At 59.6% G+C, this 189,083-nt stretch carries 144 protein-coding genes, 2 tRNA genes and 1 pseudogene (1 of these 147 only partly in view); 86 read left to right on the top strand and 61 right to left on the bottom strand.

What is annotated here, in order from left to right:
* The 10 genes and pseudogenes from VJ464_15810 to VJ464_15765 form a co-directional block, all read right to left on the bottom strand.
* On the bottom strand, window positions 1-372 hold a 372-nt coding region (locus VJ464_15810; protein HKQ06599.1), incomplete at its 3' end, for a methyltransferase domain-containing protein.
* 104 nt (window positions 373-476) lie between these two features.
* On the bottom strand, window positions 477-2,987 hold the full coding sequence (locus VJ464_15805) for a hypothetical protein (GenBank protein ID HKQ06598.1): 2,511 nt from the start codon (window positions 2,985-2,987) through the stop codon (window positions 477-479).
* Window positions 2,936-3,703 carry a glycosyltransferase family 2 protein gene (locus VJ464_15800; GenBank protein HKQ06597.1) on the bottom strand — a complete coding sequence of 256 codons (768 nt, stop codon included), beginning with the start codon at window positions 3,701-3,703 and terminating at the stop codon, window positions 2,936-2,938. The genes VJ464_15805 and VJ464_15800 overlap by 52 nt, the downstream gene beginning before the upstream one ends.
* A complete protein-coding gene (locus VJ464_15795; GenBank protein HKQ06596.1) occupies window positions 3,693-4,355 on the bottom strand; it encodes a class I SAM-dependent methyltransferase in 663 nt (220 codons plus the stop codon). The genes VJ464_15800 and VJ464_15795 overlap by 11 nt, the downstream gene beginning before the upstream one ends.
* A gap of 19 nt (window positions 4,356-4,374) precedes the next feature.
* Complete coding sequence (locus VJ464_15790; GenBank protein HKQ06595.1) at window positions 4,375-5,301, bottom strand: NAD-dependent epimerase/dehydratase family protein; 927 nt, start codon at window positions 5,299-5,301, stop codon at window positions 4,375-4,377.
* A 56-nt stretch (window positions 5,302-5,357) separates the two neighbouring features.
* On the bottom strand, window positions 5,358-5,933 hold the full coding sequence (locus VJ464_15785; GenBank protein ID HKQ06594.1) for a hypothetical protein: 576 nt from the start codon (window positions 5,931-5,933) through the stop codon (window positions 5,358-5,360).
* 535 nt (window positions 5,934-6,468) lie between these two features.
* A complete protein-coding gene (locus VJ464_15780) occupies window positions 6,469-7,434 on the bottom strand; it encodes a glycosyltransferase family 2 protein (protein HKQ06593.1) in 966 nt (321 codons plus the stop codon).
* Between the two features lie 89 nt (window positions 7,435-7,523).
* Window positions 7,524-8,288, bottom strand: a pseudogene (locus tag VJ464_15775) (ABC transporter ATP-binding protein).
* A 7-nt stretch (window positions 8,289-8,295) separates the two neighbouring features.
* Window positions 8,296-9,189 carry an ABC transporter permease gene (locus tag VJ464_15770; protein ID HKQ06592.1) on the bottom strand — a complete coding sequence of 298 codons (894 nt, stop codon included), beginning with the start codon at window positions 9,187-9,189 and terminating at the stop codon, window positions 8,296-8,298.
* 303 nt (window positions 9,190-9,492) lie between these two features.
* Complete coding sequence (locus VJ464_15765; protein HKQ06591.1) at window positions 9,493-11,985, bottom strand: glycosyltransferase family 2 protein; 2,493 nt, start codon at window positions 11,983-11,985, stop codon at window positions 9,493-9,495.
* Window positions 11,986-12,397: 412 nt separating this feature from the next.
* On the opposite strand from VJ464_15765, the gene VJ464_15760 reads away from it, so the two are divergent.
* On the top strand, window positions 12,398-14,392 hold the full coding sequence (locus tag VJ464_15760) for a tetratricopeptide repeat protein (protein HKQ06590.1): 1,995 nt from the start codon (window positions 12,398-12,400) through the stop codon (window positions 14,390-14,392).
* A 244-nt stretch (window positions 14,393-14,636) separates the two neighbouring features.
* Here VJ464_15760 and VJ464_15755 read toward each other — a convergent pair whose 3' ends face one another.
* The 31 genes from VJ464_15755 to VJ464_15605 all read right to left on the bottom strand — a co-directional run bounded on the left by VJ464_15755 (window position 14,637) and on the right by VJ464_15605 (window position 53,188).
* A complete protein-coding gene (locus tag VJ464_15755; protein HKQ06589.1) occupies window positions 14,637-16,631 on the bottom strand; it encodes an HYR domain-containing protein in 1,995 nt (664 codons plus the stop codon).
* A 334-nt stretch (window positions 16,632-16,965) separates the two neighbouring features.
* Window positions 16,966-17,535, bottom strand: coding sequence for a hypothetical protein (locus VJ464_15750; protein HKQ06588.1), 570 nt, complete (start codon window positions 17,533-17,535; stop codon window positions 16,966-16,968).
* Between the two features lie 103 nt (window positions 17,536-17,638).
* A complete protein-coding gene (locus VJ464_15745; GenBank protein HKQ06587.1) occupies window positions 17,639-19,393 on the bottom strand; it encodes a hypothetical protein in 1,755 nt (584 codons plus the stop codon).
* Between the two features lie 180 nt (window positions 19,394-19,573).
* Window positions 19,574-20,593 (bottom strand): GDP-mannose 4,6-dehydratase, encoded by a 1,020-nt coding sequence (locus VJ464_15740; protein ID HKQ06586.1) that lies wholly within the window; start codon window positions 20,591-20,593, stop codon window positions 19,574-19,576.
* Window positions 20,594-20,646: 53 nt separating this feature from the next.
* Complete coding sequence (locus VJ464_15735; GenBank protein ID HKQ06585.1) at window positions 20,647-21,972, bottom strand: glycosyltransferase; 1,326 nt, start codon at window positions 21,970-21,972, stop codon at window positions 20,647-20,649.
* Window positions 21,973-22,019: 47 nt separating this feature from the next.
* A complete protein-coding gene (gene asnB, locus VJ464_15730; protein HKQ06584.1) occupies window positions 22,020-23,906 on the bottom strand; it encodes an asparagine synthase (glutamine-hydrolyzing) in 1,887 nt (628 codons plus the stop codon).
* 48 nt (window positions 23,907-23,954) lie between these two features.
* Window positions 23,955-24,716, bottom strand: coding sequence for a hypothetical protein (locus tag VJ464_15725; protein ID HKQ06583.1), 762 nt, complete (start codon window positions 24,714-24,716; stop codon window positions 23,955-23,957).
* 44 nt (window positions 24,717-24,760) lie between these two features.
* Window positions 24,761-25,882 carry an NAD-dependent epimerase/dehydratase family protein gene (locus tag VJ464_15720; GenBank protein ID HKQ06582.1) on the bottom strand — a complete coding sequence of 374 codons (1,122 nt, stop codon included), beginning with the start codon at window positions 25,880-25,882 and terminating at the stop codon, window positions 24,761-24,763.
* Window positions 25,883-25,909: 27 nt separating this feature from the next.
* Complete coding sequence (locus tag VJ464_15715; GenBank protein ID HKQ06581.1) at window positions 25,910-27,016, bottom strand: glycosyltransferase family 4 protein; 1,107 nt, start codon at window positions 27,014-27,016, stop codon at window positions 25,910-25,912.
* Window positions 27,017-27,037: 21 nt separating this feature from the next.
* A complete protein-coding gene (locus VJ464_15710; protein HKQ06580.1) occupies window positions 27,038-28,417 on the bottom strand; it encodes a glycosyltransferase family 39 protein in 1,380 nt (459 codons plus the stop codon).
* Between the two features lie 71 nt (window positions 28,418-28,488).
* Complete coding sequence (locus tag VJ464_15705; GenBank protein ID HKQ06579.1) at window positions 28,489-29,463, bottom strand: glycosyltransferase; 975 nt, start codon at window positions 29,461-29,463, stop codon at window positions 28,489-28,491.
* A 95-nt stretch (window positions 29,464-29,558) separates the two neighbouring features.
* Window positions 29,559-30,845: a glycosyltransferase family 4 protein gene (locus tag VJ464_15700; GenBank protein HKQ06578.1), complete on the bottom strand. Its 1,287-nt coding sequence runs from the start codon at window positions 30,843-30,845 to the stop codon at window positions 29,559-29,561.
* Between the two features lie 63 nt (window positions 30,846-30,908).
* Window positions 30,909-32,102 (bottom strand): glycosyltransferase, encoded by a 1,194-nt coding sequence (locus tag VJ464_15695; GenBank protein HKQ06577.1) that lies wholly within the window; start codon window positions 32,100-32,102, stop codon window positions 30,909-30,911.
* Window positions 32,103-32,158: 56 nt separating this feature from the next.
* Window positions 32,159-32,818 (bottom strand): class I SAM-dependent methyltransferase, encoded by a 660-nt coding sequence (locus VJ464_15690; GenBank protein ID HKQ06576.1) that lies wholly within the window; start codon window positions 32,816-32,818, stop codon window positions 32,159-32,161.
* A 4-nt stretch (window positions 32,819-32,822) separates the two neighbouring features.
* Window positions 32,823-34,352, bottom strand: a complete 1,530-nt coding sequence (locus tag VJ464_15685; protein ID HKQ06575.1) for a hypothetical protein — start codon at window positions 34,350-34,352, stop codon at window positions 32,823-32,825.
* Window positions 34,349-35,506 (bottom strand): glycosyltransferase, encoded by a 1,158-nt coding sequence (locus tag VJ464_15680; GenBank protein HKQ06574.1) that lies wholly within the window; start codon window positions 35,504-35,506, stop codon window positions 34,349-34,351. The genes VJ464_15685 and VJ464_15680 overlap by 4 nt, the downstream gene beginning before the upstream one ends.
* 5 nt (window positions 35,507-35,511) lie before the next feature.
* Window positions 35,512-36,315, bottom strand: a complete 804-nt coding sequence (locus VJ464_15675; GenBank protein ID HKQ06573.1) for an FkbM family methyltransferase — start codon at window positions 36,313-36,315, stop codon at window positions 35,512-35,514.
* Between the two features lie 41 nt (window positions 36,316-36,356).
* On the bottom strand, window positions 36,357-36,875 hold the full coding sequence (locus tag VJ464_15670; GenBank protein HKQ06572.1) for an acyltransferase: 519 nt from the start codon (window positions 36,873-36,875) through the stop codon (window positions 36,357-36,359).
* Between the two features lie 56 nt (window positions 36,876-36,931).
* On the bottom strand, window positions 36,932-38,113 hold the full coding sequence (locus tag VJ464_15665) for a glycosyltransferase (GenBank protein ID HKQ06571.1): 1,182 nt from the start codon (window positions 38,111-38,113) through the stop codon (window positions 36,932-36,934).
* 23 nt (window positions 38,114-38,136) lie between these two features.
* Window positions 38,137-38,910, bottom strand: coding sequence for a class I SAM-dependent methyltransferase (locus tag VJ464_15660; protein ID HKQ06570.1), 774 nt, complete (start codon window positions 38,908-38,910; stop codon window positions 38,137-38,139).
* A 171-nt stretch (window positions 38,911-39,081) separates the two neighbouring features.
* The gene (locus VJ464_15655) at window positions 39,082-40,074 is read right to left on the bottom strand and encodes an NAD-dependent epimerase/dehydratase family protein (GenBank protein ID HKQ06569.1); all 993 of its coding nucleotides are present in this window, start codon (window positions 40,072-40,074) and stop codon (window positions 39,082-39,084) included.
* A 4-nt stretch (window positions 40,075-40,078) separates the two neighbouring features.
* Complete coding sequence (locus VJ464_15650) at window positions 40,079-41,047, bottom strand: glycosyltransferase family A protein (GenBank protein HKQ06568.1); 969 nt, start codon at window positions 41,045-41,047, stop codon at window positions 40,079-40,081.
* Window positions 41,048-41,085: 38 nt separating this feature from the next.
* Window positions 41,086-42,267 (bottom strand): glycosyltransferase, encoded by a 1,182-nt coding sequence (locus VJ464_15645; GenBank protein ID HKQ06567.1) that lies wholly within the window; start codon window positions 42,265-42,267, stop codon window positions 41,086-41,088.
* Window positions 42,268-42,322: 55 nt separating this feature from the next.
* The gene (locus VJ464_15640) at window positions 42,323-43,042 is read right to left on the bottom strand and encodes a class I SAM-dependent methyltransferase (GenBank protein HKQ06566.1); all 720 of its coding nucleotides are present in this window, start codon (window positions 43,040-43,042) and stop codon (window positions 42,323-42,325) included.
* A 306-nt stretch (window positions 43,043-43,348) separates the two neighbouring features.
* Window positions 43,349-44,281 (bottom strand): methyltransferase domain-containing protein, encoded by a 933-nt coding sequence (locus VJ464_15635; GenBank protein HKQ06565.1) that lies wholly within the window; start codon window positions 44,279-44,281, stop codon window positions 43,349-43,351.
* A 70-nt stretch (window positions 44,282-44,351) separates the two neighbouring features.
* Entirely contained in the window at window positions 44,352-45,626 is a 1,275-nt protein-coding gene (locus VJ464_15630; protein HKQ06564.1) for an ABC transporter ATP-binding protein, read from the bottom strand.
* A gap of 174 nt (window positions 45,627-45,800) precedes the next feature.
* Window positions 45,801-46,649, bottom strand: a complete 849-nt coding sequence (locus VJ464_15625; GenBank protein HKQ06563.1) for an ABC transporter permease — start codon at window positions 46,647-46,649, stop codon at window positions 45,801-45,803.
* A gap of 149 nt (window positions 46,650-46,798) precedes the next feature.
* Window positions 46,799-49,210 (bottom strand): polysaccharide biosynthesis tyrosine autokinase, encoded by a 2,412-nt coding sequence (locus VJ464_15620; protein ID HKQ06562.1) that lies wholly within the window; start codon window positions 49,208-49,210, stop codon window positions 46,799-46,801.
* 56 nt (window positions 49,211-49,266) lie between these two features.
* Window positions 49,267-50,229, bottom strand: a complete 963-nt coding sequence (locus VJ464_15615; protein HKQ06561.1) for a polysaccharide biosynthesis/export family protein — start codon at window positions 50,227-50,229, stop codon at window positions 49,267-49,269.
* A gap of 217 nt (window positions 50,230-50,446) precedes the next feature.
* Window positions 50,447-51,796: an O-antigen ligase family protein gene (locus VJ464_15610; protein ID HKQ06560.1), complete on the bottom strand. Its 1,350-nt coding sequence runs from the start codon at window positions 51,794-51,796 to the stop codon at window positions 50,447-50,449.
* 96 nt (window positions 51,797-51,892) lie between these two features.
* Window positions 51,893-53,188: a tetratricopeptide repeat protein gene (locus VJ464_15605; protein HKQ06559.1), complete on the bottom strand. Its 1,296-nt coding sequence runs from the start codon at window positions 53,186-53,188 to the stop codon at window positions 51,893-51,895.
* A gap of 419 nt (window positions 53,189-53,607) precedes the next feature.
* On the opposite strand from VJ464_15605, the gene VJ464_15600 reads away from it, so the two are divergent.
* The 21 genes from VJ464_15600 (at window position 53,608) to VJ464_15500 (ending at window position 77,341) form a co-directional block, all read left to right on the top strand.
* Window positions 53,608-54,093, top strand: coding sequence for a hypothetical protein (locus tag VJ464_15600; GenBank protein ID HKQ06558.1), 486 nt, complete (start codon window positions 53,608-53,610; stop codon window positions 54,091-54,093).
* Window positions 54,094-54,632: 539 nt separating this feature from the next.
* The gene (locus tag VJ464_15595; GenBank protein HKQ06557.1) at window positions 54,633-56,861 is read left to right on the top strand and encodes an AAA family ATPase; all 2,229 of its coding nucleotides are present in this window, start codon (window positions 54,633-54,635) and stop codon (window positions 56,859-56,861) included.
* 42 nt (window positions 56,862-56,903) lie between these two features.
* Window positions 56,904-57,920, top strand: a complete 1,017-nt coding sequence (locus VJ464_15590) for a Pvc16 family protein (protein HKQ06556.1) — start codon at window positions 56,904-56,906, stop codon at window positions 57,918-57,920.
* A gap of 240 nt (window positions 57,921-58,160) precedes the next feature.
* Window positions 58,161-60,023: a phage tail sheath subtilisin-like domain-containing protein gene (locus tag VJ464_15585; GenBank protein HKQ06555.1), complete on the top strand. Its 1,863-nt coding sequence runs from the start codon at window positions 58,161-58,163 to the stop codon at window positions 60,021-60,023.
* A gap of 14 nt (window positions 60,024-60,037) precedes the next feature.
* Window positions 60,038-61,219 carry a phage tail sheath subtilisin-like domain-containing protein gene (locus tag VJ464_15580; GenBank protein ID HKQ06554.1) on the top strand — a complete coding sequence of 394 codons (1,182 nt, stop codon included), beginning with the start codon at window positions 60,038-60,040 and terminating at the stop codon, window positions 61,217-61,219.
* A 77-nt stretch (window positions 61,220-61,296) separates the two neighbouring features.
* Window positions 61,297-61,731 (top strand): phage tail protein, encoded by a 435-nt coding sequence (locus VJ464_15575; protein HKQ06553.1) that lies wholly within the window; start codon window positions 61,297-61,299, stop codon window positions 61,729-61,731.
* A gap of 184 nt (window positions 61,732-61,915) precedes the next feature.
* On the top strand, window positions 61,916-62,293 hold the full coding sequence (locus VJ464_15570; protein ID HKQ06552.1) for a phage tail assembly protein: 378 nt from the start codon (window positions 61,916-61,918) through the stop codon (window positions 62,291-62,293).
* Window positions 62,290-62,445, top strand: coding sequence for a DUF6760 family protein (locus VJ464_15565; GenBank protein HKQ06551.1), 156 nt, complete (start codon window positions 62,290-62,292; stop codon window positions 62,443-62,445). The genes VJ464_15570 and VJ464_15565 overlap by 4 nt, the downstream gene beginning before the upstream one ends.
* A gap of 80 nt (window positions 62,446-62,525) precedes the next feature.
* Window positions 62,526-63,125: a phage tail protein gene (locus VJ464_15560; protein HKQ06550.1), complete on the top strand. Its 600-nt coding sequence runs from the start codon at window positions 62,526-62,528 to the stop codon at window positions 63,123-63,125.
* Between the two features lie 10 nt (window positions 63,126-63,135).
* The gene (locus tag VJ464_15555) at window positions 63,136-64,608 is read left to right on the top strand and encodes a hypothetical protein (protein HKQ06549.1); all 1,473 of its coding nucleotides are present in this window, start codon (window positions 63,136-63,138) and stop codon (window positions 64,606-64,608) included.
* Complete coding sequence (locus tag VJ464_15550) at window positions 64,599-65,264, top strand: LysM peptidoglycan-binding domain-containing protein (GenBank protein ID HKQ06548.1); 666 nt, start codon at window positions 64,599-64,601, stop codon at window positions 65,262-65,264. Before VJ464_15555 ends, VJ464_15550 begins: the two co-directional genes overlap by 10 nt.
* 12 nt (window positions 65,265-65,276) lie before the next feature.
* Complete coding sequence (locus VJ464_15545; GenBank protein ID HKQ06547.1) at window positions 65,277-66,335, top strand: contractile injection system protein, VgrG/Pvc8 family; 1,059 nt, start codon at window positions 65,277-65,279, stop codon at window positions 66,333-66,335.
* Window positions 66,332-66,979 (top strand): phage baseplate assembly protein V, encoded by a 648-nt coding sequence (locus tag VJ464_15540; GenBank protein HKQ06546.1) that lies wholly within the window; start codon window positions 66,332-66,334, stop codon window positions 66,977-66,979. Before VJ464_15545 ends, VJ464_15540 begins: the two co-directional genes overlap by 4 nt.
* 3 nt (window positions 66,980-66,982) lie before the next feature.
* Window positions 66,983-67,381 (top strand): PAAR domain-containing protein, encoded by a 399-nt coding sequence (locus VJ464_15535; protein ID HKQ06545.1) that lies wholly within the window; start codon window positions 66,983-66,985, stop codon window positions 67,379-67,381.
* Window positions 67,382-67,391: 10 nt separating this feature from the next.
* The gene (locus tag VJ464_15530) at window positions 67,392-67,796 is read left to right on the top strand and encodes a GPW/gp25 family protein (protein ID HKQ06544.1); all 405 of its coding nucleotides are present in this window, start codon (window positions 67,392-67,394) and stop codon (window positions 67,794-67,796) included.
* Window positions 67,796-70,747, top strand: coding sequence for a putative baseplate assembly protein (locus VJ464_15525; GenBank protein ID HKQ06543.1), 2,952 nt, complete (start codon window positions 67,796-67,798; stop codon window positions 70,745-70,747). Before VJ464_15530 ends, VJ464_15525 begins: the two co-directional genes overlap by 1 nt.
* A 60-nt stretch (window positions 70,748-70,807) precedes the next feature.
* Entirely contained in the window at window positions 70,808-72,175 is a 1,368-nt protein-coding gene (locus tag VJ464_15520) for a hypothetical protein (protein HKQ06542.1), read from the top strand.
* 14 nt (window positions 72,176-72,189) lie between these two features.
* Window positions 72,190-72,945, top strand: coding sequence for a phage tail protein (locus VJ464_15515; protein ID HKQ06541.1), 756 nt, complete (start codon window positions 72,190-72,192; stop codon window positions 72,943-72,945).
* A gap of 28 nt (window positions 72,946-72,973) precedes the next feature.
* Window positions 72,974-75,232: a hypothetical protein gene (locus tag VJ464_15510; protein HKQ06540.1), complete on the top strand. Its 2,259-nt coding sequence runs from the start codon at window positions 72,974-72,976 to the stop codon at window positions 75,230-75,232.
* Window positions 75,233-75,286: 54 nt separating this feature from the next.
* The gene (locus tag VJ464_15505; GenBank protein HKQ06539.1) at window positions 75,287-75,502 is read left to right on the top strand and encodes a hypothetical protein; all 216 of its coding nucleotides are present in this window, start codon (window positions 75,287-75,289) and stop codon (window positions 75,500-75,502) included.
* Between the two features lie 66 nt (window positions 75,503-75,568).
* Window positions 75,569-77,341 (top strand): DUF4157 domain-containing protein, encoded by a 1,773-nt coding sequence (locus VJ464_15500; protein HKQ06538.1) that lies wholly within the window; start codon window positions 75,569-75,571, stop codon window positions 77,339-77,341.
* Window positions 77,342-77,675: 334 nt separating this feature from the next.
* Here VJ464_15500 and VJ464_15495 read toward each other — a convergent pair whose 3' ends face one another.
* Entirely contained in the window at window positions 77,676-77,885 is a 210-nt protein-coding gene (locus VJ464_15495; GenBank protein HKQ06537.1) for a hypothetical protein, read from the bottom strand.
* A gap of 99 nt (window positions 77,886-77,984) precedes the next feature.
* On the opposite strand from VJ464_15495, the gene VJ464_15490 reads away from it, so the two are divergent.
* The 17 genes from VJ464_15490 (at window position 77,985) to VJ464_15410 (ending at window position 95,565) form a co-directional block, all read left to right on the top strand.
* Window positions 77,985-80,111 (top strand): DUF4157 domain-containing protein, encoded by a 2,127-nt coding sequence (locus VJ464_15490; protein HKQ06536.1) that lies wholly within the window; start codon window positions 77,985-77,987, stop codon window positions 80,109-80,111.
* A 31-nt stretch (window positions 80,112-80,142) separates the two neighbouring features.
* Window positions 80,143-80,682 carry a hypothetical protein gene (locus VJ464_15485; GenBank protein ID HKQ06535.1) on the top strand — a complete coding sequence of 180 codons (540 nt, stop codon included), beginning with the start codon at window positions 80,143-80,145 and terminating at the stop codon, window positions 80,680-80,682.
* Window positions 80,683-80,826: 144 nt separating this feature from the next.
* Window positions 80,827-81,210, top strand: a complete 384-nt coding sequence (gene crcB, locus VJ464_15480) for a fluoride efflux transporter CrcB (protein ID HKQ06534.1) — start codon at window positions 80,827-80,829, stop codon at window positions 81,208-81,210.
* 522 nt (window positions 81,211-81,732) lie between these two features.
* Window positions 81,733-82,293 carry a translation initiation factor IF-3 gene (infC, locus tag VJ464_15475; GenBank protein HKQ06533.1) on the top strand — a complete coding sequence of 187 codons (561 nt, stop codon included), beginning with the start codon at window positions 81,733-81,735 and terminating at the stop codon, window positions 82,291-82,293.
* A gap of 23 nt (window positions 82,294-82,316) precedes the next feature.
* Complete coding sequence (gene rpmI, locus VJ464_15470; protein ID HKQ06532.1) at window positions 82,317-82,520, top strand: 50S ribosomal protein L35; 204 nt, start codon at window positions 82,317-82,319, stop codon at window positions 82,518-82,520.
* A 112-nt stretch (window positions 82,521-82,632) separates the two neighbouring features.
* Window positions 82,633-83,010 (top strand): 50S ribosomal protein L20, encoded by a 378-nt coding sequence (rplT, locus tag VJ464_15465; protein HKQ06531.1) that lies wholly within the window; start codon window positions 82,633-82,635, stop codon window positions 83,008-83,010.
* Window positions 83,011-83,108: 98 nt separating this feature from the next.
* Window positions 83,109-84,134 carry a phenylalanine--tRNA ligase subunit alpha gene (gene pheS, locus VJ464_15460; protein HKQ06530.1) on the top strand — a complete coding sequence of 342 codons (1,026 nt, stop codon included), beginning with the start codon at window positions 83,109-83,111 and terminating at the stop codon, window positions 84,132-84,134.
* Between the two features lie 143 nt (window positions 84,135-84,277).
* On the top strand, window positions 84,278-86,005 hold the full coding sequence (locus VJ464_15455; protein ID HKQ06529.1) for a hypothetical protein: 1,728 nt from the start codon (window positions 84,278-84,280) through the stop codon (window positions 86,003-86,005).
* Window positions 86,002-88,050 (top strand): phenylalanine--tRNA ligase subunit beta, encoded by a 2,049-nt coding sequence (gene pheT, locus VJ464_15450; protein ID HKQ06528.1) that lies wholly within the window; start codon window positions 86,002-86,004, stop codon window positions 88,048-88,050. The genes VJ464_15455 and pheT overlap by 4 nt, the downstream gene beginning before the upstream one ends.
* Window positions 88,051-88,189: 139 nt before the next feature.
* A complete protein-coding gene (locus tag VJ464_15445; protein ID HKQ06527.1) occupies window positions 88,190-88,471 on the top strand; it encodes a hypothetical protein in 282 nt (93 codons plus the stop codon).
* A 95-nt stretch (window positions 88,472-88,566) separates the two neighbouring features.
* Window positions 88,567-88,884, top strand: coding sequence for a cell division protein ZapA (locus VJ464_15440; protein ID HKQ06526.1), 318 nt, complete (start codon window positions 88,567-88,569; stop codon window positions 88,882-88,884).
* A 156-nt stretch (window positions 88,885-89,040) separates the two neighbouring features.
* Entirely contained in the window at window positions 89,041-91,164 is a 2,124-nt protein-coding gene (locus tag VJ464_15435; GenBank protein ID HKQ06525.1) for a serine hydrolase, read from the top strand.
* A gap of 113 nt (window positions 91,165-91,277) precedes the next feature.
* A tRNA-Val gene (locus VJ464_15430) sits at window positions 91,278-91,352 on the top strand.
* Window positions 91,353-91,387: 35 nt separating this feature from the next.
* A tRNA-Asp gene (locus VJ464_15425) sits at window positions 91,388-91,464 on the top strand.
* Between the two features lie 1,361 nt (window positions 91,465-92,825).
* Window positions 92,826-93,509 (top strand): glycoside hydrolase domain-containing protein, encoded by a 684-nt coding sequence (locus VJ464_15420; GenBank protein ID HKQ06524.1) that lies wholly within the window; start codon window positions 92,826-92,828, stop codon window positions 93,507-93,509.
* Between the two features lie 2 nt (window positions 93,510-93,511).
* On the top strand, window positions 93,512-93,862 hold the full coding sequence (locus VJ464_15415) for a hypothetical protein (protein ID HKQ06523.1): 351 nt from the start codon (window positions 93,512-93,514) through the stop codon (window positions 93,860-93,862).
* A 215-nt stretch (window positions 93,863-94,077) separates the two neighbouring features.
* Window positions 94,078-95,565 (top strand): protein kinase, encoded by a 1,488-nt coding sequence (locus VJ464_15410; protein HKQ06522.1) that lies wholly within the window; start codon window positions 94,078-94,080, stop codon window positions 95,563-95,565.
* A 33-nt stretch (window positions 95,566-95,598) separates the two neighbouring features.
* Here VJ464_15410 and VJ464_15405 read toward each other — a convergent pair whose 3' ends face one another.
* Window positions 95,599-98,169, bottom strand: a complete 2,571-nt coding sequence (locus VJ464_15405; GenBank protein HKQ06521.1) for a protein kinase — start codon at window positions 98,167-98,169, stop codon at window positions 95,599-95,601.
* Window positions 98,159-98,734 (bottom strand): sigma-70 family RNA polymerase sigma factor, encoded by a 576-nt coding sequence (locus tag VJ464_15400; GenBank protein ID HKQ06520.1) that lies wholly within the window; start codon window positions 98,732-98,734, stop codon window positions 98,159-98,161. The genes VJ464_15405 and VJ464_15400 overlap by 11 nt, the downstream gene beginning before the upstream one ends.
* Window positions 98,735-99,121: 387 nt before the next feature.
* On the opposite strand from VJ464_15400, the gene VJ464_15395 reads away from it, so the two are divergent.
* From VJ464_15395 to VJ464_15375, 5 genes are all read left to right on the top strand, one after another.
* Window positions 99,122-99,598, top strand: a complete 477-nt coding sequence (locus tag VJ464_15395) for a hypothetical protein (protein ID HKQ06519.1) — start codon at window positions 99,122-99,124, stop codon at window positions 99,596-99,598.
* A 114-nt stretch (window positions 99,599-99,712) separates the two neighbouring features.
* Window positions 99,713-100,105, top strand: a complete 393-nt coding sequence (locus VJ464_15390) for a hypothetical protein (GenBank protein ID HKQ06518.1) — start codon at window positions 99,713-99,715, stop codon at window positions 100,103-100,105.
* Between the two features lie 89 nt (window positions 100,106-100,194).
* Window positions 100,195-101,682, top strand: a complete 1,488-nt coding sequence (locus VJ464_15385; GenBank protein ID HKQ06517.1) for a hypothetical protein — start codon at window positions 100,195-100,197, stop codon at window positions 101,680-101,682.
* A gap of 35 nt (window positions 101,683-101,717) precedes the next feature.
* Window positions 101,718-102,074, top strand: coding sequence for a hypothetical protein (locus tag VJ464_15380; protein HKQ06516.1), 357 nt, complete (start codon window positions 101,718-101,720; stop codon window positions 102,072-102,074).
* Window positions 102,075-102,360: 286 nt separating this feature from the next.
* Complete coding sequence (locus VJ464_15375) at window positions 102,361-103,551, top strand: hypothetical protein (GenBank protein ID HKQ06515.1); 1,191 nt, start codon at window positions 102,361-102,363, stop codon at window positions 103,549-103,551.
* A gap of 828 nt (window positions 103,552-104,379) precedes the next feature.
* Here VJ464_15375 and VJ464_15370 read toward each other — a convergent pair.
* Window positions 104,380-105,390 (bottom strand): hypothetical protein, encoded by a 1,011-nt coding sequence (locus VJ464_15370; GenBank protein ID HKQ06514.1) that lies wholly within the window; start codon window positions 105,388-105,390, stop codon window positions 104,380-104,382.
* A gap of 57 nt (window positions 105,391-105,447) precedes the next feature.
* Window positions 105,448-105,816: a carboxypeptidase-like regulatory domain-containing protein gene (locus VJ464_15365; GenBank protein HKQ06513.1), complete on the bottom strand. Its 369-nt coding sequence runs from the start codon at window positions 105,814-105,816 to the stop codon at window positions 105,448-105,450.
* Between the two features lie 435 nt (window positions 105,817-106,251).
* Here VJ464_15365 and VJ464_15360 point away from each other — a divergent pair, with 435 nt between their 5' ends.
* Both VJ464_15360 and VJ464_15355 read left to right on the top strand, forming a co-directional pair.
* On the top strand, window positions 106,252-106,587 hold the full coding sequence (locus VJ464_15360) for a PadR family transcriptional regulator (protein HKQ06512.1): 336 nt from the start codon (window positions 106,252-106,254) through the stop codon (window positions 106,585-106,587).
* A gap of 15 nt (window positions 106,588-106,602) precedes the next feature.
* Window positions 106,603-109,230, top strand: a complete 2,628-nt coding sequence (locus VJ464_15355; GenBank protein ID HKQ06511.1) for an ABC transporter permease — start codon at window positions 106,603-106,605, stop codon at window positions 109,228-109,230.
* Between the two features lie 96 nt (window positions 109,231-109,326).
* Here VJ464_15355 and VJ464_15350 read toward each other — a convergent pair whose 3' ends face one another.
* From VJ464_15350 to VJ464_15340, 3 genes are read right to left on the bottom strand one after another with little or no spacing between them, the layout of a single operon-like run.
* Window positions 109,327-109,458, bottom strand: a complete 132-nt coding sequence (locus VJ464_15350) for a hypothetical protein (protein ID HKQ06510.1) — start codon at window positions 109,456-109,458, stop codon at window positions 109,327-109,329.
* A gap of 52 nt (window positions 109,459-109,510) precedes the next feature.
* Complete coding sequence (locus tag VJ464_15345) at window positions 109,511-110,107, bottom strand: DUF6624 domain-containing protein (protein HKQ06509.1); 597 nt, start codon at window positions 110,105-110,107, stop codon at window positions 109,511-109,513.
* Window positions 110,104-110,637: a nucleotidyltransferase family protein gene (locus VJ464_15340; GenBank protein HKQ06508.1), complete on the bottom strand. Its 534-nt coding sequence runs from the start codon at window positions 110,635-110,637 to the stop codon at window positions 110,104-110,106. Before VJ464_15340 ends, VJ464_15345 begins: the two co-directional genes overlap by 4 nt.
* A 247-nt stretch (window positions 110,638-110,884) precedes the next feature.
* Here VJ464_15340 and VJ464_15335 point away from each other — a divergent pair, with 247 nt between their 5' ends.
* The 5 genes from VJ464_15335 to VJ464_15315 all read left to right on the top strand — a co-directional run bounded on the left by VJ464_15335 (window position 110,885) and on the right by VJ464_15315 (window position 117,128).
* Window positions 110,885-113,365: a prolyl oligopeptidase family serine peptidase gene (locus VJ464_15335; protein HKQ06507.1), complete on the top strand. Its 2,481-nt coding sequence runs from the start codon at window positions 110,885-110,887 to the stop codon at window positions 113,363-113,365.
* 291 nt (window positions 113,366-113,656) lie between these two features.
* Complete coding sequence (gene glp, locus VJ464_15330) at window positions 113,657-114,865, top strand: gephyrin-like molybdotransferase Glp (protein HKQ06506.1); 1,209 nt, start codon at window positions 113,657-113,659, stop codon at window positions 114,863-114,865.
* Window positions 114,866-114,901: 36 nt separating this feature from the next.
* Window positions 114,902-115,384: a cyclic pyranopterin monophosphate synthase MoaC gene (moaC, locus tag VJ464_15325; GenBank protein HKQ06505.1), complete on the top strand. Its 483-nt coding sequence runs from the start codon at window positions 114,902-114,904 to the stop codon at window positions 115,382-115,384.
* 86 nt (window positions 115,385-115,470) lie between these two features.
* Window positions 115,471-116,298: a CheR family methyltransferase gene (locus VJ464_15320; protein ID HKQ06504.1), complete on the top strand. Its 828-nt coding sequence runs from the start codon at window positions 115,471-115,473 to the stop codon at window positions 116,296-116,298.
* Window positions 116,299-116,354: 56 nt separating this feature from the next.
* On the top strand, window positions 116,355-117,128 hold the full coding sequence (locus VJ464_15315) for a M50 family metallopeptidase (GenBank protein HKQ06503.1): 774 nt from the start codon (window positions 116,355-116,357) through the stop codon (window positions 117,126-117,128).
* 26 nt (window positions 117,129-117,154) lie between these two features.
* Here the strand turns inward: VJ464_15315 and VJ464_15310 are convergent, their stop codons facing one another.
* Window positions 117,155-117,328, bottom strand: a complete 174-nt coding sequence (locus VJ464_15310; GenBank protein HKQ06502.1) for a hypothetical protein — start codon at window positions 117,326-117,328, stop codon at window positions 117,155-117,157.
* A gap of 195 nt (window positions 117,329-117,523) precedes the next feature.
* Between VJ464_15310 and VJ464_15305 the strand changes: the two genes are divergently transcribed.
* Window positions 117,524-118,672: a VCBS repeat-containing protein gene (locus VJ464_15305; GenBank protein HKQ06501.1), complete on the top strand. Its 1,149-nt coding sequence runs from the start codon at window positions 117,524-117,526 to the stop codon at window positions 118,670-118,672.
* A gap of 70 nt (window positions 118,673-118,742) precedes the next feature.
* Window positions 118,743-121,223, top strand: coding sequence for an ABC transporter permease (locus VJ464_15300; GenBank protein ID HKQ06500.1), 2,481 nt, complete (start codon window positions 118,743-118,745; stop codon window positions 121,221-121,223).
* Between the two features lie 67 nt (window positions 121,224-121,290).
* Here VJ464_15300 and VJ464_15295 read toward each other — a convergent pair whose 3' ends face one another.
* Complete coding sequence (locus VJ464_15295) at window positions 121,291-121,620, bottom strand: YbjQ family protein (protein HKQ06499.1); 330 nt, start codon at window positions 121,618-121,620, stop codon at window positions 121,291-121,293.
* A gap of 308 nt (window positions 121,621-121,928) precedes the next feature.
* Here VJ464_15295 and ispG point away from each other — a divergent pair, with 308 nt between their 5' ends.
* Window positions 121,929-123,182, top strand: a complete 1,254-nt coding sequence (gene ispG, locus VJ464_15290; GenBank protein ID HKQ06498.1) for a flavodoxin-dependent (E)-4-hydroxy-3-methylbut-2-enyl-diphosphate synthase — start codon at window positions 121,929-121,931, stop codon at window positions 123,180-123,182.
* A 90-nt stretch (window positions 123,183-123,272) separates the two neighbouring features.
* On the opposite strand, the gene VJ464_15285 is transcribed toward ispG, so the two are convergent.
* The 3 genes from VJ464_15285 to VJ464_15275 form a co-directional block, all read right to left on the bottom strand.
* Window positions 123,273-125,807, bottom strand: coding sequence for a M1 family aminopeptidase (locus tag VJ464_15285; GenBank protein HKQ06497.1), 2,535 nt, complete (start codon window positions 125,805-125,807; stop codon window positions 123,273-123,275).
* A 186-nt stretch (window positions 125,808-125,993) separates the two neighbouring features.
* Window positions 125,994-126,539, bottom strand: a complete 546-nt coding sequence (locus tag VJ464_15280; GenBank protein HKQ06496.1) for a hypothetical protein — start codon at window positions 126,537-126,539, stop codon at window positions 125,994-125,996.
* Between the two features lie 141 nt (window positions 126,540-126,680).
* Window positions 126,681-129,539: an HYR domain-containing protein gene (locus VJ464_15275; protein HKQ06495.1), complete on the bottom strand. Its 2,859-nt coding sequence runs from the start codon at window positions 129,537-129,539 to the stop codon at window positions 126,681-126,683.
* Between the two features lie 325 nt (window positions 129,540-129,864).
* On the opposite strand from VJ464_15275, the gene VJ464_15270 reads away from it, so the two are divergent.
* The 4 genes from VJ464_15270 (at window position 129,865) to VJ464_15255 (ending at window position 134,540) form a co-directional block, all read left to right on the top strand.
* Window positions 129,865-130,260 (top strand): twin-arginine translocase TatA/TatE family subunit, encoded by a 396-nt coding sequence (locus tag VJ464_15270; protein ID HKQ06494.1) that lies wholly within the window; start codon window positions 129,865-129,867, stop codon window positions 130,258-130,260.
* Window positions 130,261-130,356: 96 nt separating this feature from the next.
* Window positions 130,357-131,442, top strand: coding sequence for a twin-arginine translocase subunit TatC (gene tatC / locus VJ464_15265; protein HKQ06493.1), 1,086 nt, complete (start codon window positions 130,357-130,359; stop codon window positions 131,440-131,442).
* Between the two features lie 168 nt (window positions 131,443-131,610).
* Window positions 131,611-133,284: a GWxTD domain-containing protein gene (locus VJ464_15260; protein ID HKQ06492.1), complete on the top strand. Its 1,674-nt coding sequence runs from the start codon at window positions 131,611-131,613 to the stop codon at window positions 133,282-133,284.
* A 221-nt stretch (window positions 133,285-133,505) separates the two neighbouring features.
* Complete coding sequence (locus VJ464_15255; GenBank protein HKQ06491.1) at window positions 133,506-134,540, top strand: rod shape-determining protein; 1,035 nt, start codon at window positions 133,506-133,508, stop codon at window positions 134,538-134,540.
* Window positions 134,541-134,674: 134 nt separating this feature from the next.
* Here the strand turns inward: VJ464_15255 and VJ464_15250 are convergent, their stop codons facing one another.
* Window positions 134,675-137,224, bottom strand: a complete 2,550-nt coding sequence (locus VJ464_15250) for a PIG-L family deacetylase (GenBank protein ID HKQ06490.1) — start codon at window positions 137,222-137,224, stop codon at window positions 134,675-134,677.
* A 170-nt stretch (window positions 137,225-137,394) separates the two neighbouring features.
* On the opposite strand from VJ464_15250, the gene VJ464_15245 reads away from it, so the two are divergent.
* From VJ464_15245 to VJ464_15225, 5 genes are all read left to right on the top strand, one after another.
* Complete coding sequence (locus VJ464_15245) at window positions 137,395-138,732, top strand: adenylate/guanylate cyclase domain-containing protein (GenBank protein HKQ06489.1); 1,338 nt, start codon at window positions 137,395-137,397, stop codon at window positions 138,730-138,732.
* 161 nt (window positions 138,733-138,893) lie between these two features.
* The gene (locus tag VJ464_15240; protein ID HKQ06488.1) at window positions 138,894-139,739 is read left to right on the top strand and encodes a GNAT family N-acyltransferase; all 846 of its coding nucleotides are present in this window, start codon (window positions 138,894-138,896) and stop codon (window positions 139,737-139,739) included.
* A gap of 12 nt (window positions 139,740-139,751) precedes the next feature.
* On the top strand, window positions 139,752-140,543 hold the full coding sequence (locus VJ464_15235; GenBank protein HKQ06487.1) for a lysophospholipid acyltransferase family protein: 792 nt from the start codon (window positions 139,752-139,754) through the stop codon (window positions 140,541-140,543).
* Window positions 140,522-142,330, top strand: a complete 1,809-nt coding sequence (locus VJ464_15230; protein ID HKQ06486.1) for a VTT domain-containing protein — start codon at window positions 140,522-140,524, stop codon at window positions 142,328-142,330. Before VJ464_15235 ends, VJ464_15230 begins: the two co-directional genes overlap by 22 nt.
* A 91-nt stretch (window positions 142,331-142,421) precedes the next feature.
* Window positions 142,422-143,105: a hypothetical protein gene (locus VJ464_15225; GenBank protein HKQ06485.1), complete on the top strand. Its 684-nt coding sequence runs from the start codon at window positions 142,422-142,424 to the stop codon at window positions 143,103-143,105.
* Between the two features lie 70 nt (window positions 143,106-143,175).
* Here the strand turns inward: VJ464_15225 and VJ464_15220 are convergent, their stop codons facing one another.
* The 3 genes from VJ464_15220 to VJ464_15210 all read right to left on the bottom strand — a co-directional run bounded on the left by VJ464_15220 (window position 143,176) and on the right by VJ464_15210 (window position 146,357).
* Complete coding sequence (locus tag VJ464_15220) at window positions 143,176-143,589, bottom strand: DoxX family protein (GenBank protein ID HKQ06484.1); 414 nt, start codon at window positions 143,587-143,589, stop codon at window positions 143,176-143,178.
* Between the two features lie 102 nt (window positions 143,590-143,691).
* Complete coding sequence (locus VJ464_15215; GenBank protein HKQ06483.1) at window positions 143,692-145,881, bottom strand: molybdopterin cofactor-binding domain-containing protein; 2,190 nt, start codon at window positions 145,879-145,881, stop codon at window positions 143,692-143,694.
* Window positions 145,878-146,357, bottom strand: a complete 480-nt coding sequence (locus tag VJ464_15210; GenBank protein ID HKQ06482.1) for a (2Fe-2S)-binding protein — start codon at window positions 146,355-146,357, stop codon at window positions 145,878-145,880. Before VJ464_15210 ends, VJ464_15215 begins: the two co-directional genes overlap by 4 nt.
* A 156-nt stretch (window positions 146,358-146,513) precedes the next feature.
* Between VJ464_15210 and VJ464_15205 the strand changes: the two genes are divergently transcribed.
* From VJ464_15205 to VJ464_15175, 7 genes are all read left to right on the top strand, one after another.
* On the top strand, window positions 146,514-147,308 hold the full coding sequence (locus VJ464_15205; GenBank protein ID HKQ06481.1) for an SDR family oxidoreductase: 795 nt from the start codon (window positions 146,514-146,516) through the stop codon (window positions 147,306-147,308).
* Window positions 147,309-147,384: 76 nt separating this feature from the next.
* Window positions 147,385-148,386 (top strand): substrate-binding domain-containing protein, encoded by a 1,002-nt coding sequence (locus tag VJ464_15200; protein HKQ06480.1) that lies wholly within the window; start codon window positions 147,385-147,387, stop codon window positions 148,384-148,386.
* Window positions 148,387-148,394: 8 nt separating this feature from the next.
* The gene (locus VJ464_15195) at window positions 148,395-149,897 is read left to right on the top strand and encodes a sugar ABC transporter ATP-binding protein (GenBank protein HKQ06479.1); all 1,503 of its coding nucleotides are present in this window, start codon (window positions 148,395-148,397) and stop codon (window positions 149,895-149,897) included.
* A 72-nt stretch (window positions 149,898-149,969) separates the two neighbouring features.
* Window positions 149,970-150,971: an ABC transporter permease gene (locus VJ464_15190; GenBank protein ID HKQ06478.1), complete on the top strand. Its 1,002-nt coding sequence runs from the start codon at window positions 149,970-149,972 to the stop codon at window positions 150,969-150,971.
* A 10-nt stretch (window positions 150,972-150,981) separates the two neighbouring features.
* Window positions 150,982-153,849, top strand: a complete 2,868-nt coding sequence (locus VJ464_15185; GenBank protein HKQ06477.1) for a DUF1549 and DUF1553 domain-containing protein — start codon at window positions 150,982-150,984, stop codon at window positions 153,847-153,849.
* A 5-nt stretch (window positions 153,850-153,854) separates the two neighbouring features.
* Complete coding sequence (locus VJ464_15180; GenBank protein ID HKQ06476.1) at window positions 153,855-155,303, top strand: DUF1501 domain-containing protein; 1,449 nt, start codon at window positions 153,855-153,857, stop codon at window positions 155,301-155,303.
* Window positions 155,304-155,504: 201 nt separating this feature from the next.
* Window positions 155,505-156,491, top strand: a complete 987-nt coding sequence (locus tag VJ464_15175) for a hypothetical protein (GenBank protein HKQ06475.1) — start codon at window positions 155,505-155,507, stop codon at window positions 156,489-156,491.
* A 25-nt stretch (window positions 156,492-156,516) separates the two neighbouring features.
* Here VJ464_15175 and VJ464_15170 read toward each other — a convergent pair whose 3' ends face one another.
* Window positions 156,517-159,042, bottom strand: a complete 2,526-nt coding sequence (locus VJ464_15170) for a DUF3656 domain-containing protein (GenBank protein HKQ06474.1) — start codon at window positions 159,040-159,042, stop codon at window positions 156,517-156,519.
* A 120-nt stretch (window positions 159,043-159,162) separates the two neighbouring features.
* A complete protein-coding gene (locus VJ464_15165) occupies window positions 159,163-162,303 on the bottom strand; it encodes a glycoside hydrolase family 2 TIM barrel-domain containing protein (protein HKQ06473.1) in 3,141 nt (1,046 codons plus the stop codon).
* 278 nt (window positions 162,304-162,581) lie between these two features.
* Between VJ464_15165 and VJ464_15160 the strand changes: the two genes are divergently transcribed.
* The 15 genes from VJ464_15160 (at window position 162,582) to VJ464_15090 (ending at window position 188,201) form a co-directional block, all read left to right on the top strand.
* Entirely contained in the window at window positions 162,582-164,786 is a 2,205-nt protein-coding gene (locus VJ464_15160; protein HKQ06472.1) for a serine hydrolase, read from the top strand.
* A gap of 231 nt (window positions 164,787-165,017) precedes the next feature.
* Entirely contained in the window at window positions 165,018-166,235 is a 1,218-nt protein-coding gene (locus VJ464_15155) for an ROK family transcriptional regulator (protein HKQ06471.1), read from the top strand.
* A gap of 203 nt (window positions 166,236-166,438) precedes the next feature.
* Entirely contained in the window at window positions 166,439-170,071 is a 3,633-nt protein-coding gene (locus VJ464_15150; protein ID HKQ06470.1) for a carboxypeptidase regulatory-like domain-containing protein, read from the top strand.
* Between the two features lie 98 nt (window positions 170,072-170,169).
* Window positions 170,170-171,828 carry a tetratricopeptide repeat protein gene (locus VJ464_15145; GenBank protein HKQ06469.1) on the top strand — a complete coding sequence of 553 codons (1,659 nt, stop codon included), beginning with the start codon at window positions 170,170-170,172 and terminating at the stop codon, window positions 171,826-171,828.
* Between the two features lie 83 nt (window positions 171,829-171,911).
* Entirely contained in the window at window positions 171,912-172,583 is a 672-nt protein-coding gene (locus VJ464_15140) for a hypothetical protein (protein ID HKQ06468.1), read from the top strand.
* A gap of 185 nt (window positions 172,584-172,768) precedes the next feature.
* Window positions 172,769-175,567 carry a glycoside hydrolase family 2 TIM barrel-domain containing protein gene (locus VJ464_15135; protein HKQ06467.1) on the top strand — a complete coding sequence of 933 codons (2,799 nt, stop codon included), beginning with the start codon at window positions 172,769-172,771 and terminating at the stop codon, window positions 175,565-175,567.
* Window positions 175,568-175,597: 30 nt separating this feature from the next.
* Window positions 175,598-177,655 (top strand): alpha-L-arabinofuranosidase C-terminal domain-containing protein, encoded by a 2,058-nt coding sequence (locus VJ464_15130; GenBank protein ID HKQ06466.1) that lies wholly within the window; start codon window positions 175,598-175,600, stop codon window positions 177,653-177,655.
* 77 nt (window positions 177,656-177,732) lie between these two features.
* Window positions 177,733-179,346: a family 43 glycosylhydrolase gene (locus tag VJ464_15125; protein HKQ06465.1), complete on the top strand. Its 1,614-nt coding sequence runs from the start codon at window positions 177,733-177,735 to the stop codon at window positions 179,344-179,346.
* Between the two features lie 53 nt (window positions 179,347-179,399).
* A complete protein-coding gene (locus VJ464_15120) occupies window positions 179,400-180,548 on the top strand; it encodes an aldose epimerase family protein (GenBank protein ID HKQ06464.1) in 1,149 nt (382 codons plus the stop codon).
* 89 nt (window positions 180,549-180,637) lie between these two features.
* Window positions 180,638-182,431, top strand: a complete 1,794-nt coding sequence (locus tag VJ464_15115; GenBank protein HKQ06463.1) for a glycoside hydrolase family 9 protein — start codon at window positions 180,638-180,640, stop codon at window positions 182,429-182,431.
* 42 nt (window positions 182,432-182,473) lie between these two features.
* Window positions 182,474-183,436: a nucleoside hydrolase gene (locus VJ464_15110; GenBank protein ID HKQ06462.1), complete on the top strand. Its 963-nt coding sequence runs from the start codon at window positions 182,474-182,476 to the stop codon at window positions 183,434-183,436.
* A gap of 130 nt (window positions 183,437-183,566) precedes the next feature.
* The gene (locus tag VJ464_15105) at window positions 183,567-185,369 is read left to right on the top strand and encodes a protein kinase (GenBank protein HKQ06461.1); all 1,803 of its coding nucleotides are present in this window, start codon (window positions 183,567-183,569) and stop codon (window positions 185,367-185,369) included.
* A gap of 10 nt (window positions 185,370-185,379) precedes the next feature.
* Window positions 185,380-186,321, top strand: a complete 942-nt coding sequence (locus VJ464_15100) for a diacylglycerol kinase family protein (GenBank protein ID HKQ06460.1) — start codon at window positions 185,380-185,382, stop codon at window positions 186,319-186,321.
* Between the two features lie 15 nt (window positions 186,322-186,336).
* On the top strand, window positions 186,337-187,158 hold the full coding sequence (locus VJ464_15095; GenBank protein ID HKQ06459.1) for a metallophosphoesterase: 822 nt from the start codon (window positions 186,337-186,339) through the stop codon (window positions 187,156-187,158).
* A 635-nt stretch (window positions 187,159-187,793) separates the two neighbouring features.
* Window positions 187,794-188,201, top strand: coding sequence for a helix-turn-helix transcriptional regulator (locus tag VJ464_15090; protein HKQ06458.1), 408 nt, complete (start codon window positions 187,794-187,796; stop codon window positions 188,199-188,201).
* On the opposite strand, the gene VJ464_15085 is transcribed toward VJ464_15090, so the two are convergent.
* The gene (locus tag VJ464_15085; protein ID HKQ06457.1) at window positions 188,202-188,378 is read right to left on the bottom strand and encodes a hypothetical protein; all 177 of its coding nucleotides are present in this window, start codon (window positions 188,376-188,378) and stop codon (window positions 188,202-188,204) included.
* A gap of 366 nt (window positions 188,379-188,744) precedes the next feature.
* On the opposite strand from VJ464_15085, the gene VJ464_15080 reads away from it, so the two are divergent.
* On the top strand, window positions 188,745-189,083 hold the 5' end (the start) of the coding sequence (locus VJ464_15080; GenBank protein ID HKQ06456.1) for a hypothetical protein. 2,826 nt of this gene lie beyond the right edge of the window; only the first 339 of its 3,165 coding nucleotides appear in the window; it begins with the start codon at window positions 188,745-188,747; the stop codon falls past the right edge of the window.

Here is a 189,083-nt window from a genome sequence, read left to right as displayed (position 1 = left end):
CTGCTGGCCTTCGTCGGCCGAGAGGTGTTCGAGGACTTCGATGCAGACGATCAGATCATAGGACTGCGGCAGCGGCTCGGTCAGCGAGCCGGTGCGGCAGAAGGGGCGGATGTCTTCGCGCACTTGCGAGATGGCGTACTCCGAAATGTCTATCCCGTAGGCGGCGACTCCGCGATCACGGAGCGATTCAACTAAAAGGCCGATGGCACACCCCGCGTCGAGCAAGGTTGTTGGGCGGAAGGCGTTGACTATGCGGTTAGCGACAGAGCCAAAGAAGCCGAGCCAGACTTCGTCGCGGTCATAAGGCCGATCACCGCAGCCGTGCGCGTAATAGTATGCGTCATAGGATTTCGATATACTTCGTGAGTCCATAATCAAGTTCTCTCGCCCATACCCGCCGAGAAAGCGCCTCACAGGCGCTACGCATTCTTGCAGGAAAGCGGCCCTGCATTCAAGCTCGATCCTTTTCAGAAAAACTAATCGGAGCCAGGAGATTTGATCAATCGAAAATCGGTAATCTGGATCCGGTTCTGTCCCGTCGCGGCAGGCCCATAAGCCGGTCTGATCATGATGCCTGTCAGACGCGTGTCATAGCTCGTCTCCAAAAGCTTCAAGTCATAACTGTACGCGTGCAGCCCGGCGTCGCCCAGCAGCGGGATCGTCACCGCGATGTCCTCGTGGAATCCGACCTGCTCGTTGATCTTATAGTAGATCTTAACCGCCCGCCTTTCGATCTCAGGGGGGACAGAGAGGCGAATGTAGAAATGGGAGTAATCGCCGATCCGTACGTTTAAAGGCGCAATGTATTCAATCGTTGGATTTTGGTCTGAAATGAACCAGGTGGCCGGCGCGCCGCTCTCCTTGCCCGTAGCCACCATGTTGGCTGCCCGCCACAATTGACGGTCCGACACGTCAAGCCGCAAGTCATCGGGGGTCGTCGGAATGAACATCGGAGAAAGGTCAGTGTTTGACGGCCTCCTCTGTCCATCGGCATTCACAGGCGGCGCAGAGCCATCTAGATAGAGATCAATATAAGGATAGCGATACATCGCCCAATCGTCAGCCAGATTTCCGCCGCCGCTCGAAGACAGCCGCATCGTCAGGGTCTGCCCCGCATAATCTGAGAGCGGTATGGTAAACGGATGCCACTCGCGTTGATCTGCTCTCAAGTATTGGCTGAAGGCCAGCGCCGCAGACTTACCTCCCGCCTGGATATAAACTTCAAAGATTATACCGTCGGCAATCAGCTCTCTCGGTGCGCCTTCGCTTACAGCAATCGCGGAATGAAAATCGGCTTGCTTGAGATTGGCTGGCAAAGCGACTGTCCAGGAGACTGAGTTCGGCGTGTGCAAAAAGAGATTCAGATGTCTGTAGTCGGAAAACGGCACAGGAGTGGCTGAAAGGTCCGCCGACCACCAGACGTCAGGCAAGCCAGGCGTCTCCTTTAGACGAACGGTGTCGAGCAGGAAGTCGCCTTGCAGCGTCCACTGCTGGTGATCCGAGAAGGCTGACAACCGATGCTTTTCAAGCAGCCCGCCCATTACATCCATGTAGTAAGGGATTCCTACTGGCCATATTACCAGCGTGTTCTCGCCATAGGTCGGGGCGGTCTTGTAGTTGCGCACGGAGGCAGCCGAGGCTGGAGCGCGCGTCTTCAAAAATATCGTCTTGTCTGCGAAGGTGAGATTGGAAGTGATAAACAATATTGCGATGAGCAGCAGCGTTGCCGCGCCCCAAACCAGAGGGGTCCAGGAAATGATCCTGCTGCGAGGCGACGCTCCCGCAGGCGCCGCCGCCCGATTCGTCCACAACACGTAGGCGAGTCCGATGAGGCCCAACCAGAAAGGCATTGAAATGGTCGTATACCATGGAGCGATTGAGTCACGAAATATGCTGATCTGCCATGCGCTGAGCAAGCTCGATGCGATGAACGAAAGCGCCGGCACGGACTGCCTGAGCGCCGGCAGCGAACGCCTGCTTGCCAGCAACACAAGCCCTATTGTCAACAAGACCAGGCCCAGAATCCCATTCTGCGTCGCCATCGTGAGCGGCAGGTGATTGATGCCGATGTTGTTTGAGAACGGCCTGCCGATGGTATCTATCACAAAGACGTAATTGAATAGAGATTTGATCGTCGAGCGGGTTCCTTGAGGCTGGTTGAGGATGAGAAAATAGATGTAAGGCATCGTGGAGAGCGCCGCCGCCGCCAGCCAGATCGCGTAATGAAGGATTTTACGGCAGCCGAGCAGCACGAGCCCGATCAGAAACAAAGGCCAGGCAATAGGCCCGCTGCCGAATGACAGCGTTGCGATGACGCCTCCGGCTGCCATCACCAGTGTGCCTTTAAGGGTATTCGGATAGCGGGCCAGCCCCCATACGCCTAACGCGAGCCCCAACTGGTTGAAGCCCATACACATCGTCTGAAAGTCGTGCTCGAACACGCTGATTTGCGACACGGAAAAAACCAGCGTGGAAAGCACAGGCCATAATGCCAAGGATACGAAACCGCGCCTGGCGCCAGTTAAGTGTGTGAACGAGTTATGAATCAGTGCCAGCTTAATGGCGGCCAGTAAGATTCCAAAATATAAGACCGAGTAGACATTGAAATGAGTCAAACGAGCCATCGCGATGTAGGCGAGCGCCGGGAACAGATTCGAATGAGTAAAAAAGAAGGTGTCGCGTATGAAGAACCGCCAGTCGTAAGTCCCATCAAGCACGCGACCGAGAAACCTGTCCATGAAGAAAGCGTCGTCGCTGGAAGGGGTGTTCGCGCCGGTCGTGGCAATAATGTGGATGATATTGAGCAGCGGCAGTAGAGTTAAGAAGGCGGCGCCGGCGATTGCGATGTAGCGTGCAGCGTTGCGCCGACGCATAGGAAACGTTCTTTTGACCATGGGTTCTATGCCGGATTTGGTATCGACGTCGTCGCGCGAAATCAAACCGCCGCGCGGCTCCGGGACTTTGCCGAGTGCGCCCGCTGCGGCCATCTGCCCAACATTCTGGCGAGACAGCCTTGCGCCAGCACCCTCGCATATCCCAAGCCGACGCGCGAGAAGACGAATTTGGATTCGCCGGCCATGCGCCGTCCCTGTCGCCCTTTCAGTTCGCGAATCTTTCCGCCGGCGAGCCAGGTCTTCAGCGTGATTTCAGGCGAGATTTCAAAGCCGCCTGATTCGAGGCTCAACCCGCGTATGTAATCTATATCGAACCCGCGAAATGCGTAGGTAATGTCGCTCAGGTGCACCCCCACAAGCACGCGACAAAGTAGGCGATACCAGAAATGGTAGAAGCGATACAAGAAGCCTATGTTCGCGTGATCTTCAGCGCCCATATACCTGGACAGTAAAACGAGGTGACAGCCCTCTCGCTTAATGCTCTCATGAAAATCCGGGATGGCCGCCAGCGGGTCTACCAGGTCGCCCATCACGACGATGCCGACTTTCCCCGAAGCGTGCTTGATGCCAAACCGTATGGCGTTTCCGATGCCGCGCGGCAGCCCCTTGTGCAGCGCTTTGACCCGGCTGTCGGCGTTAGAGAGGATGAACGCCTCGCGGAATGTATAATCGTCGCTGCAATCGTCAATGATGAGTACCTCAGCCGACAGGTCGCTCTGTTCGATCAGCGCCGTCAGTTTCTGCACCAGCGTCGGGATGTTCTGCTCTTCATTCAAGCAGGGGACGATTATGGAGATTTCAGGATTCAACGCCGGCCTCCTTTATTGCGACGATTAGAAACTGCTGCCCGAACACGCGCCACGCGATGGGCAGGCGTAAGTACAGGCGCACAAGCCAGGCCCACTGCGGCAATCGTGACTTGGTCGAGAAAGGCAAGAACCTGGCGATGACCCGCTCAAAGCTTGAAAACTTCGCCAGCCGCAGCCCCTCGACCATCGAGGCTTCGGTGTAGGCGCAGTAGTGGTCAAAAAAATCGAAGTAGTTGCGGAAACAATACTTGAAATTCGGCTGCAATATGATGAGCCAGCCGCCCGGCTTCAGCACCCTGTGAAAATCTACGAGCGCCCGCAACACGTCGTCGCGCGCCGGCAGGTGCTCTAAGACGTTACTGACGAAGACAACGTCGAAGAATCTATCAGGGAACGCGAGCGAGCGCACATCCTGCACCGAAAAAGCGACCTCGGGGCTGACGAAGCGGGCGAACGCCAGGTCATGGTCTATGGCGAATTTCTGCGGACTCTTAACACAGTTGATGAACTCGCCCCAACCGCTGCCGACATCGAGCAGCCGACCCCGCGGTCCCGACGAGATCAATGGCTGTAGATAGCCTTCGATGATGGCCTGCCAAAGCTCACGCCGTTTTTCTATTTCTCTCTTCTCATCAAACTGAATGTGCGTCATCCGGCGACTCCGGGCTTCATCAGTGGCGCACCGTACCGGCGTAAACCTTGCGCATCCACTCGAGGGTCTGAGGCACCCCCTCTTCCAGAGTAACCTTCGGGTTGTGACCGAATGCCTCTGCCGCCTTCGTGATATCCGGTCGCTTGTTTTGCACGTTATGCTTGTCCTGCGGCAAGTAAGTGACCTTTGAATCGTCAAGACCGAGGGTATTCAGTATGAGGTTGCTCAACTCTTCGACGCTGCGATATTCGTTGCCGCCGATATTGTAGACCTGGCCGGGTATAAAGTGATCTACGACGCTCGCCAGTGTCGGGATGAAATCATCAATGTACATGAAGACGCGGTGATAATCCTTGTAAATGGTATAAGGGAGGTCGTGCAGGGCGCGGTAACAAAACAAACAGACGACGCTGCGGTAGTGGTGATAGTACTCGCCCGGGCCATAGGCGTTGAAGAAACGGAGCCGGACGATCTCTGTCCCGAACCGTTTCTCGAAATTCATGCACTGAATCTCGTTCACCCACTTGGTGACGGCGTAGTCGTTCTGCTGAATGATAGAAGAGTTGAGCGGCATCTCTTCAGAGAGAATGTCTGCGTGCTTGTCCCCGTAGATCTCAGAAGAGGATGCGAAGATAAGGCGAAATCCTTTCTTCTTCTGCCACTCCAGAATGTTGCGTGTGCCGATGACGTTCGTCTGCCAGAGGGTGTCGTAATATTCTTCGCCGTTTATCCGGCCGAACTCGGCGGCCAGATGGTAAACGTAATCGTAATCCTGCTCGAACACGCGCTCAAGCTGACGGTAAGAACCGACGTCGGCGCGTACGTAGTTTTCGTCTGCTTGATGTTGCAGGTCGGCCTGCCAGACTTCATGGCCGCGAGCCTTCAGCTCGCGCACTAACGGTGTTCCGAGCGTACCCTTGGCTCCTGTAACAAGTATCCTGGCCATTATTACCTCTTATAAAACATTCAGTTTGAATCTGTGCCGGCACGGACTGTAGCAAGTCAGCGCTTCTGCCAGTGCCCGGCGACCGGCCTCGCGTCATTGAAGCCGAAACCGAAATTCAATTCGGCGTTCCCATCCGAGAGCGTGTTTCTCAAAAGCCAGTTGTTGTTGGCTGTATTATAAAGGCCGACGCCATCTTGGCCGTCGCCATCCCAATCGCCTGCGACCGGCAAGAAGCCGCTCGCGCCAGGTATGCCGAAGGCAAAAGAGACACCCTTATCATCGCCGGGCGTATTCGTGGCTCTTAAAAACCATAGTGCGCGGCTTGGATCATACAACCCGACCGTGGCTTTGCCGTCGCCGTCCCAATCGCCGGCGATAGGCACCCAGTTTACGCCGGGCGGGCCGAACGTAAAAGAGATGCCGCTGTCATCGCCGGGCGTGTTTGTCGCCCGCAAGAACCATAACCCGCGCGACGGGTCATACAAGCCCGGCGTGCTTCTACCGTCGCCGTCCCAATCACCTGCTACGGGCAGCCATCCGGCTTTGGCGACGCCGTACGTGAATACATATTCTGCGTCGCCGGGCGTGCCACTGTTACGAAGATAAAACTTCCCTTCCGATGCCCTGTACACTCCTATACCCTCACCAGCGCCCCCGACGGATTTAGCCTGCTGAGACTCGTTTGTGCCCGGCTTCGTTTTGGCGCAGGCGGCAAACAGGCTGATGATGGCGAGTATAGATAAAACTCTGGCAAGCCCTGGCTTCATTTAGCGTGACCCTTTCACTGTAATGTAAGAAGGCCAAAAATCTGCGGCCTGATTTTGAGCCGCTGGCCGAAGAACAAAGAGGATAATTATCTTGTAGAGTGAGCCAAACCGCAAGCGGAATGGCTCAATTATCGAAGGAGGGAAGAGCCATTCCGCTGCGGGGTCTCGTGGCGGGTACCTTCTAGCATGGGCAAGTCAATAGTCATTAGTAGCGGTTTTTTGTAATTAACTACACTTCAAAAGACAGGGTAAGAAGGCCGCGGCCTCGGCTTTTTACGGCCATCTTCTGGGGTGCTAATGATGTAACCCTGGTTGTAAAAGGATGCACAATACTCCCATGCGGGCCGATGATCGACAGGCTCGAAGGACGGGGAAGCCTGATAAGCGCCAAACGAGGGCATCAGCCCAGCGAGGCGCCGGCGTGCCTGAGAGCCGAGAGCCGTTGGGCCATTTCATGGCGACGAAGGCTTTGCGAAGGCAATCGAGCGAGAATCAGCTTGATGATGAAAACCGCCTGCATCGCGATTCGATAGGCAAGCACCGAGCCGCGACCGCGATGCTTGCGAAGAAAGAGCATCTGGCTCAGGTAAAATTGTCGAAGCATCTCGTAATGGCATTTCTCCGTGGACGCTCCGCCGAGATGGATGACCGTGCCCGCCGCCGAAAAGCAAATCGCCCAGCCTCGTTGCTTAAGCCTGAGGCAGAGGTCCTCGTCTTCCGAGTACATGAAAAACTGCTCATCGAACAAACCGACTTCATCAAGCGCCGCCCGGCGCAGCATCAGGCAGGCTCCCTCGATCCAGTCCACCGAACAATCGATCAGTTTGTCGTCGAGGGCCGGACGGTAAACCCTCCGCAGTTGCCGGGTGCGTAGCCAATTGAAGATGCCCGCCTGCTCAATCGCCTGATTCAGCAGGGTGAGAAAATTTCTGGTGTTGACAAACGGCACGCCGGTGGGATGAATCATCCTGCACCCGGCGGCCCCGCAACGGTCATTCGTGCACAGGCAATCACACAGCACCCGGAAAGCTTCCGGCGTCAGCCGGGCATCGCTGTTGACGAGCAGGACAAACGGCGCGCGGGTCGCCTTGATGCCCTGGTTGCAAGCCACGCCGAAGCCAAGGTTTGTCGGATTGTCAATGACCATCGCTTGCGGATAAGTGTCGCGCACTGCCGCACTGCTTCCGTCGCTCGAAGCATTGTCAACCACGACCAGTTCGATGTCCTGACCTGACGTGCTGTCGATCACCGAAGCCAGACATTCCAGCAGCAAAGCTCTGGTGTTATAGCTGACGATGATGATGGCGACCTGAAAACCTGCATTCATGATTGGCGAGACCATAGTGCGCAAGTTGACGAGTGTCAAACTTGCCCTTAAGGCATGGGCGGGCAAAACGAGGCGAAGTGTTCGCCGGCACCCAGGACCTACACGATGACCGGCTCTGAGTCGCAGGTCGCACTATAGTAATCAACCACCTCGATGGCCGATCCCTGCTTCTCAATCCGTCCATTTCTTAAAAGGATCGCATGGCGACAAAGCTGACTGACGAGGCTGAGCCCGTGGCTGACGAACAGCACCGTCCTACCGTGCCGGGTGACGTCATCCATTTTGCCCAGACATTTCTTTTGAAAACTGGCGTCGCCGACCGCCAGCACTTCGTCGACGATGAGGATGTCCGGATCAAGATGCGCCGCCACCGCAAACGCCAGGCGCACGTACATCCCGCTTGAGTAGCGCTTGACCGCCGTGTCGATGAAGCGTTGGAGTTCTGCGAACGCGACGATCTCGTCAAACCGTGCGTCGATTTCGCGTCGCCGCAGGCCAAGCACCGCGCCATTCAGATAGATGTTCTCCCTGCCGCTCAGGTCGGGATGAAAGCCGGTGCCGACTTCCAGAAGGCTGGCGACGCGGCCATACAGTTCGACGCGCCCGCTGGTCGGCTCAATGATGCGCGAGAGCACTTTGAGCAGCGTCGATTTGCCCGCGCCGTTCGGCCCGATGATGCCCAGCACCTCACCGGGCATCACGTCGAAGCTCACATCCTTCAACGCCCAGAGGGGGACGCTGTCCGGCCGGCCATTGCGACGCAGTCGCCGGAACGGCGCTTGCACCGCCTTGACCAGTGATTCGCGCAGCGTGTCGTAATGCACCGAAGGCCGGTCGCCGGGCGTGATGTGGAATTGCTTGCTCAGATTTTGTACTCGTATGATCGGTCTCATCAGTGCATCAAAGGAATTCTGCGAAGTGACGCTCCATGCGCTTAAACGAGTAAGTCGCATATACTAGCAGCACCAACGTCGCAAGGCTGGCATAGCCGAGCGCCGGCCAGTCAAAGGCTTTGCCAAACAACGCCGCGCGAAAGCCCTCAGTAATGCCGGTAATCGGGTTGAGCCGCATCATCCATCGCCACTCATCCGGCACAAGGCTCGATGGGTAGATGATCGGCGAGACGAACATCCACACCTGCATTAAGAATGGCAGCGCATAGCGCACGTCCCGGTATTTCACATTCAATGCCGCAAGCCAGATCGACATGGCCAAAGCAAACAACGTCGTCAGCACGATCAGCGGCACGAGCATCAAAAGACCCCAGGTCATCGCAAATCGATAATAGATCAACAGCCCGACGAGCAGCACCGAAGCAATGGCAAAGTCAAACAACCCTGCGCCGACCGCCGCCGACGGAATGATTAACCGGGGGAAGTAGACTTTGGTAATTAAATTGGTGTTGCCAATCAGACTGCTGGCTCCGCTGATCACCGCATTTGAAAAATACGACCACAGCGTCAATCCTGTGTAAAAAAAGATCGCATGCGGAATGCCCTCAGTCTCGACGTGCACCAGCCGGCCGAAGAAATAGGTGAAGATAATCATCAGCACAAGCGGCTGGATGATTGCCCAGGCCGCGCCGAGCAGCGTCTGTTTGTAGCGCACCTTGACATCGCGCCAGATCAAGAAATAAAGCAGCTCGCGGTACGCCCATAGCCCGCGAAGATCAAGCGCCGCCCAGCGCGGCCGCGCCTCAATCAATACCACCGGCTGACGGGGCAGGTCGTAGACCGGCCCTTCGCTTGGCGCACCTGGAGTTTCATCGGATAGCGTTTGCAATGCGGTCTCCATTTCGTGTTTCATCCCCAGTTTGCGCCATGCTATTCGGGACTAATGACAGGCAATCACAACCTTGAGTCTAAAGGCGAGGGGTCTGGCTGTCAATCGAGCCGCCTCCGGAGTCATGCCCAGTGAAAAAGAGTGCCTCATAACAATCGTTGGGATAAAGACGCGTTACTCGCTCTCCGCCATCGCCAACCTCTTTTATAGTCCATTCATTGGTATCTTTAGTTTCTATTAATCCAGCCTTAAGGACTTTCTCACGTGGCGGGAAGTCTAACCGCCGGCTGGCTATTCGTCAATCGGTTATCAAATTCACGCAGTTTGCCTTGCGGGCAAAGAGTTGGCGCAGCGGTATTGGCGGTGGCAGTAAACCCTGAATGAAAGTGTACCCTGAGCAGGGTCGTGGTTTTCAAGATGCGGGCCTATCGCGTCGCTCGTGGTTGAGCTTCCCAGCATCTCCAAGGCGCCGCCGGGTGAGTGAGCGCTGAACTCCACGCAAAAATAGAAAGTCCTGTTGTTAGCGCCGCGAACCGGGTCGAACGCAAACAGGTTATACTGCCCCTCCCGAATGTCAGACGCCTTGCCTTCTACAACGGCGATGTCGCTCTCGCTGGTTCGAGACTCGCGCAGGCGCAGCTTTACCTTGCCTTTCTTGCTGCCGCCGCTCACCGAACATCTGATGGCAATCGCGCACAGGTCACCTTCGGCGACGAAGAACTCCTGGCCCACCGCGACGCCTTCGCGCGCCCTGGCGACGACTGCGTCAGCCATTTCTTGTGTGTAGACCAGAGACATCGCCTCTGGCTTCGAGTAATCGGTTTCGAAGTCAGCCTTAGCCATATTCAAATTCGGATTGTAGTAAGGATCGTCCAACAATTCATGATGCCAGTGTGCCCTCATGTAAGAAGACTCGGCAGAATTCACGTCGTTGCCGCGCGACGCCGATTCGTGGTGATAAAGTAGCGCATAAGGAGTGTAGACAATCAAGTAGCCCAATTGCCGTAGCCGCAGGCACAGATCAACGTCGTTGAAGGCAACGGGCAGTTCTTCATTCAATCCCTCGATCTCGTCAAACAACTCTCGCCTGATCATCAAGCATGCGGCGGTCACCGCGCTGTAGTTTCTTATGATGTTCGGGAAGTTGTAATAGCCGTGCCCTGTAAACCCCTCGACGAACTGTTGAGCGTGACCCGCGAGACCGCCGATCCCGAGGATGTCCCCCGCATGCTGAATCCGGCCCTTCGGGTAGAGCAGCTTTGCCCCAACGGCCCCGACTTCGGGGCGCTCAATATGCTCGACCATCGCGGAAAGCCACTCACTGCTGATCACCTCGGTGTCATTGTTTAAAAGTAGCAAATAGTCGCCGCTGGCGTCGCGCGCAGCCCGATTGTTCAGCCGCGAGAAGTTGAAAGGCCCAGGGTCTGTAATAACGCGATATGGTGACTGGCTGAGGTATTTCATGGTCGCGGGCTGGCGGCTGTCGTTGTCAATGATGATAATTTCATAATTCCGGTAAGCGGTATTCGACTCAATGCTGTGAATGCACCGGCGCAGCAGATTCAACCGGTCGCGCGTCGGAATGATGATCGAGACTTTTCGCTCGTCGTTTATTCGCCGCCTTACTCTGTAATAACCGCGCGAGGGGCCGCCTTCGACTTCGCCCTCGATGTTGCGCCGGTCGAGCGCGTTGGCGAGCGCCATCTTCGCAGCTTCGTAAGCGTACGGCTTTGCCTCCGCGCTCTCGGCTGCCGAGGTCGGAATCTTCCTCCAATGGTAAAGGATCTTGGGGATGTGCGCGATGCGCTTGGTCGCTTCCGTGAATCGCAGCGCCAGATCATAATCCTGACTGCCGTCAAGCCCGGCACGAAAGTCACCGATTCGCTCGACTATTTCTCTGCGATAAACTCCGAAGTGGCTGATGTAGTTGCAAGACAAAAGAAGGTCTGGCGACCACGCGGGCTTGAAAAACGGCTCCGAGCGGTGGCCTGCCGTGTCGATCTTGTCTTCGTCCGAATAAATTAAATCCGCGTCTACCTCCTGGAGCGTGGCGACAATTTCAAACAACGCGTCGGGCGTCAACTCGTCGTCGTGATCAAGCAATCCAATGAATTCGCCTGTGGCGAGCCCGAGCGCGCGATTCGACGCCGCGGCTATCCCCTGGTTGGTCTCGGCAAAGGCGACCTTGATGCGATTGTCGCTGGCCGAATACGCTTCGAGCACTTCACTGACCTGCCTTGCCGTCGAGCCGTCGTCGCAGAGGCAAAGCTCCCAGTGCGGATAATACTGGCCGACAACCGAATCAATGGCCTTAGTCAGGTATTCGCGGGGTGTGTTATAGACCGGCATGACTATGCTGACGGTAGGTTTATAGTGGAATCGGCTTATTCTCTGCCGCGCCTTTTCACGGTTGTACCTGAACTGCTCGCATCGTTTTGCCCACATCTCGTAGGATTCGCTCTCGTCCCTCTGACGAGTAAAAATACTCTTGAGATGCTTTAGCGCGGGGAGCAGGACGTGGTATTTGAACCGCCCGTAGCGCTTGAGTAGCCTCCAGCCGAGCGAGGCGGTTATTTTATTCAACTCCGCCTCTTTTTGTATCAACAACAACTGGCTTTTTGACAGGAGCGACTGCGTCAATGCAAGCTGTTGGCGCAGGGCGTCAATTTCGGCCTGTTTGCGCGTCAGTTCGGTGCGCAGCGCGCCCGTCTGCCCGCCGCCATGCCGGGCGTCGGGTTTGGCTGCTGCTTTTTCAGACGGAGGTTCCGACTGGCGCACATCAGACGTTTTAGGGTCCAGTCTCATCATCTTGCCCGAGGCGAAGAATCCGGCAGGCGTTTAATGGAACTAAGAGAACAGCGGCAGAACTATAAGGTCAGGGCTCGCTCGCCTGGCACCGACGATCAATCTATCATAACGAAGCGCTTCTACAAAAGCAGAGTTAGAGCGGCCCTGTCCTGATGTTCAAGGATTACCTCCGGCGGCCGGGGGCGACTTCTCGCTGGTTTTCTGCTTTCACCAATCTCAGATCATCAAAAACACCATGCCAGCTTCGGCAGTTATGATACACAATTTGAGTCTCAGAAGTTTTCTTTGGTCAGGTTCTTTTTGGGGCACTCTTTCAAACAGGGACGGTGAGAATGGGCGCCATATTGTTTGGCGTTTACTATTACGGTATAGTTGCTTACCCCAAGCAAGCGCGATTGATAGAGCGAAGGCAATGAAAACTGCCACTACTCCTACACGCCAATTGAAGAAAAAGACCCCTGCGAGACCGCCGACGCATGCCGGCCGGCCCTTTGGGCTGACCCGCAAGCGAGGCCTCTACGTGGCTATTGCGTTACTCATAGTGATTACGTTTGCTTGCTACGCAAACAGCCTTTGGAATGGCTTCGTGTTTGATGACCACCAACTGCTGACCAACGCCCGGCCAAAGAATTTCGCCAACCTGTTGACGATAGTTTTCAGCTCGTACAGGCCGGTGAGAAATATATCCTACGCGGTGGATTTCGGCTTATGGGGAGCGCGGCCGTTCGGGTTTCATCTCACCAACGTTCTTATCCACGCCGCGAATACCATAATGATTCTTTTCCTCGTTCGTCTGTTAACGAATCGTCTGGTCATCGCCTTCCTGGCAGCACTGATATTTTGCGTGCACCCGATACAGACGGACGCGGTGGCCTACATCTCAGGGAGGCGCGATGTGCTGTTCAGCTTCTTCTACATCGCAGCATTCTACAGCTACGTCAAGTACCGCCAGAGCCGCTCGGCAAAGCACTTCGCCGCATTTCTCGCATTATGGGCGATAAGCCTGATGTCGAAAGAAATGGCTGTGAGTTTGCCGTTAGTCGTTTTCATATGGAACCTCGGCGACGTGTGGGGGGAAGGCAGCGGGAGCTGGGCGAAGCGGAGCGTCGAAGCAGTGCGAAAAGTTCTGGTCAGAGACAAATGGCTTTACGCCGCGTTGCTGCTGGCCGTCATCGGCTTCGCTTGGTTTACAGTCTTTTACCAGAAAGCCAGCAGCCGGGCCGGGGGGCAAGATTGGTCTTACTGGGGCGGGAATTTCTATACCACGATACTTACAGTGATACGGGTGCACGCCTGGTACCTGAAGCAACTCGTCTATCCCACCCCCATCGCCCAGTATTATGGCGCCTTCGATCCGTCCACATCGCTTCTGGATTGGCGGGTCCTCGTCTCGCTGATTGTCATATTGCCGACGCTAATCGGCGGGTTTCTGCTGCTAAATAGGCATAAGCTGATGGCGTTCGCCATCTTATCTTACTTTGCCATGCTACTGCCGGTTAGCCAGATCATTCCACACCATGAGCTAGTGGCAGATCATTACCTATATCTTCCTATGGCAAGCTTTGGATTGCTGGTAGCAATAGCTATAACAAAGATCACGGGCGAGCGGACGAGGCGCGTTGCCTATGCCGCCGTCGGAGTTGCCGTAGTCGCGCTGGCGATAATGACCGTGATACGCAATACGACTTGGGAGAGTGACTTTACGGTGTGGAAAGCGAATTATGAGGCGGCGCCAAACTCACCGCGGGCGACCTACAACCTCGCGGTCATGTTTGAGGGCAGGGACCCGGAGAAGGCCGAAGTCCTCTTTAGGCGCACGCTTGAGCTTGATCCAACCTTCGACTATGCCTACGTGGCGCTTGCGCGGTTCTACGTCGGGCGGAACAGGCCCACGGAGGCCGAGGATTTGATACAGAAGGGGCTTGCTCTGACTAACGCCAGTACGGATGCTTCCGCGTCCCGGAATCCGCCTCTGCTGCGATCACAGTTGCTGACGATGCGCGCCTGGGCTAGTTGGAAGGCAGGGCAATTGCCAAAGGCGGAAAAAGCCTTGCGCCTGGCCATCGCTACCTACCCCCCGAACCCGGAGCCCTATATGGTTATGGCTAATTTTTATCATAATGATAATCGCGCAAAGGAGGAGGAGACACTCAAGCAGGCAGTCGATGCCAGCCCTTTTACCTATGAGGCGAACGCCCGTCTGGTGATGCTCTTAGTGCAGGATAAGAAGGATGACGAAGCCTCGGTTTATTTGGAGCATATGCTTGATACGATACCCGACGAGGGTGATTGTGAGAAAGCCAATATCTATATTACTTCCGCGAAAGCGGCGGTCTCCAGGAATACCAGTCTCTCAAATTTCTCTGAAAAGTTGAGCGAAATCGAGCGGCGTTGCCTGAGGCCATGATTTTAGGCGCCGCTATTGGAATTGATCCGCGAGTTGCGTGAACCCTCATTCAAGGTGCGCAGAACAGTTCAGCCGTAACCGGCAAATCCCACAGGCCGCCGGGCAAAAAAACACAGGAACTGGAGGAGGACATATGCCCTCCTCCAGTTCCTGTGTTGATCGTTCCGCGCTGATTTCAAGCAGCGCCAGCCGGCGCGCACTCATATTCAAGAAGCGGCGGCTGGCGCGGTCTGACTCATTTCATTCAGGTGCCGCAAAGGCAGGAGTTATCGGTCATTTTCCTGTCGGTGATCGTGCACTTCGTAGTGCCCGGCGGGAACTGTAACGAGGCGGTGCCTTTCAGTTGCGAAAAGTCCGCTTTAATCAGCACGCGCCGGTCTGACGGGTTGTGCTGAATCTCGACGATGCAGCCGCGCACCGTCGCCGTCCCTTTGCCAGTGAAGATCATGCCGTTGCAGCAGAAACGATACTCGCCCGTCAGGGTGTTGAACAACACGACATTGCCCGGATTGGAATCATCCTGCAAGCAGCCGTTGAAGACTGTCACGGTAAACGAGCAGCTTGCCGTATTGCCCGCCGTGTCGGTCGCCGTGCAGGTGACTGTGGTCGTGCCGACCGGGAAAGCGGACCCTGACGATGGGCTACAACTGACCGTGGGCGTGCCGCAGTTGTCTGTCGCCATGGGGGGCGGGAATGTGACAACGCCGCTTAAGGCGGGCGGACAACTAGCGGCAAGTGTAGTAGTGAAGTTGGCCGGACAGGTAATCACCGGCGGCGTCGTGTCTGTGCTACAGATTGACACATCATCTACGTGCCAGCCTGTAAAGGTATTCAGAAGCTGGTCAACCGTGTCGAAGCGGAAGCGCACCCGCACATTAGCGCATGTAGCGCCGGCCGAGAAGGATGTAGTCGCACTGTGCCAGTTGTTGTCGTTAATCAGGTTGGCTTTACTCAGGAGCGGCGTCCAGGTTGTTCCTCCGTCGGTTGAGAAATCCACGTTGGCCAGATCCTTGCTAGGATCTGTCTCAACAAAGAGCAGGTAGTTGAAGCTGAGCGTCACCGTTCCGACGGCAGATATGGTCGGCGATACCAGATTCGACGCGTTTCTCGAACAGGTATTATAGTTGCAGGTAGCCGAGCAGGTTGCAGCTATCGTATTAACCGATGACGGAGCGAATGACCCAACAGAGATTTCCCTGGAGGCAATCTGTGTGGCGCAGGTGCCGACAACACACTCCTGGCCATAATAGAAAGTGGTCGGGGTGCTGTGGCCCGGAAGCTGTGCGCGGCAAGTCGTCGCCAGGTGCCACAAAGCAGGACCAGAGACAGGCACGACGCTCCACCCCTGCGCGCCTGTTTCGAAATTGAAGGTCGTGCAGCCTGATACGGCTTCGGCAGAATACTGACCCTCTAGCTGCTTTACAGACAATTGATAGCTGGCCCTTCTCCTTGAAGGTGAAGTCGTGACCCTCAAGAAGTATTTCCCTGTCTCCGGCACCGAATAGCGCAGCGGCTTGGTCGGGTTCGGGCTGTCGCTGTCGAAGGAATAGAGCGAGGTCAGCCCATCAGCCGAAAGTAATTCTACATTGACGTTGACCCGCCTGCCCTGGTTGTTGGAATTGTTCGTCAGGCTAAAATAGAGGGCCTTTCCCCCCTGCGCTTCTATCGAGTAATAGTCCCCATCGCCACGACCGGCGACGCCTGTCCGCGTCCCGCTCTGCGATTCAGTCGTCACAATCCTGTCCGCTGTGGTCAGCGCATCATTCGGCTCAAGCTCTGAGGCGGGAGCGTCTGGCGAGAGCTCCTGCATTTCTGCCATAAGCGCGTCGTACTCCCCCATCATGTCGGCAGTCGCAGGGTCCTGCTTGAGACGACTGGGATCAATATTTAATGCTGTGATCAGCGACCTGATTGAAGCCTCAAACTCCATCCGACGCTGATTGATCGTTTCTAACCGGGCTGCCCGCTGCGCATGATACCGGTTCACGATGGCGTCTACGATGCGGTTCATCTCCGCCGAAGGGATGGCCTTTTCTTGCAAGATGGCCTGTTGCATCTCAGCTTGCGTGACGGCAAGCTCTTCACGCGAGATGGATTGCAATGGTGTAGATGTTTTTGCTTGCACCTCGCTCTTAAGCTCAGGCGCAAGAGTTGGCAGCCAGCATTTCAAAGCAGCCAGAGCCAATACCAGCCCTATCAACTGCCATTTGCCTTTGCTGAACCCGCTTGAGTGTTTCATTTTGCGGCTCTCCGTCGCTCCTGGCGAATGCAGGATTTGTTTTCAGGTCAAAGCGCGCCGGGACTATCGCGATTTTGTCCACAGAAGGCGCAGAAGCAGTCCTCTGGAGGTCTGTTGTCCGAAGCGTCCACACCGGAAAGGCTATCGTAATAGCCCAAGGAACTCGATTCAAAACAAGCCCAATACCTGATTGATTAAGATCACCGTGATTCCTTGAACAGGAACTCAGTCTGGGCCGCATACTACGACTATTTAAGGACGTAGTCAAGGGCCGTGTGAAACTTTTCGCGGATCGCCCGCTGTGATCAGTCGGATGAGCGTGACGCGGGAAGGGCTAAGGCGTGACCGGATCTGCCGCGGGCGGTGGCATCTGAAGGAATCGCTGATCGCCGACCGCCATATGTTCGGCGATCACCAGGGCCGCGCGAACCAGCCCGACGAGTCCGATCTGCCCGGCACCGCCGCGGCTACCGGCCAGCAAGCTTTGACCGCTCACAGGCGCGCTCGCGTCGCAGTCAATCATCAAGCTTACCCCAGGACTCATAGCGATTTCGACTGGTCGATCAAAGACGCCGTCTTCGCCGGCTTTGAGTGCCTTGAGGTCGGAAGATTTCACTATCACTTCGCCACGCGTTATCGTAATGCGCGAGCGGTTACAAGGGACTTTCGCCCGCAAGCCATCCGGCGCCATCATCACAGCCGTTTCCGAGCCGGAGCGAAGCTCGACGCGCCCGCGCGGCCCAAAGAAAATTACCGCATGCCCGCGCGGCCCTGTGTTGATGGCGCTCCCGCTCAACACGGTCATGCCCGATTGGGCGGCGATCCCATTTATGAAAACGTCGTTCGCCTCGACCAGGGTGCCCGCCGTCTCAGGCCCTGGCTCAGAGGCGATGTCGACAAACATTGTCTTGCCGCGACCTTCAGAAGGAGCGGAAGCGAGCGGCACGAAAGCCCCAATCGCCGCTAGACCCGCAACCGTTAGAATCGTGGCCAGGCTTCTCATGAGATTATTCGAGGCGTATATTCATCGTCCGGAGGCTCATCCCCAAGCTACGCAAGTGGTCGAGCCTAGTTTGCGAAACTTTCGTGCTCGATACTAAAACTTCGTTGACGCCGTGCCTGCGGATCAGGTCAGGCAGATGATTGCTGCTGAAAATCTTGTAGCCGTGAATGAGCTTGCCCGCCTTGCGCGCGTCGTCATCAATAAATCCGATTGGTGTACAGCGGTGGCCGGGATTGTTGAGTATCTCGCGGATCAGAATCTCGCCGCCATCCCCTGCGCCATAAATCAACACGGGCTTCGCGCCCGGGTGTGCTTTCCCCTTCTTCGCTATCAAGACGCTCAGCAACCGGAACGATAGTCGGCTCGCCCCGACGAAGATGAAGAGGAGCAGCGCATCAAGCACGAAAACGGCGCGCGACGCAGTCCTGAACCTGCCCATCGCAAATGTGATTGCCGCGCTCGTGATGGTTCCCATCGCGACAGATTTCGCGACCGTTATCAAGTCGTCAATGCCCGTATAGCGCCACAGCCCGCGATAAACCCCGCCCAGCAAAAAGCAAAGCATGTGCGCCACGACGATGAGCGACAGGGTGCCGAAGAAAATACTCTTCTGCTCTTCGGGCATGTTCCCGTCGAAGCGCAGCAGGTACGCCCCATAATAAGCCAGCACGACGAGAAGCATGTCTAGGATCACCTCGAACACGCGCCGCTTGTAGGAGAAATCCGCCAGCACGCGGATGATGGTTTTGTCCGGCGGCTGCTCGTCCTCCTCGTACACGTGCACCTTGCCGAGGTAAAGCCCGACGAGAAGTATCGAGATCGCGAAGCTCGGGATGAGCAGCAGGGCAACTTCCACCTGGATGAGCCTCACGAGCAGCGCCAGCGTCCCTGATACCAACGCCAGCAGGTAAAGGATCATCACGGCGCGGCGCTCGGATACCCCTAGGGCGACGAGCCTGTGCGATGAATGGTCGCGCCCGCCCCGCGAAATCGGGCGGCCCGAAAGCTTACGGCTCACGGTAACCAGCGACGTGTCGAATATCGGGATCAGCAGGATCAGCACCGGCGTGAGCAGCACTGCCGTCAGGTTGCGCGTGCGGCCATAATCGCTCAACAATGCCATGCCGCTCAACATGAAACCAAGAAACATCGAGCCGCAGTCGCCCATAAATATTGAGGCCGGGTTGAAATTGAAGAACAAAAAACCTATCACCGCGCCGCCCAACAGGGCCGGCAACATCGCCTCGCTGGTCTGGCCGCTCAACATGAAGGTGATGGCCAGGTACACGCACGAGATCAGCGAGATGCCACCCGCCAGCCCATCCATGTTATCGAGCAGGTTTATCGCGTTGGTTATGCCGACTATCCAGAATATCGTGATGACATCGTTGACGGGCTGGGAACTAGTCCAAGGCAGTTGCACCCCCAGGTAGACTATCGTGGCAGCCGCCGCAAGCTGCACCACCAGCTTGGTGTATGGCTTGATGTTTTTGAGATCATCAATCAGGCCGGTCACAAACATCAGTGACCCGGCGGCCAGGATCGCGTAAACTCTCTCGTTTTTGACCCCGAACAAAAGGTAGCCCATCAGGAAGGCCAGATAAATGGCCACTCCACCGAGCAGCGCCGTCGCGCGGTTATGCCATCGGTCTTGTCTGGGCGCGGCGACGATTCCCTTTGCGCTCGCAAATTTTCGAACGAGCAGAGTGAAAATGGTCCCGAGCAGTAAAGTGGTGAGGCTTCCTGCGATTATCTTCATGTCCGTTCCTGCGAAAGTTTTACACGAAGCGTCGCACCGACCAGTGAAGCGACGCGCCGCGCGCGCCGCCTTTCATCTCAAACCCCGAGCGGTGACCGTCGAGCCGCAATCCAAATTAGTGCCGGACTGGTGCGGCTGTGACGATGGCAGGCGGGAAGCGGCGTCCCGCGATTTCAAGCCTCAATGATTCGTGTCTGCCTCAAACGCGAGTGGCGCCAGGATGTCCAAACCGCCGCCCATCTTCTGCCGCTGATATTCTATGACGTTCGCCAGCATCTCATCGAGCGAAGTCTTCGGCGCGTAGCCAATGAGCCGATGTATCTTACGGAGGTCGGGCACGCGGCGTATCATGTCTTCAAACCCTTCCTCGTAAGCCTCGTCATAAGGGACGAATATGATGCGCGAGTCTGATCCGGTCAGGTACTTGATTCTCTTGGCAAGCTCGAGAATCGTCACCTCCTCGTGGCTGCCGATGTTATAGACCTCGCCCACTGCGCGTGCGTCTTCGGCAAGCCCGATGAGCGCACCCACCGCGTCGGCAACATACGTAAAGCAACGGCTCTGCAACCCATCGCCGAATATGGTTATATCCTGGCCGGTAAGCGCCTGCGTGACGAAGGTCGGGATCACCATCCCGTAGCGGCCCGTCTGACGCGGGCCGACCGTGTTGAACAGCCGCGCGATCACCGTCGGCACGCCCTTCTCTTTCCAGTAAGCAATCGCGAGGAATTCATCAATTGCCTTCGAGCAGGCATAGCTCCAACGCCCTTTGCTCGTCGGCCCCATGACGAGATCATCGTCTTCGCTAAACGGCACGTTGTTGCGTTTGCCATAGACTTCCGACGTCGAGGTTATCAAAACGCGCTTGCGTTTTTTCGCCGCCATCGCCAGCACCACCTCCGTGCTGCGAATGTTGGTTTCGATTGTTCTGACGGGACTTTCAACGATGAGCCGCACGCCGACGGCGGCGGCCAGGTGGTAGATGATGTCCGACAAATCCACAAACTCGGCGGTGTTCTGCGATTCCGTGACCGAACCGATGTGGTAGGTCAGCTTGGGATGCTTCTTTATGTGCTGGATATTTTCCATCGCGCCCGTGGAAAGATCATCAATGATGTAAACCTCGTCGCCGCGCTCAAGATGCCGCTCGGCCAGGTGAGAGCCAATGAACCCTGCACCTCCTGTGATAAGAACCCTCATCAGCCTTGCCTCCTCTGGTCATCGACTCGGATTAAGATTTTAAACTGTCGCAGCTAGCCGTTGATCAACGCCAGGTATAGACCTTCAATGTCGCTCAAGAGCCGCTCTCGCGAAAATCGAACTCGCACAAAGGCGCGCCCGCGCGCGCCTGCCTCGCGGCGCAGCTCAGGCCATTCGATCAAGAACCGCAAAGCCTGAGCGAAGCCTTCCGCGTCCCGGCTAGCCGCGGTGACGCCATGATCCCAGATTGAAAAGCCCGCCCGCGTCTCGCGCCGCTCGCCCATCAAGTCCACAACGCCGCCGACTTCCGTAGCCGCAACCGCACGACCGCAGGCCATTGCTTCTATCAGCGTGAGCGGGGTGCCCTCGTTCAAAGAAGTCAACGCAACCACGTCCATGTCGCCATAAAGCGACGCCGCATCGTCGCGGAAACCGATGAAGGAAACTTTATCAGCGATGCTCAGTTTGCGCGAGAGGTTTTCCAACTTTCGGCGCAGGTGACCATCGCCAACCACAACGAAACGCACTTTGTGCGCCTGCCCCTCACTCAACCGCCGCGCGGCTTCAAGCAACAGTGCATGGTTTTTTACTTCCGAGAGTCTGCCGACTATGCCGACCAGGGCTTCGTCGTCGGCGACGCCAAGCTCCGCGCGCAATTGGCCGCGCCGCTCACCCACCTCGCCGAAGTCTATACCGAGAGGCACGACGCGGAATTGTTGGGCGCGGCCTATGCGAAACCGCTCAAGGATTTCACGGCGCTGCTGCTCGCTGATGGTGATGATGCAGTCTGTGCAGAGGCGCGCAAGCAGCCGCTCGATGGCGATGAAAAGCCGCGTCTTCATGGGGCCGTAATAGCTGTGAAAAATATGGCCATGAAAGGTGTGCACGACGCGACAAGGACGCGGGCGCAGCCACAGCGCCGAAGGCGTCATCCACTTGTAGATGAGCGCGGCGATACGACCGGCCGCGCCAGCCTTCGATTTGTGAGTGTGAATGACGCGCGGCTTTAGCCTCAGCAACTGGCCGACGAGCTTCACGACGACGATTAAATCATGCCAGCTCAATTCGCGGCTCATTTCCTCGATGATCAGCGGCTCGACGCCCGCCGCCTGCGCGAAGTATCCCATGTCATCTTCGCCAGCCGGCACCGTGCCCGATATTAGAGTGGTCTCGAACTGTTCGGCGTTGAGCCCGGCAGTCAGCCAAACGACGTGTTTAGAAGGCCCCCCGACGTTGAGCCGGTCAATGATGCGAACCACGCGAGCCGGCGCCGCAATTGAGCCGACCTTGAGCGCAGGCTCTTGAGCTTCCCGTCCCTGATAATGAGTAATCAGTAACGCGCGAGCTTCGGATTCGGCGTGTTCCGCAGGCTTCATCATTTCGCTTTTAATCCCGGTTAGCCGAATAATCATGCGAACCGGCTAACTCAGTCAATAAATTCGCGATGCCACAGTTCGAGCATGAGCAAATTCCATAGCGCGAAGCTGTGATCCGCGCGCTGCTGGACATGATCTGCCACCAGCGAGCGAATCACTCCCTCGTCAAAATACTTCCTTCGCGCGAGCTGTTCGGATAGCAGGCCGTCTTCAAGCAATGGGCGCAATGGGCCGCGAAACCACTGACCGAGCGGCACGCCGAATCCCATCTTCCGGCGGTTGACATTCGCCGGCGGCAGCAAGTCGGCGAATGTGCGCTTGAGCAGGTACTTCGATTGTTTGCCCCGCAGCTTGAGATGGACAGGCAATCGCGCGGCCAACTCCATGACTTCGTGATCTAAAAACGGCGAGCGGGCTTCAAGGCTGTTGGCCATTGTCGTGATGTCCACTTTGACCAGCAGATCGTACGGCAGATAAGACCGTGTATCAACAGCCATCGCGCTGTCTACCGGGTCGAGACCCTGCGCCTCCGCAAACAGCGATTGAAGCCAATCTTGCGGGCAATGCCCATTGAGTGATGACCGCAGCTCGCGGCTGTAAAGTCGCCGCTTCGCTTCTTCCGTGAAGTATCCGACCCAGCGACCGTAACGAATGGCCATCGGCCGGGTCGTCGCCGAAAAAAATCTCTTCGCCTGCCGCAGGCGGCTCTTCTGGTCGAGCGAGTCGGGCAGGATGCGGCTCAAGGCAAGGGCGGGCCAGTGGCCTCCGGGCACGCGCCGGACCCACTCGGCCACACGGTTTCCGAAGTAGCGCTCGTAGCCCGCAAAGCTCTCGTCGCCGCCATCGCCGTTCAGCGCGACCTTGACGCGCGGGCGAGTCATTTCGGACACGTAATAAGTCGGGATCGCCGAAGAGTCCGCGTAAGGCTCGCCATAGTGGCGAACGAGCTTGGGCAGTATGGCAAGCGCGTCAGGCTTGACGATGAATTCGCTATGGTCCGTGCCGCACCGCTCGGCCACACGGCGCGCGTGGCCGAGTTCGTTATAAGCGGTTTCTTCAAATCCGATTGAGAAGGTCTTAACGGGCTGATCGGAAAGCCGCGCCATCAGCCCGACGACGATGCTCGAATCAATGCCGCCGGAAAGGAACGCGCCGAGCGGAACGTCCGCAATCATCCGCAGCCGCACCGCTTCCGTTAATTTCTCGCGCAACGCTTCGGCGGCTTCGCGCTCGTCGAGCGCGAGCTTTGGGCCATACTCCAGGTTCCAGTAAGGCTCGATGTTGAGCGCCGCGCCGCCCTGTTTAAGCTCAAGCGTGAGCCAGTGCGCGGGCAGCAATTTAGATATGCCTTTAAAGGCTGTGCGAGGCGCAGGCACATAGCCCCAGGAGAGATACTCGTCAATTGCGGCCTGGTCTACGACGCGCGAGACGCTCGCGTCGGCGACCAGCGCCTGTAACTCCGATGCGAAGAGAAAACGGTCACCGGCTTGTGTGTAAAAGAGCGGCTTTTTGCCAACCCGATCACGGGCCATGAATAAGCGGCGGCGGCGCTGGTCCCAGATTGCGAAGGCGAACATTCCGCGCAAACGCTTGGCGCAGTCTACGCCCCATTGCTCATAAGCGTAAACGATCACCTCGGTGTCGGTGCGCGTGCGAAAGCGGTGGCCGAGGCTCTCCAACTCTTTGCGCAGCGCCTGAAAGTTGTAGATTTCACCGTTGTAGGTTATCCAGATTGAGCCGTTCGCGTTCGAGAGCGGCTGCCGGCCTGCTTCAGAAAGGTCAATGATCGAAAGCCGGCGATGGCCGAGCGCGCAATGCTCATCCGACCACACGCCCCAATCGTCAGGCCCGCGATGCGTGAGCGCGTCGGCCATGACCGTAACGATAGGTCGCTGGTCTTCGGCTTTTGTCGAAATCGCCCCGGCTATTCCGCACATAAAATCACGCCGCTTATCCAGGCTGCCTCTCCAAGGCGCATCAAGAAATCAGCTATGCGAAGTCGCAGCCGATTCTGTCGGAGGAATCGGATAAATCTCATCTGGCAAGTCGGGGCGCGTTTTGCCGAAGATTAATTCATAGTCTTCCCGGCTGAGCGCCCGCCGCCTTTTGGCCGGGACTCCGGCAATCATCGAATAGCTTTCAGTGATTGGCCGGGTCACGACCGCCCCCATCCCGACTATCGAGCAGTCAGGAATCTTCGCGCCCGGAGCCATTCGTATCTCCGACCCGACGTAACAATAATTGCCGATCTCGACCGCCAAGCCGGCGCGGCGGTTGTGCGTCCATATCGAAGAGTTGCGCCCGCCGAAAATAGAGTGGCGACCTATGGTCACACGGTCTGTGAAATCAATCCGGTGCTCGGCTGTAACCACGGACCCGTAACCGAGATAAAACGATGAGTCGGGCTGATTCGTGCAGTCGTTTTCGGGTATCGAGTTGATGACGTTGAAGCGGATGACCTGAGCGTAATCCGCAAGCTCTATGCGGTCGCCGCCGCGAAATAGGTTCAGCGGGCCGACGCTCACATGCTTGCCGATTCGCACGTCGCCGCAGCGCACGAAGGCTGTGCCATGACCGATAGTCGTGCCGTCGTCTATCGTGAGCCGCGCGCAGTCAAGCAGCGCGATCCCTATGCGCACTTCGCGGCCGATGCGGTAGCCGAAAAACCAGCGATACGCGTATCGCTTCATCGCCTTTGGAAGCAGCGCGACAAAGACTAATCCCGCGAATCGCAGCTTTCGTCTCATGGGCTCACTCGCAAAAAAACTATCGCTACAACGCGCCGGCTATTTTATCTAACGAGGCGGCGCTGCTCTAGCTCGGCGGTGGCGCGTTCGACTTTGTCGGTTGCGTCTTGACGACTGACCCACCCGAGCAACTCAGGGATGCCTTCGTCGAGTGCGACCTTCGGCTCATAACCGAGCAGTGCCCGCGCGCGCGAAATGTCGGCCACGCAATGGCGAATATCTCCTTCGCGATACCTGCTCACGATTTCAGGCTCGATATCTTTGCCCAAACCATGACTCAGCAATTCCGCGACGCGGCGCACGGAGGTCGCGGTTCCGGTGCCGATGTTGATCGCTTGATAATCGGCGCGGTCGGTTTCAAGCGCCAGGAGATTTGCCTGCACGATGTCGCTGACGTGAATGAAGTCTCTCGTCTGCTCGCCGTCCTCGAAGATCATCGGCCTCTGATTGTTCAACAGCCTCGAAGAGAAGATGGCGCAAGCGCCCGTGTAAGGGTTCGACAGCGCCTGGCGCGGGCCATAGACGTTGAAATAGCGCAGCGCGACCGTCGGAATCCCATAAGCGCGACCGGCGACAATGCAGAGCTGCTCCTGGTCTTGCTTGGTAATTGCATAAACGGAGCTTGGAAACAAAGGCTTGTCTTCAGTCGTAGGGACGGGCGAAACCGTAGCGCCACATCCAGGGCAGTTGATTTCCCATCGGCGCTCAAGGAGTTGCGCCGTCGGTCTGAGGTTCGGCGCAACCCTGCCGCATTCTTTGCAGAGATATTCACCCTCGCCGTAAATAGACATTGACGACGCGACCACGAGCTTGCGAATCCGATCTCGCCGCGATGCCAGGGCGTCAAGCAGAACGGCAGTGCCCAATGTGTTGGCCCGTACGTAGCGCTCGATCTCGTACATTGATTGCCCGACGCCGACCTCCGCCGCATAATGAAAAATCACCTCTACACCGTCGAGTGCGCGGCTCAAGACTTCGGCGTCGCACACATCGCCGTAAATAAATTCCGCTTTCGGGTTCAGGTACTTCGGTTCGCCATCGCCATGAACCTGCGAGACTAGCAGGTCGAGAACCCGAACGGAGTGACCGCGCGCGATGAGCGCGTCGACAAGGTGCGAGCCGATGAAGCCCGCACCCCCGGTCACGAGAATCTTATATTCAGCCATCTAAATCTCCGCCAGTAGAATTGCGAATCAGGTCTCGGCATAAGCCCGTTTGAAATGACCCCGACGAACTACGGATTCGAAAATGTCGCGCACATAGGGTGCTTGTGTGGCAGCGGCATACCTGCTCTCGACCGTGGCGCGGCCCGCGAGTCCCAGCCTCCGTCTCACCTCCGCCGAGCGTAGCAACTGCCTGAGCTTTGCAACCCACTCGTCTTCGGTCGCCGCAATAAGGCCATTCTCGTTATCTGTGATGATCTCCGTGTTGACTCCCACGGGCGAGCAGACGGCCGGGATGCCGAGCGCCATATATTGTAGCACTTTCAGCCCGCACTTGCCGCGACTCCACGGGTCGTCCGGGAGCGGCATAATGCCTATGTCAATTGCTCGCAGGTCTTCGACTTCCGTATGCGACTGCCAGGCCAGCGAATCCACCTCCACTCCCTCGATCTCATAATGCGGAGTGCCGATGACCCGCAGGCGGAACTTCTCTTCTTTCGCGAGCCGGGTGAGCGCGCCGCGCAAGGTATCGAGGTGCTGTACGGTGCTGTAGCTCCCGCTCCAGCCGATGACTGGAAAGTCGCTTGATTCATCCCTGCGCTCGACCGTGTATTTGTCCGTGTCAATCGTGGTCGGAACGACCGTCACGCGGTCGTTTACTTGGCGGGCGTAGTCGGCCAGGTACGAGTTGCCGGCCATGACATGCGAGGCAATCTTACAAATCGTTCGAGTCTTTGTGGGGAATTTGAGATAACTCAAATAACCATTCGACGGGCTCCTGTAAGGCACGAACACCGCATCGTCGAAATCGAATACGAGCGGCACGCCGCGGCGATGAATCTGCCGCTCGAAGACGGGCGGCCCCAAAAGCGCCGCCTCGCGAAAGACGTAGACGGCATCATAGTCGCAGGCCGAGCGCAGCAACTCCCTGCGGCGCGCGAAGGCGCGAGCGACGAGTCGTATCTTTTGCCGGAGGTTTCCCGGCTTATAAAGCACCGCGTTCAGCTCCGCGCATTCGAACGAGTGGAAATCAACCTCTATCCCCCACCCGGCGAGCAGCGGCGACCACTGCTCCATGCGAAAGCGCTGGCCGGGCGACGTATCGTAAAGACTAGGCGAGAGTGCAAGTATATGCATGGCGCGACCCAGACTGCTCGATCAGCTTTCAGTGGTTGACGAGAGGTTGCCAGGGCCGACCGGGCGGCTCAGGTTTTCTCTCGTCACGACGACAGGCGCGCGCCCGTGCAGCAGCGAAGCCGTCAGCGTCTTGCGCGCCGCCTTTCGCCTAAGCATTCTTTGCTCCAACCCGACCGCCGCGAAAATAAAAAGCCAGGGGAGCAACTGCGCCCGTTGCCTGAACACCAGTCCTATGTTGCCGAACATCATGCTGTAGAGAAGTCCCAACCCGAGCAAGAAAAACAAGAGCGGCAAAACATCGCCGAACCGTTTCTTCACAGCGTAGCGGATGCCTGGCACAACCCCTACGAAGAAAAGCCACCACCAGATGAGAAGCTCCGGTGCCGTCAGCGCCATCCTGAGGCTCGCTCCGCCCATCTCCCAAGGGAACGGCGCGAGCAGCAAATGAGCCGCCCCCACCGCCGTTGCAACGCCAAATCCCCCGGGCGTACGCATATCGTAACTCGACACATAACCTGATCCCGCGCTTGCCGCCACGTCGCGGCGGAAGCTCTGTATGCGCTGGATGTCGAACCGCTCGAATTCCGTCTCGCTCTGCGCGAGTACGCCTGTCAATATCACAATCGGAATGGCGAGCGCGGCAATGCCAACGGCCGACGCCGCCCTGGACCTCCCGCGCTTGAATTGAGGCAAAATGAGCGTGAGGGCGATGGCTGCTCCAGCGATATAAGCCGCGTAAAACCTGAAAGGTATCGCAAGCACAATCGCCAACGCGCACAGCGCAATGTGGCGCGGCGAAAATCCTTTCTGTTTCAACTGCACACAGCCATAGAGGGCTGCCGTCTCCAGAAAAATAATCACCGGCTCTTTGGTCGTCTGTGCCGACCATATAATCATCGAAGGAAACAGGCACGTAAGCCAGCCCACCCGCACCGCAACCCAGGGAGAAAACAGCGTGCGCGCGACGCGATAGGCTAATACCACGGTGAAAGCGCCGAATAAGCCATTGAATGCGGCGGCGGGCAATCGCGCCGGCGTGTCCGTTAAATAAAACAGCGACCCTAGCAGATAACCGTAGCCTTGATGATTCCCCTTGAAAGCTCCCATGAGAAGGGTCGGCAAATCGACTAGCCCTACGCCTTGTCGAGTCCAGTCCCGATAATGAAAAACACCGGCCCACCAGCCAATCGCATCCTCGTCACCAAGCACTCTGACAAGACCGAACTGATAAATCAGCACCGACAGACTGAAGCGCAGCGCAAACGCGCACAAAAAGATTTTCAATTGAAAACGCAACGTCTGCTTGTGTTGGCGCGTCGCGAAGAGGGCAAGGCTCCCGAGCACGGCGAGCAGCGCGAAAACTAGAAGTCCGGATGGGAAGTCGGGATTGAGATCAGCCACGATGCCCTAATTCCTATTAACGTTTCGCGCCGGTGATGCGCGCATCTCAGTTCGGCTTGAAGTATTCATGTTCACTGGCGGCGCGTCGAGCCTGTGGCGGCCCATGTCGAAAGCCGGCGCGCGCGTCGGCCCACTCCGCTCAGCCCTATCTTCGTTATATTCACGAGCCGCGACGGGTCGAGCCTTGCCGCGCGCACGAGCGCCGAGATGGCCTGCCCCCAACGCCGCTCATAGAGGTAGCTTATGGCCATCTCTCCATAGACTTCCGCGAACCGGCGCGGGATCACGCGGCCCAGGCCGCGCAACTCAGGATTGGCTCTGAGAGCCTGCTCCAGGCTTCTTAGCTTCATCTGCCCGACCTTGACCGAGTGGCTGAGGCCCGACCAGTTCGCGTCGTGGTCGCGCCGCAGGGCCAGCACCTCGTCAACGTAAAAGACGCCGTATCCCCGGCCGGCCACGCGCAACATGAAATCGTAGTCGTCGAGCGGAAAGATGGTTTGATCCAGGCCGCCGACCGCTTCATACACGCTTCGGCGAATCGCAAATCCTGTGAAGCAATGCGAGAATTGAAAAACATCGGCGAGCGCCCTGCGGCCCGTTTGCAGCGTGTAGCCTTTAATCAAACACTGTATCTCGTGCCAGGTCTTGCCGGCGTGCAAGGTCTCGCCCGCCGGCCCGATCAGCTTTGAATCGCAACAGACGAGCCCCACATCGGGCATTTTCTTGAACTTCTCGACCACCGTGGCAAGGTGACCGGGCAGCAGAAGGTCGTCCGCGTCAACGAGCGCGATCAAATCGCCCGACGCCATCCGCACGCCCGTGTTCCGCGCCACCGAAGCCCCCTGGTTATGCTCCTGTTTGTGAAGGCGGAAGCGGGAGTCCGGCAATTTGCCTGATAGCCAATCGAAAGTGGCATCGGTTGACGCGTCGTCAACGATTATCGCTTCAAAGTTTTCGTAGCTCTGCGCGACTATCGAGTCGAGGCACTCGCGGATGAAGCGCCTGCAATTGTATGTCGGCACGATGACGCTGACGAGCGGCTTCATAATAAAGAACTCCCATCGCCCGGCTCGGTTTGTCGCTTTGCGAAAACAGCTTTGCTTATCGTCTGACGCGGAGACAATAGATTATTCTGCCACGCTCACTCTTGGCCAACTCGCGCGGCATCGCCCGAGTCTGCTGCGGCGTGTTGATTTCGAGCCATTTCGTGAGGTGTGATTTTGCCGCGTGCTTGCCGCGTTTTCCGCCTCGCCATAGATTCATAAATGGCAGCAAGCTCTGAAGCCGCCGCCAGCGGTTGAAATCTTGCGACGGCATTTCTTTGCGCGGCGGCGGCGAGCGCCGCCCTGCCGCCTTCATCCGACAACAGCGCGCAAATGGCTTCGGCCAATCGCTGGTGGTCGCGCGGCGGGACGAGCCATCCGTCAACGCCGTGTGAAATGACCTCAGGCAGCGGGCCCGTGTCGGTGGCGACGCAGGCGCATCGCGCCGCCATCGCTTCGATGAGCGCTATGCCCAATCCTTCATGCAGCGATGGGAAAACAAACAGGTCGCAGGCCCGAAGGAAATCCTTCACGTCGCGGCGCGGGCCGAGTAGGTGAACGCGGTCTGCTACGCCAAGCGCCTCGGCTTCGGCTCGCAAACGCTTTGCCCAGTCCCCGTCATCTATCCCGCCCGTAGAAATCAACCGCACTCTCGGCTGCCGCCGCTTCACCGCAGGCAGCGCGCGAATGGCATAAAGCAACCCCTTCTGCGGCTTGACCCGCCCGACGTTCAACAGAATGACGCTGTCTAATGGCAGACCCAGCTCGCCCAACAGCGCTTCGCGAGGTTTTGCGGACCGCAGCTCATTGACATCCACAGGATTATAGAGGCGATCAATCCTTTGCAAAGGGAACTTCAAATGCCTGCGCGCGCTCTGGCGAACGTAGTCGCTTACCGCAAGCATACGCGCGCAGCCGAGCCGCGCGCTCTGGCGATCAATCGCGCGAATCAGGTAGCGCTTCCACGCACTCACCTCAGAACCGTCGCTCCAGGTTTCAGGCTCGTAGTCCGAGTCATGTATCGAGCTGATGACCGGCACGCCAGAAAGCCTTCCGGCCATCCGGCCAATGACGTTCGCCGCCCACAGATGGGTGTGCAAAACGTCAGGGCGCGCGTCACTGAGCCATCGCCGCAAGCGCCATATGCCTTTGATGAGGTCGCGGTATCCGCCACAGTTCAGGCTGATGACCTGAACGCCGAGTTGTTTGATTGCCTCAGCCCAATAATCATCACGGGAGAAAACGGTGATCACCGTGCTGCGGACGCGCTTGGCGTCGAGATGCTTCAAGTTTGTATGCAGCAGACGCTCGGCCCCTCCCGGCCCCAGCGTCTCGATCACGTGGGCGGCGTGAAGCGCACTAGAGGAATCTTCTCGCTCGACCATTTTTTGTAAGCTGATTTGCAAGCCTGGTTTGAACCCGTCGGCGTACGCAACCAGGTTGATGCGTTAGACTGTTGGCGTGACGCTGCGCGCGGCGGCCGCGTCCTGTGAAAGCTTGAGACCCAGCGCGCGGTACACCTCTCGGTAGCGGTGGCCGCCCACTTCTTCAAGAGAGAAATGCTGCCGCGCCGCTGCTCGGCATCGCTCCTGAAGATCGTTCCCCTCTTCGAGCAATTTCAATAATTCATCTGCTGCTTTGCGCATCGAAGCCGCGCTCAGGTCTTCGATAACCACCCCGACGCGGCCTGACCGGAGGATCTCATCTGTGTCGCCGATGCCCGCGTTCACTACCGCGGGAACGCCCGCGGCCAAATATTCAGGCACTTTTGTAGGCGAAGCGGCGATTTGAGAAAAGGTCGGCTTTCGCAGCGACACCCCTGCGCGGGCGAGCGCAACGTATGGCGCTACATGCTCTGGCGGGACGCGCAACACGGTGAGCGCGTCTTCGGGCAAACCTTCTTCCAGCGCCGCCGAACGCACCAGATCATGATTGCCCGCAGTCAGCACAAGGAAGTGGGCGTCCGCCCGCCACTCACGCAAAGCGCACACGAACCTGATCATCTCGCGCAGCAGGTAAAGCCCGATGACAGAACCTGCGTAGACGACCGTGAAACGATCTCGAAGTTTTAAGTATGCAGACTCGATGAGGCCGGCATCGCTGAAGCGCAGCATATCAACGCAGCACGGTATCACGTGGATACGGTCGCGCGCGACACCCTGATTAACGAGCCATTCGGCGGCGCGGCTTGTGAGCGTGATCAACTGATCGGCGCGGTTCAAGATTGCCCGCTCGGTTCGTTTGGTCAGGCGAAAGGCAAGGGAGTCTGCCTGCCACACACCGGCGTCTTGATACTCTTCGGCCATCAGCCCTCGCAAATCGAATATCACTCGCCGTCGCGTGAGCCGGCGAAGCAACACGGCCATCAATCCCGGCACGTGCGAGCGCGCGTGAATAATCTCTATGTTTTGGCGTTCGATTAATCTTCTTGCGTGAACCGTTCCGGCAATCACGTCGAAGAGAGTCGCGGGTATTGTCGGACGCTTGTGATAGGCGAGCGCCGTCCAGTGTATTCCTTCAGCTGCTCGTCGCTCGCGCTCTGCGCGCAAGCGGGCTTCAGGCCAGCGGTTCTTAAGGTCGGGCTCGAATGTCAGCAGGTAAACTTCCAGCCCGCCGCGCACGAGCTCACGCAGGTAAGGCAAGACCTGCGTCTGGACGAGCGGCTCGTCGAGGCCGAAGTAACAAATATAAAGCGTCTTCAATGCTTCCGACCTATGTAATAACAGGAACTGGCGACGGTGTGCAGCGCCGGGAATCTTTCCAAAAAATAATCCGCATACTTAATCGGAAACACCAGCCAGCCGGCTATCGTGAAGCTGCGGCGATAGAGTGGCTGTCGGCCTCTTGAAATCAAAGCGGCCAGAAATTCGCGCAGCATCCACGTCAAAGTCGAAGCCGGACCAATGTGAATGCCCGAATCGATCTCTTGCATCGGCAAACAGAGCCGCGCCAGTCCGGGCCGGGTGCTGCGGGCCACGTCAATCGGACACTCGTGATAAGGCTGGAGGAACGGCATCTCCGTATAAAAGATGCCGCCCGGCTTTAAGACTCTGTAGCACTCCTCGATTGTGCCGCGCGCGTTTTCGACGTGTTCAAGCACGCCCTGCAAGATGATCAAATCGGCAATCGAACTCTCGAACGGCAACTCTAGCGCCGACGCCATCACGTCGGTTTCGCCCGAATCGAATATCTCTACGTTCAAAACGTGCGGCGCGAGGCGCGTATAGCCGGCGCCAACGTTCAAGATGATTGCCCGCGCGCCAGCCGCGCCGATCAGCGATTCGACGCGGCGACGCGTGCGTTCCGTGACGAGAAACGACTCCGGGGCAACTGCTAAAAGCGCGCGCAGTTTTTTCATGAACTCAGGCATACTCTGATCGGGCGCGCAGCTCCGGCGGAGGCGCTTCGACGAGACGATAGCCTGCGCCGACGGCGTAGATTTCATACGCGCCATTGTCAGCAACCTTGCGCGCCAGCGATATTTTAAGCTCGTCGAAAACGACGTAGTCCTTTTTGATGACCACGGCTTCGAGCCCGAATTGAAGGATCACGTCGTCGAGTGCCCGCTCCATCACCGGATAGATTCCATGGCGGGGGCCGACTCCCCAGGCGCGCGAGGCCCAGCCATGAAGAAACTGTTTGTCGCTGAAGTAGCCGAGCGTATCGCTGAGCGGCATCGGCAAAACCAATATGCGGTCGAGCGGCAAACGTTTCAGGCGCTCGCCGATATCCTTCAACGCTGAGAGCTCCAGGTCATACGTGCCTTCGAGTCGCGACAGCCGCCGCGCCGCAACCGCCAGTCCGCATGCGAATGTCGAGAATAAAACCGCGCTCGCCATCGCCCGATGTGGCGAATCGAAGACCGCCCGCGCAATGAAAACCGCCGCCGGCAGAAAGCCATAAGTTAGATAACGATGCGCCGGGCCGATGAAGCGCAGCGCCGGCACGGAATCAATCAAGAGGTGACAGGCGATCAGCACCGCGAGCCACACCGTTAAATCAACCGAGCCGAGCCACAACTGGCCGAACCAGACGGGAACCGCAAGCGTCCAGATGAACGGGTAATCAACAAACAACGCCGATCTGACGACGATTCGCAAATCGCGCCTGAAGGTCGAAGCGGTCTCGCGCGCCAGGCCGCGAATCTTTTCGAGCAGATGGAACTGGCCTATGCGAATGTCGTCCATTCTGTACTTCTTAAGCACCCAAAGCTTCGTCACCATCCCGCGATGCACGCGCCAGGCGATGCGACGAGCGATTAAATAACAAAGCGCCATGCTCGCCGCCGCATAAGCCATCCATGTCAAGCGCGCCGGGCCGAACGCGACCAGCGATAAGACGATGAGGACCCAGGCTTGCGTCGCGAGCGCGTTGGATAGCAACAGCAACGCGGCAAAAATGGCTGCCGATGCCATTGCCCAGATCGCGCCGCTTTCGAGGTAATAAGCGACAAACCCTACAGAAACCGTCAGCAGCGCGATGGATAAGAAGCGCGCCGTCAGCATCATTCTTTGCACGATCACATTTGGCGTGAACGAATAGAGCGCCATCGCGACAAGCGCCGTTTCCGGCCTGCGGTCAACGGCCCACGCCGTAAGCCCTATCGTCAGCATGCAGATTAAATCATTCGCCACCGAAAAAACGCGCAGGCGTCGCTCGACCAGCGTCGGAGGGAAGAGCGCCAGCACGAGAATCAGCAGCGGCGGATAATCCCACTCGACCCCTTCGTGTGCGTCCATCAAGTTGTATTCGAGGACGCCGGGGAAGCGTCGCTCGCGGCGAATCTTCCTCGCCGCGCGCAAAAACTGGCAGGTGTCGTTGAGGAAGGTGATGCGACGCGTATGACGGTACAAAAAGGAGACGAGAATGGCCGCTGACAAAGCCGCCATCATCGCCTTCCTCCCAATATCTCCCGCGCGACTTCAGTGAAGCGGCGGCAGACGCCTTCATAACTGAAGTGTTCACGCGCCCGCGCCGCCAGTTCATCAGGCGACAAGAAATGGCTCCGCTCAAGCCCGATCAATATCGCATCGGCAAGCGCCTCCGCATCTCCCGTAGGAACCAGCACCCCGGTCCCTTCTTCAACATATTCTTCCGGGCCGCCGCACTTCGTCGCAACAACGGGCACGCCACAGCAGAGCGCCTCAGCGCCGCTCCGCGCAAATGTTTCGTAAGCGCTAGGGATCACGACGAGCGCTGCTTGTTGCATCAAGCGGGCCAATCTGTCGGGGGGCAGCCATCCGTGAATCCGGCACAGGGCGGTGAGCCCCATCGCCTCAACCGCCGGTGCGATCTGTTCCACAAGCTCGCCCACGATCTCTAAAACAACCGGCTTCGCACTGCGCCGCGCGACGATCTCCCAGGCCGAAAGCAGGTTTGAAACGCCCTTTCGCAAATCTTTGATGTGACCGCGCGTGACGCACACCACGCGCAGCGGGCCGCCGTTCGGCTTAAGGCTGCCGGGTCGAAACATCTCGCAATCAACAGGGTTGTATAACTGACCGTGAACCGTCGCGCCGAAAAATGCGTTGATGTCGAGGGCGAGGCTGCGGCTCACCGTCCCCAGATAATTCACCTGACGGTAGGTATAGCCCAAAGTCTTGCGCTGAAGCCATCGCGGATAGGGCGACCATTCTATCCAGTCGCGCGGCGGGCCAAAGTGCTCGACCAGCACGACCGGCAGATCAAAGAGCTTGCCGAGAAAGAGGGCCGCCTGTCCCGCCGGCTGCGCGATGTGCGCGAAGATGATGTCAATCTTCCACTCCCCGCGGATGCGGCGGAAGATGCGGCGGTAGGAATTCAGATAACTCAGCAGCCAACTTTTCGGGAAGTGGCGGTACGTATAATTCACGAGCCTGACGCGCGGCTCGATCAACTGCTCCGAGAAGAATCGCTCGTCGCCCGCGCCTTGAGCCCCAAGCTGCTGCGGGTAGATGACCGTCACTTCATGTTGGAGCGCGAGGCTGCGCGCATAATCGCGAATGTAGGTGGCGCGCTGCGGCTCGCGGCGTGTCGGAAAATGAGAAGGGATCAGCAGGACGTTCACGGCGTTTAATTGTTTCGCTTAACCCGCTTGAATACGACGTGGCCGCCCCGATCCAAAGAATCGAGAGGCTGCCCGGCGAGATCAAACGCGGCGTAGCCCGCCCGCTTTATCGTTTGCAGCAGCAAGCCAGGCGTCTCGCCGATCATTCGCATGTTGTCCACGTGTACTTCACAAAGTATGTAAACGTCGCCTTGGGCAAGCGTGGCGGTCGCGCCCTCAATAACGAATCTCTCATAGCCTTCGACATCGATCTTGATGACCCTTGGGATTATCTTATTTCGAGAGCAGTAATCATCAACGGTAGAGACTGGCACGGCGATGGGCGTGGTCAAGTGATTCTGCGCGTAGAGCGAGCTACCCGGATCGGCAGGGCTGCCCGAATCAGCGGTCACCGGCCCCGCATACAATGTGGCTTCGCCCGCTTTATCGCTGAGGGCAATCGGCTCGGCCATGATTTGCTCGCTGAGACGATTCAGCCGCACGTGACGATTTAGAAATCGCCGCGCCGTAGGGTTAGGCTCAAATGCGACGACTCTGCCGTCGGGCCCAACGAGCTGCGCCATAACGAGCGCGAATAATCCGACGTGTGACCCGACATCGAAAGCCACATCGCCGGGCCGCAAACTCTTTTCGAGAAACGCGAAGCATTCTTTCTCATAATCCGGAGGGAAAGCCCGCCACCAGCGCGGAGACAATCTGAGCCGATGATGATTAATTTCTACGCGAAGGCCGCGCCCTATGGTCGCCGCTTCGAGCAGGTTGTTTTCAATCGCACGAATGTATGGATTTTTTATCGGCACGGTTTTCATCAAGCCTGTGAGGGACTTCGTCTGCCGTTAGCGATCAGGAATCAGCGGTCGAACACCGCCAGTTCCTCGGGGGCTACGCGCGCTTCGCCAAGTTTTCTTATGAAGCGCGCCGGCACGCCTCCCCACACTTCGTGCGGCGGGACGCGGCCGCGCACGACTGATCCGGCTGCCACGACAGCCCCTTCGCCAACCCACGCGCCCGGCAGAATAATGCTTCCCGCGCCTATCCACGCGCCCTTGCCGACCGCGACCGGCAGCGCTTCGGGACCGTCCGCGCGGTGGTTGACGTTTTCGAAACAGCAGAACGGCCCGACCAGGACGCTCTCGCCGATGCTCACCTCTGCAAGCCCTTCGACGCGAAATCCCTGGTTGATAAATGCGTAGCGGCCGACGCTCAGATTACCCGCGTAATGGATGAACAGCGGGCGGCGGATGCGCGATGGAAGGCCGATACGCGCTCCTGCCATCCGCAGCAACAATGGCCGGATGAACGTGCTGATTAGATCGAAGTCCGGCAGCAGGTTGGCGATGCCGACAAATAGGCGCGTGCGCAGCACCATCGCGTCGTTCTTTGCGCACTGTCGGAACAGCTTGAATAAAGACCTGGCCTTACTCATCAGCCCGCGGTTAACTCCCGCCCTAGAGGTGCCCGCAATTGCGGCGCGGGCAGCCCTAGCTTTTCAAGCACGGTGGCCGCCCGGTGCGCGTAAGTGTGACGGGCGCGCACCGCATGGTATCCGGCTTCGCGATAATCGCTGAACGCCTCGGGGTCTTTAAGCACGGCCCACACCATTTCGTTGTACTCGTCCAGGCTTTCGGGCACGAGCAATTCATTCGTCTGAAACAAGTCGTGATGGGCGGCGGTGGCATCCGTGATGCAGAGGCCGCCGCTGCCTAGCACTTTGAAAACGCGCTCGCAAATGTCGCCGCCGATGACCGGCGCATGCGGCTCGTTGATTGCGGGCGACAGGGCTGCGTCACGATAAAGTAGCGGCTCATCTTTGGCTGACAGCTTTCCGCCATATCCGGCGTAGGGCCAGCAGGCATAACCAAAAACCGTCAACTCCCGTTCAAACGGTTTCAGATAAATGTCAAAGCTGCGAGCTTTGTACGGCCAGTAACCGCCCACGAACGCCATGCGCACGCTTGCGAATTTAGCGGGCGAATCATAATTGTCGTAAAGTGCCGTGTCGCACGCGAGCGGCAGAGAAATGAGCTGGTGCCCGCTGCGGACCCAGCCGCTATAATGTTCCAGTCCCGACTGGCTTACCGGCGTGAATACAAACGCAGGCTCTGACCTGTGCACACGCTTGCGAACCTTCGCGGGTACGGACAATCCCTGAAATCCATGATCTGCATAAAACTTCTCGGCCCCATCAAACCACGGGTTTACCCAGACGAAGTGGCGATACTTGCGAAGCTGGCGGGCCTGCCTGATGCTCAAGAATTCATAGTCGCTCTCGCTGATGAATACGACAGGATCGTCCAGGCGCTCAAGTCTCTCAAGGTTGAAAAGGCTGACCAGCTCATAGGGGACGCCGATCTGCTCGAAGCCGCGCGCCAGCCCCACTCGATAAGTAACTCCGGCATTCGGCACGCGCTGATCAAAGTATGGCCCGCACAAGATCACCGCCGTGCGGTCCGCGTCCGGGATCGGTTTCCCTCGTCTCTCGGTGATTACCGGCCCACGTCTGCGAATCAGCCGGCGCGCGAGCCGCTCTTGTAAATATCGCCTGACCGTTAAAATGGATGAAGGGGTGCGGCGGCGCATCCGCTCGCGAGTGGGTAGGGAATTCATAGGTGCGATCAAGCGAGCAGAGGCTACTTGTAGGCCCGTGCGTAAAGGTGATGCGCGAGCAGGGGAGTCGCCCCGATTTTATTGAGAGCGGATTTGATGCGACCTCGGTTCAGGCTGAATTCTGCCCAGGCTTCGGTGCGAGAGAATCCTTCGAGAAGCCTGCGCAGACTGCGAACCGATTGGATGTTGCAATGCCCGCCGATCTCCAACTCGCTTTTGAAAGTCAGCAGCGGCTGCCTTGGCCGTCCGCGCAGCATCTCGCTCAGGCGGGCGACGTACTGCCCGAATAAGAGGTAGCCTACGGAGGGCGAGGTGTGAACAATGAAGCGCCCGCCCGGCTTCAAACTACGATGAACTTTCTTGATGATCCGGTCGAGCCGTTCCGGGAGGAGATGCTCTACGAAATCCGACGTGAGGACGCAATCGAAAAGCTCGGAATCATATTCCATATCCGCCGCGTCGCACGAGCGGAGGTCGAGGCGGGCCTCGGCAGACGGGTCGTTGGCGCGGACAGTCTCTAAAGTCAGAGCCACCGCATCGGGACTGAAGTCAAGCCCCCATACCTTACAGCCACGGCGCAGGCAAGCCAGGACGACTTCCCCCCTGCCGCAACCGAGGTCGAGTATGCGTTCGCCGGGTTGCGGATCGGCGAGCTGAAACACGCGCGCGCGGTAGGCGCCGAGCGCAGATCCGTGTGTCTGTAGATAAAGCTCTGCGCCTTCTGCCCCGAAAAAATACTCTTTAGAGTAAAAATCAGGACTCGCCTCTTTCAACTCCATCATCGCTTTCCGTTCCACAAGATTACCCCTATGCCGGAGCCGCACAGCGGCGCGCGGTTTCTAAAATAATAATCCCTTTTGCCGGGTTGCTGTCTCGGAGCCGGTTCCAGAGTTCCGGCACTACGAACTGCTTAACCTCGTGTGAGGTGAACGGGCGCAGCCGATCACGACTGTTCATCGCCGGCAACCTCACCTCCCGGCTTTGGATGATTCTTGTTCATAATACGCGATGGTGGCCGGCAGCCCGTCACCCAGCATGATTGTGGGAACGAAGCCCGTGACCTGCCTCAGCTTCGTGGGGTCGCAACTCTTTCGAATCGCGCCCTCGGGCTTCGTGCGGTCAAAGACCACCTCACGCTTCTCGCCGGTGATCTCCAGTATGAGGGCGATCAAATCTCTGATCGTTATCTCCCTGTCATGCCCGATGTTGACGGGGTCGGCGCACGGGTATTTCTCCGCGAGAAGCATCAAAGCTATCGCCACATCTTCGGCATGGACGAAGGAGCGCGTCTGATTCCCGCTGCCCCACACGATGATCGGGTTTTCGCCGCGCAGCACTCGCATGACCAGAGCCGGCAGGACGTGCGCCCGCGCCGGGTCATACCTGTGTCGCGGGCCGTACGTGTTGAATGGCCGCGCGATGGCTATCTCCATATCGTGCTCGCGGTGATAGTAAACGGCCTGCCGTTCGAGCATTCGCTTGGCCCAGCCATAGCCCTCGTTGGCTTGCTCCGGCCCGCTGCCGCTTATATCTTGAGTTTCAGGCGTCGGCACTGCCGCGTCATCCGGGTAGACGCAGGATGAGCTGGCGATCATTACACGCGGCACCTGCGCTTTGCGACATGCTTCCAGGATGTTCGTGTTGATGAGGAGGTTGTCAGCCAGCATCTCGCCGTGGTGCATGTAGCTATACGAAAGGCCATAAGCCTTCGATGCCAGGTGCAGCGTCACCTCCTTGCGGTCGCAAGCGCGAAGGCAAAATTGCGGATCGCGAAGATCGCCTTCCATAACTTCGACGTCTTTGCAGACCTCTTCAATGTTGCCCAGCCGGCCATTTTCAAAGTTATCGGCTATGGCCACTTTGGCCCTTTGCTTTAACAGTCGCCGCACCACGTAGGAGCCAATGAAACCGGCCCCGCCGGTGACCAGGACTCGCTTTCCTTTCCAAAACCCCTCTGCCACTATATCACCCCTTTAAATTAAGAAGCTGGCGCGCATGGAGGCGATTGCGCCGCCACTCGAAAGGCGCGCGAACGAGATGTGCTTTTTCAGGCAAACGCCGCAATACGGCCAGCTCGCGCCTGGCCTGCGAAAAGTTGCGGCTGCGCAAGGCTCGATAGAACCTGTATAAAATCCGTTTCCCGAGTGATTGCCACGCCTCACGGACCCTGTGCCAGCCCTGCGCATCCGTTCGGGGAATCGACCTTGAAATGCAGTGCAGGTATTCAAACTGCTTCGCGCTTGCCACTTTCTCCCACTCTAGGTTGGCGGAATAACTTGCCGGATGGATGCGGTACTCCGCGCCTACTTCATCCAGGTAGAAAATCGGATAGCGGTAGGCCAGCTTCGTCCAGAGAAGGTAATCCTGTTGCATGAACTTGATATTCGCATCGAAGCCGCCGATGGCGAAGAACGGCTCTCGCCTGCAAACCACCGTAGACATCTGTACGAAGTTGCCTGATAACAATCGCTCGAAAGCCTCTGACACAACGCCGCGCGCAGGCCCCCACCCGCCTTCCTCGCCGCTGACCCAGAGACCTTCTCGCTCGACTTCGAACAAATATCTGGCGCGACCGTAAACCAGCGCCACTTCCCGATGGCGAGCAAGGACATCCGCGGCGTGCGACAGGTGGTCGGGCAGCAGTCTGTCGTCCGCGTCTAAAATAGCGAGCGCCTGTCCGGTCGAATGTTGAGCCGCGCAGTTGCGAGCCGCGGCGACCCCGTGATTGCGGCCATCCGGGTGCGCGAGGGCGCGAACGATTCCGGGATGTTTATTCTCCAGGCGCGCGGCGATTTCGCGCGTTCGATCCGTCGAGCCGTCATCGAGAATGATGACTTCCTTCTCCGGCCAGGTGCTCGCCACGGCGCTTTCGACCGCTTCTTCCAGGTAACGCTCGCTGTTGTATGCGGGAATGATTACGCTAACTTTAAGCATCAACCACGCTCACCCGATCAATGAGCCGACCGCCCATCTCAGCCGATCCCGGAATGCCGGAAGAAATCCTCGAAGCGCCGCCGCCAGGTATGGTCGTTGAGCGCACGGCGGCGACCCGCTGCTTTAATTTGCTCGCGCTCCCGGTCGCGCTTGAGGTAATAGCGAGCCTTGTCGACGAGGCTTTCGCCGCCCTCAAAGCAAACCACTTCCTTGCCGACCTCGAAGAACGCTTCGATCTCCTCGACGTACTCCATCAAGTAAAACGCGCCGCTCATCGTCGCCTCGAAGTCGCGCAGTCGCACCTGTCGGATAGGCGCTTCATCTTGATAAGTGAGTCCGCATTTTGCGAAGCCCAGACTGATTTTGCTCTCGCTGTATCGGCGCACCATCTCCTGGTCGGAAAGCGGCGGGCCGAGAATCCTACGAGGCAGTCGCGGGCGGGCGGTCGCGCCATCGCGTTGCGCAGGGCTTGAGGTTGAATGGCCGTTGGTGTTTTTACGCTTGCACCTTCCGAGCCGGTGCGGCAGTTGTCCCTTCAGCAATCGCTTGAGCCGGGCGCGCCACAACTCAAAGCTAGAGGGGTAAGATTCGCGCCAGTTCGGGCCCCACACCCGCACCTGCACATCGTTGTTGTGCAGGTAATGAATAAACTGCGGGCGGTCGCCGTACATCTGGCCGACGAAAGCAACGTCGTAGCGGTAAGGCTCTGAGAAAGGACGATAAAAACCAGGATTCGCCGCCTCTTGAAAGTAATAAGGATTCGCGCCGACGGCGTGGTAATCGTCGAGCCGAAATTTTTCAGCCACCAGACACCAATCATAAGCGGGCGCAAGGTCGCGGACAAGATGAAATTGATAAGAGGCGTTGCAATAAAAATTCACGGTCGGAATGCCGAGCGCTTTAATCTCGTCGATAACAGGCGAGCTACAGTGCGCGCTGTAGAAGTATGAAAAGAATAAGTCTATGGGGCGGTGCGCGTGCGCCGCTCTCACCTGTTGTATCAATTTCTGCTCAAGCTCGGGCCGGTGCTCCTCGATATACGCTTTTTGATTGGGGTCTTCGAGGTCGAGGTTCCGGTTATACTCTGAGAAGTCGAAGACGAAGCCGATGATTGTATGGCCCATCTCACGAAACGTGTCGTAGAAGTTGCGGTGCCACACTTGAGAATCGCGCAGCCCCCAGTGATTCGGGGACGGGTCTACGGCGTAAAAAATGTTCATCTCGAATGACGCTGACGATAATACTTCCGGAACGGCAACGTTTCTCTAGCGCCGGTCATGGCTGGGCGGGCCGCCGCGCGAATGCAATCAACTCTTCGCCGCTTGCCAACCGTGATAAGAAACGAAACGGCATGGCGGCAACCCGCAGGTGAATTGACTCAATTGCCGCGCGGCCATAGCTTGCCAGGTTGCGACCCGGGTGTAATGTTTGACTCATCGTGAGCGGCCACCATGTTGGAGGATCAATCAAATGCATTTCCGTGATCTTGAACCCGACCGACTCTAACGCCCTTCCGAGTGACTGCCTTGTGAAAAGGTGCAGGTGGTACGGGACCCAGTGGCTCACGCTTCGGCTGCGAAACAGGCGCAGCGAAAGGCTCTCGCCATGCGGAACGTAGATGGCGATGAAGCCGCCGGGATGCAAGTGCTCGAAGGCTGCGCCCAGGACGGACGAAGGATTAATGACATGCTCTAAGACGTTATCGAGCCGCACGAGGTCGAATGGGCCGAGCCGCCGCGCCGCTTCGGTAAGCTCGCCCGACACAAACTCGCCCGACGGGATCCTACGCCGGGCAGTCGCTACCGCCGTCGGGCTGATGTCAACGCCAGAGATGCTCCAGCCGCTATTCACAAATCCGGTTAGCCCTGTCCCTTCGCCGCAACCCATGTCGAGTAATCGCGGAGAGTCTTTGCGAATCGTTGGCAAGAATTGGTGCAGCGCCGCGTATCGCTCAAAGCTCTGCTTGAAAAGCTTATACTCGGCTCTCGTGAACAACGCGCGCATCCCATTTGCAGTTCTTGATTTGACATTGGCTTGGATTACCGATTCGTCTTGCCAAAGTTGCTCGTATAAACCGGCGAGCTCCTCTGCGTCTCGTATCGGGCAAAGGAAAAGATGCGAGCACCCATCGCACCTAACGTACTCGCCCGAAAGCGAATGCCCATCGCGACTATTTGAACCGCGTGAGACAACCCGTCCGCCGGTCGTGCCACAAATAGGACATGAGCGCGAGCGACCTTGTTCATTTGCTATGGCCGCGCGGGCGCTGGGGGAGGGATTCTTGACGGCATCGAGCATTTTTCAGCGTTCCTTATCCGCGACGACAAGCGGTTGGTAATAATTCTCGTCCGTCATGGGGGGATATAAGAAATACTCTCCCGCCCTTGTGTCGTAGCGCGCCCCGCAGCTTTCGCAGCGTGTTTCTTCAGGGCCGAAGCGAAGCGTCGTCAGATGACAGGACGGGCAAGCGACGACGCTTGAAATCCAGGCGGGCAACTCGGCTTTTTTTTCTCCTTGATTGCCCGGTCGTTTCCACCTGATTATTCGCCCGACTCTATTCTTTACCGCGCGCAGCATTCGCCTTTTCCGGCTTTTCTCGCGGTGCTCGATTGCCGAGAGGTTTGCTATTAACTTGGCGCGCTCGACCGCATCAATCAGATTGTCGAGCGAATCAACGATTCTGAAGTTGATCGTCTCGTCCCATTCTAAGCCGATGATCCAGATGGGCAGGTAGCTTTGATACAAGGCTTGATAACCGGACGACTCAGTCATGAGTTGCTCGAAGATGGGGCCGATTGCCTCGGCGATCTGCCGAACAGAATCCTGGACGCGTGCTTTCTCGAGCAGGCGAATCTCACCGCCAACGACGTTAATCAGCCATTGATGAACACCGACGTTGTTTATCAATTCAAAGACATAAGATGGGAATTCAATATATCCGCTCTTGCCGATGCGAGTCATCTCCGCCAGGAACCTTTCGATATCGTCTGCCGGTACGTGTTCGAGGACGTGCGAGCAGATGACGTAATCGAACGCGCAGTCAGTGAATGGCGTCCGCACGCCCGAATAGAGTATCAAAGGTTGTGTGTAAATGGGGCGGTCGAGATTGCCGTCCTGGCTGAAGGCTTCTGCGTCGCCCCGCGAGTAGCGGTCGCATAGCACGTCTGCGCGCGGATGCGGAAAAGCGCCGGGACCAATCTCAAGCACGCGCTGATCAGGGCCTAGTTGCCGCATCAATTTTTGGTGGTGTATCGGCATCGCTCCCCAGGAAGTGACGCCCCTCGCGGGCGGCTGCGAATAACGGTTAAGAGCTGACCTCTGTTTGGTTAATTGCGTCTTGCGTAGCGGCGCGGGCCTCGTTTTGCGCGCCGGCTTTTTCCGGCGGCATGCTCATCCACGATGATGACAGGCACTCGCCCCACCGGATGTCGGGGCGAACCAGTCCGGGCCAGGGTCGAAGCCAGCGGCTACGGCTCTTATCAATCCATGCCGACGTGTCGACGTCGAAGCTGACGGTGTGGCTTATCCAGTCAACCGGCACCTCGGTTGCCGCCGGGCGCGCAGAATTGTAGAGATAAACCGACACAGTAATTCGGCCTTCGTTCAGTAAAAACGGCGGCACTTCGCAGTGGGTCGTATAGCGACCAGGCGACAGACGGCCCGCACCCCAGTTTGCCGAAGAGAACAGAATCAGGCCCTCACTGCTCAAGAAATGAATGCCGGGAATGACGTACGATGGGTTCGCTTCGACAATGAACTCGATTGCGATGCGCAGCGGCTGATCGACCTGTGCGACCGCGCAATTATCGCCAAGCAATTGAACTTTCGTGACTCTTAACGAAGGCTGTTTTTCACCCTCGGCAGGCGCGGGTCTGACCCAAGCGCTGGAAGTGGATTCGATGCCCAGGCGGCTATAAAGCTCCAGGACGCGGTCGGTGTCAGCGGCGGCTTTAATGCGACCGCGGTCCAGCAAAATGGTGTGCGGGCAGAGCGCGCGCACCGCCGAAAGATTGTGGCTGATGAAAAGCACGGTGCGCCCTTCGCGGGCGACATCGCCCATCTTGCCGAGACATTTCTTTTGAAAGGCGGCATCGCCTACGGCCAACACTTCGTCAACCAGAAGGATTTCGGGCTGCAAGTGCGCGGCGACAGCGAACGCGAGCCTGAGATACATGCCACTCGAATAGCGCTTCACAGGCGTGTCAATAAATCGCTCGACTTCAGCGAACGCCACGATAGCATCAAAGTTCTGTTGAATCTCGCGGCGGGCCATGCCGAGTATCGCCCCATTCAAATAGATGTTCTCGCGCCCCGTCAGTTCCGCGTGAAAGCCCGTGCCGACTTCGAGCAGGCTGGCGACGCGGCCCCGAATCTGCGCCGTGCCGGAAGTCGGCTGGGTGATACGCGACAGTATTTTCAACAGCGTGCTTTTGCCTGCGCCGTTGTGACCAATAATGCCGACGACTTCACCCGGCTCGACGACGAAGGAGACGTCCTTCAGCGCCCAGATGGTGTCGGCTTCCGACGACCGACTGGCCAACTGCCGCAAGCGGCGAAAGGGCGTCGCAGCCGCTTCCATGAGGGCCTCACGAAAAGTGCGGTAGCTTTGCTCTGCCGCGCCTAATCTGTACTGCTTAGAAATGCTCTCGACTTGAATAGCGGGTTGGCTCATAAAGAACAGTCAGACATAATGGGCGGCTTCAACGTCGACCTCTGTTGGCGCGGTCTTACTCGACGGCTTGGCTAAGATTTTTCAGATTATATCAGCGAACTTATTTTCCATTCGCCTGAACGAGTATGCCGAATACAGCAGGAAGGCGAGCGTCGCCACAGACGCGACCGCAAGCGCAGACCAGTCAAATTGCTGGCCGAACAGCGAGGCGCGGTAGCCCGTGATTATGCCGCTCAATGGATTGAGTGCCAGCGCCCAGCGATACTTCTCAGGAATTATGCTTGTCGGATAAATAATGGGCGAGACGAACATCCATATTTGCATCATGAAGGGCAGGGCATAGCGAATGTCCCTGTATTGAACATTCAACGCCGAAGTCCACATCCCGACGCCGAGCGCGAGCAGCGTGGTGAGCAAAACCAGCGCGGGCAGCAGAGCGAGGTTCCAACTGATGGCAATGCCATAATAAATCATCAACACGATTAAAATGACGAAAGCGACTGCGAAATCAACGAGCGCCGCCGCCGTCGCGGCCCCCGGAATAATGATGCGTGGGAAATAGACTTTCGTGATCAGATTCGCATTCCCGACCAGGCTGTTGCTGCTTGCGGAAACGGCGTTCGAGAAAAAAGTCCAGGGCAACAGCCCCGCCAACGCAAAGAGCGGATACGGGATGCCGTCCGACGGGATTCCTGCGAATCTGCCGAAAAAGAGCGTGAAGACGATCATTGTAAAGACGGGTTGCAGGACGGCCCACGCCACTCCGAGCAGCGTCTGTTTGTAGCGCACCTTCACGTCGCGCCACGTGAGAAAGAAAAACAACTCGCGGTAAGCCCACATATCTTTCAGGCCAAATTGGCTCCACCGCGAAGCGCCTATGGTCACCACCTGAAGTTCAGGCGGCGCAGTTGTCTGATGAGTTGCGTCCACCGAGTCTTTCGCCTCTGAGCGCGCCTTGTCGTTCGGGCCGGCGATTGATTCCAGAGCGCCGTCTCCTTCGCCTGATCGCGATTCCTGTGGAGATTGTTCAGGCAGGCGCTTGGCAAGTTGGCCTGTCTGGGGTTCGACTGTAAGCCGCCTCAGCTTGCCTTGCCGTTGTCGCTTACGTCCGGCTTATGGTTGTCTTCGGGGTAGCTTGAGTAATAGCGCTGATAATAATAGCCGTCATAGCCTTCGCGCCGCATGTCGACGTTGTTCAAGACGACGCCGAAGATTTTTGCCCCGACGCTTTCAAGGTCTTGCCTTGCTCGGCGCGCCATCTCACGCGTGCTCTTGCCGCCGTGCACGACGAGGATGACGCCGTCGACTATGGTCGAAAGGATCACAGGGTCTGTGACGCTGATGAGCGGTGGCGAATCGAGCAGGATGTGATCGTAGCGCGCCGCCATCGCTTGCAGCAATGCCTTCATCTTGTCGGAGCTGAGCAATTCAGCCGGGTTCGGGGGAACCGGCCCGCACGGCAGCAAGGACAGATTCGGTATTTGAAGAGGGTGAATCAAACCGTCAAGCTCGACATCCTGCGACAGATAAGTAGACAGCCCCGTAACATGATCCAGACCGAATATCGTGTGGGCGGACGGTTTGCGCAGGTCGCAATCTATAATCAGCACCGAGGCGCCGAGCTGCGACAACGAGACGGCGGTGTTGATCACCGTGGTGGTTTTGCCCTCGCTTGGCCCGCCGCTGGTTACGAGGATCGTGCGAGGCGGATGGCCCGCAGCCGACAGCAGCATAGACGTGCGGAGCATACGATACGCCTCAGCCGCCGCCGAGCGGCTTTCGAGAGCCACCAGTTGAATGGCTCTCATTTTGTCTTCGCCATCCGTGGCGGCAGAGATGCTTGCGGCGGCAATCGCCCCCCTTTTTCTGCCTTTCGGCAGTAGGCGGCGCGGCCCGTTAACCGATATCGCGGGGATGACGCTGAGTGCGGGCAAGCGCATATACCAGCTCACGTCCTCGACCGTCTTGATGGTGTTATCGAGCCGCTCAAGCAGGAAGGCCAGGCCGATGCCTGCCAGCAGGCTGAAGAATAATCCGATCATTATCGTCCGCAAGCGGTTCGGCCCCACCGGCGACATGGGCATTTCCGCGGGCTCGACCACGCGCATGTTGTTGTGCTGCTCGGCGAGTTGAATGTCGGTCTGGTTGGTCTTCTGCAGAAACTCCGTGTATAAGGTTTTGGCCGTCTCGACATTCGATTTCAGGATATTGTACTGGATCGTATCCTGATTGAGCTGGATGGCTTCCTCCTTCGCCTGATTGAGCGCCGAGCTCAGCGCCTTCTCATCACGGACGGCGCGTTCGTAATCAGCCTTCAATTTCTCCTCAAGCGTTTTCCGACCGGCGTTAATCTGGTCCTGAATGACTGCCATCTGTTGTTTGACCTGAACCACTTCCGGGTGCTTAGGCCCGAAGTCAACATCGAGCTGCGCGACACGGACCGCAAGCTCGGAGAGCTTTGCTTGAAGCGCGGCGATCCTCGGGTCCGAAAACGCCTCGGGCAACTGGGTCACGCGCCCTTGCCTGACTTCTTCATAAAGCGATTGCTTTAGCAGCCGATCAGTCTCGGCGCGCATGACTTGAGTGTGCAGCTCCGCGAGCCGGTTCGTCGTCAGCGTCTCCTTGCCTTCGGTTGAAAAAATCCCGTGCTCGCGTGTGTAATCCGCGAGTTTCTGCTCGGCCTCCCTTACTTTCGTAAGCAGGTCGCGCGTCGTATTTTTCAACCAGTCGGAAGTTTTCGTGAACCTGTCGGTCTGATTCAGGAAATCGCGCTCAACGAACTCACGTGCGACACCATTGGCGACACTGGCGGCTATCGCAGGCTCCGTGTGAATGAAGGAGACGGCGATCAGCCGGGTGTTCGGGACCTCTTCGACATTCAGGTGCTCGGCCAGCACGTCAATGTAAGGCTTCAACCGGCCGCTGTCATCGACGGAGTCGCTGAAGTCGTTGGTCGAGCGCACGGGCAAGGCTTCTTTCTGCGAAGCCGATTGTTGCGCAGCGGGTTGTGATGCTTGATCCGCCTGGAATTTGCCCCAGATCGTTTGCACGGCTTCCAGCAGCGACTTGCGACTGTTCGCGTCGAGAAACTTGGGGTTCTTGTCCAGACCCAACCGCAAGACCACATCCTTGAGCAGAGGGCGGCTTTTGAGCAAATACATCTTCGTGCGCAGGCTATCCGTGTCGTCCGTCTGTACAATGACGTCAGCCGTCTTGACGACGGTGGTGTTGTTCTTGCCGATCTCGATGATCGCCGCCGCCTGGTAGGTGGACTTCGTCCTGTACACCTCGACGCTGACGATTGTCGTAATAATGACGGCCGCGGCGATGATCAGCCATAGGCGCTTGCGTATTGTCCGCCAGATTTCGCGCAGATTGATTCCGCCCGCGTCTGGCTCCTGGCCGTACCCGTAACTCACTGGTCTCGGATAAACCGGCTGCAGGACTTCGCCCGAGGGAATTTTTTCAATCTCGGATCTTTCATCTGCCATTTGCTAATCTCCAACCTTGCTGGGACTGGGCGACTCGCTCGTGCTCCAGAAGTGGCTTAATACGGCAGTCCACGAATAACCGCCTGCACGCCGAATGCGGATAACATCATGTGGGTGACCGATTTCATGCGGCTGTTTGGCACGATGACGACGTCGTTGGCCATGATTGGCACGTCAGGCTTCTTGCCGCTCATCACGCCGCCTATGTCCACTTTCATGTCGAGACGCTTGCCCGTGCCCGGCTCCTCGCGGAAGATGATGCCATGGCTCGCGGCGGCATTGAAAGTCGTGCCCTGCGCAAGCGAGATGGCCTGTCTGAGGGTTGTCCCTTCTTTCAGCGTGTAAGAGCCGGGCGCGCGCACCTCGCCCGCCACGAAAAAAAGGTCTGACGGCGGCACGTTGATGATGTCGCCCGGCTCAACGATCATGTTCTGGTCGAAGTGCCCCTTCAATAGCCCGTTGATGTTCACCATTATCAGCTCGTACTTCTCTGCGCTCGCATCGCTTGCGTCCGCGCCCGAAACCTTCGGCTCGCCGTCGGAGACGGTTTTTACAGCGCCGCCAGCGCGCCGGGCATGGGCCGCATCCGCATCATTGTTTTCAGCAGTCTCGCCGCCCCCGCCCGCTTTGATTTCCCGAATGATGAAAGCGGATGAGCCGTGATTGTCGCTCAGCCCCCCGGCGAGGATGATGAGCTTGAGCAGCGACGCCCGGCCTTCAATCTGGTAGACGCCGGGGCTCCGCACAGCGCCCTGTATAAAGAAAGAGCGGCTGTTATACTGCTTGACCGAGACTTTGACGCGCGGGCTCTTAAGGTAGTCGCCGCGCAAGCGGTCGGCAATCAAAGCCGCCAGTTCTTCCGTCGTTTTGTTTACGGCGACGACCCGGCCAACATAAGGCATAAGAAATGTGCCGCTCGCGCTGACATTCCATGTGCCTGAAAGTTCGGGAGCTTTCTCGACCTGCACGTCGATGACATCGCGAGGCCCAATTTTGTAATCTTCGTCCGGCGAAACCAATACCTCAGTCGCTCTAGGCTTTGGCGAAGCGTCCGCCGGCTGTTGCGGTTTCCCAGTCCGGTTTGGCGCTTCTTGCGCGACGCCGAGTGCGGGACCTGCCGCGAGGGCCGCTGCCGCAAGGAAGAGAGTAGAGAGCCTCAAAAAATAGGGTTGCGCCTTTGCCGTTTCGCTTCTCATGGTGAATACTCCTGCCGCCGATAATCGAAACAGATTCCCCTCAGTCGCTGGCCGCGCGAGTTGTGGCTGCTTGATCGTGTTGAGCCATCGCGCCCACACGCGAGACGACCGCTGTCAGCAGCAAGAACAACAAAGCGTTCGAGGGGATTTGAAGGTTGAAATCAAGTATGCTGTGGACGAGCAGCGCGAGCAAGCCCGCGCCGCCCCCGAGTGCGAAGCCTCGCAACCCCGGCTCGCTCGACCGTAGGCCGCGCGCGACTGCGCGAAAGATTGCGACGATGAACCACGCGGCGATCAGCCCGCCCGGCACGCCGCAGTCAGAAAGCGCCTGAAGGTAATCGTTGTGCGCGTGGCTGACCGTTAAAGCTCCGTCCGACCGGCTATAAATTGGATAGGCCGTCTGATACGCGCCAATCCCGACACCCGTCACCGGGTTGGCGCCGATCATCAATAAAGTATCCTGCCAAATCCAGCCGCGGCTGCTGAAGAAAGTTTCAGCAGTTGCTTGTGAACCGCTCATCGCTCTACCGGTCACTCGATTCATGATCGCTTGCGGGCCGATAAAAAAAATGCCTGCCGCGATTGTCACAATAAGAATAATGACCACCAGCGACGGATGGAAAGCCGCCCGCGAAATCGTCCGCCTTGCGCGCGCGTCTTTCTTCGTTCCGGCTTCGCCTTTCTTACGATAGCACAGACCGCCAAGGGCGAGAAAAACCAACGAGGCGAAGAAACCTATCATGCCTCCGCGTGAGAGCGAGGCCATAATCGCAATCCCCATCACCACGCTCGCAAGCACGCAAAACACTAACTGGCCGCCCCGCACTGCGCGCGCGACGACAAACGCGACAGGGATAGGCGTCAACATTTCCATGTACCCCGCGAAGTGATTATGGCTGGCGAACGGGCCGAAGGGCGACGCGGTCTGCGTGTTGGGCCGAAGCCAGTAGAAGCGCCCGTTCCAACTGAAGTGCTGGGCGAAGGCGAAAATCGCCATCGCCAGACCGTAAATGATGAGGAACCTCGTCAGGGCCAACAATCTTCGCCGGGTTGTGAAAAAGTTTGCCGCGATGATGTGGGACGCGAGCAGGTAAAATATAACGGTGACGGCGCTGCGCGTCGCCTCGACATCTTTAGATAGGCTTAACCTCCTGCCCTCGCCGCTGGTGAAGGCGACGCTTTGAATGAGGCCAACGACGACGAGCGCCGCTAGCGGCAGTGCCGCTGCCGGTATGCTCAACGTGACGCGCTTTTCGACCAGAACCTGAATCGTCCATAACGCCAGGAGCGCGACTACGATCAATTCAAAGATGGCAACTGACCATGCCTCGACCGCGCCGTACGCGAGCGCCGTGAAGACAACCGCGACGAGCAACCCGGTTGCAATCATCGTGTCTATTCGAGCTGTCATAAACCCAGGAGGGAAAGAGCAGTGATGAGTGATGAGTGGTAGGTTGTAATTACCGATTCGTCTCGACTCTACTCATTACTTATCACTTAGCTGTTGACTCATCGCAAAATCATCGAACCAGACGATCCCTTCGGAGGGCACTTCCTGGCCGGTTTGCGGCTTCAGCTTGATCGAAATGTAGACGGCTGATTCCCCGTTTGAAGCCTGCCGAGGCGCGACGAAATCAACAATGATCAACTGCCAGCCGTCCGCTGCCTGGCCGACAGGCTTGGAGACAGCGAGCCGGGAAGATGAATCAACCGCGGTCACCACAACTTGCGGCCCTTCTGTAGAGTTGAGCTGCTCGGACTTCGCGTAACACGCGAGCCGGTAATGAACGCCTGCGCGCACTGCGACCAATTGGCTGACTTCACCTTCGGGGTCGGCCTGGCCGCGTCGCGTGAAATCTATTCTCAGCGATCTCGCGCCGCCATGCGCCATGCCTGTATCGAGAGAAAACCGCTCGCCCGTGTCGCGCTTTACGACCCAGTCAAACTGGGCAAGCTCTTTCGCTACGACCGCTTCAAAGCCGCCGTTCCAGATGAGCGAGCGGTCCGAGTCGCCAGCGCCTCTTAAATCGAGCCACAACTCGCGCGCGAGCTGGAACTGAGCCGCCGCGATCAGCTCGTCAATTAACGGCGGAGTTTCAGGAGACGCGAGCAATTCGTTGCGATCAAGACGGCCAAGGAGGGCAGCCGCTTCCGCCGCGCGCGATCTTTTCATGAGGAACCGCGCCAGCGCAATTTGGCCTTTTGTGGAATTGCTTGCGACTGCTTCCATCGCCTTGATATCGCCGTGCGCCGCCGTCCATATCAGGTCGAGCGTCATCGGCAAAAGCGAGTTCCTTGAAGCGATAGTTGTGCGAAACTCATTGAGCGATTCATCGAGCTTGCCCTGCCTTAACAGCAAGTTCGCCAGATGCCAGCGCACGTCCGTATAATTCGGGGCGAGCGCGAGCGCGCGCCGCAGGTATTGCTCGGCAATGGTTTGATCGCCGGTTGCTTCTTTGATTAAAGATAGGAATAACGGAAAGCGATAATCATAAGGCGAAAGCTCGATGGCGCGGAGCGTGTGCGATTCGGCATCTGCCAGGCTGCATTCCGGCGCGAGCCAGCAAGCCTCTGCGAGTTTCACATGCAAGCGCGGCGAGCTTGAGAAGCGAGTTGAGGAAGCGGCAAGAACCTCGCGCGAGACCATCACTCGCTCATCCGACAGCGTCCCGCGCGCAAAATCAGAAAGGAGATTGAACGCCAGCAGCACTAACAATGCGAAAGCCCCGAGCGCAAGCGCCACTCGCTCCGCAAGTCTGTTCAAGTATAGGTCGAGTCGCATGTAGTTGGTCACTTCACGTGTCGGTTTGCTCGGAAACAGACGTCTGGCGGCGGCCATGATTTTCCCAACAGTTTCTTTAGCTGCCGAAATCTGCGCAGGCTCCGCCCTCGACACGTTAAGCCCGTTAGGGAAGCCGCAATAGCGACAGTTAATAATTTGGTCGGCGGCGGCTCACGCGCAGGTTTAGTGAGAACGCTGCCCGGTAACTTAAGGCGGAATCTTAGCCACCTCTAATGTTCGAATAGACACTGGGATGAATAAGTCTGACAAAAGCGCAATAAATGATAGCGTTGCCCGGATAACCTGGGAATGATGTCACAACATTCTCAGTGATTAATAACTAATGCGCCAGTTGACAGATCGTCAAGGGGAGCCTCAAGTTGAGGCCGAACAGACGGCAACATCAAGGAACAACCACCGTGACTACTCAAGAGTTTATCATCAGCTTGTTTTGCCGAGTCGATGATCGGATGCGCGAGGTCGAAAAATATCCGCAAGCCAGGCTCTTCCCCGGCGCACTGGTGACGATTGCCTTGCTGTTTGCCATCAAGGGCGGCGGCAAGCTGGGCTTGCTGTTGAATCAGTGGGGCCCGGTCGTCAAGTGGGACTGTGCGACCGGGAACATTTATGACGTGTATTTTCACCCGCTGATCGAGGCCGTCAAAGAACATCTGATCATGCTGACCGGCGGCGGCTTTCAAGCGGCGAGCCGCGACCCGGAGAATATGAAAGTATGCGCACGCGGCACGTGGAACGTGCGTCTGGCGGAGACGGTGCGGTTGATGTTGACGAGGGTATATCATTTCAATAGATTAGCCATCGGTGTGGACCTATTTCCTAGCGCGATTGGTCTACACGATGGCGGGTTTCAATCTGCTGGGAACCTGGAACGGGTTGGAATTTGATGAAGAAGGAATTCTGCATCTCTCCATCGCCGAATTCGGTCTGCGGGCGCTAGTACGATTGGTTAATAAGCTCTAGCCTTGTCCCTGTGTTCAGCTCTTCGTCCTCAATCCCCAGCCTAAGAGCAATAACCAGCGCCCACGCAACGATACGGGACGTATCATCTGTTTGTCAATCATAGCCTCGCAGAGGCCACGAGGTCATGGTCGTTAGAGGATGACGGCCGCGTCCTTTTTGATCAGATCGCGTCAACGGTTTGCTGGCCTCCCCGAGAGGGAAGAGACCGGCTCGCCGAAAAACCAAACGGTTAAAATGGGCCCCCAAACGGGAGCCCTATTTTCTTGTCCTTCTTAAAAAGTTGGTATATACTCCGCTAGCCTTTACAGTAGCGGATATAGCAATCCAAGGACCGGTCGTACCAAAAAATCTGTGTAGTTAATAAATAACCTCCTGCCCAGAGGCACCATCTTCTGGCGATCACCTCTCGCTGTTTGGTATTACTAAGCGGCTCTTGCTCAGTTCTAGCCTCACGAGGCCGTATATGCACTTAACTGCCGCCGAACCGGCAATTGACCAGCCAGGGGATATCAGATACGCCTCCAATTTAGAGCATCTCCGCGACGAGATGAAATGGCTGGATAGTCTCATCCGCCTGAAGCTGCTTGAGCAGGAAGCGCCGTCGGCGCCCGCGGACAGATTCCGCGGCCTGGTGATGTCGAAAGCAGAAGTTGACGCGCTGGTTGCCGAGGAGCCCGCCGGCGCAGATGAAGAGGATGGCAGCCCTCAAGGCGCAAGGCGGCAAGCGGCAATCCATTTTTTAAGCTCTCTCGAATCCCTGATTGAGCGTAAGAAGGCGTCGAGTCTTGCGGCTGGGATTGATCTTGCCCTGCCGCGCCTCTGCGAAGTCCTCAGGCTGACGCGATTTGAAGGCCGCTGCCTGCTGATCTGTCTCGCGCCCGAAATCGACCGCAAATACGATAGCCTCTTCGCGTATCTGCAAGATGACATCACCGCTAAGATGCCTTCCATAGACCTGCTGCTGAATCTACTGTGCGACACGCTCGACGAGCGCCTGGCGGCGCGGCAGGGATTTGATCCGCGAGCGCCGCTCGTCAAGTATCGCCTCTTGCGGGTCGCCGACGGCGCCTTCGACGGCCCCGCGACTTTGCTTTCGCGCTCGGCAAAGCTTGAGGACGGCGTCGTCAACTTCCTGCTCGGCTTCCCGGAGATTGATGCGCAACTGGATGGCATGGCCCGACTGGTCGGTCCTGAAGCCGGCGCGCCGTCGCTGCCCGTGGACGAGGCGGCCAGGAGACAGATCAACGATTTCATCGGAGCGCCGCGCAATCGCCGCGAAGAGCAGCGCAATCGCCCCGAAGCATCGTCCGGCTGCCCGGTCTTCTTCTTCTCAGGGCCTGACGGGTCGGGCAAGCGCGCGCTCGCCGAAACGGTCTGCCGCGACCTAGGGCTCCGGCTGCTGGTCGCCGATGTGAGCCGAATGCCGGACGCCCAGCCGGCTTTTGACGAGGCGGTTTGGCGGCTGGGCAGAGAAGCCACTTTGCGGGACGCCGCGTTGTGCCTTGAAGCGTTTGACGCCTTACTCGCCGACGACGCACGCCGCGCCTGTTTGAACTCGCTGCTTGAGATGATGGGCACGTTCTCGCCGCCGGTTTTTCTGCTCGGCAATCAAAACCGGGACCTGCCCGCGCCGTTCAGCCGCGCCCCATTCGTTCACCTGAATTTTCCTGTGCCCGATGACCGGCAGCGCAAGCAGCTCTGGGAAGGCCACCTGCGCCGGCACGGCCTGCCGACGGATGAGGCGGAGGCGCGGGCGCTGGCTTCGAGCTTTAAGCTGACGGCGGGCCAGATTCAGGCGGCAGTGAGCTTTGCCGAGAACCTCGCCCAATGGCGCGCCCCCGATGGTGCGCGAGTGACGTTGAAAGACCTCTACGCCGGCTGCTCGGCTCAGGCAGGGCTGCGGCTGGGCGCGCTGGCGCGGAAGATCGAGCCGGTCTTTGAGTGGGACGACATTGTGCTGCCGCCCGATCAACTGGCGCAGCTCGGCGAGCTTTGCGAGCAAGCCGGCAGTCGCCACACGGTTTATGGCGACTGGGGCTTCGGCAACAAGCTGGCGCTCGGCAGGGGCGTGACCGCGTTGTTTTCGGGCCCGCCCGGCACCGGCAAGACGATGGCTGCCGAGGTGATCGCCAACGCGTTGCGCTTGAATCTCTACAAAATCGATCTCTCACAGGTCGTCAGCAAGTACATCGGCGAGACCGAGAAGAATCTCCATCAGGTCTTCAACGGCGCGCAATCGAGCGGCGCCATCCTGTTTTTTGACGAGGCCGACGCGCTCTTCGGTAAGCGCAGCGAAGTCAAAGACGCGCACGACCGCTATGCCAATATCGAAGTCGCTTACCTGCTGCAAAAGATGGAAGAGTACGACGGCATCGCCATACTGGCGACGAACCTGCGGCAGAATCTCGACGCGGCATTCGCGCGGCGGATGCGGTTCATCATCGAGTTCCCCTTTCCCGATGAAGCCTACCGTCGGCGCATCTGGAAAGGGCTCTTTCCGCCCCAGGCTCCGCTGTCAATTGACGGCGGCGACCTTGATCGCCTGGCGAGCGAGATCGGGCTGGCTGGCGGCAACCTCAGAAACATCGCGCTGGCGGCGGCGTCGTTTGCCGCGGGCGAAAACGCGGCGATTCAAATGTCGCACATCCTGCGGGCGGCGCGGCGCGAATATCAAAAACTCGGACGGGCTTAGCGCCGCCGCGCCTCGGCCCGGCGCTTTGACAGTGCGCCAGAGATGATCGAGCACCTGAGCAAAACTTTGCAGGCGCTGCTGACCTTGAATCAGGCCCCGCCTGACCAGGGCCTCAAAGAGTTTTTTGCTGGCCTCAAGAAGCAGTTCCCCTTATTGGCCGATTCGATCCAGGCTTTGGCAAAGGATTTTCCCGCTCTGGCCACGGCGGTGATCAAATTTGACCGCCCCATAGACAATTACCAGGGCGAAGATACCGGCACCGTCAACCTGTTCCTCTATGACATCCGCGAAAACATGGAGCTGCGGAGCAACGAGCCGATCATCCAGCGCAACAACGGCGAGGCGATCTTGCGCCGCGCGCCGCGCCGCGTCGCCTGCTCGTACTTGGTCACGGCGTGGTACGGCAGCGCCGAAAAAGATAAGGAATTGAAGGAGCAGGCGCTGCTCAGCCAGGCTTTGCAAGTGCTGTCGTCTTTCCCCACCATCCCCGGCGAGATGCTCTGGGAGAGCCTCAAAGAGCAGCAGCCGCCGCTGCCGATGGTGACGCTGGCCGCCGATGGGGTGAAGAATCCCGCGGAGTTTTGGACGGCGCTGGGCGGCAAGCTGCGGCCCGCTTTCACCGTCACCGTCACCGTTTCGCTGCCGGCCTTGACGCCGGAGAAACCGGTGGCGCTGGTGAAGAAAAGAGAGCTGCGCGTCGGCGAAAAAGCGCCCGGCGGGCAGGACCTCGTCCGCCGCGGCCAAGAGAAAGATGCGGATGTTGTGGAAAGCCCGTTCAGAATCTTCGGGAGAATTACCGACCCGGAGGGCGCGCCGGTCAGGGGCGCAATCGTCACCGCCACAGACGACGAGACCGAGATCAGCGCGACCGCAGACGATGCGGGTCGCTATAGCCTTGAGGGACTTTCGACCGGGACCTACACCTTGCGCGCGGCGTCCGCGTGGAAGCAGTCCGACCTGAACCCTGAAGGCACGTCCATCACCATCCCGGGCGCGGCGGAACGTAGCTGCGACCTCAAGCTAACGCGTGGGAGCGCGACCCAGAAGAAAGGAGACTAAGCTATGCCGCAGTATCTATCGCCAGGGGTCTATGTCGAAGAGGTGCCTTCGGCCATCAAGCCGATTGCCGGCGTCAGCACCAGCACGGCGGCTTTCATTGGGATCATCCCGGATTCCTTCGCCGTCCCGCCGAGCATTCAGGTCAGCGGCGAGAAGATCATCGCCGATGGGAGCGAGCGGGCGCGGCTGGAGAACTACCCGGTCTCGGATGATCCGGGAACCTTTCAAATCCAAATTCCCATGCCCGCCGTCGTCAAGACGATTGAAAATGATCACGTCAATCGAGCGTCCTACGTCACGGTGAAGCTGGCTCCGGCAAAGACAGATGACATAAAAGCAACCTACAATTACCTGGTCACGAAAACGATTGCCGATGCCAGCACCAAGCTCGGCACCGGCACGGGCTTCGAGCTTGAATTCCAGACCGCCGAGGCGAAGCCAGCAGCCGTCGATACCGGAACCTACAGCGTCAGGAAGCGGGATCAGCAGGGGCAAGAATCACCAATCGGCGCAACCCTCAGCAAAGGCGCGAACAATAGATACTCTCTGGCGTTCCCCGCCGGAACGACCTTCGCCGCAGGTGATTCCGTCATCCTCGACTACCGGGCACAGGCCAAGGATGAGCCCGTCGGCGCGGAACTGAAGGATGGCAGTACAACCACTTTTGATCTGAAGAATCCGCGGGCGATACAGGCCGGGGCCACGGTCACGCTCGGGGGGGCGCCTCACACGCCATTCACCATTTCGAGTGACACGACCAAGTCACAGATCACCATCACCAAAAGCCTGCCGGAGAAAACCGAGATCACGGTGGATTACCTGGTCGGCGGCTTAATGAAAGGACAGCCGGTTCCCAGAGGCGGCACAGATCCAACCCTCTTCAAACTGAGCGACAATCCTGTCCTGCCTGACCCGAAGTCCTTTCAGGTTTGGGTAAACGGCAGGCCCGAATCGAATGTGCAGGTCATACGTAAGAGTGACGGTTTCTATTTGCAGTTTAGCACCGCGCCGACCGGCCCGGTGACGGCGGATTACACGATGTTTGCTTTCTTCAAGCCCGTGCCGACCGGCACGGCGGTGCTATGCACCAGCTTCAGCGACTATAAGCGGAGTTTCGGAGATTTCTCGTCCGACCGCATGCAGAACTACCTGACGCACGCCGTCTACGGTTACTTCAATAACGGCGGCACCCGTTGCTACGTGATTCGCGCCCAGGACAAGACGCCGCCCAGCACCGACGCCTTCGACGCCGCCTTCAACGCGCTCGACCGCATCGAGGACATCTCGATTGTCGTCGCGCCGGGCATCACGGATGACACGGCGCGCGGGGTGATTGTCGCGCGCTGCTCCAGGAAGGGCGACCGCTTCGCGATCTTCGACAGCCCCGAGACCGTGGATAAACTCGATAAGCTGACCAGGCTCGCGGCCGCCGATGGCGTGATGCCGCAGCGAACCGATGTCGCGGCATGGTATTTCCCCTGGATCAAGACCTTCGATCCCGTGACCAAGACGCTCAACCCCGATGGCGACGGCACGATCAACGTCCCGCCGAGCGGCCACATCGCCGGCGTCTATGCGCGCGTAGACACGCAGCGCGGCGTCCACAAGGCCCCGGCCAACGAAGCCGTGCTGGGCGCGCTCGGCGTCGCGCGGCCCTTGAGCAAGGCCGAGCAGGATGGCCTCAATCCCAAAGGCGTCAATTGCATCCGTGTGATCAACGACAGTGTCCTGCTGTGGGGGGCGCGCACCGTCGGCGGAGACATGAATACAGACCTCAAGTACATCAACGTCAAGCGCACGCTGCTGTTCTTGAAGAAGTCGATCAACGAAGGCACTCAGTGGGTGGTTTTCGAGCCCAACTCGCCGGCCCTGTGGCAGACGATCACGCGCAACGTCACCGCCTTCTTGACCAGCGTCTGGCGGTCGGGGGCGCTGTTCGGCAACACGCCGCAGGAAGCCTTCTATGTGAAGTGCGACGCCGAGACCAACCCGAAAGATGCGCGCGAGACCGGGCAGATCATTACCGAGATCGGCGTCGCGATTGTTCGCCCCGCGGAGTTCGTCATCTTCCGCATCAGTCAGTGGGCTGGGCCGGGCCAATAGCTTGAGGTGTACGGATGAGCTCGACACGCAACATCCCCGGTGTTTATCGGCAGGAGGTCGTTCTCAGCCCCGGCCCGGAGTTGACGACCGGCACCGCCGGGTTCGTCGGCTTCGCTGATTCAGCCGACGAGGAAACGACCCGCCCGCGCATCATCGCGCTGCGCCGATGGGATGAGTTTGCCGCCAGGGTCAAGAGCGCGCCGGGCAGCTACCTGGCCGCCGCCGTCGCCGGTTATTTCCAGAATGGCGGGCGGCGTTGTTACGTCGCCTGCGCCGGGCTCAACCTGGATGACAGCGACGCGCTGCTCGAAGCGCTCAAATCCTTAGCGCCCGTGACGGACATCGACCTGGTCGCCATTCCCGACGCGCTGACGTTCTATAATCCGGGCGCGGCGAATCAAGGGGTCGCGCTCGACCAATTGCAATTCGCCCTGCTTCAGCATTGCGAGCGTAACCCGGGCCGCATGGCCATACTCGACGCGTGGCCAGCCGAGACCGAAGCCGTGACCGAACAGCGCCAAAGGATCACGGCGGGAATCAGCGAGCCGGTCAACGGGGCGCTTTATTACCCCTGGATCAAGACCGATGCCGGCCGCCTCGTGCCGCCCTGTGGGCACGTCGCCGGCATCTACGCGCGCAGTGACGGGCGCGCCGGCGTTTTCAAAGCGCCCGCGAACGAAGAGATACTCGGCGCGCTCGATCTGGGAATTCTGGCGAACAAGGCGGGGAGCGGGAAAGGCGCCCATGTGCCCGTCGTGCCGGATCAGGAGGCGCTCAATCCGCAGGGGGTCAACTGCCTCAGAGCTTTTCCGGGACGTGGCATTCGCGTCTGGGGGGCGCGCACGCTCAGCCGCGACCCGGATTGGCGCTACATCAACGTCCGCCGCTTGTTTCTGACCCTGCAACGCTGGGTTGACCTGAAAATGAGTTGGGTGAGCTTCGAGCCGAACACGCCGGTGCTGTGGATTCGCATCACGCGAGAGATCGACGCTTACCTGATGGAGCTATGGAAGGCAGGGGCGCTGGCCGGCGAGACGGTCGAGCAGGCGTTCTTTCTGAAGTGCGATGGCGAAACCAATCCGCCGGAGGCGCGCGAAGCCGGGCAAGTCATCACCGAGATCGGACTGGCCCCGGCCCGGCCAGCGGAATTCATTGTGGTTCGGATCATTCAGCACACAGGCGTAGCGCCTCAATGAAGCAGCGCCGTGGCGCTCGGATTGCCCGGCGCGGCGGCCCGACCAACGATTCTTAGAGCAGAGCGAAGGAGAGACTTATGGCGACAGGACAAAGAGTGGACCCGTATCTCGGATACAATTTTCTGGTTGAGATTGATGGGATCACCCAGGCCGGGTTCCAGGAAGTCAGCGGCCTCGATGTGAGCACAGACTCGGTCGATTATCGCGAAGGCTCGGACCCTGGCCATAGTAGGAAACTGCCGGGCATGACCAAGTTCGGGGCGATCACGCTGAAGCGCGGCATCACCGATTCCGACGAGCTATGGAAGTGGAGAATGACGGTCGTCTCAGGAAAACCCATCCGCAAGAATGGCTCGATCATCCTGCTTGACGCGAGCGGCAGTGAAAAGATTCGCTGGAATTTTTTCATGGCCTGGCCGTCAAAGTGGACCGGCCCATCGTTCAATGCCGGCAGCGCGGCGATAGCCATCGAAACGCTTGAGATCACGCCCGAAGAGATCGCCAAGGCTTAAAAGCGGCGCGGCGGTCAGCGCGGCTCTGCGGTGGCGCGTCGCCCTGTAGCGCGGCGCGGCGGTCGCCCCGGCCTCGCCGCTTCTCAGGGCTTGCTTCCCAATCATTGGCGGCGCGGTTAAACAGGCTTTGAGAAATCCCTCACGGCCTGACGGCGGCCTCGGCCATTACGACCGAAGGGGGACTATGTTAGAAACCGAGATCGATTTTACTTTGCCGATGGGCTACCGCGACGGCGAGGGCAACCTGCACCGCGACGGCAGGATGCGGCTGGCGACCGCCTTTGATGAGATCGCCCCGCTGAAAGACCCGCGGGTGCAGAGCAATCCGGCTTACCTGATTGTCATTCTGCTGGCGCGTGTGATTACCAGGCTCGGCGCTCTTGAATACATTAACCCGAAGATCATCGAAGGGTTATATGCCGCCGACCTGGCCTACTTGCAGGACCTCTACCGGCGCGTCAACGAGAATGGCCATGCGCGGGTGCGGGCGCAGTGCCCGCATTGCGAGCAGCAATTCGAACTGGAGATTGCCAGCCCGGGGGGGCCTGGCGCTACCCCATAGCGCGGCTCTATGAAGAGGTAGCCTACATCGCTTACCACTTCCACTGGCCGCACGACCAGATTCTCGCAATGGAGCACCTGGAGCGTCAAAAGTGGGTGGCAGAAATCGCCAGAATCAACGAGCGACTCAACGAGCAGGCAAGGCCGACCTAGCAGCCGTTCAGAGCGGCGCGTCGCCGGCTTGAAGAACCCGCAGTGAATCCGAGCCATCTGACCGAAAGGAGATCGCCATCATGCCCGCTGTCGGACTGAACGCCGCATTCACGCTGCTGAGCAATGCGACAGGCATTCGCATTGATCCCTACTTTACCTTCAATTTCTTTGTCGAGATTCAGGGCATTCTCTCCGGCGGCTTCTCGGAAGTGAGCGGCTTGCAGGCGGAGACCGAGACGCAGGAGTACGCCGAAGGCGGGTTGAACAATTATGTGCACCGCTTCGCCGGGCGCACGCGCTGGCCGGCGCTGACGCTCAAGCATGGGCTGACGCCAATTGACGGACTGTGGCTCTGGCACCAGCGCGTGGTTCAGGGCAACGTCATCCGGTTGAATGGGACGATTTACTTGCTCAACGAAATGCGCTTCCCGGTGCTCTGGTGGAATTTTAAGAACGCCTTTCCGAGCAAATGGACGGGGCCGGACTTGCGGGCCGGCTCAAGCGACATCGCCTTTGAAAGCATCGAGCTTGTCCACGAAGGGTTGAGCCGTCCCATGCTGGCAAGCATGGCGGCGGGTCTCGGTGCCGGGGCGGCGGGACTGACCTCCGTGGATTCGAAGGTGGCAAGCACCGTGGCCGGTAGCGGCGCGAAAGCCGCGGGCTTTCTCCGCTCGCGCTAAGGATTCTGGAATGAGCGACGCACATGAAGAATCGGAAGGCCGATTAGTTGACCTTTCGCAAAACGCTGTGAATGAGCGGCTCTGGCAGAGGGCGTCAGCGCCTCTGGGCGTGATCGATGTGCGCTACGCTCAGCAAAAATACTTTCGCTTCATGCAATGGCTCGGCCAGCGCACCGCGCTGCTCGATCACTTGCGGAGCCGTTACCGGGTCGAAGAGATGCAAGCCGGGGGTGAGCCGCTGTTTGCCGCACCCCATCCATCGAGCGAGCCGGCGAATATCTTCTCGACAACGATTCAATCTATTTCGCCTGACGCTCAAGCTGGAGCGACTCCAACTGAGGGGCCGCATGGCCAGAGCGGCTGGGGCAAGCGGCCTTCGGGGCTTGCGGAAGTTTTGGCGGCACACTCCGCAAAGCCGGGGGGCGAGCCGGAGGCTTCACCTGAAGGAACCTATCGCATCAGCCGCCGACCGCCGGCCAAGATGCCCGAAGCCGCCGCGTCATCACCCACGTCATCACCCGGCAGACGGTCGCAGGCGGCTTCGTCCAGCCCATCGCCGCCGGCTGAAACAACTTCGCCGCGACCGGCGCAGGGTGAAACGACCTCGCCCCGAACCCCGCCTATTTTGGCAACCGAGAAGACGCCGCCCGGTGGCCGTATGGCTGAGCGCCCGGCCACCGATCAGGCGGTGCAGGGATTCGTTTTCCAAAAGCGCATCACGGAAAGCCCGGAGGCCGAAGCCGCTGTTGAGAACAGACAGGCAAACGTGCAACTGAAACGCGCGGACGCGGCCTTGAGAAGTGAGCAAGGGCGTGCGGACTCACGCGACGCGCAACGCGCTGATCGCAAAGTCGTCAGTGATTCGTCGTCGAACGATGCCGCCGCGCCGGCGTTGCCTCTGGTAAAACCACTGGCGGGGCCTGCTGACCGTGAAGCCGCAATCGTTCAACCGCGAGGCGACGCCGCCGTGTCGCCGCCGATTGCCAATGCGCCGGCTGCCCCGCTCACGGTCAGGCCGCCGCTCTTATCGCGCCGCCGCGAAACGGCGCGCGAGTCGCAGCCGGCTGACGTGGCAGCGCAGAGCGCGCGCGCTGTCACAGCGCGCCGCAATCCGCTCACGCTGGTTGCCCCTGAGATTCAGAATGATTCGGCGAATCTGGAGAGGCCGGAAATCATCTGGCGCAAGCCGATGGATGCGCCGCCAATCGCTCAGTCGGATGCGCCGCGCGCCGCTCATCTCACGGCGCAAGGCGTTACGGTTGCGCCCGCCGCCCCGGCTCCATTCACTCCCGCCGCCGCGCCTTCGGGACAGGCAAGCGGACTGCCCGGCACGCCGGCGCGGGCTCAGACGCAGAGCGCGCCGGTGCAGGTCGAGCAGCTCAGCCCGCAGGTCATTCGCGTCATCTCCGAGCGTGTGATGCAAGCGATTATGCTCGACCTCAAGCTTGAACGCGAAAGGAAAGGGATCAACAAATGGCGCTAGAAAAACTGCGAATCATTCCCCAGGACAGCAATCTGAGCGAGGTCGTGGCGCTGTTCAACCCGAGCACCTATTCCATCAGCAAGAGTGTCGAGTACCAATCGCATCGCCGCAAATCATTGAACGCGCCGCTGCTCAGTTTCGTCGGCGGCGGCAGCCGCACGCTCAGCCTGCAACTCTTTTTCGACGTCACCGAATCGCCCCTCGTTGATGGGATGCCGACCAGGGATGTTCGCGCCCTGACCAATAAGCTCGTCGAGCTGACGCGAATCAACCGCAACACGATGCGCCCGCCGGTCTGTCGCATCTTTTGGGGCAGCAGCCGGTTTGCCAACTCCGATTTCCCTTTTACGGGCGTCGTCAATCAGTTGCAACAGGAATTCACTTTCTTCGACAGCAGTGGCACGCCGCTTAGAGCCAACGTCAACGTCTCGTTTACAGAGTTCCTTGGTTGGGGGAAAGAGGCGGAAAAAGACCGGCGCAAGACCGACCCCATCTTTACCACGCGGGTCGTCCGGCGCGGCGATACTCTGAATGGCATCGCCGCCGAAGTCTACGGCGACCCGGGCGCGTGGCGGGCTATCGCGGAGATCAACGGCATCGATGATCCGCGCCGCCTCGAAGTCGGCAGGTCGTTGCAAATTCCTGAGACGGAGTGAGGGGGCGGCTTTATGCCGGTCAGAGAGGATCAAATTGCCGCCTGTGAGATGGTCTTCGGCGGGCAGAGGCCGGACGAGTCACTGCTGTCGTTTGCCTTGTCGGCTTCGGTTGATCTCGCCATCGGCAAGCCGGGCATGTTCGCGCTGGAGATGGAAGGCTATGACGAGAATCAGGGCATGGGTTGGATGGAAGACGACAGGTTTGCGCTCGGGACGATTGTCGAAGTCAAGATGGGCTACCGGAACAGCCTGGAGTCGTTGTTTTACGGTACGGTCATGGGCATAGACCTTTCGCTGCCCGCTTCGCAGCCGCCGCGCATGACGGTGCGCGCTTTTGACCTGAGCCATCGCATGACCAGAGGCGAAAAACGCCGCGCCTTCGCCAATCTCAAATTGAGCGACATCGCGCGCAAGCTTGCCGGCGAAGCGGGGCTGACGCCGCGAGTGCACGATAGCAGCGACACCCGCGAATACGTCGAGCAAAAAGGGGAGACCGACATGGCCTTCCTGTTACGGCTGGCCGAAGAGATGAACTACCACCTCTTCGTGATTCATAAGGAGATGACCTTTAAGCCCGCCTTACGCAGCGCCAGCCCCAGGCTGAGACTGGCCGTGGACGATAACACGCTGATCGATTTTCAAGCTCACCTGTCGCTGGCGCGGCAGGTCAGCGAGGTGGTCGTCCAGGGCTGGGACGTGGCGAAGCAGGCCGCCATCACGGGCCGGGCCATGGCCGGCGATGAAACCTGGACGATGGGCGGCACAAAGAGCGCCTCGACGCTGCTCAAAGGTAACGATCAAGCCGTCCACCTGATCAGCGAACACCCGGTGATGACGCAGGAGGAAGCTAACCATTTTGCCCTCGCCCGCCTCAACAAAGTGTCGCTTGATCTGATCGAGGCCAGCGGCTCGGCGGTAGGCTCGGCGGCCATGCTACCCGGCGAGATCATCGAGATTGCCGGGGTGAGCGCGTCGTTCAAAGGGCTTTATTGCCTGACCGGGACGACGCACCGCTTCGATTTTGAGAGCGGCTATACGACCAACTTCAGCGCGCGGAGGAATTCCATATGAGCATGAGCGGCGCCTTGCTTGATAGCCTCGCTGAGCGAGAGCCGGCGCACAAATCCTATGGCGTGGTGGTCGCGATGGTGACGAGCGTCGAGGACCCGGAGAAGCTGGGCCGCGTCAAGGTCAACTACCCCTGGCTGGGCGAGAACGCGGAAGGCACCTGGGCGCGCGTCACCGCGCCGATGGCCGGCAATGGAATGGGAATCTACTTTATGCCGGAAATCGGCGACGAAGTGCTCGTCGCCTTCGAGCACGGCGACGGCAGATTCCCCTACGTCATCGGCTCGCTGTGGAGCGGCAAGACGAAGCCGCCTTTGAAACTCGGCGAGGGCAAGAATGATGTGCGCCTGATCAAATCGCGCAGCGGCCATGTCATCCGCCTGACCGACGAAGACGGCAAAGAAAAGATCGAGATCATCGACAAGAGCGGCAAGAATCGGGTCTCGATTGAGACGGCGACAAATACCATCACCATCGCTGCCGACAAGGATGTGACGATCTCGGCGCCGAAAGGCACGATCAAGCTCGACGCCCAGAAGATTGAAATCGTTTCCTCTGCCGACACCAAGATCGAAGCGGCAGCCGGGATCGATGTGAAGGCTTCAGGCACCCTCAATGTCAAAGGAGCGGCGGTCAACATCAATTGAGTTATGGGACAACCGGCAGCTAAACAGGGCGACCAGGTCGTCGCCGTTGATACGCACATCGTCATGGTTCAGGCAGGCCCGAGCCAGGTGCCGACGCCTTTGCCGCACCCGTTCGCCGGAATCCTCAACGACGGCCTGAGCCAGGATGTGAAGATCATGGGAAGGCCTGCGGCGACGGTCGGCAGCACGGCTGACAACCTGCCGCCGCACATTCCCATGCCGCCGGGCCTGGCCTTTCAAAAGAACCCGTCGAACAAGGCGACCATTCAGATCGGCAGCCCGACAGTGAAGATCAATGGCAAGGCGGCGGCGCGCAATGGCGACGCGGCGATGACCTGCAACGATCCCGCCGATAGTCCCGCGGGCACGGTCATCGCCGTGGGGACAGTCTTCATCGGATGAGGAGAGTAGGATGTCCAAACCGTTTCTCGGGGTCGGGTGGTCTTTTCCGCTCGATGCCGTAAAGCAAGGCGACAAGGCGGTGTTGCGCACCGCCGACTACGAAGAGAGCGTTCGCCAATCGATCTGGCTGATTTTGGGCACCGCGAAAGGCGAGCGCGTCATGCGCCCGGATTTCGGCTGCGGCATCTATGACCTCGTCTTTGAGACCAACTCCGCGTCGACGGCCGGGCGCATCGAGGAAGAAGTGCGAGACGCGCTGCTGTTTTTCGAGCCGCGCATTGATGTGCTCGCCGTCCATGTGACCTCCGAGGGGCAGGGCGAGCGCCTGTTGATCAGCATCGATTATCAAGTTCGCGCCACCGACAACCTGTTCAACCTGGTCTACCCATTCTATCTTGAAAGGACTTCGGCGTAGTGAGAGAGCCCGCGCCAAAGATCGATCCGCGGACCGCGCCTGACATCTTCGAGCAGGTCGCGGAGCTGATTAAACAACGGCTGGCGGCGGCGGCTCCCGGCCCGAACTGGGAGGGCTTTGATCCTACGCGGGGCACGAGTCGGGCGCTGCTCAAAGTCTTCGCGCGCTTCGGCGAATTAATCACCGACCGGCTGAATCGCGTCCCGGACAAAAACTTTCTCGCCTTCTTAGACTTGCTCGGGGCGGCGCTGTTGCCGCCGCGGTCGGCGCGCGTGCCGCTCACCTTCCGGCTTGCCGAAGGCGCTGGCGGCGCTGTCGTTCCCGCCCGGACCGAAGTGGCTGCCGTCGCCGCGGCGGGCGAAGAGGAGCCCGCCGTCTTTGCGACCGAAAGCGAGCTGATCGTCACCGCGGTAAGGCTGAAGGCCGCTTTCACCCGCGACCGGACGAGTGACGCTTACGCCGATCATTTCTTATTGCTCTCCGCGTCGGGCGTACGCGGCCAGGAGCCGGTGTTTCAGGCCGCCCCGCCAACCGCAAGGCCAATCGAACACGTTCTCTACATCGCGCACGATAAAATCTTCACCCACCCCGGCGAAAGAACGAGCATCACGATTAAGCCGACGCTGTCCGGGGAAGGCAGACCGAACGTCGCCGCGGAGGTCTGGGATGAAGCAAAGGGCGATTGGATAGAGAAGTGGCGCGGCGAGATAACCGGTATCGCAAATTTCGATCTGAAGGGCATCAAGCCATCGCCGACGGCCATCAATGAGATCGTTAAACGCTGGCTTCGCGTTCGGCTGATCGACAAAATCACCGCCGCCACGAAGCTGCCCGCCATGAGCGCGATAACCTTTAGCGCGACCTTCAAGCGGGAAAACCAGAGCATCGAGCGCGCCTTCACCAACAGCATCCCGGTTGATCTGAGCCGCGGCTTTTACCCTTTCGGCGAAAGCCCGCTGCCGGGCGACACCTTTTACCTGAAGCTCGATCCTGACTTCGCGGAAGCCGACGGCACAGTGACGCTCGATGTCGTGCTGAGCCTGGTCGGACAAACGCCGACGCCGGCCCAGCTAAACGCCGCCGTGGCATGGAGATTCTGGAACGGCACCGCCTGGACGCCATTCGAGCCGAACAAATTGACGGACAACACAGAGGGCTTCAAGAAGCCGACAGATACAGCCGGGGCTAAAATCAGCTTCACCTTGCAGGCAAGCCCGAAGCTCACTCAGGTCAACGGCGTCGAAGGCTACTGGGTGAGCGCGCGCCTGGAAACCGGCGGCTATGGGCCGAGGGCCGAACTCAAAGTCGTAAAGGACGGCGATAACTACACCTACACATCAATCGCCGCCGCCGCGCCGCGGATCAGCTCGATTCGTGTCAGCTACGAGACCAACCTGACGAACAAAGAGCCGGAGGCCGTTGTGGCCTACAACGACTTCACCTACGAGAATCGCGCCGCGCTGAGTGATACGGATAAGGCGAAATTCGTCCCCTTCCGTGCTTCCAATGATGCGCCGCCCGCCTTCTATCTCGGATTCGCGCCGCCCGCCAATCTGACCGGGATGCCAAACAGCAAGCTGAGTCTTTACGTCCATGCTTCCGGCGAGAGCGACGCCACGGAGCGCCCGGAGATCGAATGGCAATACGCGACCGGCGCGGGCAAGGGCGACTGGGCCAGCCTGACGGTCATTGACGCCACGGCGAACTTCACCGCGTCGGGTGTCATCGAGTTTCTTGCGCCGCCCGACTTTGCGCCGCGCGCTGAATTCGGCGAAACGCTTTACTGGCTGCGCGCTGTCCGTAAGAGCGGCAAGTACACCAGCGAGCCGCAGATTGCGGCCCTGCTGCTCAACACGGTGATGGCCAGTCACGCCACGCGGATCAAGGATGAAGTGATGGGATCGAGCGACGGCAGCAAGAATCAGACCTTCCGCACCACGCTTGCCCCTGTGCTTGAAGGGCAGTGGCTCGAAGTGCGCGAGCTTGAAATGCCTTCGCGCATGGAGCAAGACGAGATCAAGAAGCACGGAGGCGAAGATGCCATCTCGGTCGTCAGAGACGAAGCGGGCCGCCCGCTTGAGGTCTGGGTGCGATGGCAGCAGGTGGCCGATTTCTACGGCTCAGGGCCGCGCGACCGCCATTACGTGCTCGATCATCTGGCGGGCGAAGCGCGCTTCGGCGACGGCATCAGTGGAATGATCCCGCCCCTTGCCAGCGGCAACCTTCGCATGGCCAGCTACCGGACGGGCGGCGGCCAGAGCGGCAACAAGCCTGCGGGCACGATCACTCAGCTCAGAACCAGCCTGCCTTATGTCGAGGGCGTCAACAACTATGTCGCGGCGTCGGGCGGCGCAGAGGCCGAAGCTTACGAATCGCTCGTCGAGCGCATGCCGCGGATGATTCGCCACGGCGGTCGCGCCGTCACCTATGAAGATTACGAAGACCTGGCGATGCTGGCTTCGCCCGACGTGGCGCGCGCACGATGCGTCAGGGTCTATGAAGAAGAGGATGTCGGCAATGTCAGGCTGATCGTCGTGCCCCGCTTGACCGACTCCGAACCGCTGCCGACTCTGGAGATGAAACGACGCGTGCAGGAATTCATTGACGAGCGGAAATCGCCGCTCGTCGAGCTTACGGTCGTCGAGCCCAATTACGTCAAGGTTGGCGTCACGGTCGGGATTGCGCCAACTTCGCTTGAGATCGCCGGCGAGTTGAAGCTTGCGGTGCTGGAAAAGATCACCGGTTTCCTGCATCCGCTCACCGGTGGGTTTGCGGGCGAGGGCTGGGACTTTAGCCGCCAGCCGCACCATTCAGACCTCTATTACTTGATCGAACAGATTGCCGGAGTTGATCACGTCATCAGCCTGGATATGAAGCTGACGCCCGACCAGGACATGAGCGAATACCAGTTGGTTGCTTCCGGCAAGCATGAAGTGACCTGCCGGTTTTGATTCGCCAGCGGCGCGAGCCGGGCCTTACAACCGGGAATGATTTGCGGGACGCGGAGCGCGATGCCGATAAAATTACCGAATCTCGATGATCGAACCTACGCCAGCCTGGTCGAGGAAGCGCGGGCGATGATCCCCGTCTATGCGCCGGAATGGACGAACCATAACGAATCTGATCCGGGCATCACGCTCGTCGAGATGCTGGCCTTTGTGACCGAGATGCTGATCTACAGGCTGAACCGCGTGACGGTTGAAAATGTCATCGCCTTTTTGAACCTGATCGATTACAAGGGCGCGCGGAAAGCGGAGGATTACCCCGACCGCGCCCGGCTGACCGAAGAGGTGCGCCGGGTCGTGACCGAGCTGCGCACGCCCTATCGCGCCGTCACCTATGAGGACTTCAACCGGCTGGTCCTGGGGAATTTTCCTGAGCAAGTGGCGCGGGTCTTTACCACCACCTTGAAGGATAAGCGCAACGATAAGCCGGTCGATGTCATCAAGGTCTTTGTCGTTCCGGTCCTGCGCCCGACCGTGCTGGTGAACAAGGATAACGGGTACAGCGACCACTCAAGCGACATTCGCAAGCCCGGCCATATCCAGTTCCATCTCGTCTCGCAGGAAAGCGAATATCTCTACGTCGGGATGGAATCAAAATTCGATGCCATCCGGTTCAATCTTCATACACGCGTCGCGGGCCGGGCGCTGAAATTCACCTACTCGCAGGGCGGCGACGAAGACGGTGGCGAGGCGCGATGGGCGAATCTGCCGGTGGCGGATTTGACGGCGGGCTGGGCCGCGAGCGGCCTGGTTGCCTTTACGCCGCCAACCGATTGGCAACCGTCAACCGTCAACGGCAAAGAGATGTACTGGGTTCGCGTGGCGGCCACGAAGCCGCCGGAGCGGGCTGAGGCCAGCGCCTATCAAGTTGCCGTGCAATCGGTTCCGCTATTGCCTGAGCAGGGGGGCGACGCCCTGCTGAACGCCATAAAAGCAGACCTGGCGACGCGCAAGCTGCTGACCACCCGGCTGAATGTGGCGGGACCGAGTTACAAGCGCATCGCCGTGAAAAATGTCACCCTCCATCTCAAGCCGGGCGCGGTCGAAGCCGACGCCGAAAAGGCCGCCCAGGAAGAGTTGAGCCGCTTCTTTCATCCGCTGATCGGCTGGCGCGACGGCAACGGCTGGCCCTTTGGCCGCGCCGTCTACCTTTCAGAAATCATCGAGCGGCTGGCGGGTTTGCCCGGCGTGAACTTCGTCGCAATCAAAAAGGACGCCACGCCGTTACAGCTTATTGATCCGGCGACCGGCAGGGTGACGCAGCAAGCGGCTGACTTTATCAAGCTTGAGCCTTTCGAGCTGGTCGATTTTCAAATCATCCAAAGCGAGTTTGCAACCGAGACTGCGCCCCAGCCGCGCGGCTTGAAGAAATAAAGCGGAGACGAATTATGTCGAGCGATCCACAGCCATCGGGCGAATTGCTGAAGTATCTGCCGGCGGTCTTTCACGCGGACGACTTGCTCGCCGATTACCTGTCAGCCTTCGAGCAGATACTGATTGGTGCTAGCGACCCGCCGCTGCGCAGCCTGGAGGCGACCATCGCCGGCATCAGCAACTACTTTAACCCGAAAGAAGCGCCCGAAGAGTTCTTGCCCTGGCTCGCCGGCTGGATGGCGTTCGGCATGCGGGCCGACCTGCCGGTCAACCTCCAGCGCGAGTTTCTGGCCCAGGTCATCAGCCTCTACAAGAAACGCGGAACGTCGGACAGCATGAAGCAACTTCTCAGGATTTTCACAGGGGCAGAGCCGACGATTCTGGAAGGCGACGACCTGGCCGACACCAAAGACCCTGCCTGGAACGTCGCCGATGGCTATCAGAAATGGGCTGGTGTCGACGCTGACGGCAAGCCTGATGGCAAGGGGGATGGCAAGCCGGAGCATGCCTTCGGCGTGCTGCTCTCTTTTATGGACAAACAGGGCGGACAGGACAGGACAGCTCCAGAGATACAGCGCAAGCTGATCATCGCTTATGCGCTGATCGAGCTGGAAAAGCCGGCGCACACGATCTTCTATCTGGTCCCGGTCTTTCCGAGCCTGAGGCTGCCCGACTTTTCGGCGGGCGAACGCGCCGCCGGTCAAACCGATCCCAAGGCACATAGCCGTATCGGCTTCAACACGCTGCTCGGCGTACGTTCGACGAAGTGATGAGACTCGCGCAAGAGAGGAGAATGTCATGGCGGACGAGAAGCAAGGTGACTTTGATAAGAAGCGGCCCAACTACTTCCAGGGCATGATGCTGGTCGACAAAGATTTTAGGGACGAGCAGACCTACCACCGGCAGATGCGACAGAATCACAACCTGGGATTGCACACCTGGGGCGTGGTGCGCGGGCTTGAGGTCAGCCTGGATGCAGGGGGCGCGGTCAAAGATGTCACCAAAGGCTTAGCCATAGACGCGAGCGGACAGGAGATATGGTGGGGGGGCGGCGCACCAACGGTCACAGGGGCCAGTACGGAAGGCAGCTACCTGGTCATTAAGTGGAAAGAAGAGGTGACCGAGCGGTATCCGCAGATGCCTGACAAGCCTCTTCGGTTCATAGACACGGCCTCATTTTCATGGGAGAGCAGCGCCACAGACAACGTCGTGCTGGCCCAGATCGTAGAAGGGAAGGCGGATAACGACGCGCGAAGGAATGCCGCCAGCGTGCGCGCCAATGGGAATGATGTGGAGCTACGTCCGGTGACCAGGGACGGCGCGTTACGCCTGAAGACCGGCGGCGACCATCAAGATTTTTGCGCAGGCGCTACGGACGTCGAATACGGAACCGCTTATGCCGGGTTTAATGTCGCGAGAATCCGAGTCGGCGGGGCTTCAAAATGGAGCTTTGGCGGCGATGGCAATAACAGCGGCGGCGCTTTAATCTTCGGCGACATCTTTGGAAAGCTCCGTTTCGTCACCGCCGGCTCACCGGGTAGCGCCCAGATTTTGGATAATCAGGGTATCCTCGACCGCACCCGAATGACGATCAATCAATATGGATCAGTCGGCATCGGGACGACGGACCCGAAGGTTCTGCTGCACCTGAAATTCCCTGGCGGGGCAAGAGGCAATGCCGCCGTCCTTAACCTTGAGGGAACCGACCACGTCTACATGCAATGGTATCCTGCCGGTTTTTCCGAAGGACGGAAGGGCTGGATCGGCTATGAGTCGGCCAATGAGAAAAGCCTGACGATTAAGAACGAGTACGCCGGCGGCCACCTGAATCTCTTTTCCGCGAGCGGCAAGGTCGGCATTGGCGTCCCCGACCCGCAGAGCGCGCTGGATGTGAAAGGTGATCCTTTTATCAGAGGCGGCTTGTGGTTTGCGAATGAGCAGGGCAGGGTGTATGCGGAGGGCTGGTTAGGAAGGTGGGAAGATAGGAAGGGCGGCCCCTCATGGATGCACCTTGGCGGCATTACCGAGGGCGGGACAAGACGATTAATGCTGGTCGCGGATATAACCACAATAGGCGGCAATGTCGGCATCGGGACGCCGGACCCGAAAGTTGCACTACACCTCAAATTCACAGGCGGAGCCGGAGGCAATGCCCCCGTGCTTAACCTTGAGGGAACCGATCACGTCTACATGCAATGGTATCCTGCCGGCTATTCCCAGACCGGGCGCAAGGGCTGGATCGGCTACAGGGCAGCCAATGAGAAAAACTTAACGATTCAGAATGAATACGCTGACGGCCATTTGAATCTCTTTTCCGCGAGTGGCAAGGTCGGCATCGGGACGGACTCGCCCGCCAGCACTCTGCATATTCGGCGTGATGTGAGTGGCAGTGTAGGCCCAACACTGCTGCTTCACAATGGCGGAGGCACGCAGAACGCCGAGGCGAGAATTGATGCCCAGACTTACACTCAGGATGTAGGGCCCAACTTCAGGTTGCGGGTTATCGATGATGGGAATTTTGGCGCCCATGTTGATTTCTCCACCAAGCCGACGGGGAACAATGGTGGAAATGCTCTGGCATCAAGACTCTACATCAAGGCAGACGGCAACGTCGGCATCGGGACAACTGATTCTCTTACCGATAAATTGACCGTGAATGGCAGTGTGAAGGTTACCGGCAACATATCCTCGCCGAAGTGGGGTGTCTTTCAGCCGATTAATGCAGTTGGGCCGCTGCCAAAAAGCGGCACGTTCAGGTCAGGTGGAGGAACCTTAATCATTTTCGCTTCAGGCTCAGCATGGAAAGACGACCCTGACCCTAATCATGGAACGATAGGGATGGATATCGATATTGATAATGTGAATGTATATCAGGTTCGGTTCTGGGCAAATGAAAATGGATCTCACAAATCATTTGTACCCATTGCTATAGTGAAACCTGGTCTTCCTGCTGGAGACCATACAATTACATTTAAAGCTCCTGTTTCTGGTGCTGCGCGTATGTTTACGGATTACAATGATCGTTTCCACGCAACGATATTGGAGCTGCCGTTTTGAAAAAGACCAATAGCGTCTTCGGTGCAAGCAAATGCGATTTGGGAAAGGAAAACTATGAAAGACCAACTGCAACGCCGGCTTGAAGAATTGAAGAAAGAATACGAGACCGGGCAGGCGCGCCTGCGCGAGCTTGAATCCGAAACCGCTTACGTGCGCGAGACCTTGCTGCGCATCAGCGGCGCGATTCAGGTCATACAGGAAATGCTCGAACAAGAAAAAACGCAAGGCGACGACGCGGGCCGCGCCCGTGAAGCCGAGCCGACCGTGTGACCAGCGCGCTGCGAACCGCATCGTCGCTAACCGCAGGTTGCTGCTTCATAAAAGAGGAGCAAGGCCATGGCAAACAAGATGACGACTCATGCCGCCGAAAAAGGCTCGGCAGCGGTCCGCAAGCCGGCGGTTGAAGCTCAAGCTTCGCGCCGGCAGCCGACACCTGTCCACCCGGCTGCCGCACTTTTGCGGGCGATGAGCGGCCCGGCGTCCGAGCTATCGGCTAGCGACATCCGCGCCCTCCAGCGCACCGCCGGCAATCGCGCCGTCCAGCGCATGCTCGGAGCACTGATGGGCCAAAATGACGAGCGGTCGTCGGCACAGGCCCTGCACCAGTTTAGCGAACCAAGCGACCATCACCAGCCAGTAGCCGATAGTGTGGTTTCGCAGATTGTCAATCCGTCTCACGCGCTGCCACCTCAGTCTTCAACCCCAACGAATGCCATTCAACGGCGGGTCGAAGAGGCAGCGGAACCTCTACAGGGGAAGTTTGAGAATGCCCGGAAAGAGGAAAACCGGACCGGCCTGCCCGATAGCCTCAAGACGGGAATCGAGAACCTGTCCGGCATTTCGCTGGACGATGTCAAGGTTCATCACAACTCCTCTGCACCGGCGCAAGTGCAGGCTCTGGCCTACACGCAGGGCACGGACATCCACCTGGGGCCGGGGCAGGAACGACATCTTCCTCACGAAGCATGGCATGTCGTCCAGCAGAAACAGGGAAGAGTGGGGCCGACGATTCAGGTAAAGGGGGTCTCGGCTAATGATGATCAGAAGTTGGAACAGGAAGCGGATGAACAGGGTAGGCGGGCTATCCAACAGGGGAATGAGAGGTCGCAAAGGAAAGCGATTCCGGGCGGCGAATCGCGAAACGCCGCGACTCCCTTGGTGCAACGGCAGGCGCTCAACCGGGCAAGCGTCGTGCAGTTTGTGGCCCCGACTCCCTTAAAGGAGATAAAAGAAAACTATGACCTTATTGATCCGCTTATTCAACCGAACATCATTGAAGGTTTGGAACCACGAATAGAAATAATGGAAGATGTGCCTGACCTTAAAAAGGGCTGGAAGACCAGTACGAAAGAGTACAAGAAGATCTGGAATCTCTGGAGCCCGATTTATACGGAAAATACGAAGCCCCAGCCGACCTATCCGGCATGGCCAAGCGGTCGCGGCCTTTATGCAGATCGAGACAATATGAAAGGGTATCTTGCGACGATCAAAAAGATATTAGGACTTCTTAGCGACAACGGACTGGCTGAGTTAAAAGAAAAACTCGCCTATCGCTGGTATCTTAAAGCGAAGGGGGTCCAAGGTACTGGCGGCCGATTCTTCAAGGCCCCGCTTAATGAAAGCCTATCTGATTTTAAGACGAGGGTGAAAGCGAAGATCAGTGATTGGATAAAACCGGGTAAGGACCTTTGGCTGAGTACGGCGGGCTATAAATTCGACACCAATCCTTACGTCAAGCAGCTTGCAAAGCTCAACGATATACCTCTCCACTGGACCCTATATAGACGGAACCTGGACATGGGAAAAATCGACGCTCTGAAAACCACTGACAGCGCAGACAAAGCCGTGGAGCTACTCATTCCAAACGGCGCGGGAACCTCCGCAGTGCATGTGACTTCGGAAAGATATGGAGCAGACAGCGTCAGTAACCCCCGTGTATTTGGACGGCCTGCCGATGTAGACCGCCATCTGGGCGGGGAGGGGGACGGGATCACTTTCCAGGACATGGCTGGACGGCTCGATGAAGAAAACAATCGCAGAAGCGGTTTGATCACCAGATTCCGTAATGACCGAAACGACAAAATCAGGGATAACTGGGATTCTCATTAAACCGCCCTTCCGGAATGTGCTCTCAACCTTTACTCGTGTTGGAGCAGGCAAAAGCGATGCGGATAAGATTCAACCATGTTAGATTCATCGCCGGCCGGGCCGATTCGTTTTCTAATGTGCTGACCCGACTGCCCGAATATAGCTGCCGCAAACTGCTCACCGCTTCACGCAAACAGGTAAGGCCATGCCGAACAAGCTCATGACTCGCGCAAGCGAGAAAGCTTCCGCGACCGCGCGCCAGCCGCCCGTTGCCGCTCGCGCTTCGCGTCGCCTGCCGGCGAAAGGCCACTCTCCTGCGGCGCTGGCGCGGGCGATCAATACTCCCGCGTCCGAGCTAACGGCCAGCGACATCCTGGCGCTTCAGCGCACCGCAGGCAATCGTGCTGTCGCCCGGATTCTTGCTCAAAGCTCGCCACCTCACCAGCCGAGCCGTTTGACCATACAAGCCAAGCTCGCGGTCGGCGCGGCAGACGACTCGTACGAGCGCGAAGCCGACCGCGTCGCCGCCCAGATCATGCAGACATCCGAGCCGCCCGCGGCTCACATCCAGCGCCAGCCATCGCCAAAGGAAGAAGACGAAGAAAAATTGATTCAGAGAAAGCCGCTCGCCGCTTCGATCACGCCGCTCGTCCAGCGGCAGGAGATGCCGGAGAAGGAGGACGAGGAAGAGAAGCCGGTGCAGCGCCGCGGCGTCGGCACGGTGACCAGCGCCGGGGCGAGCGTCGAGCGTGGCATCGAGAGCGCCCGCGGCGGCGGCCAGCCATTGCCTGAACAATTGCGCGCACGGATGGAGCAAGCCTTCGGCGCGGATTTCAGCCGTGTCAGAGTGCATGCGGATGGCGAGTCAGACCGTCTCAACCGCTCGCTGCAAGCAAAGGCGTTCACCACCGGGCAGGACCTGTTCTTCAGGCGCGGCGACTACCACCCAGACAGCCGCAAAGGTCAGGAACTGATCGCTCACGAATTGACTCACGTTGTGCAGCAGAGCGGCGGCGCGACCGGCAATCGTCGCTTGTCGGCGCAGCGGGCGCCGAGTCTTGTCATTCAGCGCAGTGTGGCCGACGCCATTGAAGAAGATCGAATGTCCTGGAAGATGATGTCCAAGCCATTAAAGGTCGCGATGGTGGGTCTCGCGCCTGTTCTTCAGCCATTCGTGCAATCCTGGGAGAGCGGTAAGAAAGCAACCAGCCAGGTTTATAACTCTCTGGCGGGAGATAACCCCGGCATCATCCGAGCCGTCTTGTCGGGGCTGGTGGCCGGCGGCAGCGGATTGCTCGGCAGCGTCTATGGGCTTGCGAAAGGCTTCTTGAGAGGGCTCGCCTTCGGCATCGGCAATCCGCTCTATTCGGTCGGGAAGCGGGTGGCGAATTTTTCCCTCGACGAAGCGCGGGGCATCTATCAAAGCGGCCCTGCCCCCGAACATGAAAAATATGGCGGGCAGCGGGAGAACTATAACTACGACACCAAGACAGACCTCCTCAACTATGGGCTGCTGACGTTAGGCACGGGCTCGGCTGTCGGAAAAACCATCGCCGACAAGGCGAGCGTCATCTCCGGAATGGGTAAACTGACGTTCAGTGGTAATGTCTGGGACCGGACGAAAACATTTTTCACTGGCTCCTGGGACCGGACGAAAGCCATTTTCAGCGACAGTACGCCGGTGGCGTCAGAAACCGGAAAAATACTGTCATCCATCGGCGCGGCAAGCAGTGGCCTGGGAGCCCTGTCTTCGCTCATGGATGCCAAAAAGGGCTTTAGCGAAGGGTTCGATTCGGCCAATACAAGAGCGCAGCGGGGGCTTGGTTTCAGTGCGGGCCTCAGCGGCACATTAGGCGCGGCGCAGCAATCGGCAACTTCTGCCTACCACATCGCAAACGCGACCGGCAATGATCTCCTTGCTCTCGGCGCGCAGTCGGCGACCGGAGGGCTGGCCGTCGCAACCGGCGCGGTGGACATTGTCAGAGGCACGCTCGGTTATTTTAAAGCGGCCAGTAACGTCGAACGGTTAAAGAAACTCGAAAAGGATAGAGCCCTTCAAGAGGATACCAAGAAAGCGGTTGCGCAAGCGGCCAGCACGCAGGCAAACCGGAAAACCAGTGCCATCGGGACAGGGCTTAAAGGCGCGCTGAGTGTTGCCGGCGGCGCTTTGCTGCTCGCTTCGACGGCGACGCCGATTGGCTGGCTCTTATTAACTGCCGGGGCGATAGTAGGCGGGATATTCGCTATCAATAGGTGGTTGGATAAGCGAAAGAGGAAAAAAGAGATCGCCATAAAAGTATTCGGAATTGAAGATGAAAGGAAGAAATGGGAAGCGGACGTCGCCAAGGTAAAGAAGGATCACTGGTTTTGGGAATCCGCCGGAAAGGTCGAGCGGGAGCGGCTGGGGCCTGATCCGCTAGAGCGGGAGCTGAAGGCGCACAAGTTCAAGGACGCTGGTCATTTCTATGCAAACTACATCAACGAAATGGCCCATGGCCTGTACGATACAGCACAAGCCGACCGAAATAGCCTGCTGCTGCAAGCCTCCAGTCAGCTCTCTGACGCCTATGGTTATCACAGGACGTTTGCTGTCTTGCCCAAAGAGTTGACCCAGGCGCGCCTCAAAGCCGATGTCCAGAAATTTATCAAGAAGGAAAAGATCATGATCCCTGAAAGGAATAATCTCCTGCAAATCATGGAATTGATTGAAAGCATGGGGCTCAAGTTCGATTGGTCATCGAAGCCGGTCCAGCCGACGCCTGATAAGATCGCCAAGGCATTAGATAACTAGACGCCTGAGCCGCTTATCAAAGGAGCGCGCGATGTCACTGACAAGCCAGGAGCATAGAGCCGCGCTTGAGCGTTTCGGCGAGCTGCTGTCGCAGCAAGCCTACCAGACCCGTTTGCGAGCGGCTGGCGACGGCGTGCCCTACGACACCTTGCTCGTCCGACTGGAGTCGTTTGAAGAAGCGAATCGCGTCTGGCTTCTAGAGCTGTCGTTCCTGCCGGGGCTTGAAAGTGACCTGGAGCGGGTGAGCATCCTTCAATCCTTTGTCTCGTTGGCTGACCAGATTGCCGAAGCGCATGGCATGGCATTAAACCGGCTCCTGGTGAGGCTGAACGCGAAGCTGCCCCTCGGCGGCTTCGGCCTGCTCGATAATCCCGGCCAGCTATTTTATAAACATAACGCCTTGCTGCCGGATGACTACCCTGACGCCGGCGATCAGATCGTGCGGGAGTTGGTTCCCATGACGGCCTATCTAATCACCTTGTTTTCTGAGCCGTTGATCCGGGTGGCAAGCGGCCAAAAGTCGGCTGAAGAAGCACTCTCAGACATGCCCTTCGCGGAGGTGATTCGTTAAGCGGCCCAGCCGCGCAAGTGCGATCTTTCACAGTAAAAGCAATCGCCGGCTCGGCAGCCGCAGAGTCACTACGGCCATTGACTTTGTGCTAGAGTCTGAAGCGGGTTTCATTCCGGTGTGCTGAAGCGATCAGAGGATAAGAGATTGGGCAAATATCTTGCGGTGGCTTTAGGCGGCGCGCTCGGGGCAATGGCGCGCTTCTGGCTCGGCGGCCTGGTGAGCGAGCGATTTCCGTCCCGCTTCCCTCTCGGTACGCTCATCATCAATGTGACGGGCTCGTTTATTGTCGGCTTCTTTCTGACGCTGGTGACTGAGCGCATCAACCTGCACCCGCACTGGCGGCTGGCCGTCGCCGTCGGCTTCGTCGGCGCTTACACGACCTTCTCGACTTTCGAGTACGAGACCTTCAAGCTGCTGGAAATCGGCAGCCGATTAAGCAGCCTGCTCTACGTCATCTTTAGCCTGGTGCTCGGTTTTGTCGCCGTCTGGGCGGGCATCGTGCTGGCCCGCGCCGGGGTCACCAATTGAAGCCGCCCGGCGGGCGCCGACTGCCGGCCCTTAGCCGATGCCAGGCCGGCAAACAGCGCGGCAAAGGCTTGCCAATACAGGTAAGCGCAGGCTATCATTCGTCTTCGGGTTTTGACACGGTAGGCGCTGCGGCGCATGTCCGCAATCGCTGATGATCGCTCGGCGGCTCACTGATAGAGAGAGCCTGAGCTTCATTATTTTGCGTCAGCTCCTGAAGTCCTCTGGCGATTCGCACGACCGCCGGCTCCTTGATAGCCGGCCTGATGCCAGGGGCGCTGACGTAAGATCTGACCAGCGTGGCCATTACGCCAGAACGTTGTTCGCACGGGACTGAATCAAATCGGCTTGCCGGGCGCTGTCACACAGACGCGCCGGCCAGCCCCGGCATGCGCATGGATTTCGAGAGCGGCGCGCCGGGCGATCTGATGCAGCCTTTCATGACGCAGGCGGCTGAGTGCGCTAACGCCATGCGTCTAGACGTTGTCGAAGGGAACCGCCATTCACGGTTCAGGAGGAGCGACTATTAGCAGCTTTCAAGGAAGAAGGAATTTTCGTGACCGGCGCGATCGCGGCCCCACGGTTCGCATCAACGAGAGAATTCGTGTGCCAGAGATTCGCGTGATTGACGAAGACGGTTCACAACTCGGCGTCATGGCGCCGCGGCAGGCGCTAGAGCTTGCTCGCGGCAAGGGGCTCGATCTCGTCGAGGTCGCGCCGCAGGCGCAGCCGCCGGTTTGCCGCATCATCAACTTCGGCAAGTGGCAGTACGAGCAAAAGAAGAAGCAGAAAGAGGCCAAGGCCAAGCAGACTTTTATCACCGTCAAGGAGATCAAGTTTCGCCCAGGCACAGACGAGCACGATTACGCCTTCAAGAAGAACAACGCGGCGCGCATGCTCAAAGACGGCGACAAGGTCAAAGCCACTGTGCATTTTCGCGGGCGCGAGATCACCCACAAAGAGCTCGGCGGCGAGCTGCTTCAGCGGCTCGAAAAAGACCTGTCGGAGTTCGGCACCGTCGAAGCGCGCCCGCGACTCGAAGGCATGAATATGTCTATCATCTTCCAGCCGAAGAAGGCTAAATGAGCTTTTAAGAATCAGGAGGAATAATGCCAAAACTAAAAACGCACAAGGGGGCGGCCAAACGCTTCCGCTTAACCGCGAAGGGCAAGGTCAAGCGTGGCCATTCGCACGCCCGCCACATCTTGACCAGCAAGACGGCCAAGCGCAAACGGCTGCTCGACATCGACGGCACGGTTGCCCCGGCTGACGCGCCGTTGGTCAAGCGCATGCTGCCTTATGGCCGCGGCTAGAAATTCAAATGGGTGCCCGGCGTCGGGTGCGGGGTGTCGGTGAGCCGAGCATGTTGCTGACCAAGACCTAACCCCCGACGCCGGGCGCCCGACACCCGATCAGGAGGGACTTATGCCACGCGCAAAACGCGGAAACAAGAGACTACAAAAACGTAAGGGTATTTTAAAATTGGCCCGCGGCTATCGCGGCACCAAGAGCAAGCTTTATCGCCACGCGAAAGAGCAGGTCGAGCGCTCGCTGAATTTTGCCTTCACGGGCCGCAAGCTCAAGAAGCGCGAATTCCGCTCGCTGTGGATCGTCCGCATCGGTGCGGCGGCGCGCGCCAACGGCTTGAGCTACAGCCAGTTTATGCACGGCCTGAAACTCGCCGACATCAACCTCGACCGCAAGGTGCTGGCCGACATCGCGGTCAACGAGCCGGCGTCGTTTACGGAAATCACCGGGCGCGTCAAGCAGGCCATCGAGTCAGCGGCAAAGACCGCGGCCTGATCGCTCAAGGTCGAATCGGGAACGATGAGTGACGCGAGGTGAATCGGGCACTCTGCTGATTCAGCCCGCGTCATTCATCGTTCGTCGTTTTTGGGGTTATGGACGAAAAACTCAGCCAGCTACGCGAGCAGTTCCTTGCCGACTTGAAAGCCGTCAGCGGCGCTGACCAGTTGAGCGCCCTGCGCGACAAGTACCTCGGGCGCAAGGCGGGGTTGATCGCCGCCGAGAAGAAGCGCGTCGGTGGGCTGGCGCCCGACGAGCGCGCCGCCTTCGGCCAGCAGGTCAATCTGCTCAACAACGAAGTCGAGGCCGAGATTACAAAGCTCAACGAGCGCTTCGCCGCGGCGGCCGAGGCCCGTGCCCTCGAACGCGAAAAGATCGATGTGACGCTACCGGGCACGCGCCCGCGCCGCGGCCACCTGCACCCGATCACCCTGGTGCGCCAGAAGATCGAAGATGTCTTTGTGGCGATGGGCTACGCCATCCAGGACGGGCCGGAGATCGAAACCAGCTTCTACAACTTCGACGCGCTGAACATCCCCGCGGGTCACCCGGCGCGCGATTCGGCCGACACGTTTTACATCACGCCGGAGCTGGCCTTGCGCTCGCAGACCTCGACGATTCAGATTCACGCCATGCAGAAACAGCGCCCGCCGCTGCGGGTGATTGCGCCGGGCCGCGTCTTTCGCCGCGACACCCCCGATGCGACGCACAACCCGATGTTCTTTCAGGTCGAGGGGCTGAACGTAGACCGCCGCATCACCCTGGCCGATCTGAAAGGCACGCTGCAAAAGTTCGTCGAGATGATGTTCGGGGCGAACCTGCGGACGCGCTTCCGCCCGTCATACTTTCCATTCACCGAACCGTCGGCGGAAGTGGACTTCAGTTGTTACGTCTGCGATGGCGCGGGCTGTCGCGTCTGCAAAGGCTCGGGCTGGATCGAGCTCGGCGGCTGCGGCATGGTGCATCCGAATGTGCTGGAAGCCGTTGGCATCGACACCGAAGAGTTCACCGGCTTCGCCTTCGGCCTGGGGATTGATCGCATGGCGGCGCTGATGTTCGGCATAGACGACATCCGTCTGCTGTTTGAGAACGACGTGCGCTTCCTCGAACAGTTCGCATAAGAAGATTGGTTTCTGGTTTCTGGTTCCCTTAGCTGGAGATGGGCTTCGCCCGCTGGCGGTTCCTGGTTCTTCGTGCTCCGCGATTGAAGATTCTACGCCAACCAGAAACCAGAAACCGGAAACAGGAACCGGGAACCCATCTTATGCCCAACACGCCAACTCAAGCTCTGGACAAAACCGTTCTCATCCTCGGCGGCGCCGGCCTCGTCGGCACGCAGGTCGCCCGTCAGGTGGCGCGCGACCTGCGCCCCGAAAAGATCGTCATCGCCTCGCTCTATCAGAAAGAGGTGCGCGACCTCATCCACGAATTACGCAAAGAATTTTCCGCCGTGCAGTTCGCCGAAGCCTGGGGCAATATGTTTGTGCGTGTCGAATTCGCCCGCGCCGACCGCAACGATTTGCTGAAGAGCGCGCGCCGCCGCCGTGCCCTGTATGACGACCTGTTCGGGCCGCTCGACGACGCCTACGAGCGCTCGATGCTGGTCCAGGTGATGCGCGAGCAGCGGCCCGATGTGTTGATCGATTGTGTCAACACCGCCTCAGGGATCAGCTATCAGGACGTTTATACGAACTCCATCGAAGTCCGCAAGACGCTCGACTTCATCGAAGCGCGCATCGAAGAGCGCGACCTCAAGCAGATATGGGAGAACCGCAAGCAGCTTGAGCATACCTTCGAATCGCTGCTCGTATCGCAATCGATCCCGCAGTTGATCCGCCACACGCAGTTGCTCTACCGCGCCATGGTCGAAGTCGCCACGCGGCTCTACGTTAAGATCGGCACGACCGGCACCGGCGGCATGGGCTTGAACATTCCGTATACGCACGGCGAAGACAAGCCCTCGGCCAAGCTGATGTCGAAGACCGCTGTGGGCTTTGCGCACACCGGGTTGATGTTCTTGATGGCGCGCACGCCGGGCGGCCCCATCGTCAAAGAGATCAAGCCGGCGGCGATGATCGGCTATAAGAAAGTCAGTTACCAATCGCTCAGAGACCGCCGCACGCATTCGCCTGTTGTCGCCTACGCGCCGCGCTCGCAAGCGCTCAATGGCGAGTTGCGGCTCGCCTTGCCGAAGGACAGTTTCAAGGCGCTCGGCGAGCTGGAGATGGTCGGCGTCGACACGGGCGAGAACGGCTTTTTCGCGCGCGGCGAGTTCGAGGCGGTCACGTCAATCAACCAGATGGAATTCGTCACCCCCGAAGAGATCGCCCACAACGTCGTGCTCGAAATCAAAGGCAGCAACACCGGCGTTGACGTGATCGCGGCCATTGATTCAGCCATCATGGTGCCGAGCTACCGCGCCGGCTACCTGCGCGGCTCGGCTATCGAAGCCTTGCGCCGGCTCGAACATGAGACGAACTCGAATTCGATAGCGACCGGCGACCTTGGGCCGCCGAAGCTGACCAAGCTGCTCTACGAGGCGCACTTGCTGAAAGTGAAGTACCACACTTTGCAGGCGGTCGTCGAAGCGCCGCCGGAGGATGTGTCAGAGACCTTGTGGCGTTACCTGCAACGCAATCACGATCTGCGCAACACGATCATCTCGATTGGCGTGCCGGTGCTGCCGCCCGAAGGCAACCGCCTGCTGCGCGGCCCGCGGGTCAACGTGCCGGAGTACGCCGGACAGCCGAGCTTGCCGGTAAGCGACGAGGCGATCAATGAGTGGGCGGTGCGCGGCTGGATCGATCTTCGCCCGCGAAATGTCGAGTGCTGGCAGGCGCGCTTCCGCAAGATGCTGCGCTCGGCGCAGAGCATCCACCGCCGCGGTTCTGCCGCCATCACGATGGAAGCCTACCGCAGCGAAGAGATTCGCATCGGCGAAGTCGTCGGCTGGATTTTCAATAACGAAGAAGAGGGTTATCGAATCAAATGAAGATCAGTTACACCTGGCTGAGCGAGCTGGCCGAGATCACCTTGAAGCCGCAAGAGCTGGCCGAGCGCCTGACGATGGTGGGGCTCGCCGTCGAATCGATTGAGCGTCATGGCGACGATCATTTGCTCGATGTCGATCTGACCTCGAACCGCCCGGACGCGCTATCACATCTGGGCGTGGCGCGCGAGGCGGCGATCATTTGCGGCACCAGTCTGAAGCCGCGAGTCGCACAGCTCACAGAAAGCGACGAGGCCGTTGACGCAGCCGCCGCAATCGAGATTCACGACCCGGAGCTGTGCCCGCGCTACGCGGCGCGCGTCGTTCGCGGCATCCAGGTCGGGCCGTCGCCGAAGTGGCTGGTTGATCGCCTGGAAGCCATCGGGCAGCGCACGGTCAACAACGTCGCAGACGTCAGCAACTACGTGATGTTCGAGATGGGCCAGCCGACGCATGCCTTTGACTTGAACCTCCTGCATGGCAAAAAGATTATCGTGCGCCGCCCGGCCAGCGGCGAGCAGATCACCACGCTCGACGGCTTCACGCGTGAGCTGGCCGCCGATCACCTGATTATCGCCGACGCCGACCATGCGGTCGCCATCGCCGGCGTGATGGGCGGCGAAGAGACCGAGATTACCGATAGCACGACCGACGTGTTGATCGAGAGCGCCTACTTCAACCCGGCTTCGATCCGTCACACCGCGAAGGCGCTCGGCATGGACACCGAAGCCAGTTACCGTTTCGCGCGCGGCACTGATTTCGGCGCGCAGGTGCGGGCCGCCGACCGCGTCGCCGAGCTGATTGTTGAGGTCGCCGGCGGGCGGATTCTCAAGGGCGTGATCGACGTTTATCCGGCGCCAGTGAGCCGCGATTCGGTGGCGCTGCGCGAGGCGCGCATCGAGCGGCTGACCGGCTTGAAGGTGCCGATTGCGCGGGCCGCTGAAATCCTGCGCGCCCTCGAATTTCAGGTTGAGGTGAACGACGAAACGCGGACGCTTACGGCCATCGCGCCGTCGTTCCGCGTTGACATTCATCGCGAAGAAGACCTGGTCGAAGAGGTGGCGCGCCACACCGGTTATGACCTGGTCGCCACGACGCTGCCGGCGTGGAGCGGCACGGGACAATTTCTGCCGGACGAAGATCGCCGCCGCGCGACACGCCGGGCCCTGACGACCATCGGCTTTGACGAAGCCTATACCTTCAGCTTCGTCAACAGCGAGCGCGATGCGCTGTTTCGGCGCGGCGCCGCAGCGCCCGCCGTGCTCGCCAACCCGATTGACGTCAATCAGAGCGAGATGCGCGCTGCGCTGGTCACAGGCTTGCTCGAATCCGCGCAGCACAACTTCAATCAAGGCCGCCGCGACGTCAAGCTCTTTGAATTAGGCCGTGTATTCGAGGCGACAAAGAATGACCCGCGGCCGCGGGAGCGCGAGCTTTTGGGCCTGATGATGAGCGGCGCGGCGCAGGCCGACGACTGGCGCGGCGCGCGGCAGATAGATTTTTATGACCTGGCGGGCGCGGTCGAAGCGGTCATGGGCAGCCTGAACGTCTCAGGCTTTACAATTGAGCGCGCCGGTGTAGAATACCTGCATCCCGGGCAGTCGGCGGTGTTGATACGCGATGGCGAAGAGGTAGCGCGTTACGGGCGACTGCATCCGCGCATCGCTCAGGTCTTCAAGTTCCGCCAGCCGGTTTATGTCGGCGAGATCGAGTTCGCCAGGCTGCTTGAATTGCCCGCCGCCGAGGTGCGTTATAGCGCCCTGCCGCGCCTGCCGGCAGCGGCGCGCGATGTGTCGCTGATGGTGGCCGACACGCTGATGTGGGCTGAGATCGAGCGAGCAATCAAAGAGCTGGGCATTCCTGAGATCGTCGAGCTGCGGGTCTTTGACGTCTACGCCGGGAAGGGAATGCCGGAAGGCATGCGGTCGCTGGCGTTTCGCGTCACCTATCGCAGCGCGGGCCGCACCTTGACCGACGAAGAGGTCGCCGCGATGCACGAGCGCGTCCGCGAGTTGATGGTCAGTCGCTTCGGCGCACAGTTGAGATGATTGCGGATTGCGGATTGCGGATTGCGGATTATTGAATAAGTGAATCAATGATTCGCGACCTGCGATTCGCAATCAAACACGAGATTATCGGAAGTGAATTCCGCAATCCGCAATCCGCAATCCGCAATCAGGAGGCTGAGTGAGCGGAATATACGGGCTGGAAAAGTTCTCACACCTTGAGGACAAGATCTATCGCACCATCGAGCAGTTCAAGCGCGAGCGCTCGGAGCGCGAGGCGCTCGAACGCGAAGTCTTAAGCTTGCGCCGCGAATTGAGCCAGATGGGCGACGAGAAAGAGCGGCTGTCATTGCAGGTCGAGCGCTTGCTGAACGAGCGCGACACGATCAAGCTCAAGGTCGAAGCGATGCTGGACGCCATCGCGGTGCTCGACCTCGAAGCGCTGGAGACCGCAAAGAAGTGAGGCGACGCTGGTCAGCGCTTGCGCGACTGGCGTTGCGCGTTGCCGTCGCACACGCGACAACGCCGAACTCGTAACTCGGAGCAGCGCCGAAAAGTATGGACAACAATCCGAGCCAACCCTACAAGGTCGTCATCTACAACCAGACCTACAATCTGCGCAGCGATCACGACCACGGTTATATTCAAGACCTCGCCGAATACGTTGACCGGCGCATGAACGAGATCGCTCGCGCGACGATGACCGTGGATTCGCTGCGCGTCGCGATCCTTGCCGCCTTGCAGATCGCCGACGACTTTTTCCAGGCCCGCAAAGAACTCTCCGCCACCGAAGAAGAGATCGCCGAGCGCAGCGCCAAGTACGCCGAGCTGCTCGACCAGTTCCTGCGCTCAGACATGGTCGAGCCGGGCAAATAAACCAGCAGAACTTAAACCGCCAAGACGCCAAGACCGCCAAGAGAGAATAGGAGTATTCGTCTCCTCTTTGCGTCCTTGGCGTCTTGGCGGTTTAAGTTTTTAGGTGGTAGGCTATCCAACGTCCTCAGGTTTCCGTATTCAAAAGGAGTAGCGAGAATGCATAGACGAACTCTTACACACAAGCTCTGCTTGCTGATGCTGGCGATTGGTGTCGCCGCCGCGCCGCTAAGGGCCGCCGGCGCGCAGGACGCAAAGTTTATCGGCCACTGGGAAGGCGCGATTCAAGTTCCGGGAACGCCGCTGGCCATGTCGGTTGATTTCGCGGCCAAAGCCGGCGGCGGTCTCAGCGCCACCATCTCGATCCCGGCGCAGAACGCGAAAGATATACCGCTTTCCGACGTTTCGCAAACCAACACGGACATCGCTTTCAAGATCAGCGGCGTGCCGGGTGACCCCAGCTTCAAAGGCACGCTCTCCGCCGATGGCGCGAAGATCAACGGCACCTTTACGCAAGGCGGCGCGAACATCCCCTTCGTCCTTGAGCGCAAGGCGAGCCCGACGGCGACCACGCAAGAAGCGCTCAAAGGTTTCGACGAAGTCGTTGCCGACGCGATGAAGAAGCTCGACGTGCCGGGCATGGCCATCGCCATCGTCAAATACAATGAGGTGGTCTATGCCAAAGGCTTCGGTTACCGCGATGTCGAAAAGCAACTGCCGGTAACCGCCGATACGCTGTTCGCCATCGGCTCGTCCACGAAAGCCTTCACGACGTTCGTGCTCGGCACGCTGGTTGACGAAGGCAAGCTCGAATGGGACAAGCCCGTGCGCAGCTACATCCCGTCGTTTAAGCTCTATGACCCGATTGCGACCGAGCGCCTATCGGTGCGCGACTTGGTGACGCACCGCTCGGGGCTGCCGCGACACGATCTGGTCTGGTACAACAACTACGATGCCAGCCGCAAATCGCTGGTCGAGCGCCTGCCTTACCTTGAGCCGAGCGCCGACCTGCGCGAGAAATTTCAGTACAACAACCTGATGTTTTTGACCGCCGGCTATCTCACCGAAGTCGTCACCGGCAAGACCTGGGAAGAGGCGGTGCGCGAGCGCATCCTTCTGCCGCTCGGCATGACGCGGACGAACTTTTCGGTGAATGATTCGCAGAAAGAAGCGGACGCGGCGCTGCCTTATCGCTTGAATGACAAGAAGGTCGAGCGCATGCCGTTTCGCCCGATCACCAACCTTGGGCCTGCCGGCTCGATCAACTCCAGCGTGAACGAGATGAGCCGCTGGGTGATTGCTCATCTCAATGGCGGCAAGTATGGCGACAAGCGGATTGCCAATGCCGCGACCGTCGAAGATATGCACCTGGCGCACATGACGACGGGCGCGACCATCGGGCGACCGGACGTTTCGCCGGCGGATTATGGCATGGGCTGGTTTGTGAACACCTATCGCGGCCACCGCCGCGTCGAGCATGGCGGCAACATCGATGGCTTTTCGGCGAACGTCACGCTTTTCCCGCAGGACGGCCTTGGCGTCGTGGTGCTGACGAATATGAACGGCACACCGTTGCGCGATCTGATCGTCAACGTCCTCGCCGACCGCTTGCTGAAGATCGAGCCGGTCGACTGGATTGCCCAGGCGGCGGCGGTGCGGGCGGCGTCAGACGCGTTGCAGAAAGAAGGCGAGAAGAAGAAGCAGGTGACGCGCGTGCAGGGGACGCAACCGGCGCATAAGCTTGATGCCTATGTCGGCGAGTACGAGCATCCCGGCTACGGCTCGCTCAAAGTGACCATGCAGGATGGCAAGTTGGAGGCGACTTTCAATGGCATCCGCACGCCGCTTGAGCATTGGCATTACGAAACCTTCAGCGGGTTGAAGGCGGCGGATCCGACGTTCGAAAACATGAAGTACACGTTTCAGACTGATGCCGACGGTTACGTGGCCAGGGTAGCGGTGCCGTTTGAGGCAGCGGTCAAAGAGATCGTCTTTACGAAACGGCCCGACGCGCGATTGTACGAAGCCGAATACCTCAAGCGCTTTTCCGGCACCTACAGGCTGCCGGGCGCGCCGGTGACGATCAGCCTGAAGGGCAACGCCCTGAGCATGATGATTCCCGGCCAGCCGGCTTATGATCTGGTGCCGTCGCTCAGCGGCGACTTCACGCTGAAACAGGCGCAGATCGTCAGCATGCATTTTGTCGCAGATGAAACCGGCAAGGTGACGGCGGCAGAGATTCGCCAGCCCGGCGCGGTGATCACGGCGAAGCGTCAGGATTGAGACGCGACGACTCGGAACTCTCGGTCGTGATGAGCCTGCAAAGCATACGGCGAAATTCACTGACAGCTTGACAGTGGCGTTGCCGGGCGGCTATAGTCAAGCTTCGCCTAAAGGGGCGGTTAGCTCAGCGGTAGAGCATCGGTCTTACAAACCGGGGGCCACTGGTTCGAACCCAGTACCGCCCACCAGGTTTACCTGAGTTGACATTGAAAGTTCGCAGCGCGGAGTCGTAGTTCAGTTGGTTAGAACGCCGGCCTGTCACGTCGGAGGTCGCGGGTTCGAGTCCCGTCGGCTCCGCCATTATTATCAGTAAGTTAAAGCCAGTGTATGCTGGCTTTTTCTTTTCTTGCAGGCCAATGTGATCTGATTAGTGATACTGACCGCTTGTAAGTTCTTGAAATAAAAGGTGTTTGTGGGTTTTCGCAAGTTAGACCTCCGACTTGCCAGCCGGAGTCCATTGCCACTTGGTGTCGCGTGGTGTCCGTTGATGGTGCTTTGATAGGGAAATAGCAGTTCATCAAATCCTCTATCGTCTTTTCAATGATCAATTATCCATATCTTTCGCATATACTCTAAGGACGATTTCTTTTTGACTGCTTTGCTCCTTTTTATGCGCCGATCTACCAAGGATTCAATTTGCACCATAAGATGGCAATCTCTGGGATAGAATACCTTTAAACCTCCGTATCGATTGGTGAGCTTTTCATTTAAGTTGCTGGAGTTGAAGAGTCGATTTGCTACACGGCTGTCCAGAAGGTGTAGGCGGAGAGGCCAAAGGCATAGCAATAGACGTGAATTGGTTCAGCAGAAGACATGAAGACCTATACTCTCCGGCAAGGAGGGTCGGAGCTGGATGGAGTAGCAGCACCACGTCAGCCTAGGGCTCCTGGCGCACGCCTTCTTGTGACTGGAATAGAATTGCGGAAGTCAGGAACTACAATGGACGCTCCCGCAGACGAGGCAGGAGATCCAGCGGTTGCTATGCACCTGGACAGGCGCTTGTTGCTTTTGTGGGGGAAAAGCGGAATGGACTTCTGCACGCAGTCCGTAGAACCTAATGAAGTAATACAAGTGCGGTTTTCAAATGGATTTGGCTTTGGAATGCTGCGACAAGTCGCAGCTTTTCATTACAGTACCAAAGCGGTGAGCGTGTCATTGATTGCAGTTTTGCCTGCCGCTCGGTCAAAATACAGGCGGGTTTGCTTACCGTCAGCTGAAGATTCATCAGCAAACTCAAACCTCTTCGAGTCCGTCTTGTCACCTTTATTGTGACCAGCGAGAAACCAATTTGTAACGAAGCGCAGACACAGCCTAATATACTTGTGATCAGGGTCTGGCGCTAAACCTTCCCTCCCGGTTGGTGATCTTCGACTCCTCTTTGGGTTTAGATAGCATTCTTAGTAGATGATACCTTGTAGACCGAATTGGTGCGTTATAAGCTGGGAGAATATAATAGCCTGATTTTGGCGACGGAGAGAGCTAACCATCGATTCTTGTAGATTGATCCAGGCGTGGCCGATCTATTGTTAGTCTAATCACCGTCTGGTGATATGGTTATCGAGGGGATGTTCCTGTGGGTCACAACCCGCCTCGCGGTGTAACAAGGTATACCTCGCTAATTGTCCGAAGCGTGCTGTCGCAATGTTGCAAAGGTAAAGCTTATGAGTTTCTTCTTAGGATTCGATAGATCAGAGTATCCAGGCGATGATTTCATGCGATCCTTGAAATCGCAGTCGCAAGTATCATGGACGGGCTTCTATCTTGCGCCAGCGCCATCGCATTCCGACACTAGCTGGATGCAAAACCGCGCCTTCTTGCAGGATCTCGGTTTTGGCTTCGCCCCAATCTATGTTGGTCAGCAGCAACTCCCAGGTCCGGGATCACATGTCCTCACGACTGTTCAGGGACAAAGCGATGCCGGAGAGGCGGTCGATTTGGCTCAGCAGGCTGGCTTCCCACGATCATCCGTATTGTATCTGGATATTGAGTGCGGCCCGCCAGCGACGGATAAGCTCTTTGACTACTACGTAGCGTGGGTGCAGGGCATAATCGACAACGGATATTCACCGGGAGTGTACTGCTCACATTTACTGGCGGCTGAATTTCTGGCAAGAGACGACCGGCCAGTCCCTTGGATATTTCATCTGAAATTTCCCAATGGGCATACCTTTGCACCACCGTTGCCCATGATCGATCCAGCACAATCAACCTTCAACGGGGCAAGCATGATGCAGTACGCCCAGAATGGAAAGCTGGTACTGGACAGTACAAGCATCAGGCCTGTTGATCTTAATAGTGGGCTTGTAGAAGACCCCTCTATAAAAAAATACGCAGGGAGGATATAGCTATGCCAAAGAGAGTCAAAGAAAAACTGAAGAACGCAGGAGAAAAAGCGCGGCGAGACCAGGCCTTTGCCGACGAGGTCCAGAAGAAATCAATCGCGGCTGTTCTGAAGGGCGCACATTCCAAAGCATGGCAAACTTACCTGGAGACCATTCTCGGAGCTGACAGCCCGAAGCAATTGGCGCGGTTAAAGCTCGAGGATGGCAAGAAAGGCGACCCTCTCATAATCCAAAGCGCCGTGTATGCAGTGGCTAATGCCGTCTGTACCGTTGCCACCACAACGAAGTTTGATGGAGAGGTAGACGATAAAATCGATGCGGACATTCCTCCAGAGGGGGAAGGCGTCGAACCGTAGAAATACAGGTCACAGAGTGGGACGCCCCTTAAACTGGAGGCATCCGTCAAACTTCCGAATGCAGCCCGTTTGAGGTACGCAAGGCCGTGATACGTCGGTATGCTTTCGGCTGACTGGGAATGCTTTGGCAGGCCTCCAGTCGGCCGTTGTGAACGCCGACTTCTCGGTCCAGCATTCTTCAAGGATTTCGTTCATCAACGGAGACCTGTCTTGCTATGGGCGAATGCGTTCGTGGCAGTGAAGATCACGGTGAGCCGGCGTACGGCGAGGCGATTCGCCTCGCTCAATCGCTCGGCAATTCCTGGAAGGAGCTTTGCGCGCGCTTCCTGCCCGTCGCATCGAAAGGGGCGTTGTGGAGGTATAGCCGCACGTCTATTTCTAGCGACCCTGAACAAGGTTGGAAGCTCCGCATCTCTGCAAATATTCTCACCGCTGTTGAAGTGCTGCAAACCGTCGCCCCTTTCCTGCAGGCTCACAAGGTTCTCTTTAAGGCGCCTTCTTCGCTTCAGGAGTTGAGCCGCATTAACGCGGGCTTGTATTACGGGTATAGTCAGGTCGGAAAATTTATCACGGTCTACCCGCATAATAGTGAACAGGCCGTGTTTCTCGCGCGGCGCTTGCATGAACTTACTCTGGGAATGTCAGCTCCTGTCGTGCCATTCGATCAGAGATTCCGAACGCAAAGTTGTGTCTATTATCGTTACGGGGCATTCGTCCCTCTGGAAATCGAAAAACCGGATGGCACGCGCACCCTTGCAATACGAGGCCCAGGCGGGGAATTAGTCTCAGACGACCGTGAGGCAAGCGCGGCAAAGCTGACGTGGGTTTCGGACCCCTTCGATACTAAACGGGCCCGGCAAAGGGCAAGGACCGCAGATAGTCCGCTCAACGGAGCTTTCCGGGCATTCCGCGCGCTGGCTCAAAGAGGTAAAGGGGGAGTTTACCAAGCTATAGACCTCACGATGAGTCCGCCGCGCCTTTGTATTTTGAAGGAGGGGCGCGCTGGCGGTGAGGTCAACTGGGACGGTCGGGATGGTCGCTGGAGAGCTGAGAACGAGGGACGAGTCCTTAACTGCTTACAAGCCGCCGGCGTCAATGTGCCTCGCCTCTATTCGTCTTTTGAAGTTGAGGGAAACTATTACTTGGCGATGGAGTTTGTGAACGGCGAAAATCTTCAGCAATGGCTTAATAAGAGGCGCCGGAGGCTGACCATTCCCCAGGTGCTTCAATATGGTATCCAGCTCTCGCGCATCGTATCGCAGATACATGCGGCTGGCTGGGTATGGCGTGATTGCAAGCCTGCCAATGTAGTTGTGGCGAAGGATGGGCAACTCAGGCCAGTAGATTTCGAAGGCGCTTGCCCGATTGACGAGCCTGACCCGTTGACTTGGAACACGCCAGGGTTTTCTGCGCCCGAATGCCATAATGTGCCCCGCGGGCAGTCGCGGGCGCCCGAAGATATTTACTCCCTCGGAGCAACCCTTTATTTTCTCTTAACCGCAACCCTCCTGGTATACTCTGGGCCGCCTCCGATACTAAAATTGAGGCGGAACGTGCCTTCAGCATTATCCAACATGATCTCGGATATGCTTGCCGCCGACCCGGCGCAGCGGCCCAGCGCGCAGACGGTGACGCGGCAATTTCGAATGGCTTTATCGTCACACAATCCTTGTCCACTTTACGGCTCGGCGTTGATAAGTTAGCCCATCAGAGGAATGCAGAATGATCAGCGTGGGCTATTGCTGCGTCATATTGGCGCAGCGGAGGAGATCGGCAAATCTCGGATCTGACCGAAGGCTAGCGAACACCGGATCAATTATTAGAAAAGGTAGTGATGTAAAACGCTCCCTACACGCTTCCTGCAACAACAAAGATGTTTCATCCTTATCGCCGAGCCCGATGTAGATGATCGCTTTTTCCTGGGGAGGAATAGTGGTTTGCTTAGATAGCTCGTCTAACTCGCTTAGAATTCTTAACGCGTCAGCCCTCCGGCCAGCCATAGCGTAGGCGTACCCAAGAGGGGCGGCACCATAGACCTTGCTGAGAGAATACAGCTTCTCAAACGATTCGATAGCTGATTTCGACATCCCTTTCTGCTGGTATATGAAGCCAATCACATTCAGGGCCTTCGCATCATCCGGATTTTCTTCAAGGTATTTGAGCAGGCTGCCAGCCGCCCTGTCATATTGTCGTGCGAAGTAAAGCGCGCGTGCGAGATTTATATTCGACATAGGAGAGAACGGCTCAAGCTCTTTGGCCGTTTCGCTCTCCACTATGGACTCGCTCCAGCGGCCCATTAAACTCAGGAGATATGAATAATAGAGGTGGGCGGGGGCATAGTTTGGCTTAATGCTGATCGCCTGCTTAAATTCTCTTTCGGCCTCTTGCCAGTTCCAATCATACTTCAATAAGACGGTTCCCAGTGATGTGTGCGCTTCGCATAGCGAATCATCTATCTCCAAGGCTGCCAGGGCAGCGGCCTTCGCTTTTGTCATTGCCTCTTTCGTTGTTAATGGCGGGCCGTAAGCAACGGTGCTCAGGAGTACGTAGCAATCCGCCAAACCGGCGTGGGCCTTCGCAAACGCCGGGGCTAACCTGATTGCTTGATTGAAGCAGTCTATCGCTATCCGAATGTTTTTCTCATCTCTCCATTTCCAGTAATATAGGCCGCGATAATACCATTTGCTCGCTTCCGGGTTTAACGTCTGTTGCGCGCGTAAGTGTCCCTTTTCATCCTCACTTAACGAGAGCTGTAGGCTTGAGACGATCTTGCCGGAAATCTCTTCCTGGAGCGTCTGCATTTCTGCCGGGCTTACATCATACTCCGCTCCCCATACTTGTGAGCCGTCAGCGCTATTTATAAGTGAGATGCGAAGGACCAGCGACTCCCCCCTGCGCATGATCGAGCCGTACAGCACCGCGTCAACATTGAGGTCGCGGCCGGCTTTCTGCGGATCAAGGCTCTCATCTTTATATGCGGAAACATAGGCCGGCGCTTTTACTTTAAGTTTAGATAGTTGTGATAGCCTGTTAATCAGGCCGTCCATGAGCCCCTCACTCAACTCCCCTCGGCTCACGTCGCCGCTGTCGTTGGACATCGGAAGCACCGCCAGGGTCCGAACCCCTGTCACGCGAGAATGTATAAGCGTAACGCCCATCAACAGCAAGAAAGTCAAAGCCAGCACCACAAGACTGCGTAGACGGAAGTACAGAGAAAGTTGTGGCTGGGCTGCTAACGCGGTTCGGCAATGGTCGAGGCTCAGAAGCAGCTCACTTGCCGATTGGTAGCGTTGCTCTCTGGATTTGTTCAGGCACCTCTGTGCGATGAGGGAAAGCTCCGCCGTGATATCGGAGGTTATACTCGTTAGCGGCGGCGGGTCCGCCGTTAGAATGGCTGATATGGTTTCAGCGTCACTCCTTCGTAAATAGGGATTGCTTCCACTTATCATCTCATAAAGGACGACGCCAAAACTGAAAATGTCACTGCGAAAATCGAGCCTCTCGGTCCGCAGTTGTTCTGGAGACATGTAGGTCAGTGTGCCGATTACCAGGCCCAACTGTGAGTTGTGGCTTTCGCTATGTGCTGCGCCACGTGCGGGATTTCTTTGTTGGATGACTTTGGCCAAGCCGAAATCGAGCACCTTCACCTGTCCGCTAGAGGTGACGATGATGTTTTGCGGCTTGATATCACGGTGAATGAGGCCATGCGAATGCGCCTCCGCCAGCGCCCTTACGGCCTGAATAGCGAGGTCGGGAATCTGCTTCAGGTCGAGAACCCCTTGCTGTATGAGGGAGGCGAGCGTTTCCCCTTCAATATATTCCATGACTATAAAACTATAGCCGTCAATTTCTTCTAAACCATGTATGGTGCAGATATTGGCGTGATTCAGGTTAGCTGCCGCCTGAGCTTCTTTCATCAACCGCCTCTTGGCCGAGGCATCATTAACCGATTTAGCGGAAAGGAATTTGAGAGCGACTTTGCGGCCCAGTCGCAGGTCGTCAGCAAGATAAACCTCTCCCATTCCGCCCTCGCCTAGCAGCATCAGGATCTTATATGGGCCGATCAGCTTCCCGAGAAACGATTCTCGGGCCGAAGCCCCTGACAGCACGCTCATGCCGAGGCCGAAGGCGGGCTGCTCTATAAACCCCCGTCGAGACTCGAATGCGGAGAGCAAAGACTCGACTTCTGCGCGCAACGCTGCGTCCTCCGGACAGGCATGATCGAAGTAGGCACACCGCTGTTCAGCGGGCAACTCCAATAACGCATGGAACAATTCTTCGGCGCGCTGCCAGTCTTTATGTTCCATTGGCCATTTCCCTTGCCAGCCAGGCCCTGGCCATATTCCAGTCGCGCATCACGGTGATCCGCGAAACTTTAAGCACCTCTGCGGTCTCTTCAACGCTCAGGCCGCCAAAATACCGCAATTCGACGACTCTGCTTTTCCGCTCGTCGATTAAGGCCAGCTTATTCAACGCATCATCCAATGCAATCAACTTATCTGATTTTTCTGGCGATATTAGATCGGTCTCTGAAAGTGATACCTGCATGACGTCTCCCCCTCTCTTGAGGCGGCTTCGGTCACGGGCATAATTAAGCAAAATGCGGCGCATGATCTGCGCTGCGATGCCGAAGAAGTGGGCACGATTTTGCCACTGTACTCTTTTCTGATCTATAAGCCGGAGGAATGCTTCGTTGACTAAAGCGGTCGTTTGCAGTGTATGGCCGGGATGCTCGCGACGCATATAGTAATGCGCGAGTCGGTGCAGCTCTTTTTCAACCAAGGGAATTAACTTCTCTAGCGCGGCCTGGTCGCCATTACACCAAGCGATAAGGAGCCTTGTGATTCCTGAAGAAGAGGACATATGGCTCATCTCTCTCGTGCGAAGTAGACGATCCGGTCCAGCCCCTCAATGGGGCGGAACATTTGCGTCTAGGGGCAAATGAAACGTGCTCCGCCTGGATGATACATCCCAGAGCGATTTGGTGCGTTACCTTATGAAGGCGACAAACGCTTTGGCCTTAATTCGCATTCACCCTTTCAGGGGAGACCCTGAAAAAGGAGATTATTTATGTGTATTGCGTACGTAACCCCAAGGGTTGTCTTCCAATGAATTAAGCGCTTTCAGCGGGTGCTTGCGCCGATCAGCTTCCGTGAATTCTGCTCGGGGAGCCAGGCACAGCCTGCATTTATATAGCGGTTCGAGCCAATTTTGCAATGTATTTGTTGCCACGGCTGGCCCCGGTAACAGGATGATAATATGACAGCCAAGCCAATACACGATATCACCCGAGGACAGGATATAACAAACGCCCTCAAAAGCTGGGTGATGGTAGCGCTGACATTCTTGTTCGTTTTTCTTTATGGCGCAGCGCTACTGGGATGGATCAGACCCCTAGCTGATGAAAGAGTGGTGAGCAGACTTGAGCCGATCATTTTTGTCATCATCGGGTACTACTTTGGCAGGTTGCCTTCCCAGCAGAATGAAAAAATGCTCAAAGACGAGATCAACCGACAGACGCAAAGGGCAGACGCGGCTCAGCATGCCAAAGAACAATCGCAGCAGGCTAGAGAGGCGCTTGATGAGAAGATAAAGAACGTCAGAGCTGCGCTGGCGTCCTCGGCACCCGGCCTGGCTCCGAAAGCCATGGCCGAAAGCCTCCAAAGGGGTGAGGCCGTCAAAGAGGAGGCCTTACGCCATTCAGTAACCGCCGCCATCAACATCTTGGATTCGTGATCACGTGGAGGTTTCACCTAGGGGCCACCCGCCGGCGCGAGTCGCTTTGAAGGCACATAACATGAGCGAGGCCATCAGGCCCATGTGAAATGCCACTGATAGAAAGGAGAAGATATGGCAAAGGCAAAAGAGACAGATAACGAGGGCAGAAAAGCTAACGCGGCGAGCAAGCGCGGGGGCCGGACAGGCGAAGGTCGGGCTCACAAGCAATTGCGCGCCTTAGAGGCAGCCGAAGATACATCTTCGCAGCCGTGCCTCACGCTTACGCAGTCTGCCTTCATCGTAGGCGGATGTTTGCCTTCAGGCTCGCATAATAGCGACCAGACTCTGGAAGAGGCCGGGCTCATCACCGACAATCTGCGCCTCATTTTTAGAGAATGCGTCTTCAACGGTGTGCGTCAGGCCGGGTGTGACATCCATAGGAGCGACATACCGAACGGCGCAGACACCAAGATTTTTGAAGTGGTCGTAGCGGTTCAGGAAAATTCAAGCCGGGCGTCAGCTTAAGCCCAGGTCGAAGCTAACAAGGATATCCACTCTGGGCAATCGTTGTTTAACTCAGAAACTTGGCAATCAAGTACCTCGGAGGCTAAACCATGCGTCGACTTTTTATTTTGTGCGCGATACTTTGTGTTTGGGGCGGGATATTATCTGTTTGGCTCATGACTTTTGCCACCTCTGCCAACCCCACAAGCCCGAGAATGGTCGCGGATAATCCCTGCTTAACGGCTCATCCTGAATGGCTCCCCACCACTCCCATTCCGACCTTCGATCAGCCGCCACCGCATCCCGAGCCGGACTGTCCGTTCTACCAGGCCGCATGGCAGACCTTCTTGTATGCGACACAACCGGATTCGAATGGCCGCCCGAGATTTCTCTCTTCATACTCAACAATCGAAGATCTTTTCGGTGCGCCTGCGGCTCCTGAATTTGCTAAAGAGCAATCAGGGATACTGAGCTTAGCGCCGCGGACGATCCAATCGCCGAATGAAAAGCCGTTTCCCACATCGAACCATTCCCCTGGAATTGGCGCTGGCATCAATCAAGCCGGGCTCAGGGGCATATTGATAGATCAAAATGGCAACCCCATCTACTACGCGATACACGTGAATGATGTGTTTGCAAATTTTATCAGGCAGAATGGCCTGACAACAAAGGACGCATTGATCAACGCCGACCCTGAAAAACTTGAGTTTGGTCAGGGCGCGATTGAGCTGAAGTCAGCATGGCAAATTGTCAATGACGACGCCCCCCCGTCTAACTATTTTACGACGAAGGCGTTGGTGCCCAGACTCAAAATACAAAATGGCAATTTGGTTGTTGATAACGCGAGCCGCAAGGTCACGGTGGCCCTTATCGCAATTCATGTTGTCTTTGTTTTGAAGAATCATCCTGAATTCATTTGGTCTACCTTTGAGCATATAGGCGCGGACGGTCATGGTATCCGCGACAATGCGCCAGCGGCGCCCGCCAATCCGGACTTGCCTGGGAGTACGGTTATATCAAATTCGAATTGGCCTCTGTTCAAGGCAGGCACAAGCGTGGCTGGCGCAAATTCCCCGAGTAGCCCGCAGGACCTTGTCAACAGTTTCGATGAAACGGCTCAGAAATTCAAAAAGGGTGTAGAAACCTCTGTCTATCGAATGTTTACCTTTTCGAAGTCTGATGATTCGTTAAAGGTGGAGGGGGTATTGAAGTTTCAAGAGGATGGTGACATAGCCGACCTAAACATGGTCATGCGCCAACTGTTTGATACCACCCCGTTAGATAAAAAAGATAAGCGTCGCCATTATCAGTTAGTTGGAGCCGTTTGGCTGGATAATCCGGGTCGGGATTTTAAGTCGAACATGTTATTTCAGAATCTGCCCGGACAAGGCACTGATGCCGATGGAGCGATGGTGGCTGGTGAAGATAGGTTATCGAGCACGGCCATGGAGTCATTTACGCAATTCGATAATCCAAACTGCTTCAGTTGCCATAACACAAAGCGAGTTACCGAAGACATAACCCACAAGCCTATTGTGGGGCCAAAGCGACTCAATGTCAGCCATGTCATGTCGAAGTTTTTGGCTGATCTGAAATGATGTCGTCGTTCCGTAGTCTGATTTCAGGAGGTACTATGAGCTACTCGAATCTCAACAATGCCCTCACCACAGTGGGCTTCGCTGACGTCAAAAAGATTCTCGAAGATGGGATGGCAGCTTGGGAAAAGGCAAATGGCCCTGCCAACCTATCAGGGCATGGTCCTACATTTTCCTGGAACACCAAGGCTGAACTTCTGGCTGCTGTCGGGCATGGCAAGCGTTTGATTCAGCCGGACGTAATCGGCAACGGCAGGGGAAACCAGGCGAATCTGATTATCGATTTGCGTATTGGCTTTCCCGCGTCAGGTCGAATGCCTCTAGGGGGGCCATTCATTCCCGACGCTAAAATTCAAGTGATCGAAGGTTGGATAAATGCAGGCTGTCCGGATTGAAGAGCGATCAAGCAAATTAGGCCGCATCCCTAACGAGCCTGGGCGTTGTGTCGGATGAGCTGCCTTACAGCGGCATTCACTAACCCATTCCAACGACTGTTAGCGCCGTCTCTGTGGCGGTACAAGCTACCTATTCCTGGATAACCGTTTGATTGGAACTGCAACTTGGCGCAAATTCTGGGCGGCTTTTCGTTGTCGAGACAGCCAATGGATTGGTCGTAATTTCGTTCAACTCATTAGACACAGTGGGACGTTCACTTATTAAGTGAAAGAAACGGGGGGTCGAATGTTCATGAAAATAATGTCTTCTGTTATTGTAGCCATCCTGTTCTCTCATCTGGCTATCTCTGCCTATGGCTTTGATGAAGGCAACTTGGTTTTTGTTATACGAGGTGCCGCGCTCACACCCGGCCCACGGTCCAGCACGATTGAGGTGATATTTGGAAAAGACGTTCCGAGCGAAGAGGCATTGAAGAAGAAGGAGAACTGGCTCATTAGGACAATCAATCTAGAAGACGGAGCCGAGGCCCGTTTCATTCCTGATGAGGTGACTGTGGCGCAGACTCCAAGCGTTGGCAGGCTGCCTTCTCTAATAATTAATAAAACCCTCGATCCAAAGAGGGAGCGAATAACCATCAGGCTTCAATTACCTAATTTCCCTGAATTCACTATAGGAGAACCGAAAAAGACCGGAGCCCGTGCCGCGTTCGCCGCGGCCAAAGGAAAATCCGACGCCGATATTTATTTCAGCGGTACGTCAGTGGGAGCGCGCGGGAGTAAGCCGCTCTATTCCTTTGAGTCAAAGCTGGGATACCTGTTTAGCCTCAATCGCTGGGGATCATTCGGGCCAAGGGCAGAAGTGGATGCCGCGTCAGAGAGCAATATTGACCCGGACAGCATTATGGCCTCCGCCACCTATGAAAAGATATTTGTATTAGGCCGGGCAGAGGGACTGATATTAAAATCCGATGTCGTCGGCCTTGAATTCGACAAGAGCAATCGAAACCGCAACGTCACGACCGAGTTGGATGGAACGCTTGTGCTGCCACCCAAGCGTTTTGGCGAAGGGACCTTTGCGGCATTTGATTTTATGGCGGGGTTTGAAGGCGGTCACAATTACAGGCATAAGCTAAATTCCGAAGGGCTTGGGAATTTTTGGAGGTGGAAGTTTGGAGCTAATGCCTATTTTGTAATGCTGCACCCGCCTAAGTTCAAGCGCATCAATTTCAGCACGGAATACAAAGTTAGGCTGCTGCGGTCGGCAGAGCCTTTTACTGAAACAATCGATGGCAAGGACATTACCACCCTGAGGAAGAAACCGCGACATTATGTTGGTTCAGACCTCGACCTCATGGTCTCTGACGCTATCGGCATCACTTTGAAGTACCGATATGGGTCGCTGCCACCAGCATTCAAATTCGTAAATCACACCCTCTCGGCGGGCATCACCTTCCAGTTAAAACAAGCGAACAAATGAGGAGAAAACCAATGACGGACGGAGAACGCCCTCACCCAAAGAGGGACCATAATCAATAATCTGCCCGCGCGGCGGCGTCAATCCTGGGTGGAAGCGGCAATTCTGATTCAGTGCCGACTGGCGCGACCATTGCGGATTTTGCCAAAGAATATCAGTTCTAATCCATATGATACGATTTATGATACTCCGAGGTGCTGATAAGGGACATCTCAAGTCATTTGGTGTCGCTTCGTGTCGCACTAAACTGTTGAAAGGAAACCTAAATACTGGCGGAGAAGATGAGGGATTTCAAACTGTCACGTCGGAGGTCGCGGGTTCGAGTCCCGTCGGCTCCGCCAACATTTACAGTAGGTTAGGGGTCTTTGCGGTCATTGGATTAGGTCTGAAACGGGCATTGTGCCAGTAGGTGTGCTACCTAGTTCTCCTGCAATCATCTCTACCGTCTGCTTCTTAAGCTCAGGGCTCAAGTGCTATCAGCACTTGAGCCCTCTGTTTTTGTGGCCTGTCATCTTCGAAATCATCAATCGGGGATTCCCTTCATAAACAGGACCGTGGTTGCAAAGTGCCGCAGGTCGTGAATGCGAAGGTTCTCGATCTTCGCGAGCTTGCAGACTCGTCCGACCCTCTTTCCCATATCCCAGGCATGTGGCTTCTTGAAGTCTGGCTGGAACCTGACGTTTGGTTTTGCCGGGAAAAGGTATTCGGACTCTCCGTAGCTCGGCAGGCTCCTACCAGGAAACAAAGGTTTATGTCCGCAGCATCACGGCCCGGGGTACACCGCCAGTGGCCTGCGCTGGTTGACATCGAAAGCCGCGCTCTACATCGCCTTTATTGAGGGGAATTGAAAACGGCCACCGCTTTCGGCCAATCAACCGTCACCTGTAGATAGTGCAGCGCCGACCCGCCGACCGCGCCTTCGGTCGGCTTATCCATAAATTGCGCCATGTAGGTGTGAAACGCGAAATCACTCTGCACAGTAAACCATACCGGCCCGACGGCGTAGCCCCCGATCTTGATCTTCGGCACTTCAATCATTGCGTTCCCGGTCAGCGTCTTAATGCCATCGAATGCGCGCCAGTCCGGATGACGCTTCTTCAACTTTTCAAAGACTGACCTGACCAGGAAACTCGTGGCCCGTTCCGCCGGCCCGCCGTCACCAAGCTTCTCAAGCACATCCTCAGGCAGTACATTCGTCGCGCCGGTATCAAATAGGAAATCCATCACCTCGCCATCAATTTCAACCGGGAGGCGCGCGAAATTCGCCACCCGCTTACCCGATTCGTCCGTCTTAAACCCCAAGCTCACCTCGTGAGCCTTATCGTGGGGTGGCAGGTCGTCCGCATGGAGCCAGAGCAGCCGCTTATTGGGATAATCGAACATCCACACGCGTCCGGCAAACCACTGCTGGCCAAGCATCCCGTCATGCTTCACCATAGCCTTTGATTTCTCGCCCTGCTGCCGGGGAAAGACGAACAGCCGGCCCCCTTCGCTCCCGAGCGGCGGGGGGATAGCCATTGCAGGTTTGAACTGCGGCAAAGCGACAGCGCGGAGCGGCTCGCTCTTACTTGTCGCGCCGGGAAGTCGAATGGGTGATAAGTGAAGTCGTTTGACTACGTCTTCGTATAAGAACAGACCTCCCGCTGAATCCGTAAAGAGCGAGAGGATGACGTTATCCCCCGTAGTCGGTATAGCAATAAAGCGGTGGTCTTCATAGCGGGTAGGTATCAGGACAGGCTTACCGACGCGCGGCCCGGCCTGAGGCATTTCCGGCATGGCGGTTCGCCCAGGTGCAACAGAAGCTGCGACAAAAAGTGTAAGGGCAATCAGAAGTCTCTTCATAACAGACGCCTGTGATCGGAGGCATCTAAACGCGATCTCCGCAAAGGAACGGTTTGCCTATTTCTTATCTTCGCTCTTCCCGACTTTGCCGGTTATCTCTCCGCTGCTCTTGTCGGTGATGGTGATCTGAAACTCTGCCAAACACTTCTCAGGCTGCGCCGACCCCGCATTGGAACTGCTACAGCCGATGAGTAATTTGTACTTGCCGGCTTCCACATCGCGGAAGCTGAATCTGCCGCTGGCGTCAGTTTGTGTCGCCAGCCGCTTCCCACTTGGGGGTTGCTCCAGAATCACTTGTATACCGGACAGCTTCTCGTCACTTGTTTGACTGGATCGCCCGCCCGACTGTTGTGCGGATGCCGAACAGACCAGTAGGATTAGCAAACTACTTAGTGAAAAGAGAAACGTCCGAAACGAGGTCATCATTGTTTAGTCCCTGTAATTAGACTCTTCAAGCTTCTCCACACCAAAGCCTTCAGTATCAATTATGCATGCCGCACATCGCTATTCAAACAATTAGTTGAGGATCGGCAAGGCAGCCGGGGCAACACGCCTAGGGTCTCCGAGTTATTGAATAAAATACAGATCCAAGTCTTGCTCGGTCGATCTTATTCCTGTTTGAAAGATGTCTGCGACACCCGCGCGTCGAGTAGGCTCGCAGCAAAGCCGCAGACATAGCCTTCGATTTGTTGGGGTTGTGCTTGCGGCAGGGTTCTTTGGAAGAGACTCAGGGACCCACCTCCTCTTGCGGTTATTCTATCCCCCATCGAACCTACACCTATAGCCTTTCCTATTGACCTGCGATAGGAAGGCGGGCTATACTCCTTCCTATCGTAGGACGATAGGAAGGCGGGAAGGCGGATGAAAAAGCCAAAGAAGATAGACCTACTACAGGGCACTCTGGAACTCCTCATCCTGCGGATGCTTCAGTCTGATCCTGCGCATGGTTGGGACCTGATGCAGCGAATGCAAATCGTTTCCAAGGAAGCCGTGAGGCTCACGCCGGGGTCGCTTTACCCGGCACTGCACAAGCTGGAAGCGCGCGGGCTGATAGCTTCCGAGTGGGGCGCGTCTGAGAAGAACCGCAAGGCCAAATTCTACAAGATCACAGCCGCGGGGCGGAGGCAACTCGATGCCGAGCGCAAGGCCTGGGAGCGGTTTTCAGGCGCAATTGACTTAATCTTACGTGACGCTTAATGCGAAGGTAACAGTATGCTCATACGACTGAAGGGGCGGCTTCGGGCGCTGCTGCGCAAGAATAAGATGGAGCGTGAACTCGATGAGGAGATGCGCTACCACTTGGAGCGAATGGTCGAGCAGAATCTCGCTCAAGGGATGACACCGAGCAGTGCCCGCCGTGCGGCACTTCGCGACTTCAGCGGCTTCGAGCAGGCGAAAGAGGAGTGCCGCGACGCGCGCGGCGTCCGGGCGGTCGAAGAGCTGTGGCAGGACCTGCGTTTCGGCACGAGAATGCTGCGCAAGCAGCCGGGCTTCACCTTGGTCGCTGTGCTCACGCTCGCCCTCGGCGTCGGTGCCAACACCGTCATCTTCAGCGTGGTCAACACGGTCCTGCTTCGGCCACTACCGTATGAAGCAGCAGACCGTCTCGTCTGGGTCTGGGATAGCAACCCGGCAATCGGCTTTCCTCGATTTCCTTCATCCGGCCCAAACTTCAAGGACTGGCAACAGCAATCCGCGTCGTTTGACTACATGGCAGCTTTCAGCGGCTGGAGCTTCAATCTCACAGGCCACGGTGAGCCGGAGCGACTACAGGGCGCAATGGCAAGCCCCGATTTCTTCCCCATGCTCGGCATCAAGCCTGTGGCGGGACGCACCTTCTTGCCGGAAGAAGAAAGGGCCGGCAGTCACCGCGTCGCGCTCATTAGTTACAGCTTATGGCAAAGGCGCTTCGGCACCGATCCCTCTATCATCAGCAACTCGATCACCCTCAATGGCGAAAGCTACACCGTTGTCGGAATATTACCTGATCGCTTGCGTCTTCCCTATGAAGCTGAAATATGGACGCCGCTCGCACTCGACGTGCTGCGGCCGGGGCGCGGCAGTCACTTTATCAATGTCATCGCTCGTCTTCAGTCTGGGGCGAACATCGAGCGAGCTCAAGTGGAGATGAACGCCATTGCGATCAGGCTGCAACAACAATACCCGGATTCAAACAGCGGCTGGGGCACAGAGCTAGAACCCCTGCAAGAGCGCATTGTTGGAAATGTTAAACCAGTGCTCTGGGTCTTATTTGGTGCGGTCGGATTCGTGCTCTTGATTGCTTGTGCCAACGTCGCCAACCTACAGCTGGCGCGGGCCGCGGCGCGGCAGAAGGAGGTGGCGATTCGCGCGGCGCTCGGCGCTGGCCGCCGCCGCTTACTCCGGCAGTTTCTCACCGAGAGCATCCTGCTCGCCGTGATTGGTGGCGGGCTGGGGTTATTGCTTGCATTTTGGGGCGTGCGCGGACTCGCCGCTTTGAACATTCGCGACCTGCCGCGCACAGAAGAGATTGCCATTGACGGTCGCGTTCTCATATTCACCCTGCTGGCTTCGCTGATGACGGGGATTGCCTTCGGCCTTGCGTCGGCGCTGCAAGGCTCGAAGGTCGATTTGAATGCATCACTCAAAGAAGGATCGCGCGCAGTAAGCTCGAGCCTTCACCATAAAGGCACTCTACGTCTGATGAGCGTTTCAGAAATCGCGCTCGCCATGGTGCTGCTCGTGGGCGCCGGGCTGATGATTAAAAGCCTCTTGCGTCTATCCGAAGTCAAACTGGGATTCGACCCCGAAAACGTGCTGACTATGCATGTTTCGCTTCCGCAATCCGGGTACCCCGAACGCAGCCAGCAAGTAACCTTTTGTCAGGAACTGCTTCAGCGCGTGGAGAGCCTGCCCGGAGTGCAAGCGGCGGGGACAGTCAGCCCCCTGCCTCTGACAGGTGGTGAGTCCGTAGATGAGTTCTTCATCGAAGGATGGCCAAGTCCTGCTCCTAATCAAGGGTTCCACACGAATCTCCACCTTTGTAGCCCTGACTACTTCCGCACGATGAGCATCCCTTTGTTGCGCGGCCGCTGCTTTGATGAGCGCGATACGGCGGGGTCTCAAGCTGTCGTGATCATTAATGAAAGCTTTGCAAGCCGCTTCTGGCCTGATGCAGATGCGCTGGGCAAGCGGATAAGCTCTTCAGGACCGCAAGGCCCCTGGAGCGTCATTGTAGGCGTAGTAGGAGACACAAGGCATCAGCGGCTGGACGCTGAAGCAGGGCTTGAGATGTACCGGCCCTACTCGCAATCGCCCATCCCGTACGTCGCTCTCGTGGTGCGGTCAGAGTCGGACCCGTCGACAATTGCCAGTTCGATAAAAAGCGCGTTATTAGGTCTCGATGGAAGTCTGCCGGTTTACGGCATCAGGCCAATGCCGCAGATCATCTCCCGCGAGCTTGCGCCCAAACGTTTCCAGATGATCTTACTGGGCAGCTTCGCGAGCCTTGCTCTGACCCTTGCGGCCGTCGGCATCTACGGGGTAGTGAGCTATTCGGTCAGCCAGCGCACGCACGAGATAGGAATTCGTATGGCGCTTGGCGCACAGAGGCGCGACGTGCTGAAGCTGGTCATCGGGCAAGGAATGAAACTGGCTTTTGTGGGGGTGACTGTTGGATTGATGGCCACATTCGCCCTGACCCGTTTGATGAAGAGTCTACTGTTCGGCGTCAGTGCGACGGACGCGGCGACGTTCACCGCTATCAGTTTTCTGTTGATGGCGGTGGCGTTGCTGGCCTGCTGCGTGCCCGCGCTACGAGCGACCAGAGTAGATCAAATGGTGGCGCTACGCTGCGAATGAAGACGATTCGTTCGCTTGAGACGAGAAGGGCAATCTTTCTCGCGCGGAGGTGTAGACCTCCCAACGCTGCAAATCTGGAGGAGCGCTGCAACCTGTTCACTCGTATCGCAGAGCGATCATCGGGGCGACCTTCGCTGCCCGCCACGCCGGGAGCGAACAGGCCAGCAGCGCGACCAGCAGCAACATTACCGCGATCACGCCATAGGTCAGCGGGTCTGAAAATCGCACGCCATAGAGCATTTTAAGAGGAAGGACAAAAGCGGATTAAGCTGTCACTTTCTTAGTCCCGCCAGCCCACCGAACATGCCCACTCTTCAATAGCCTTCTGCCTGGCATGCCAGTCTGCCGGCGGCTTTTCATTGGTTTGGGCAATGGCAATCCTGCGTTTTTGTATATCTTCCTCAAGGGGGCCCATGCCGACTGCGGCCCGCCGCTCATCCACGTGCTCAATATCTTCAACCGGCAAGGGGCTCATTTGCCCGTGCCTATCCCAGTCAAATTGGGTGCCGTAGACCTGTGATTTACCCTCGTTGCAGCGGATGCGATCTAACAAGTAGGCCGGCTGCCACAAGGGGACCTCTCCAGCTTTGGCCGCGGCTTCAAGCAGCGGAAGACATCGCCGCTGTAACGTCGGGTTACTGATGTCGTGTTGCAGGATGAGCCAGGCGGCTTCCGCACCATCTTCGCCCACCAAGCTTTTCCTCGGCCAGCCATACTGATCAATGACTTCTGCCAGCCGTTTGCCGTTGCGCTGATGGACTTCGAGCATCCGAGGGTGGTACCCCTCAAAGAGGCTGCCATCCGCTGCAAGCTCCTCACGGACGTGCTGGTCCTTAGAGGACATATTCATTAGTTCCATCCGAAGGTCTTCGTTCATGCTTGCGACCTTAAGGAGTCTGTATATTCTTGCGGAAGCTTAATACCAAATTGTTTGCACAGCCTCGATACGGCGTCTACATATTTCTCCGGCCATTTGTGTATCCAGGGAGTCAGAAATCTGACCATATATTCTGGCGAAATACACCTCACCGTTTGACCATCAATGGAGCCAGTTCCAGTGAGGGAGGCTGGAGGGTACATAATGCCCTCCACCACGTTTCCCCGTTCACCAAAGACGAAGGCGTGAACGTCAATTTCATGGCCTTGATCGTCACTGAGCACAAAATTCCACTTACTGTCTTCCTTAATCTGCCTGTACCCTCGCGCTGCCAATAGCTCGTAAAGCTTTGGCACATCCTTCCATTGGATGGCAATATCGAGATCCTTATGCGGCCTGGTCTGTTCGCCAAGTAAGGCATCGACAGCCCAGCCGCCATCTATCCAAATTATGATGCCTATTTTCTCTAGCCTTGAGCACAACTCAATAACATCAGGGGCAGCCATGATGGGTTCTGATATTTCTTCCATATGAGCTATTATGCTCCGGTAACGATGATTCCTAAAAACTCTCGTGGGGTGACAATCCGGTTGAGATGCGAAAGCCATCGCAGTTTGGGTGAGCGCCAGGTGCTGGCCTTCGGCTCAATCGAAGGATCGCCACATGTGAGCAACTCAACTGGAATACCGTCTTAATGCTTAATATTGGCCGTATTCGCTGATATAATGCGCACTCCTTAAACAACCTGAGTCCAGTGGAGAAACAGGAGGGTTTACCATGAGAGTAAGAATGCTTACCTTCGCCGCTGCGCTCGTCTTAGCGGTCGCCGCCGTACAGTTTGGGCAGACGCGCCAGCAAACGGCCACGCCGTCTGGCTACCTGATGCCGCCGAAAGTCATCGTCGATATTCTCGACGCGCCGCCGACCCCCGGCTTCGTCATCGCGCCGGACCGCCGCACGGTTGCGCTGCTCTACCGCCGCAGCATGCCGACTATCGCCGAACTGGCCCAGCCCATCCACCGCATCGCCGGCATGCGCATCAACCCGAAAACCAACGGTCGCCAGCAGCGCGGCGGCGGCGTCACCGGCATCACTTTGAAATCAGTCGCCGACGGGACCGAAATCAAAGTCACCGTGCCGCCCGACCCGAACATCAGCGGCGTCAGCTTTTCGCCCAATGGCCGGCGGCTCTCGTTCACGAACACAAAAGAGAACGGCATCGAGCTGTGGGTCGCTGACACGGCGACCGGGCGGGCGAAGCTGATCAGCGGGGCGGAGCGTTTGAACGCCACCACCGGCGACCCCTGCGACTGGCTGAAGGATGGCGTGACGCTGCTGTGCCAGTTGGTGCCTGCCGACCGCGGGCCGGCGCCTGTCGAGCCGACCGTGCCGTCCGGCCCTAACGTCCAGGAGACTCACGGCAAGGCCGCCCCCGCCGCGACCTACGAAGACCTGATCAAAACCAACCATGATGAAGAGCTGTTCGAATACTACTTCACCAGCCAGCTTGCGACGATTGACAGTAACACGGGACGCAAGACGCTGATCGGACGCCCGGCGATCTTGGACGACGTCTCGGCGTCACCCGACGGCGAGTACATTCTGGTATCGCGACTCAAACGGCCATTCTCCAGGCTGGTGCCGATGGACGGGTTCCCCAAAGAGGTCGAAATCTGGAGCCGCCGCGGCGAAATCGTCAAGAAGATTGCCGACGTGCCATCGAGCGAAGGCACGCCGGTCAACGGCGTACAGACAGGCCCGCGCGCTTACCGCTGGCGGCCCGACCAGCCCGCGACCCTCCTCTGGGCCGAGGCGCTCGACGAAGGCAACCCGAAGAATCAAGTGCCGTTCCGCGACCGCGTTGTCGCGCTGGCGGCGCCGTTTGCGGACGCGCCCGCTGAAGTCGCGAAGACCGAGTGGCGGTATGGCGGCCTCAGCTACACCGAGAAGGGCCTCGCCTTTCTGAGCGAGACGGACCGCGCGACGCGGCGCGTCCGCACCTGGATTCTCGAAGCCGGCACCCAGCCGCGCAAGCTCTGGGAGCGCCGTCAGCAGGACGCCTACAACAACCCCGGCTCGCCTGTGCGTCGCGACACGGGCGATGGCGGCAGCCGCGGCGGCTTTGGCTTCGCCACAAACACGGGCGCGATCTTGCAGCGCGGCGATTTCATCTACCTGATCGGCCAGGGCGCGTCGCCCGAGGGTGACCGGCCATTTCTCGACCGCCTCGACCTGAAGACGCTCAAGACTGAGCGGCTCTTCCGTGCGGCGGAGAAGACCTACGAGTCGGTGATCGCGCTGCTCGACGACGACGCGAAGACGGTGCTCACCGAGTACGAGACGCCGCGGAACCCGCCGAATTACTTCGTGCGCGATCTCGCGGCGGGGAGTCGGCGCGCCATCACAGACTTCAAAGACCCCGCGCCGCAGCTGGCGGGAGTCACGAAACAATTCGTCACCTACCAGCGCAAGGATGGCGTCAAGCTGTCGGGGACGCTCTACCTGCCGGCGGGCTATAAGCCGGGCGAGCGGCTGCCGATGCTGATGTGGGCCTACCCGCGCGAGTTCACCGATACGGACACCGCAAGCCAGGTCTCGGGCTCGCCCTATCGCTTCACCCGTGTGAGCGGGCCGTCACACTTGCTCTTGCTGACGCAAGGGTACGCGATCTTCGACAACCCGACGATGCCGATTGTCGGGCCGGGCGAAACGGCCAACGACACCTACGTCGAACAGTTGGTGGCGAGCGCCGAAGCCGCGGTCAACAAGGTCGTCGAAATGGGCGTGGCCGACCGCGACCGCATCGGCATTGGCGGCCACAGCTATGGCGCTTTCATGACGGCAAATCTCCTGGCGCGCTCGGACCTGTTCCGCGCCGGCATCGCGCGCAGCGGCGCTTACAACCGCACGCTGACGCCCTTCGGCTTCCAAAGCGAGCAGCGCACCTTTTGGGAAGTGCCGGAGATTTACGCCAAGATGTCGCCGTTCTGGTACGCCAACAAGATTAATGAGCCGATCCTGCTGATTCACGGCGAGGCGGACGATAACTCGGGCACCTTCCCCATCCAGTCCGAGCGGTTCTACATGGCGCTGAAAGGTCATGGAGCGACGGTGCGCTACGTGACCCTGCCTTACGAAGCGCACGGCTACGCGGCGCGCGAATCGGTCCTGCACACGCTGGCCGAGATGGTCAACTGGATGGACAAGTATGTGAAGAACGCCGGGCCAAGAGATCACGCGGCCGCCGCGTCAAAATGAGTGAGGGCTGCTCAGAGACAGGTGAGCAACCGCCAAGACGCCAAGAACACCAAGAGAAAGCCGCTCGGCATTGGCATGGGCTTGGCGCGCTTAGCGTCCTGGCGGTTGCTCCCCCAAGAATGAATAGACCCTGAGCCGATTCCTGCCGTGCTTGCCACGCGCTTCACTCCTGCATTAGTATTGCCATCCTGGCTGACTCCAGTGAGTTAGTCGCTGGGCGATTAAAGAGCGCGAACGACAGCCCTCGCAGCGCAATTTCATCCCTCAACTTTTCTGTATACCGCACGCTTTATGATCTCCGTTGATGAGGCGCTCAGCATCGTCCTCGATCACGTCGAACCGCTCGGCGCGGAATCGGTCGCGCTCGACCAGGCACACCGCCGCATTCTTGCTGAAGCCATCATCGCCGATCTCGACATGCCGCCATTTGACCGCGCCCGCATGGACGGTTACGCCTTGCGCGCAGCAGACGTCGCCCGCCCGCCGGCACGCTTGAAGGTCATCGGCGAAATTGCCGCAGGCGCAAGCTATGGCGGCGAGGTGCAGGCCGGCGAAGCGATTAAAATCTTTACCGGCGCACCGGTGCCCCGCGGCGCTGACGCCGTCCAGAAGGTTGAAGTCACAGAGGCGGCAGGCGGCCACGTCATCATCCACGAAGCGGTCAAAGAAGGGCAGTTCATTACCCGCCGCGCCAGCGAAGTCGCCGCCGGCGAACAGGTGATGGCGAGCGGGCACGCCATTGGCGCAGCCACGCTGGCGGCGCTTGCCAGCTTCGGCTATGCGCGGCTGCGTGTCGGGCGTCGCCCGCGCGTCGCGGTGCTTTCGACGGGCAGCGAATTGATTGACGTCACTCGCAAGCCTACGGGCGCGCAGATTCGCAACTCAAACGCTTATACCATCGCCGCCTATGCCGAGAGCGCCGGCGCGCTGGTCGAAAACCTCGGCACCGTCGAAGACTCGCTGCCGGCAACCTGCGCCGCCTTGTCGCGGGCCGCCGACTCAAGCCAGGTGGTGATTACTTCGGGCGGCGTTTCGATGGGCGATTACGATCTGGTCAAAGCGGCGCTCAAAGAGATGGGCGCAGAGGTCTACTTCGATCAAGTCAGCATTCGCCCCGGCAAGCCGACGGTCTTCGCCCGGCGCGGTGAAACTTACTTTTTCGGGCTGCCCGGCAACCCTGTCTCGACCTCTGTGACGTTTAATGTCTTTGCGCGCCCGGCCATTCGCCGCTTGCAGGGGGCAAGCGAGGCGCTGCTGCCGACCGTCACTGCTCGGCTTGTGCATGCGATCAAGGATGCCTCGAATCGCCGCAGCTATCTGCCGGCCCGCCTCTTCATTCGCGAAGGCGGCGCGCGGGTCGAGTCTTTGAAGTGGGGCGGCTCGTCCGATCTCGTCGCCTTCATGAAGGCTGATGCCCTGATCATCGTTCGCGAAGAGACCCACGCGATCAACGAAGGCGAAATGGTCGAAGCCCTCGCGCTCGGCCCGGACCTGACGTAGCGCAAGCGCGCGCGCTTGCATTACAGGGAACGCATTATGACGCTGACACACATGGACGACGAAGGCCGCGCCCGCATGGTGGACGTTGGCGATAAGCCAGTGACGGCACGCACCGCCACCGCCAGCGGCTTTGTCCGCATGGCCGCGGCCACCGTGCAGGCGATCCGCGACCATCGCACGCCGAAAGGCGATCCGTTAGAAGTCGCCCGGCTCGCAGGCATCATGGCGGCCAAGCGCACGGCTGAACTGATCCCGCTCTGCCATCCGCTGCCGCTCAGCCATGCAGACGTGCAACTTGACCTCAACGGCGACGGCGTCAAGATCACGGCGACGGCCCGCACAGACGGCAAGACCGGCGTCGAGATGGAAGCACTGACCGCCGCCGCCGTCGCCGCGCTGACGCTTTACGATATGTGCAAGGCGGTGGATAAAGCGATGGAAATTACAGACATCCGCCTGGAATCGAAAACCGGCGGGCGTTCGGGCAACTACCAGAGGATGGTGACAAGTGACGAGTGACGAGACGCTGTCACCCCGCTGCCTGGCAAGCCTCGGCACGCGCAGTTTTACTTATCCCTTGTCACCTGTCACCTGTCACTGTTTTTATGAATGGCAATCCGCACATCAAGCCGCTTGAGCAAGTCCTGGCGGCGCGTTATGGCTGGCAGGGCGGCGCGGCGGGGCGCGACTTTCTGCTCGCCGCCATTGAGCGCAAAGCGGCGCGGCTCGGGCTCGATCACCTGGTCTATAGCCGCATGGCGATCACCTCGGCGGGCGAGCAGCAGGCGCTTGCCGAAAGTCTCTGCAACAGTGAGACCCGCTTTTTCCGCGAGCCGCAACAGTTCGCGGCGATTAAACAGCGGATCATTCCTGAGTTGATGGCGGCGCGTCACAAAGAGCGGCGGCTCGATCTCTGGTGTGCTGCCTGCTCGACCGGCGAAGAGGCTTACTCGCTGGCCATCATTGTCAACGAAAGCCTGCCGGCGAGCGAGACCTGGAAGCCGCACTTGATGGCGACCGACCTGCGCGGCGCGGCGATCATCGCCGCCAGCCAGGGCTCTTATCCGCAATCGGCCATTCGCTTGATTGATGCAGACCTGCGCCATCGCTATTTCACGAAGGGCGAGTTGCAGGGGCGCGAGCGGCACTATCTGGTTGAGCCGAACCTGCGCCGGATGATTGCCTTTCGCCGCGCCAACGTCTATGACGCGAAGTTCTGGCAGCACCTTCATCAGCCATTCGACCTGATCATCTGCAATAACCTGTTGCTCTATTTTCACGCGCTGGCGATCCGCCAGACGGTCGAACGCTTCGCCGCGGCGCTCAGGCCCGGCGGCTGGCTGGTGGTGATGAAGAACGAAGCCGGCTACATTCGCCACTCGCGCCTGAAAGCCGTCCGCCAATTGCCGGATGGCTTTTTTATCAGAGCCTGACGCGGGCGGACGGCGGGCGAACCTTGCAGGCGACGGCAGCGTAAGACGAGGTAATCATGCAAAACAGACTTGAGGTCAAAGAGTCGTTCCGATTGCTGGTGTTCGCCTCGCTGCTGACGCTGGCGCTGTGGTTCATCCCGTTTGCCGGCGTGATCACCTGGCCAATCCGAATGTTTGTCACGATGGTGCACGAAGCCGGCCATGCGATTGCCGCGCTGATTACCTCCGGCAGCGTACGGCGGATTGGGCTTGATTGGAACGGCAATGGCGTCACGCAGGTCGCGGGCGGCTGGACGTTGATCGTTGCCAGCGCCGGCTATCTGGCGACGATGCTGTATGGCTCAGGGCTGTTGCTGACGCTCAGGCGTGCGCGCAATGCGCGCCCCGCGGCGATGGCCACGGGGGCGCTGCTTCTGCTGATCACGGTATTGTTCGGCGGCAATCTACTCGCGTGGCTGACGGGGCTGATTTTTGGCGCGGGCGGCTTGCTGATGGCGTGGAAGGCGAAGCCGAAGCTGACGCACTTCGTCATGAGCTTTTTCGCCGTGCAATGTGTGCTAAACGCGCTTTATGATCTGCGGGCGCTGCTGTTTCTTTCGGCTTATGATCCCGGCGTCCACACCGATGCGCGGCTGATGGCGGAAGCGACCAATGGCATCATCCCGGCCATCGCCTGGGCATTTGGCTGGTCGGCGCTTGCCGTCGTGATGCTCGGCGCGACGCTGTTGATCTATTACCGCAGCCTGCGCCAGCGCGCCGAGCTTGCCGCGCCGTTGATACCGAACCTGTTAACCGATCACACGGCTGACGTGGCGCAACCACGCTGGTGAGGCGTTCAGGCAAAAGAACGCGATCATCAGACCGCTTCGCCTTGCCGCATCTTTTCGTGGCGCTGCACCTGAACCATGTAGGCATGCGCTTCCTCGGATTGGAACAACTCGCGTGTTTCAATCTCGTCATCCGTCACCGGCTTTAACGCCAGGTCTATGTACTCGTAACGCCGCAACCGCTTGCGGATGGCTTCACTCATTCCTTGATCGTTCCTCCCCGTTGGATCGAAGGCGGATCATCGCAGATTCCGGCGCAATGATTAACCGCCGCGGGCGCAGGACAGTTTGGAAGGGCTGGGAAGAAAATCGTCAGCAGTCCCGTCTGATGGGTGAACGGACAAGCTGTTCAGGTCCACATCCTCTTCGACAGAGCAACAAGTAGGGAGAAGAAGTCGATGAAACGTTTTCCAATCCTGATCGCCTCTATCGCTATGGGCTGCGCCATGAACGTCTACGCACAAAGCCCGCTCTTTCGCCCGGCCCCTGGCTCGCCGGTGACCGTCGGCGAAGGCTCCGGGCGCGTCGTTCTCGCCGACATCAACCGCGATGGCCGGCTCGACCTGCTGACCCAGCATTTGCAACGTCGAGAAGTGCGGGTATATCTCGGCGACGGGACCGGGCGTTTTGCGGCGGCTGCCGGCAGCCCGATGACGCTCGCCTATTCCCCGGGAGACATCAAACTCGGAGATGTCAACGGCGATGGTCGGCTCGACCTCTGCGTCACGAACAGCGAAGGCGCTGCCGTAGACATCTTTCTCGGCGATGGCAGTGGCAGGTTCAGCCCGGCGCCGGGCTCGCCTTTCGTTGCCCGCGCATCCGCCGATTTCACCGGGCAGAGCTTGCAGCTCGCCGACATTAACGAAGATGGACAACTGGACATCATCACAACCAACAATCGCCAGAACGCCTTCGCGACTCTGATCGGCAACGGGCGTGGCGGTTTCTCGCAAGGGCCGACGGCAACCTTTCCGGCTGGCGAGGGACGCTATGCCTTCGCCTTTGGTGATCTGGATGGTGATGGGCATCTTGATGTTGTCGTCGTGAGCGGCGGGGCCGGCGAGCTTACGGGCCCTGGCCGCATGGTGGTGCTGCGCGGCGACGGCAAAGGCGCGTTCAAGAGCAGCGGAGAAACCGCCTTGCCGCAATCGCCGCGCTACGTGACGCTGGGGGATCTGGATGGTGACGGGCGCACAGACATCGTCATCACTCATGGCGAAAATCTTCTGAGCATCCTGCTGAATCGGAGCGGCGGCAAGTTTGCGCCCGCGCCCGCGTCGCCTTATGACCTGGGTGGTTTAGCGTGGGCCGTCGTGGTTGCCGATGTCAACCGGGATAAGCAGAATGATCTTGTCCTGGCGACCGAGAACAGTGTCACGGTGCTGCTCAACGGCAAAAGCGGACTGACGCCGGCGGCGGGCTCGCCGTTTGCCGCCGGCCCCGGCGCTTATTATCTGGCCGTCGGGGATATCAACCAGGACGGCGAGCCCGACGTGGTCGCTTCCAGCTTTGAAGGCAAAGCGGTCACCGTGCTGTTGCACAGATAAGGCCATCCATGTAGCGCAATCTAACAGATGGCGCTACACCCGATTGAATACCGCTCTAAGGAGGCGGCGTTTGGAAACCCTGTGGCGAGACCTGCGCTACGGCGCGCGAATGTTGCTGAAGAGTCCCGGCTTCACGGCTGTAGCCGTCATCACATTGGCGCTCGGCGTCGGCGCCAACACCATGATTTTCAGCATCATCAATGGCGTTTTGCTCAAGCCTTTGCCGTTTGCGGAACCAGGGCGGCTGGTGATGCTGTGGGAACGCAAGCTTCCCGATGCGACGAGCCGCGGCTTTGAGCAGGAGTTTGTCACGCCTCCGGATTTCGCCGATTGGCAGGCCGAGCAACATAGCTTTTCACACCTCGCGTCCTGGACGGGCGACAGCGAATTCAACCTTGTGACCGCTGAAGGCAGCGAAAAGGTCAGGTGCAGCTACGTCGCCTCGACGCTGTTTGCGACGCTCGGCGTGCAACCGCTCAAAGGCCGCGCCTTGTTGCAGGAAGAAGATCAGAAGCAAGGCAACCGCGTCGCGGTCATCGGCTACGAATTCTGGCGACAGCGTTTCGGCGGGGATGAAAGTGCGCTTGGGCAAACGGTGACGCTCGACACCTATGGGCGGCGCGATTACACGATTGTCGGCGTCATGCCGCCGGGCTTTCAATTTCCAGGCAAGACGGAAATCTGGCTGCCCGCGGGTTGGAACGGCCTGCCGCTGGATCGGCGCGCCGGCCATTGGTTGTCAGTGCTGGCGCGGCTCAAAGCGGGCGTGACGCTGGCGCAAGCGCAACAGGAAATGAACCTGATTCAGGCGCGCATCGAAGAAAAATTTCCGCAGCAGAACGTCGGCTCACAGGTCGTCGTCGTGCCGTTGCTCGAACAGACCGTGGGCCGCAATTTACAAACGGCGTTGTGGGTGTTGTGGGGCGTGATCGCAGCGGTCTTGTTGATTGCGTGCGCCAACGTCGCGAACCTGACGCTGGCGCGCGCCGCCGCGCGGCAAAAAGAGATCGTCATTCGCCTGGCCCTCGGCGCCAGCCGCTGGCGAGTCGTCGGGCAATTGCTCGCGGAGAATCTTCTGGTCGCGCTCGCCGGCGGCGTGCTTGGCTTGTTGCTGGCGTGGAGTGGACTTCGACTGCTGATCGCGACGAGCGCGGATCAAGTTCCGCGCTTGCAAACCGCGCGACTCGACGCCTGGGCGCTCGGCTTTACGTTGGCCGTGTCTTTGTTGACCAGTCTAATCTGCGGCCTTGCGCCGGCGCTCGAAGCGACCCGGCTCGACTTGAACACGGCGCTGAAAGAAGGCGGCAGGTCGGCTACGGCTGCTTCAACCCAGAACCGCCTGCGCCGCGCCTTGATTGTTGCCGAAGTCGCGCTGTCTTTGACGCTGCTGGTGGGCGCGGGGCTGATGATCGGAAGCTTCGTGCGGCTGGTGACGATCAATCGCGGCTTTCAACCCGATCACCTGCTGGTGGCAAGATTAGATTTTTCAATCTCCGGTTTCACCACCTGGATACGACCGACGACGACGCGCCCGCAAGTGACTTTGCGGGAATTGATCGGACGGCTGCGAGCGCGGCCCGGCGTGCAATCGGTCGCCGCCATCAACGCCTTGCCGCGCGACAACACCTCGCCGCGCCAACCCATTCTGTTTGAAAACCGCCAGATGGACGAGCCGGTGCTCACCTACTTCGCGGGCGTCACGCCGGACTACTTTCGCACGCTGGGAGTTCCTTTGCAGCAAGGCCGCGCCTTCACCGAGCGCGATACCTTTGAAGCGCCCGCCGTCGTGATCATCAATGAAAGCTTTGCGCGGCGCTACTACCCGGATGAAAACCCGATAGGCCAACGGCTGGCGATGCAGGGCCGCACGCAGGGGCAACCTGCCGGCCCGAATCCGCAGGCGGCATCGCCGTGGAGCGAGATCGTCGGCGTCGCCGCCGATACTCGACGGCTGAACCTGAACGCCGAAGCCGCGCCGGTCATCTATGTGCCGTACTGGCAATGGCCGATGCAAACGCCGGAGCTGCTGGTGCGGACGGACGACAACGCGTCGGGCATCGCCGATGCGGTACGCGATGAGATCAAGGCGCTGAATAGAAGTTTGCCGGCCCCTGGCATCCAGACGATGAATGAATTGTTATCTGATGTCGTCGCCGAGCCGCGTTTCCACACCATGTTGCTGGCGTCGTTCGGCGGGGTCGCATTATTGCTTTCGGCGGTTGGGATTTACAGCGTGGTTTCCTATGTCGTCACGCAACGCACGCATGAGTTTGGCATTCGCATGGCGCTGGGCGCGCAGCCGCGAGACCTGTTGAAGCTGGTCATCGGCCAGGGCTTGCGCCTGGTCTTGTTGGGCGTCGTGATTGGTTTAGCCGCGGCGCTCGTCCTGAGCCGCTGGCTGCGCAGCCTGTTGTATGGCGTGAGCGCAACCGATGCGCCGACATTTATAGCGATTACGTTATTGCTGATCGGCGTGGCGCTGGTGGCCTGCTACCTGCCGGCGCGGCGGGCCACCCGCGTTGATCCGATGATTGCTTTACGCCGTGAATAAAGCGCCGGCGGCGGGCAATCCGCTCTGGCGCACCGCCAAACGCTCAACCGCTTTCCGCGGTCCCGTTTCAGCCTTCGGGATCAAGCGGCGCGACGACGACCGCCGTGCCGTAGGCCAGGACTTCGGTGACGCCGTTCATAATCTCATTGGCGTCATAGCGCATGCCGATGATGGCGTTAGCGCCGATCTCGCTGGCGTGTTGGATCAGTATCTCGAAGGCTTCGGCGCGGGCAACTTCGCAGAGCTTGGTAAAGGCCGTGATGTTGCCGCCGACAATCGTTTGAAACGTGCCGCCGAGCGTGCCGAAGATTGACCGCGAGCGCACAGTGATGCCGCGTACGACGCCGAGGTTGCGGGCGATCTTGAAGCCGTCGAGCGTGAAGGCCGTCGTCACCATGTGCGGCGACAGCCGGTAGCCTTGCGACACCTGATAGGGGGCGTTGGCGTTGAGGCTCTGCTGAGCCTGTTCAAGATGTTCGAGTCTGTCTTTCATTGTTTCTTTCGCCTTTCATTTCGCCTAGAGATTCCAAGTGCCGCAAAGATAATTCCGGCTCGCGGCAAACGCAAGCGCGAATCACTCTGGGGCAATCGCGGCTGGTTGGACGAATCACCGAGGGGCGGTCTGACCGAGCTCCCTCTGGATTGCGGCGCGTGGGGCCAGCCGCTACAATCTTCATTCAACTTGACCCTTCGAGGAGCAATTGCGTGTCAGAGATTCAGCGCAGAAAATCGGTGGCGGTTAACGTCGGCGGCATTCATGTTGGCGGCCCGCACCCCATCGTCGTGCAGTCCATGACCAACACCGACACGGTGGATGTCGCGGGCACCACCGAGCAGTGTGAGCAGTTGGCGCGCGCCGGCTCGGAACTGGTGCGAGTGACGGTCAATACCAAGCAGGCCGCCGCCGCTGTGCCGCACATCGTCGAGCGCCTCGCCGAGCGCGGCGTTCCGGTGCCGATCATCGGCGACTTTCATTACAATGGCCACATCCTGCTGAAAGCCTACCCCGACTGCGCGCGCGCCCTGGCAAAGTATCGCATCAACCCCGGCAACGTCGGGCCGGGGCAGCACCACGACAAAAACTTTCAGGCGATGATCGAAGTCGCCATCGAAAACCGCAAGCCGGTGCGCATCGGCGTCAACTGGGGCTCGCTCGATCAATCGCTGCTGACCCGTTTGATGGACGAAAACGCCAAACGCGCCAACCCCAAAGACGCTCGCGACGTGATGCGCGAAGCGGTCGTCGTCAGCGCCCTGGAATCCGCCGAGCTGGCCGAGCGCTGCGGCCTGCCGCACGATGCCATCATCCTCAGCGCCAAGGTTTCTGAAGTTCAAGATTTGATCGCCATCTATCGCGACCTGGCAGCGCGTTGCGACTACCCGCTGCACCTGGGACTGACAGAAGCCGGCATGGGCAGCAAAGGGATCGTCGCTTCGACAGCGGCCATGAGCGTGCTGCTGCAACAAGGCATCGGCGACACGATTCGCGTATCGCTGACGCCGCGGCCCAATGGCGACCGGACGGAAGAGGTCATCGTCGCGCAGCAGATTTTGCAGACCATGGGGCTGCGCAGCTTCATGCCGCTGGTGACGGCTTGCCCCGGTTGCGGGCGCACGACCAGCACGTTGTTTCAAGAGATGGCCGAAGACATTCAGACTTACATCCGCGAGCAGATGCCTGTGTGGAAGCAGAACTACGTCGGCGTCGAAGAGATGAAGGTCGCGGTGATGGGCTGTGTGGTCAACGGGCCGGGCGAATCCAAGCACGCCAACATCGGCATCTCGCTGCCGGGCACAGGCGAAGACCCGCGCGCGCCTGTCTATGTGGACGGCGCGAAGTTCATCACGCTGCAAGGCGCCGCCATCGTGCCGGAGTTCATCAAGCTGTTGGATGAATATGTCGAGACGCGCTACCGCAGCCGCGAAGCCGAAGCGCCGCAGTTACAGTTCCAGGTTTGATTCGGCTCTTATCGCAAAGCCGAAGCGGCGACCGTTCGTTTGATTGAACGGTCGCCGCTTTTCTCTTTCCCGTGTCGTCGCGTCGCCGCGTCAGTTCTTCTTTTCCTCTTCAGGGCTCTTGCCGAGGTTCTTGATCCGCTTGATGGCGTCCTGGACGACCTCTTTGACCGCGCCGCTGGGCACGCCGGCGGGCGGGTGAGCCGATAAATCTTCAAGCAGCGGAATCGCGCGCGGGTCGCCGAGCGCCGCCAGCGCCTGCACGGCGTTGAAGGACACTTCGAGCGAGCGGTCTTTCAACGCCGCCGCGACCGCCTGAAAGGCGCGGTCGTTGCCTTTAGCCGAATGCGCCAGCGCTTGAATCGCGGCGACGCGCAGGCTGGTGCGGTTGCCGGGCGCGGCGTACTTCAAGGCAAGGTCAACCGCCCGTGGGTCATTCAGCGCCGCCAGTCCGCTGAGCGCGCCGCCGAGAATCGTGTCCTGCCACGATGGCGTGTTTAAGGCCGCGGACAACACGTCGAAGGCTTGCGGCGCGTGGCTTTCGCCGAGCGCCCGCGCCGCATCGGCAACGGCATAGTAGCTTGGATCACTCTTGATGATGCCGATGAATAGATCGGCCAGCTTCGCATCTTTGAACTGGCCGAGTCCGCGGATGGCTTCGCGGCGGATGCGCGAATCCTTGTCCTTCACCGCTTCGAGCAGCGCCGGTCGCGCCGCTTCATTTTTCAACTCGGCCAGCGCCCGCGTCGCTTCGACGCGCACCGCCCAGAACTGATCTGCCGTCGCCGCCTTGCCGAGCGCGGTGATGACTGCCGGCGTGTTGTGCGACTTCAGCTCGATGGCCGCGCCGACGCGCCCCATAACGTCCGCGTCGTGCAAGAGCTGATAGGCCAGCTCTTCATCCGTGCGGCTGAACTTCACCTGCTTGATTAAGATATTGCCGCGATCAAAATTGACGATCAGCGGCTTCGAATCGGCGCTAAAAGTGAACTCCTTCTCGCGCCCATCTATCCAGACGCGATGGACTTGCTCGCCGCTGGCGGTGGTGATGGCGACATCAACCGGCATGGTGAAGAATTCCGGCGAGTGAAACCACGGGCGCGACTCGTCAGCCTTCTGCGTCTGCTTGACGCTGAGCTTCACCATCTTTGCGGCTTCGTCATACGTTGAGGTGATCTCGAATTCCGGGTGGCCGATCTTGTAGAGCCACTCGTCGAAGAACCATTGCAGGTTCTGGCCGGTGGCTTCTTCGATGGCGACCAGCAGTTGCTGCGTCTCGACGTTCTGGAAAGCGTGCTTCTTGACGTAATGATTGAGCGCCCGCCAGAACAGCTCGTCGCCCAGCACGAAGCGCAGCATGTGAATGACCGCGCCGCCGCGCGGGTACGCATAAACGTCAAACACGGCGTCGGGGTTGGCGTAGCGGTGCGTGACGATGGGGCGGCGGTTGCCCTGCGCCCAGGCCTGAAGATACCCCTGCTGGTTGCCACGCATTTCGTATAGGTAATCCGCCGTTCCGAGATCATGCTCGGTCCAGGAGGCTTCCATAAAGGTCGCGAACGATTCATTGAGCCATATCTCGCCCCAGTCGCGGCAGGTCAGCAAATCGCCGAACCAGGAATGCGCCAGCTCGTGCGCGATCAAGCCATCGCTCGACACGTCAAGGTGGGCGCGCTTGTCATGCACAGAGTTGTCGGTGAGCGTCGTCGCCGTGATGTTCTCCATGCCGCCGCCGAAATCTCGCACCGTCGTCTGGGCATACTTCGGGTAAGGGAAATCAACCCCGAGGCGCCCGGAGAAAAACGACACCATCTGCGCCAGCTTGCCGAACGAGATGCGCGCGTTTTCGACCTGATCGGCGTAGACGTAGGATTCGACCGGAATGCCCTTGAAGGTGTCCTTCACTTCGGCGAACTTGCCGACGATGATCGACACCAGGTAGCTCGAATAGGGCTTGTCCATCTTCCAGTGCCAGGTCTTGGTATGCTCGGCCGGGCCGGCAGTGACGCCGACCAGCACGCCGTTTGAGATCACCTGGAAAGTGTCGTCCACCACGGCGATCAATTCGGTCGTCGCTTTATCGTTGGGATAGTCATAGCAAGGGAACCAGTAATGATTATCTTGCGATTCGCCCTGTGACCAGATTTGCAGAGGCCGCGAAGGGTCGTCCGCGTTCGGCCCGATGAAGTTAAGGCCGCGCTCCGGATTTGCCTTGTATTTGACGACAAGCCGTAGCTCGCTGCCCGCCGGGTAGCTTTTATCGAGCGCGATGTAGAGGTGCTCTTTGTCTTCGTAGCGGAACTTGAGCGCCGCGCCGCTTTCAAGCTTCACCGCATCAATCTGCATATTGCCCGCGTCCAGCTCAATCTCTTTCAGGTCGCTGCGGAATGGGCGCAGGCTGATCGTCGTCTGACCGGAGACCGACTTCGCCGCCCAGTCAAAGCTGACCTCGATGCGGTAATGCTGCACGTCATAGTCGTGGCTGCGCGGCCATTGCACAGGCGGCGCTACAGGCGGCGCACCCTGCGGCGACTGCTGCGCGGCGGTTTGCAGGGCCGGACAGATGAGGATTACCGCGAGCGCCGCGGCGCACAGGGATTGGCGAAGGCGAGAAGGCAGATGAATCATCGGGACTCCAGATCAGGTTAACGGACTCAGCAGCGTGACACAAAGGCGCGGCTCAGGTGTCTTTATTCACCGAGCCGCGCCCACTTGGACCTGGGAGCGCGGGCGTCTGGCCCGCAATCTTTCACATACGCAAGACGGGCGGGCAAGATGCCCGCGCTTCCAGGCTACACCCATCTGAAAACCGCTCTAGGGCTTCTTTTCCGCCGGCTTCTCATGCTCGTGCGGGGCCAGGTAAGGCACTTTCATTTCGGCGGCGGTGCGCAGCTTGCCATAGCGCACTTCGACGGCGAAGGTGTCGGTGTCGTTTTCAGGACGCACGTCAAAGCTCAGGTAGTTGACCGACGGGCCATCCATCGCCGCCGTCATCGGGATCATGATGTCTTTGCCGCCGCCCGACAGCACCAGCTTGTAGTTGTCGTCGGCATCATAGTTGAAGCCCAGTGTGTACGACCCTTTCGGCACCGTGACGCCACCAATGACAACATCGAAGTCGGCGTCGAGCTTGCCGATGCTCTTCCACAGGCGGTTGAAGGTGGTCATGGCGCGCTCGGTCTTGCGCTGGCTGAATCCCTGCTCGTTGTAGTGCAGCGATTTGTAGCTGAGCGTTAACTTGCCGGCGCCTTCGATGCTCAGGGTGTGCGAGAGATTTTTAGCGACCGTGCGCGGGTCGTGCGCCAGCGTCAACTGCGCGGCGAACAACGCGACAATCAGAGAGGCAAAAAGTCTTTTCATTAGCTGTCTCCTCAAAATGGGTTATGTGAGCTGCGGAGTTGCGATTATATCGCTTAGGCGGCCCGCGAATCCAGCCCGGCCAATTGTCTTCACTGCTGCTTGTAGGGGAGGCCGCGGCCTCCCCTACAAGATCGTTCTACTTCAATGACTAATCGCCGTCGGCGGCGAGACCGCTCCGCACAGGCACGTGTCGTTGCGAATGTCGCGGTCAGTGATCGTGCACTGCGTCTTGCCCGGCGGCACTTGCAGCGAGGCATTGCCGTTGGGCGGCGAACCGCCGGCGTTCAGCGTGATCTGCACGCGGCGGTCTGCTGCCGACTGCGTCAGCGTGTAGGTGTTGCCGCGCACGATGACCTGCGCCCGACCCGTGAAGATCGTGCCGTGGCAGCACCAGCGATAATCGCCCGTCGCCGTGTTGAACAACACCGTGTTGTTGCAGCCCTCCGAGTCGTCTTGCAGGCGACCGTCGAAGACGGCCACAGAGAAGCTACATGTCGCGGTGTTGCCCGAGGTGTCGGTCGCCGTGCAGGTAACGGTCGTGGCGCCACGGGCGAAGGTCGAGCCCGAAGGCGGCGTGCAAGCGGTCATCACGCCTGGGCAGTTGTCTGAAGCCGACGGCGGCGGGTAGGTGACTGTGACACTGCCGCCCGGTGTGGGCGAGACGCTAGTGACATTGGCCGGACAGGTGATGGTTGGCGGCTGGGTGTCGTTGACCGTGATGGTAAACGAGCAGCCGGCCATGTTGTTGCTGGCATCCTTGACTGAGCAATTCACCGTCGTCGTGCCCCTGGGGAAAAAGGAGCCCGAGGCCGGCGAGCAGGTCGGCGAGCCGACGCCGGGACAGTTGTCGCTGACGGTCGGCGCCGGGTAGTTGACGACCGCCCCGCACTGGTTCGGGTCGTTCGATTGCGTGATGTTCGCCGGGCAGGTGATCGAAGGCGGTTGCGCGTCGTTGACCGTAACCGTGAAGGAACAATTGGCGGCAGAGTTGCCGCTTGAGTCCGCGCCCATGCAGGTGACGGTCGTTGTGCCTTTGGCGAAAGCCGTGCCCGGCGGCGGCGTGCAACTGACCGTGCAGCCCGAGACACCTTCTGGCCCCCTGCCTTTAACCGGCGCTGCCCCGCCCGTCGAGCACGGGCAATTGTCAGAGATAGACGGCAGCGAGTAATTGACTACTGCCGTGCAGGCGTTCGCGTCGGTAGTCTTAGTCATGTTGCCCGGACAGGTGAGGGTCGGCGGCTGCATGTCGTTGACCGTAACGGTGAAGCTGCAACTGTTTGAGTTTTTCGAAGCGTCACTGACCGAGCAGGTGACGGTCGTCGTGCCTTTCTGGAAAGCTGTGCCCGATGGCGGCGAGCAAGAAGGCGTGCCGACGTTCGGGCAGTTGTCGCTTACGCCCGGCGGGTCATAAGTGGCGACCGCCGTGCAGGCATTCGCGTCGGTGTTCTTGGTGATGTTGCCCGGGCAGGTGATCGATGGTTTCTGCGTATCGTTGACGGTGACGGTGAACGAGCAAGTACTGGTGGTCATCTCGGCGTCGGTTACGGAGCAGTTGACGGTGGTAGTGCCTTTCGGGAAGAAGGAGCCCGAAGCCGGCAAGCAGGTCGGTGTGCCGCATGCGTTCGGCGAGGTCGCCGCAAAGGTCGCTATGGCGCCGCACTGGTTGGCGTCGTTCGATATCTCGATATCTGCCGGGCAGGAAATACAGCTATCGTCAAAGCTACAGATTGTTGAATTGCCCGCCCGGTCGGTGATTCTTATCATCACCCGCATCGGCTGCGACTGATTGATCTTCGTCGCGGTGACGGTGACCGGATCCGTTGTCCCTACGGTAAAAGACGGCCCAGGGGTGTCGGCGTTGTTCGATTGGGTCACGACGATCTCGGCCAGGCCGGAGTCCGTGTCCTGGATCGTGAATTCCACCATTTTTTGCATCCCATTGATCACCCTTTGGGAGCAACTCGGTGGCGTCGTATCCAGTTGCTGGACACGCAAAGCCGCCACCTGCCAGAGCAACGCATCAGGATTACTGCCGGCGGGCGCGGAATTGACCTGCACGGTGGTGGTGCCGACCCCGGACGGGATCGAAATGCTATAGAGGTCGCTGTCCCAGTAGTTCCCGGCAGAGCCATCAAGGGTGTTGAAGAGGGTCGGATTGTTGCTGATGGTGATATTGTCAGGACGGTTTGCGGTGCCGCCGCCCGTCACTATGAGCAACTGCGCGGTTCGGGTGCTGAAGTTAATCCCGTGGCTGAAGGTAACCGGATTCGTCGTTCTCTCATCGCCAGCTACCGGCGCATCTCCGAATGCGTAATCGAGGCCGTCCCAAATCAACACGCGATAAGTCGCGGGGTCGGCAGCGTCGTTATAAGCGACAAGCAGGCTCGCGCCATTAAGCGGCGAGAGGTTGCTGCTGGTGTCGCCGTCGGCAAAGGTGAACGAATGCATGCCGGTGCCGGCGGCGTTGACGATGATCGTGACATCGGCATAGTAGCCGATATTGTTGAACAGGACATTGCTGGCACCGGTTGCCGTCTCTGTACCGATGATCGTGCCGGTGATCGTATTGCCATTAAACTTGATGACTTGATCTTTATATGGCTGCGTCGGAACGGTGCAAGCCCCGCCGTCGTTCGGGCAGGCCGGGTCCTGGCCATTCCAGTAAAGCACCGCAAAGCGGACCGAGCCGCCGACGTTGACAGAGAGATTCGCCGTGCCCGAGCCGAGCGACGCCAGCCCGACACCGGCTTGCACGAGGGTCAACCCCTGCTCCTGAAGATCGATGAATGGAGAGAGGGCGGTCTCGATGCCATACCCCTTGCTGGGGGCGCTGCCGCCTCTTCGCTGAATGCTTCTTTGGGTTGATTCATGGGACCACTCGTTTTGCTGTGCTTTGGCGTGAAAGCGGCTGATCGAGAAGGCCGGCAGCAGCAGCGCGGCGACGGCAATAATCAACAAGAGGATCTTTCGGGTGTGGTTCAAGCTGGGGATTCTCATCATATCTCCTTGGCTCGTTGGTGGCGGATGACTGCTTGAAGGGCACAAGACATCGTACGCTTCAGAAAGGGACGAGCCAGCCTGGAAGTAGGGCCAGCCCTCTGACCGGCACGTTATAGCATGGGAAATCGAGCAAACGCAACGCACCCACAAATATAGCCAGCGGCGGACAATGCCAGGTCGGCAAACCCAGCCGCTCAATCTTCGCCGCCTCATTGACGGGCGCAAAGCGCGTCGCCTACACTTGGAAATGAACAAGCCGGAGCAACGTCAACGCGGGCGGTCGGCTCGCAAGTCTCCCTGACAGTTGGCCCGAAGTGAGGAAATTATGGGAAATCTGGGAATGCCGGAAATCTTGATGATTCTGGTGATCGCATTAATTATTTTCGGCCCGCGCAAGCTGCCTGAGCTGGGCAAGAGCCTCGGCCACGGCCTGGCGCAATTCCGCAAGGCGAGCGACGATTTCAAGCGCCAGTGGGAAGATGAAGTCGAGACCGAAAAGCGCCGCCTCGACGCTGCGCCGACAGTCGAAGCCGCGCGCCACAACGAAGCCGCCGCGGAGGCGAGCGCCGCCGCCGCCAGCTCTGAGCCTGTCACGAGCGCCGCCAGCGCCGAGGCTTACACGCCCGGCGAGACCATCCACGCGCCGGTGCCGACGGTCGAAGCCGCCAGCGTGCCGCGCTCGGAAGCCACTGTCAACGAGACCAAACGCGATTGGATGTAACCCTCAGGAGCCGGGTGACAGGGGCCAGGGGCCGGTGAGGAGGAATGCCCTCTCACTCTCTGCCTGACCCCCGACCCCCGACCCCCGACCCCCACCATGGCTACCACCACAGAGACTTATCAGGATAAGGATGTCGAGCTTGAAGAAGGCGCGATGTCGTTTCTCGAACACCTGGACGAGCTGCGCTCGCGGCTGGTCCGCATTGCGATTTTTGTGATGCTCGCCTTTGTCCTCTGCTGGGTCTTCTCGGACAAGATTTATAACTTCCTGCAAGTGCCTGTGCGCGCCGCGATGATCGAGGCGAACCGCGAACACGGCTTTAATGCGGAGGGCGCGACGGTCGGGCCGCTCGCCGATTACATCGGCAAAGAAGTTTCATTCGTCTTCATCGCCGAAACCCGCATCGGCCAGGTCTTGATCCCTACGGGTACGACCATCAAGGTGCGCGTTGAAGAGGGCGACGATGGCGTGCCGAATCTCGTGACCACTGCTCCCTGGGTCATCAACACAGCGACCGTGATCGGCGAAGGCTTCCGCATCCCGCGGCAGTTGTACCTGACCTCGAATATCTATCTCAGCCCGGATAACCGGCTGGTGGTGGCGACCGTGCAGGGCGCGTTTAACCTGTATATCAAAGTGGCTTTCTATGCGGCGATCTTTTTTGCGGTGCCATTCATTCTGATTCAAGTCTGGGGATTTGTCGCGCCGGGCCTCTACCCGCACGAAAAGAAGTACGCCGCGCCGGTCATCTTCATGGCCTCGGTCTTTTTCCTGACCGGCTGCGCCTTTGCCTATTACATCGCTTTCCCGCGCGCCGCCAATTTTCTATTAGGCGTGGCGGCAGGCGGCAACCTGCGCCCGCTGGTGACCGCCGACGATTATTTCGATCTCATCATTACGATCATGCTCGGATTGGGTGTCGTCTTCGAGATTCCGACGGTGACCTTCTTTGCGGCGCGGCTGGGGCTGGTGACGCCGGGCCTGTTGTTGAAAATCTGGCGCTATGCAGTGGTGGCGATCTTTATTCTCGCGGCGGTTTTGTCGCCGACGACCGACGTGCCGAACCTTCTGGTCTTTGCCGCACCGATGCTGCTGCTCTATTTTCTGAGCGTCGGCATCGCCTGGATTTTTCACCGCAAGCGGCGAACCGAAGAAGAATATCAGGCCCTGGAGCGCAAGTAGCGCGCTACGGCGCATTCTAACGAATGAAACGCCACCGAGCAGTGGTAACCGGCAAGACTTGACCGGCGCAACCGGTGGCCCATAAACTATTTAGTCAGGTTACAGGCATCCGCTTATCCGAACAGACTTCAGGAAAGCTTCAACCGTTTGCTGAAAGGAGTAGTGACTATGAAGCGTGAGGCGAACCTCTTCGACCGGATCGTCGGCACCGCATTGATGTTAATGCTGCTGGCGGGGACGATCCCCGCGGCGCTGACGCAGGACAAGGAAGAGAAGAGAAAGCAGAAAGAGCCGACCGCTAAACAGAAGGCCGAGCTCAAGAGCGTCTATAAGAAGTGGCTCGACGAAGACGTGCTCTACATCATCACCGATGACGAGCGCAAAGCCTTCAAGGCGCTCAAGACCGACGAGGAGCGCGACCAGTTCATCGAACAGTTCTGGCTGCGCCGCGACCCGGACCCGGACACGCCCGAAAACGAGTACAAAGATCAGTACTACGAGCGCATCCAGTACGCCAACGAGCACTACACTTCGGGCATCGCCGGCTGGCGCACAGACCGCGGGCGCATCTACGTCACCTTCGGCAAACCGGACGAGATTGAATCGCACCCGTCGGGCGGCACCTACGACCGCCCCTCGTATGAAGGCGGCGGCTCGACTTCGACCTACCCGTTTGAAACCTGGTGGTATCGCTACATCGAAGGCATCGGCTCGGACATCGAGATCGAGTTCGTTGACCCGACCGGATCGGGCGAATATCGCATCGCCCGCAGCCCCGACGAAAAAGACGCGTTGCTCTACGTTCCGGGCGCCGGGTTGACGCTTGCCGAACAACTCGGCATGTCGAATAAGAGCGACCGCATCGGCGGCTATGCCGGGATGGGCGGTCAGAACCGCCAGATCTTCGGCACCCGCGCCAAAGATCAACCCTTCGAGCGCCTGCAACTGCTCTCAGATTTGCAGCGCGCCCCGGCGACGCGCTTCCCCGACCTGCGCGTCAAGGCCGACCTGCCGGAGATCGCTTCCGACATTCTGCCGTTCAGCGTGCGCACGGACTTCTTCCGCCTCGGCAACGAGACGGTCGCCACCTCGTTCACCATTCAGTTCGACCACACCGACCTGGCGTTCAAGAACCAGGGCGGCATCTACTCGGGGCAGATCAACATCTACGCCAAGCTGACAGGGCTGTCGGGGCGCAGCGCCGGGTCGTTTGAAGACACGATCCAGACCGGGCGCTTTGCCGAGGATCAGTTGCCGGTGGCGCAGGCGCAGAAATCGATTTATCAAAAGAACGTCGCGCTGCCGCCGGGCCGTTACAAGATTGACGTCGTGGCGCGCGACATCACCAGCGGCAAGACAGGCATCCTGCACCACTCGTTCGAGGTGCCGCGCTATCAGGAGAAGCAGTTGGCAACCAGCAGCATCATCCTCGCCGCTTCGGTCGAATCGCTCGACAACCGCGCCATCCCTGTCGGCATGTTCATCATCGGGCGCTATAAGGTGAAGCCTTATGTCAGCTCGATCTACAAGCCCGGCATGAATCTGGCGATGTTCCTGCAAGTTTATGACGCCGAGATGGATCAGGCGACCTTGCAGCCGGCGCTCAAGGTCGAATACATCATCTCGAAGGGCGGCCAGGAGATCGTCCACTTCACCGAAGATGGCAAGAGTAAACAAAGCATCGTTGACCTCAAGGGCCAGCAGCTGGTGCTGGCGCGGTCAATCCCCATCGCCGATAAACTGGCCGAGCCCGGCACCTATACGGTGACCGTAAAAGTCACCGATCTGGTGACGAATCGCGTGGTCACGCCGACGGCGCAATTCACCGTCTCCGGCAAGTAATCGGATGAATGTGGCGCAAGCTGTCAGCTTGCGCACGGGCTCGCGCAAGCTGTCAGCTTGCGCCACATGGCCGGGCGGGCGCGCTGCTTGCCCGGCTTTTTTGTCGCCATTTTCTGCGCCCGGCCGTGACGCGGCAAAGGCCTTGAAGTTTGTCTTTGCGTTTATCACGCGCCTTGCTATTATCACACAGCAACTTCGACCGAATCGTTGGGTTAAGTGTAATGAATATCTCATTAGGTAATCTATTTACGGAAGATTTGGCGGTTGATCTGGGCACCGTCCACACGTTTATTTATGGGCGCGGGCGCGGCATGGTGGTTAACGAGCCGTCGCTGGTCGCCATTGATCGCGTCACCAATCAGGTGATCGCCGTCGGCACCGAGGCGCTGGAAATGCTGGGCCGCTCGCCGGAAGATGTCGAGATCGCTTACCCGATGCAGTCGGGCGTCGTCGCCGATTCCGACCTGGCGCAGGAGATGCTCAAGAAGTTCGTGCGCAAGGCGCGCGGCGGGCGGGCGCGTTTTTCGCGGCGCATCATCCAGAGCGTGCCTTCGGGCATCACCTCGGTCGAACGCTTCGCCATCCATCAGGTCGTCGAAGCGGTCGGCGCCAGCCGCGTTTACTTGGTCGAAAAGGGGCTGGCTGCCGCGCTCGGCGCCAAGTTGCCGGTCGCCGAGATGAACGCGTCGATGGTAGTTGACATCGGTGGCGCGACGACTTCGATTGCGGTGATCGCCAAGGCGGGCATCGTCGAATCCGAGACCCTGCGCATCGGCGGCCTCGACATGGATCGCGCCATCGCCAGCCACGTTCGCCAACACCACCACGTGCTGATCGGCGAGCGCACCGCCGAGCGCTTGAAGATGGTTCTGGGGTCGGCGACCGATCCCGTCGAAGACCACAAGAGCGTCGTCAAAGGCCAGAGCCTCAGCGAGGGCGGCCCCGAGGTCATCGAGGTTTCATCCGCCGAAGTCCATCAAGCCATCGAGCCGGTCATCAAGCAGATGGTCGAAGTCGTCCGCAACGTCCTCGAACGCATTCCGCCGGAGGTCGCCGGCGATGTCCACGACACAGGCATGGTGCTGACCGGCGGCCTTGCGTTGCTGGCCGGCCTGGACGAGCGCATCACCCGCGCCACCCGCCTGCACGTCGCCGTCGCCGAAAGCCCGCGCCAGTCGGTGGCGCGTGGCCTGATCGCGCTCTACGACCAGCCGCTGCTGCTGCGCCGCATCTCCCGCAACATCGAGCTGAGCTGACGCCGACCTGCGGTCAGGAAGGCAAAAGGCAAAAGGCAAAAGGTAAAAGGCAAAAGGTCGGCAGGGGATTAAATAGATAGCTTGAGGCTATTGATTATTCCGGCTCCTTCATTTTTGCCTTTTGCCTTTTGCCTTCACTGGGGCTTGCCGACCTTTGGCAGGCTGACGAGGTTTGCCAGCAGCCGATAGGCGCCAGGCACCCCGGCTCGCCACTGACGATTGAGGCTCAAGGTCGTAAAGACGAACCAGCCTTCGCCGGTTCGCGACACCAGCAACGTGCCGCGACTGGCCTCTCCGCCCGGATCAGCGGCCTCAAGCAGCGGCGCGTAATCGGTCGCCCAGGCGCGTGGCACAAAGGCCGCACGCTCCGTCACCCAGCCCTCGAAATCTCCCGCCGCAATCACGTTCGGTTTCGTAAGCAGCGGGTGCGCGCTGTCGAGCAGCTGTACCGGCGCGCGCTCTGCCGTCAGCCGATCTTCAGAGAGCGTCAGCGTGAACGGCGCAAACGGCGCGCGCAATAGATTGAAATCACCCGCCTGCTGTGCGAGGACGACGAGGTTGCCGCCCGCCCGCGCATAACGCAACAGACAATCATTCAGGCCGACCAGCTCGGGCCGCGCCGCGTAGGCGAAATGATCGACGATGATCGTGTCGAGCCGCTTAAGCTCGTCGCAGCCCGACGCCAGGTTTTTGTCAGACGGATTGCCGTGCGCCATGCGGCCCACGCGCTCTGCGGCGATTTCTTCGTACGCGACGCCGAGTTGATCGAGCGCCGATGCAAGCGAGCGGTCGGGGCCGCTCAGGATGCCGACGCGCAACGATTCGGCCACCGCAAAATTGATCGGCTTCACGGCAATCTTCGCCGCGCCGAGCGATTCGGGCGGTGCCGGTTTGTCGCGGCGGAATTCGAGCAGGAGGTCGGGCGCGAGCGGCGGCTTGAGCAGCGGCAGCCGCAGCCGCAGACGGACATTCACCTCTTCGTCTTCGCGGGCGAACGCCACGCGCAGCGGTTCGTAAGCTTCGTCACTCACGGCCAGCGGCACAATCCATAGCGCGCCTGCGAGCGCCCCCGGCGTGCGATTGCGCAAACGCACAGGCAACTCGACCTCGCGCGGCGTCTCCCAGTCCTTGATCAGCGCAAACGGCACGGTGGCAATCTCGACCAGCGGCGCGACATCGAAACGCGCCAGCGCCGCAATCGGGATCGTCACCTGAGCGACGGCGACTTCCGCCGTCACCAACAGGCGATGGCCGAACGGCTCGCCGGGCAGTGCGCCGGGCAGCGTCGTGCCCAGCGGGTAATACTCTTCGTCGAACAGGTGCGCCTCGCGCGGCAGGCTCAGGGGCGCGCCTTTGGTGTCGTAAGTGAACTCGTGTGTCAGCGCGCCGCCGGCCACAACCTGCGTCGGTTCGGTCGTCGCCAGCGTCACATTGGCGCCGGCAAAGCCCAACTGCTCCGGCGCATGAAAAGCGATGGCCAGTGGTTGGCTGCTGCCGTTGTTGAAGGTTGCATGAATCGTCAGCTTCTCTCCGGGAACGACGACCGCGTCGGTGGCGCTGACGTCGAGCGACACGCCGAGCGCCAGCGCCAGCGCGCGTTCCAGCGTCTGTGTGAAGCGGAGGACGCGGAAGAACTCTGCGCCATAACGCTCGCGCTGCGCCGCTTCGTCGCCTTCAACCCGTTTTTCTAACAGCCGCTCGCTCAAGGCGGCGACAAGGCGGTCGCGTTGGCCGATAGATTCGAGCAAAGGCAGATCGCCGACGCGCGGCGGTGCGACCCCTGTGCGCACTTTGTCGGGCAAGGGAAGACCGTTAAGCAGATCGCCCGGCGACGTTGGCGGGTCGTCAGTGGCGAGTGCCAGCTTGTAGGTGCTGGTTAAGCGGTCGGGCGTCAGCCGGTCTTGATGCCCGCCGTAAGAAACGAGCTGTTGATGCGCGATCAATCCAAGCGCGGCGTAAGAGCGCCCACGCGCCCCGTTCATTTCTGCCAGATTCAGGGTGACGCTGGCGTCGTCTTCGCTGCTTCGCCGGAAGAGCCGCCGCGCCTGCCAGACCTCAGAACCGGCTTCGGGAGCCATCTTCGCGTTCGCTGCGGCATCGAAGGCGTCCGTGGCAAGGCGCGCCACCGCCTGTTGCCGGCCATCGGCGGATTGCCCGCCGGCGTTCGTCAGCATTACGTCGGGCCGCGTCAAACGGATGGCGCGCACCAATCGGGCGAGCGCGTTGTCGCGGCCCCAGGCGCGCAGGGTTTCGCTGGCCGATGCGCTCGGCCCGAAATCGGCGAGGTTCAGAAAGAACGCGTCGGCGCCAACGGCGCGTGCCAATTGCAAGGCTTCGCGCGTGCGACGCATGCCGAGCGCGTTGCCGCGGTCAGCGACAAAAGGGCTATCGCCGCCTTCGCCACGCGTCGCGAAGACGATGACGACACGCGCGCCGCGTTGTCGCCGCAAAAAGGCGAGTGCGCCTTCGTCTACGTCGTCGGGGGCGGCGGCGACGAACATCGCCGAGAATGGATTCGCCAGCTCGCGCAATGTCTGGTCGAGCGCCACCAGGCCGCGCTCATCTTCGAGCATCACAACGGCGTCGGGTCGCCGTGAAGCAATGGGTGGAACGCCGGCGGTGAAGGCCGGCGCGTTCGCCCGCAAGAGCGCCGCCATCATCGCCATCAATAGGAGTCGTCGCATATAGGAAGAGTTTGCAGGCGGGCGCGACGAATCTGCAAGGCGGCGCGGCACCCGCCATTCGGGATGATCTGTACAGGCGTCCGAGATATGGGTAGAGTACAGCATCGCGCTCGCCTCTCAGGCGAGCCGGTTGAGCGGCAGTTGGCCACAAGCAGATGCAACGCGACAGCATGTTTCAACGCAGGCAGGGACCCCTCGACCGGCTCTTCTCGGCGGTCGCCGGCGACCCGCGCTTCTACTCACTGGAACACCGCCTGTTCAACACCATCAGCCTGCTCAATGGCATCACCAACATCGGCGGCGCGCTCTTTATCGTGGATCGTCGCAACTACACTTTCTTGTTGTTGCTGACGCTCGGAACCGGCCTGCTGTTCCTGGTCTTCTACTACGTCTCCAGATTTCGTCATCATTATCGCGCGCTCTACTGGCCCTTTGTGTTGTTGATCGCCGCCTTCTTATTTCTTAACGCGCTGCGCAACGCCGGCTCGATGGGCGGCGCCCATTACTATTTCATCCCGGCGCTGGTGATCGCCGTCGTGCTGTCGCGCCGCCGGCTGACGACCGGGCTCGCGATGCTGCTCTTCACGCTGGCCACCGCCGCCCTGCTGCTGATTGAGCGGCGCTATCCCGAATGGGTAGCCGCCCCTGCGAGCCCGAATGAACGGCTGGTTGATATCCTCGTCAGCCTGCTCTTCGTGCAGGTCTTTACAGGCGTGCTGGTCATGCTCCTCGCCAAAAATCTCAACCAGGAGCGCAAAAAGACCGACACTTTGTTGCTGAACATCCTTCCCGAAAGCGTCGCCAGAGAATTGCAGCAAAACGACCGCGTGCAGCCGCTCGATTATGATTGTGCCTCGGTCTTGTTCACAGACTTTGTCGGTTTCACGCAGATTGCCGAAAGCCTGACGCCGCACGAGCTGATCGAAGAACTGGACACCTGCTTTCGTCAATTTGATGAGATCGCCAGCCGTCACCGCCTCGAAAAAATCAAAACCATCGGCGACGCCTACATGGCAGTCGGCGGCATTCCGCAAGCGAACCACACGCACGCGGTTGATTGTGTGCTGGCGGCGCTCGAAATCACCCGCTTCATGGCGAAGCTGCGCGAAACGCGGATGGCGGCTGACGGCGATTACTGGCAACTGCGTCTCGGCATTCATTCGGGGCGGCTGGTGGCGGGCGTCATCGGGCAGCAGAAGTTTGCCTATGACGTCTGGGGCGACACCGTGAACACCGCCAGCCGGTTAGAGTCGTCGGGCGTCGCCGGGCGCGTCAATATTTCGAAAGCGACCTACGAACGGGTGAAAGAGTTCTTTGACTGCGAATACCGCGGCGCGGTTGCGGCAAAGCACAAGGGCGAGATCGAGATGTATTTCGTCAATCGCATCCGGCCTGAGTTATCGCGCGACGAGGCGGGCCAAACCCCTGGCGAAAAATTTTACGCGCTTTATGAACGGATGAAGTCGGGCGAAGCGCCGGCCAAGCGCGAGCCTTCGCGGGCAGAGTAGCGGCGCCCAATCAACCCGGCCTGTCCGCCGCCTGGAATAATCATCACCTGCCCGGCGATATAGATTGTGCAAGGCGCTTCTTCGTTGTAATCTGCTGAAGATTGATGGCAAGGCTGGGAAGCATTCCGAGCTGTCGGGTGATCACCTGCTCAGGAAACACAATGCGAACAGTGATCAACGGATCAGACGTGGTCGAGGTGTTGGCGGAAGGCCCTGCCGCCGTGAAGGCCGAGCGCCTCTCGGCCGAGCCCGCCAGCATCCCGGCTATTGAGATTGTCGAGGGCCGTTACGTCGTGCGCTTTGCGCGCACCCGCGAGGAGATTGACGCGGCGTTGCGGCTGCGGTTCGAGATCTTCAACCTTGAGATGGGCGAGGGGCTTGCCGCCTCGTTCGCGACGGGCCGCGACGTGGACGAGTTCGACGAGTCCTGTCATCACCTCATCGTCATCGATAATGAGAAGCGCCAGGTCGTCGGCACCTATCGTTGTCAGGCCGCCGAGATGGCCGCCGCCAGAGGGTTCTACTCGGCGGGCGAATTCGATCTATCGGGGCTGACGGCAGAGGTGCTGGCGGACGCCGTCGAGCTGGGCCGCGCCTGCGTCGCCCGCTCGCACCGCAACACGCAGGTGCTATTCCTGTTGTGGAGGGGGCTGGCCGCTTACGTCGCCGCCAGCCGCAAGCGTTACCTGTTCGGCTGTTGCTCGCTGACCAGCCAGGACGAGCGCGAGGGCCAGCGCGTTTTCAAAACCGTTCAAGCTGATGGCTGCCTGCATCCGCGGTTGCGCGTGCTGCCGCGCGCCGGGTTTGAGTGCGCGGCGAATGAGGCAGGCGGCGACCCGGCAGCCGAAGTTCATATTCCGAAGCTGTTCAGAATCTATCTCCGGTTTGGCGCGCGGGTCTGTGGCCCGCCGGCGATTGATCGCCTGTTTAAGACGATAGACTTCCTGGTGCTGTTCGACATGGAAGAGATGGGCGAGCCGTGGCGCCATCTCTTTTTCAGAGCATGAAGCGGGAGATTGATGAGTCGTCTGCGCGCGGCAATACGAGGCTTGAGCTTGGGCTTGGTGACCGGTGGGCTATTCGCTGCTCTGATGGTCGGCATGGCGCTATTGTTCGCCTTCCGCAGGTTGCGGCTCAGGTGGCGCGGCTTGATTTTTCGTCGGTGGTCGAAGGCCGCGGCATGGCTGCTCAACGTAAAGATTAAGACCGATGGCGTGCCGCCGCGCCCGCCATTCTTTCTGGTCGCCAATCACCTGAGCTACACAGACATCTTTGTCATCGCTTCGCAGGCGGATTGCCGCTTCGTCGCCCGCCATGACCTTGCCGCGGTGCCGATGGTCGGCTGGCTGTGTCGCGGCGTCGGGACGATCTTCATCGATAGAAGCAAGCGCCGCGACATTGTCCGCGTCGGCGGTCAGGTTGAGAGGGCGCTGGCCGAAGGCAGCGGCGTCGTGATCTTTCCCGAAGGCACCAGTACGGCAGGCGCGACCATCCTGCCTTTTAAGCCCGGCTTGCTGGAATTGGCTTCCAGGGCCAGTTTCGGGGTCTCTTATGCGGCGCTCAGTTACCGCGTGCCGGCGGGCGACGTGCCGGCGCACCTGTCGGTGTGCTGGTGGGGGAAGCGGACTTTTCCCGGCCACCTCTGGGGACTCTTGCAACTGCGCGAAGTCCACGCGACGCTCCGCTTTGGTCGAGAGCCGATCCGCGCCACCGACCGCAAGGCCCTGGCCCGCCAACTGCACGCCGCCGTCCAGCGGGAGTTCATTCCGGTCGTCAACGGAGAGCAAGAATGTACCGCCGCCATCCCATAATCAAAGGCCACATCAGCGCGCGAAGGCAGCGAATTAAGTTGCTGGCGCGGCTCGCGCTTCTGGCGTGCGCGTACGCTCTCTTCTTGCTGTACAGCACGGCTGCGATGGCTGCCGCTGATGTCGCGCGCGATGTGCAGGCGAGCTTGCCTTTTGGGCCGACGATCAATCAGCAGGGAATGTCGAGCGCGGTCTTAATCCTTCTACTGGCGGCTTCGACGCTGATCAGCGAAGACCTGACGTGCATCGGCGCGGGTCTTCTGGTGGCGCAGGGGCGGATCGATTTTCTGGCCGGCGCCTTTGCCTGCTTTTTCGGCATCTTCGTCGGCGACCTCCTGCTGTTTGTCGCTGGCCGCTGGCTGGGCCGGCCCGTGTTGCAGCGCGCGCCGCTGAAATGGTTCATTCGCGCCGAGGAGGTCGAGCGCAGCTCTGCCTGGTTTTCGAGTCGCGGGCTGATGGTGATCTTCGCCAGCCGCTTCGTGCCGGGCGCGCGGCTGCCGACTTATTTTGCCGCCGGCCTGCTCGACACCAGCTTCTGGTGGTTCGCCTTGTATTTTTCGCTCGCCGGCGTGGTCTGGGCACCGTTGCTGGTCGGCCTGTCAAAGGTGCTGGGCGGCGAAGTGATCCGGTCTGCGCTAGTGCAGGGGCAGGGGGCCTTTATTAGAGTGCTGGCAGCGGCGTTGATCGTTTTCATCGCCGCCAAGCTCGTCGTCAGTTTGTCGAGCTACAAGGGGCGGCGCTTGTTGCTTGGCCGGTGGCACCGCCTGCGGCGCTGGGAGTTCTGGCCCGCCTGGGTTTTCTATGTTCCGGTGATCGTCTACGTCGCCTTTCTGGCGTTGAAGCACCGCAGCCTGACGCTCTTTACCGCCGCCAATCCGGGGATCATTGCCGGCGGCTTCGTCGGCGAGTCGAAGATTGACATTCTCAGGCAGCTTTCCGCCTCGGCGGACTTTGTGGCTTGCGCCACATTGATCGAGGCGACGCTTGATGCCGAAGAGCGCATCGCGCGGGGCCGGTCTTTCATGGCCGGGCAAGGGTTGAGCTTTCCCGTCGTGCTGAAGCCCGACGCCGGCCAGCGCGGTTCAGGCGTGGCGGTGGTCAGGACAGAAGCGGAGCTTGCGGCCTATCTCAAGGGCTCAACGGTGGCGACGATCATTCAAGAGTACGTGCCGGGCGTGGAGTTCGGCGTTTTCTATTATCGCTACCCGAATGAAGCGAAAGGGCGCATCTTCTCGATCACTGAAAAACGCTTCCCGGTGGTCACCGGCGATGGCCTCTGCACGCTCGAACGCCTCATCCTGCAAGACCCGCGCGCCGTCTGCATGGCGCGATTCTATCTCGATAAACAGCGCGAGCGTCTGGCCGATAGGCCCGCTGCCGGCGAAGCTGTGCAACTGGTCGAGCTGGGGACGCACTGCCGGGGCGCGATTTTTCTGGACGGCGGCTGGGCGAAGACCGCCGAGCTAGAGCGCGCCGTGGACGAGATCAGTCGTGGCTTCGAGGGATTTTACTTTGGGCGCTTCGACGTGCGCGCGCCATCTGTGGAGCAGTTTATGCAGGGGCATGGCTTCAAAGTCATCGAGCTGAACGGCGTGACCTCGGAAGCGACTCACATCTACGACCCGCGCAACAGTCTCTTTGCCGCATACCGTGTGCTGTTCGAGCAGTGGCGGCTGGCGTTCGAGATCGGCGGCGAAAATCGCCGGCGCGGCGTTCAGCCGACTACGTTGCGCGCGCTGATCGGATTGCTCGCCGAATATAAAGAGAGCGCCCGGCACCATCTGACTTGAGCGAATGCCTGAACCGATGCAACCGCCTGTAGCCCTGTCTGCGAGGTGGCTCGGCCTTCTCGTCGTCGCCTCGTTATGCATACTAGCCTGTTTGACTGAAACATCTGCCGCTCACGGTCTTGCGGCCCATTCCCGCGCCGCCTCTAACGGGTCGCCTGCGGATTTAGCGGCTCAACAGGTTGATGCGCAAACGGCAAAACAGCGCACCGAGCGGCTGGTCAATGAAATTCGGGCCGCGGCTTACCCTGAGCTGCGCGGCACAGACGTTCAAGTGCGGCACTTCAAAAGCGAATCAGATTACTTTCGCGCCCGCTTCGCCTTGCCGCAGTTTTTGACCGGCAGAAAGATGCGCTACCTGATCTTCGCCAATCCCGACGTTTTCACTCGCGAAGCGCCCGATGCCGCGGTGCGCGCCATCATCGCGCACGAGCTGGCGCACGTCCTGTACTACAGTCGGCGAAATCGGCTTGAGCTGCTCGGGCTCGTGCGGCTCGCCGGCAAAGGCTTCACCGCGAGCTTTGAAAGGTGGGCGGATTTACAGGCCATCAAGCGCGGCTATGGCGCGGGCCTCAAAGCCTATCGCCAGTGGCTCTATCGCCACATCCCTGCCCGAAGCCTCGGCGAGAAACAGCGCGATTACTTCTCACCCGAAGAGATCGACGCGATCCTGTCGGCGACGCAAACGCGGCCCGAGCTGCTGGCTTACTGGCTCAAGCACGTCCCGCGCGATCTCAGGGAGATACTCGCGGCGCAAGGGGGAATCGAGAAGCGTTGAACGGCTTCGACAAGAGGATTGCCACAAAGACACAAAGCGGGCACAAAGTTTTTCGTCTTCCTTCGCGACCTTATGCCCGGCGGCTGAACCACATTTTGCCGACCACCGGAATCTCGGCGCGGCGCAGCAGCAGAATAATCACGCTGCTGATGAAGACCGTTACCGCCAGCGCGAACAACAATCCGCCGTCGCCGCGCACGACAATGCCGAGCTTGGTCAGGTGGCTCATGATCGCGCCGCTAGCGGCGGCCAGCGCCAGCAGCGCCCCGAGCGTGACCGTCGAAGGAATGAGCAGCAGAATGACGGCGATCAGCTCAAGGACGCCCGAAGCGATGCGGCCCCACGGCTCGGCGCCGACGGTCGTGAAGATGTATTTCGATTCTTCCGCGCCTGTGAATTTGAAGAACAGGGTTTGAAACAGAATGACCGCCACGGCGATCTGTAACACCCAGCTAATGATGCGTTGCGCTTTCGTCAGAGTCATTGACCGACCTCCTGATTAGAGTTGACGGTTGTATAATCCCCGACGCCGCGCCGGATATTCCCAGGCTCCCCGAAACGACGGAAGCGGCTCATCAACCCCGCGTCATCCTGATTGCCCGTTAAGCGCCAATGGCAGTGAGCGCAGGCGCTGGCCGGTGGCATCGAAGATCGCGTTGCCGACCGCCGGCGCCAGGCCGACAATCGGCGTCTCGCCCGCGCCCGCCGAGGGCAGGTCTTTGCGGTCAACCAGCACCACGTCAATCTTCGGCAGGTCGCTGAAGCGCGGCACGCGGTAACGCGAGAAGCGCGGATTGGTAATCTTACCCTGCTCGAATTCGATGGCCTCGAACAGCGCGCCGCCGATGGCCATCACAATCGCGCCTTCGATCTGGTTCTTCAGATGATCGGGGTTGACGATTGCGCCGCACTCAAAGGCTTCGACGACGCGCACCAGCTTCACCTTGTGTGTCTGCCGATCCACGGCGACTTCGGCGCAGGTGGCGACGTAGCCGCCTTTCTCGAACCCGCAACTGAGGCCGACGCCGTGATCGGGCGAGCCTTTTGCCTTGCCCCAGCCGAAGGCAGTGGCGGCGGCCTGCAAGACGGCGCGCTGGCGCTCGTCTTTGATGTTCTTCAGGCGGAATTCGAGCGGGTCGATCTTCAGGCTGCCGGCCATCTCATCCATGTGTGTCTCGCGGGCAAAGTGATTCGCCGTCGCCGCAAGCCCGCGATAAGACCCCTGGCGCAAGGGCGATTGCGCCGGGTGAAAGGCGATCTTCTGATTCGCAAAGTCGTACTTGTGCTGAATGCCCGACGGGCCGGAGTTGATGTTGTGATACTCCCAGGCGGTCACCGTCCCGTCATGGCGCACGCCGCTGCTGATGTCGATGACGCCCGCGGGGCGGAAGTAAGCCCAGGTGAACTCTTCTTCGCGCGACCATACCAGCTTCACAGGCTTGCCGGCGGCTTTGGCCAGCCGCGCCGCTTCAAGCGCCGCATCGCCCGTGTGCTTGCCGCCATAGCCTGATCCGGTGTCGGGGACGATGACGCGCACGCGCTCTTCGGGAATGCGGAAGGCTTCGGCCAGCTCCGTACGCACGCCGAAGGGCCGCTGCGTTCCTGTCCACACGGTGAGCTTGCCGTCCTGCCACTCAGCGACGGCGGCGCGCGGCTCTAGCGGCGCGTGCGCGATGTAGGCCACCGTGTACGTCTGTTGCAGCCGCTTATCTGCCGCTGCCAATCCGTCGGCTATCGAGCCGCGCACAGTGGCAGAGTTGCCTTCATTGCCTTGCGCCTCGGTCTTGTGAGCTTTCAGGTAATCGAACAACTCGCGGCTCGACGGTTGATCGGCAGATTTCCATTCGGCTTTGATTAGCTTAACCGCCTGCGCGGCCATCGCCGCATCCGTTGCGGCGACGCCGATGAAGTTGCCGTCCTTCACGACGGTAACGCCAGCCAGCGCCTCGGCGGCTTTGCTATCGGCAGAAACCAGCGTGGCATTGAAAGCCGAGGGGCGCACGATTTTGCCGTACAGCATGCCCGGTCGTTTCATGTCGGAAGTGTATTTGTGCTTGCCGGTCACGAAGTCGCGGCCATCAACTTTGTGCGCGGATTGGCCGGCGACCTTCCACTTGTCTGCGGGCGTCGTCGGCACGTCGTCCGAGATTTGCTTCATGAGCTTCTGACCGTGCGCCAACTGGCCATAGCTCAACGACTGTTTTGTTTTGAGGTTCGAGATGTTGCCACCGTCAGCGACGAGCGCGCTACGGTCGGCTTTCATCTGCTCGGCGGCGAGGTCAAGCAACAGCTCGCGTGCCGCCGCCGCCGCCGCGCGGAGCTGCGGGGCCATCGTCGGCGTCGTGCGGCTGCCGAACGTGCCCATGTCATAAGGCGTGAGGTCTGTATCGCCCATCACCAACTTAATCGAAGCCATCGGCACGCGCAGCTCTTCGGCGACCGCCTGCGCAAGCGACGTGCGGATGTCCTGGCCGACTTCGACCTTGCCGGTGAAGACCGTCACCGCGCCGTCTTCGCCGATGTGCAGCCAGCCGCCGATTGCTTTGGGCTGCGAGGCGTTGGGGCCGCGGCGGCCCGATTCGCCCGCCTGGCGCGCGCCGCCCTCTTGACCCAGAGCGCCTTTCAGCGTGAAGACGATGGCCACGCCGCCGCCGAACAGCTTGAAGAATTCGCGGCGGGCGACGTTGAAGCGGTAAGTCGGCGCGGCGAATAATTCGAAGCGTTCCGGCTCGATTGAGATTTCGATGACATCGGGTGATTTAAGCTCGTTGCTCATCTCGCGCCTCCCTTCATCTGCCGCGCGGCCCTGGTGATGGCGGCGACGATGCGCGGGTAGGTGCCGCACCGGCAGACGTTGCCTTCCATAAAGCGGGCAATCTCTTCTTCGCCCGGGCTCTGGTTCTTACCGAGCAAGGCGACGCCCGACATGATCATGCCCGACGTGCAATAGCCGCACTGCAAGGCGTCAAGGTCGAGAAACGCCTGTTGCAGCGGGTGCAGCCGCCCGTTGCTTTCCAGGCCCTCAATGGTGGTGATCGGCTTGCCCGCCGCCGCGCCCACCTGGGTGATACAAGAGCGCGTCGGCACGCCGCCGATCAGCACCGTGCAAGCGCCGCATTGTCCTTCGCCGCAGCCGTACTTGCTGCCGGTCAGGTCGAGGTCGTCACGCAGGACGCTCAACAGACTCCGGTCAGAATCCGCGTTGACCTTGAGCCTCGACCCATTGACGTTTAGCTCTGTGATTTTGGACATGGCTCATCCTTTACATGCTTTCGGGTTTGTTAAAGCATAAAGGATTTTGCCGGCGCAATCCATAGCGCATAAATTCTCGCGAGGGGCTTGCCTCCAAGTTGCGCTGTGCTACTCAATTCGAGTACCCTCATTGCACTTCGACCTGGGAGATAACCGATGAGTCAAGACACACAGGCATTCAGCGTTGGGGAGCTGTTTTCTATCAAAGGCAAAGTTGCGCTGGTCACCGGCGGCTCGCGCGGCATCGGCTTGATGATCGCCCGTGGCTACGTGGAAGCCGGCGCCAAAGTTTATATCTCGTCGCGCAAGAAAGAAGTGTGTGACGCGGTGGCGGCGCAGCTTTCCGAAATCGGCGAATGCAGTTCATTGCCCGCCGATCTTTCAACCACCGAAGGCTGCAAGCATCTGGCCGACGAGCTGGCGGCGCGCGAATCATCGCTGCACATTCTGGTTAACAACGCCGGCGCGGCATGGGGCGCGGCGCTTGACGAGTATCCCGAAGAGGGCTGGGACAAGGTGATGGACACCAACGTCAAAGGCGTCTTCTTTCTCACACAGCATCTGCTGCCGCTGCTCGAACGGGCGGCGCGGCCCGGCGACCCTGCGCGCGTCATCAACATCGGCTCGATTGACGGCATCAAAGTGCCGTTCGTCGAAAACTACGCCTATGGTCCGAGCAAGGCGGCGGTGCATCACCTGACGCGGGTGCTGGCGGTCAAGCTGGGCGAGCGCGGCATCAGCGTCAACGCCATCGCTCCCGGCCCATTCCCAAGCCAGATGACCAGGTGGCTGCTCGAACAGCATCGCAAGGAATTCGAGGCGGCCTGCCCGCTCGGTCGCATCGGCGAGCCGGCCGACATGGCCGGCGCGGCCATCTATCTGGCGTCGCGCGCCGGCGCTTACGTCAATGGCGTCGTCATTCCCGTGGACGGCGGCATCTGCCTGAAATGAGCTTCGGGATTTCCATGTAGCGCAATCTAACAGATTGCGCTACTCCCGATTGCAATCCGCTGTGGTAAGGAAAGCTATGCTGAAAAAGATCGCCGTGGTATGGATCGCCCTGTTGGTGCTGGCTGGCGCGGGCTGCGGCCATTTCAAGTCACACAGAGCCGGTAAGAAGCTGACCATCGCCGTCATCCCCAAAGGCACGACCCATGAGTTCTGGAAGAGCATTCACGCCGGCGCCATCAAAGCGGCGCGCGAGCTATCGGGGCAGGGCACCGAAGTCGAAGTGATCTGGAAGGGACCGCTGCGCGAGGACGACCGCGAGCAGCAGATTCAAGTGGTCGAAGGCTTCATCTCGCAGGGCGTCAACGGGCTGGTGCTGGCGCCGCTCGATAGCCGCGCCCTGGTGCGGCCTGTCGAAGAAGCGCAACGCGCCGGCTTGCCGACGGTGATCATCGATTCGGGGTTACAGTCGAACAACATCGTCAGCTTTGTCGCCACTGATAACCGCAAGGGCGGGCGGCTGGCGGCCGACCGGCTGGGCGAATTGATGGGCGGCCGTGGCAAGGCGCTGCTGCTGCGTTATCAAGAAGGCTCGGCTAGCACCGAAGAGCGCGAGGCCGGCTTTCTCGAAGAGATGAAGGCCAAGTATCCCGGCATCACGCTAATCTCGTCGGATCAATATGCCGGCGCGACGCGCGACACCGCCAAGCGCGCTTCCGAGAATCTGCTCAACCGATTTGGCGACGAGCTGCAAGGCATCTTCACGCCGAACGAGTCGTCAACCGCGGGGATGCTGCTGGCGCTTCAGGACATCAATAAGGCGGGCAAGGTCATGTTCGTCGGCTTCGATTCGAGCGACGCCTTCGTCAATGCCATGAATGCCAAGCAACTGCACGGCATCGTCGTGCAAAACCCGTTTCATATGGGCTATCTCGGCGTCCGCACGATGGTCGAGCAGTTGCAAGGCAAGCCGGTCGAGAAGGTCGTTGACACGGGCGTCGAGATGATCACGCCCGAAAACCTGAACACGGCGCAATCACAGGCTCTGCTCAAGCCGCCGATCAACGATTATCTGAACTGACAGCAGCTATGCCTCTACTTGAGCTGCGCGACATCGCCAAGCGATTCGGGCCGACGGTGGCGCTCGACGGCGTCAGCCTGTCGCTCGATCAAGGCGAAGTGCTGGCATTGATCGGCGAGAACGGTGCCGGCAAGTCAACGCTGATGAATATTCTGTCGGGCGCTTTGCGCAAGGATGCCGGCGAGATGATGCTTGATGGGCAGACTTACGCGCCGGCCTCGCCGGTCGAAGCGCGGGCGCGCGGCATCGCCTTGATTCATCAAGAGCTGTCGTTGTGCCCGCACCTGTCGGTTGCTGAAAACATCTTGCTTGGCGCGGAGCGCGCACGCTTCGGCTGGTTCGATTGGCAAGGCGCGCGGCGGCAAGCGCTCGAAGTTCTCGAATCGTTTCATCACCCTGAGATTCGCCCTGATCGCCTGGCCGCCGAGCTTTCGCCGCCGGCTCGCCAGGTGGTCGAAATCTGCCGCGCCATGGCGGCCCGCGCCCGCATCATCTTGATGGACGAGCCGACCAGCAGCCTGCAACGTGAAGACGTCGAGCGGCTGTTCACGCTAATCAACCGCCTGAAAGCGTCGGGCACGGCGATCATCTACATCTCGCACTTTCTTGAAGAGGTGCGGCTGGTTGCCGACCGCTTCACGGTCTTGCGCGACGGGCGTAGTGTGGCGGCGGGCGAGATGGCCGGCGTCACCAACGACGCCTTGATCGCGCAGATGGTCGGGCGCACGATTGAGCAATTGTTCGCCGAGCGCCATCACCACAAGGCCGGCGAAGTGATTCTCGAAGCCCGCGACCTGAGCGCGCCGCCCGGATTAAAGTCCGCGAGCTTCGAGCTGCGACGCGGTGAAATCTTTGGCATCGCCGGCTTGATGGGATCGGGCCGCAGCGAGTTGGTGCGCGCCCTCTACGGCCTGGATGCGCTCGGCTCAGGCACGTTGGCAATCAAGCAGCAACCCGTAGCCTTGCGCAGCGCGGCGACGGCGCGCTTGCGTCGCGGCCTCGGTTATTTGAGCGAAGACCGCAAGGGTGAAGGGCTGGCGCTGGCCCTGTCGGTCGCCGACAACACGACGATGACGCGCATGCGGGCGTGCGCCCGCCGGTGGGGATGGCTTGACCTGTCGCGCCAGAAGCAACAGGTCGCCGGCTTGATCGCTCAGCTCAAGATCAAAGCGCGAGCGCCGCAGCAGCCGGCGCGCACGCTATCGGGCGGCAATCAGCAGAAGGTCGCCGTCGCTCGCCTCCTGCATCAAGACGCCGAGGTGTTGTTGCTGGACGAGCCGACGCGCGGCATAGACATTGGCAGCAAGGCGCAAATCTATGAGAACATCGCGCGGCTGGCCGACGCCGGCAAAGCGATATTAATGGTCAGCTCTTATCTGCCCGAGCTATTCGGCCTCGCGGATCGGCTGGCGGTGATGAGTCGCGGCAGGCTCTCGGCGGCGCGCCCGATTGATGAATGGACGCCGGAATCGGTCATGAAAATCGCCATCGGCGAAGCTGGCGATAGTTAGTGGCAGGTCTGTAGCGCAAGCTGTTAGCTTGCGCGAGGCAATGCGCAAGCTAACAGCTTGCGCTACATCGATATGACTGCGGAAGCGAAACAGACAACGACGGCGCAAGCCACGGGCTGGTGGCGGCGATGGTTCGCGCGCCTCGGCCCTTTCGTCGGCCTCGCGGTAGTGATCCTCATCTTCGTGGTTTTGATGGATGCGCCGGAACGCTTTCTCTCGCCCTTCAACCTGCGCATTGTGCTGGCGCAGACGGTGATTGTCGCCATCGGCGCTATCGGGATGACGATGCTGATTATCAGCGGCGGCATTGACCTGTCGGTCGGCTCAGTGATCGCGCTCACGGGCGTCGTGACCGCCATCAACCTGAGCGCGGGCCGCGCGCCGCTGCTTGCGGTCGTTGCCGGCGTGGCTGTGGGCGGGTTGATCGGCATTGTCAACGGGCTGGCCATCACGCGATTGAAAGTCGTGCCGTTCATCGCGACGCTCGGCATGCTCGGCATTGCGCGCGGCATGGCGAAATGGCTGGCGGGCCAGCAGACGGTCAACGTGCCCGATACCTGGGTGAATGGCTTGCTGGTAACCTTTCCCGATCCGCCCTGGCTGTTGCTTGCGCCCGGCATTTGGCTGACGGTTGCCCTGGCAGTTGTGGCGGCGGTTGTCTTGCGCAATACAATCTTCGGGCGGCGAGTCTTTGCCATCGGCTCGAACGAAGCGGCGGCGCGCGCCTGCGGCATCGCGACCGATAAGCTGAAAGTCTGGATATACGGGCTCGCCGGCTTGTTATTCGGGCTGGCCGGGGTGATGCAGATGTCGCGCCTGCGTCAAGGCGATCCGACTGTCGCCGCCGGCACCGAGCTGGATGTGATCGCGGCGGTCGTCATCGGCGGCGGCAGCCTGAGCGGCGGCGAAGGCAGCATTCTCGGCTCGATGGTCGGCGCGCTGGTCATGGCTTTCCTGCGCAACGGCTGTCAGCAGATGGGCTGGGCCAATTACGTGCAAGAGATCATCATCGGCATTATCATTGTTATCGCCGTCGCGCTCGACCGCTGGCGATTGTCGCGCGCCGTTGCATAAGAGGGTAGATATGATGCCGAAAGCGAGTCTCCGATCACCCATCAACTATCGCGGGCGGTTGCTGAAATCGCTGGTTTGCGTCGCGCTGCTGGCGAGCGCCGGCGTGGCGGCGCTCTCGCAACCCGGCGGGCGCGACCCGCAAGCGAAGGACGAAGCAAGGCAGCCAGTGGCCACGCCCGCCGGCCGGCACTGGGCTTACATCAAACCCGCTCGCCCGCCGCTCCCTTCTGTCAAAAATACGGCGTGGCCGCGCAATGCCATTGATTACTTCGTTCTGGCGCGGCTCGAACGCGAAGGCTTGCAGCCTGCGCCGGAAGCCACAAAAGAGAGCTTGATTCGCCGCGCCTACCTCGATCTGACGGGGCTGCCGCCTTCGGTCGAAGAGGTCGAAGCGTTCGTCGCCGACCGAAGCCCTGACGCTTATGACAAAGTGATTGACCGGCTGCTGGCGTCGCCACATTATGGCGAGCGATGGGCGCGACCGTGGCTCGATCTGGCGCGCTATGCAGACACCAACGGCTATGAGAAAGACCAGCGGCGCACGATGTGGAAGTATCGCGATTGGGTGATCGATGCGCTGAACCGCGACATGCCGTTCGACCGCTTCACCGTCGAGCAATTGGCCGGTGACATGCTGCCTGACGCCACAGAGGCGCAGCGCATCGCCACCGGATTTCACCGCAACACGCTGCTGAATCAGGAAGGCGGCATTGATCCGGAAGAGGCCCGCTGGGAGACATTGATTGACCGCGTCAACACGACCGCGACCGTCTGGCTCGGCAGCACGCTCGGCTGCGCGCAGTGTCACAATCACAAGTATGACCCGTTCACGCAGAAGGACTATTACCGCTTCCTCGCCTTCTTTGATAACAGCGAATATCAGGTGCAGGGCAGCGGCTCGGAGCGCTCGGTGAAAGAGCCTGCGCTGTTGCTGCCGACCGCCGAGCAAGCGGCGCGGCGCGAGCAGTTATTGAAAGAGATTGCGGCGCTCGAAGCGAAGTTGAAAACGCCGACGCCCGAAAGCGAACGCGAGCAGGCGGACTGGGAGCGCGCCATCGTCAGCGCCGCCGCTGACTGGAAGCCGCTTGAATTGGTCAATGCGTCGTCATCAGCGGGCGCGCAACTCCACGAGCTTGCCGATCATTCGCTGCTCGCGACGGGCGGCAATCCGGGTAGCGAAACTTACACGATCTCCGGCAAGCTCGACCTCACAGGCGTCACCGCCATCCGGCTCGAAGCGCTGCCCGATGCCAGCCTGCCGCGCGGCGGGCCGGGCCGCGACCCTTATGGCATCTTTGCGCTGCACGGCATCGAAGTCGAAGTTTATCCGGCGGCGAATCCCGAGGCCCGGCAACGCGCCCTGATCAGCGAAGCGTTCGCCGATGATGGCGACGTGCGCGGCCTGCTCAAGAGCCCGGCGAGCGGCTGGACGATTGATCAGACGAATGACGAGACACGGCTGCCGCGCCAGGCCGTCTTCGTCTTTAAATCGCCGCTTGCGGTAGCCGAAGACACGCGAATCGAGATTCGCCTGCGTCAGGATAATCAGGTGAATCGCCAGTCGCTCGGCCACTTGCGCCTGTCGGTGACGGCGGCCAGGCCGCCGGAGACGATCACGCGGATCGGCGCGCGGCTGCGCCCGCTATTGCGCATACCGGCAGAGCAGCGGAAAGCCGAGCAACAAGCAGCGCTGCGCGACTATTTCGTCGGCATCGCGCCATCTTTGAAGACGACGCGCCAGCAGTTGAACGAGGCGCAGGCGGCGCTCGGCGCTTTGAAGATTGCGAGCGCCGAAGTGATGCGCGAGCGCGCCTCGTTCGAGCGCCCGGCCACTGATTTTCATGTTCGCGGCGGCTATCTCAACAAAGGTGAGCGCGTCTATGCCGATGTGCCGGCCTTCCTGCCGCCGCTTGCGCCCGACCAGATGCCGAACCGCCTGGGACTGGCGCGCTGGCTCGTAAGCGAAGCCAACCCGCTGGCAGCGCGTGTTGCGGTCAATCGCTTCTGGGAAGTGTTCTTCGGGCGCGGCCTGGTCGAAACCAGCGAAGATTTCGGCAAGCAAGGGCAGTCGCCGACCCACCCGGAGCTGCTCGACTGGCTGGCGCTGCGCTTTATGCACGGCGGCTGGGGCGAGCGTTGGAGCATGAAGTCGCTGCACCGGCTGATTGTAACTTCGGCCACCTATCGGCAATCGTCGCGCGTGCCGCCCGAGTTGCTTGAGCGCGACCCGTACAACAAGCTGCTGGCGCGCGGCCCGCGCTTTCGCATGGAAGCCGAGATGGTGCGCGACGTGATGCTCGCGGCGTCCGGCTTATTGAGCCGCAAGGTCGGCGGGCCGAGCGTCTTCCCGGTTCAGCCCGAAGGCATCTGGAACATTCCTTACAATGCCGACCGCTGGCAAACGAGCGGCGGCGAAGATCGCTACCGTCGCGGCCTCTACACCTTCATCCGCCGCACCTCGCCTTACCCGATGCTGACGGCGTTCGATGCGCCGAGCCGCGAGCAATGCACGGTACGCCGCCCGCGCACCAACACGCCATTGCAGGCACTGACGACGCTCAACGATGAAGCCTTCGTCGAGATGGCGCGGGCGCTGGCAAAGCGAATGAACACGGAGGCGGCAGGCGATCCGGCGGCGCGGCTGGCTTACGGCTTTCGCCTCTGCACGTCGCGCCGCCCGGCGACGCGTGAAGTCGAGCGGCTCGTCGCGCTTTACGAAAAGCAACTGGCGCGTTTCACCGCCGACGCGCAGGCGGCGCGGGCGCTGCTCAAAGACGACGCGACAAAACTCGATGATCGGCACGCTGCCGAGATGGCGACGCTGACGGTCGTCGCGAATGTTTTATTGAACCTCGACGAGACGTTGACGAAAGAGTGATGCAGATGACAGAAAGCGAGCAGCTCAAGACCATTACGCGCCGGCATTTTTTCAAGCAGGCGGGATTCGGCATCGGCACGATGGCGCTGGCCTCGTTGATGAACGACGGCCTGTTTGCCGCGCCGGCTGGCCGCGGCGATGATCCTTTCGCGCCGCGCCCGCCACATTTCCCGGCGAAGGCCAGGCGCGTCATCTACCTGTTTATGGCCGGCGCGCCGTCACAACTCGACCTCTTTGACCACAAGCCGAAGCTCGCCGAGTTGAGCGGCGAAAAGATTCCCGAATCGTTCATCAAGGGCGAGCGTTTCGCCTTCATCAAAGGCGCGCCGCGCCTGCTCGGCTCGCCCTACACGTTCAAGCAGCGCGGCCAGTCGGGTATTGAGCTCTCTGACCTGCTGCCGCACCTTACAGGGGTTGCCGACGAGCTGGCGGTCATTCGCTCGCTGCATACGACGCAGTTCAACCACGCGCCGGCGCAGATCTTCATGAACAGCGGCCATCAGATCGTCGGGCGTCCGAGCATGGGCGCGTGGTTGACGTATGGGCTCGGCAGCGAGAGCCGCGACCTGCCCGGCTTCGTCGTGCTGCTGTCGGGCGTCAGCAACCCCGACGGCGGCAAGAGCTGTTGGGGCAGCGGCTTTCTGCCGACTTACTATCAGGGCGTCGAGTTCCGCCGTCAGGGCGAGCCTGTGCTGTCGGTCTCGAACCCCGCGGGAATGGATGCGGGCGCGCGACGCGAGTCGCTCGACGCGCTGAAGGATTTGAATCAATACCACCTCGACGACGTGCGCGACCCGGAGATTGCCACGCGCATCGCCGCCTACGAGATGGCTTACCGCATGCAGTCGAGCGTGCCTGAGCTGACAGACATCAGCAAAGAGCCGGCGGCCATTCACGCCCTCTACGGCACAGAGCCGGGCAAGGCATCGTTTGCGAATAACTGTCTGCTGGCGCGGCGGCTGATCGAGCGCGGCGTGCGCTTCGTGCAGCTATACCATCGCGGTTGGGATCATCACGGCACAGGGCAGGGCGACGACCTGCTGACTTCGCTGCCGCGCCTTTGTCGCGAGACAGACCGCGCCGCCGCCGCCTTGATTACCGACTTGAAGCAGCGCGGTTTGCTGGAAGACACCCTGATCGTCTGGGGCGGCGAGTTCGGGCGCACGCCGATGAACGAAGAGCGCGCCGGGTCGAAGTTCCTGGGCCGCGATCACCACCCGCGCGCCTTCTCGGCCTGGCTTGCCGGCGCCGGCGTCAAGCGCGGCGCGACCGTCGGGCAGACTGACGAGTTCGGCTATAACATCGTCGAAGACCCTGTGGATGTACACGACTTGCACGCCACGGTGCTGCACCTGATGGGGATCGATCATACAAAACTGACTTATTCGTTTCAGGGGCGCGAATTCCGTCTGACCGATGTGAGCGGCAACGTCGTTCGCAAAGCTCTAGCTTAGAGCGGTATGCAATCGGGAGTAGCGCAATCTGATAGATTGCGCCGTGACTAGCGCAATCTATCAGATTGCGCTACACGGCAAACCGATTCGGAAACCGCTCTGGCGTGAATCTATTTCGGAGGATAACTGATGGCGTCATCTTTGTTGAATCAACCTCAGCGTGTATCGCGCCGTTCATTTCTTTCCGGCGTCGGCGCAACAATGGCAGCGGCCAGCGTGGCGCGGACGTTCCCCGCGATCATCACGACCAAAACAGCGAGTGACGCCCCGGTTATTCTCGGCAGCGGCGCGCACCGCTACGAGTGGGTGAAGGATTGGGCGAAGCTGCCCGAGGGCGTTCGCTTCGGCAACACCCACGGCGCGGTAGTGATCGATTCGCAGCGGCGCGTGCTGATGAACACCGACAGCGACAACGCCGTGATGATCTTTGACTCGGATGGCCGCTTCATCAAAGGCTGGGGCAAAGAGTGGCGCAACGGCACGCATGGCATGGCGCTGAACCGCGAAGGCAAGACGGAGTACCTCTACCTGACGCACTTCAATCGCCACGAGTTTGCCAAGTGCACGCCCGACGGCGAAGTCGTCTGGGTGAAAGGCTACCCGCAGGAATCGGGCGTTTATCAGAAGGCCGACGAGTTCAAGCCGACCGGCATCGCCTTTGCGCCTGGCGGTGATTTCTATGTGACCGACGGCTATGGCAAGTCTTACGTGCACCAATACAACGCCAGGGGCGAATACATTCGCTCGTGGGGCGGCGAAGGCAACGGCGTCGGGCAGTTGAAACAGCCGCACGGCATCTGGGTAGACACGCGCTACCCACGGACGCGCGTGCTGGTTGCTGACCGCGCCAATCACCGTTTGCAATTCTTTACGCCCGATGGCAAGCCCGATGGGATGGTGACGGAAGACCTGCGCCTGCCGAGCAACTTTCATCAGCGCGGCATGGATATAGTCGTCGCCGATCTACAGGGGCGCGTGACGATTCTCGGCAGGGATAACAAAGTGATTACGCATCTTGGAGACAACGAAGACCCGAAGCTGCGCGGCCAGAATCCTGTGCCGGCCGAGCAATGGAAAGACGGCCAGTTCATCTCGCCGCATTGCCCGCGCTGGGATGCGGAAGGCAATCTCTATGTCGCCGAATGGCTGTCGAGCGGGCGCATCACCAAGCTCAAGCGCCTCAAGTAAACAGAGCGGCCATTCAATCAGTGACCTATTGCAACAACGGCAAGGCGCGATAGTTCGAGGCGATGAAGAGGCTGCCTTCAGTCGTCCCTTGCGGTGCCAGCCGGCGCAATCGCTCGTACAATTCATTGCTCGATGAATCGCCCGCCAGTCGTTGCTGAAAGGCTTCTGTAACGCTGGTCACTTGCGCTGCCGTCTCGTGAACAAATTCGAGGCGGAAGTGGCGAATGCCCGCCCGCAGCCATTGATCGAGATGACGGCTGGCCTCCTGCGCCTCCGCGCCAAAGACCGTATTGCGACAGCCGACATCGGCGGTCACCGGATGCGCCCGGCCATTCACATCGCGCAATGCAACCCGGTGTTTCTCGCATGGCTGGCCGCAGTCCTTATAGCTCGTGCCTTCAGAAAGAAAACGACAGAAGACGCAATGCTCGGTGTAAAACACCGGCAGATGATGATAAGCCACCGCTTCGATGCGCTGTGGGCCGACCTGTCGCGCCAGCTCGGCAATCTGCGCCGCATTCAAGTCATGTGTCGGCGTCAGCCGCGCGAGTCCCATCCGCAAGAACAGATCAGCCGACAGGCCGTTTGCGGCGTTCAAACTGAAATCGCCGATCAGCGGCTGTTGGGTTTGCTCCTGCAAGGCGGTGAGCAAACCGGCAGGGCGCACGACGATGGCGCAATCGAGCTTGAGCAGAAAATCGATGATGCGCGCTTCACCCGGCTTCAGCACGCGCGGACCGGCGACACGCGCGGTCAACCCGGCGGCCTGCACACGCTCGACCGCCGGGCGCAAGCCATAGAGGTCGAGATAATCGAGCGTAATGCTCGCGGGCCGCAGCCCCATCGCCGCATCGAGCTGATCGGGCGTGCGCACGAGCAGGTGCAACTGCGGCTCTCCAGTTTCGGCAGACCCCGGCTCTTGAATCGCATTTGCCAGGGCCGCATCAAGCGTGGCGATGGGATCGTTGATGGTCATGGATGGCGACTGGCTCTGCCGCTCAACCAACATCTCGACGGCGCGGCGGCGCAAATCATTGAGCAGCGAGCTAGGGGCGAACGGGCGGCCTTGCAGATCGGCTTGCAGATCAACCAGCTTGTACGGCGTGTTGCCGAGCCGCCCAAGTTGCTCGCGCAGCGATTCAACCGTGAGCGCGCGATTCTGCGCCGCCGATAGCGGCTCGTCCGATTCGACACGCGTAGTGACGCCGGGCCGCTCGGCGAGAACAAATTCGACCGCGAGCGGCTCGCCTTCGTGGGCGATGACGCGCACCCGCACCGGCTGACGATGTACCGGCGCGGCGGCTTGCGTAAATGGGCGGGCTGCTTTGTCGAGATCGGGATCATCCGTGCGCCACAGGAGATCGCCCTGGCGGATGCGCGCAAAGTTGATCGCGCCTTTGCCGAACTCAAGCTGCCACTGACCGCTCGGCGTCCGCGTCAAGCTGTAAAGGCGGCCGCCTTCTTCGCGTTCTTCGGGACTGCGCCAACTGGCGGCGTCAAAGACCAGGCCGTCGCCAGCCTTGAGCGGCGCGGCCTGGCTCGCCGGCTCTGCCGTGATGATAACGCCGTCGTTCAAGACCCGCGTCACGCGGCCCATCAGCACGCCGCGATGGCGCGGTGAGCGCCCGCTGACCACCGTTTGATGATTCGTCCCCGTGATGAAGTAAGGTCCCAGACCGCGCGAGTAGACCTGCTCAAGCTGCAACTCTTCCTTCTGACTGATGCTCAATGGCAGCTCGGCCCATGCCTCATCAACTGCCCGACGATAAGCCTGTGTGGTCAGGGCTACATAATCCGCATCTTTGTAGCGGCCTTCGATCTTCAAAGCCGAAACGCCCAGGCGGACAATCTCCGGCATCTGGCGTAGCGCGTAAAGGTCGCCGGGCGAGAGCAAGTAACGCGCATCGGCTAGCGGGCGCAGCTGGTCATCAACCAGCATCTCGTAGGGCAGGCGGCAGGCTTGCGCGCATTGGCCACGGTTGGCGCTGCGCCCGCCCCAGGCTTCTGACGAGAAGCACTGGCCGGAATACGAAACGCACAGCGCGCCGTGAACGAACATTTCTAATTCGCACGCCGTCGCGGCGCGGATGGCGCGAATCTCTTCAAGCGCCAGCTCGCGCGCCAACACAATACGCCGAATGCCCAACTGTTCGGCCAGCCGCACGCCTTCGGCGCTGGTGATGCTCATCTGCGTGCTGCCGTGGACTTCGAGGTCGGGCGCGATTTGCTGCGCCAGCCGGGCGATGCCAACGTCTTGCACAATGATGGCGTCGGCGTCGGCTTCGGCAATTGCCGCGAGCGTCTGCGCCGCGTCTCGCAATTCGTGATTGAAGACCAGCGTGTTAAAGGTGACGTAGCCTTTGACGCCGCGCCGGTGCAAGGCGCGCATCACCTCAGCCAGCTCCGCGAGCGCGAAGCCGACCTTGGCGCGCGCCGAGAAGTGCTTGAGGCCGAAGTAAACGGCATCAGCCCCGGCTTCGATGGCCGCCTGCATCTGTGGCCAGTAACCGGCAGGGCTCATGACTTCGGGCTTGTGCGGGCGCATGCTCATAAAGGAATAGTCTAGCAAACTTGCCCCGACAAGCGGCAGGGAATTAAACACAGAGACACGGAGGCACAGAGGCACAGAGTCCTCTCCGTGCTTCCTCCGTGTCTCTGTGTCTCCGTGTTTTTATGGCACGACCGGCTCAATGCGGAAGCGATAGCGGTAGGGCCCGGCGGGCAAGCGATACTCAGGGTGCTGGAGCGCGCCCCAACTGTTGTCGCCGCCGACGCCCATCTGCCGGTCATCGAGATTCACGGTGATGTCTTCCGCCGCCACAATCTCGCTGGGGTGCTTGCGCCGCTCAAGCTCTTCCATGTGAAACGGCCAGGCGCTCACCGACAGCAGGGGCATGCCCGTAGCCTTCAACCCGAAGCCATTGCGATTGGTCAGTGTAATCCAGCGCACATCAGTGCGGTTGCCGCTTTCCTGCGGCTCGATGTAGGGAAAGAAGAGGTTTTCGACCTGTTCGGAATACTGCCCGACGGCGGCGGCGGTGTTGCGATCCCAGTAATTCTCCTGCGGCCCGCGCCCGAACCAGGTGACGGTGCGGAACTCGCCCGGCACGCGCATCTGCATGCCGAAGCGCGGCAGGTCGGGCAACTGGCCGCCGGGGGTGATCTCCTGCTCGATCTCGATTTCGCCGCTGCCATAAAAAGTGTAGACGTTGCGCACCGTCGAAGCGCCGGCAGGCAGCGTGGCGGCGGCGATAACTCTGACTACCTGCGGGCTGACCTGCTCGGCGGTGACCTCTTTGACTGTGCGGTTCGCGGCGGCGTCGCGCCAGATGCCCTGACGTTTAGGCATGTCATTGCCGCGGTCATTATCGGTCGGCGGTCGCCAGAAGTTCGGCGCCAGCGGCGCGGCGATCAGTTGCTTGCCCTTCACTTCGTATGATTCGAGCGCGCCGCTCTGCCTGCCGACGCGCGCTTTGAACTGCGTGCTGGCGACGGTGTACCCGTCTGCTGAATCGCTAATCCTCAACGGCGGCATCGCTAAAACGTCATGGGCTCGCGCCGGGATCGTTTGATAAGGCATCGCCAGTTGATCCCACGCGACGACATGACCTCTAGCCGCCCACGGCGCATCCGCCGCCAGCCGGAATGTCACTTTCAAAAAATACTCCGCGCCCGGGGCAGTCTTCACGGGTTTAATCGCAAGCTGAATCTCTTGCGACTGGCCGGCGGCGATATTGAGTGTGGGCAGGTTGCCGCGCTCGATCACCCTGCCGCTCTCTTCCAATTCCCACGCGCCGCGAATGTTCGACAGGTCATTAAACAGATACTTGTTGCGGACGCGCACGCGGCCCGCCGCCAGATCAACCGGCTCGGCCTTGATGTACTGGTAAACCTTCTTGACCTCCGCGAGCCCGGGGTGCGGCGTGCGGTCGGGCAAGACCAATCCGTTCGTGCAGAAGTTGTCGTCGTTCGGGAAATCGCCGAAGTCGCCACCATAGGCCCAGAACTCTTTGCCATTGGTGCCGCGCTTGCGGATGCCTTGATCCACCCAGTCCCAGATGAAGCCGCCGTGCATCCATCGATGCGACTCAATCACATCCCAGTACTCTTGAAAGTTGCCCGTGCTGTTGCCCATCGCGTGCGCGTACTCGACAAGGAACATCGGGCGACCACGCCCATGCTTCTCCCAGTAAGGCTGCATCTCTTTGGGCGGCGTGTACATCGGGCAGAGAAAATCACTGTGCCGGCTGTCGCCCGGCTCATAGCTGATGAGCAATTCAGGGTGCGCCGTCTTGACCCAGTTGCGCGCCGCTTCAAAGTTGCGACCGACGCCGGCTTCGTTACCGAGCGAGAAGATGAAGATCGAGGGGTGATTCTTGTCGCGCTCGATGGTGCGGCGCACGCGGTCAACGATGGCTTCGGTGTAATCTTCGCCGGTCGAGATGCGCTGCGCTTCGTTCGCGCCATAGCCGTGCGATTCGATATTCGCTTCGTCCAACACGTAAAGCCCGTAGCGGTCGCAGAGCGCATACCATTCCGCCACGTTCGGGTAGTGGCAGGTGCGCACGGCATTAATGTTGCTCTGCTTCATCAGCTTGATATCTTGAATCATGCGCTCGGCCGTGACGACTTGACCGAGGTCGGGGTCGAACTCGTGACGGTTGACGCCCTTAATGATTAGCGGGCGGCCGTTGAAGAGCAACTGACCGTCCTTGATCTCCGACGAGCGGAAGCCGATGGAGAAGGGAATGGACTCGATCACCTTGCCGCGATCATCTTTCAAAGTCAGCAGCAAGCGATAAAGGTTCGGCGTTTCCGCCGACCACTTCTTCGGGTTCTTGACCGCCTGCGCGATGTCTAGCGACGCTTCACCTTGCGCTGCGAGATTGGCTTTCGTCACCACCGGCGCGAAGACGCTGTTCTGTTTGTCGTCGAGCAAGCGGGTCTCGACCGACACCACGCGATTGTCGTTTGTGACATTCCTTACTTTCAGATTCAGGTTGAGCGTGGCGTCGCGATACGCCGGGTCGAGCGCCGTCTGCGCGTAGAAGTCGCGAAGGTAGAGCGGCGCGCGCGACACCAGCTCGACGTTGCGAAAGATGCCGCTCATGCGCCAGAAATCCTGATCTTCCAGATAGCTGCCATCGCACCAGCGGTAGACTTCGACGGCAAGCAGGTTCTCGCCGGCGTTCAAATATCGCGTGACGTTGAACTCGGCGGGCAGCCGCGAATCCTGGCTGTAGCCGACCAGCTTACCATTGACCCAGACATAAAACGCCGAGTTGACGCCATTGAAGATGAGGAAGACCTGGCGGCCCTGCCAGTCCGCAGGGACCGTGAAAGTGCGGCGGTACGAGCCTACGGGATTGCGCTCTTTGTAGGCGGTGTACCGCGTCGGCGGCTCGCTGGTCACGCGCGGCGCGTCGCGCTTGAAAGGGTAAGTGATGTTCGTGTAGATGGGCGTGCCGTAGCCTTCCATCTCCCAGTTCGACGGCACGCGAATCTCTTTCCACGAGCTGACATCGTAATCCACTTCATAAAAACGCGAGGGCCGCTCCGACGGCTGCTTGACCCAATGAAACTTCCACTGGCCGTTGAGCGATTGCACGAAGGGCGAGCCTCCGGCGTCGGCGGCAAGCGCCGCGCGCTCGCTCGGATAAGGCACGAGCGTCGCGTGCGGCAGCTCTTTGTTGATGCCAAAGACGCGCGGGTTTTCCCAATCAGGCGGCGGGTTGTCCGTCTGAGCAAACAGCGGTGACGAAGCGAGCGTGCAGGCGAGAAGGAAAAGAACGAAGAGAACGAATCGCGTCATGAATGGGCTCCCGATTTGATGTTCGCGCGAGCGGACGCTCGCCAGGGGTAGTTATTGCAATTCGATTGGTGAGTGTCAACCGGCAACAAGGAGAAGCGCCCGGCTGATTCGTGACGCTTCGCCTAACCCATCTTGCCTTTGCAGGGAGAGCGCCGTTATCCTCACCTACGAAAGAAGACCGCTGCTTTTAAGCGGCGGATGATTTCACATCGCGCGAAGCGCGATGATGCTCGCCAGTCGAATTGCCGAAACTGGCCCATGTCTCAGGAGGATTATCGATGATGAAATGCAAACCGCTGTCGCGCATCCTTGTCGCGTTGTTATTGGCGATCAGTAATCTCCCGCTCACGGCGACTGCCGCGTGGACACAGCCGGGGCAGCAGGAAGGCGCAAAGGCCGGCGGTGATTCGCCGAATCCTACGGACTTTGCGGCGCGCCTGGCCGCCATCGAAAAGGCGGTCGAAGAGAAGCGCCAGAGCGCGAATGTGCCCGGCCTGTCGCTCGCCATCATCAAAGATGACCGGGTAGTTTTCGTGAAGGGCTTCGGCCTGAAAGACGTCGAGCGCAACCAGCCGGTGACTCCCGATACGCTATTCGCCATCGGCTCAGCGACAAAAGCCTTCACGGCGATGGCCGCCGAGATGAGCGCCGATGACGGTAAGCTCGCGCTCGATGATTCGCCAAAAAAATACCTCACTTATTTCAAGCTCAAAGACCCTGAGGCTGACGCCAACGTGACGCTGCGCGATCTGCTCTGTCATCGCGTCGGGCTGATGCATCACAACGATGTCGCCTGGGGAGTCGGCACGCTCAACCGCGAAGAGGTCATCCGCGTCGCCGGGCAGGCGAAACCGGTCGCCAAGCTCAGAGAAAAATTTCAGTACAACAACATCATGTACAGCGCCGCCGGCGAAGCCGTCGCCAGTGCCAATCATTCGACCTGGGAAGCGGTCATCGCCAGCCGCATCCTCAAGCCGCTCGGCATGAGCAGCACCAACACGTCCGTTCAGGAGATGCAGGGCGCGGCGGATTTCTCGAAAGGGTATCGGCGCGACGGGATTGCGCGCCAGGTCAAACAAGTGCCGATGCGCGACCTCAAACAGATTGCCCCGGCGGGCGCGATCAACTCGAACGCCAGGGACATGGCGCAATGGGTCAGGCTGATGCTGGGCGGCGGCGCCTTCGAAGGCAAGCGCCTGGTATCGGAAAAAGGTTTCGCCGAACTGGTCGCGCCGCAGATGAAGATTGCCGACAAGGTGGCTTATGGCTTCGGCTGGGTGCTGATGGAATGGCAAGGCCATCCGACCGTGTGGCACAACGGCGGCATTGATGGCTTTCATTCGCTGGTCGAAATGATGCCGGGTGAGAAGCTCGGCTTCGTCTTGCTCTCTAACATCGATGACTCGCCTCTTGAAAGCGATTTCCGCCGGATCATCTGGTCGAATCTGGTCGGCAGCCCGCAAAAGCCGGTCGCAGCGACTGCGCCGGCTGCGCCAGTCGCCGCGACCTCTTCTAGCGCGACCCTCAAAGAGCTGATCGGCAAGTTCGAAGGGCCTGGCGGCACGCCAATCGAAATTGCCGAAAAGGATGGCCATCTCGTTCTCCTCGTCCCTGGCCAGCCAGCCTATCCGCTGACCGAGAAAGAAAAAGACGTGCTGGCGATTGCCGACCTCCCTGATACCCACCGCCTGCTGGTTAAGCGCGATGCCGCAGGCCACCCGGCGGCCATTGTCATCAAACAGCCGGAAGGCGAATTTGAATTCAAGCGCCCGGGCGAGAACGTCGCGCCCTTCGCCGCGCCCATATCGGTCGCCGAATTGATGAGCAAAGTGATTGAGGCAGCCGGCGGCGAAGCCAACCTCCGCCGGCACAGGTCGGTGGTTACGACCGCGACGCTCGACCTGGAACAACAGGGCGTCACCGGCGAAGCCGTCTTCACCTCGCGAGCGCCGAACTCGTGGGCTCAGCGCCTCACGCTTCAGGCATTGGGCAAGCAGATCGGCTGGGTCTATGAGTTCTTTGATGGGGCCAGCGGCGGCGAACACACCAGCTTCAGCCCGCCGGAAACCAAGACGCCGAAGCAAATCGAAGAGGCGCGAATTGAAGATGACTTCTACCGGTTGCTGAATTGGAAGACGCTCTACAAAGACGTGACCATCAAGCGCATGGATAAGGTCGGCGACGAAGAAGTTTACGTCGTCGTCAAGACGCCGGAGCAGGGCAGCCCGCTCACCGAGTATATTTCGACCAAAAGCTTTCTGGTGCTCCGGCGCAACAGGATTCGTTCAAGCGCCGCCGGCGAGCCGCAGCCGATTCGCGAGGTCTACAGCGATTTCCGCCTGGTGGATGGCTGCCGGCTGCCGTTCAAGACCGTCCAAAGCTTGCCCGACCAGGGAGACATCGTCATTCAGGTGAAGGAGATCAAATTCGATGTGGCGGTGCCGGATGCTGTCTTCCGCGCCCCCGCCGACGCTCGTCGCTGAGCGAAACAACCGCGAAGCCTTCCCGTCATCTAGGGCGGTCAGCGCCTGTTCAGGGCCGATGCGGGAGGCTTGCCCTGAACACATCAACTGCCCGCCCGCCCGCCCGCCTGCCGTCGCGTCGGCAGCCTCACCAGGGTCTCACAAAATGTGGTTGACAGCCCCCTGACGCCGCAGTACAATCGCGGCACTTAGTTTTTTCATTGTCTAAAGTAAGTTGACCGCGGGGGCTTCATGCGAAAGCTGGACTTCGACAGTCTGCATACGGCGAGCAAAGACCGGATGCGCGACATCAATGAAGCCATCGTCTTGAACCTCATCCGCGAGCACCAGCCCATCTCTCGCATTCAGATCACCCGCACGACCGGCCTGCGGATCAGCACCATCACGGTGATTACCCGGCGGCTGCTTGAGAAAGGCTTGATCGTCGAACAGGGCGTCGCGCCGTCGAACGGCGGGCGCAAGCCGCGGCTGCTCGGCCTGCGCCCTGAGAAGGTTTGCGTCATCGGCATCGATATCGGCGTGACGCGGACGACGATTGCGCTCGGCGACTTCAACGGCGAGATCATTCATCAGCAATTCATGGCGACGGGCCGCCGCCCGCTGCCATTCATCGAGAAGCTGATTGCGCGCGTCGAGCGGCTCATCGAGTCGCAGAAGGATCAGGTCGAGTTCGAAGGCGTCGGCATCAGCGCCACCGGCATCGTTGACTCGGCGGCGGGCCGCGTCGTCTTTTCGCCCAACCTCGGCTGGCGCGACGTTGACCTGCGCGCCCTATTCGAGAAGCGCCTGCGGCTGCCCATCACCGTAGACAACGACGCGCGCGCTTCGGCGCTCGCCGAAATCTGGCACGGGCGGGGCCGCGAAGCCGGCTTGATGCACCTGGTCTTCGTTACGGTCAACGAAGGCGTCGGTACAGGCATCGTCGTCAACGGCCAGCTGTTTCGCGGTTCGAGCGAAGGCGCCGGCGAGTTCGGCCACCTGTCGCTCAATCATCATGGGCCGGTCTGCAATTGCGGCAATCGCGGCTGCTGGGAGCTGTACGCCTCGGATCGCGCCACCATCAACCGCTTTGTCGATCTGCAACGCAAGGCCGGAGCCACGGACGGCAAGGGTGAAGACGCTTACACCATGCGCGATGTCGTGCGGCTGGCGAAAGGCGGCAACCGCTCGGCGCGCGCCAGCTTGCTTGCGAGCGCCAGGTATCTGGCGCTCGGCATGGCCAACATCATCAACAGCCTGAACCCCGAGATGGTCGTTGTCGGCGGTGATCTGGCCGGGGTCTGGCCGCTGCTGGAGCCGGTGATCCTCGACACCTTGAAGCCGAAAGTGTTCGGCAGGAATTTCGCGGCAGTGCGCGTCGTGCCTTCGGCGCTGGAGTTCAACGCCAGCCTGGTCGGCGCTTTCCTGCACGCGCTGTCGCCGCGGCTGTCGGTCGGCAAAGTCGCCTGAGGGCGCGCCGTCGGCGGCTAACGTTTTGGTGTGGTCTCATTGTCGTCTTTCTAAACTTTTCCCGCCGGCATGGGTCGGTGCCATTTTCGGCCCGTTCCGGCAATTCGCAACCGCTCTAGAAAAGCGCGTGGGCGCTCAGCCTCTCGCGGCCATTTCGCCGTGATGCGCTGAACGTGACTCGCTTCGAGAATTGGGAGACCCAGATGAAAGCAAGAACTACGATTTGGCTGATCCTGCTGACAATCTGGTTGGCCTGTGCCGGTGCCGCTTTCGCGCAAACCGACCGCGGCAACATCACCGGCACCGTAACCGACCCGAGCGGCGCCGTCGTCAGCGGCGCGAAAATCACCGCCACCAACCTGGACACCAACGAGGTGCGCGAAACGACTACCACAGACGAAGGCAACTTCACGCTCACGGAATTGAAGGCCGGCCCGTGGAAGCTCAACATCGAGGCTCAGGGCTTCAAGACCACCGCGATTGAAAAGGTGCAGGTCGCCGTCCAGGTGACGCGCACCGTTGACATCAAGCTCGAAGCCGGCGCCATCGGCGAAACCGTCAACGTGACGTCCGAGCCGCCGGTCATCCAGGCCGACACGGTCGTGCGCCAGAGCAACGTCACCGAGCGGCAAGTGAAAGAGCTGCCGCTGGCGGTCTCTGCCGAATCCGGCGGGCGCACGCCGCTGGCGTTTATCTTTTTGGACAGCAATGTCACCGCCGCTTCGGGGACGACGGGCCGCGGCACGGACGCCTCGAACTTCCGCGTCAGCGGCGGCCAGGGGCTCGGCACGGAGATTCTGATTGACGGCGCTTCGACGCGCCGCGCCCAGAACGGCACCTTCTTTTCAGAAGTCGCCCCCGGCCCGAATGCTTTTCAAGAGTTCACGGTCTCGACCAGCAGCTACTCGGCAGAGTTCGGCAGCTCGTCAGGCGGCATCGTCAACTTCACGATCAAGAGTGGCGGCAACGAGTTTCATGGCGAAGCCTATGAGCTGTTTCGCAACGAGAACCTGAACGCCAACAGCTTCGTCAATAACTTCTTCGGCAACCCGCGGCCCATAGACAGCCAGCACGATTTCGGCGGCAACATCGGCGGGCCGGTGTGGATTCCGAAGATTTACAATGGCCGCAACCGCACCTTCTTCTTCTTCAACTATGAAGGCTATCGCTTCACCCAGTCCGAGACGGTGACGGTCAGCGTGCCGACGCTCAAGATGCGCTCGGGCGATTTTTCGGAGCTGCTTACGGACCCGGACGTCTTGCACCAGTTCGGCCACGGCGTGCAGATTTACGACCCGACGCAGCCGCCGAACACGCGCGCGGCTATCCCAGGCAACCGCCTCGACCTTTACAAGAACGGCTCGCTGATTGACCCCGTGGGGCTCGGCATCCTGAAGCATTTCCCCGAGCCGACGCGGTCCGGCGTCTATCACAACTACACGGCGGAAAGCAGCATACCGACCGACATGGACAACTACATCGGCAAGATCGATCAGGTGATCAGTGACCGCCAGCGTTTGTCTGTGAGCTTCTCGAAACGCGACCTGGCTTCGATCAAGGGGGGCTTCCCGCGCTTCCCGATTCCGTTCGTCGTTGACGGCGTCTGGGATCAGACCTTCGGGAGCGATTACCTGCGCGCCCAGCATGACTTTACGCTGTCGCCGACCTTGCTCAATCACTTCAACTTCGGCTTCAACCGCGTCGCCGTGCTCAACCGCAACTTCACGGAAGGCTTCAGCCCGAGCGCCGAGCTGGGTCTCAACCCGAATGCCTCGCAAGACGCCGCCTTCCCGCGCACAGGGTTTCCCGGTTACGGCGACCCTGTGACCTCGGGCGACATTCGCGCTTATCAAAACATTGGCTCGACCTTCTTCAGTGACAACCAGACCGATAAGGAGTGGGAGATTTCGGACTTCGTCACCTGGGTGAAGGGCCGCCACACCTTCAAGTTCGGCGGTGACGCGCGCTGGACGCGATTCCACATTCATCAGTTGATCGATCCGGGAACCTCGACCAACTATCGCCACGACCAGACGGCCGCGGACTTCGACCCCGAAGGCGGCTGGCCGATTGCCAGCTTGATCACCGGCGCGACCGAGTTCTCCTTCGTCAACTTCCGCTCGATTGATCCGGGCTGGCGTTACTTCTATCCTTCGGTGTTCGTCAACGACGACTTCAAGCTGACGCCGCGGCTGACGCTCAACCTCGGGCTGCGCTACGAGATTCCTTACCCGCGCACTGAACAGGAAGATCGTTTTCGCGGCTTCGACCCGAACGTCATCAACCCTGCGGTCAATCGTCCGGGCGCGATTGTCGGGGCCGGCGGGCAGAGCGGTTTGCAGGCCGAGCATAAAGGGCTGGTCGCGACCGACTACTCGAACATCTCGCCGCGCATCGGCATTGCCTACTCGCTGAATCAGAAGACGGTCGTGCGTGGCGGCTTCGGCCTCTACTTCTCGCCGCTGCTGTATGGCTTCAACGGCTCGAACACGATCCTCGAAGGCACGCTCGGCTACTCGACCGGCGCGCTCTACACGCCGAACGGTCGTCAATCAACGGTCTTCCTGCGCAACTATCCGAACAAACCGGCGGTTGATCCGAACGGCCAGTTCATCGGCGCAGACAACATCGATTTCTTCGACCCGAACTTCAAGACGGGCCGCACGGCGCAGTGGAGCGTAGACATTCAGCGCGAGCTGCCGTTCAAGTTCGCCGTCTCGGTCGGCTACATCGGCCACAAGGGCGACCGCTTGAAATCGAACTTCGCGCGCCTGAACGCCGTGCCGCTCGACGCGCTGAAGCTCGGCTTCCCGCTGCTCAACAAACCGCTCGCCGATGTGACGAACGCCGAACGGCAGTACGCCGCCAGCGTCGGCGTGCCGCTGCCGTCGAGCCCGAATGCGGTTTTTGCCGGGTTTAATGGCAGCGTCGCCCAATCGCTCAAGCCGTTCCCGCAGTATGGGCGTATTAACAACCTGCTCGAAAGCAAAGGCGAGAGCTGGTACAACGCTTTACAGATCAAGCTGGATCGGCGCTTTTCGAGCGGCATTCAGTTCGGTCTTTCTTACACGTGGTCGAAGCTGCTGACGAACGCCGCCGAAGACCTCTTCGGCGCGTCGCCGATTGGCGGTGTCTTGCAGAACCCGTTCGACATCGAGTCGTTGAAGACCGTGTCGCCGAACAACCCGAAGCACGTTGTCGTCTTCAACTACATCATTGAGCTGCCGTTCGGCAAAGGCAAACGCTACCTGAACGAAGGCGGCGTAGTTGACCGGCTGGTCGGCGGCTGGCAGATCGGCGGCATTCAGCGCTATCAGTCGGGCTTGCCGCTGGTCGTCTACACGACGGGCAACCGCAACTTCCTCGACCTCGTCGGCTACGAAGGCAACCTGCGTTTGAATCTGACTGGCGCATCGTTGTTGAGCCCGCCGTTGACGAACAATCTCGGCGTGCGCTATCAGGTGCTGAACCCCCTGGCCTTCAGCGCGCCGCCGAATTATCAAGCGCCGCCGACGAATAACGTCAGCGACCCGGCCTACCGCGCCTACTACGCCAACCCGCAGGCGTTCTTCGGCACGGCTTCGCCGGTGATTGACGATGTCCATGTGCTGCCATTCAAGAGCGAGAACTTCAACATCCTGAAGAAGACGCGCATCACCGAGACCAAGTCTTTCGAGCTGGGCGCGGAATTCTTCAACCTCTTCAACCGGCATCGCTACTTCCAACCGAGCGGCGATTTCAACAACTCCTTCCAGTTCGGCGTCTCCGACGTTATCGGCGACAATAACGTTTACGGGCCGCGCACCATTCAACTGCGATTCAGGTTCCTGTTCTAACCTGAATCGCACCGGGGCGGGCGGCGCGGCGGGCTCATCGAGCTTTGCCGCGCCGCCCATTCTGTCTTAACATCTTGATTGACCCACACGACGCACTTATGACACGCCGGCTGTACAATTCAATTTGCGTGATGCGCGCCAGTGTAATCTTGCTCACCTTGTGCCTGTGCCCCGCGGCTTTTTCATTCCCTCAGAATCGGGCGTCAGCGAATCACATCGCCAATCGCAATGACGGCGCGGCGGCACGCGTCGCCGAAGGCGTCGCGGCGCTCGAACGCGGCGATGTGGCGGCAGCGAAAGCGGCATTCACCGCAGCCCTGACGCTCAACCCAAAAGAGCCGACCGCGCATGCTTATCTCGGCATTCTCGCCGACCGCGACGGCGACCTGAAGGAAGCCGAGAAACATTTCGCCGCCGCCGTCGCGGCAGATTCGCAATCGGCGGCGGCGCATAACAACTATGGCACGATCCTTCTGAAGACGGGCCGCGCCGAACAGGCCGCCGCCGAATTTGAATCGTCCCTGAAGCTGAACGCGCAGCAGCCGAGCGCGCTTGCGAACCTCGCGCAGATTCGCTTTGCGCGCGGCACGCCCGAAAGCTTGCGCCAGGCGCGTGAGCTGTTCGCCCGGGCTCAGGCGCTCGCGCCCGATGCCGAGGTCGCCCGCGCCCTGGTGGTCGTCGCGTTGCGACTCAACGATAAGCCGGCAGCCGCCGCGAGCTATCATGATTATGCGGCACGACTCGGACAAGCGCCGGTTAGTGTGACGGCAGCGACGGCGCGCGGCGAGCTGGGAAGCGCGCTGTTGCAGGCCGGCCTGTTCAACGAGGCCGCCGCGGAACTGAGCGCCGCCGTGACCAGCGAGCCGGCCAATGCGCAGATGATCCTGCAACTGGCGCGCGCCCATCTGGCGCGCAAAGACGTGCCGGCGGCGGGCCGCGCGCTCGAAGGGGCGGTGGCGCGCGGTCTGCAAGCGGCGGAGATTTATGCGGCGCTCGCCGAAGTCTACGAAGCGAGCGGCCACGTCGAGAACGCCATCCCGGCCATGCGGCTGGCCATCGAGCGCGACCCGAAAAACGAAGATTACCGCTTTCGCTACGCGATGCTGTTGACGGACACCAAGGTTCCGGCGGCGGCGATCATTCGCTTGCAAGAAGCCTTGAAGGTCTTTCCCGATTCGGTGAAGTTATGGTTCGCGCTCGGCGTCGCGCAGTCGGCGAGCAACCAGACCGCCGAAGCGATGCAGGCGCTTGAGCATGCGCTCAAGCTCGATCCCCGATGCGCGCCGGCGCTCGCCTATCTCGGCGTCACACTGGCGACGCAGGGCAGCTACACGGAAGCCGTCGAGTACTATGAGAAGTCGCTGGCGATCAACGACCGCACTGCCGTCGTGCATTACCTGGCCGCCGACGCCATCTTGAATCAGACGGCGGCGGACACGGCCAGAGCCGAGGTGCACCTGACGCGGGCGCTTGAGCTTGACCCGACGCTCGCGGCGGCACGGCTGGCGCGGGCCAAGATTTATATGCGCGGCAACCGCTTTGCGGAAGCGGCAATAGAGCTTGAGCAGGTGGTCGCCGCCGAGCCGACGCTTGCCGCCGCGCATTATCAGCTCGGTCGCGCCTACACGCGCCTGAGGCGCAAGGCGGAAGCCGACGCCGAGCTTGAGAAGTTCAAAGCGTTGAGCGATTCGGAAAAAGAGCAGGCGCAGAACCAGCAGCGTGACATCATCCGCCGCCTCGCCAACGTGCGATTCTAGGTTCATGTGGCGCAATCTGTTAGATTGCGCGAGCCGGTGCGCAATCTAACCGCATTGCGCCACATCATCAACCAGGGGGCATCATGTCGAAACTTCTTACACTCATTCTCTCAATGCTACTCATCTGCCTATCGTTCGTCGCCGCATTCGCCCAGCAGCCGCAGGCGATGGCGGCCGACGAGTGGAGCGATAGTTTTAATGGCGAGGCGCTCGACCCGGCGAAGTGGGAGCGCTTCAGCTTTGAAGGCGGCAGCGGCGGCAAGCTCAAAGTCGAAAGCGGCGAATTGCGCATGCGCGGCATGAGCGGCTCGCGCGCCGGCGTGCGCAGCAAGACGACGTGGACCAGTGACCGCTTCATCTTTGAAGCGACGCTCGCCAAAGTCCAGGCGGCGCTGCCCGAACCGGGCCAGCCCGGCGCGCCCATCGGTAACGCCATCCTCTGCGTCTTGTTTGATGGCTCGGGCCGCAACCGCATCGAGTGGATTCTGTCGAGCGAAGGCACCTTCGAGGCATGGTCAATTGTTGATGGCCGCGGCGAACGGCTCGACAGTCATAACCTGGCGACCAAAGAAAAGAAGCCGACGCTGGCCATCGTCCGGCGCGGCGACGAATTCCTCTTTGTGCTGAACGGCCAGGTCGGCTTGACGAAGACGATCAAGAACCTGCCGCGCGCTTTCACGGTGATGCTATACGGTTACGGGTCGTCGGAAAACGACTGGGATTCGGTGCGCGTCGTGACGCCGAAACAGGGATGATAACCAGGATGAGTGAAACAGCGATGAAGAGAAATAGGCCGGGCATGGGCATTAACGAATTAAGGACAGACAAGCACAGAGACGCCGAGGCGCGGAGACACAGGGCGCGCTCCGTGCTTCCTCTGTGCCTCTGTGTCTCCGTGTTTAATCATCGCCGAATCCGCGCGACATTCTATGAAGTGACGATGCTGTTGATCGCGCTGTTGCTGTTCACGCTGAATGCCGGCGCGCAGACAAAGCTGGAGCGCGACTGGCAGTTTCTCACTGATAAGGCAGGCACGCTCAAAGTCGGCGACCTTGCCGGCGCGCAGGGCTGGCGCAATGTCCGCGTCGGGCTGTCGTGGAATGCGCAATTCGATGACCTGCGCGATTACATGGGGGTTGCCTGGTATCGCACGCGTTTGGATGTGCCGCAACTTGAAAAAGGCAAGCGCGCTCTGCTGCATTTCGGCGCGGTTGATTATCTGAGCGAGGTCTTCGTCAACGGCAAATCTGTCGGCACGCACGAAGGCGGCTACACGCCATTCGTCTTTGACATCTCGGACGCGGTGAAGCCGGGCGCGAATGATCTGGTGGTGCGCGTCATCGATCCGCCGATGGACGAGAAAGAGAACCGCGCGCGTTTTCCTGAGATGATGTACAACGAGATTCCGCACGGCAAGCAGAACTGGTACGTGCAGACCGGCGGCATCTGGCAGTCCGTGTGGCTCGACATCAAGCCGATGCTTTTTATCGAGCGCATCCACGTCACCGCGCGCCTCAACGGCGAAGTCGAGGTGGAAGCATTGCTTTCGGTGGGCAAGGGCATTGATACGATGTTCAACCGGGGATTGAAAGTCACCGTGCGCGACCCTGCGGGCAACATCGCCTTTACTCAAACCCTGCGCGCCCGCGATGTCGGGCCGCATCGTCTCACGGGCCGCGTCAACGCGCCCCAACTCTGGGGTCCTGATAGCCCTACGCTCTACTCGGTTGAAGTCACGCTCGACGGCGACGTGCCCGATAGTTTCCGCGACCGCTTCGGCTTTCGCACCTTTGAAGCGCGCGACGGCAAGCTCTACCTCAACGGCGAGCCGTTTTACATGGTCGCCGCGCTCGACCAGGACTTTTACCCCGAAGGCATCTACACGCCGCCATCGGAAGCCTTCGTGCGCGACATGATGCTTAAGGCCCGGCGGCTCGGCTTGAACCTGCTGCGCTGCCACATCAAAGTCCCCGACCCGGTTTACCTGAAAGTTGCCGATGAAGTCGGCATGCTCGTCTGGTACGAAATCCCTTCGTGGGCGGACTTCAATTACTACACGCCGAAGGCGGCGGAGCGCGGCGAGCGGACGTTTGCCGAGATGGTCGAGCGCGATTGGAATCACCCTTCAATCGTCATTCAAAGCGTCATCAACGAATCGTGGGGCGCCGACTTGAAACAAGAGAACCAGCGGCGCTGGCTGCGCGCCGCTTACGAGCGCGCCAAGCAAATGACCGCGCCGCTCGGACGCTTGATCGTTGACAATAGCGCCTGCTGCGATAACTTTCACCTCAAAAGCGACCTCGATGATTTTCATCAGTACTATTCGATTCCCGACAACTCTGACCGCTGGGACAAGTGGGTGGCGGATTTCGCCTCGCGTCCGAAGTGGTCGTTCAGCCAGCACAATGACGCCGAGCGCACAGGGCGCGAGCCGCTGATTGTTTCAGAGTTCGGCAACTGGGGCCTGCCGCGTTTGCCGAAACAACTGCCGTGGTGGTTCCCGCGCGATTTCGGCGGGCGCGCTGTCACCCGGCCCGCCGGCCTCTTTGACCGCTTCACTGAATTCAAGTTCGACCGCCTCTACACGGACTTCAACGCGCTCGCGGAAGAGAGCCAGTGGCACCAGTTCACCTCGCTCAAGCACGAGATCGAAGAGATGCGCCGTTACAGCGCGATTCAAGGCTACGTCATCACCGAGTTCACCGACATCAACTGGGAGGTGAACGGCTTGATGGATATGTGGCGCAACCCGAAAGCCTATGCCGCGGAGCTGGCGAAGATTCAACAGCCCGACGTGATTCTGGCACGCTTTGCGAAGCTCAACTATGTCAGCGGCGAGCGCGCGCAGGTGGAACTGCTACTCTCGCATTACAGCAACAAAGACCTGACCGGCGCGGCGTGGAGATTGTCATCACCGACTCGTGGTGATTGGGTGGAAATACACCAGCCGATCAAGAGCGGCAGCGTTGAAAGCCTTCAGATCGCGCAAGACTCTCTTGCCCTTACTTATGTCGCGCCAACCGTTGATCGCCCGCGCCGCGAGCGGCTCACCTTCGAAGTGCGCGGGCGCGACGGCGCGATGATCGCCGAAAACAGCTACGACCTTTTTATCTACCCCAAAGCCATGCCCGCGAAGAAAGCGGCGGTGATTTTCTATGACCCGATGGGCAGCCAGCCCGCGTTGCATCGCGCGCTGACTGCCGCCGGTTATCCGTTTGTCAGCGACGCCAGCGCCAATAAATCGGCGGTGATGGTGGCGACGAAGCTCGATGACACGGTGAGAAAACATCTTGAATCGGGCGGTCGCGCGATCATCCTGGCCGGCGCGAAAGACGCTTTGCCGGCGAATGCTTCGTTGAAGGTGACACCGCGCGCCGGCTCTGACCTTGACGGCAACTGGGTGACGAATTTCAACTGGATTAACCCGAACGCCGCGCCCTTCAACGATGTTGCTTTCTCAAAGATTCTTGGCTTTGAGGCGACCGCGACGATTCCGCAGTTCATCATTCAAGGCGTCGGCGGCGCGGATTACGGCGATGTGCTGTCGGGCATCTTTTACGGCTGGCTGAATAACAACGCGGCGCTCGCCGTGCAGGCGCAAATGGGTAGCGGCAAAGTCTTCGTGACCACTTATCGCTTCAACGAATATGGCAGCGACCCATACGCGACGCGCTTGCTTGACGCGATCATCCGTTATGCGGGCGGGCCGCAGTTTGCGCCGAAGCTGCGGCTGCAATAGCCGGCGCGGCATCCGGTCAAAGCAATCAGCATGCGAACACCTTCACTCAACCGCTCACCGGCGCGACCGCGCGCTTCGCGTCACTTCATCCGCTTCGTTGTGCAATGCCTGTTGCTCTGCATGTGGATGGCACCGCTTGCGGTGCCGGCGCAGACTAAGCCACCGCTCACGGCGACCCTTTCGATCAACGCCGCCAAAGTCGAAGGGCCGATCAGCCCGGCGCTCTACGGCCAGTTCATGGAGTTCATGTTCCAGGGCGTCAAAGAGGGCGTCACTGCCGAGCTGATTCGCAACCGCAGCTTTGAAGAGCCGGCGAATGCTATCGGCCTGTCGCGTTACTGGGAGCGTTACCCCGACGACCGCGACGACGATTACGCGCTCAATTTTCAGTGGGACAGCGCCAACGCCTATCCGGTCAAAGTCGCCGGGGCGGGCGAGGCGGCGGAACATGCGCTGCGCGTGGATGTGGATCGCGGCGTCATCGAGTCGCACGGCCTCTTTCAGAGCCGCATCCCTGTGCGCGAAGGGATCGTCTATAGCGGCTATGTGTGGATCAAAGCCGAGACCTTTGATGGCAGCATCACGGCGGCGCTCGAATCCGACGTGCTGGGCGGCGAGCGCTACGCGGCGGCAGAGATTGCTAACATTGCGGGCGACTGGCGACGCTATGACTTTACGCTCAAGGCGATGAAGAGTGATCCCCTGGCGCGGCTGGCGATTCTCATCAACGGCAAAGGCCGCCTGTGGCTCGATCAAGTGTCGCTCGTGCCCGGCGATGCGGTTGGCGGTGTGCGCGCAGACGTTCTGGCAAAGGTCAAGGCGCTGCGGCCTGCTTTCGTGCGCTGGCCCGGCGGCAATGTCGCGCAGGATTATCACTGGCAGTGGGGCATAGGGCCGCGCGACGAGCGCAAGACCTGGGTCAATCTATCGTGGAAGAACGAGCCGGAGCCGAGCGACTTCGGCACCGACGAATTCATTCAGTTCTGCCGCAACATCAATGCCGAGCCTTCGATCACGGTCAACGTCGAAGGCAACGCCGCTACCGTCGAAGAGGCCGCCGCGTGGGTCGAATACTGCAACGGCCCTGCGACCTCGAAGTATGGCGCGATGCGCGCCCGCAACGGTCACCCGCAGCCTTACGGCGTCAAGCTCTGGGAAGTCGGCAACGAAATCTGGGGAAGCTGGGTGCGCGGACATTCGAACGCCAAGACCTACGGCAAGAACTTTAATCGTTATGCCGCGGCCATGCGCGCCGTTGACCCGACGATTAAGCTGATCGCCGTCGGCGACAACGACATGAAATGGAATCGCACGGTCTTGAAGCTCGCCGGCCAGGGCATCGATTACCTGGCGATTCATCATTATTATGGCCGAAACGAGATGGCCGGCGACACGCTCAATCTGATGGCGCGCCCGCTTTTTTATGAGCGGTTCTATGCGCAAGTCGCCGACCTGATCCGCGAGCTTGTGCCGGGCCGAGACATACGACTGGCCATCAACGAGTGGGGGCTCGATCTGGTCGAGCGCCAGCAGTATTCGATGCTCTCGGCGCTTTACGGGGCGCGATTGATGAACGTCTTTGAGCGCACGAACGGATTGGTAGCGATGAGCGCCGTGTCCGACCTGGTCAACGGCTGGCCGGGCGGCATCATCCAGGCGAGCCGCCACGCGGTCTTCGTATCGCCGGTTTATCACGCTAACGCGCTCTACGCCAATCGCCTCGGCGGCGAGCGTTTGCGCGCGACGATTGACGGCCCGATGTTTGACAGCAGCCGCGAAGGCAAAGGCGTGCCTTACCTCGACGCCGTTGTCAGCCGAACGGCGGACGCGCGGCAGATCATCATCAAAGCCGTGAACACACACCAGACGAAACCGATCAGCATGAAGGTCAACTTGGCCGGCGCGCAGACAAACGGCAGCGCCGAAGTCTGGACGCTTGCGGCAAACTCGCTCAGCGACGCGAACGGCCTTTCGACGCCCGATGCCGTAACCGTCAAGCGTTCGATGGCGCAAGCCGCGCCGGGCTTCGACGTGCTGTTGCCCGAGCATTCGGTCACGGTCATCACCCTCACGCTTAAAGACGAATGATGTGGCGCAATCTGTTAGATTGCGCTTTGGCTCGCGCAATCTAACAGATTGCGCCACAGGGGACGAGCGATTTGGAAATGAAAAACCTGCGATTCTCCTTCAGAACCGGCAGCCGTGCGATGAGCCTGCTGATCGCCATCACGGCGACGTTTTGCGCCGCGACCGCTATGGCGCAGCCGCGCGCCACCTACACCAACCCGGTGATGGCCGGCGATTATCCCGACCCTTCGATCATTCGCGTCGGCAATGATTACTGGGCGACGGCGACGACTTCGCACTGGGCGCCGCTGTTTCCCATCCTGCATTCACGCGATCTGGTCAACTGGCAGACGGTCGGCGCGGCCATGCAGAAGCGTCCCGACTGGTCGGACGGCAATTACTGGGCGCCGGAGATATCGTTCTACCGTGGCCGATATTACATTTACTACACCGGCCACAAAAAGGGCGGCTCGCTCTGTGTCGCGGTGATGACCGCGATGAATCCGCGCGGGCCTTACACCGATCACGGCCCGCTCATCTGCCAGGATGCCGGCTCGATTGACGCGATGGCCATCACCGACGAGAACGGCGCGCGCTTCCTGGTCTGGAAAGAAGACGGCAACAGCCGCAACCAGCCGACGCCCATCTGGGCGCAGCGGCTTTCAAGCGATGGCACGCGGCTCGTCGGCGAGCGCAAAGAGTTGATTCGCAACACCACGGCGTGGGAGAGCAATCTGGTTGAAGGGCCGTTCATCCTGCGACGTGGCGGCTATTTTTATCTCTTCTATTCCGGCAACGCCTGTTGCGGCCGCGGCTGCAATTACGCGCTCGGCGTGGCGCGGTCACACAGGCTTCTCGGCCCCTGGGAGAAGAACCCGGCGAATCCGATTCTCAAAGGCAACGACCATTGGAAATGTCCCGGCCACGGCAGCATCGTGAGCGACACGCGAGGCCGCGACTTCCTGATGTATCACGCCTATCACCCGAAAGATTTTGTTTACGCCGGACGCCAGGCGCTGCTCGACGAGGTGCGGTGGGGGAGCGACGGCTGGCCGACGATCAACGATGGCCGGGGGCCGAGCGCCCGCGCCGCTTCGCCTTTCGGCAGCCCTGAGCGCAATGCCGAATACACGGTCGTTGATGAATTCGCCGCGCCGCGCCTGCAACCCGGCTGGCAGTGGCCGCAGAACAACGAGCCGCTGAAGCGCCTGCAAGCCGGGCGGCTGGTTCTCGCGCCGACTGCGCCGCACGCCGAAGACATGCTCGGCGCGGTCGTGGCGCGGGCGACGACCAGCGGCGATTATGAAGCGACGACGGCCATTGATATGAGCGAGTTGGAGCCGGGAGCGATGGCGGGGCTTGCGGCTTACGGCGATGAGGAGAACGCGCTGGGCATCGCCTTAGGCGGCGGCAAAGTGATCGTGTGGCGGCGCGAGAAGGGAAAGCAGCAGACGCTTGCGACCAGGGACGTGCCGCGCGGGCTGCTCGTTTATTTGCGGATGACAGCCAGAGGCGGCGACCATTTCCACTTCGCCGTGGGCCGCGACCTGAATAACTGGACTGAAGTCGGCGAACAGTTGAATGGCGAATACTTGCCGCCGTGGGACAGGGCCGTGCGGGTGGCGCTGACGGCTGGCGGCGCACGCGGCGCGGCTGCTAAATTCGACTGGTTCCGTATCGTGCCGCGGCGCACGGTGAGCGGCAGCCGTTGAGGTATCTTACAAACGGACTTTTATTTAACGAAGCCAAAGGAGAGAGAACCATCATGACGCGGACCTTGAGCTTATGCATGGCCGTGACCCTGGCCGTCGCCGCGCTGGCGGCGGGCGCTCACGCCAAGGAGAACAAGCAGAAGATGAAGACGGAAAAACAAGCATTCGGCAAACTGCCCGACGGCACGGCGGTTGACCTCTACACGCTGACCAACGCCAACGGCATTGAAATGAAAGTCATGACTTATGGCGGCATCGTCATCTCGTTGAAGACCCCCGACCGCAACGGCCAGCTCGGCGACATCGTGCTCGGTTACGATAACCTGCAAGGCTATCTCGACCAGTCGCCATACTTCGGCGCGCTGATCGGGCGCTATGGCAACCGCATTGGCAACGCCCGCTTCACGCTTAACGGCAAAACCTATCAACTGCCGAAGAACAACGGCGAGAACACCCTGCACGGCGGCATCAAGGGATTTGATAAGGTGGTCTGGGCGGCGCGGCCCTTGACGGTCAAAGGCGGCTCGGCGCTCGAATTGACCTACACGAGCAAGGACGGCGAAGAAGGCTTCCCCGGCACGCTGTCTGTGCGCGTCGTCTACACGCTGAATAACCGCAACGAGTGGCGGATCGATTACAGCGCCACGACCGACAAAGACACTGTCGTCAACCTGACACAGCACTCTTACTTCAACCTCGCGGCGGGCAGCGCGGCCAACAATCTCGGGCACGAAGTCTATCTCAACGCCGACCGTTTTACGCCCGTGGATCAGGGCTTGATTCCGACCGGCGAGCTGCGCGCCGTCAAAGGCACGCCGATGGACTTCACCCGTCCGATGACCATCGGCGCGCGCATCGATGCCGACGACGAGCAGTTGAAGTTCGCCGGCGGTTACGATCACAACTGGGTGCTGAACCGGGCGGGCCGCGGGCTACAGCTTGCGGCGCGTGTGCATGAGCCGACGAGCGGGCGCGTGCTGGAAGTCTCGACCACCGAGCCGGGCATTCAGTTTTATGCCGGCAATTTCCTGGATGGCACGATCACCGGCAAAGGCGGCAAGGTCTACGTCCGTCGTTATGGCTTCTGCCTGGAGACGCAGCACTTCCCCGACTCACCGAACAAGCCGAGCTTCCCGACGACCGTGCTCAAGCCCGGCCAGCGCTACGCGACGACGACCGTGTATAAGTTCTCGGCGAAGTAGCCATCTCATCTCCGCGCTTAGCCCGGCTTGAACATGCAATGAGCCTTAGTCGCAAAGGCACGAAGATACGAAGAATCATAAGCTGCTTTGTGATTCTTCGTATCTTCGTGCCTTATTCGTTCGCCGCCGGCCTTGATGCGTCAGCCTTCATTCGCATCAACCAGATGGGCTACGGCGTGACGGACGCAAAGATCGCGGTGGCGATGGCCGCCGCGCCGCTCGCAGGGCCATTCACTGCCGTAGATGCCGCGACGCATCAGGTGGCGTTCAAGGGAACGAGCCGACCGCTAACGGGCCGCTGGGGAGCATTCAATCATTTTGTCGAGCTGGATTTTTCGGCGTTGCGCAAGCCGGGCCGTTACTTCTTGCAAGTCGGCGCGGCGCAATCGCCGGCCTTCAGCATCGCCGCCGACCTCTACGCCGAACTGCCCGGCCAGTTGCTAGAGTTCATGCGCCAGCAGCGCTGCGGCTATAACCCCTGGCTCGATACCGTCTGTCACCCCTTTGATGGCCGCGCGGCGTTCGGCCCATTGCCCGCCGGCACCTATCTCAACGCTACAGGCGGCTGGCATGACGCCGGCGACATGCTCAAGTACTTGCTTACGGCAAGCAACGCCACGGCGCAGATGCTGCTGGCTTATCGCCTACGGCAAGAGTCACGGCCCGGCAAAAGTAAGAGCCGCGCGCCGCGCTTCGACGACCGTTTCAATGAGCGCGGGCAGGCGGGCGCAAATGGCATCCCCGACATTTTGGACGAGGCGCGCTGGGGACTCGACTGGATGCTCAAGCTGCACCCGGCGAGCGATCAGCTTTACCACCAGGTCGCCGACGACCGCGACCACATCGGCTGGCGATTGCCGCAAGCCGAAACGGCCAACTATGGCTGGGGGCCGGGCGGCTATCGCGTCGTCTACTTCGCGGACGGCAAGCCGCAAGGGCTGGCGAAGTACCAGAGCGAATCAACAGGCATCGCCAACCTCGCGGGTCGCTACGCGGCAGCGATGGCGTTGGGGTATCAGGTCTGGCGCAACGACGCGCGCCTGAGCCCTTATGCCAGCCGTCTGCTGCGCGCCGGCATCGAAGTCTATGCGCTCGGCAAAGCTCGCGAAGGCGTGCAGCAGGGCAACTCGTATCTGGCGCCTTACCGCTACGAGGAGACCACCTGGGCCGACGACATGGAATGGGGCGGCGCGGAAATGTATCGCGCCACAGGCGACCGGCAATACCTGAGCGATGCAAAGCGTTATGCCGATCTCGCGGCTGCCGAATCCTGGATGGGACAGGAGCAGACACGGCACTATCAGTATTATCCGTTCATGAACATCGGTCACTTCCGGCTCTACGCGCTGGCAGATGGGCCGCTGCGCAAGCGGCTGGCCGGCTATTACCGTGAAGGCATCGCGCGCTGCCTGAGCGCCGCCGAGGAGAATCCTTATCAAGTCGGCGTGCCGTTCATCTGGTGCTCGAATAATCTCGCGGTCGCGCTCGCCACTCAGTGTCTGCTCTATGAGCGGATGACCGGCGACGCAAGCAGCCGCGTCTTTGCGAGCAAGCAGCGCGATTGGTTGCTGGGCCGCAACCCGTGGGGCGTTTCGATGTTTACCGAAATCCCTGCCGGCGGCGTCTACCCGAAAGATGTTCACCTGATAACGACTTCGCTGCTCAAACGCCCGGTGCGCGGCGGACTGGTAGACGGGCCGGTCTATCGCCGAATCTTCCAGAGCCTGCGCGGCGTCAGCATCACCGAGCCTGATCCCTTTGCGGCATTTCAAGACGAGCGGGCGGTCTATCATGACGACATAAAGGATTATTCAACCAACGAGCCGACGATGGACGGCACCGCCTCGGCGATCTTGCTATGGGCATTGTGGGCAGCGATGTGACGTTCAGCCTGCCGCTAGAGTGCGAAGGAGGAGGAAACAGAAATGATCGGTCGAAAGCGATGGCTCTATGCCCTGGCCTGCCTTTGTCTCGTCTTATGCCCGGTCAGCGGCCCGGCGCAGACTACTAAAGCGAAGATCATCCTCGACACGGATATCGGCGATGACATTGACGACGCCTGGGCGATGGGCTTTGTCATCTCGTACGCGGGCTTTGCGCCGCTCGGCATCACGGTCACGCACGGCAACACCCCGGCGCGGGCAAAGATTGCCTGCAAGCTGCTGCGCGTCACGCGCCGCGATGACATCCCGGTCTTCGTCGGGCGACAGACGAACGATAAGGTCTTCCCGCAATACTCGTGGGCCGAAGATTTCATGGCGAAACGACCGGAGAAGAAATCTGCCGCCGACTTCATCGTCGAAACCGTCAAACGTTACCCCGGCGAAGTGACGCTGCTGGCCGTCGGCCCTTTGCAGAACATCGCCGACGCCCTGCGCAAAGAGCCGAACCTGGGCCGTTACGTCAAGCGCGTCGTCCTGATGAGCGGCTGCGTCTATGGCACCTCGTACAGTCCCGGCAAGCCCATCCGCGAATGGAACGTCTATCAAGCGACCGCCGACGCGCAACTGGTCTACGGCGCGGGACTGCCGCTGACTATCGTGCCACTCGATTCGACGACACATGTCCAGTTGAGCGACGCCGAGCGCCAGCGCATCGCGGACTATCATTCGCCGCTCACCTACGCGCTCGAATGTTTGTACCGCCTCTGGCTCAGCGGCCCGCAGCAGCGCATGACGCTGCACGATCAGCTTGCCGTCGCCGAGACTGCGAGTCCCGCCGCCTTCTTCGGCAAGCAAGAGAGCCTGCCGCTGGTCGTTGACGATGAGGGCTACACGCGCATAGACCGCGAGCGCGGCAAGCCGGTCACGGTCTGCCTGGAGCCCAGGCGTGATGCGTTTATGAAGTATTACCTGGACGAGCTGACCGGCCAGCGGCTGGGACAGTAGCCGCAGGTTGAAGTGACGTGCGTGGTGGTCTGACGGTCGCCGCTGCTGTTATGATTTGAGTAAGGACGGTGTGTGCGATCTTTCCGGGCGTATTGTGGGCTGCCAAAAATTATCTAACGAGTAACGAATCATGAGACTCTGTTACGATTGCGGCTCGCCGATCCCGGCCTCAAGCGACCAGTGCCCGCGTTGCGGCCCGAAAAAGGATGAGCCTGCCGACCCGCTCGTTGGCGCAATCTTCACCGATAAGTACGAGATTGAAGCGAAGCTCGGAACCGGCGGCATGTGCGACGTCTATCGCGCCCGCCACATCCGTATCGGCAAAGCCGTCGCCATCAAAATCCTGCGCCCGGAGTTTGCCGCCGACCCGAAAATCGCCGAACGCTTCGAGGGCGAGGCGCGCGCCGCCAGCCTGGTGCGTCACCCGAATGCCATCAACATCATGGATTACGGCGTCGCCGGCCGCACGCCCTTTCTGGTCATGGAACTGGTCGAAGGCGCGACCGTGCGCGAGCTGTTGAAGCGTCACGGCGCGATGTCGGTCGAACGTGTCGCCGGCATCGTCAGCCAGGCCTGCGGGGCGCTCGAATCGGCCCATTCGGTCGGCGTCATTCATCGCGACATCAAGCCTGAAAATATTATCATCAGCGAATACGACGGCAGGGACTGGGTCGAGGTGGTTGACTTTGGCATCGCCAAGATTCAAGAAGATGTCAGCCGCCGCGCGGCGCTTACGGGCGCTAACCTGATCATCGGCACGCCGCGTTATATGTCGCCCGAACAGGCCGAAGAGCAGACGGTTGACGCGCGCAGCGACATCTATTCGTTCGGCATCGTCGTGTACGAAATGCTTGCCGGCACGCCGCCGTTTTCGGGCGCGACGGCGACGCGCTTGCTGATCGCCCATGTGGTCGAGCCGCCGCCGCCGCTCCTGTCGCAGCGCCCGGACATTCAGCCCGCGGTCGCGGCGGTCGTGATGCGCGCGCTTGAGAAAGACCCGGCGCGGCGGCAACAGAGCGCTGCCGAGTTCGCCCGCGAATTCGCGGAAGCCGTCGCCTCGGTCAGCGCGCCGGCCCTTCAGGCTACACAAACCAGCGCCTCCGGTCGCCTCAACGCGCCGCTTTCGGAAGTCGAGCTTGCGAACGCGGGCAATAGCGCGACGTTGCCCCTGGCGGAAGAAGACGAAGAAACGATTGTGCGGCGCAACGCTTCAAAGGCGGCCCGCGCGGCCCGCCCGGCTGCCGCAAAGCCAACCGCGCCGCGCGATAACCGCAAGCGTGTGCCGGTCGCTTTAATCGCCGGGCTGGCCGCCGTAGTGATCGTCGGGATGCTTGTGGTCTACTTTACGACTCGCAAGAACGCGCCGAATCAGCCGGCGGGCCAGGTGTTGCCGGCGGGCCAGCCGTCGAATGACCGCGCGGCAGCGAGCAATGCCAACGCCGGTGCGGCTTCACACACAGGCGCGCCGCCGCCTGCCGAACCGGCGCATGCCACCGCGACCAGCCCGCCGCCGACTTCTGATGCCGAGACTCAACCCACCGCGCCGGCAGACGGCGGCAAAGCGGTCAATCAAGTGCGCGACGCGGTCAGCCGTTGGAACGCGTCGCTCGAAGCGCGCAATCTCAACGCCCACATGTCTTACTACGCGCCACGCCTGCACACCTACTTCTTAAAGGACAATGTAGACCGCAATGCGGCGCGCGCCGAAGTGGCCGACACGCTCGCCAGATATGCAAAGCTCAAGATTCGCACCAGCCCGCTGGCCATCAGCGTTGATCCGTCGGGCAATCATGCGGTGGTGACCTTTGAGAAGAACTGGGACTTTCAAGGCAAACAGCCGTGGTCGGGCGCGGCGGTCGAGCGCGTGTGGCTCGACCGCCAGGATGGCCGCTGGCGCATCACCGGCGTGCGTGACTTGAAACAGCTTCGCTGAAGTCGCAGGGATGACTATGCTCATTGCTGAAGAGGTTCGGCAACAGACCGAAATGGAGGTCATCGTCAACGCCGGCTCAGGCACGGACGACAAAGATGGCGTGCAGCAAAAGCTCTCCGAGTTGTTCGCGGCAGCCGGCGTCGGGGCGCGCATTCGCGTAGCAAACAGCGGCGATGAGTTAATGAGGCTGGCGAAGCAGTCGGCGCAAGGCAGCGCGCAAACCATTGTCGCCGGTGGCGGCGATGGCACCGTGAGCGCGGTGGCGGCTCTGCTTGCCGGAACCGACAAGACGCTCGGCGTTTTGCCGCTCGGCACGCTGAATCATTTCGCTAAAGACATGCGCATCCCTCTCGACATCGCCGAAGCGGTGCGCAACCTGGCCACGGGCCGCCCCGTCCAGGTAGATGTCGGCGAAGTCAACGGCCACGTCTTCATCAACAATTCGAGCCTCGGCATCTATCCGAAGCTCGTGCGCGAGCGCGAGCGCAAGCAGCGGCAGGGCATGAGCAAGTGGCCGGCTTTTCTCATCGCCTTGATTACCGTGCTGCGCCGTTACCCGCTGGTCGGCGTTCGCCTGGTGGCCGACGATCAGGAGCTCATTCGCCGTACGCCGTTCGTCTTCGTCGGCAATAACGAGTACGAAACGTCGAGCTTCAAGATGGGCGGGCGCAGTTGTTTGGACGCGGGACGGCTGAGCGTTTACACCGCGCCGGTAAGGGGGCGCTTCGAGCTGCTCGCGTTATTCATCAAAGCGTTCCTTGGTCTGATCAGCGACCGCGACAACTTTGACTATCTCTGTACATCCGAGGTCTGGGTCGAAACGCGGCGGCGGCGTATGCGTATCGCGCTTGATGGCGAAGTCCTGCGCTTGCGCACGCCGCTACATTTTCGCGTCCGACCGGGCGCTTTGCGCGTCCTCGTTCCTGAAGAAAAAGAGAACGCCGGCGCGTGAGCGGGGAGAGCAACAATGCGCACGCTGGTTCATCTCAGTGACCTGCACTTTGGCCGCGTTGATCCGGCGATCATCGAGCCATTGATCGGAACCATAAACACGATCAAGCCTGACCTCGTCGCCGTGTCCGGCGACCTGACGCAACGCGCGCGCAGTGAACAGTTCCAACAGGCGCGAGACTTTCTCGACGCGCTGCCGGAGCCGCAGGTCGTCGTGCCGGGCAATCACGACATGCCTTTGCATAACGTCTTCGCGCGCTTCGCCACGCCGTTCGAGAAGTACCGGCGCTATATCGGCGACAACCTGGAGCCGGTCTATGAAGATGATGAGATGGTCGTAATGGGCATCAACACGGCGCGCCGGCTGACGATCAAAGACGGGCGGGTTAATCGCCGGCAGATCGCCGAGATGCGCGAGCGCCTGTGCGGCTATAGTGACGCGGTGATGAAGATCATCGTGACGCACCATCCCTTCGATTTGCCCGAAGGCGCGGCTGCCGGCGACCGTGTCGGGCGTGCGTTGCTGGCTTTAGAAGCGCTCGCCGAATGCGGCGCGGATATGTTTCTCGCAGGCCACCTGCACCTCGGCCACACCGGCAAGACGGCCATGCGTTACCCGGCGGGTGACCGCAATGCGATTGTCGTGCAGGCAGGCACGGCGACTTCGACGCGCGGCCGCGGCGAGCTGAATAGCTTTAATCTCATTCGCATTGAAGCCGACAACGTGGCGATTGAGCGGCTGGCCTGGCAAGTCGAGCGCCTCGCCTTCGCCGTCGCCACAGTAGACCGTTTCCGCAACACCCCTGCCGGCTGGGAGCGCCTGCCGGCGTCTCCTTAGCCGCATCGGCTTATTTGATTATTATCATGAAAAAAACGGGGAAAGCTTACTTCCCCAACTAAGCTTTCCCCGAAGGACGACAGCTCGTTTCCACACACAACCTCGAAGGAGAAATCACGTTAAGTTGCCTGAACGCTGATTGCTTGTCTGCCTTGCCATCTGCGGTCGCTGATCCTACCAAATTGTGCCCGGCGTCGCCCTCATCCGACGCCGGGCCGCCGAGAAATAGAATGCCGTTGATCTTCTTACCGCGCCCACGGTCGTCCGCTCGGTGACGCGCGGCTTAGTCGTGCAAAACGTTTCGTCTCCTATTGAGCCGGTATGCCGGTTATGATACAAAGGCTTCGCCGCGCAAAAATACACACGCGCCACCGCGCCGTAGCGCAGGCGACTCGAAGGGTGTCGGTAGTCTGAGCAACTTCCGTAAACTCACCTATAGAGATGAATAGGTGATGCTCAGGCGGCGGCGCGTGTGTTCAATGCTATTCGGTACACAGTAGCAGGTGGGGCGAGCCGCCCGCGATACGTTACCGTGCGCTATTTGTCTCCTAAGCGTGGTGTATATTACAGCGGAAGGAATCGCTTGTCAATACCTAAAAGTCGAAAAGATACTTTTAGGTAAGAAAAGAGGCAGAATGGAAAAACTCGGAGAGTACCTTGATCGCTTGATGCGCCAGAAAAATCTCACGCCCAAAGAGCTGGCCAGGCGGTGCAAGGTGACCGATAGCTACATCGGCAGAGTTCGCAAAGGCGCTTCCGGCAACCTCACGGTGCAGACCATGATGACGCTGGCCAAAGGGCTGGGCGTCAATGCCCACGATATCTTTACGGCGGCGTCGGGCATTCCGCCGGATGACGATGCCCCCATCGATCCGCTGCTGCTGCTGGATCATATGCAGAAGCTCATCCATGATCGCACCGGCATGGCCGTGCTGCGACAGTGGCTTGAGCTGTCGTCGAGCGAGCGACAGACGCTGCATGACTTCCTCGCCTACCTCAACGAACAGCCGCCTGAAGCCAAGGGCCGGCCACACAAGAAATGATTACTTGCGCCCGGCGGTCTCGGGAAAAACCTTGAGCGCGTACTTTAAAATCTTGCGCATCTGTTCTTCTTCGGCACGGTTTTCAGTGATCAGCTCGAGCAGTCGCATCGCCATTTCTTGCGCGCTCATCTCTTCGGGGGAAGGTTCGCGATGGCTGCTGTTCGATTCTTTGGCCATTTTGCTTTTCCAGTCCTCGTATTCGGTCTGGCTCGCCTGGACGATTGCAGGCCCGAGAGCCCGCGGCCCGGCGGTCCGGTCAATAGCGTAGACACTGTGGCGTGATGCGCTTTTATTGGCGAAACGGCTGAGCCAAACTTGTATCCCCTCAGGCTGCCGTAATCACTCGCTTCGCGCCACCCAGAATATGCAAAAGCCCGCAGCGATGCAAGCATAACCTCAACTCTTTCCTGCGCCGCTCGCTGCTGCGCCGCCGCCACGCGAGTCGCGGCGCGATTTGGCCGGCGGCTGCATAGACGCCGCGCCGCCGGTGGTTTATGCTTGTCTGGCTTTTGTCAAAACATCAATCGCATCTGGAGGAAGATCATGCGCACATACCGGCTGATTCGGACGACCGGTCTTTTAGCCGTCTTGTTCCTGTCATCGCATGCGCCCGCCCTGCTGGCTCAGGGCAACGGTAAAAGCAAGGGTGTGGACACGCAAGCCTTCGAGCGGCTTGAATGGCGCAGCATCGGCCCGGCCAATATGGGCGGGCGCACCGCCGACGTCGAAGGCGTTCCCGGCAACCCCAATATCGTCTATGCCGGCACGGCTTCAGGCGGCATCTGGAAGACGACCAACGGCGGCACCACCTGGACGCCGATCTTCGAGCGCCAGGGGACCATCTCGGTCGGCGACATCGCCCTTGAGCCGAACAACCCGGAC

The sequence above is a fragment of the Blastocatellia bacterium genome (genome assembly GCA_035275065.1).
GTDB lineage: Bacteria > Acidobacteriota > Blastocatellia > UBA7656 > UBA7656 > DATENM01.
The sequence above is the reverse complement of the archived record's forward strand: the minus strand, read 5'-3'. Positions and strand labels throughout refer to the sequence as shown.

Coding starts and splice junctions, on each gene's coding strand:
- VJ464_15100 (HKQ06460.1), top strand. CDS start 185,380: ATGACTATGCTCATTGCTGAAGAGGTTCGGCAACAGACCGAAATGGAG.
- VJ464_15665 (HKQ06571.1), bottom strand. CDS start 38,113: ATGAATTCCCTACCCACTCGCGAGCGGATGCGCCGCCGCACCCCTTCA.
- VJ464_15540 (HKQ06546.1), top strand. CDS start 66,332: ATGAGCATGAGCGGCGCCTTGCTTGATAGCCTCGCTGAGCGAGAGCCG.
- VJ464_15230 (HKQ06486.1), top strand. CDS start 140,522: ATGTACCGCCGCCATCCCATAATCAAAGGCCACATCAGCGCGCGAAGG.
- VJ464_15630 (HKQ06564.1), bottom strand. CDS start 45,626: ATGGAAGCGGCTGCGACGCCCTTTCGCCGCTTGCGGCAGTTGGCCAGT.
- VJ464_15555 (HKQ06549.1), top strand. CDS start 63,136: ATGAGCGACGCACATGAAGAATCGGAAGGCCGATTAGTTGACCTTTCG.
- VJ464_15135 (HKQ06467.1), top strand. CDS start 172,769: ATGCTGTTGATCGCGCTGTTGCTGTTCACGCTGAATGCCGGCGCGCAG.
- VJ464_15745 (HKQ06587.1), bottom strand. CDS start 19,393: ATGAAGATAATCGCAGGAAGCCTCACCACTTTACTGCTCGGGACCATT.
- VJ464_15370 (HKQ06514.1), bottom strand. CDS start 105,390: ATGAAGAGACTTCTGATTGCCCTTACACTTTTTGTCGCAGCTTCTGTT.
- VJ464_15795 (HKQ06596.1), bottom strand. CDS start 4,355: ATGACGCACATTCAGTTTGATGAGAAGAGAGAAATAGAAAAACGGCGT.
- VJ464_15515 (HKQ06541.1), top strand. CDS start 72,190: ATGTCGAGCGATCCACAGCCATCGGGCGAATTGCTGAAGTATCTGCCG.
- rplT (HKQ06531.1), top strand. CDS start 82,633: ATGCCACGCGCAAAACGCGGAAACAAGAGACTACAAAAACGTAAGGGT.
- VJ464_15570 (HKQ06552.1), top strand. CDS start 61,916: ATGTTAGAAACCGAGATCGATTTTACTTTGCCGATGGGCTACCGCGAC.
- VJ464_15090 (HKQ06458.1), top strand. CDS start 187,794: ATGGAAAAACTCGGAGAGTACCTTGATCGCTTGATGCGCCAGAAAAAT.
- tatC (HKQ06493.1), top strand. CDS start 130,357: ATGGCTACCACCACAGAGACTTATCAGGATAAGGATGTCGAGCTTGAA.
- VJ464_15315 (HKQ06503.1), top strand. CDS start 116,355: ATGCAAAACAGACTTGAGGTCAAAGAGTCGTTCCGATTGCTGGTGTTC.
- VJ464_15220 (HKQ06484.1), bottom strand. CDS start 143,589: ATGACTCTGACGAAAGCGCAACGCATCATTAGCTGGGTGTTACAGATC.
- moaC (HKQ06505.1), top strand. CDS start 114,902: ATGACGCTGACACACATGGACGACGAAGGCCGCGCCCGCATGGTGGAC.
- VJ464_15740 (HKQ06586.1), bottom strand. CDS start 20,593: ATGAGGGTTCTTATCACAGGAGGTGCAGGGTTCATTGGCTCTCACCTG.
- VJ464_15345 (HKQ06509.1), bottom strand. CDS start 110,107: ATGAACGAAGACCTTCGGATGGAACTAATGAATATGTCCTCTAAGGAC.
- VJ464_15145 (HKQ06469.1), top strand. CDS start 170,170: ATGACACGCCGGCTGTACAATTCAATTTGCGTGATGCGCGCCAGTGTA.
- VJ464_15245 (HKQ06489.1), top strand. CDS start 137,395: ATGTTTCAACGCAGGCAGGGACCCCTCGACCGGCTCTTCTCGGCGGTC.
- VJ464_15170 (HKQ06474.1), bottom strand. CDS start 159,042: ATGAGCATGCGCCCGCACAAGCCCGAAGTCATGAGCCCTGCCGGTTAC.
- VJ464_15195 (HKQ06479.1), top strand. CDS start 148,395: ATGCCTCTACTTGAGCTGCGCGACATCGCCAAGCGATTCGGGCCGACG.
- VJ464_15120 (HKQ06464.1), top strand. CDS start 179,400: ATGACGCGGACCTTGAGCTTATGCATGGCCGTGACCCTGGCCGTCGCC.
- VJ464_15490 (HKQ06536.1), top strand. CDS start 77,985: ATGCCGGAGAAGGAGGACGAGGAAGAGAAGCCGGTGCAGCGCCGCGGC.
- VJ464_15250 (HKQ06490.1), bottom strand. CDS start 137,224: ATGCGACGACTCCTATTGATGGCGATGATGGCGGCGCTCTTGCGGGCG.
- VJ464_15405 (HKQ06521.1), bottom strand. CDS start 98,169: ATGGAACATAAAGACTGGCAGCGCGCCGAAGAATTGTTCCATGCGTTA.
- VJ464_15805 (HKQ06598.1), bottom strand. CDS start 2,987: ATGGCCGCAGCGGGCGCACTCGGCAAAGTCCCGGAGCCGCGCGGCGGT.
- VJ464_15125 (HKQ06465.1), top strand. CDS start 177,733: ATGAAAAACCTGCGATTCTCCTTCAGAACCGGCAGCCGTGCGATGAGC.
- VJ464_15190 (HKQ06478.1), top strand. CDS start 149,970: ATGACTGCGGAAGCGAAACAGACAACGACGGCGCAAGCCACGGGCTGG.
- VJ464_15380 (HKQ06516.1), top strand. CDS start 101,718: ATGAGCTACTCGAATCTCAACAATGCCCTCACCACAGTGGGCTTCGCT.
- VJ464_15645 (HKQ06567.1), bottom strand. CDS start 42,267: ATGAACATTTTTTACGCCGTAGACCCGTCCCCGAATCACTGGGGGCTG.
- VJ464_15585 (HKQ06555.1), top strand. CDS start 58,161: ATGCCCGCCGTCGTCAAGACGATTGAAAATGATCACGTCAATCGAGCG.
- VJ464_15735 (HKQ06585.1), bottom strand. CDS start 21,972: ATGATGAAGCCTGCGGAACACGCCGAATCCGAAGCTCGCGCGTTACTG.
- VJ464_15175 (HKQ06475.1), top strand. CDS start 155,505: ATGGCAGCGGCCAGCGTGGCGCGGACGTTCCCCGCGATCATCACGACC.
- VJ464_15085 (HKQ06457.1), bottom strand. CDS start 188,378: ATGGCCAAAGAATCGAACAGCAGCCATCGCGAACCTTCCCCCGAAGAG.
- VJ464_15595 (HKQ06557.1), top strand. CDS start 54,633: ATGCACTTAACTGCCGCCGAACCGGCAATTGACCAGCCAGGGGATATC.
- VJ464_15620 (HKQ06562.1), bottom strand. CDS start 49,210: ATGGCAGATGAAAGATCCGAGATTGAAAAAATTCCCTCGGGCGAAGTC.
- VJ464_15200 (HKQ06480.1), top strand. CDS start 147,385: ATGCTGAAAAAGATCGCCGTGGTATGGATCGCCCTGTTGGTGCTGGCT.
- VJ464_15410 (HKQ06522.1), top strand. CDS start 94,078: ATGGGCGAATGCGTTCGTGGCAGTGAAGATCACGGTGAGCCGGCGTAC.
- VJ464_15670 (HKQ06572.1), bottom strand. CDS start 36,875: ATGGTGCTGCGCACGCGCCTATTTGTCGGCATCGCCAACCTGCTGCCG.
- VJ464_15165 (HKQ06473.1), bottom strand. CDS start 162,303: ATGACGCGATTCGTTCTCTTCGTTCTTTTCCTTCTCGCCTGCACGCTC.
- VJ464_15150 (HKQ06470.1), top strand. CDS start 166,439: ATGAAAGCAAGAACTACGATTTGGCTGATCCTGCTGACAATCTGGTTG.
- VJ464_15650 (HKQ06568.1), bottom strand. CDS start 41,047: ATGCTTAAAGTTAGCGTAATCATTCCCGCATACAACAGCGAGCGTTAC.
- VJ464_15435 (HKQ06525.1), top strand. CDS start 89,041: ATGCATAGACGAACTCTTACACACAAGCTCTGCTTGCTGATGCTGGCG.
- VJ464_15760 (HKQ06590.1), top strand. CDS start 12,398: ATGAAAACTGCCACTACTCCTACACGCCAATTGAAGAAAAAGACCCCT.
- VJ464_15255 (HKQ06491.1), top strand. CDS start 133,506: ATGAATATCTCATTAGGTAATCTATTTACGGAAGATTTGGCGGTTGAT.
- VJ464_15755 (HKQ06589.1), bottom strand. CDS start 16,631: ATGAAACACTCAAGCGGGTTCAGCAAAGGCAAATGGCAGTTGATAGGG.
- VJ464_15285 (HKQ06497.1), bottom strand. CDS start 125,807: ATGATTCATCTGCCTTCTCGCCTTCGCCAATCCCTGTGCGCCGCGGCG.
- VJ464_15590 (HKQ06556.1), top strand. CDS start 56,904: ATGATCGAGCACCTGAGCAAAACTTTGCAGGCGCTGCTGACCTTGAAT.
- VJ464_15500 (HKQ06538.1), top strand. CDS start 75,569: ATGGCAAACAAGATGACGACTCATGCCGCCGAAAAAGGCTCGGCAGCG.
- VJ464_15545 (HKQ06547.1), top strand. CDS start 65,277: ATGCCGGTCAGAGAGGATCAAATTGCCGCCTGTGAGATGGTCTTCGGC.
- VJ464_15360 (HKQ06512.1), top strand. CDS start 106,252: ATGAAAAAGCCAAAGAAGATAGACCTACTACAGGGCACTCTGGAACTC.
- VJ464_15420 (HKQ06524.1), top strand. CDS start 92,826: ATGAGTTTCTTCTTAGGATTCGATAGATCAGAGTATCCAGGCGATGAT.
- VJ464_15140 (HKQ06468.1), top strand. CDS start 171,912: ATGTCGAAACTTCTTACACTCATTCTCTCAATGCTACTCATCTGCCTA.
- VJ464_15160 (HKQ06472.1), top strand. CDS start 162,582: ATGATGAAATGCAAACCGCTGTCGCGCATCCTTGTCGCGTTGTTATTG.
- VJ464_15240 (HKQ06488.1), top strand. CDS start 138,894: ATGCGAACAGTGATCAACGGATCAGACGTGGTCGAGGTGTTGGCGGAA.
- VJ464_15550 (HKQ06548.1), top strand. CDS start 64,599: ATGGCGCTAGAAAAACTGCGAATCATTCCCCAGGACAGCAATCTGAGC.
- VJ464_15440 (HKQ06526.1), top strand. CDS start 88,567: ATGGACAACAATCCGAGCCAACCCTACAAGGTCGTCATCTACAACCAG.
- VJ464_15305 (HKQ06501.1), top strand. CDS start 117,524: ATGAAACGTTTTCCAATCCTGATCGCCTCTATCGCTATGGGCTGCGCC.
- VJ464_15605 (HKQ06559.1), bottom strand. CDS start 53,188: ATGCGACTCGACCTATACTTGAACAGACTTGCGGAGCGAGTGGCGCTT.
- VJ464_15110 (HKQ06462.1), top strand. CDS start 182,474: ATGATCGGTCGAAAGCGATGGCTCTATGCCCTGGCCTGCCTTTGTCTC.
- VJ464_15275 (HKQ06495.1), bottom strand. CDS start 129,539: ATGATGAGAATCCCCAGCTTGAACCACACCCGAAAGATCCTCTTGTTG.
- VJ464_15335 (HKQ06507.1), top strand. CDS start 110,885: ATGAGAGTAAGAATGCTTACCTTCGCCGCTGCGCTCGTCTTAGCGGTC.
- VJ464_15415 (HKQ06523.1), top strand. CDS start 93,512: ATGCCAAAGAGAGTCAAAGAAAAACTGAAGAACGCAGGAGAAAAAGCG.
- VJ464_15505 (HKQ06539.1), top strand. CDS start 75,287: ATGAAAGACCAACTGCAACGCCGGCTTGAAGAATTGAAGAAAGAATAC.
- VJ464_15520 (HKQ06542.1), top strand. CDS start 70,808: ATGCCGATAAAATTACCGAATCTCGATGATCGAACCTACGCCAGCCTG.
- VJ464_15215 (HKQ06483.1), bottom strand. CDS start 145,881: ATGAGCAACGAGCTTAAATCACCCGATGTCATCGAAATCTCAATCGAG.
- VJ464_15365 (HKQ06513.1), bottom strand. CDS start 105,816: ATGATGACCTCGTTTCGGACGTTTCTCTTTTCACTAAGTAGTTTGCTA.
- VJ464_15210 (HKQ06482.1), bottom strand. CDS start 146,357: ATGTCCAAAATCACAGAGCTAAACGTCAATGGGTCGAGGCTCAAGGTC.
- asnB (HKQ06584.1), bottom strand. CDS start 23,906: ATGTGCGGAATAGCCGGGGCGATTTCGACAAAAGCCGAAGACCAGCGA.
- VJ464_15530 (HKQ06544.1), top strand. CDS start 67,392: ATGTCCAAACCGTTTCTCGGGGTCGGGTGGTCTTTTCCGCTCGATGCC.
- VJ464_15610 (HKQ06560.1), bottom strand. CDS start 51,796: ATGATTGCAACCGGGTTGCTCGTCGCGGTTGTCTTCACGGCGCTCGCG.
- VJ464_15375 (HKQ06515.1), top strand. CDS start 102,361: ATGTTCATGAAAATAATGTCTTCTGTTATTGTAGCCATCCTGTTCTCT.
- VJ464_15185 (HKQ06477.1), top strand. CDS start 150,982: ATGATGCCGAAAGCGAGTCTCCGATCACCCATCAACTATCGCGGGCGG.
- VJ464_15685 (HKQ06575.1), bottom strand. CDS start 34,352: ATGATGGCGGCTTTGTCAGCGGCCATTCTCGTCTCCTTTTTGTACCGT.
- VJ464_15750 (HKQ06588.1), bottom strand. CDS start 17,535: ATGTTTGTCGACATCGCCTCTGAGCCAGGGCCTGAGACGGCGGGCACC.
- VJ464_15700 (HKQ06578.1), bottom strand. CDS start 30,845: ATGGTCGAGCGAGAAGATTCCTCTAGTGCGCTTCACGCCGCCCACGTG.
- VJ464_15535 (HKQ06545.1), top strand. CDS start 66,983: ATGGGACAACCGGCAGCTAAACAGGGCGACCAGGTCGTCGCCGTTGAT.
- VJ464_15510 (HKQ06540.1), top strand. CDS start 72,974: ATGGCGGACGAGAAGCAAGGTGACTTTGATAAGAAGCGGCCCAACTAC.
- VJ464_15095 (HKQ06459.1), top strand. CDS start 186,337: ATGCGCACGCTGGTTCATCTCAGTGACCTGCACTTTGGCCGCGTTGAT.
- VJ464_15725 (HKQ06583.1), bottom strand. CDS start 24,716: ATGAGACGAAAGCTGCGATTCGCGGGATTAGTCTTTGTCGCGCTGCTT.
- VJ464_15280 (HKQ06496.1), bottom strand. CDS start 126,539: ATGAAAAGACTTTTTGCCTCTCTGATTGTCGCGTTGTTCGCCGCGCAG.
- pheT (HKQ06528.1), top strand. CDS start 86,002: ATGAAGATCAGTTACACCTGGCTGAGCGAGCTGGCCGAGATCACCTTG.
- VJ464_15485 (HKQ06535.1), top strand. CDS start 80,143: ATGTCACTGACAAGCCAGGAGCATAGAGCCGCGCTTGAGCGTTTCGGC.
- VJ464_15675 (HKQ06573.1), bottom strand. CDS start 36,315: ATGAAAACCGTGCCGATAAAAAATCCATACATTCGTGCGATTGAAAAC.
- VJ464_15455 (HKQ06529.1), top strand. CDS start 84,278: ATGCCCAACACGCCAACTCAAGCTCTGGACAAAACCGTTCTCATCCTC.
- rpmI (HKQ06532.1), top strand. CDS start 82,317: ATGCCAAAACTAAAAACGCACAAGGGGGCGGCCAAACGCTTCCGCTTA.
- VJ464_15385 (HKQ06517.1), top strand. CDS start 100,195: ATGCGTCGACTTTTTATTTTGTGCGCGATACTTTGTGTTTGGGGCGGG.
- VJ464_15720 (HKQ06582.1), bottom strand. CDS start 25,882: ATGGCTGAATATAAGATTCTCGTGACCGGGGGTGCGGGCTTCATCGGC.
- VJ464_15355 (HKQ06511.1), top strand. CDS start 106,603: ATGCTCATACGACTGAAGGGGCGGCTTCGGGCGCTGCTGCGCAAGAAT.
- VJ464_15705 (HKQ06579.1), bottom strand. CDS start 29,463: ATGAAGCCGCTCGTCAGCGTCATCGTGCCGACATACAATTGCAGGCGC.
- VJ464_15790 (HKQ06595.1), bottom strand. CDS start 5,301: ATGGCCAGGATACTTGTTACAGGAGCCAAGGGTACGCTCGGAACACCG.
- VJ464_15295 (HKQ06499.1), bottom strand. CDS start 121,620: ATGGTGACGACGGCCTTCACGCTCGACGGCTTCAAGATCGCCCGCAAC.
- VJ464_15205 (HKQ06481.1), top strand. CDS start 146,514: ATGAGTCAAGACACACAGGCATTCAGCGTTGGGGAGCTGTTTTCTATC.
- VJ464_15260 (HKQ06492.1), top strand. CDS start 131,611: ATGAAGCGTGAGGCGAACCTCTTCGACCGGATCGTCGGCACCGCATTG.
- VJ464_15320 (HKQ06504.1), top strand. CDS start 115,471: ATGAATGGCAATCCGCACATCAAGCCGCTTGAGCAAGTCCTGGCGGCG.
- VJ464_15400 (HKQ06520.1), bottom strand. CDS start 98,734: ATGAGCCATATGTCCTCTTCTTCAGGAATCACAAGGCTCCTTATCGCT.
- VJ464_15180 (HKQ06476.1), top strand. CDS start 153,855: ATGACAGAAAGCGAGCAGCTCAAGACCATTACGCGCCGGCATTTTTTC.
- VJ464_15390 (HKQ06518.1), top strand. CDS start 99,713: ATGGCAAAGGCAAAAGAGACAGATAACGAGGGCAGAAAAGCTAACGCG.
- VJ464_15575 (HKQ06553.1), top strand. CDS start 61,297: ATGGCGACAGGACAAAGAGTGGACCCGTATCTCGGATACAATTTTCTG.
- pheS (HKQ06530.1), top strand. CDS start 83,109: ATGGACGAAAAACTCAGCCAGCTACGCGAGCAGTTCCTTGCCGACTTG.
- VJ464_15690 (HKQ06576.1), bottom strand. CDS start 32,818: ATGAAAAAACTGCGCGCGCTTTTAGCAGTTGCCCCGGAGTCGTTTCTC.
- VJ464_15130 (HKQ06466.1), top strand. CDS start 175,598: ATGCGAACACCTTCACTCAACCGCTCACCGGCGCGACCGCGCGCTTCG.
- VJ464_15105 (HKQ06461.1), top strand. CDS start 183,567: ATGAGACTCTGTTACGATTGCGGCTCGCCGATCCCGGCCTCAAGCGAC.
- VJ464_15155 (HKQ06471.1), top strand. CDS start 165,018: ATGCGAAAGCTGGACTTCGACAGTCTGCATACGGCGAGCAAAGACCGG.
- VJ464_15560 (HKQ06550.1), top strand. CDS start 62,526: ATGCCCGCTGTCGGACTGAACGCCGCATTCACGCTGCTGAGCAATGCG.
- VJ464_15235 (HKQ06487.1), top strand. CDS start 139,752: ATGAGTCGTCTGCGCGCGGCAATACGAGGCTTGAGCTTGGGCTTGGTG.
- glp (HKQ06506.1), top strand. CDS start 113,657: ATGATCTCCGTTGATGAGGCGCTCAGCATCGTCCTCGATCACGTCGAA.
- VJ464_15765 (HKQ06591.1), bottom strand. CDS start 11,985: ATGATGAGACTGGACCCTAAAACGTCTGATGTGCGCCAGTCGGAACCT.
- VJ464_15395 (HKQ06519.1), top strand. CDS start 99,122: ATGACAGCCAAGCCAATACACGATATCACCCGAGGACAGGATATAACA.
- VJ464_15770 (HKQ06592.1), bottom strand. CDS start 9,189: ATGGAGACCGCATTGCAAACGCTATCCGATGAAACTCCAGGTGCGCCA.
- VJ464_15715 (HKQ06581.1), bottom strand. CDS start 27,016: ATGCATATACTTGCACTCTCGCCTAGTCTTTACGATACGTCGCCCGGC.
- VJ464_15635 (HKQ06565.1), bottom strand. CDS start 44,281: ATGCGGCAACTAGGCCCTGATCAGCGCGTGCTTGAGATTGGTCCCGGC.
- VJ464_15340 (HKQ06508.1), bottom strand. CDS start 110,637: ATGGAAGAAATATCAGAACCCATCATGGCTGCCCCTGATGTTATTGAG.
- VJ464_15270 (HKQ06494.1), top strand. CDS start 129,865: ATGGGAAATCTGGGAATGCCGGAAATCTTGATGATTCTGGTGATCGCA.
- VJ464_15580 (HKQ06554.1), top strand. CDS start 60,038: ATGAGCTCGACACGCAACATCCCCGGTGTTTATCGGCAGGAGGTCGTT.
- VJ464_15310 (HKQ06502.1), bottom strand. CDS start 117,328: ATGAGTGAAGCCATCCGCAAGCGGTTGCGGCGTTACGAGTACATAGAC.